This window comes from Microvirga soli (genome assembly GCF_016734765.1).
In the GTDB taxonomy this organism is placed as follows: Bacteria; Pseudomonadota; Alphaproteobacteria; order Rhizobiales; family Beijerinckiaceae; genus Microvirga; species Microvirga soli.
Genome location: NZ_JAERQE010000003.1, coordinates 1 through 227809, shown reverse-complemented (window position 1 = coordinate 227809; position 227809 = coordinate 1). Strand labels below are relative to the sequence as shown.

Sequence of the window (227809 nt, the reverse complement as noted above, 5' to 3'; positions counted from 1 at the left end):
AGGGTCCTGTAGGTATATCCGCGCACGGAGCCGCCGCCGCCCGCGAAGAAGCGCCGATTGGCCGGGATCTCGTCGAGATCCGCCCCGACGATGGAGCCGAGGCCGATGCGCCCGGCCAGCACATAGCGGGATTCCTCGTCCAGCGAGTAATAGGCCGACGCCGTGCCCCGCGCGACGGTGATCGGGACCGACGATCCGAGAAACTCCGGGTAAGGCGTCACCGAGGCAATCAGCCTGATGCCTTCCGTGGGATTGAGCGGATTGTCGGTGGAGTCATAGCTGAGGGAGAGCGGCAATCCGACCAGCGTGTAGTCGATCTGTCCGAGCACGTCGGAGGTCTGCCCCCGCTCGTATTCGATGCCGCCCTGGATCGAGAACGTCTCGCTGAAGCGGTGGCGGATGGCTGCCGTGCCGTTGACGAGGCGGCTGGTATATCCCTCCGTGCGATCCCTCTCCACGAGAGCATCGACGAGCAGGTCATTGCGGGTGCCCCAAAGAGCCGGCTTCAGGAAGCTCGCGCGGAAACGGCCGCCGAGATCGCTCCAGTCGAAATCCTGATCCCGATCCGGCTGGCCACCGTCCTCGGTCAGGTAGAAGAGGTTGCCTTCGAACCTCAGCCGCTCGGCGCCGCCGAACAGGTTGCGGTGCGCCCAATAGGCTCTGAGAGCCGGTCCATCCGTGGTCGAATATTGAGCCGATGCCCCGATGATCCGCGGCGGGCGCTCGGTGAGTTCCACGAAGAGCGGCAGGTTTCCATAGACATCGAGGACCTCGGCCTCCCGGATGCGGACGGAGGACAGTGCTTCGATCTGAGAGATCGACTTGCGCATGGAGGCGAGTTCTGCGGGCGAGTAGGGATCGCCCGGTTCGGTGTAGATGAAGGAGCGAACAACGGCGGGATCGACGCCCTCGGCTCCCTGGATCGTGATGGGGCCGATGCCTGCGCGAGGGCCTGGATTGACCGCAAGGCTCACATCCATCACTTGCGCCGGGTGGAACACCACGGGCTCACGCCGCTCGACCTTGGCGAAGGGTCGGGACTCGGCGCGGAAGTGATCGACAATGCGCGCTTCGGCCGCCAGGATATCGGCGGAGCGCGCGGGATCGCCCGGCTTGATCTGCACGGTCCTCGGCGGAAGCTCGCCAGAGGGGAAAGGCCGCCCGGTTCTTGCATCCAGGACCGAGACATCCCGAAGGGCGAATTGAGGCCCGGGATCCGCAATGATCTGAACGGGCACGAGGGCTCGTGCGCGATATCCCGCCACCGCGCGCGCAGCAGCCTCGGGGCGCGGCGATTGAAGCATCAGCGGGACACCCGCGACATTGATCGCAACGCGGGAATTGTAGTATCCCGCTCCCCAGAGCGCATCGATCAGGCGCGGCAGATCGGCCTGTGCCCGAGCGACCAGGGCTGCGGCATCCGGCGGAGGATCCGACTGGAGACTCTGCAGGGTCGACGCATCCTTCAGCGTCTGCTCAAGATTTTTCGTGTCGCTGCCGATGACGTAGTCGAGCGAATACGGCAGGGCATCCGAGCTGGGAGGGGGCGGATCGTCACTCCCGCCAAACCAGCCGAAGAGATCGAACGCGCCGGCATGATGAGCCGGCAATCCACTGAACAGTACGCCTACCAGGAAGAGAAACGCTGTCCTTCGTATGGTGCTCAACCACAGCACGTGAGGCACTCTCTCCCTGATGCAGGATCAACTCTTGGGCATAAAACACAGACCTGGTGACTTGAGGAGCCGTGTTCCAATCTGTCGAGGTTCGCACCTAACCATAGTTTCCCCAGCGGCAAAACCCCAGCCGGGCGATTTTAGGTTGATTGTTGCCGAATGACGTCAGCACAAGGAAAGGCTTAACGACAATATCCACAACGGCAATCACGTATCATGGCATCAAGCTGAAGATCTGCTGTGAAACGCTTGCCAAAAACTGCCGAAATATTGCCACCTTTCCGTCACTTTCTCTGACGGACGCCCGACCGTACGGTCGCTGATCTTGCTCGTGCCCCATTGTTTCACATGAAACAACGACACCTTAACCAAGTTGCCGGCACTGCTAGTCACCACCAAGCTGATGCGTCGGACACAGCAATCGCTCAGTCGAAGCTCTCGCCAGCCTTCCTGCACCTGCAGTCTATGCAGCAGGATGAACCTCGTCGGGATGAGGAGGCTCCACCACCCGGCGATAGAGATGCCAAGTTGCATGTCCCAGGACCGGCATGACGATGGCCAGACCCACGAAGAGCGGGATCGAACCGACAAGGAGCGCTGCCGCCACGATCAGACCCCACAGAGCCATGGTGAACGGGTTCATCGCTACCGCTTTGATGGACGTGTACACGGCGACAGCCACACCTACATCACGATCAAGAAGGAGCGGGAACGAGATGGCGCTGATGCTCAAAACCGCAACGGCGAAGCAGAAGCCGAGAATGTTACCGATCACGATCAGCCTCATGCCATCCGCAGTTCCGAGCACCTGATTGAAGAACTGGGAGTAGGATGCAGGCACCTCATAGCCGAAGATGGACTGGTACAGCGTGCGTGCCGATGTCAGCCATAGGAGGAAGATTACGAGCAGCAGCACGCCGAGAGCCGCGATCGATGGGATCGACGGTGACTGGAGAACATTGAAGGCATCCTGCCAAGTGGTGGTCAGACCGAGTTCTCGCCGTCTGCTGATTTCGTAAAGGCCGATCGCCGCGAAGGGACCCACCAGAGCAAAGCCTGAAGCCAGCGGGTAGAGCAGCGGCAATGCGTTGTTGCTGAACGTCAGAGCCGCAAGGCACACCCCAATAATAGGATAGATCAGCCCGATGAAGACCAAGTGGGAGGGCATAGCCCAAAAATCATCGAACCCTTTCGCCAGCGCCTCCTTCAGATCGGCGGGTGTGATCTTCCTGACGATTGGATGAACCGGGACATCGCTTGCTCCGGCAACAACGTGGAACTGGGCCATAAGCGTTCCTCCAGGGCTGAACCTTGGCAGCTGAGATCTTGGCCCGCATGGCGATGCGACGGTCACGCGTAGCCGTAACCTATGCAACAATTATACGCTCGAATAAGGAGGATGTCGCCCTTAGCTTGATTTTCAAGCGGCAACACGGTTTCAATCACCCCTTGCAACTCCGCCTGCCCCCGTGCTTGGCTTTGCAGAGCTAGCCGTTGGCGTTTGATGCACCACGGCCGATCCTGAACCGCTAGGATGACGAGGCACTCCATTGGCAGATTGGAACGCTGGGCAATACCTGAAATTCGAAGATCAACGGACGCGACCTGCGAGCGACCTCATCGGGCGTATTCCTCTGGCGGAGATCCGCAGCGCCGTCGATATCGGGTGCGGCCCGGGAAACAGCACGGAGCTGATCGTCGACCGCTATCCGGGTGCACGCGTGCTCGGTCTCGACAACTCGCCCGACATGCTCGCCAAGGCGCGGATGCGATTGCCGGAGGTCACTTTCGAGGAGATGGACATCGCCGCGTGGAACCCGGGTGAGCGCTACGATCTGATCTTCGCCAATGCCGTCCTGCAATGGCTGCCGGACCACCCGCGCCTGCTCGCACGACTCGCCACTTGCTTGGAAACAGGGGGATGTCTTGCTGTCCAGATGCCCAACAACCTGCAGGAGCCCTCTCACAGGCTCATGCAGAAGGTTGCGCAGGAGGGGCCTTGGGCGGACAAACTGGCTGCTGCATCCCAGGCCCGTGAGGAGATCGGATCATTCGAGGATTATCATTCCTGGCTTCTTCAGGCCGGATGCTCGGCGGATCTCTGGCAAACGACCTATGTTCACACTCTCGCGGATGCGGGAGCCATCGTCGAGTGGTTCAAAAGCACAGGATTGAAGCCCTATCTCGATCCTCTCTCTCCTGAGGAACAATCCGCGTATCTGGAGCGGTATCGCGAAGAGATCGAGAAGGCCTATCCGGCGCAAGCGGATGACAAGGTTCTCCTGCGCTTTCCACGCCTGTTCTTCGTCGCACTAAGGCAGTGAGGACCGGCACATGTTCCAAAGAGTGCTATCCGGCACATCGCTGGCTCCCTCATCTCAGCCATAGTATGAATATAGGCATCTTTGGTCCGTTCAGGACAACAGTCAGTTCTTTGGCAACGGAGAAATATCATGGCGTGGAGACGGGCTAGTCACCGGGCAGTTTTCCCTGCTGCGACGCGGCTCGTCCTGCTGTGCACTCTGTTGCATCCGCTCATGAGCGGGACTGCACTGGCTCAAGGGATCGGCTGCGTGCTCCAAACGGCAGCAGGGTCGCAGCGGCAGATCCTGCGTTGCCGGGACGGCCTTACCGTCGAGGCCGAGGTGGGAGCCACTTACAACCTCGTGGACCAGGACCGGGACACCCGGCCCGACGCGGTGAATCTGCAGGGCCGTGCCATCTTCATCGATTCGCCGCCACAATCCGCCCGGCGGGGCTTCCAGATCATGACGCCTCAGGCCATCGCTGCGGTAAGGGGCACACAATGGGCCGTCGACGTGAGCGGCGCCAGGACGTCCGTCTTCGTGGTGACAGGTCAGGTCGCTGTACGGCGCGTCTCGGGCAACACCCGAAGCGTCAGCCTTGGGCCTGGAGAAGGTGTCGATGTAGAGGCCGGCACGTCTCCCCTCGTGGTCCGACGCTGGCCTGCGCCTCGTGCAGCCGCCCTCCTCGCCCGCCTCGGGCGTTAGATCTTCATGGGCAGGCGATTTGCCATTCCGCTGATCGCCGCAGCCCTTGCGGGTCTCTGGGGTACAGGACTGGCCCTGCTGCACTGGCAGGGCAGTTCGTCGCTTCTCGATCGGCTGGAGGCTCCCCTCATCGACCTGCGGTTTCTGCTTCAAGGGCCGCGCCAAGCGCCAGACGAGATCACGATCCTGGCCATCGATGACCGGACCGTGCAGCAGGTCGGCGCCTATCCCCTGCCACGCGCGACGATGGCGCAGCTCGTCTCAAATGTGGGGCGCATGCAGCCGAAAGTCGTTGCGCTCGACATCCTTTTTGTCGATCCAGGCCCAACGGAGGGCGATCTTGCGCTCGCGACAGCGTTGGGCGAGACGCGGAGCGTCCTGGCAGCCGCTGGCCTGTTCGAGCGCAATGCGCAGCACTCTTCCAGTCCCGCCCCGCCAGCATCTGACGACTTCCCGACGGTGCAGAGACTTCTCCTGCCCATCGAGACTCTGGCCCACGTCTCGGCGCTCGGTGTCGTGAACATCGCCACGGACCCATCCGGTGTGCCCCGGCACATTCCGCTTCTGGTTCGCTCAGGTTCTCAGATCATTCCTTCATTCCCGCTGCGCAGCGTCTCCATTGCCACTGCACGCGACCCGGCTCTGCGAGAAGACGAAGTCGCCATTGGCAATGTGACGACGAGCACCGATGGCGGATATACGCTTCCTCTGCGCTTCTATGGCCCGGCCGGCACCATTCGCACAATCAGCGCGAGCGATGTCTTGAATGGCCAGGCCGGGGAAGATGCGTTCCGAGACCGGATCGTGGTGATCGGCGCGACCGTCACGGGAGGGGGCGACGCCTTTCCGACACCTTTCGATCCGATATTGCCGGGTGTCGAGGTTCTGGCGACGGCCATGGCGCATCTCATGCAAGGCGACGGATTGGTGCACGACAGCAATGTGCGTCTTGTCGGCGGCTCCGTGGCCATCGTGCTGCCGATCATGTTCGTCCTACTCCTCGCCTGGCATCGCAGCGTCTGGGGCTTTGCCATCATTACCGTCGTCATAACTGCATGGATCGGGGTGACCTTCGCGGCCTTCACCCAAGGCATCTGGCTCAGCGCCAGCCTGCCGCTTCTGGCAGCTCTGCCCCCTGCGATGCTCTTCGGAGCAGCGGAGCTCTGGCTCGACAGGCGTCGTGCAGACCGGCTCAGCCTGCAGAGCAGGACCCTGCGCCGCTTTCAGCCCCCGAGTCTCACCAAGCGGCTGGCTGAGGATCCGGCCTTCCTCATGAAGCCGGTGCGCCAGAAGGCAGCGGTGATCTTCATCGATCTGTCGGGCTTTACGGGTCTCAGCGAGCTGCTGCCCCTCGACGAAACCCGCGAGATGCTGCGTGGCTTTCATGCCCTCGTGGATCAGGAGGCGGTGCGTCATCAGGGCATTGTCGCCAGCTTCATGGGAGATGGCGCAATGATCCTGTTCGGCCTGCCGGATTCCTCGCCTGAGGATGCCTGTCATGCCGTGGAGGCCTGTGTTGGCCTCTGCTGGCAGACGGAAACCTGGATGACGCAATTGCCCGAGGCAATCGCATCGCAGCTCGGTTTCAAGATCGGCGCCCATTTCGGGGAAATCATCGCATCCCGGCTCGGCGGAGACAGCCATCAGCACATCACGGCCATCGGCGATACGGTCAATGTGGCGAGCCGCTTGATGGAAGTTGCCGCCTCGCACGAGGCCGATGTAGCTTTCAGCGACGACCTGCACCGCGCAGCAGGCGCGGCTTGTTCGGTTTTCGAATCCGGTCTCCTGGAAGGAACGTTTGCGGCGGCCATCCGGGGTCGGACCGGTTCCATTCCGATCTGGCTCTGGCGTAGGGCTCGCGCCGTTGCCCACACGCGTTCAGGCTCCGGTGAACGCCACCGGAGCCCGTTCTGATTGTCGAACGCTGCTGGTCAGAGCTGTTCGGGGGAAGGCATGCCCGATCCGAACCAATTCTTCTGCATTAGGGACTTGGCTTCCTCAATTGTTGCTTGATCGCCTTGCGCCTCAGCGGCACGGAGCAGCCCCGCAGCGGCCCAGCCGTTGTTAGGCGAGCGCTGCAGCGCTTCGCGGAACGCCATGGCTGCCTCGGCGGGCTTGCCCTGCGCCATCAACGCCGCCCCAAGAGACTGATGCACCGGATAATACCAGTAAGGCGGCTCCATATAAGGCAGCCGGTCCTGAACGCTCGCCGCGTCTGCGAACAGGGCCGCGGCCCGCGCCTGATCTCCGGAATGCTGCGCAATCCTCGCGTCGATCTCACGAACCGCGATGGACAGCACATCCGGACCCGGCACGCCGGCATCGGGCAGAGCGGTTATTTCAGGCCTTTGTGCCAAAGCCTCTATGGCGGCAGCTTCCGCCCGGGCCTCGTCGGCCCGTCCAAGACGCGCCTGAGCGATACCGCGTGCATAGTGCCACGCGGCTTTGACAAACGGAAAGTCACCCTTAGGCGCCGGCAGAGCGAGCACATCCTCAGGCTTCGAGAAGACCGCATGAACGTTGTAGGGCGCGGCCATGATCGGCTGCGTCCACGGCACCTCGCGCTGGGCACGCTCGGAAACGATACTGGAGAGTTTCTTTGCAGCCTCCACGGCTGTACCCCCATCACCGCCGGTCAGGGCCGAGACCATCAGGAAATGAACATTGTGCGCATAGTACGCCTCCGAATAGAGAAGGCTCGCACCGCCCTGGTTGACGATCGCCTCGTCAGCCGCGGCCGCACGCACATTCGCATCAAGGCTCTCGCGCCAGCGTCCGAGCCGATACCAGATGTGGCTCGGCATATGCACCAGGTGCCCCGCGCCGGGCATCAGGCTCTCAAGGCGAGCCGCATGGGGAGAGGCCCGTTCCGGGTGGTCGGACGCCTCCACGGTGTGAATGTAGAGATGGACGGCGCCAGGATGGTCCGGTTTGGCTTGTATCGGGCTCGATGGCGCCGTTCCGAGCACACCTTCCAGCAGAGCGACGATCTTGTCCGTCTTACCCTTCGGGGTCTTGCCGCCATCGCCCCAATAATCCCATGGCGTTAGATTCATGAGAGCATCTGCTGTCAGCACTGCTACATGCGGATCGCTCGGGAAGCGTGCCTGCACTGCCTCCATGGCATCGGCATACGCTTGATCGAGAGCCTTGCGGTCGGCATTGGGATCAGCCGAGTGCCTCTTGGCGAGAGCCTCTAGAAGTGCAACCTGCATATCCCCACTGGAGGAAGCGAGGCCTCGGGCCTTTTCAAGCACGACAAGAGCGCGCGCATTGGCATCCGGATCCATCGGGTAGTTGATATGCGGGCCGAGCACCCAGGCCTCGCCCCACAGGCACATGGCGCAACTTGGATCGAGCTCCTGTGCCGCACGGAAGGCACGCGCCGCTTCCGCATGATTGAAGCCCCAACCCAGACGGTAGCCCTGATTGAAGTAGGCCTGAGCCTCTCCGCTTGGATCCTTGGTCACTGGCCATGAGAGGGTCCCGAGATTGTCGCGCAGCGGAGACTTGACGTCAGACGTGGGGGCAGCAGCACCGCGCGGCAGATCGCGGCTGTAGGTGCCGAGCTCCGTACGCTTCGGCTGCACGTCCTTGGCTTGCGGCTGCAGTTGCGCGACCGACATATGATGGCCGGAGCCGTGATGATCTGGCTTCTGCAATGCATGCAGCATGCGAACCCGCGGGCTATCATGGCTGCCGAGAGGACATGCAGAGGCGGCACTTCCTGCTAGCAGGGCCAGAGCAGCCGTTGCAGCAAGCAGACCAGGCTGCGAGGAGCGTGCACGATGGTGAGCGTTGAAGGTCGTCATGAACAGATCCTCCTGCCTTAGAGCGAGGCGGAGAATAGTGAAGAACTTTCATGACGTCGGTGCTCAGCGGCACACGGAGATGATTTGAATTCTGTCCTTCCTAGAGAAGCAATCGTTACAACATCAACTATCGGGAGCACCTCCTGGCAGAGTTCATCCTGCCAGAAGGCGTCAGAAGAACGGTTGCTCAGGCGCTGCTCTGGGCGGCTGAGTGTATGATGCGATCAGAGCGCCTTCTCTTGCGCCTCATACGCTTCATCAAAGCGATGGACGCGACCATCGTGCGTTCGAGTTCAGCCAGAACATTGTTGGTGTCCGGTGAGAGAGTGTGGTTCTTTCGTTCCAGTTTCATCGGCAGCTTGTTCCGCGTTTCCCTTGTACCGCAGGCACATGATGTCAGCGCCTGTGGAACAAGCAAAGCGTTGCAGTGCGGCTGCAATGTGGCAGCCCCTCACAAGGGAATTAACAGCAACGATATAGCTAGCAAGAAAGCAGATCAAAGAACATGGTTCATCACGCGAAAACGCTGCCGCCGGAACTTTAAGTCCCGGCGACTTCGACAGCTACCGTTTGATCTCACCTCTGGTTTGGGTTGAAGTGTTTTTTGAGTTTGTGGCCGTAGGAGGCGTAATCCTTCTGCAGGGACTCCGTCCCGACTGCGAACGCCGTCACCTTCTGCGGAAAGCGCGTCTCGAACATGAACGCCAGCGTGCCTTCGAGTTTGTGCGGCTTCAGCTCCACATTGCTTGCCTTCTCGAATGCATCCATGTCCGGCCCGTGCGGCAGCATGGTGTTGTGCAGCGACATGCCGCCCGGCACGAAGCCGCCGCCGGTCTTGGCATCGTAGACACCATAGATCAGCCCCATGAACTCGCTCATCACGTTCATGTGGTACCACGGCGGCCGGAACGTGTTCTCGGCTACCAGCCAGCGCTCGGGGAAGATCACGAAGTCGATGTTGGCGGTGCCGGGCGTTTCGGACGGCGAGGTCAGCACCGTGAAGATCGACGGATCAGCATGATCATAGAGGATCGGCCCCACCGGCGAGTAGCGGCGCAGGTCGTACTTGTAGGGCGCGTAGTTGCCGTGCCAGGCCACCACGTCGAGGGGCGAGTGGTCCATGTCGGCCACCCAGAGCGAACCGCCCCATTTCACGTACATCCTTGAGGGCGCATCCCGCTCCTCATAGGCCGCAACCGGCGTGAGGAAGTCGCGCGGATTGGCCAGGCAGTTGGCGCCGATCGGCCCGCGCTCCGGCAGGGTGAAAGCGCCGCCGTAGTTCTCGCACAGGTAGCCGCGCGCCGGCCCACCCTGCAACTCCACCCGGATCTTCACCCCACGCGGGATCACCGCAATCTCACCCGGCTCGATGTCGATGATGCCGAACTCGGTCCAGAGCCGAAGCGAGCCCTGCTGCGGCACGAACAGCAGCTCGCCGTCGGCATTGTAGAAGTACTCGTGCTCCATCGAGCGGGTGATGAGATACACATGCGCGCCCATGCCCGCCTGCGAGCCGGCATCCCCCGCCGTGGTGATGGTGCGGATGCCCTCCAGGAACGAGACAGGTTCGCTGGGCAGCGGGATCGGGTCCCAGCGCATGGGGGCGATCGGCACCTCGACCTCGGCCGCTGGAGCGGTGCGCCACAGGCCGATCTCGGCCTTCCGGAACTGACCCCAATGGGAGACGGTGGGGCGGATGCGGTAGAGCCAGGTGCGCTCGTTGGTGGTGCGCGGTGCCGTGAAGGGCGAGCCGGAGAGCTGCTCGGCATAGAGCCCGTAGGAGCATTTCTGGGGCGAGTTGCGCCCGATGGGCAGGGCGCCGGGCAGCGCTTCGGTCTCGAAGCCGTTGCCGAAGCCGGACATGTAGCCGGGCCGGATGGCACTCTCGATCGTCTCGGGCGCCTGAGGCAGGGACGGGTTCTGGACATTCATGGGCGGGACCTCCACAATTGGTCACAATTGTAACTATTTATTTTGTAACCAACAACCCGATGGCCAAACTCGAGCTCGAAGCCTTTCTGCCCTACCGGCTCAACCGGATCGCGGCCGCGATCTCCCAGGATTTCCGCGCCGTCTATGGACCTCACCACGACCTGACGATCCCGGAATGGCGGGTGCTGGCGACGCTCGGGCAGTTCGAGGCCATGAGCGCCAAGGACATCGGCCGGCACTCAGCCATGCACAAAACCAAGGTCAGCCGGGCCGTGCAGGCGCTGGAGGAGCGGCGCTGGCTCAGGCGCCGCGCGAGCGAGGAAGACCGGCGCGAGGAGATCCTGACGCTCACGGCCCAAGGCCAGAAGGCCTACCGGCAGATCGTCCCCAAGGCACTCGCCTTCGAAAGACAAATCCTGGACCAACTCGGGCCAGAAGCTAAGCCATTGCTGGAGGGACTTACCCGCCTTGAGGAGATTGCAGCAAGGGCTAAGGACGAGCAGTCATAATCTTTAGCCGGATGATCAGACGGCAGGCCTTTTCTCTATCGGAAACTCTCCACCTGAATGCGCGCCGCAGGACATATGGGAATATCAGCTCTGGGCGGATTGTTCTCCTGCCACTCTCAATAGTGATGAAGTTGCTTCTCGTGCACGGGACCCAAACTAGGCGCAACCGCATCACTTTAGCGGTACCCAGAGCCAATTCGGGCTGCGCCCGGTTGAATTAGCTGCCGAGAACCACATGACCCGAACAAGGATGGAGGCATGTGTCATGGCCGAAGCACGGGTTGGCGTGAAGGTCTCCGACGACCGGCAGACGGTGACAATCGAGATCGGCTCAACGGCAGGGCTGTCTCACCCGGTCGCGCTTGACCTTAACCAGCTGACGAATCTGATCCGGCTGCTCGGCCAAGCAAGGTCCCGCATGGTCGAGGGCTCGCAGAAGCGTCCGCTCGATGGGATGACGGTAGAAACCGTGATCGAGCCACCTTGGTATGTACAGGTAGCAGGCATTGATGGCTCGCTGCTCGCGTTCGATCATCCATCCTACGGCCCCCTCGCCTTCGCAATTCCTAGAGAGGACGTGGCCCGGATCGTGCAAACCCTGAGCGAACATCTCGCACTTCCGTCTGGCAAGCCGAAAAAGCCAAGCTAGGGCATACTCGGCAGGTTTCCGTGTCAGAGACCCGATGGCGCTGCTTCCGAAGCTAAACGCGTCTGTGATGCGAGGCGTATGGGAGCGTTGACGGCACCATAGCCTTTATAGCTGCGCCTCTCCACGATTTCGAAGAAGAAGCCACCGGCCAAGGTCTTGGTATAGGCCTGAAAGTACTCGTTCTCCTCCTCGCGATCATAGAGGATATTGGATTGGCGCAGTCGCTCCACATCGTCAGCGGAGAGATCGATCCGCACCTCGAGATCGTCGTAATAGTTCTCTGGAATCGGCAGGAGATCGACGCCGTATTCTTTGAGGCGCTCGATGGTCTTGAAGATGTCATCGGTCGCGAGCGCAATATGTTGAACCCCCGACCCGAAGAGATCATTCAAAAAGCGGGACGACAAAGTGCGCTGGCTCTGCGAGGCGTTAAGGATCAGGCGAAGCGAGCCATCATGGGCTTCGATAGCCTGGCTCTGCACCACGCCCCCTGGATCGATCACCGTCTGAACCGGTGTCTTACGCACATCAAGAAGTGACGCATAGAACAGGAACCAGGTCAGCATCTCCTCGTAGTGCATCGACTGGGAGACATGATCGACCGATCTCAGTCCAGCTCCGGTAAAATCGTCTGCCGGGACAGGATCGAAGTCCACGTCCCAGAGCTGGTCCAGGCCCGACTTGTGATCGACGAAATACAGCAGGCTGCCACCAAGACCTCGGACCGCCGGGATATTGATCTCTCCAGGCCCGACCGGCTGCTGGAAAGGCTGATCCAGAAGTGTAATGGCACGGTCGATTGCCCCTTGGGCATCGTCGACCCGCAATGCCAGCGCGCAGACGGAGGTGCCATGCGTGATGTTGAAGGAGTGGGCGAAGCCCTCCTTGTCGGCATTCACGACGATGTTGATGTCACCCTGCCGCCAGCGCGTCACCGCCTTAGAGCGATGGTGGCCGGCCTTCTGAAATCCGAGCCCGTTCAAAGTCTGCTCAAACCCGGCGGCACTGCGCTCATCGACGGCAAACTCCACGAACTCGATGCCCGAACACGTTGCTTTGGGCGGAAGCACGGGGGGGTCGGGCAGAGCCGCTCCTGTCCGCCGGCGCAATTCGTCGAGCATCACGATCAGGGAGCGTTGTCCGTCGATGGCCACGCTGCGCGCGGAGCCCGCCCGGAAACGGTCATTGAAAATTTCCAGGGACAGAAGGCCATCGAACCCGGTTGCGCCCAGCGCATCCATGAATGCATCGACAGGCAGGTCGCCCTGCCCCGGGAAGCAGCGGTAATGCCGGCTCCAGGACAGATAATCCATGTCAAGCCGCGGCGCGTCGGCCATTTGCACGAGGAAGATCTTCTCGGACGGGATAGAGCGGATCGCCGACAGATCGGTTCCACGGGCCAGCACATGGAAGGAATCGAGCACCAGTCCGACGGCCGGATGGTTTGCACGACGCACAACTTCCCATGAATCACGATAATCGTGAATGTGCCGCCCCCAGGAAAGCGCCTCGAAGGCCACACGCAGGCCGCGCTTGGCCGCACGCTCGCCGAGTTCATGGAAGTCAGCCGCTGCCCGCTCGATTCCGCCAAGTGAATCCGGAGAGACGTTGCTGCACACCATCAGGAGGTCGCAGCCGAGTTCCTGCATGACGTCAAATTTGCGCTCGGCGCGGGCGAACACCTTCGCGCGTTGCGGCTCGGGCATGCCCTCGAAATCTCGGAACGGCTGGAAGGTGATCGTCTCGAGTCCGAGTCCCTCGATCATGCGCCGGGCATCGGCCGGAGTGCCGTTGAATGACAAGAGATCGTTCTCGAAGATCTCTACGCCCTTGAACTGCGCAGCCGCGATGGCTTCGATCTTTTCTGGGAAGGTGCCGCTCAGGCAGACGGTGGCAATGGCAGTGCGCATGCTCGTCGGTCCGTTTCCTCTTGTGTGGTGGGAGTCTGTGCCATGCGGCCCGCTCCCTCTTGTCAGCTGATAGTTCCGGTCGCCAGCGCATGCTCAACGCCGCCGGCCACATGTCGCGTCAGCACCTCGCAGGCGCGCGCGGCATCCCGCGCCAAGGCGCAGTCCAGAAGCTCGGCATGTTCATTGGTAGCGATGTCGCCGCGATAGCTCAGGGCAATCATCTGGTAGCGCAGGTACTTGTCGAAAACCGCCGCATGATTATCGATCAGCAGCTTCGATCCGCAGGCGGAGATGAGCGCTTGGTGGAACTGCCAGTCATAGCGCTTCCATTCCTCAGTGTGGGATCTGTCCCCTTGAGCCATCCGCTCCTCCATCCGTGCGAGCCGATGGTGGGCGGCCACGACACGACCTTCCCATTCCATGTCACCGGCCCGGAACGACTGTTCCAGCGCCCTACCCTCGAGGAGCTGTCGAAGCGCGGCGATCTCCCTCAGATTTGCGATTGAGACAGGTGCCACTTCGAAGCCCTTCTGTCCCTCGGCCACCACGAGGCGCTCGGAGTGAAGGCGGTTCAGGATTTCGCGCAACGTGCTGACGCTCGCGCCGTAATCAGCCTTCAGCCTCTCGAGCTTTAGCTTCATTCCGGGTGGCAGGCGTCCGAATACGATGTCGGACCGGATTTTCTGGTAGGCGCTCTCCCCGACGGTGGAAGGATGTGACATCACCTGAACGTCGTCGTTCATGCCAGCGCTCCGGTCTTCAGCGTGTAGGCCACGCATCCGTTCACATGCTGGGTAAGCACCGCGCAGGCCTTGTCGGCATTGCGCGTCAGGGCGCAATCGAGCAGCGTCCGGTGCTCCTCAGCTGCAATCTCCCCACGGAAGACAATGGCCACCATCTGGTAGCGCAGATACTGATCGAAGACGCCGCCATAGAGATCAAGCAGGGTCTGGGAGCCGCATGCCTCAATGAGAGACTGGTGAAACTCGCGGTCGTAACGCTTCCAGAGTTCTGTCCCCTCCTGGTCTCCGGCCAGCATCCGCCGCTCCATGAAGGCGAGCTTGTGATGGGCGGCTACGACCCGGCTCTCCCATTCGAGGTCGCCTGCCGTGAAGGACAGGGGCAGCGCGTAGGTTTCCAGGAGCAGCCGCATCGCCGCGACATCCTCGAAACCCTCAGGGGAAACGTGAGCAGCCCGGAAGCCTCGCTGCCCTTCGGCGACGACGAGCCCTTCAGACGAAAGGCGGCTGAGGATCTCCCTTAGGGTACTGACGCTTGCTCCATAGGCTTCCGCAAGCCGGTCGAGCCGGAGCCGCAGCCCAGGGGCCAGACGGCCGAATACGATGTCGGCCCGGATCCGGTCGTAGGCACGATCCGCAATGGATGTGGCCATCAATTCGATGCTCATCCGGCCACCACGTTCTCTTGAGCCAGCCTCAATCTAACAATCCTCGGCCATAGCCAGCTAGGCAATCCATCACATATGGCAAAACCTAAAATATCAGATGATTTGAAAAATGCATATTGATTTTAGAAATCTTGGAGAGGATAGTGCCACCAAGACGCAGGCGAATGCGCGGCAACTTGAAGGAGAGGAAACCATGGGATTTGACATCAATCGGCGTGTCCTAATGGCTGCAGGTGCGGCCCTTCTGGCATGGGGCGCGGCTGGGCCGGCTGCCTCACAGGCCCCAACGAACCTGAGATTCTCGGCTGTCTTCTCGGAGCAGGACATCCGGGCGAACATGATGAAGCAGTTCGGCGAGGCGGTGAAAGCGCAGGGCTTCAACCTTCAACCCTATTACGGCGGCACCCTGTTCAAGCAGGGCACCGAGCTCGTCGCGATGCAGCGCGGCAATCTCGAGATGGGCAACATCGCCCCGCAGGACATCTCGAACCAGATTCCGGAATGGTCCATTGTCACCTCCGCCTATCTGTTCCGCGACGCCGACCACCTGAAGAAGGTGTTCGCCAGCGATGTGGGCCAGCAGCTCAAGAAGATGGCCTCGGACAAGCTCGGCATCCACATCCTCGGCCCCACATATTTCGGCGCCCGGCATGTGGGCTTGAAGCCCAACAAGAAGATCAGCAAGCCTGAGGATCTCGCCGGAATAAAACTGCGCATGCCCGGCGGCGACGCCTGGCAGTTCCTCGGTCAATCCCTTGGGGCAAACCCCACCCCAATGGCCTATGCGGAAGTCTATACGGGACTGCAGACGGGCGCGATCGACGGTCAGGACAATCCGCTGCCAAACGTGCAGAACATGAAGTTCTACGAGGTGATGTCGCAGATCGCGCTCACGTCGCATCTCGTCGGCTTCGACGTTCTGGCCGTGTCCAACAAGGTGTGGGACTCGCTCTCGCCGGAGAAGAAAGCAGCCGTCCAGGCAGCCGCCGACAAGGCAATCGAGTGGAGCACACAGGAGCACCTGAAGCAGGAGGCACAGCTCGCGACCTTCTTCAAGGAGAAGGGTCTTGAGGTCTACACTCCTGACCTGAAAGCCTTCCGCGAGTTCGCGCAGAAGAAGTATCTGGCGTCCGACCTGGCAAAGAGCTGGCCGGCCGGCATGGTCGACAAGATCAACGCGATGTAAGGCATAAAAAGCCTCGGCCGCCGGGAGGCTTCGCCCCGGCGGCCTTTCTACAAGACCTTCTCGTGAAGGAAGCGCTTTCATGACCCAATCAACGCGGGCAATCGGCTCGTGGCTTGCCAAGCGCGCGGAGAACATTGCCGCCGCCATGCTGGCCGCAATGTTCGCAGCCTTCCTCCTGCAGATTGCTTTCCGGTATCTTCTGGGGCTCCCGATCGGGTGGACGCACGAGGTTAGTGTCGTTCTGTGGCTCTGGCTCGTTCTGTGGGGCGCTGCCTTCGTGGTTAGCGAGCGTGAGGAAATCCGTTTCGACATCATCTACGGAGCCGTCGGCCCTGGACCTCGCCGCGTGATGGCGCTCATCAGCGCCTTCGCCGTAATTGCACTCTACACCATCTCGCTTCCGGCTGTCGTCGACTACGTCACCTTCATGAAGGTGGAGAAGACAAGCTATCTCAAGATCCGGTTCGACTGGCTGTTTTCGATCTATATCGTCTTCGCGGTTGCCACCATCATCCGCTACATCTGGATTGCATGGCAGGCCATGCGAGGCGTAGCGCCGGATGAATTCGACCCCACCAAAGCGAGCTCCGGCGTATGAACCTGACAAGTCCCTTCTCGCTCTCGCTCGTTGCGATCACCGCCCTGGCCTTTCTCGGCCTCCCGATCGGGCATGCGATGATCGCGGGCTCGATCTTGTACCTGCTTCTCGCAGGACTGGATATGGGAACGGCAGCCGAGCAGCTGCTCAACGGCATGTATTCCAACTACGTCATCCTGTCGGTTCCGCTGTTCATTCTGGCCGCCGAGTTCATGAATATCGGCAGCATGACGGACCGCCTCATGGCGTTCTGCAACGCGCTGGTCGGCCGCTTCCGCGGCGGTTTGGCCCAGGTCAACATCCTGCAGAGCATCATCTTCGCGGGCATGTCCGGCTCGGCCATTGCCGATGCCGCCGGCACGGGCCGCATGATGCAGGCCATGATGACCCGTGACGGCCGCTATCCTGGGAGCTATGCCGCTGCGCTGACGGCCGTGTCGTCCGTGATCGGTCCCATCATTCCACCCTCGATCCCGATGGTGCTCTACGCCCTCGTCTCAGATGCCTCGATCGGCTTTCTCTTCCTGGGCGGCGTCGTTCCAGGCCTGATGATGGCCCTGAGCCAGATGATCATCGTCGCGACAACCGCCCGTCGCAGGAACTTCCCCGTTGAGAAGCCTGTTCCGCTTCGCAAGCTGCCGCGCATTACCTGGGAGGCTTTTCCGTCTCTCATGATGCCCGTCGTCCTACTCGGCGGTATCTACAGTGGCGTGATGACTCCGACGGAAGCCGCAGCTGTCGCGGCCGGTTACGCGCTTATCATCTCGGCAGGGCTTTATCGCAGCGTGAGCTGGCGCGACTTTTACAAAGCGCTTGCCGTCAGCGCTAGGACGACGGCCTCCATCGGTATGCTGATCGCCGGGGCGCTCGTGTTCAACTATGTCATCACCGTCGAAAACATTCCCGAAGGCGTAAAGGCCCTGCTGGCAGGGTGGGACCTGTCTCCTGTCGGTTTCCTGATCTTCGTCAACGTTCTTCTGTTGCTCTTAGGCTGCGTGTTGGAAGGAACGGCGATCTTGCTGATTGTGGTGCCGGTTTTCATCCCGACCGCGCAGGCCCTCGGCATCGACCTCGTGCATTTTGGCGTGGTGGTTGTCGTCAACATCATGATCGGCCTGATCACGCCGCCTTATGGCTTGCTCCTCTTCATCATGGCGAACATCTCGGGCGAGCCCCTGCGTGACATCGTCCGCGACTCCCTGCCCTTCCTGTTCGCCATGATCGTTGCGCTGGCGATCATGACCTTCGTGCCCGAAACCGTGCTCTGGCTGCCGCGCCTCTTCGGCTACCAGGGATGAGCCTTCTCCCTTTCAGAGAACGATTTCAATGAACAAGCCGATTTACATCCTCAACGGGCCAAATCTGAACCGCCTGGGAACCCGTGAGCCGGAGATCTACGGGCGCACGACCCTGGAAGAGGTCGAAGCCTTATGCCGAGATGCTGCCTCCGGATGTCCCATCGTATTCCGGCAGTCGAACCGGGAATACGAGATCATTGAATGGGTGCACGAGGCGATTGACGAAGGCAGCGGCATCATCATCAATCCGGCTGCCTTTACCTTCACGTCCATGGCCATCATGGATGCCTTGAAGATGTTTTCGGGCCCGCTGATCGAGCTGCACATCTCAAACATCCACAAGCGCGAGCCAATCTATCACAAGTCCTATGTCTCCCCAGTGGCGACAGCGGTCGTCGCGGGGCTAGGCACCAATGGATATGCGATTGCGGTGCGGGCGGTCCTCGACATGATAGGTCAGTCGCCTGCGAAAGCCTGACGTCCATGACAAACGATTTCTCACCAAGGCCACAGTCCCGGCCAGATGAAGCTGCAAGGGTTTCGAACTATCCGTCGGTTCTCGTCGGCCTCGTGGGAAATGGCATACAGGCATCTCGAACCCCGAGGCTGCACGAGAAGGAAGGAGCTGAGCAGGGGCTTCGGTATATCTACAAACTTATCGATCTGGAGACGCTCAGCCTTGACGCAGGCGCCCTCCCCGAGATCCTGACTGCAGCCCAGCGCCTCGGCTTTGCAGGCCTCAATATCACCCATCCCTGCAAGCAGGCCGTGATCCCTCTCCTCGACGAACTTTCGCCCGATGCGGCCGCACTCGGCGCCGTCAACACAGTCGTGCTGAAAGATGGCCGCCGCATCGGACATAACACGGATTGGTGGGGCTTCTTTGAGAGCTTCCATCGCGAGCTGCCCGACGTCCGCATCGACCGGGTCGTCCAGTTCGGCGCAGGCGGCGCAGGCGCCGCGGTGGCTCATGCGCTGCTGAGTCTCGGAGCGGGCGAGATCACGCTCGTCGATACGGATCAGGTCCGCGCGCAAGACCTTGCCGCCGGCCTGCGCGAGCGCTTCGGCGAGCACCGTGCAACGGCGGGCGCGGCCACGCTGGACCTCATGGCTGCCGCTGACGGCATAGTCAACACAACCCCGCTCGGGATGGCGAAGTATCCCGGGATGGCAGTTCAAGCCGATCTGCTGCGCCCGGACATGTGGGTCGCGGACATCGTCTATTTCCCGATGGAGACGGAACTGCTGCGCCAGGCGCGGGTACGGGGGTGCCGCACGATGTCCGGCGGCGGCATGGCCGTCTTTCAGGCCGTAGGCGCATTCCGGCTGTTTACGGGCTTCGAGGCTGACGCAGAGCGGATGCTCCGTCACTTCAGCGAGATGTGACACTCTATAACCAGGTGAATTTGTCATCAGAACCATAAAGGTCTCATTTTTGGCTCGGATCAGGATTAGGTTAGCCACGAGTTCCGTATACATCAGGGAACGCCTTGAGAGCCGTTCACGGACTAAAATCCTGTAAGCTCTCCCAGATTCGAAGGAGACCATGATGCGGTTGGACTATGCCGGTCGGCGCGCCACCACCGGCTCGGGCCGGGTTTGGGGGTCCATGATGAAGCTTGCCGGCCTGATTCTGGCGGGAGCTGTCCTTCTGGCCGTCTTCCTCATCGGGCTGTTCGTGGTGCTTCCCATCATGCTGGTCGGCGGCATAGCCCTAGCCTTCTATCTCCGGCGTCGGCTACGCCAGGCGCAACGAAGGCAGCCCAGGAATGGGGTAATCGATGTGGAATATACCGTTATCGAACGCCGCTGAGGGTGAATACGCTGACCGCGGGGGATGACGGCCTGATCTTGAACCCAGGTCCTGCCATCCCCACATTCCGTTTACCGGGGTCCGGGCCCCTCTGGCAGTCTTCCCAGGCTGCGATGTCGGACTCTCTCACCTGAGGAGCATATGGAGTTGCTCCGCATCTGGGAGACGACTGTGACGTCTTACTCTTATACCCCCTCCTTCAATGACACTGCCTTATGTGCGAGCGGAGCACGCGCCAGGCTGGAGACCCTTGCTCGGTTTCTCGACAGCGCCATTCGCGTGCCTGGAACCAACATCCGGTTCGGCGCAGACGCGCTCCTGAACCTGATTCCAGGTGTCGGCACGCTGACCTCGAAGGGGATGTCGGCCTATCTGATCCTGGAAGCGCGCCGCCTTGGCGTACCCATGCCGACGCTCCTGCGCATGATGGGCCATGTGGGTGTCGACTTCGTGATCAGCGCCATTCCGCTCGTGGGTTGGGTCGGTGATGTGTTCTACCGCTCGAACCTGCGCAACATGGACCTTCTCCGCGAGCACCTGGACAAGGCGCATCCGGTGCCCAACCGCTTCCAGTATTAACAACATCGACGCGCGCCGGACAGGCGTTCGCCACCCTGTGACAGTGTCGTTCAGAAAGCATTGACATGAACAACCCAAACACCGCACCCAACTTTCGCAATCTCGCGATTGTGGCCGCGGTCATGGCTATGCTGTCGCTGTTCTACTTCCAGAACACGTCAGCACCCGGCCCCGATCAACTCCCCTACTCGGCCTTTGTGACGGCCGTCGACCAGGGCGAGATCCGCTCTGTCACCATTCAGGGACAAGAGGTGGTTGCCGAACGCTCCACAGGCGAGCGCATCACAACCTATGTCCCGCGAGGCGCCGATCTGATTGCCCAGTTGCAGCAGAAGGGTGTGGTGATCAAGGCCGAGCCACCGCCGCAGCCAAGCCTGCTCAGCAGCCTGCTGCTATCGCTGCTGCCATTTGCACTGATGATCGGTATCGTGGTCTGGATGTCGCGCCGGGCGATGGGCCAGCAGGGCGGCGGCGGAATGCTGTCGATCGGCAAGTCTCGTGCACGTCTGATGAAGCCGGAAATTCCTGTCACGTTTGACGATGTTGCGGGGATTGACGAGGCGAAGGAGGACCTGCAGGAGGTGGTGGAGTTCCTGCGCGATCCGCAGAAGTTCCAGCGCCTCGGCGGCCGCATTCCCCGCGGCGTGCTGCTCGTCGGCCCGCCCGGCACCGGCAAGACCCTCACCGCCCGCGCCGTCGCCGGCGAGGCCAATGTACCGTTCTTCACCATCTCGGGCTCCGACTTCGTCGAGATGTTCGTCGGCGTCGGCGCCTCCCGTGTGCGCGACATGTTCGAGCAGGCGAAGAAGAATGCCCCCTGCATCATCTTCATCGACGAGATCGACGCCGTCGGCCGCCACCGTGGCGCAGGCCTCGGCGGCGGCAACGACGAGCGCGAGCAGACCCTCAACCAGCTGCTGGTGGAGATGGACGGGTTCGAGGCCAACGAGGGCGTGATCATTATTGCTGCCACCAACCGGCCCGACGTGCTCGATCCGGCGCTGCTGCGCCCGGGCCGCTTCGACCGCCAGATCGTGGTGCCCAACCCCGACGTGGTCGGCCGCGAGAAGATCCTGCGCGTGCACGTGCGCAAGGTCCCGCTGGCCCCTGACGTGGACCTGAAGGTGATTGCCCGCGGCACGCCCGGCTTCTCGGGTGCGGATCTGATGAACCTGGTCAACGAGGCGGCGCTCTTGGCGGCGCGACGCGGCAAGCGCATCGTGACCATGAAGGAGTTCGAGGACGCCAAGGACAAGGTGATGATGGGCGCCGAGCGCCGCACGCTGGTGATGACCGACGACGAGAAGCGGCTGACGGCCTACCATGAGGCGGGCCATGCCGTGGTGGCGCTGAACGTGCCGGCCACCGACCCGGTGCACAAGGCCACCATCATCCCGCGCGGGCGGGCGCTGGGCATGGTGATGCAGCTGCCGGAGCGGGACAAGCTGTCCATGAGCTACGAGCAGATGACCTCGCGTCTGGCGATCATGATGGGCGGGCGCATTGCCGAGGAGATGATCTTCGGCAAGGACAAGGTGACGTCGGGCGCCCAGAGCGACATCGAGCAGGCGACGCGTCTTGCCCGTATGATGGTGACCAAGTGGGGCTTCTCGCCCGAGCTTGGCACGGTGGCCTATGGCGAGAACCAGGACGAGGTGTTTCTGGGCATGTCCATGGGGCGCCAGCAGAACATCTCCGAGGCGACGTCGCAGAAGATCGACTCCGAGGTGCGGCGTCTGGTGGAGGACGGGCTGAACGACGCCCGTCGCATTCTGACCGAGAAGCAGCACGAGCTTGAGGCGCTGGCCCGGGGTCTTCTGGAGTACGAGACGCTCTCGGGCGAGGAGATCCGCCACCTGCTCGACGGGCAGCCGCCGGTGCGCGACACCGGGGATGCGGCCACCCCGAGCCGCGGCTCCGCCGTGCCCACAACACGGCCCAACCGACCTAGAGAAAACGACGGGGGGTTCGTCCCGCAGCCTCAGAACTGAGGGATCGCTTTGGAAGGCGCGTGTGTCGAGGATACATGCGCCTTCGCCTTTATGTCTCAGCGCTTCACCGCTTCCGGCGATGGCCCAATCGTCCGTGGATTAAGAGGCCGGTCTGCCTCGTACACCTCCGACGCCCGGTATCTTCACCACGTCCCTGCGACTCTACCAGATGGCGAACATCGCCTCCGCGCTCGTATGGGCCTTCGTGATGCTTGCGCCCGGCACAGGCCTGACCGCCTTCATGAAGTAGCATGTAAAAATCTGATGGGCATCGGGATTAAACCCACCTGCAGCCTCGTACACCTGGCATGAACGACATGAAGCGCACGGATGTTATCAGCATGCTCGCACCCTTGCGGCGCTATGCGAGATCGCTGACGCGCGACGCGACCCAGGCCGAGGACCTGGTTCAAGACACCCTTGTTCGCGCCTATGAGCGGCGCGGCTCTTTCCGCGCAGACGGAAACCTGCGCGGCTGGCTGTTGTCGATTCTGCACAACACCTTCATCGATAACCGCCGTCGTCACATTGCGGAATTTCGCCGCCTGGAGCAGGTCGCCTCCCTCGTTGAAACGACCGCACCACCCGAGCAGGAAAGCCGGGTCAGGCTTCAGCAGGTCCAGACCGCCTTCATGAGCCTGCCCGACGAGCAGAGAGCCGCCCTGCACTTGGTCGCCATCGAGGGCCTGTCCTACCAGGAAGCCGCAAACTCGCTGAAGATTCCTGTCGGTACCCTCATGTCCCGCCTGGGCCGTGCCCGTGCCACGCTGCGGGGCTTTGAAGCCGGCGCTGATGCTGCACAGCCGTCTGAGGCCAAACGCCCCGGATTGCGCATCATAGGAGGACGCGATGTCTGACCCTATCACCGAAGCGGACCTTCTGGCTTACGTAGACGATCAGCTCGACCCTGCCAGGCGGATCGAGGTCGAGGAGCACCTCGCCCATGCTCCGGAGGCGGCCGCACGCGTCATGGCCGACCTGAAGGATCGCGATGCCCTCCGGCTGCTTCACGCTGCCCCATTGGCTCGCCCATCTGAGTCTATGATGCGGTCGGCTGTTCGGCTCGAGCGGGCGCTTGCCCGGCAGGAGTTGGGACTGAAACTTCGCCGGATTGCCGCCGTCGCGGCGCTTATCGGATTTGGCTGGTTTGCCCATGGGCAGGTTGGCCTGGGCGTTACAGACAGCGAGGCATCGCCCAAGCCCCCGGCCTTCGTCGAAGATGCGCTGCACTCGCACGAGACGGGCTTGTTGCGCGCCCGGATGGTCTCGCAGCCCGAGATTGAGGCCTACGATCCCGCCGAGATCCTGGCCGAGACCGGGATACGGCTCCCACCGTTACCTAAGGACTGGCAGGTGCGGGATGCGCAGATCTTTCCGTCGCGCTACGGTCACAGCATCGAGATCGCCATCGATGCCGGAGACCTCGGCCGGGTATCGCTGTTCGCCGCGCAGACACCGGCCTTCAACGTGATCGCTCCGACATCGGCCCGCTTCGAGAAGGCAACGGCCGTATACTGGCAGACGGGCCAACTCGCCTACGCGCTCACCGGCACCGGCAGCGACAGACCTCTCGAACGGGCAGCCCTGCGGCTGTCTCGCGCTCTTCAATAACCTCGACAGGAGAACTTGTGATGAACACACCTTATGCCTGGCAGACCGCAACGGCCCGCCCGAGCGGCGCCCTCTTCGACGAAGGCCTGCGCCAGCACATGCTGCGGGTCTACAACACCATGGGCATCGGCCTGGTGGTGACAGGGCTCGTGGCCTTCTTCGTCGCCTCGACACCGGCCCTCTACGTGCCGATCTTCCAGACGCCGCTCAAGTGGGTCGTGATGCTGGCGCCTCTGGCCTTCATCTTCTTCTTCTCGTTCCGCATGGAGCGGATGACGGCAGCCTCCGCGCGCACGGCCTTCTTCGCCTTCTCGGCGGTGATGGGCCTGTCGCTGGCCTCCGTGTTCCTGGTGTTCACCGGAGCGAGCATCGCCCGTACCTTCTTCATCACGGCTGCCATGTTCGGCGCGACCAGCCTTTACGGCTACACCACTAAGCGCGACCTATCGAAGTTCGGCTCATTCCTGATCATGGGCCTGATCGGCGTGCTCATCGCCTCACTGGTCAACATCTTCCTTGGGTCAAGCCTGCTGCAGTTCGCCATCTCGATCATCGGCGTGCTCGTGTTCACGGGTCTCACGGCCTACGACACGCAGAATATCAAGGAGCAGTATGCCGAGAGCTTCGGTCATGAGACCAACAGTAAGCTGGCCGTTTTTGGCGCACTCTCGCTTTACCTGAACTTCGTCAACATTTTCCAGCTGCTCCTGAGCCTCACCGGACAGCGGGAAGAGTAGCCCTCGCTTATTGCCAGAAAGGATCGATTTTCATGGACCACCAGGACCGTCAGGCCATCGAGCAGCTCTTCGGGAAGATTGCCCAGGTCGAGCGCCAGGCTACGCCCCCGGACGCGCAAGCGGCGGAGTTCATCCGCTCCCAGATCAACCAGCAGCCGAATGCGCCTTACTACATGGCTCAGACCATCGTGGTGCAGGAGCAGGCGCTGAGCGCCGCTCAGGGCCGCATCCAGCAGCTCGAGCAGGACCTCACCAGCCGTCCCGCAGGCGGAGGCGGTTTTCTGTCCAGCCTCTTCGGGGGCGGGCAGCCGCGGCCGCAGCAACAGCCGACCTATCAGCCGCATCAGCAGCCGATGCACGGCATGCCGTCCCACATGGCGCCTGGGATGGGCGGCATGGCCCAGCAGCGCGGAGGCGGTGGCTTTCTGGCAGGGGCAGCCCAGACTGCCATGGGCGTGGCCGGCGGCGTGGTGCTCGGCAACATGATCGCGGGTGCCTTCTCGGGCGGCGATGAGCCGAAGACCGCGGATGCCAGTCAGGCCGAGCCACAGCAGGCAGCCGCCGAGGACTTCGGTGACGCCGGTGGCGACTTCGGCTTCGAGGAAGACATCTGATCTCTGCCCTCAAGCGAGCGGCAAACCTATAAAGACAGGTTTGCCGCTCGCAGCTGGGGCCTACCGGTTTAAGACCTATCCTCTTACAGATAAGCCGCGAGATCTTGAGAGCACCGGCATTGCCGACGTGTTCACGCTATCGTTCAGCGACAGCTCCGAATGACCGAACACCGGCAAATTGACGCGGTTGCATCGCCCGCACTGGACTAGGGTTGTCCCTGCTAAAGTCTAAAGGAATATTACATGGACTTCTCCTGGCTTTCCGATCCGACAGCCCTTGTGGCTCTGGCAACCCTCATCGTGATGGAGGTTGTGCTCGGTATCGACAACCTGATCTTCATCTCGATTCTCACCAATAAGCTGCCTGAGCACCAGCGCTCGAAGGCGCGGCGCATCGGTATCGGGCTGGCGCTGATCCTGCGCCTGGGGCTGCTGGGCACCATCGCCATCATCGTCACACTGACGGAGCCGATCTTCACCGTATTCGCGCATGCTTTCTCATGGCGAGATCTGATCCTGATCGGCGGCGGCCTGTTCCTGGTCTGGAAGGCCACCAAGGAAATCCACCATAGTGTCGATCCGACACCCAGTGACGATGTTTTCGACACCACGAAAGCAACCATGACCTTTGGGTCTGCCATTACCCAGATCCTGCTGCTCGACCTCGTCTTCTCCCTCGACAGCATCATCACGGCCGTTGGCATGACCGACATCGTGATGATCATGGTAATCGCAGTCGTCACGGCCGTGACCGTCATGCTGCTGGCGGCGAACCCTCTTGCCAACTTCCTCCAGAAAAACCCGACCGTCGTGATGCTGGCGCTCGGCTTCCTGATGATGATCGGCATGACGCTGATCGCGGAAGGGTTCGGAGCGCACGTGCCGAAGGGTTACATCTATGCGGCCATGGCGTTTTCAGCCCTGATCGAGGGGCTCAACATGCTCTCCAGGCGGGCCGCCCGGCGCAAGGTTCCTGAATCCTCACGCGAAGCAAAACTTTGAGATCTCACGCGGGGAGGCTGCGCTGGCCGCAGCCTCCCTTCAGACCGATCTTTGGAAGGTACTCTCAAATGGTTCGTCCGAATCGTCCGGCTGTCTCTGTCCTGGCGGGCGCTCTTCTGATGTCCGCGCCCCCTGCCCTGGCTCAGACCAACACTGCTCATCGCAGCACTGATGTGGTCGCTGGAAAGCCACACGGCCTGGGAGTTTATGGCAATGTGCAGAAGGACTGCACGTCAGGGCCGCTGCCCACGGTCCGGGTGGTGACACCACCGAAGCATGGCGAGTTGAATGTGCACAGCGGGAAGCTCAAGGCGGGCCGGATTTCTCGCTGCCCCAAGCTGGAAGCAACAGCCCAGGGAGTGTTCTACAAGCCCAACCCCTCCTACAAGGGAGCCGACGAGGTTAGCTACGAAGTCAAGTCGGCCAGTGGCAAGATAGAGAGGCACGCCGTCAGGATTACAGTGAAAGAGGCAACACCCGCAGATGTCACATCCAACCCGGACGCCGACGCCGAGCTTTGATGCTTCTGCAAACCCGTTTCTCTCTGAAGTGACTGCTCGGCATGATGCAGCTCGCTGCCGATGCAGGCCTTACCTCTTTCACCAGCCGGGGAAGGCGACTCTACTTCGTTCCTCAGGAACAAGCTTTATCCTCTAGGAAGGACTCGAACAGCTGCTCGTGTCCCATCTGACCGCCTTTGAGCATCACGAGCATTCTATCGCGAGATATGTCATCGCTCCGCGCCAAGCTGACGGCTACCCCGTTGCTGATCTGGCTATGATAGCCAAGTCCCCAATAACCAAGATGACCGACGATCCGGCTCGAGGTGTCGCCTCCGGCAATGGCCAATCGTCGAACAGGATGACGCTTGAGAATCTCATCGACGAGATAGGCACTGACCGTTGCAAGATCGGCGCTTGCAGAATGCGGAGCACTGCCTGCCTCGGGAGCAGTCGAGAGCATGACATGCTCGCCTCGGCCCAGCGCCGCCGCGGCTTTTCCGATGATCCTTTCCCGGGCTTCCGAACTCGACAGGATGCTGTCGGGATCAACAGCCAAGCGGGTGTAGGAACGTGCGGCCGCCATCTGCACTCTCGTCGTGGGAGAAAGGCTTCCTACAAAAGCAAGTGCAGGCCCGACTTCAGGCGTTGCCGGAGGGCTCACTTGAACCTCCCGCTCCTCAAAGAAGGCTTGCGCCACGCTGCTAGGTCCCACCACCAGGAGGGATTGCATCCGGCTTTCTGCCCGGAGCAGGTGGCCGAAGGCATCCACATGCTGGGTGTCAAGCGCATCGAGCAGCACCGCGAATGCCGTCTTTGACAAGCGCTGCCATTCGGCGGAAAGGGCTTCCGGATCACTCGCTAGAAGGGGCCAGTGGATCGCCTCTATATTCTGCATGCCAAGGGCGATGAGATGTTGCCGCAAATCGGCTTCGGTCATCGGGGTTGCCGGATGCCGGCTCATGGTCGGGTGACGGTCGAGCCGGAAGACGCCTCCATCGGCGCCAAACGACGCGAACAGATTGGAGAAGGCGCAGTAGCGACCGAGTGATGGCTGACCGCCGAGAATGGCAACAGTTTTGTGCGCCACATACTCGCGCAGGATCCTGGATGCCTCGGCGATGTTTCCGAGCGCTGGGGCGCTGTCGAAGGTCGAGCAGCATTTGTAATGCAGGAGGCGAACTCCGAGATGACGGAAGAAGGCGCCGGCGGGTGCGAGCTCCGCTTGCATCTCATCTGGTCCCATTGCACGTGCAGCACCTGCAATGCCTATGGCCTCCAGATCGCCAGCCTGGGCCAGCTGCTGCGGATCCGGTACGCGCAGGAAGAGAAAGGCACGGCAACCACGCCGTGCCAGGGTCGCAAGCGTATCCGTCGCGCCGGTGAAATCGTCACCGTACCAGCCATAGGACGGGGTCATAACAGCCGCCGTCCTTCTAGTGTTTTGCGAAGAAACGGAACGCATCCGCGAGTGCTCGATGCTTCGTGCGTGCACTATCGACACTTTCGCCAGCCTCCACGGCCCGCCAAGCCTCCCTGATGCTCGCGACGCCTTCCGCAGGGCCGCCTGGGTGAGCCATGATGCCACCACCTGCCATGAAGAGAAGATCGGACGTGTTCACCGCGCGATAAGTCTTCTCCACCGTTCCCGCCCATTGGCCGGAAGAAAATGCCGGCATGGCACGATCGTCCGTATCGCAGAGTGAAGTCAGGCAATCCTTCGCGCTCTCCACCACCTCTTCATCGGCCTGCGCGAACTTTCCGCCCAGGCCATGAACATGCATATGGTCGACGCCGGCGAGGCGCCAGAGCGTCTGATAAGCCTGGAAACCGATGCCAAGCGCTGGGTGGCGAGAGAACGCGCCATAGCCGTTGCGATGGCCGTGGATGACCAGATCGGTGCCGCGCCGCAGCGTCTCGATAGCGGAGAACCCGCACCAGTTCAGGCTGGCCATGACGCAGCTTCCGCCCTCCTTTGCTACCAGATCTGCGTGACGGCGCATGGCATCCGTCTCGTCGGTGATGTTGAAGGCAACCATGACATGCTTGCCGGTCCTGTCCTGATGCCGGCGCACGGCGGCCATCACGGCCGGAATGCGGGTGGACAGGGGTGCGTGGGTGGGATTGGCTGCAATTTCATCATCCTTGATGAAGTCGAGCCCAGCGGAGCACAGGCGCGCGACCAGCGATGCGATCTCCTCAGAGCGAAGCCCAACATTCGGCTTGATGATCGATCCGATGAGAGCGCCATGAGCGACGCCGGTCAGGCGTCGCGTGCCTGTAACGCCATGCCGCGGCATCGCATACTGCTTTCGGTAATCTCCGGGTAGCCTTAAGGATTCAAGCCGCAGGCCAGTCACCTCGCCGAGATCAAAGAGGTTGCCGGCGACAGTGGCGGCAAGTGTCGACAGGTTGACGCCGACATTCGCGATTGGAAAACGTACGACCACCTCGCCGTGGCGCGACGAAGCCGATAGGCCTTTGCGGTCGAGCCACGAACTGCGGACGGAGGGCTGCGTAACCTCACCCAGATCCCGGATCGCAACGACATTCGCGCGGGCCCGATCGCGCAGCTCGTCGGTCTCGCCTTCGACACGGGTGAAGGTTCCGCAGGATTGCTCACCAGCCATCACCTCGGCTACCGTCTCAAGCAGCAGGGGCGTTTCAACCAGGTAAGTGGCCTCGTAATATGCGTCCGACATAACCAAGCTCAAAGTTGGGAGAGATCGGGAAACGGCCGGACCGGATCGCGTCCGTCCCACCCTTCCGAAGCTTCCCTGATTAGCTGAAACATCTTGCCTTTAGGGCCGGCCACCTCCGACAGCTCGATCACGGTGCCCGGATGGTATTCCGTGTCGAAATAGACGAAGCGGCCGCGCTCACCGACCTCGCCGCTCATGACCGGAGCGAAGCCCTGCTTCATCAGCCGTTCCAGATCGGCATCGTAGCTTTCAGTCCAGTAGGCGACGTGCTGCAAGCCTCGATGCCCTGCCTGCTTGAAGTCACGGTACATGGACGGCGCATCGTTGCGGGTCTGGATGAGCTCGATCTGAAGCGGCCCGGAATTGGCGAGCGCCACCGAATTGTGCGGTCGATAGCTCTCGCCCCGGTACGTGTAATTCTCGATCGGCACCTGCTCCTTGTAGAAGAACGGTCCTATGCCGAGAACGCGCGACCAATAATCCATGGCGGCCTCGATGTCGTCGACAACGTAACCTGCCTGCCTGATCTCTCCGAGAAACCGGCTCATACCTTACCTGCAAATCTGATGAGGGCGCGGCCCGCGAACTGCGCCCAAGGAAGAGGAAAATCCGATAGGAGTTACCGGATCGCACGGCATTCGTCAGGCAAGCGTGCCGACGACGCTCTCAAGATGGCCCCAGGCCTCAGGGCCGAACTTCTGCTTCCACTCCTTGTAGAAGCCGGCTTCACGCAGCCTTGCGCGGAAGCTTTCCGTATCGCACTGATTGAACGACAATCCCTTGCTCTGAAGATCGGCCTGCACGGAATCGTTGAGAGACTTGATATCCTGCCGCTGCTTGAGGCCTGCCTCGTTGATGGCGCGCGAGACGATCTCCTGCACGTCGGCCGGCATGCCCGCCCATTGGCGGCCGTTGGCGATGAACCAGTACCCGTCCCAGATGTGGTTCGTCAGCGCACAGGACGACTGCACCTCGTAGAGCTTGGCCACCTGAATGATCGGCAGTGGATTCTCCTGCGCGTCGACCACCTTGGTTTGAAGCGCGGTATAAACTTCGCTGAACTGCAGGCTCGCCGGCGCGGCGCCGAGGCCGGAGAACATCGAGATGCTGATCGGGCTTACCGGAACCCGGATCTTCAGCCCTTTCATCGAGTCCGCGTTCTGGATCGGAGCACCGCTCGTGGTCGTTTGGCGGAAGCCGTTGTCCCACATGGTTTCAAGCGCATGCAGACGGGAATCGGCAATTGCCTTGCGCACGTAGGCCCCAACAGGACCATCCATGGCAGCCCAGACCTGATTATAATCCTTGAACGCGAAGCCTACGGCATTGATCGCCGCAACTGGAACGAGGGTGGCGATCACCAAGGCCGACGGGGTGAAGAATGTCAGAGCGCCATTGCGCACCTGAGAGAGCATGTCTGTATCGCCGCCAAGCTGGTTGGCCGGGAAGATCAGCATCTCGACGCGCCCGTTCGTCTCCTTCGCAATCCGGTCAGCAGCCTCTTTGGCACGGATGTTGAGGGGATGGCTGAGGGGCAAGTTGTTGCCGTAACGCAGCGTGATCTCAGCCGCGTGAGCGTAGCGCGGGATCGAGAAAAGGCTGATGGCGGCCGGTGCGCTTCCGATGCCTTTGAGAAGGGTCCTTCGGCTGATGGTCATGGCGTGATTTCTCCCAGGAAGGTGTTTTGCTCTTTCCGAAAGAAAAAATCCGTCATATGTATGATGTGGTCAAATCATAATTTTGATGTTTTTTGATGTAACTATATGAGCATTCTTGCTGATATCCCCTCTCTGACTCGGCGTGTCACCATCGTGGACATCGCGCGGCTCGCCGATGTCTCCACAGCCACCGTGGACCGAGTTCTGAACGGGCGACAGGGCGTGAAGGCGACGACCGTCAAACGGGTCATGAAGGCCGCAGCGGAGCTCGGCTATGTGGATGACAGTGACGAGAGGATCCGAGATGTGCGCCCGCTGGCACAGATCTCCTTCATTCTCCCTCAGGGCACCAACCGCTACATCACCATGCTCGGTCGCATGATCAGCGAGATGGCGCCACAATTGGAGCGCTTCTCGATCAAGCCCACGGTCGAGTATATCGACAGCTTCAATCCCGACCTGCTCGCGAAGACGCTGCACCGGCACGCCAAACACGCAGACGGTATTGCCTTCATGGCCATCGAGCATCCCATGGTGCGTGAGGCCGTCAGTCGCATCACCGCAGCAGGAAAGCCGGTGGCGACGCTGATCTCCGATGTCGCCAGTCCGACGCGGACAGCTTATTTCGGCCTCGACAACCGGGCTGCAGGGCGTATGGCAGGCTACCTTCTTGCCCGCTTCATTGCCAAGCGTCCCGCTAAGGTGGCCATGATTGCCGGTAGCCTCAGTTACCGCGCTCATGGCGAGCGCGAGATGGGCTTCCTCGATATCCTGCAGGAGCTCTATCCCGATATCGAAGTGGTCGGCCTGCGCGAAGGGCATGACGACGAAGCGCTCAACTACCGGCAGATGCGGGCGCTCCTGTCCCATCACCCTGATCTGGATGGGATCTACAACATTGGCGGTGGCGCATCCGGCATCGGCCGCGCCCTGAAAGATGCAAGACGCGAGCAGAATGTGGTCTTTGTTGGCCATGGGTTGACCAGTGACACCCGCGAGTTCCTACTCGATGGCACCATGGATGCAGTCATCACACAGAGCGCCGAGGACACGATCGCAAAATGCGCGGCCCTATTCCGCGACCTGCGGGAGGGGCACAAGCCCAAGAGCCCACCCGACTCGATGCGGGTCGAAGTGGTCTTCAGGGAAAATCTACCCTGACAGCGAACGTTCATAACAACGAAAAAGCACCAGCAGCAATCAAGATCACCGGAGGAGACAATGACCATGGCAACTGAGAGCATCGGCATCGGTGAGATTGAAGACATGCCGACCGGCTTGCGGAGCGGGTCGGCGCTCCTCAAGCCCATCGAGATGATCGCGTCCGCCATTCTTGTGGCGATCATCGGCTTGCTCTTGATGGGTGTGACCTCGCGCTATGTACTGTCGCTTCCCATTGTCTGGATCGATGAAGCGGCAGCTTTCTGCTTCCTCTGGCTCGCTATGCTAGGCGCTGTCATTGCCATCGACCGCAATGAGCACCTTCGCCTGACCCTGTTCCTCCATATGCTCCCAGAACGGATGCGTGGCTTCTTCGGCGCGCTGGGACCCCTCCTCGTTGCAGTCTTTCTGATCGGCATGCTATGGCCTGCCATCGAGTACGTGATCGAGGAATCCTACATCACGTCGGCCGCGCTCAACATTCCCATGAGCTGGCGCGTGGCCGCTCTCCCGGTGGGGATTGGCCTCATGGCGCTCTTGGCGCTCAGGGAGACCACGCGTGCGGCCAAGGTGTCCGAGATCTGCATGGCGGCAGCTTTGATCTTGGCTGCGGGTGCCTTGCTTTGGTTCGTCTCTCCCTCCCTGCGTTCGCTTGGCAACATCAACATTCTCATCTTCCTCGTCGGCTTCGTTGCCTTCTTCCTTGCCATCGGCGTGCCGATTGCTTTCTGCTTCGGTCTCGGCGCGCTCAGCTTTCTGACCTTTACTGGCTCGGTGCCCACTATGGTGCTGATCGGGCGCATGGATGAGGGGATGTCGAGCCTGATCCTGCTGTCGGTGCCGATCTTCGTGTTTCTCGGCTGCATTCTCGATGCAACGGGCATGGGCCGGGCCATCGTCGAGTTCCTGGCCTCCCTGCTAGGTCACGTGAAGGCAGGAATGTCCTATGTGCTGCTGGGCTCGCTGTTCTTGGTCTCAGGCATCTCCGGCTCGAAGGTGTCCGACATGGCGACCGTTGCGCCGGCCCTGTTCCCGGAGATGAAGCGGCGCGGTCACAAGCCGAAGGAGATGATTGCACTCCTGGCAACTGGCGCCGCCATGGCCGATACCGTTCCGCCCTCCATCGTGTTGATCGTGCTCGGATCCGTGGCGGGCGTCTCTATTGCCGGCCTGTTCACCAGCGGATTCGTCATCGCGATGGTGCTTCTTCTCGTTCTCGCCATTCTCGCGCGCTGGAAAGCGCGTGGCGAGATCATGGATGGCATCCGGCGCGCGCCCCTTCAAGTCATCGGCAAGACGCTCGCGGTCGCTGGCCCGGCGCTCGTGCTGCCGTTCCTGATCCGCAGTGCCGTCGGTGGCGGCGTCGCGACAGCCACGGAAGTCTCCACCATCGCAGTGCTTTATGCCATGATTATCGGCATGGTCATGTATGGCGGCATCCGTCCCGGCAAGATCTACGACATGCTTGTCGAGACGGCGGCGCTCTCGGGCGCCATCCTGATCATCCTGGGCACGGCCTCTGCCATGGCCTGGGCACTGACCCAGACCGGCTTCGCCTTCAAGATGGCTGCGCTGGTCACCGATCTGCCGGGCGGGTGGGTCACCTACATGCTGGTGACGATTGCAGTCTTCATGGTGCTAGGCTGCGTGCTCGAAGGGCTGCCGGCCATTGTCCTGATGGCCCCAATCATGTTCCCGATTGCGAAGACTCTAGGGATCAACGATATCCATTACTCGATGGTTGTGGTGACTGCGATGAACGTCGGCCTCATGGCACCGCCCATCGGCATCGGATTCTACATCGCATGCAAGATCGGCAACGTCTCGCCGGATGAGGCCATGGGTGCCATCTGGCCCTATATTGGAGCGCTCTTCGTCGGCCTTCTCTTCATCGCCATGATCCCAGCGCTGTCGACCGCTTATCTCTAAAGTTCAACACGGATGATGGAGATCGGCTCTGCTCGATGGCGACAATGGACCCGAGGGCCTGACGAGCAGAGCCAATGACAGACTTTATGACTTCCAAGGCCTGGGCTTGGCGCTGACGCCGGGCGGCATTCTGGCCGTGTGGTCATCGGCGCCCAGCAGAGCCTTCACCCAGCGCCTGCGCAAGGTGGGATTTAGCGTGAATGAGGTCAGTGCTCGCGCCAAGAGAATAAGCGGTGGTGCGAGACACATGATTTGGATTGCCACCAAGCCAGGGGGCACAACCCTCTCGCAGGCGCAAATCTAGGGGCAATACCATAGGTGCTTCATCGCCAAGCACCGTTGGTGCTGGACTGCTTGCTCCGATGAATTTGCCGGTCCGGAACATAGGCTAGGGAGATCGTTTTCCAGAGCGCATCCTGCAAGCGCTTTGAACGACACATTCAGAATCAAGGATGCTGCGGCAACTGCCAAGCCATTGAGAAACGGCGCTCCCGTAGGCCGATTGGAACGGCAATGACTTCGTTGAGAAGATTGGTGGGTGATGTAGGGCTCGAACCTACGACCCGCTGATTAAGAGTCAGCTGCTCTACCAACTGAGCTAATCACCCGTCGCCGAAGCGAATTCAGCGGCGCGATGTCCGCTGAAGAGGCCGTGCGTTTAACAAACGGCTTGCCCCCTGTCTAGCCCTATACGCAAGGTTTTCTGACGCGGGACAGATTTTCCTATAGGCCCAGGCGGAGGCGAAACCTTATTCCGCCAATATCATTCGGGCCCTCAAGCTTGGAGACTTCGATCCTTTGGACCTTCTTGAGTAAAAAAGGCCCGCCGAGCGGGCCCTTTCCGTCAATCATTCCGCCGCATGCTGAGCGTGCAGGCGGGCACCCCGGCTCATGAGCTTATTGAGAGCGCCCAGATAGGCCTGGGCCGAGGCGACCAAGGTGTCCGGGTCGGCGGCACGGGAGGTGACGCTGCGGTCGTCGGCCGAAAGACGCACGGAGACCTCGGCCTGGGCATCTGTACCCTCGGTGACGGCGTGAACCTGATAGAGCTCCAGCACCGCCTCGTGGGGCACCAGGGCCTTGATGACGTTGAAGGTGGCGTCCACCGGGCCGTTGCCCTCCTGCTCCTCCACGACGATCCGGTCATCGACCTGGAGCCGCATGGTAGCGCGCTGGGGGCCGCGGGTGCCGGCGACAATATGGAGAGAGACCAGTTTGATGCGGTCGTGCGCCATGGCGATGTTCTGATCGACCAACGCCTCGATATCCTCGTCGTAGACGTGCTTCTTGCGGTCGGCGAGCTCCTTGAAGCGCTCGAACGCATCCTGGAACTGGTTGTCGGACAGGCTGTAGCCCAGTTCCTCCAGCTTGTTGCGGAAGGCCGCCCGGCCCGAATGCTTGCCCATGACCAGAGACGTTTTGGAAACGCCGACGCTCTCGGGCGTCATGATCTCGTAGGTTTGCGCATTCTTGAGCATACCGTCCTGATGGATGCCGCTCTCATGCGCGAAGGCATTCCGGCCCACGATCGCCTTGTTGTACTGCACCGGGAACGAGGTCGCGGCGGACGCCAGCTTCGAGGCGCGGGTCAGCATGGTGGCCTCAATGCCGGTCTCGTAGGGCAGCACGTCGCCACGGGTCTTGATCGCCATGACGATCTCTTCCAGGGCCGCATTGCCGGCACGCTCGCCGATGCCGTTGAGGGTACATTCGATCTGCCGCGCGCCCCCTTCCAGGGCTGCCAGCGAGTTAGCAACCGCGAGGCCGAGATCGTTGTGGCAATGGGCCGAGAAGATTGCCTTGTCGGCGTTCGGCACGCGCTCACGCACGGTGCGGAACATGGCACGGTATTCGTCGGGGGTGGCATAGCCCACGGTGTCGGGCAGGTTGATGGTGGTGGCGCCGGCCTTGATGGCGGCCTCCACGCAGCGGCACAGATAGTCGATCGGGGTGCGGGTGGCGTCCATGGCGGACCACTCGATGTCCTCGATCAGGTTGCGCGCCTGGGTCACCGTGGTGGTGATGATCTCCAGCACCTCCTCCTCCGACTTGCGCATCTGGTGGGCCAGATGAATCGGGGACGTGGACACGAAGGTGTGGATGCGCGGCCGCGCCGCATGACGCACGGCCTCACCGGCACGGGCGATATCCGCCGAGATGGCACGGGCGAGGCCCGCGACGGTGGCCCGCCTCACCTGCTTGGCGATCAGGGCGACGGCCTCGAAGTCGCCGTTCGACGCGATGGGAAAGCCCGCCTCGATGATATCGACGCCCATGGTGTCGAGCAGTTCCGCAACCTCGAGCTTCTCCTCCAGGGTCATGGTGGCGCCGGGGCACTGCTCGCCATCGCGCAGGGTGGTGTCGAAGATCAGAACGCGGTCCTTAGCGGCGCCGAATACGGAAGCGGTCATCAGTCTAGTCCTTCTTGGGAGGAGCCTCAGGGCTCAAGGTTGTTCCTGCTTGTCCAGAACCCCTGAGAGCCCAGGCGGCAACGCCCAGACGACCCTCAGGGGCAGCTAAGGAGAAGGAGACCAAGAAGGCGCGCGCGAGCGGCCGCAGAAGCGGTGCCGTTCATTCTTGCGCTGGGGGAGCCGATGATCATCGCTGCCCAAATCCTCCTCGGTCGCGAGCTTGAAGCCGCGAACAACGGGCTCGTTTGTAACGGCGCTCGCTTCGAATGGCAAGCCGTTGAAACAAATGAAAAGAGAAGGCTCAACTATTGGATGGGTTATGACTCGAAGCTCGACGGGACTGGTCTCCCGGGAAAGTGCCCTAGAACAGACCAAGCTTGGCCTTTATTTCTCGCTCGCGAGATCCATCGAGGAGATCCATCCATGAAGATCGTCACCCCCGCCCTGCTCCTGACCGGCGCCCTCGCGCTTTCCGCCTGCAATCAGACTGCCACTGCACCCGCCAGCACCGGTGTCATGGCCGGCAGCTCCGGCACCGGTTGCAGCGGCGAGATTAGCCGCTACCGCGCCGTTATGAGCAATGACCTGGCCATGGGGCATGTGAACCAATCCGTCTATAACCGTGTAGACCGGGAGATCACGCAGGCCAAAGCGGCGTGCACCGCCGGACGCGATGCCGAGGCTGTTCGGATGGTCAACGCCACGAAGGCGCGCCACGGCTATCTCTGATCGAAAACCCAGCCGAAGAAGGATTGCAGGAAGAGCGGCATCCGCTCGGGGGCGATGTCCCCCGCCCCTCGGATGATGCGCACATCCTGCAGTTCAGGCTCATGCTGCCGGGCGATATTGGCGCGGATCTTCGCCGCGCCCTCTTCCGCCGTCACCGGCAGAGTCACCATGCGAAGAAGAGCGATGGTCGGCCAGCGTTGGACGATGATCCACTCGTCATCCACATGGTAGTCGCCCTCCCGCAAACCCGTCTCCTCCGCAAGCTCCCTGGTGAGGCTGGTGGCGAGGTCCACGGTCCCGTCAGGTCTTAGATCGGAAGGATCCGGCGTGCCGGCCGCAAAATAGACGCGGCCCGCATTCGTCGTTCCGTTGCCCATCACGCCGCAGATGAAAGCGCCGTCCGATCCGCGCAGCGCACCCATGGCGAAACCGTTGGCGATGGCAGGATCGGGGTAACCCTTGTCGATCCACGCGACGAAGTCGGCGTAGTCGACCTCGAAGTAAGTGTTGCGGCACAGGTCCTGCTCGAAGGCAACATCCTGCAGGAGCAGCACGCGCCCGTTGAACATCTGCGGCTTGCCCGCGGTGCGCCGCTTCCAGTTCTCCTCGATGAAAGCCCTGTTGTGCTGCGGCCATGCCCAGTCGTACGGGCGGCAGCATGCCTCGACGCGGGAGACACGCCGGATCTGGATGTCGCGTTTCACACGAAGATCTCGCCGCGGCTCATCATTACCGCGCCGCCGCCGATCTCAGCCGATGTGAGCGCACCATCCTTGATGATCATCTGCAGACGAATCTCGCTCGGGCGCCCCATCTCCACGCCTTGCTCGATGACGATGTTGTGCTCGCCATCGCCTAAGGGCTCGCATTGCATGAGCGCGCCCGCGAACGCGGCTGCAGCGGAGCCGGTGGCTGGATCTTCCACAATTCCCATGCCCAACCCGAACATGCGGGCCCGAAAGCGCAATCCATCCGCCTGATGGATGCGGGCGTAAACATAAGGCGCGGGGTGATCGCTGTCGCCAAACGCCTTGTCGAAGGCCTCACCCTGCGGCTTGGCTTTCGCCAGGGCTTCAAGAGATGCGACGGGCACGAGATCATAAGCGACGCCTGCCGAGTGGCGGCTCGGGATGTGGCGGTCGAAGCCGATTTCCGTGGGGTCGAGACCAAGCGCCCAAGCGCAGGTCGTAGAATCCTTACCCTCGCCCCACACGAAAGGTAGACGCGGCAGGCGGAAGCGGGCAGTGCCGCTCGCTTCATCCATCACTTCGACGGCGCAGGGCACGATCCCGACCTGCTCCTTGAGCCCGAAGGCAACCGCGCCTGGCTCGCCGTTCTGGTCGAGCAGCGCCAGGAGCACGGCGGTTCCCACTGTCGGATGGCCGGCGAAGGGCAGTTCGCGCGCCGGCGTGAAGATGCGAATATCGGCGCGCTGGCGCGGATCCGATGCCGGAAAGACGAAGACCGTCTCGGAGAGGTTGAACTCCTTCGTGACCTGCTGCATCGCGACTGTGTCGAGCCCCTCGGCATCCAGCACTACGGCGAGAGGATTTCCGGCGAAGCGCTCGCCCGTGAAGACATCGAGGGTGACAAAGCGGCGGGACATGCGGATCAAACCTCTTCAACGTCGAAGCGACGGGTGGGCGAGACGAATTCATCCTGCGCCGCAATGGTCAGGATCTCGCGGGAGCCTGCCTCTTCCGTGCGCTTGAGCAAGCCGTAGACAGACGCCGAGGCTTCGGCAAGGGCGGTCAGGGCTGAGCGTGAACGGGCATAATGAACGAAGAAGAGCGCCGCGATGGCATCCCCTGCTCCATTGACGGACAGCGACAGCTTCGGCGTCCGCACACACCAGAAGCGCCCATTTTCGCCGGCGATGAGATCGACGCTGTCGGAAGGCGTCTCCTTGGTCTCGACGGAGGTGACGAGAATGACATTAGGGCCCATCTCGTGCACGATTGCGACTGCCCGCTTCACATCGTCTAGGGTCTGTGCCGTGAGGCCTGACAGATAATCCAGCTCGAATTGATTCGGCGTTATGATGTCGGCCGCAGGCACTGCCTGCTCGCGCATGAATTCCGGGATTCCCGGACGCACGAACACGCCGCGACCCACATCGCCGATCACCGGATCGCAGCAATAGAGGGCCTCCGGATTAAGGGACCGCACCCGTGCCACGGCGGACAGGATGGCGTTGCCGATATCGGCCGAGCCCATGTAGCCGGAGAGAACACCATCGCAGCGGTCGAGAACGCCGCGCTCGGCAATGCCCTCCACCAGATCCTCGATGGCGGGACCATCGAACACGCGGCCTTTCCATGAGCCGTAGCCGGTGTGGTTGGAGAACTGGACCGTATGGATGGGCCACACCTCGACGCCGAGGCGCTGCATCGGGAAGACCGCCGAGGCGTTACCTACGTGACCGTAGGCGACATGGGATTGGATCGAGAGAACGTTCATGGCTCTTGCCCCCTTGGTCCCGAGTTAGCGCAACACGAGCCCAGCTTCAAATCGCGCGATGTGATCCTATTCATCACGAATGCGATTGGATCTGTCTGATCCACTGCAAATGCTTATATCTCCCCAACGACCAAGGAGCCGGATCGGGTTGATGGATATCGAATTTTGGAAGAACAGCGTCCTGGAGTTTGTGCAGACCCACCAGGGCTATGCTCCTTTCGTACTCGGGCTGATGACCTTTGCCGAGTCTCTGGCCTTCGTGTCCCTGCTCCTGCCGACCATGACGATCCTGATCGCCGTGGGTTTCATTCTGGCCGCAGCGGACATCCCTTTCTGGCTGGCCTGGACCGGAGCCGTCTGTGGGGCCTTTTTGGGCAACTGGGTCTCCTATGCCATCGGCCAGCGCTACAAGAAGGCGGCCTACGGAGTCTGGCCCTTGTCACGCAACCCCACGCTGATCGTGCGCGGAGAGGACTTCTTCCAGCGTTTCGGCCCCTGGGCGGTGTTCCTGGGGCGGTTCTTCGGGCCTATCCGGGCCGTTATTGCCCTGATCGCCGGCATCTTCTTGATGCCAGGCGTGCTGTTCCAGGCCGCTAACCTGGCCTCGGCCTCCGTCTGGGCCTTCATCATCCTAGCGCCCGGTGCTGGACTGGCGCAATACTTGATGTGGTAGGGCCACGCACCCGGGAACCTCAGGTCGGAGGGCTCATTAACCTCCATCACCAAAGGAGGCCTTCATGGGCAAAGGCAAGATGAACGGCGACAATTCCGGCGAGAGCAAGAAGCATCCTGACGACCATACCCGCGGCTCCGGCGGCACGATGAAGAACCGCAAAGACCCCGGCAAGCAGGATAATAACAAGGCCCAGAACACGAAGAGCAATCAGCAGTAAGGGCTGACGGCTTTTCGCTTCGCTTATTCTTAGGCCTATCCATTTCCATAGGTCACAGCGGCTTTTCGCGGTGTTATTGACTTAGCTATAACATTTCGAAATGCTGCCGTGACACTATCAACATCAGAACCATACCTTGTACCAGTACCCCTGTCCGCAGAGGGCGTGAACCCGCTTGCGACGGGCCTGCCGGCTCTTTGATGGCCATGCATCTGGGGTTTCGTGGGGCTGGTCTATTCAGCATTCTGGATGGCTGAAACCTGGAGGGCGGCGCAGCCCCTGCTCGGTCCGACGAAGATCAACTACTTCGCGCAGGATCTCTGGTGCCTTATCCTGGCTATTGGAAGCAGCCATGCTGTGTACCAGTTCTGCCGGCCCCGCTCGGAAAGGCTAAGTCTCATCCTCTGCCTCATGGCGGCTGCCGCCGCCATGACATGGCACCGTCTATAGCATCTGAGTAATTTCAAGCCGCCTTGAACCCATCGAGAGCGCCCGCCTCGATTCGGTCTCGGGTGTGCTCGTAGCCGATCTGGACCACTCTCTCAAAATGCTCCCAGCCCCGCAGCGGCACGTCCGCCAGCGGAGGATGGATGACGAGGGCCGCATGAGCGCGGGCCCTGAGCGTCTGGGCATCGCTGGAGATCGTGGCCGCCCGGTAGAGCAGGCTGACGATATCCGGCGCCTGGGCTGGAAGGCCGAGGAGCCGGCGCAGAAACGGCGCCTTCTTCTCCTCCTCGCCCGCAGTGGTGAAGGCAACGTCCCGCGCCACATCGATCCCAAGCACCGGGCCTCTCTGCAGGTCAGACATGATGTCCGCCGGGAGGTTGTTCATCATGGCTCCGTCCACGAGCACGCCCTCTGGCTCAATGACCGGCGGCAGCAAGCCGGGAATGGCAAGGCTCGCTCTCAAGGCACGCCAGAGCGCACCCTGGCGGTGCACATGGGTTGTGCCGGTCGTGAGGTTCGACGAGACGCAGAAGAACGGCAGCCAGAGATCCTCGATGTTCAGGTCACCGAAATGCTCGAACAATCGCGCATCGACCTTTTTTCCCCTCACGAGCGCAATAAGCGGGAGCGTGTAGTCGTTCAGTGGCGGGTTCGTCACGAAGGCATCCCTCATGAGGTCCTTGGCCTCATTCAGACCAATCTGGATGGCAGCTGTTGCCGCCATGACGGATCCGATGCTGGTGCCTCCGACAAGGTCGATGGGAAAACCGTATTCGCGCAGGGCCTGAATGGCCCCAAGATGCGCGAAGCCCCGGGCCCCTCCCCCTGCCAGCACCAGTCCCACGGCACGCCCGCTCGACGTGCGGATCAGGCGCTGGAGATCGTCCGAGTTTTCCGCCCGCACATGAATGCGCTTGTCCACGGGGAGGCGAGCGAGCGACGGATGTGTCGGTGCCGGACGGGAGGCATCCACCTTCTGAAGCAGCACCAAGTCATGGCGCCGCCAAGATGACACGGCGCAGGTCAGCGCCTCCGCCTCAGGGACCAGGGGCTCGCCCGGGCAGGCCAGGAAGATCACGTGGTCGGCGTAGCGGATGCAGCGCCCGGTCCAGGGGCCCGACGGCTCGGAGGCGACATAGATGACCCGCTCCCGGCTGGCCTCGAAGCGGTAGAGCCAGTTCTCATCCTCCTCGGACGGCATGGCATCGAGAAGATCGACCTTCGCTCCATGACTGCGCCGCATCTCCCCGAGGAAGGCTTGGGCAAAGTCGGCCACCGCCAAGCCCTGGGTGACCGGCACGATGGCGAAAGTGGTGGGCTTGAAGGTGATGGGGCTGCTGCGGGTGGTTGCGCGGAGCCTGTCGGCAAGCAGCCTGGACAGATAGACCATCACGGCCGGATGGCGCGCCACGAGGCGCTCGAAGGCTTCCCGGGTCAGCTTGAGCAGCACCGAGTCCCGCACAGCCGTTACGGTGGCTGAACGGGGGGCATTCGAGATCAGGGCCATTTCCCCGATCGTCTCTGGAGGGAAGATGCGGGCGACGCGCCTTTGCTCGCCGTGATTGCCCTGAACGGACACGCCGAGCGCGCCCGAGACGAGCATGTAGAGCGCGTCTGCCGGGTCGCCTTCCTGAAACAGGACCGCCCCACCCGGAAGTACCACCTGCTGGAGTTCCGCCTGGAGCTCGAGGCGCATTACAGGATCGAGGCCCGCCCAAAGGGGCGCCTCAAACTCCGGCAGGTCTTCGGTCAGGATCGATGCGCTCATGGGCTGTCCGACATTTGCGGCTCAAAGCCCCCTAGCCGGAAATCTCCAGGCTCGCAAATTTACATCTGCCGGTGCGCAAGAGTTGCGGGCGAGGCGGTGGCAGAATCTTTTCCTAAGAAAATAAAGGTTTCAAGCCCCGCCCCGCCTCATGGCGCTTAGTTCCGGCTCTTGTCGACCAGAGCCTTTTCCTTGATCCAGGGCATCATGTCGCGCAGGCGGGAGCCGACATCCTCGATCGGATGGGCGGCGTTGCGCGCGCGGGTCGCCTTGAAGGAGGTCTGGTTGACCTTGTTCTCGAGCATCCAGTCGCGGGTGAACTTGCCCGACTGAATGTCCTCCAGAACGCGCTTCATCTCGGCCTTGGTCTCGGCCGTGATGATGCGCGGGCCGGTGACGTATTCGCCGAACTCGGCGGTGTTGGAGATCGAGTAGTTCATGTTGGCAATGCCACCCTCATAAATGAGGTCGACGATGAGCTTCACTTCGTGCAGGCACTCGAAATAGGCCATTTCGGGGGCGTAGCCTGCCTCGGTCAGGGTCTCGAAGCCGGCCTTGATCAGCTCAACGAGGCCGCCGCAGAGCACAACCTGCTCGCCGAACAGATCGGTCTCGCACTCTTCCTTGAAGGAGGTCTCGATGATGCCGGCGCGACCGCCGCCGTTGGCGGAGGCATAGGAGAGCGCGATGTCATGGGCGTTGCCCGTGGCGTCCTGGTGGATCGCGATGAGCGTCGGCACGCCACCACCGCGCTGGTACTCGGAGCGCACCGTGTGGCCGGGGCCCTTGGGGGCGACCATGAGGACATCTAGGTCCTTGCGGGGCTCGATCAGGTTGAAGTGAACGTTGAGGCCGTGAGCAAAGAGGAGCGCGGCTCCTTCCTTCATGTTGTCCTGAAGGTCGTTGCGGTAGATGTCGGCCTGCAGCTCGTCGGGGGTCAGCATCATGACCACGTCGGCCCACTCGGCAGCCTCGGCCACTTCCATGACCTTGATGCCGGCCTTCTCGGCCTTGGCAGCGGAGGGCGAGCCCTTGCGCAGTGCCACCACGATGTCCTTTACGCCGGAATCGCGCAGGTTCAGCGTATGGGCATGACCCTGGCTGCCATAGCCGACGATGGCGACCTTCTTGCCCTTGATCAGGTTGATATCTGCGTCGCGATCGTAATAGACACGCATGGTCCTCAAGTCCCTTATCTCAAAGGGGGCTTTTCCCCCGGCCTTCGTTGACGCTGCACCATCCAGACGGAATGAGCGCAACATTGATTTATCAGGCGCCGCTTTTAGCGAATAAAACTGCGCTGACAAGCTGCTGTTTGTAGCAAAACTGCGATCCATCCCTGCATCCGGTGCAGGGCGAACCGATTCTGCCCAAACGATCCGAGCTCGGAGAGTTCAAACCGCTCTCCAATGCTCTAGATTGTAATTTCATCTCTCGACCGAGAAGGACGAAGCCGCATGCAGCGCCTTGCCACTCCCGACGAAGTTATCTCATTCTGGCGCGAAGCCGGTCCGGAGAAGTGGTTTTCGAAGGACGAAGCCTTCGACCAAGCCTGCCGGGATCGCTTCATGCCCACCTATGAGGCCGCGGCACGTGGTGACCTCAATGAGTGGGAGCTCACCCCGGACGGAGCGCTCGCCGTCATTCTCCTCCTCGACCAGTTCCCCCGGAACATGTTCCGGGGACAGCGCGAAACCTACAAGACCGATCCAGTCGCCCTCATGGCCGCTGACCGCGCCATCGAGCGTGGCTTCGACCACAAGGTGGACCCGCCCTTCCGCCGGTTCTTCTACCTGCCTTTCATGCACTCGGAATCCTTGGCGGATCAGGAGCGCTCGGTAGCGTTGAACGAAGCTCTCGGGGGGGAGGATTCCGTCAAGTACGCCCACCACCACCACGATATCGTCGCCCGCTTCGGCCGCTTCCCTCATCGCAACGCCATCCTGGGACGTGAGACGACGCCTGAGGAGGAAGCGTTCCTGAAGGAAAGCGATTTCAGGGGCTGACCCTCAGCGGATGCCTTCCGCACCGCGCGCCATGGCGGCGACTCCGGTGCGGGAGACTTCGACGAGACCCACGGCCGTCATGAGCTTGATGAAGCGCTCGACCTCGTCCGTCGTGCCAGTCAGCTCGTAGACGAAGGACGTGAGCGTGGCATCGAGCGTACGGGCCCCAAAGGCCGATGCCAGCCGCATGGCCTCCACGCGATGATCACCCTTACCGACGACCTTCACGAGGCAGAGCTCGCGCTCTACCGCCTCACCGGTGAGGGTGAGATCGACCACGCGATGCACCGGTACGAGACGCTCCAGCTGGCTCCTGATCTGCTGGATGATGCTGTCGGTGCCATTGGTCACGATGGTGATGCGCGAGATATGCGCCTCGTGCTCGGTCTCGGTGACGGTCAGGCTCTCGATGTTGTAGCCGCGGCCCGAGAACAGGCCCGCAATGCGGGCGAGAACGCCAGGCTCGTTGTCGACGATGATGGCCAGCGTGTGCCGGTGGGAGGTCTCGACGCGGGTCGCATCGGGATAATGAGTCTTCATCTGGAGCATGGTCTGGTTTCCCGAATGTCTTTCAAGCCTCAAGCCGCCTTGCGGTAGTTCTCGATTGCGTCCTCATCCACCTCGTCGGCCGGGACGATCCACTCCTCCTTGAGTGCCGCCGAGCGCCATTCCTGGAAGGCCGGCAGCGATAGGATCGTGTCCACATAGGCACGTGTCGTGACGTCGAGAGTGATGGAATAGGTATCAAGGCGTGTCGCAAGCGGTGCATACATGGCATCCGCCGCTGAGAAGGCGCCGAAGAGGAACGGGCCGCCTGCACCGAAGCGTTCCCGTGCCTCGCGTACGATCGCGCTGAAGCGGGCAACATCCCGTGCAACGGCCTCACCACGATCTCTGGAGGCATATTTCTTACCAAGATTCATCGGGCATGCGGAGCGCAGAGCTGAGAACCCTGCATGCATCTCAGCCGCAACAGAGCGCGCCATGGCACGAGCACTACGATCCTCAGGCCATACGGCAGCGCCATAGGCCTCGCCCACATGCTCCATGATGGAGATGCTTTCCCACACGGTCACATCGCCGTCGATCAGGATCGGGACCTTGCCGGCCGGCGAGTGCTTGAGCACCTTTTGCTTGGTATCCGGCAGATCGAGCGGAATGACGATCTCGTCGAAGGCGACACCGAGCTGCTTCATCAGCAGCCAGGGCCGTAAGGACCAGGACGAGTAGCACTTGTTGGCAATGACGAGAGTTGGCATGGCTCACACTTTCCAGATCAAACCAGCATCTTGCCCTTCTCGTCGATCACGGAGCCGATATCGGCTCCCGTCTCGCCGAGATAGTCGTTGAGCAGCATCTCGTTGTGGGCCTTGCCCGACGGGATCATCGGGAAGCAGTTCTCGGCCTTGTCGACGAGGCAGTCGAAAATCACCGGACGGTTCACGTTGATCATCTCGAGGATCTTGGCGTCGAGATCGCCCGGCTTGTCGCAGCGGATGCCGACGCCACCATAAGCCTCGGCGAGCTTCACGAAATCGGGCAGCGACTCGGAATAGCTGTGCGAGTAGCGGCCGCCATGCAGCAGTTCCTGCCACTGGCGCACCATGCCCATATACTCGTTGTTGAGGATGAACACCTTGATCGGCAGGTTGTACTGCAGGGCCGTGGACATTTCCTGCAGCATCATTTGGATCGAGGCTTCGCCGGCGATGTCGATGACCAGCGCGTCGGGATGCGCCAGCTGTGCGCCGACGGCGGCCGGCAGGCCGTAGCCCATAGTGCCGTGCCCGCCCGAAGTCATCCAGCGGTTTGGCTCCTCGAACTTGAAGTACTGGGCCGCCCACATCTGGTGCTGTCCCACTTCCGTGGTGATGTACGTCTTCCGGTCCTTCGTGAGCTCGTAGAGACGCTGGATCGCATATTGCGGCTTGATGGTCTCGTTCGAATTCCGGAAGCCGAGGCAGTTGCGAGCGCGCCAGCCTTCAATCTTGCCCCACCAATCCTTCAGCGCCACCTTGTCGGCCTGATGCGCATTCTGGCGCCACAGGCGTACCATGTCTTCCAGCACATGCGCACAATCGCCGACGATCGGGATGTCCACCTTGACGGTCTTGTTGATGGAGGACGGGTCGATGTCCACATGGATGCGCTTGGAGAAGGGCGAGAAGGCGTCGAGACGTCCCGTGATGCGGTCGTCGAAGCGTGCCCCGATATTGATCATCACGTCGCATTCATGCATCGCGAGATTGGCCTCGTAAGTGCCGTGCATGCCGAGCATGCCGAGCCACTGCGTGTCGGAGGCCGGATAGGCGCCGAGGCCCATCAAGGTCGAGGTGATCGGAAAGCCCGTGAGCCTCACGAGTTCGCGCAGCAGCGTCGCGGCATGCGGGCCGGAATTGACGACACCACCGCCCGTGTAGAAGACCGGGCGCTTGGCATTGGCCATCAGCTCGACGGCCGCGCGGATGTGCTCCATGTCGCCCTTCACGGTCGGGCGGTAGGTCTTGTGCTGATTGCTCAGGGGCCGCACATAGGAGCCGGTCTTGAACTGGATGTCCTTCGGCAGATCGACCACAACCGGACCCGGACGGCCATTCTGCGCCACGTAGAAAGCCTCGTGCAGAACGCGCGGCAGATCCTCGATGGATTTGACGAGATAGTTGTGCTTCGTGCAGTGGCGCGTGATGCCCACCGTGTCGCATTCCTGGAACGCGTCCGTGCCGATGAGATGAGTCGGCACCTGGCCGGTGATGCAGACCAGTGGGATCGAATCCATCATCGCGTCGGCAAGGCCTGTGATGGCATTCGTCGCGCCGGGGCCCGATGTCACCAGCACCACGCCAGGCTTGCCGGAGGAGCGGGCATAACCCTCAGCCGCGTGGACCGCGCCCTGCTCGTGACGGACGAGAACGTGCTGCACCTTGTCCTGGTGGAACAGGGCATCGTAGATGGGGAGTACCGCGCCGCCCGGATAGCCGAAAATATGCTCGACCCCCTGATCGTGCAGGGCTCGGATCACCATTTCGGCTCCGGTCATCGTCTCGCTCATGGTCTCGCTCCGTCGGTCTCTTCTGCTGTTTCTCAAGAAATCTGGGCAATAAAAAAGGCCCCTGAGGGGGCCTGTACGCCATCGCCGGACATACGGGTCAATCCCGCTCCGTCGATGGCGCTCGTACTACGAGAATAAGCTTGCGCATTGGGGCAGCTCTTCAATTCAAAAGTTGCGCAGACGCTAGACGATCCATTTCATTCGGTCAAGCGGGGGCAACTTGGCGGGAAGCGGCTTAGCTTTTAGATTAAGCCCCCTATTTTAGTCGTATGACTATGACCGACACCGTATCATCAACCGGGGCTCCGACGCAGAATCTGCGTCTCACGGCCCGCGCCCTCCTCTTAGGCGATCGCCTCGATGTCGCCGGGCTGGAGCGCAGCGACGTCCTGTCCACGACGCCCCTCGCCTTCCGAGCCGGACAGGACGGATTCGTAGCCCTCTTCCGCTACGGCGTGGCCGTTCTGGTCGGCCTCACGCCTCTGGAGGAGGACGAGGTTATCCGCAGCCTGCGCCAGCGGATTTCCGGCGAGTTCGCCCGTCATGAGGAAGAAACCGCCATTATCGAGATCTCGCCCGACCGGGACGACCAGATCCCTCCGGGTGGCCCGATCTACATCAAGCAGATGTCCACCGAGCGCCTGCTCGTCATCGCGGACGCCCTGTCCAAGAGCGCCACTCTCGCCCGGGACGAGCGGGAGGCCACGGCAGCCTTCGAGCTCGTCGAGCCCTCCGTTCAGCACCTTGCCGAACAGGGGCGCCGCCCCCGCGACCGCCGCAGGATCCTCAAGCAGGTCGGCCAAGCCCTCCTTGTCCGTCAGCGCATGTCCGGCGGCGTCGCCGTGGAGGAGAAGCCGGACGTCCTGTGGGACCGCCCGGACCTAGAACGTCTCTATGCCCGCCTCGAAGACGAGTACGAGTTGAAGGAGCGCGCCGCCGCGCTCCACCGCAAGCTGGAGGTGCTGGGCGATACGGCTCAGGCCCTGACCGATATCATCGACACCGAGCGGTCCTTACGCCTCGAACTGATCATCGTTCTCCTGATCGTGTTCGAGATCTTCATCACCTTCTATCAGATGGCAGTGGGCTATCTGACGGGCCATTGATGCGAGCCATCACGGCCTCGAAACCCTGCTCGGGCTCGACCCATTGCCAATCCGGCAGCTGATGACGAAACCAGGTGAACTGGCGCTTGGCATAGCGCCGCGTGTCCCCCTGCCCTTTGGCAATGGCCTCGTTGAGGGCGATCTCTCCGCGCAGGTACGCCAGCAGACCGGGCACGCCATGCGCCCGCATGGCCGGGAGCATGGGATCGAGGTTCCGCCGACCCAAGGCCTCTACCTCTTCGAGCGCCCCCTGCTCCATCATGGACTCAAACCGCCGGTCGATCCGCTGACGCAACTCATCCCGGTTCGGGGCGAGGAAGAGCTTGAGGACAGGGCGATCCGCCAGGGGGCCCGGTTCGCGGGCGCCATGGAATGACACAAGCGGACGGCCGGTCGCCGCGAAGATCTCAAGGGCCCGCTGCACGCGCAAGCGGTCGGAGGGACGCAAGGTCCGGGCCGTTTCGGGTTCGCGCTCGAGGAGAAGCCGGTGAAGCTCAGGCGTCTCCAATCCCTCGCTCTCCCGGCGCACCTGCTCGCGGACCTCCTCCGGAACAGGCGGCATGTCGGAGAGCCCCTCCGTCAGGGCTTTGAAGTAGAGGCCCGTGCCGCCCACGAAGATCGGCAGCTTACTGCCCTCAACCTCCTGCAGAACCTTGACGGCATCGGCCACATAGCGGCCTACGGAAAAGTTGGAGGCGGCATCCACATGGCCATAGAGCCGATGAGGCACCTGGGCTTCCTCGTCCGAAGTAGGACGGGCGGTGATCACCCGCAAGTCCCGGTAGACCTGCATGGAATCGGCATTGATCACCACGCCATCGAGAGCCTGAGCCAGCCTGATGCCCAGAGCGGACTTGCCTGATGCGGTCGGCCCTGCGATGAGAACCGCGCCGACCCGAACGTCACTCACAGCCAGGTCTCCCCAATGGCGTCACCTTCGAATTCCCTCGTCGCAACCCTGATCGCCAATCCATCCCAGCCGGCCGTCACCGACGAGATCGTGACCCGGGCGGCCCGGGCGCTTGGACAAGAGACGGAACAGGCCATTCTGGCAAGGGGGATCGCGGCGGATCTTGCAATATCCGGCGCGCAGGACATCAAAGCTATCGAGGCCGCATTGCGCCAAGCGCTGGACGGTCAGCCCATCGACATCGTCGTCCAGTCGTCAGCCCACCGGCGCAAGCGCCTTTTCCTGGCTGATATGGATTCCACCATGATCGGCCAGGAATGCATCGACGAACTCGCCGATTACGTGGGGCTGAAGGCGGAAGTGTCCGAGATCACCGAGCGCGCCATGCGCGGCGAGATCGCCTTCGAGCCGGCTCTGCGCGAGCGCGTAGCCCTGTTGAAGAACCTGCCCGTCAATGTGGTCGATGAGATCATCGAGAAGCGCATCACCCTCACACCCGGTGGAGCCGCGCTTGTGCGGACGATGCGGGCCAATGGTGCCTATACCTGCCTCGTCTCAGGTGGGTTCACGCTGTTCACCGGCCCCATCGGGGCGAAGATCGGCTTTCATGAGGATCGTTCGAACCATCTGATCCTGGAGGGCGAGAAGCTCGCCGGCCTTGTCGAAGAGCCGATCCTCGGTCGCGAGGCAAAACTTGCGACCTTGATCGAATTGCGCGCCCGCTTCGGTTTGGCCCCGCACGAGACGATGGCCGTGGGTGACGGCGCCAACGACCTCGCCATGCTGGGAGAGGCAGGCCTCGGCGTAGCCTTCCGGGCAAAGCCGGCCGTTGCAGCCGCGGCACATGCCCGGCTCGATCATGCAGACCTGTCGGCGCTGCTTTATGCGCAGGGATACGACGCCGGCGAGATCGTGCAGGAATAAGCCAAGGCTGTTCCGAGACATCCCTGAAAACAAGAAAGGCGGCCCTGGAGCCGCCTTCCTGTTTGTCGATCTCAGATCGGATTACTCGATGGACAGGGCCACGAAGCGGACCTCGCCCTGAGCGTTCGCCACCAGAAGCAGGGCCGACTTACGGTTCTGCGCCTTGAGGTCGTCGATCTTCTTGGTCACATCGGCCGGGTTGGAGACCGGCTCCTGGTTGACCTCGACGATCACCTCACCGGCCTGGATCCGCTTGTCGGACGCGGCCGAGTTCGGGTCGACACGGGTGATCACCACGCCCTTCAGGTCATCCTTCAGGCTGAAGCGCCGGCGCAGCTCGTCCGTCATGCCGGACATGTTGAGGCCAAGAGCCTGGCGGGTTGCCGTCGGAGGTTCGGTCGAGGGCTGCTGCAGGCTGGCCTGCTTCTCGGTGTCTTCCAGACGTCCCAAGGTCACCTGCCGGGTGATCTCCTGACCCTTGCGGATGATCGTCACGTCAACCGCCTTGCCAACGGGCGAGGAGGCAACGATCCGGGGCAGGTCACGGGAATCCTTCACCTCCCGGCCGTCGAAGCGAACGATTACGTCGCCAACTTCGATGCCGGCGGGCTTCGCCGGTCCCTTGTCGTCGATGCCGGCCACGAGCGCGCCGCGTGCCGTACCGAGATTCAAGGCCTCGGCGGTGGGATCGTCCACGTTCTGGATGCGTACGCCGAGCCAGCCGCGGCGGGTCTCGCCGAACTGGCGCAGCTGATCGATGATCGGCACCGCAGTAGACGCGGGAACCGCGAAGCCGATGCCCACCGAGCCGCCGGTGGGAGAGAGGATCGCCGTATTGATGCCGATGACCTCGCCATTCATGTTGAAGAGCGGACCGCCGGAATTGCCCTTGTTGATGGAGGCATCCGTCTGAATGTAATTGTCGTAGGGACCGGACTCGATGTTCCGGCCGCGGGCCGACACGATGCCGGCCGTCACGGAGCCGCCAAGGCCGAAGGGATTGCCGATCGCCATCACCCAGTCGCCCGCGCGAATGGTCTCGGAATCACCGAACTTCACCGCCTTGAGGGGCTTGTCGGACTTCACCTTCAGGACGGCCAGATCGACCTTGGAATCCTTGCCGACGATTTCCGCCTTCAGGCGCGTGCCATCGGGGAAGATCACGCTGATGTCGTTGGCATCGCCGATCACGTGATTGTTGGTCACCACGATGCCGGACGGATCGATCACGAAGCCGGAGCCGAGAGAATTCGAGCTGCGCGGACGCGAGGGTGAATTCTCGCCACCGGGGCTGCCAGGGCCACCACCCTGGCCACGGCGGTTGAAGAACTCCTCAAAGAGATCCTCAAAAGGCGTGCCGGGCGGCAGCTGCGGCAGGGTGCGATTGCGCGCCTCAACCGTGGTCGAGGCCGAGATGTTGACCACGGCGCCCGTGACCTCGTCGGCCAGATCGGCAAAGGACTCAGGGGCTGAACGGGCATAGACCGGCAGCGGCATCGCTGTCGCGACCAAGGTCAGGACCGCGAAGCAGTACGCAGCAAGCCGGCGCAGGGGACGCTGGGGCAGCACTGCCTTGGAAGGCGCCAGCGCGTTCGTGGCTATGTTCATCGACAATCCTCTTTCGGAGTTTGTGCATATAGATTGGCGCTTGGCTCCGGCATTCAAGCAGCCATCGCGCCGCAAGCGGGGGCTCTGTCTATCCGAACTGACGCACAAGCCAGATCACCCCGAGGCCGAGCACCGCCGAAATGATGCCGACGATCCGCATCTGGTCGCTCGGGCTGTGAGCGGCCTCGTACATGGCCCGGCGCATCCCGTCCGGGAAGGCCGCAAATAGAATGCCCTCGACCGCGAGAGCGAGGCCGAGGGCTGAAATCAAGTCCAACATCAGGCAGGCTTATTGGGCTGGAGCCGGCTGAGCCGGCGCTGGCTGAGCAGGGGCCGGTCGGGCTGGGGAGGCTCCGCGACCGCGCTGACCCGTCGGATCATTGAAATAGCGGAAGAAATCGGAATCCGGGCTCAACACGAGGCGGGTGTCGCCCGCCTTCAAACCGGTCTCATAAGCCTGCATGGACCGGTAGAAGGAGAAGAATTCCGGATCCTGCCCGAATGCTTCGGCGAGGATGCGGTTGCGGTCCGCATCGCCCTGACCGCGCAGTTCCTCAGCCTGTCGATTGGCCTCAGCGCGGATCACGGTCGCCTCGCGTTCGGCACGGGCCCGGATCGTCTGGGCCTGCTGCTGACCGTTGGCCCGGATATCGGCCGCTTCGCGCTCACGCTCGGTGCGCATCCGCTGATACACCGCCTGGCTGTTCGCAGCCGGCAGATCGACCCGTGTCAGGCGCACGTCGATCATCTCGATACCGAGACTTCCCGCCTGCCGGTTCACATCATCCTGGATGCGATTCATCAGGACGGAACGCTCGGTGCGCACGATGGCATCGCGCGAGGCGCTGGCCAGAACGTTACGCATGGCTGAGTTCGTGAAGCTCTGCAGTCGCTGGTTCGCCAGAGCAACATTGCCGACAGCCTGATAGAACCGCAGTGGATCAATGATCCGGTAGCGGGTGAAGGCATCGACCTCCAGATTCTGCCGGTCAGCCGACAGAAGGGTCTGGACCGGCAGGTCGAGATCGAGCACCCGCTTCTCGAAATAGGTGACGTTGTCGACCAGCGGCAGCTTGAACTTCAAGCCGGGTTCCGAGATGGCGGATTGCACCGCACCGAAGCGCAGCACCAGCGCGTACTGGGTTTGCTGCACGATGAAGATCGAGCTGTAGAGAACGATGGCGATCAGGCCCAACAGGATCAGGAGGCCCGTGCGAAGAGTCGAGCCGTTCATCGGGTAGCTCCCTGCGGGTTAGCTGCGTTGCCCTGGGGCTGCGTGCGTTGCTGCATCTGGTTGAGCGGCAGGAAGGGCACCACACCCTGACCGTTCTGGTCGACGATGATCTTGTCGACGCCGCCGTAAACGCGCTCCATGGTCTCGATGAAGATTCGCTCGCGGCTGACATCCGGAGCCTTGCGGTACTCCTCATAGACCTGGCGGAAACGAGCAGCCTGACCGCTCGCATCAGCCACCGCCTGCTCACGATAGCCTTCTGCCTGCTGAATGGTGCGAGCAGCCTCGCCTCGAGATTCCGGAACAACGCGGCTGGCGAAGGCGCCTGCCTCGTTCTGCACGCGCACCGCATCCTGCTGAGCGGCGTTGACGTCGTAGAAGGCCTGCTGGACTTCCGACGGCGGCCTGACCGCCTGGAGCTGGACTACGTTGATCAGCACGCCGGCGCCATAGGCATCCAGGGCTTCCTGCATGATCTCGCGCACCTCCTGGGCAACGCTCGCCTGCTCGGTGGTGAGAATGGCCTGGATGTTGCGGCGGCCGATGACCTCGCGCATGGCGCTCTCAGCCACCGACTTGATGGTGCCGTCAGGGTTCTGCAGGTTGAATACGTAATCCTGCGGACGGGCCGGATTGATCTGCCACACGGCATCGAAATCGATATCGACGATGTTCTCGTCGGCGGTGAGCATCAGGCTCTCTTCGATCACGTCGCGCGCACGACCCTGGCCTGTCGGGGTGGAGCGATATCCCACTTCGACCCGCTGCTGGGCGGTAACGTTAGGCTTCATCACGCGGCCGATCGGGTAAGGCAGGTTGTAGCGCAGGCCCTCGCCCGACGTTCCCGTATAGCTGCCGAAGATCATGTTGATACCGACCTCGTTGGGTCGGACCGTGTAGAAGCCGGTGAGCAGCCAGACGGCGATGACGCCCAGGACGAGAACGATCAGACCCCGGCCTCCCATGGAGCCGCCAGGGATGAAGTTCTTCAGCCGGTCCTGACTGCGGCGCAGGATATCTTCAAGATCCGGAGGATTGCCGTTCCCCTGCGGGCCGCCCGAACCCCATGGGCTCTTGCCGCCTCCCGATCCGCCGCGCTGCCCCCAGGGGCCACCGCCGCCGCTTTGGTTACTCCAAGGCATAGGACGCCTTTCCTCACTTACGAAGAGACCGGCCGGGACGGCCGATAAGAAACTTGAGACGGTTGTGGGTGTTGCCTCTTCCGCCTGTCAAGCCTGCGAATTGGGGATTCTGAACCGCTTCGTCAACCGTGAGTCGGCTCAACGGCGTCTTTCGAGATCAATAAAGGTAAATGGATGCTCGTCATCCGGTCCTTTCGGATGGTCCTCGCGCTTGACCTCGCGAAAGTGTGACCGGTCGAAGGATGGAAAGACCGCGTCGCCCTCGGGCGCCGTATGGACCTGCGTCAGGAAGAGAGTCTGCACATGCGGCAGGGCCAGCCCATAGATCTCCGCCCCACCGGCCACGGCGACCGCCTCGGCTCCCGCCCTGACCGCGAGTTCTTCCCCTTTGGCCACAGCCTCTTCCCACGTGTGGACCACATGCACCCCCTCGGCAGAAAACCCTTCGTCGCGGGTCAGCACGATGGTCTCCCGGCCCGGCAGCGGCTTGCCGATCGATTGAAACGTCTTGCGTCCCATGATCATCGGCTTGCCCATGGTGAGGCGGCGAAAGCGTCCCATGTCGGTCTTGATCCGCCAGAGCAGGCGGTTGTCCCGCCCGATGACGCCATTCTCGGCCATCGCGACCACAAGGATGAGGGGAATGGTCATGGCTCCTCCGCCAGTCGTTGCAGGGCCTCGCCCGTCACCCGCTGAACCGTCCACTCGTCCATCGGAACCGCCCCGATCGAACGGTAGACCTTGAGCGCCGGCTCGTTCCAATCGAGCACCCACCATTCGAGGCGTGCCAGCCCTTCTGCTAGGCACCGGCCGGCCAGATGCCGCAACAGGGCCCGGCCGATCCCCTTGGAGCGCAGTTCCGGTTTCACGAAGAGATCCTCAAGATAGATCCCGTGGCGCCCGCGAAAGGTGGAGAAGTTATAGAACCATAGGGCAAAGCCAGCAGGCTCGCCGCCCCATTCAGCGATATCGGCAAAGACGCGCGGGTTGGGGCCGAAGAGCGCCTTCGCGATGTCAGCCTCCGTCGCATCGACCTCATGCGCCAGCCGTTCATACTCGGCAAGTTCCCGGATGAAACGGAAGATGAGCGAAGCGTCGGGTGGCTCGGCTTTACGGATCGAGAGGGTCATGATGCCTTGTGACGATTATCCGATGAACTGTCGAGCTTATTCCGTTTCATCCTCAACCTGAACGCGCCGCGGCGAACCCCACTCCTCCAGGACAGCGTTCATATCGTCTAGCACGAAGAACCGGGCGCTCTCCTGATCGTATCCATCGTCCAGAAGACTGTCGTAATCCGTCAGCCGGTGGCGGATATAGGCGGTGAGGGACAGCCAGGCCGCTGCCTCAGGCGCGGCGCCGTACAGGCCGCGGCTGCCAAGCGCGTGGTCCGTCACGGCCTCGAACTCGTGCCGGGGAATGCGCGGAGCGAGGATGCGGACGGCGCTCTCGATGACCTCGCGCCGATTCATGATTGTCAGACCGCGACGGGAGCCTTGATGGCCGGGTGCGGGTCGTAATCCTCGATGGCGATGTCGTCGTAGGTGAAGTCGAACAGTGACCGCACGGACGGGTTGAGCCGCAGCTTCGGCAGGGACTTCGGCTCCCGGGAGAGCTGAAGGCGGGCCTGCTCCAGGTGGTTGAGATAGAGGTGCGCGTCGCCGAAGGAATGGACGAAGTCGCCGGGCTGCAGGCCTGTCGCCTGCGCCATCATATGGGTGAGAAGCGCATAGGACGCGATGTTGAAGGGGACCCCTAAGAACACGTCCGCCGAGCGCTGATAGAGTTGGCAGGAGAGCCGCCCTTCCGCGACGTAGAACTGGAACAGGCAATGGCATGGCGCCAGCGCCATCTTGTCGAGCTCGGCCGGGTTCCAGGCGGAGACGATGAGGCGGCGGCTGTCCGGATTGCGGCGGATCTCGTCGAGAACCCAGCGGATCTGGTCGACCGTGCCGCCATCGGGCTTGGCCCAGGAGCGCCACTGCTTGCCGTAGACAGGACCGAGGTCCCCGTTCTCATCGGCCCACTCGTCCCAGATCGAAACACCGTTCTCCTTCAGGTAGCAGATATTGGTGTCGCCTTTCAGGAACCAGAGCAACTCGTGGATGATGGAGCGCAGGTGCAGCTTCTTCGTGGTGACGAGCGGAAAACCCTCGCTGAGATCGAAGCGCATCTGGTGGCCGAATACGGAAATGGTGCCCGTTCCGGTCCGGTCGTCCTTGCGGACGCCCTCGTCCATGATGCGGCGGATGAGATCGTGATAGGCCTGCATGCGGTACTCCTCACCTCATTATAGGTCAGGCGGTTTGCCCCTCCGAGTCGCAATTCAATCCCATCCCCACTCTTTCAAAATCCGTCCAGCCTGCCTATATTGAGGGTGCCGGTCGAAAGATCGGCTATGGCGATAAACGGCTATCGAAATAAACCCATCGGACCCGGGGGCGGTACCCGGCGCCTCCACCAAGACCCAGGCAGGATCTGGCTTTCGGCGGGGGCGAAATAGGATCGACGAGGGCGTAAAGGGTAGACTTTCGCTCGGCATGGTTCCGCCGTTATCGGGCCGAATCTATAGTTGCCAACGACAACTATGCTCCGGTTGCAGTGGCTGCGTAAGCGGTCCCTAACACCGAATCAAAGCCCTTGCGGTTAGCACCGTAAGGCGGGGTCCGGAGGCGCCTGGCAACAGAAGCCTCCACTTTTGTTTCTGCAAGGGCTCGCTTATGGCCGGTGGTAAAGACCTGATCCGCTACGATCTTCTGGTGCAGGACGCCCTCAAGGGTGTCGTGCGCAAAGTGCTGATCGATGCCAAGGACGGGCTTCCGGGCGAGCACCATTTCTACATCTCCTTCCAGACGGATTTTCCCGGCGTTCGCCTCTCGAACCGCCTGCGCGAAAAGTACCCGCAGGAAATGACCATCGTCCTCCAGCATCAGTACTGGGACCTCAACGTGACGGAGCACACCTTCGAGGTGGGGCTCTCCTTTTCCGGGATCCCGGAGCGGCTGCTCATCCCATTCGATGCGCTCACCGGTTTCTTCGATCCGTCCGTGCAATTCGGCCTGAAGTTCGACAGCCAGGACGAGGATGAGGAGGAAGCGCCCGAGGCCGCACCGGCACCTCAGCCTGTGCGTGGTGCATCGTCGGAGCCCGTGGAACTGAAGCAGCCCCGCAAGGCGCTGCCCGCAACGGAAAAGCCGGCAGCGGCGGCTCCCAAGGCCGAACAGGCGGAGGCGCCTGCGGAGCAGGCTCCCGAGTCCGATCCCGCCTCAGGCACCGCCGAGGTCGTCAGCCTCGATGCGTTCCGCAAGAAGAACTAAGCCCCTTCCTTCACGCCTCGACCAAAGCATCTTCGCGCACGCGCTGCGTCACACGCATGGGCAGGCCGCCGCCCGGCCTCAGGGTGATGCGCTGAACGGGTTCCACAGCGTGCCCCTCCACGAGGTCGAGCCGCATGGAACGGGCGATGGTCGCCAGCACGATCACGGCCTCCTGCAGCGAGAAGCTCGCGCCGATGCAGACCCGCGGGCCCGCTCCGAAGGGCAGATAGGCAAAGCGGTCGATCTGCTTGCGGTTTTCCGGCAGGAAGCGCTCGGGCCGGAAGGCATCGGGCTCGTCCCAAAGCTTCCGATGACGGTGCAGCACATAAGGCGAGATCGCCACCATGGAGTCTGCCGGTATGTCCACATCCCCGATCCGATCATCCGCGATGGCGGTGCGGCTCATGTAAGGGGCAGGCGGATAGAGCCGGACCGCTTCGTCGATCACCGCACGGGTATAGACGAGCCGCTCCAGGTGACTAGGCTCGATAGGCCCCTCCCCCAGCACCTCGTCCACCTCCTGCTCGACCCGGGCCCGGGCGCGTTCGTCCTGAGAGAGGAGGTAAAGCGACCAGGACAGGGCATTGGCCGTGGTCTCGTGGCCGGCGCCGATGAAGGTGACGATGTTCGTCCGCACTTCGATATCGCTGAGACCCTTGCCGGTCTCGGGGTCCGCCGCTTCCAGCAGCAGGGTAAGCAGGTCGCGGGGAGCAAGCTCCCCGCTGGTGAGCAGTGCCTTGCGGGCGTCGATCAGCGCGTTGACGGTCTCCTCGAAGAACTGGATCGACGGCCGCGCCCGCAGGCGCCCGATCCTGGGCACCCAGTCCGGAAAGCCGAAGATGTCGAGCGGATCGACGCGGCCGATGGAGTTGAAATAGCGGGTGATCGCCCGCCCGAGGGCATCCGGGTCCTTCGGCACCCCTTGGGTGAAGATGGTCCGCTCCAGTACGTCGAGGGTGACCCGGGTCATGTCGAGAGCCGCATCGACCACGCGCCCGTCGGGCCGCCTCTGCCACCGCCTGACCAGACGGTCCGCTGCCTCCACCATGGCCGGGAAGAAGCTTGTGACCGTGCGGGGAGTGAAGAGCGGTGCAAGGGTGCGGCGCTGGAGCCGCCACTCGTCGCCCTCCGCCGTCACGAGACCGCGTCCCAACCCTGGTGCCAGGATCCGGATCTGCAGGTCGTCCTTGCGGTAGTTGGCAGCATTGTCCACGAGGATATGGCGAATGGCGGCAGGATCGCTCACCACGGTCATGCGTCCCATGGCGCCGTCGCCCGTGACGAACGGCTCCTCGAAATGCGCCTCCATCCACATATTCAGAGGGTTCTCGCGAACCATGCGCAGGAACGCCACCATGCCGAGAAGCTCGGTGCGGGGCTTGGGGTGAGGCGGGCGGAAAAGGGGCGTTTCCAGGGTGTCGCTCATGCGAATTTCCAAGGCCTCCATGCGCGTTCGACGGTTGCGAGCGCCATCATTTGAGATAAGAACACGCAACTCCATCGAAAGAGGTCAGGATGTCGCCCTCCACCCGCATCGAAACAGATACCTTCGGCCCCATCGACGTTCCCGCCGACAAGTTCTGGGGTGCCCAGACGCAGCGTTCCCTCCAGAATTTCCGCATCGGCACGGACCGGATGCCGCTGCCTCTGGTCCATGCGCTGGCCATCGTGAAGCAGGCGGCCGCCCTTGTGAACAAGGATCTGGGCAAGCTGGAGCCGCGCCTGGCCGACGCCATTGCGGCAGCCGCCGCCGATGTGGTGCAGGGCAAGTACGATGGCGAGTTCCCGCTTGTGGTCTACCAGACCGGCTCGGGCACCCAGTCCAACATGAACATGAACGAGGTTCTCTCGAACCTCGCCATCGAGCGCCTCGGCGGCGAGCGCGGCAGCAAGAAGCCGGTTCACCCGAACGATCACGTGAACATGGGCCAGTCGTCCAACGACTCGTTTCCCACCGCCATGCACATTGCGGTCGCCCGCGAGGTCCATGATCGGCTGATCCCCGGCCTCAAGCACCTTCTAAAGGCGCTGGAAGCCAAGCAGGAAGCCTTCAAGGATATCGTCAAGATCGGCCGCACGCACCTGCAGGACGCAACCCCGGTGACCCTCGGCCAGGAGTTCTCCGGCTACGCCGCACAGGTGCGCCTCGGCATCGCCCGCATCGAAGCGACCCTTCCGGGCATCTATGCCCTGGCCCAGGGCGGCACCGCCGTCGGCACCGGCCTGAATGCCCATCCCGAGTTTGCGGACCGCTTCGCCGCGAAGGTCATGGAGCTCACGGCGCTGCCCTTCACCTCGGCGGCCAACAAGTTCGAGGCGCTGGCCTCGAAGGATGCCCTCGTCTTCACTCATGGCGCCCTGGCGAGCTTGGCTGCCGGCCTGTTCAAGATCGCCAACGATATCCGCCTGATGGGCTCGGGCCCGCGCTCCGGCATCGGCGAGATCTCCCTACCTGAGAACGAGCCTGGCTCGTCGATCATGCCCGGCAAGGTCAACCCGACCCAGGCCGAGGCCATGACGATGCTGTGCTGCCAGGTGGCCGGCAACCAGACGACGGTTACCTTCGCGGGCAGCCAGGGCCATTTCGAGCTCAACGTGTTCAAGCCGGTGATCGTGAATGCCGTGCTGCAGTCGATCCGCCTGTTGGCGGACGGCGCCGTCAGCTTCACGGACAACTGCGTCGTCGGCATCGAGCCGAACAAGGACCGCCTCAAGGAGCTGATGGAGCGTTCGCTCATGCTCGTAACGGCCCTGGCTCCGACCATCGGCTACGACAAGGCGGCGGCCATCGCGAAGTCAGCGCACAAGAACGGCACGACGCTCAAGGAAGAGGCCCTCAAGGCCGGGGTATCGTCAGAGGACTTCGACGCCGTCGTTCGCCCTGAGACGATGCTGCAACCGGGCGAATAGGCCGTACAGGCGCCATGGCTGAGATCATCAATCTGCGCCAGGCGCGTAAGAACAAGGCGCGGGCCGACAAGGAGGCCCGCGCCGAACAAAACCGCGTCAGCTTCGGTCGCACCAAGGCTGAGAAGACGTTGACGAAGGCCGAGCAGGATCTGGCGAAGAGCCGCCTCGAAGGCCACAAGCGCGACCCAGACGAGACGCCGTGAATGGGCTTTGCCGTTCTCAAACGCTCCGTCTCCATCGCCGGTCACCGGACGAGCATCTCGCTTGAGGAGCCTTTCTGGGAAGGTTTGAGAGAGATTGCCGAGCGGGAAAACCGCTCCGTTCAGTCTCTGATCGGGCGCATCGATGCGGAACGCGGCGAGCAGAATCTGTCCTCGGCCATTCGCGTCTTCGTTCTCAATGATTTGCGGAACCGGCTGGAAGCCGCCGATCAGCGTACCGGCGGGGCTCCATAGACCGACGGTGGGGGAGCCACTTCGACCGGTGGGTTGAGAGGCGGCAGGGAAGTCTGCGACGGAGCCGGCTCGGCCTCCTCCGTTTGTCTCCGCTGCTCCGACTGCAGCCGTTCAGCCTCCCGGCGTGCCCGTTCCGCCTCGGCCCGGGCCCTCGCCTGCCGGAGTGCTTCCTCTTCAGCCGCCCTCACCCTCTGACGCTCAGCCTCGCGCTGCGCATCGATCTGGCGCTGGCGCTCCGCTGCTGCACGCTCGAACGCTTCGATTTTTTCCAGCTCCCGCTTGAGCACGATGGCGGCCAGCCCGTTGCGGAACGGCCCGGCATCGATCTGGCGAACGGGAGCCGTCAGGGAGCCCTGCCAGTTCAAGCCGATCGACGGCGGGGCGCCGACCCATTCGGCCGGCGCCGTCTTGGCCGTGAGAGCCCCGCGGGCATCAAACTGGAGAGTCTTCAGGTCGTAGGTGATGCCGCCCTGCCAGATGGCGGGGCCGCTCTCGGCCACGAAGGGCGAGAGCCGCAGCACCCCGCTCACGAGGGCCGCCGAGGTCCGAACCAGGCTTGTGTTGAAGGGCGCGCGCCCAAGCTCCATGCCGAGAACCGCCTCCGCCTTGCCCTCGACCAGCGGGTCGCTTTCCGCGAGCGAGCGCTTGAGGGCGCGGTCGAAGACATTTGGGTCTGCTGCGGGGATGCGCAGATTGATGACCTGCCAGTCGCCGGCGCCCCCGAGATTGGCGACAAGTTCCGAGAGGCTTGAGCCGGCCGCACCGAAACGGAGCGGACCGGAGAGAATGGCCTCGAAAGGCGAGGAGCCCGTCAGTGCCCAGAGGGGCACCCGGTCCAGCGCTCCCTCACCCACGATGGTGGCAACCGCTCCCTGCCGGGTGATCGTCGTCGTACCCATGATCCTGCCTGAGCCGATTGTCGCCTCGAGGTTTCGGATGGAAATCCCGTCCGACTGCGCACCGACGACGAACGCAGCCCGTTTTGCCTGGAGGCCGCGGCCGAGCTCGAGCGTCCCTACCCGGAAGGTGACTTGGCCGCCGGAGACAAGACGTCCGCTCTGGCCGAACTGGGCTGTGGACCAGATCGCGTTCGTGCTTTGATCGCCCGGTACGTTGAGCGCCAGCGCGGCTGCGAGCCACGGCATGGAAAGGCGGCCCAGGGAGACATCGCCGCTGATCTCGGAACGGGAGGGGGCTACAAGACGCGCCTGCACGGGGTCGTTGGAGACCTTGGCGTTGATATCGAGGAGGGTCGCCCCGCGCTCCCGGCCGAGGGTCACCCGCCCGTTCACCGGCACGGGCGGGGCGACGCCTGCCCCATCGCCGAGCAGGCGCAGGAAGGGTGTGACGTCGGGGGTTGCGAGCTCGACTTCGCCGCTGTCCACCACGTCGTCGCCCTCGCTCAGGGCAAACGGTTTCGTGGTCGCCACCTTCAAGCCGGCGACATCCCCGGTGAGGGTAACGCTGAACCGGCCGGAGCCGGCGCGGGAGCCACGGAGATCGATCCTGGAAGGCTGGTTGAGGCCGGCCATGTTCGGTCGATTGACCCAGCGTCCGGTGTTGTCGCTCGAGAGGCTGAGGGTCAGGCTCTCGGTGCGCCCGTCGATGGATTCGACCTGTCCCTCGAAGGGTCCATTGGCCATGCGGCCGGTGGCCGTGGTGCGCAGCCGCAGCTCGGTCGAGCCGGGCGCAGGCGCCACCCGCTCGGACGCGACGTCGAGATCAAGCGCCCCTTCGCGGACGAAGGGCGGCACGAGCTTCGAAATTCCGCCAATCCAGACGCTTCCCAGAAGATCGATCAGGGGATCGGCACGCTGGGCTGTGACCTTGCCCGAAATTCGGCCCGAGCCATCCGGCGCGATCCGTCCGCGCACTCGGGCATTGGCGCCTGCGACATCCACGATGTCGAGGGTCTCGACCAGCAGCGCCGGCCCGTCGGAGAGGATACGCGCCGTGATCCGCCCGGTTGCCGGGCTCTTGCCGGCGCTGACCCCGCGGGCATCCAGGATGAAACCGACATCGAGGTTTTCGGTCGCCTGGAACACGCTCGAGACCTGGGGCAGATCGTTGAGGTTCAGGCCTTGAAGGGCAACCTGTGCCTCAAGCTTGCCGCGCTCGTTCGCCTCCGGGGCCGTGTAGCGGACATTACCGGTGAGCGTGGACTCGCCCATCTTCAGCCGCAGCCGGTTGAAGGAGAGGACCGGGTTCGAGAACGCGACCTCGGAGGAGAGCTCCACGGGGCGCCCGTCCAGGGCCGTCAGCAGCGGCGAGTTCAGGCGGATCTTGGCCAAGTAGCGCGCGAGACGGTCGGACTGGTTGGAAGCCAACGCCACCTTGCCGTTGATGCCGCCCCTGGTGGTCAGCCCGAGCTGACCTTCGAGTGCCACCTTCGTGTCGCCTGGGGCTGTGAACTCGATCCGGTCCAACGTGGCTCGGCCTGTATCGAGCGACAGGCGCAGATTGGCATTCGTCAGATCCTCCTGGCCCAGGCCGATGCTGTCGATCTTGAGATCCAGATCGATGGGCACCCGGATCAGCGGCAGGGACCATTGCTGCAGGCGGCTCGCGAAGTCCTGCCCATTGCCGGAGAGGATGAAGCTGTCCGCATCGAGCCTGCGCCCTTCGAGACGCAACGATATGCGGGGATCGTTGAGTCCGACCCTGCCCTCGCCGGTCATGCGCAGGCTCGCCCCGCCCTCGCCCGCTTCCACGCTGACGGGGCTGAGCTCGACCGCGCCTGGTACCGTCTTGAACTCAGTCTCGACCACGATCGGGATAGGGATGCCGGCTGCGGCGAGCTGTGCCGGGGGACCGAACAGGATCTTGGCCTTGCCCGAGACGTTCGGGGTCGCAGCCTCGCCGGCGCCTTCGCTCAATCCCAGTCGGGCATCGAGATCGAACCGCGGATAGATGTCGCCTCCACCCGAGAGCTTGACCTGAACGGTTTTGTCCTCGGCCAACTCCCCCGTCACGAGCCGGAAAGGAACGCCAGACGTCGTCCCCTCGACGCGCCAGGGGCCGATGAGCTTCTGGCCCTCGATAAGCACGTTCTCCGCGAAAGCTTGATTGGTGCGACCGGTGCTGGCGTTCCGCGTAGTCACGAGGAGCTGGCCGACGGACAGGTTCTCGATGGCCCATTCCCGCGCCCGGCCGCTGCCCGAAACCAGCTCCGGCGGCAGGCGCCACTCGCCGTCCCCAGAGACCGGGACGCGGATATCGGCGCGCCCCACGCGGGTTTCCGTGAAACGCACCTCGCCCCGCAGAAGGGGGGTAAGAGCAACCTCCGCCCAGACGTTGTCGGCGGTCAGAACCGGCGAGTCCGGCGTTTTCCCGCCAAGCCTCAGCCGGTCGAGGATGATCCGTGGCTCGGGCAGGAGGCGGATGCCGATTCCGCCCTCGGTCTGGGCCTCCGTTCCCGACGCGCGCGCGATCATCTGGTCGATCGTCTCGCGGTGGTCCTCCCATGAAACGAAGGGAGGCACCGCCACGGCGATTGCCAGGATCAGGATCACGATGGATGCGATGATCGTCAGGATATCGCGCAAGAAGCCGCCTTTTCTCCGTTACTCTGACACGTCCTTACCTCATGAAGGCAGGGACCGGGAGCGCTGTTCACCGTGTTCCACCGTCAAAGCGCGATGATCTTGCCCGGATTCATGATGTTGTGAGGGTCGATCGCCTGTTTCAAGACGCGCATGAGCCCCAGCGCCTGCGGTCCATGCTCGATCTCCAGGTACTTCATCTTCTTCTGGCCGACCCCGTGCTCGCCCGTGCAGGTGCCCTCCATGGCCAGAGCCCGCCGCACGAGCCGGTCGATAAAGGCCTCGCAGGCCTCGACTTCCGCCGGATCGTCCGTGTTCACGAGGGGCTGGACGTGGAAATTGCCGTCGCCCACATGGCCCACGATGGGAGCGATGAGCCCGCTATCGAGAATGTCCTGCTTCGTGGCATCGACGCATTCGGCCAGACGCGAGATCGGCACGCAGACGTCGGTTGCCACGGATTGAGCGCCGGGCCGCAGGCCCTTGGCCGCCCAATAGGAATCATGCCGGGCCTGCCAGAGGCGCGAGCGTTCCTCGGGCTTCGTGGCCCACTCGAAGGGCCCGCCGCTGAACTCGGCGGCAATCTCGCCGAAGCGCTCTGCCTGTTCCTGAACACCGGCTTCGGAGCCGTGGAATTCCAGCAGCAGCAGAGGGCTTTCCGGCAGGGACAGCTTGGAGTGGAGGTTCACCGCCCTCACCTGCACCTCGTCGAGCAGCTCGATGCGGGCCATCGGAATGCCGGACTGGATTGTCATGATCACGGCGTCGCAGGCGGCCTTCACCGACGGGAACGGGCAGACGCCGGCCGAGATCGCCTCGGGAATGCCATGAAGCTTGAGGGTGATTTCGGTCACGATGCCCAGCGTGCCCTCGGAACCGATGAGAAGCCGCGTGAGGTCGTAGCCCGCCGAGCTCTTCCTGGCGCGGCTCGCCGTCTTCACGATCTCGCCGTTGGGCAGCACGGCGGTGAGCGCCAGCACCACGTCCTTCATGGTCCCATAGCGCACTGCGTTGGTGCCGGACGCCCGGGTGGCGACCATGCCGCCGATGGAGGCATCCGCGCCGGGATCGATGGGGAAGAACAGGCCTTTGTCACGCAGGTTCTCATTGAGTTCCTTGCGGGTCACGCCGGCCTCGACCACGCAATCCAGATCCTCGTCATGGACGGCGATGATGCGCTTCATCAGGCTCAAGTTGATGGTGACGCCGCCGTACGGGGCGTTGACGTGCCCCTCCAGCGAGGTGCCGGTGCCGTAAGGGATGATCGGAATCTCGTGCGAGGCGCACAGCTTTACGATCTCCGACACCTCCTCCGTCGTCCGGGGATAGACCACGATGTCCGGCGGCTGGTTCTTGATCCAGGTGAGGGAATGCCCGTGCTGCTCGCGAACGGACGCCGAGGTGGCAACCCGGTCGCCGAAACGCCGGGACAGTTCGGTCTGGAGGGCCGCAAGGGCAGCATCAGGGGCTTTCTGGCGGACGGCAGCGTGGGGCACATTCATGGAGGCTTCAGATCCGGTTGTGATGCTCAGATGATCCATAGCTACCAGAACCGTTGCAAAGGCAACACTCGGATGAGAAAGATGCCGCACCCCTCATGCACATGCTGTTTGACTATGCTAACATTGTTTCTTCCGGTGGAACGGGATGAGCAGCTGAGGCGCATCGAGGGACGAGACTGACCATGGAAAAGCGGACTCCCGTCTTTTTCTTTGCGCCCTTCGTGTCCTCCACGATGCGGATCGAACCCGCCTGGATCGATTACAACGGTCATATGAACATGGCCTATTATCATGTGCTCTTCGACCGCGCCGTCGAGGAAGGCTTCAGCCTCGTCGGCCTGGGCCACGACTATCTGGAAAAGCAAAAGGCTTCGTTCTTCGCAGCCGAGATCCACACCACCTACAAGCGCGAGCTGACGATGCATGACAGGGTGCGCGTCACGCTTCAGCTGGTGGATTTCGACGAGAAGCGCATCCACTACTACATGGAAATCCGCCATGCGGGCGAAGGCTGGGTTGCCGCCACCATGGAGGGCCTATCCCTTCACGTGGAGATGCAAACCCGGAAGGTCAGCCCCTTCCCGGATGATATCATGGCCAATCTTGCCGTGATGAAGACCACCCATGCCCGCCTGCCAAGGCCAGCAGTCCTGGGCCGCGTGATCGGCATTCCGCACAAGGCCGAGATCCAGGAGGCTTTGTCAGCCTCGGGCACCCGTCACTAGCGCAGATAATGAGCATCGGATGAATCCCAAAAGTGCATATCCACTTTTGGGTCCGAGGCTCTAGCAGCTGATCGAGCCGCGTGGGCAGGCTCCCCGCGAGACCGGGGGCAGTGTCCGTGGAGCAAACAGACGATCCCGCTGGATGTCCTGGCGGATCTGGTTGTTCTCCATTTGGATGCGCTCATCCAAGTTCAGCAGTTGCTGATCCTGCCGGATCCGTCGGTTGATGTCCTTTGACGCCCGCTCGGACGGGCTCACGCGGGGCAGGCGCGACTGAGCGTCCGCCGGCATGGATAGAGGCAGGACAAAGTTGGAAACGATGACCAAAGCCACCATGAAACGCATGGCACATTCCTTTTCGAGCCTTTCATTCCCATATGGGAACAAGGCCCCTCGTCAACAATGACATTCTGGCTCCGAAGTTCGCGCCTGCGGCAGGATCGACAGGCATTCCGGGCTCGACGCCGTTCGCCTTTTGATCCATGGTCCCGCCGATGAATCAGTCCGATCAAAGACCCGATCCGCAGGACAGCTTGGCCCATGAGCCGGCGTCCGGCTCGCTGAGCGCCCGCGCCCGTGCGGCGGTTGCGCCGCAATCTCCTTACCTGAATGGCCTGAACCCGGAACAGCGCGCCGCCGTGGAGGCGACCGAGGGACCGGTTCTCGTGCTGGCCGGCGCCGGCACCGGCAAGACCCGCGTGCTCACCACCCGGATCGCCCACCTGATCGCCACAGGAAAAGCCTACCCGTCCCAGATCCTGTCAGTCACCTTCACCAACAAGGCCGCGCGCGAGATGCGCGAGCGCATCACGGCCGTCATCGGCCCCGTGGCCGAGGGTATGCAGTGGCTCGGCACGTTCCACTCCATCGGCACCAAGATCCTGCGCCGCCATGCAGAGCTCGTGGGCCTACGCTCCGACTTCACGATCCTCGGGACTGACGACCAGCTTCGCCTGATGAAGCAGGTGATCGAGCTTGAGGGCATCGACGAGAAGCGCTGGCCCGCCCGCCAGCTCGCTGGCCACATCGACGGCTGGAAGAACCGCGGTCTCGGACCCGACCAGGTACCGGCCGGTGAAGCCGGAGCGTTTGCCAACGGCAAGGGCGGACGGCTGTACCGGGCCTATCAGGAACGGCTCAAGACTCTGAACGCCGTCGATTTCGGCGATCTCCTTCTCGAATGCCTGCGCCTGTGGCGCGAGCATCCGGACATTCTGGAGCAATATCAGAACCGCTTCCGCTACATGCTGGTGGACGAATACCAGGACACCAACGTCGCCCAGTATCTCTGGCTGCGGCTTCTCGCCCAGGCGCGCAAGAACCTGTGCTGCGTCGGCGACGACGATCAGTCGATCTATGGCTGGCGCGGCGCCGAGGTCGACAACATCCTGCGCTTCGAGCACGACTTTCCCGGCGCCACCGTAATCCGCCTGGAGCGCAACTACCGCTCCACCGGCCACATCCTTTCGGCGGCCTCAGGGCTCATCGCCAAGAACCAGGGCCGCCTGGGCAAGACGCTTCGCACCGAGGACGAGCCCGGCGAGAAGGTGACGATCACCGGCGCCTGGGATTCCGAGGAGGAAGCCCGGCTCATCGGCGAGGAGATCGAGGCATTGCACGCCAAGAAGCACTCCTTGTCGGAGGTCGCCATCCTGGTGCGCATCTCCGCCCAGATGCGTGAGATAGAAGACCGGCTCGTGACGCTCGGCGTGCCCTACCGCGTCATCGGCGGCCCGCGCTTCTACGAGCGCGCGGAAATCCGCGATGCGCTCGCTTACTTGCGCGTGGTGAACCAGCCCGCGGACGACCTCGCCTTCGAGCGCATCGTGAACACGCCGAAGCGTGGCCTGGGCGATGCCACGATCCAGGTGCTGCACAACCATGCCCGCGCTGCCCGCGTGCCGCTGATGGAGGCCGCGCGCTTCATCGTCGAAACCGATGAGCTGAAGCCGAAGCCGCGCGGGACCTTGCGCGACCTGCTCATCTCCTTCGGACGATGGGCAAAGCTGTCAGAGACCATGTCTCAGTCCGAGGTCGCCCAGACGGTGCTGGAGGAATCCGGCTACACGGACATGTGGCAGAAGGACAAGTCGGCCGATGCAGCAGGGCGTCTCGAAAACCTCAAGGAGCTCGTGCGCTCCATGGAGGAATTCCCCGACCTGCAAAGCTTCCTTGAGCATGTCTCGCTCGTGATGGAAGCCAACGAATCCGACACCGTTGAGCGCGTAAGCCTGATGACGCTTCATGCCGCGAAAGGCCTGGAGTTCGACACGGTCTTCCTGCCAGGCTGGGAGGAGGGTCTGTTTCCGAACCAGCGCGCCCTCGACGAGAGCGGTCGCGCGGGATTGGAGGAGGAGCGGCGCCTCGCCCATGTGGGCATCACCCGCGCCCGGCGCCGGGCAAAGATCTACTTCGCCTCCAACCGGCGCATCCATGGCCTGTGGAACTCGACCGTGCCGAGCCGCTTCATCGACGACCTGCCCGAGTCGGACGTGGAAGTCGCCGAGGTTCCGGCCAACTTCTCTTATGGCGGTTCGCGCTTCGACCGCATGCAGCCCTTCAGCGGCTCGTCCTACCAGACTCCCGGTTGGCAACGCGCCCAGGCGCATCGTGCCAGCACGGACGATGGCGGCTACTCCGCCCGCCGCTCCGGCGACCGACGAGGCCCAATGCTGATCGAGGGCGAACTGGTGGCGAAATCCACCGGCGACTCAGGCTTCAAGCTGGGCGGGCGCGTCCTGCACACCAAGTTCGGTCCCGGCACCATCGAGGCGGTGGACGGCAACAAGCTCACGGTCGAGTTCGACAAAGCCGGGCGCAAGATGGTGCTCGACAGTTTTGTCCAAGCGTTGGGCTGACCAAAGAGAATGCCCGGCATAGAGCCGGGCATGACGCAGAACAACCTATGTGAACTGGCGACTACTCCGCAGCAGCCGGCGGCACGGGAGCCGGCGGCGTGCCGTAGGTGCGGGGATCGACCGGGTTGAGGTTACCCTCATCCTCCGTGTAGGCCGGCGGACGATCAATGTAGGTGAAGGTGCCCTTCCCGTCCGGCGCGGGTCCCTGAGCCCAGCGGCCCTGCTCGCTCTCGGTGCCTTCGGAATGGTTTAGAAACTGGTAGGACACCTCGGTCTTCTCCAGTTCCTGCGGGAAGTTCGAAGGCACCGGCGTCATCTCAAGTCCGTCCTCCTCCAGCTCCTTGATCGCGGCGAGCCACTGGTTCTGGTGCATGGTGTCACGGGCGAGCATGAACGAGAGCATGTCGCGCACGCCCGTGTCATTGGTCATGTTGTAAATACGAGCAACCTGGAGACGTCCCTGGCTCTCGGCCGTCACATTGAAGCGGAAGTCGGCGAGCAGATTGCCGCTCGCAATGGTGTAGGCCGATGTCCACGGATTGCCGACGCTATCCGTAGGCCGAGAGCCAAGTCCGGCCACGATGTAATGCTGAGGGTTCATGCCGGCCACGATGGCATCCTCGACGCGGGCACCGCCCATCACGGCTCCTACCACCGAGTTCTTGGCCATCTCCTCCTGCTGCTCGATCGGCGAAGTCTCGAGCAGGCGGGCGATCATGGTGGCGAGCATCTCGACATGGCCGATCTCCTCGGTGCCGATGTCCATGATCATGTCTTTGTATTTCTGGGGACCGCGGCAGTTCCAGCCTTGGAACAGATAGGTCATCATCACGCTGATCTCACCCCATTGGCCGCCCAAGGGCTCCTGAAGCATTTTAGCGAAGAGCGGGTCGGGTTTGTCAGGCTTGGCGTGATACGCCATCTGCTTCTGGCGGAAGAACATCGGCTGCTCCTGTCTGGTGGATTGAGTGGCGACTCTTAAGCCCCGCAAGTGTCAGCCTTCCAACAAGAGCGATTCCCCGTTGTTCCCAATTTAGATCGTGGTTCCTGCACTTTAGACGAGTTCTGATCTGGCCTGCCTCTAGTCACCTGACCGCAACTGTGGAACCATCCGGCCCAAAGCGACGATTCCGAGAGGTGCCCATGTTCCCCCTGTCCAACATGCTGAGATCCTTCGTGCGTGCCGGAACCCTGAAGGTGATCGATGCGGAGGGGGGCACCCATACGTTCGGCGGCGAGAAGCCGGGCCCAAGCGTCACCATGCGGCTCACCGACCGCTCGCTCTACCACAAGCTCTTCCTCAACCCGGAACTGCACGCCGGTGAGGCCTATATGGATGGCCGAATGAGCTTCGAGGACGGCTCGAACCTACGCGACTTCCTGAACCTGTTCTCGATGAACCGCTCGTCCCTGGCGAACTACCCATTGCAGAGCGTACTCAAGCGCATCTCGCGCGGGGTGAAGCGCTTCCAGCAGGCGAACCCCGTCGGCAAGGCGCAGCAGAACGTGGCGCATCACTACGATCTGGGCAACGACTTCTACAAGCTCTTCCTCGACAAGGGGATGCAGTATTCCTGCGCCTATTTCGTCAACGACGATGAGACGCTAGAAGAGGCGCAGCAGAACAAGCTGCGACTGATCGCGTCGAAGCTGCGCCTCAAGCCCGGCATGAAAGTTCTCGACATCGGCAGCGGCTGGGGCGACCTTGCGCTCTATCTCGCCGCCATGGAGGACGTGGACGTGACCGGCGTCACGCTCTCCAAGGAGCAGCATGAACTCTCCAATGAGAAGGCACGGCGCGCGGGCTTGTCGGATCGGGTGCGTTTCGAGCTGCTCGATTATCGCAAGGTCGACAGGAAGTTCGACCGCATCGTCTCGGTCGGCATGTTCGAGCATGTGGGCGTTCATCATTACGGTGAGTTTTTTGCCAAGATCAACGCGCTCCTCGATGATGATGGCCTGATGGTGCTGCACTCCATCGGCAAGATGAGCCCTCCCGGCACCGCGAGCCCCTGGCTCAGGAAATACATCTTCCCCGGCGCCTACTCGCCTGCCTTGTCGGAGGTATTCCCCATCGTCGAGCAGAACCAGCTGTGGGTGACGGATCTCGAGTTCCTGCGCCTTCACTACGCGAAGACGCTCAACCATTGGCACCGGCGCTTCGAGGCGAACCGCGAGAAGATCGCCGCCATGTATGACGAACGCTTCTGCCGCATGTTCGAGTTCTATCTCATCAGCGCAGAGACCATGTTCACCACCGGCAGCCAGCTCGTGTTCCACATGCAGCTCGCCCGCAAGCGCGACGCCGCGCCCATCGTGCGCGACTACGTCACGGACGTGCAGCGCGAGTACAAGGCGAAGGAGGCGGAGCGCCTCAAGGTGCTCGAGCCCGCCAGGGAGCTGACGCCGGTTTGAAGAGCCGGCGTCAACCAGAGCGCTCCACTCTTCTTAGGTGAGTGTCTCGTAATCCTTGTTCTTCAGGCCGTCATGCGAATGACGGGTCGGCAGCGTGCCCTCCGGCTGCTTCTTGAAATACGAGGAGGCCATGGAGCCGACGGCTCCCTTGGCGATCGTCACACCGCCGTCAACCGCATAAAGCGCGCCTGTGACGTAGCTGGCCTCATCGGAAGCAAGGAAGCAGAATATGTTCGCTACCTCCTCCGGCGTGCCGCGGCGACCCATGGGCGTTGCGTCGATCATCATCGATTCCATCTCCCGGTCCATCGGGCCGCTCGATTTGTGGGTCCATGCTGTATCGATCGGGCCCGGGCAGACGCAGTTGGCGCGCACCCCATAAGCTGCCTGTTCCACGGCCACACCGCGCATGAACGAATGAATGAAAGCCTTGGTGCCGCCATACATCGTGTTCTTGGCGATGCCGATCATGCCGGCTTCCGAACCAGTGGAGACGATGTTGCCGTATGTCTTCTGAAGGTGAGGCAGGGCAAACTTGGTCATGAGGAAAACGGACCGGACGTTCGAACGCAGGGTCTCGTCGAACTTGTCAATGGGATAGTCCTGCGTCTCCGCGGCCACCAGGAACATGCCCGCGTTGTTGATCAAGATGTCGATGCGGCCATAAGCGCTCACACACGCTTCCACCGCAGCTTGCGCATGGTTCTCTTCGGCAATATCGCCAAGATAGGTTTCCGCAAAGCCGCCGGCCCGATTGATCATGCGGGCGACATCCTCTACCGGATCGGTCGGCAGACCGACGAGCAGAAGGCGGGCGCCCTCTCGGGCGAACTTGAGAGCAATGGCCTCGCCGATGCCGGTGCCGGCACCTGTCACGATGGCAACCTTGTCAAAGAGGCGTCCAGTCATGGGTATCTCCTGGGAGGATGGGGCAGGCGCAGCCGTGAAGGTTCGACCATGGCTGAGGCTGAGCAAGGACAAAACGGAACGCTCCCCTGACGGTTCCTCTCAAGCCCCGACATCACCAACAGGTGACCTGCGCCCCGATGAGTGGTAAGGCGACCGCATGCTTGAAGGTCTGCACCCCAACCGCCCCACCCACGTCTTCCGCATCACCACGGACGAGCGCTCCGCGCGCGCCATGACCGACATGATCGGAGAGATTTTCGATCCGGCCGAGACGGCCGTTGCGTCCTTCGAGACGGAGGATGACGGCCCCTGGATGCTGGAGGCCTATTTCGCCCATCAGCCGGACGAAGCGGCGATCCGCAGCCTGTTGCGCCCCATCGTGGGGGCCGAGGCCGATAAGGGCGTCTTCCTGCCTCTGGAGCAGAAGGATTGGGTGAAATCGTCGTTGGAGGGCCTCAAGCCCGTTCGGGCTGGCCGCATCTTCGTTCACGGCTCCCATGACCGCGAGCAGCGCCTGCCCAGCGATATCGCCATCGAGATCGAGGCGGGCCTTGCCTTCGGCACCGGCCATCACGGCACCACCAAGGGCTGCCTGCTTGCCTTCGTGGACGAGTTGAAAATGCGCACGCCGCACCATGTGCTCGATGTCGGCACCGGCACGGGCATTCTTGCATTTGCTGCGGCGAAGGTTCTGAAGCGCCCCGTCGTGGCGGGCGATATCGACCCGGAGGCTGTGCGGGTGGCGCGGGAGAACGCGCGGCTCAACGGAATCGCAGCCTGGATGAGGCTCTATGTCGGCCCGGGCATTCGCCATGCGGAGGCGGACCGCCCTGGGCATTTCGACCTGGTCTTTGCCAATATCCTGGCCAAGCCCCTGCGGATGCTTGCGCCCTCGCTGGCGCGTGTGACGAGCGACGGCGGGACGATCATTCTCTCAGGGCTTCTGTACCGCGACGTCCCCGGCGTTCTGTCGGCCTATGCCCACCAGGGATGGCATCTGCAGCGCCGCTACAATCTGGACGGCTGGGCCGCTTTGGTCATGACACGAGGCAGCGCACGGACGCTGCCTCGCCAATAGTTCTTATTACTCGGCCAGAATGCCCGGATAGCGCTTGGCGAGTTCGCGGCGGAGCGCAAGGGTCTCGGTCCAGACTTCGCGGATGACCTTGAGGGCGGTGATGATGATCATTGTCTTATCCTTCGTCGCAAATAGATTGCTTAAAGCTTGAAAGGCAGATCGTCGGACTGCGCGAAGAACAGCGGTGAATGATCCTGCCGGCGCCCGAGATCGGACATGAAGGCCTCGTGGCGACGCAGCATCCGGGAGGCGCTCCGGGCGCGGCTCTCGATGAGAGCGTTCATCACGCGGGATGCGACCTGCGAAAGCCGGGATGGGGCGGTTACAGGGCCAGCGAGGTGGGAGGAAAAAACGGCTGCGGTCATGGGCTCATCTCCAACAGATCGGTGCTGAAACCCCTCAGCGCTCCTCTGTTCTTGTTGTCAGGAACATAAGCCCTGTTCGACTTTGGTAGAAGTCATAGGATCACATGCGGGCCATGCAATACATGCAGGACACTTCTAATTTTGATTAAGATCTAGTCACTGAACGCATGATTCCTGAGCGATGTGCTCAAGCGTACAGCGTCGCTTTCAAGGGCATTGCTGTTGCAGCCGCGCTCGCTCCGGCCTAGCGTGCAGACCTCTTCATTTCCGCTGTTCGGTGCTGCTTTCCATGGCTCAGTTCCAGTATTTCGACGATACCACCTCCCCCGCCCAAGGACCCAAGCATATCGCCAAGCTGCGCGCCGAAATGGCTCGCCGCGGCTTCGACGGGTTCATCGTGCCCCGCGCCGACGAGCATCAGGGCGAGTACGTGCCGAAGAGCGCCGAGCGTCTGGCATGGCTCACCGGATTTACCGGCTCCGCCGGGACGGCCGTCATCCTGCAGACCAAGGCCGCTCTCGTGGTCGACGGGCGCTATACGGTTCAGGCCGCCGAGCAGGTGGACACCTCCGTCATCACGCCGGTTCAGCTTGCCGACTTCACCCCTGAGGACTGGATTGCCGAGAACCTGCCCCAGGGTGGCACCTTCGCCTATGACCCCTGGCTGCACACCAGCGACAGCCTGAAGCGCCTGGAGCAGGCGGTCGGCCGCGCCGGTGGGCGCCTCGCCCCCGTCGACATGAACCTCGTCGACGTGGTCTGGATCGACCGCCCCGCGCCCCCTCAGGCGCCCGTGCGGCCGCATCCGCTCGATTACGCCGGCGAGACCGCGCCGGCCAAGCTGGAGCGCATCCGCAGCAAGATGGCGGAGGCCAAGGTCGACGCTCTCGTCATTTCCGATCCGCACAACCTTGCCTGGGCCTTCAACCTGCGCGGCGGCGACGTAGGGCATACGCCCCTGCCGCTCGGCTATGCAATCCTGCCCCGGGAAGGCCGCGCGAGCCTGTTCTTCGACCCAGCGAAGGTGACGAACGAAGCCGGCGATGCAGTCGGTGATCTCGCCGCGTTCGCTCCGATCAGCGGCTTCCAGGGCGCCCTCGACGAGCTGGGTGGAACCGGTGGCAAGATCCGCATCGATTCCGCCACTGGCGGCGTCGCCCTGATCCGCCGCATCGAGGCGGCCGGCGGCAAGGTGGATGTGGGGGCCGATCCGATCGCTCTCATGAAAGCCGTGAAGAACGAGGCCGAGATTGCAGGCTCCCATGCGGCGCATCTGCGCGACGGTGTGGCGGTGGCCCGCTTCCTCGCTTGGCTCGACCGCGAGGCGCCCTCGGGCAAGCTGACCGAGATCGATGCGGTGGAGGCGCTGGAGGCGTTCCGCGTCGAGACGGGCGCGCTCAAGAACGTGTCGTTCCCCAGCATCTCGGGCGCGGGCCCCAACGCCGCCCTGCCCCATTACCGCGTCACCACTTCGAGCAACCGCTCCATCGAACGCGACCAGATCTTCCTGATCGATTCCGGCGCGCAATACGAGGACGGCACCACCGATATCACCCGCACGATCATCGTGGGTGAGCCGAATGCGGAGATGAAGGATCGCTTCACCCGCGTGCTGAAAGGCCATATCGCCATCGCGCAGGCGGTGTTTCCGAAAGGCACCACGGGTGCGCAGATCGATGCCTTCGCGCGCAAGCCTCTGTGGGAGGCGGGCCTCGATTTCGATCACGGCACCGGCCACGGCATCGGCAGCTATCTCTCCGTGCACGAGGGCCCGCAGCGCATCGCCAAGACCGGCCACACGCCGCTGGAAGTAGGCATGATGCTGTCCAACGAGCCCGGCTTCTATAAGCCCGGCGCCTACGGCATCCGCATCGAGAACCTCATCCTTGTGGAGCCGCGCACGATTTCCGGTGGCGACCGCGAGATGATGGGCTTCGAGACGCTGACTTTTACGCCCATCGACCTGCGCCTCGTGGAGCCATCGATCATGACGGCGGACGAGATCGAATGGCTCAATGCTTATCACTCCGCTGTTCGGGAGAAGATCGGGCCGCATCTCGATGGCGAGACGCGCGGTTGGTTGGAAAACGCGACGCAGGCGATCGGCTAGCCTATTCATCGTCATTCCGGGCGGCCAAGAGCCGAGCCCGGATTGACGATGGCAGCGTGTGATCAAATCAAGTTCCGCAGCACCACGACTGCAACCACACCGACCGCCACCGTTCCGAGCAGCGGGAGCCGGAACGCCGCCACTGCCGTGATGGCCGCCGCGATGGCTTCCGCCCATCCGGTGGTGAGCGCGGTGGGCGCAATCACGGCGACCAGCACCGCCGGCGGAATGGCATCGAAGGCAGCCTTGGCGCGGCCGGTGAGCACGAGGCGATCCGCCACGAACAGGCCGGCGATGCGCGTGAAATAGGTCACCGCCGCCATGGCCAGGATGGCGATCAGGGTTGTCGTATCGAGGTTCATGAGCGCGCCTCCTCAGGGGCTGCGAGATAGGCGGCCGCAATGCCCGCAAGCGCGCCCGATGCCACGTGCCAGGGCGCGCCGATGAAGTAATGCACGAGGGCTGCGAGGCCCGCGCTGACGGCCACCGTGACCAGCGTCACACGGCTCTTCCCGAAGCCGGCCACGAGACCGATGAAAAGTGCCGTGAAGGCGAAGTCCGCGCCGATGCGTTCGGGATCGCCGAGAAACGAGCCGAGAATGGCCCCGATGGTCGATGAAAGCGTCCAGTTCGCCCAGAGCACCACGGCCATGGCCAACCAATAGGCGCCTGTCACGGGCCGCTCCAGCGCGCGGCGCTCGGACAGGGCCCATGCCTCGTCGGTGAGGAAGAAATAGGCCAGCAGGGTCTGAGCCCGCGACATGCGGACCTTCGGCGTCAGCGATGCCCCCATCAGCACATGACGCGCATTGATCAGCAACGTGGCGAAGGCAAGCGTCACGATGGGCGCAGGGCTGATCCAGGTTTCGATGGCGGCGAACTGCGCGCCGCCCGCAAAGACCAGCGCCGACATCAAGGTGACCTCGAGGGTCGACATCCCCTTGGCGGCGGCAATCGCGCCGAACAGGAGACCGATGGGTAGAGCCGCAACGGCCACCGGCGCGATGTCGCGCAGGCCCGCCTGGATGTCGCGGCGCGGTGTGGAGACGAAGGGGCTGGCCTGATCCATGACGGTCCTCATTGTCCCGGCCTTATGCGGGATGAGGGCTGCCGCGTCTTGGATGAAAGTGCTGTTTCAAGCAGTGCGATAAGCCCCCGGCGTCACGCCCATGCGGGCCTTGAACACCCGGTTGAGGTGGCTCTGGTCGAAGAACCCGCAGGCCGCCGCTACGTCACCCGGAGCCCCGCCCTGCCCCAGCAGCCGTGTGGCGGCCCGGAAGCGCCGGTCGAGGAGATAGGCGTGCGGCGTCAGCCCGGTTTCCTTGGCGAAGGCGCGGATGAAATGGCTGCGGGACAGCCCAGCCAAGTTGGCGAGATTGGCAAGGTCCGCCTCCTCGCCGATATGAGCATCGAGATAATCGCGCACCCGCAGGATGCTCGTCGATCCGTAGCGGACGCTCGGCAGGGCATCGAGATCGGCCCAGCGGGCAATCAGGCGGCTCAGAAAGCCGATGAGCCGGGTGTCCTGCTCCATCTCGGAGGCCCAGCTGTCCTCCTGGCAGAGGCAGGCATGAAGCCGGACCTGAGCCTGGAACAGCTCCGGATCGTCGATGACGGAATGCCGGAACCAGGGCGGACGGGAGAGCGGGCGCCCGGCCACGTCCTCGGCGATCTCCTGCATCAGCTCCGGCGAGGGATAGAACGTCCGGTACTCGAAGCCTCCGCCATAGGGCTCACCGTCGTGGATCTCGTCGGGGCAGACGACGGCCACGCAGCCTGCCGGAACATAGCGCTGCTCACCCCGGTGGAAGAAGGTTTCGCAGCCGGCCAGCACCGCCGCGATGGCATAGGTATCGTGGCTGTGGCGGGCGTAGGAATGACGGCGGAAGGTCGCGCGCAGGCAGTCGAGGCCGCGATAGCGCGGCACCCGCCAGAAATGCGTCACGTCGCCTGCTCCGACCTGGGCGGGATCGAGCGAGACCTCCGGGGTGATCACCGTCATGGGCGCACCATGCCACACTGGGCCTGCCAAGTCTTGGACAGGAGTCTCACCCCCGCCCGACGAGGGCGAACCATCCGTCCTCATCCATAACCTGGAGCCCGAGCTCGGCCGCCTTGGCAAGCTTGGAGCCTGCCCCGGGGCCGGCCACCACGATATCGGTCTTCTTGGACACGGAGCCCGCCACCTTGGCCCCGAGCCGCTCGGCCATGGCTTTTGCTTCCTCGCGGGTCATCTGCTCAAGGGAGCCGGTGAACACCACGGTCTTGCCGGCGACCGGCGAACTCGCGGTGGCCGGCGCCTCCATCGGCTCCGTGGTGACCTCGGCCAGGAGCGCATCGAGCATCTGCTCGTTGTGCTGTTCCTTGAAGAACTCGACGATGGCCTCCGCCACCACGGGCCCGATGCCGCCGATGGAGGTGAGTTCGGCATGCGCTTCCGATGTCTCGTCGGATGCGGCCTTTGCGGTTTCGCGCAGGTGCTCGAAAGTGCCGAAATGGCGCGCCAGCAGCCGCGCTGAGGTCTCACCCACATGCGGGATGCCGAGCGCGAAGATGAAGCGGTTGAGCGAAATAGAACGGCGCGCCTGGATGGCAGCGAACAGGTTCTTCGCGCTCGTCTCGCCCCAGCCTTCGCGGTTCTCCAGGCGCTTGAGGCTGCGTGCATTGCGCGCTTCCAGCGTGAAGATGTCCTGCGGGCGCTGGATCAAGCCCTCCTCGTAGAATTCATCGATGCGCTGTAGACCCAACCCCTCGATGTCGAAGGCATTGCGCGAAACGAAATGCTTGAGGCGCTCGCGCGCCTGCGCCGGGCAGATGAGGCCGCCGGTGCAGCGGCGCACGGCATCCTCCTTGCCGGTGCGCGGATTGACCTCGCGCACCGCGTGGCTGCCGCAGGCCGGGCATGTGGTGGGAAACTCGTAAGGCTTCGCATCGGCCGGACGCTTCTCCAGCACCACGTCGAGCACCTTGGGGATCACGTCACCGGCACGGTTGATCACGACCGTGTCGCCGATGCGGATGTCGATGCCGTTTCGGATCTTCTCGCCGTTGCCGCCGATGCCCTTGATGTAATCCTCGTTGTGCAGGGTCGCGTTCGACACCACGACGCCGCCGACCGTGACGGGCTTCAAGCGCGCAATGGGGTTGAGCGAGCCCGTGCGCCCCACATTGATCTCGATGCCTTCCAGCACCGTGATGGCCTTCTGCGCCGGGAACTTGTGCGCCAGCGCCCAGCGCGGCGAGCGCGACACGAAGCCGAGGCGCTGCTGCAGGCTCAAACTGTCGACCTTGTAGACGACACCGTCGATGTCGTACCCGAGATTAGCGCGGTCGGTCTCGATGGCGTGGTAATGCTCCAGCAATTCCGCAATGCTCTCGCAGCGGCGCGTCAACGGATTGACCTTGAGGCCGTAGCTCCTGAAGCATTCCATCATGCCGTGTTGCGTATCCGCCGGCATGGCGCTCACCTCGCCCCAGGCATAAGCGAAGAAGCGCAACGGACGCGAAGCGGTGATCGACGCATCGAGCTGGCGCAGGCTGCCCGCCGCCGCGTTGCGAGGATTGGCGAAGAGCGCCTTGCCGGCCGCTTCCTGACGCGCATTGATGGCGGCGAAATCCTCGTGCGAGAGATAGACCTCGCCGCGCACCTCGAAGATATCCGGAACGCTCGAGCCCTTCAGCCGATGTGGAATATCGCCCACCGTGCGGGCGTTGTTGGTCACATCCTCACCCACCGCGCCATCGCCGCGGGTGGCGGCGGAGACGAGCTTTCCGTTCTCGTAGCGCAGGCTGAGCGACAGACCGTCGATCTTGGGCTCGGCCGTGAAGGCGAGCGACGCATCGTCCTTGAGGTTGAGGAAGCGGCGGATGCGCTCGACGAACTCCTCCACCTCCTCGTCGGCAAAGCCATTGGCGAGCGAGAGCATCGGCACGCGATGCCGGATCTTGCCGAACTTTTCCGACACCTTCGAGCCGACCTTCTGGGTCAGGCTCTCGGGCGATTTCAGCTCAGGATACTGATCCTCCAACGCCTCGTAGCGCTTGCGCAGGGCATCGTATTCCGCATCCGAGACCGAGGGCGCGTCCTCCTCGTAATAGCGCCGGTCATGTTCCGCGATCTCGGCGCCGAGCGCCGCGTGCTCGGCACGGGCTTTATCGGGCGTGAGGTGGTCGACGGGTGTCTCGGAGGAGGTGCTGCGTGGGGGCATGATCGAATCGGGTTTGAGGGTGTTTGAACCATAGCGCGCCCTGGCGGAGTCTCCAGGGGTGGAGCGAGGCGGTGCACGCAATCCACTGTCATCCTGGACTGAGCAAGGTAATCCGGGATCGTGCGCAGGATGGAGCGCCGGAACCTCAACTGTCATCCCCGCGCAGGCGGGGATCCGCAGCGCAGCCCCGGGATGACGGTGCTGGGCTGGTCTGACGATCCCGGATCTGCGCTGCGCTTCGTCCGGGATGACGCGGGTGGGGTGTCAAAGAACCAGCACCTTGGGGCCCGCAGCGAGAGCTGCGAGCCTGTGCGGTGATCGAGGGTGGCGCGACGGGCAGCCCGGCTCGATGATGGATGGTGAGTAGAAGAGCCGAGGTGCCTCTTCGCGCACGGCTTCTTTAGGCGGTCAGGCGAGGCCGGCCCGGTGACCGTTCCAGGCGATGTCCGTCTGCTCGACGGGGGCCTTGAACCGATTCCGACCACCGGCATACAGCCTGGGCCTCCTGTCGGTGAAGCTTGCGAAGCCGCACCACAGGACCGTGCCTACCTCCACACTGCGACGCCTCGCGAGCGCGCCCCTCGATAGAGGCAGGTCTACACACCGATATAGCCGAGGTTAGGAGAATTGTCAAGAACAAAGAGAGAACATTTCCGCTGTACTCCCTCTCTGCGGGAGAGGGTGGCCTGCGGAAGCAGGTCAGGAGAGGGGCCGCGTTCGGACAAGCACCGCCCCTCTCCCGGCTCACTCCGTTCGCCACCCTCCCCCGCACAGGGGGAGGGTTCGCGCGCACTCTCCTGCACCCGATCCCGGATCGGCTTTCGCCGTCCGGGATGACCGCCGTGGGAACAGCAGGTGTCATTCCCGAACGCGGCGAAGGAGGAGGGAATCCACGTACAGGCTCAGCGCTATGGATCCCCTTCCCGACCTGCGGCCGCCGGGGATGACATCCAGACATTTATCGCCGGTCTTCTCAGCCATTCAGTATGGGATCGCGCCTGCTCTTCATCAGGCGTCACACCGATGCTGCCATCAGCCAAGGTGCCGCTGCGGAAGTTGACCGCCTAAGAAACCTCCATCCTCATAGGCGCGTGCTCAAGGTGAGTCGGGATGCCTGCGATGAATGTGCTTGTTGTCGGCGGAACGGGATTTCTGGGTGGAGCCGTTGCGGATGCGGCGCTTGAAGCCGGCCACAGGGTCGCGATCTTCACCCGCGGCCAGACTGTCAATCCGACGGTCGGAGCCGGGTTCGAGACGATTGTCGGTGACCGGCACCGCGACCTCTCCGCGGTCAGGGGCCGCAGCTTCGACTTTGTCGTCGACACCTGCGCCTACGCGCCCGACGCCGTGGCGAGCCTGCTCGACGCCTTGTCACCGACCATCGGCCGTTACGCACTCGTGTCGAGCGTTTCCGTGTATGCGGGTTTCACAGAGCCCGGCCTGACCGAACAGGCGCCGACGAGCCGTGCAACGCCTGAGCAACTGAACCTCGCGCGCTCGCTGCCCCTGGAGCAGCGCTCCGACGCGGGATCGTACGGTACGGCCTATGGTCCGCTGAAACGCGAATGCGAGCTTGTGGCGCTCGACCGTCTCGGCGACCGGGCGCTCATCATCCGGTCCGGCCTGCTGGTCGGTGCAGGCGATTATACGGACCGGCTGACCTACTGGGTGCGCCGTGTGGACCAGGGTAGTGCCATTCCGGCTCCCGGAGATCCGCAGCAGCTCGTTCAGCTCATCGACGTGCGCGATGCCGCGCGCTTCATCGTCGAAGGTGCGGAGAAGGGATTGGGCGGGGTGTTCAACCTCACCGGACGCCCCTCCCCCATGAGCAGCCTTCTCGCATCGTGCCGCCAGGTTGCGGGCTCGGATGCGCATTTCGTCTGGTGCCCGGATGAGGCGGTTCTGGCCGCAGGCCTCGAGCCTTGGAGCGAGGTTCCCCTCTGGCTGCCGCGCTCGGATGAGCCGTTCCGCCACTTTCTGGAGATCGATACGGAGCAGGCATACGCCCATGGCCTTCACACCCGGCCATTGGTTGAAACGCTCGAGACCATTCTGGCCTGGGACAGGACCCGCCGTGCAACGCCCCTGAAGGCCGGGATGCCGCCCAAGAAGGAGGCCGCGCTGCTGGCGGCCGTTGAGGCAGGGGCCGCCATCTAAGCCTCCGGCGGCTTCCCAGGTTGTCTGTTCATCGATCAGGCATGACCGTTCGCGCACCACGCAGCACATGGGTCAGCGCGTCGCTCATCTGCCCCAGCACCACCCGGTCCACGTTCTCGGCATTGTCGCAGGCCTTGTGATAGCAGGGATCGTAAGGCTGCCCGGTCTCGCCGCCGAAGCGGTCGGCATGCTCGTCGCTCTTCGCGTTGCCGGCGCCGGTGAAGAGGCCAAGCGTCGGGATGTCCTTGGCGGCGAATGCCGCATCGTCCGAGCCGAAGCCGCGCTGGTTGCGGGACCGCTCCTCGACGGAAAGGTTCTTGGACTCGAAGTGGTCGGTGAAGGCCTGGACGATGCCGGCGGTCTCAGCGGTGCGCTCCGTCTGCGAGAGCTGCACGAAGCGGCCGAAATTCGGTGAACCGACCATGTCGAGATTGATGTAGAATTGGATCCGACGCCGCTCCTCCTCGGAGAGCGCATCGAGGTGATGGCGCGAGCCGACGAGGCCGCGCTCCTCAGCACCCCAGAAGGCGAAGCGGATCGGCGTGCCGGTCGCGGGCTCCCTTGCAAGACGCAGGGCCGTCTCCAGAACGGCAGCCGTGCCGCTGGCATTGTCGTTCATGCCGGGTCCCTCAGAAACGCCGTCGAGATGCGCGCCGACCACGATGAAAGGAGCATTGGTCTCGTGGCGATCCGCAAGCACGTTGCGGGTCGAGCGGGTGCCGGTCTCCACATCGACCTTCAGGCGCACGCGGCTGCGGGATGGATCCTGCGCCACTTCGGCAAGCTTGCGCCCCACTTCGGTGGTCACGCCGAGAACGGGGATCGCCGCCTGCGTCGACAGCCGCCCGCCGAAGATGCCGGTCTGGTCCCCGGTGCCCTGGTTCATGATGATGAGGCCTGCGGCTCCCGCCGCCTGCGCCAGCTCCGCCTTGGTCTGGAACGGACAGGTGCCCCGCCGAACGAGGGCGATGTGGCCGGGCGTGAAGCCTGCGAAATCCTCGCGCTCGCAGCCGCTGGTCGAGGTCTGCAGAGGCTCCTCGCCCAAGGCCAGATCCACCGCCTGGAGGGGCGCAGTAATATCGCCTGAGCCGGAACTCATCAGGGTGCGCAGCGCCTCCCGTGGCGGCGTGAACGCGTCGGATTGCTCGGGTCCGGAAACGACATCCGGCGGGGACCGCTCGTCGAAGAACGGAAAGGTGAATTCCTCGAACCGCACATTGTAGCCGGCCGCGCGCAGCTGTTCGGCCACGTATTCGGCGGAGCGGTCATAGCCGGGCGTGCCGGCCGCCCTGTTGCCGCCGTTCGCCGTCGCGATGCCCTGCAGCGCCTGGACATGACGGAAAGGATCGGATTGGACGCCGGCTGCGGGCAGGCCGACATCGGCATGGGACGACGCTGAGCCTGTCAGGACAACAAAGGCTGCAAGAGCGGTTCGACAGGCATTCGGGAGCATACGGGGCACGCAGGGCTCATTTCCCATGACCGCACCTTTTGGTGCGCCCTGGGGAAATCGGGCTTTGCGCACACCGCAACAAGTGTGGCAGCCTGGCCCTCACACAGACGTGAGACTTACGGGCCTAATGCGCCGCCGCTTCGAGAAGGCGCGCAGCGGCCGCGCGGGCTTCCTCGGTGATGGTCGCGCCGGCGAGCATGCGGGCGATCTCCTCGCGGCGCGGGGTGGCCTCCAGCGGGATGACCCGGGTGGCGACCCGGTCCTTTTCACCGCGCACGCCTTCCTTGGCGATGAGGAAGTGGCTCTCGGCCTTGGCGGCCACCTGCGGCGCGTGGGTCACGGCCATGACCTGGACCTTGCGGGCGAGGCGCCCGAGGCGCTGGCCGATGGCGTCCGCCACGGCACCGCCGACGCCGGTGTCGATCTCGTCGAAGACCAGGGTCGGGGCAGAGCCCTTGTCCGCCAGCACCACCTTGAGGGCCAGCATGAAGCGCGAAAGCTCGCCGCCTGAGGCCACCTTCATGAGGGGGCCTGCGCGGGTGCCGGGATTGGTCTGGGCCCAGAACTCCACCCGCTCGAAGCCGCCCGCGTCGCGGCTCGCCTCGTCGGTGGTGATCTCGGTGATGAAGCGGGCGCGCTCCAGCTTGAGCGGCGGCAGTTCCGCCTGCACGGCGGCGTCGAGGGCCTGGGCGGCCTTCCTGCGTCCGGCGGACAAAGCCTTGGCGGCCTTCACATAGGCGTCGTCGGCTTCCTTTTGGGCCCTCTCCAGCCCGGCGAGCTTTTCCTCGCCGGCATCGATGGCCACCACATCCTCCTCGAAGCGCTGACGCAGGGCAGCCAACTCGTCGGCAGGAACATTGTATTTGCGGGCAGCGGCGCGAAGCGCGAAGAGGCGCTCCTCGGTCTGCTCCAGCTCGCGGGGGTCGTATTCCGTGGCGCGGATCGCATCTTCCAGTGCGGCGCGCGCCTCGTCGATGGCCACCAACGCGGCATCCAAGGCCTTGACGCTCGGGTCCACGAGGGCTGGCGCCTGGGCGCCGCGGCGCTCCAGCTTGCGCACGGCGGCCGACAGCTCATTGACCGGAGATGCGTTGCCGGCGACGACTTCGTAGGCCTCGTTGAGATCCGTCGACACCTTTTCGGATTGCATCATGACCACGCGGCGCTCGGCGAGGCTCTCCTCCTCGCCGGCCAGCGGGTTGAGCTTCGTCAGCTCCTCGACCGCGTGGCGCAGGAAGTCGGCCTCCTTGCGGGCCTTCTGGATGCGGTTGCGGTGATCCTGAAGGGCGGTGCGCGCCTCGCGGACCCGTCGCGCAGCATCGGAAACGGCCTGAACCTCGATTGAGAGCCCGCCGAAAGCATCGAGGATGGCCCGGTGGGACACAGGATCGACCAGCGCACGGTCGTCGTGCTGGCCGTGGATCTCGACCAGGGTCGCGCCGATGGCCTTGAGCACCTGGACGCTGACGGGCTGGTCGTTGACGAAGGCGCGGGTGCGCCCGTCGGCCACCTGCACGCGGCGCAGGATCAGGTCGCCGTCGATATCGATGTCCGCGTCCGACGCGATGCGGCGGGCGGGGTGATCCATGGGGCAGTCGAAGACCGCCGTGACCTGGCCCTGGTTCTCGCCATGGCGCACGAGGCTGCCGTCGCCGCGGCCGCCGAGGGCCAGGGCGAAAGCATCGAGCAGGATCGACTTGCCCGCGCCTGTTTCACCCGTGAGGACGCTCAGGCCCTCATGGAAGTGAAGCTCAAGCCTGTCGATGAGGACGATATCGCGAATCGCCAGCTGGATGAGCATGGATGGTGAGGCTTAACCCGTCCGCTGACCAACCTGGGGAACGCCGCGGAAGGCCTTGCTGATCCAGGACTGGGAGTCCTCGCGAGGCTCTACGCCGCCTTTCGTCAGAAGGGCGTGGGCGTCCTTGTACCAAGGAGAGTCGGGGAAGTTGTGGCCGAGAACGGCGGCGGCGGTCTGCGCTTCGGCCACGATGCCCATGGCCATGTAGGCCTCGGTGAGGCGCTGGAGAGCCTCCTCCACGTGGCGGGTCGTCTGGTAGCGCGAAACCACCTGGCGGAAGCGGTTGATGGCGCCCGCGTAGTTGCGCTTCTGCAGGTAGAAGCGGCCGACCTCCAGCTCCTTGGCGGCGAGCTGGTCGCTGGCCACCTGGATCTTCTTCTTGGCGTCAGCCACGTACTCAGAGCTCGGATAGCGCTGGACCAATTCCTGCAGGGCCAGGATGGCGCGCTCGGACTTCTCCTGGTCGCGGGTGATGTCCGGGATCTGGTCGTAATAGGATGACGCCATCAGATACTGGGCGTAGGCCGCATCCGTGGTGTTGGGATAGCTCTGGAGGTAGCGCCGCGAGGCCGTGATGGCCTCGTCATAGAAGCCGCCCTCGTAATTGGCGTAAGCTTCCATGATCAGGCCTTTGCGGGCCCAGTCGGTGTAGGGATATTGTTTGTCGAGGCTGCTGAACTTGGTGACAGCGCCGTCGAAATCGCCCTTCTGCACCCGGGCGAGACCGTCGTTGTAGATCTCCTCGGCGGGCAGGTTGGAGACGATCTCGGGCTTGTAGCTCGTGTCCTTCTCGAACGGGTTCAGCGACGAGAGAGTGTCGCACCCCGCGAGACCCAAGCCGCAGACGCCAAGGATCAGGGCGCGGGCAGCCGCGCCTTTCATACCCGAATAAGCCTTCGCGAACGACATGCTTCGCGGTCCTCCAAAAACCGTGCCCGATGTTTTAACGGTGCATCAAAGGTTCTTTAGCCCAAGCACATGGGAAGAGCCAAGCCCATAGCACAGGGTTTACCCAATAGGAATTAAGAAAGCCTGCATGAAATCATGCGGCCAAAGGGCGCCTTGAATCTTAAGGTGCCGTAGCGGTGCTTTCAGGAAGGAATTCAGTGCACTTCCGGAGCGAAAACCGAAGCGACCGCATTGCCGATTTCGGCATAGCCCGTCTCGCGGCGCGGGGTGGCGTCGACGATGGCATAGTTGGAGCGGCTTGAGAACAGGGCTTCCAGCACCGAGAAGTTCATGCGGTGACCGCCGCAATAGGAGCGGTAGGTGCCCAGCAGCGGCAGGCCGGCGAGTGACAGGTCGCCGATGGCATCGAGGAGCTTGTGCCGGACGAACTCGTCGGCATAGCGCAGGCCTTCCGGGTTCATGATGCCGTCGTCGCCGATAGCCACGGTGTTCTCCAGGGAGGCGCCGAGCGCGAAGCCGGCGCTCCAGAGCTTCTCCACGTCGCGCATGAAGCCGAAGGTGCGGGCGCGGGAGATCTCGCGGCGGAACACGGAGGGAGACAGGTCGACGATCTTACGCTGGCGGCCGATCACGGGAGTCGGGAAGTCGATCTCCACGTCGAGGCGGAAGGCGCGCTCGTTGGGAAGAAGCTCGGCGAAGGCCCGACCCTGCGTGATGCGGACGGGCTTGAGAACCTTGATGTAGCGGCGGGTGACGCCCTGCACCACGGTGCCGACCTGGTCGATGGCATCGATGTACGGCGCCGAGCTGCCGTCGAGGATCGGAACTTCCGGCCCGTCGATCTCGACGAGAACGTTGTCGATGCCGAGGCCGGCGAGAGCCGCCATGAGGTGTTCGATGGTGGCGACCGCGCCCGTATCGCGGTCGCCGATGACCGTGCACAGCTCGGTGGCGGTCACCGCCAGATGCCGAGCATCGATCAAACGGTCCAGGCCGCCCGGAAGACCGGTGCGGAGAAAAGCAATGCCATGGTTCGCTTCAGCCGGATGAAGGATCATCTTCACTTCATCCCCGGAGTGAACTCCGGTTCCGATCAGGGTCACGGCGGCGCGAAGCGTGGTTTGCTGGCTTTGCTTCATGTGTCCTGAACCTCAACTAACCCTTGTCGCCTAACAGAGCCTGTTTCGCCGGAGGAAGATGCATTGGCTGCGTTGTGCTTCCCGCGGCAGGCTTCTTGTAGCGGTGCCCCTTTTGATGTCAGGCAACATAGGCCCCCTGTCAGGCTAGGCCAAATCACGCTTTCTTACCGTGTGTTACAAAGGGGATAAGCCTCAACCCATTGATGTTAATAGTTTTTTAATGAAGAAGGCCCCCAGCCGTTTCGGGCTGGGGGCCTTTTGTAACAGTTGTAACAGGCTTGTTCAGTTGGCCTGGCGGCGGAGGAAGGCGGGAATCTCCAGCTGATCGTCCTCGGAGGCAGCGCGGGGAGCCGGGGCCGGGTGGCCCTGCGGCGGCCGCTGCGCCTGGGCCGGCATCGGCCGGCGGGCGTATTCGGCATGAACCGAGGACATGGGCTGGCGCGGGGCCTCCTGGCGCGGCTCGGCGGGCGCCTGCTGCGGCTCCTCGCGGCGGCCGAAGCCGATGGTCGCGAGGCGCTGGATCAGCGAGGGCTTGTGCTCGGGAGCCGGCTCCTCACCGCGGCTGGCGCGCAGGGCGACCTGACCGGGCATGGGCAGCTCGTCGATGCGCGGCATCCGGGCCGGGCGCATGGCGCGCTCAGCCTGCGGCGGGATGAAGGCGCCCTGGTCCATGGGCTCCTCGTAGACCGGAGCCTGAGGGGCCGGAGCCTCATAGGCCACTGCCTGGCGCGGCTGGGACGGGGTCAGAACCACGTCGTCGCGCACGATCGGCTGGGGAGCGGCTTCCATGGGCTGGGCCGCAGCCACGGGAGCTGCCATCGGAGCCGGAGCCAGAACGGGCGAGCCCTGGGTCAGGATCTGGGCCGCCTTCACCGGTTCGGCTTGGGCGGCGGAGCGAAAGGTCGGCGTGGCCTGGGTGGCACGAGCGCGAGCCTCTGCCCGAAGGCGCTCGGCAACCTCGGAGATGCGCTGCTCGGTGGCCGTGAGATCGCCGCCGTTCTCCATGATCGCATGGTCGATGCCGGTCGCCACGACGGACACGCGGATGATGCCTTCCAGGCTCTCGTCAAAGGTGGCGCCGAGGATGATGTTGGCATCCTGGTCCACTTCCTCACGGATGCGGGTGGCGGCCTCGTCGAGTTCGTAGAGGGTGAGGTCGTTGCCGCCGGTGATGGAGATCAGCAGGCCCCGCGCGCCCTTCATCGACACGTCGTCGAGGAGCGGGTTTGCAATGGCGGCTTCAGCCGCACGGATGGCGCGCTTTTCGCCGGAGGCTTCGCCGGTGCCCATCATGGCCTTGCCCATGCCGCGCATGACGGAGCGCACGTCGGCGAAGTCGAGGTTGATGAGGCCTTCCTTCACCATCAGGTCGGTGATGCAGGCAACGCCCGAATAGAGCACCTGATCGGCCATGGCGAAGGCGTCCGCGAAGGTCGTCTTCTCGGTGGCGACCCGGAACAGGTTCTGGTTCGGGATCACGATGAGCGTGTCGACGGCCTGCTGCAGCTCGGTGATGCCGGCTTCCGCCAGCTTCATGCGGCGCACGCCTTCGAACTGGAACGGCTTCGTCACGACGCCGACCGTCAGTATACCGAGCTCGCGGGCTGCGCGAGCCACGACGGGAGCAGCGCCGGTGCCGGTGCCGCCGCCCATGCCGGCGGTGATGAACACCATGTGCGAGCCTGCGAGCTGATCGCGGATCTCGTCGATCACCTCTTCGGCGGCCGCACGGCCGACTTCCGGCTGCGAGCCGGCGCCGAGGCCTTCGGTCACCTGGATGCCCATCTGGACGACGCGCTGGGCCTTGGAAGAAGCCAGTGCCTGTGCGTCGGTGTTCGACACCACGAACTCGACGCCCTCCAGACCCGATTCAATCATGTTGTTCACGGCATTGCCGCCGGCACCGCCGACGCCGAATACCGTGATGTGCGGCCTGAGTTCCCGGATGTCCGGAGATTGCTGATTGATAGCCATGACCTGTGCCTCTTCTGGCCTTTACCGATAAGCGTTTGGCGGACGCCGACCCTTGTTGACTTCAACTCTCACGATGGCCCGCCGCGCCAACGCGTTACTCGTCTTAGAAACTATCGCGAATCCATCGGCCCATTCGTGAGAAGTAGCCGTCGGTTCCCGTACTCTGGAACAAGCCGCTGGACTGCGGCTCGAAATACTCGATATGCGCCACCTGCGGATAAACCAGGAGGCCGACCACCGCCGAAAAGGCGGGGCCCTTTGCCGCCTCAGGCAGGCCCTTGATGCCGAGCGGACGCCCGACACGAACCTGGCCCTGCAAGATGCGGCGCGCCGTTTCCGGCAGCCCGACGAGCTGGCTTGCGCCGCCCGTCAGCACGACCCGCCGTCCGGCCTGAGCTGCGAAGCCCGCGCCTTTCAACCGGTCGCGCACGAGTTCGAGAACTTCCTCGACCCGCGGCTTGATGATGCGAACGAGGTGCGACTTCGGCAGATGATTCGGAACGTCCCGTTCGTCCTCATCGACCTGCGGCACCGCGATCATGTCCCGGTCATCCGCGCTCGAAGAGATGGCGGAGCCGTAGAAGGTCTTGAGCCGCTCGGCGGCGGACACGCGGGTCGTGAGACCGCGCGCGATGTCCATGGTCACATGATGACCGCCGACCGCGATGGCATCGGTGTGTACCAGATGCCCGTTGGAGAAGATGCCCACGCTCGTGGTGCCGCCGCCCATGTCGACGACCGCGCAGCCCATGTCGGCCTCGTCGTCCACGAGCGCGGAAAGGCCTGCCGCGTAAGGCGTGGAGATCACCGCCTCGACGCCGAGATGGCAGCGCTCGACCGCCAGCATGAGGTTGCGTGCAGCAGCAGCCTCGGAGGTTACCACATGCAGGTCCGCGCCGAGGCGCTCGCCGATCATGCCGGCCGGATCGACGATGTGGTTCTGCGCATCGAGCGAGAAGCCCGTGGGAAGAGCATGAAGAACGGTGCGGCCGCGGCGCAGATCGTAGCTGGATGCCGCATCGAGCACGCGATGCACGTCGTTTTCGCTGACCGCGCCGCGCACGGGAACATGCGCCTCGAAATGCTCGGACGCGAGACGCCCGCCGGTGAGATTGACGATCACCGACTGGATCTCGACCTTCGCCATCCGCTCGGCGGCATGAACCGCCTGGCGGATCGCCGCCTCGGCCGCTTCCAGATCGACAACGACGCCGCCCTTGAGGCCCATGGAGCGCTGATGACCGATGCCGAGGATGCGCGCCACATGGGTGCGGCTGCGCAGCGACTCGACCTCGTCAGCCGGCTTCAGTTCCGCCACGACGCAGACGACCTTGCTCGTTCCCACGTCGAGCACCGACAGGATGGCGCTCTTGCGTGCGGAGAGTGGCTTCAGGCGAGGCGTCAAACCGTGACCCGAGAGACTCATGTATCGACCCCCTTGCCGCGCATTGGTTTTTTCTTGAGTGCCTCGGCGCGGGCCAAGGCGGCCTCTTCCGTCAAGCGGACGACGACGCGATCCGCCATGCGCAGATCGATTGCCAGCACGTCCTTTTCCAGAACCTTCTGCTCGTGTTCGAGCTTCACGAGACGGGCCAGCGCGTCGGCGGCTCCGATCTCCGGCAGGCGCACGTCCATGCCGTTGTCCATCTTCAGAGTCCAGCGCCGTCCGGCCACGAGCGTGCCGGCGCGGATGCGCTGTTTCAGCGGGCCAGCCGCCTCGACGAGCGCGAGATAATCCTTGCTGCGGGCGTTGGCGCCCTCCCCCACCACGAAGGGCAGATTGAGATAGCGCTCGTCCTGCATGAGGTCGATCACCGTGCCGTCGGACGCGATGACGAAGAGCTCGCCATTGTGCTGCCAGATGGCATGGGCCTCACGCTCGGCCAGCGTGATGACGAGTTCGTTGGGATAGAGCTTGCGCACGGTCGCCGACTTGACCATCGGGACGCGCTCGAGGCGCTCACGCAGGTCGTTCACGTCGAGGAAGGCAAGCGACAGCTTTCCGTTGATGCCGGCCGCCGCAAGAACCTCGTTCTCGCCCATCTGCGAGATGCCGGAAATCGTCACCTGCTCGAGGCCGAGACCCACAGTGCGCGCAAGCGCATGGTGCGGCTCGCCGTGCTGGCGGATGAAACCGTCGATATGGCCGCCCTGCCAGAGGCCGTAGCCGACGACCGCCGAGAAGAAGGCTAGCGTCAGGCCGGTTCCGAGAAAACGCGGGAGGCGCTGCTCGATCGGAGCGGAGGAGCGTCGGCGCACGCTGCTGGAGGCGCCGAACAGCTTTTTGATTCGGGAGGGCTGCTTGAACGAGGGGCTGAGCCTCCGGCCCCCGGAGGCAGCGCGCGCAACGGCGAATCCGGCCGGGTAGGCCGTCATCGGTTGCAGGTAGCGTCCTCCACCATCCATTGCACAAGCTCGCCAAACGTATAGCCCGCATGGGCTGCCAATTCTGGCACCAAGCTCGTCTCGGTCATGCCGGGTTGCGTGTTGACTTCAAGAACGACGAGTTCCCCGGTTCCTCCGGGCGTGTCGTCGTACCGCAAGTCGGCGCGGCTGATTCCCCGACAGCCGAGCGCTTGATGCGCCGTTAACGCCAACTCTTGGACCTTTTGGTAAATATTCGGTTTAATTTCTGCCGGGAGGACGTGAATGGAGCCCCCCTTCACATATTTCGCATCATAATCGTAGAAGACCCCGGTGGCAGGCCGGATGTCGATGACTCCGAGGGCCTTGTCACCCATGACCGCGCAGGTCAGCTCACGGCCCGCAACGTATGATTCCACAAGGACTTGGTCGCCGAACGACCAGTCCTCGCGGGTGAGCTCCTGGGGCGGATGGGAGCGGTCCTCACGGACTATGATGACCCCGTAGGACGAGCCCTCGCTGATCGGCTTGATCACATAGGGAGCCGGCAGAGCGTGGCTTTTCGCCACCTCGAAACGGTTAACGACCATGCCCCTGGGAACCGGCACGCCGGCCGATTCCATGACGATTTTCGCCTTGTCCTTCTGCATGGCGAGCGCTGAGGCGAGGACTCCGGAATGAGTGTAGGGAATTCTTAACAGTTCGAGCAGGCCCTGAATGGTCCCATCCTCACCCACGCGCCCGTGAAGGGCATTGAACACCACGTCCGGTGCAACCGCCTGGAGGACGGTCGCAATGTCGGATTGCACGTCGATGGGAGTGACCTTGTAGCCCTGATCCTCCAAGGCCCTGCAGCAGGCCCGGCCCGACGCCAAGCTGACCTCGCGCTCCGCCGACCAGCCGCCATAAAGGATGGCAACGTGCTTCGCCATGGGTCTCTCCTGTGATGCAACCCGGCAAGCCGGGATCGTTAAGTGATTCGAATCAGGACCGGAGCATCAGCCTTAAGAGGGGCCGATGCTCCTTCTCTTGGCTGGCGCATAGTTTGGAGCGAAAAACCGGATCCACTTTTCCGCACTATGCGCTGGCAATCCCGACCCGCTTGATCTCCCATTCGAGCTCCACGCCCGACATTTCGCGGACGCGGCGACGGACTTCTTCGCCGAGGCCCTCGATATCGGCCGCGGAGGCGGAGCCATGGTTGATCAGGAAGTTGCAGTGCATCTCGGACACCTGGGCGTCGCCGACGCGAAGCCCCCGGCAGCCTGCAGCATCGACCAGCTCCCAGGCCTTCTTGCCCGGCGGGTTCTTGAAGGTGGAGCCGCCCGTGCGGGTGTTGACCGGCTGGGTTGAGGAGCGCGCCTCGGTGATGGCGCTCATCTCGGCCAGAATCTCTTCCGGGTTGCCGGAGCGGCCTTCGAACAGGGCCTCGGTGAAGATCACGTCATCCGGCACGGAAGAATGGCGGTAGGTAAAGCCCATCTGGGCGTTGGTGAAGGTCACGGCCTCGCCGGTGCGCGTGACGCCCTTCGCCTCGACGAGCACATCCTTGGTCTCGCCGCCATAGGCGCCGCCGTTCATGCGCAGCGCGCCGCCGATGGCGCCGGGAATACCGCGCAGGAAGGACAGGCCCGCAATGCCGGCTTCCGCCGCCGCGCGCGCCACCTTCACGTCGGGAGCGCCGGCACCTGCGCGTACGCGCAGGTTCGGCTCAATCGACACTTCGGCAAAACCCTTGCCGAGACGAATGATGACGCCCTCCCATCCGCCGTCGCGGATGAGGAGGTTAGAGCCGAGACCTACGACGAGAACCGGCACGCTACGGTCGAGGCGTTGCAGGAAATAGGCGAGATCGTCCGCGTCCGCCGGCGTGAACAGCACCTGCGCCGGGCCGCCTGTACGGAACCAGGAGAGCGGCGCCGTCGGCGCGTTCGCCTCCAGCTTGCCGCGCAGCTCGGGCATACCGGCCCTCAGATCGGTGGTGATGTCGGCGAACATCAGGCGGCCTTTTCGCCGAGATGCTCGAGTTCACCCGGCAGCGCATAGGCCCATTGGGTGATGTTGCCGGCGCCGAGGCAGATCACGTAGTCTCCCGGCTTCGCCACGCCCTTGACGAGGTTGGCGAGATCCTCGGACTTCTCCAGCGCCATCACGTTGCGATGACCACGGGCCTTGAGGCCCGACACGAGGCCGTCGCGATCCATACCGGGGATCGGCTGTTCGCCCGCCGCATAGACCGGCGCGACGATGACCGCATCGGCATCGTTGAAGCAGGTGCAGAACTGGTCGAACAGGGATGACAGGCGCGAGTAGCGGTGCGGCTGCACCACGGCGATGACCTGCCCGTCCGTCGAGGCGCGCGCGGCTTTCAGCACGGCGGCGATCTCGATGGGATGGTGGCCGTAATCGTCGAACACCGTGACGCCGTTCCACTCGCCCGTGCGAGTGAAGCGCCGCTTCACGCCGCCGAAGCCGGCGAGCGCCTTGCGGATCGCATCGGGCGAGACGCCGAGCTCATGCGCGACCGCAATGGCAGCCGTGGCATTGAGCGCGTTGTGCGCGCCCGGCATCGGTAGAACGAGATCTTCGAGTTCGAGGCGGAAGCCCGGACGGCGGTCGCGGATCATGACGCGGAACTTGGTCTGCCCGCCGCGCGGATCCACATCCATGATCCGCACGTCGGCCTGCGGGTTCTCGCCATAGGTGATGATGCGCCGATCCTCGATGCGGCCCACGAGGTCCTGCACGGTCGGATGGTCGATGCACATCACGGCGAAGCCGTAGAACGGGATCGAGTTGATGAAGGAATGGAAGGAATCCTTGATCGCGTCGAAGGTGCCGAAATGGTCGAGATGCTCGGCGTCGATGTTGGTCACGATGGCCACATCGGCCGGGAGCTTCAGGAAGGTGCCGTCGGATTCGTCCGCCTCCACCACCATCCACTGGCCGTCGCCCATGCGGGCATTGGTGCCATAGGCGTTGATGATGCCGCCGTTGATCACCGTCGGGTCGAGGCCGCCCGCGTCGAGCAGCGTTGCGACGAGAGAGGTCGTGGTGGTCTTGCCGTGGGTGCCGGCCACCGCCACGCAAGACTTGAAGCGCATGAGTTCCGCCAGCATCTCGGCGCGGCGCACCACCGGCAGGCGCTTCTCGCGGGCGACGACCAGTTCCGGGTTGTCGCGCTTGATGGCCGTCGAGACCACCACGATCTCGGCTTCGTCCACGTTCTCGGCCTTATGGCCGATGAAGGTCTTGATGCCCTTATCGGCCAGGCGCTTGACGTTGTAATTGTCGGCCGCGTCCGAGCCCTGAACCGTGTAGCCCAGATTGTGCATGACCTCGGCGATGCCCGACATGCCAATGCCGCCGATGCCGATGAAGTGAATGGGTCCAAGCTTCGGCGGCAGTTTCATGGGGTTTTTACCTGATTGTTCGCAGAAATGAGGGTGAGGACGGCCTGAGCCAAGCGCTCCGCCGCATCCGTGATGCTGGCGCTATGTGCAGCGGCGGCGGCCCGGGTCAAGCGGTCAGGCTCTTGAAAATAGGCTTGAATCTCGCCGGCCAGCCGCTCAGGGGTGAACTCCGATTGCGGGCAAACGATGGCGGCGCCCAGATCGCCAAGGGTCTTGGCGTTGGCCGCTTGGTCTTGATCGAGCGAGCCCGGCAGGGGCACGAGGATCGACGGGCGGCCGATCACCGCCAGTTCCGCCACGGTCGAGGCGCCGGAGCGGGAGACCACGAGATGGGCCCCGGCCAGCCGGTGCGGCAGGTCCTTGAAGAAGGGCTCGGCCTCGAATTCCACTTTCAGCTGCTGGTATTGGGCGCGCACCCGCTCCAGGTCCTCACCCCTCGCCTGCTGGGTGATGGCGATGCGGGCCTGCAGTTCCGCGGGCAAAAGCGCGATGGCGGGCGGCACCACGTCGCTCATCACGCGAGCGCCTTGGCTGCCGCCGACCACGAGAAGGCGCAGTTTGTCCTGGGGGCCGAGCGGGGCATAAGACTGCTTGGCCGCTTCCAGCACTGTGGGGCGGATCGGGTTGCCGGTGTGGATGACCTTGCCCGGCACATTGGCCGGGATGCCCTTGATGCCGGCAAAGCCCGTGGCGATCATGGTGGCGCGGCGGGCGAGCAGGCGGTTGGCCCGGCCCATTACGCCATTCGCCTCGTGAATTACCGTTGGGACGTTGAGGAGCGAGGCGGCGATGACCGGCGGTACGGTGGGATAACCGCCGAAGCCCACGACGACCGCCGGCTTCATCCGCCGGATCTCGGACATGGACTTCAGGGTCCCCTGCCCCAGCATCAGGGCTGCCTTCGCCATCTGCGGGATGGAACGGCCCGACGGCGTAGCGGACGGAATCTCGACGATCTCGTCGGCCGGGAACGAGCCCGCATAGGCATTGGCACGCTTGTCGGTGGCGAGCGCCACCCTGGCGCCGGAGGCCTTGAGGGCATTGGCAAGCGCTTCGGCCGGAAAGAGATGACCGCCGGTGCCGCCGGCGGTCAGGAGGATGAGAGGAGCGTTCATCCTCACATCCGATCCTGGCCGAAATGGTCCATCATCTCGGCACGCGGGCGCCGACGCGTGAGCGCGATGAGGAAGCCCATGCCGAGCGCCAGCGAGAGGAGCGACGAGCCGCCATAGGAGATGAAGGGCAGCGTCATGCCCTTGGCCGGCATGAGGTGCACGTTCACCATCATGTTGATGCAGGCCTGCAGGCCGAACATGAAGATGAGACCCGTGGCCGCAAGGCGACAGAAGGTATCCTCGTTGCGGCGCGCCAGCGTGAGACCGCGCAGCACGATGAAAGCGAAGACGATGAGGAGCGCGATGCACACGATGATGCCGAACTCCTCCGCCGTGACGGCGAAGATGAAGTCGGTATGCGCGTCGGGCAGGATACGCTTGACCGAACCCTCGCCAGGACCACGTCCGAGCCAGCCGCCGCGGGAGAAGGACTCCATGGCGGTGTCGACCTGGAAGGTGTCGCCGGAATCCTTGTCGAGGAAGCGCTCGATGCGGGCGCGCACGTGCGGCAGAAACTGATAGGCCGCCCCGATGCCGAGGAGCCCGGCGCCACCAAGGCCCATGACCCAGAACCAGTGCAGGCCGGCGACGAAGAACAGGCCGCACCACACGATGGTGACGAGCATGGTCTGGCCGAAATCCGGCTGCAGGATGAGGGGAATAATGGTGGCGGGCAGGAGCAGGAAGGCCATCAATGTGCCCGGCACATCCTTGCGCCGTGCGCCCTCCGAGAAGGCCCAAGCCGAGAGCACCACGAAGGCGGGCTTCACGAACTCCGAGGGCTGAAGGCCGAGCGGGCCGATCATGATCCAGCGATGGGCGCCCTTGATCTCAGGACCATACTGGAACGCGAGCAGGATCAGGACCATGCCGGCCGCATAGACGATGAGAGCCAGCCGCCGCAGGTGGCGGAGCGACAGGAATGACACGGTGACAATGATGCACAGGGCCGGGACGAGGAACATCACCTGCCGGTTCACGAAGTGGAAGGTGGAGAGTCCGAGCCGCTCCGCGACCGGTGGGCCGCCTGCCATGAGAAAGACGAGGCCGGCCAGCATGAGGATGGCGAGGCCTGCGAGCAGCGAACGGTCGACCGTCCACCACCAATCGCCGAAAGCCGAGCGTTCCGCGCGTGACACCATTGGCTAAGCCCCCCTGGCTTCGATGCCGGGTAATGCCCGGACCAGATCGCGGAAATGGTTTCCGCGCACTTCGTAATTGGGAAATTGGTCGTAGGACGCACAGGCCGGCGACAGGAGGACGACAGCGTGAGCGCCAAGCGCTTGCGCGTCGGATGCTGCCTGCTTCACGGCCGTGTCGAGGGTGCCGCAATGAACATGTGGAACTTGCGAGCTCAGCGTCCTGGAAAATTCATCCGCAGCGGCACCGATGAGGTAAGCCTTGCGGATCTTCGGGAAGTATTCCTTGAGCGGCTCAATGCCGCCTTCCTTCGCCTTGCCGCCGAGAATCCAGAAGATGTCATCGAAGGACTTCAGCGCCTTCTCGGTGGAATCCGCATTGGTCGCTTTGGAATCGTTGATGAAGAGCGCCTCGCCGATGCGGCCGACCTCCTCCATGCGATGCGGCAGGCCAGGGAAGGTATGGAGACCGGAGCGGATCTCGTCCGGAGAGACGTTCAAAGCCAGGGCAATGGCGACGGCCGCAGCCGCGTTCTGTGCGTTATGAGCACCGCGCAGAGAACCGATGCCAGACAGGTTTGCCAATGGAGCGGCATCAGCTCCGGTCACTCCGACCAAGGTTTCCCCATCAGCGAAGACACCCTTCACATTAAGAGGCTCGACCGAAACGCGAGCGACGTTCACGCCCTTGGCCTCGCAGGCATCAGCGATCGCACGGCTCATCGGATCGTCAACGCCGATGATAGCCAGACCCGCCTTCGCCACCAGACGCTCCTTGATCGCCGCGTAGAGTTCCATAGTCCCATGCCGGTCGATGTGATCCGGCGACAGGTTGAGATGGACGCCGATAGTGGAGCTAAGCGACGGTGCAAGGTCGATCTGGAACGATGAGCACTCGATGACGTGGATGCGGTTGTCGGAAGGCGGCTCCAGCGACAGGATTGCGGTGCCGATATTGCCGCCCACCTGCACGTCGCGACCGGCTTCGAGCAGGATATGCGCGATCAGTGCTGTCGTAGTGGACTTGCCGTTGGTGCCGGTGATCGCGATGAAGGGCGCATTCGGCGCGATCTTCGCACGCTCGCGGCAGAACAGCTCGATATCGCCGATAATCTCGACACCGGCCTCACGCGCAAGCTTCGCCGACCAGTGCGGCTCGGGATGGGTGAGCGGCACGCCGGGCGAGAGGATGAAGGATGAAAACTGCGACCAGTCGGCATCGCGCAGGTCGGCGGTCTCGATGCCTTTGGAGCCAGCTTCTGCCATCTTGGCCGGATTGTCGTCGCAGGCGATCACCCGCGCCCCGCCCTCCTTCAAGGCAAGCACTGTGGCCAGCCCCGAGCCGCCGAGGCCGAAGAGAGCAACCGTTTTGCCTTCAAACGAGGTGACGGGGGTCATGCGTCTTACCGGAGTTTCAGGGTGGCGAGGCCGGTGATCGCCAGCACGACGGCGATGATCCAGAAGCGGATCACCACCTGCGGCTCGGTCCAGCCCAGCTGCTCGAAGTGATGGTGAATCGGCGCCATCTTGAAGACGCGCTTGCCCGTGAGCTTGAACGACGTCACCTGGATAATCACAGACAGGATCTCAAGCACGAACAGGCCGCCCACGATGGCGAGCACGATCTCGTGCTTGGCCGCAACGGCAATCGTTCCGAGCATCCCGCCGAGCGCGAGCGAACCCGTGTCGCCCATGAAGATCTGCGCCGGCGGCGCATTGAACCAGAGGAAGCCGAGGCCGGCACCGATGAGCGCGCCACAAAGTACGGCGAGTTCGCCGGTGCCGGGCACGAAATGGATCTGCAGGTAATTGGAGAACACCGCATTACCGGCGAGATAGGCGATGAAGCCGAAGGTACCTGCCGCGATCATCACCGGCACGATGGCAAGGCCGTCGAGCCCGTCGGTGATGTTCACCGCGTTGCCGGCGCCGACGATCACAAAAGCGGCAAAGACCACATAGAACCAGCCGAGATTGACGATGAGGTCCTTCGAGAAGGGCAGCGCCAGCTTGTTGGCGAGGCCCGGCGTGGCCATGTAGGAAATCGCCAGGCAGGCCACGATGGCGATGATCGCCTCGATGGTGAGCCGCGAACGGCCGGAGAAGCCCTTGTGCGACTGCTTCGTCACCTTCAGGTAGTCGTCATAGAAGCCGATGGCGCCGAAGCCCACGGTGACGAACAGCACGACCCACACATAGTGGTTTTCGAGGTTCGCCCAGAGCAGGGTGGAGACCAGAACACCCGCGAGGATCATCAGGCCGCCCATGGTGGGCGTGCCGCGCTTCGTCAGCAGGTGCGATTGCGGCCCGTCCTCGCGGATCGGCTGCCCCTTGCCCTGCCGGACGCGCAGGAGCGAGATGATTGCGGGTCCGAACAGGAACACGAACAGCATGCCGGTCGCCGTCGCGCCACCGGTGCGGAACGTGATGTAGCGGAAGATGTTGAGGGGGCTGAAATAGGGGCTGAGCTCAGCCAACCAGGTTAACATCGATCATCCTTTCAGCGCGTGGGCCGCTGCGCTCGCGCCGTAACGTTCTTTCAAAGCTTTGACAACCAGGGCCATCTTCATGCTGAGCGAGCCCTTGACGGTGATCGCATCGCCGGGACGAACCGCCGCGCAGACCGCATCGACCAGATCGGCAGAGGTTTGCGTGTGAGCCGCCACCATGGCCTTCGGCAACGCGTCCACGAGGTTCTGCATCAGGGCGCCGGCGGCAAAGACTTGGTCGATTCCGTTCGCCTGGATCGCCTCCGCCAGTTCCGCGTGAAGTTGCGGGCCTGTCTCGCCCAACTCCTTCATGTCGCCCAGAACGGCAATCCGCCGCGCCCCGCGCCCGAGTTCCACCGCGCCGAGATTGGCGAGCGCGGCGCGCATGGAGGCCGGGTTGGCGTTGTAGCTCTCGTCGATCAACAGGGCCTCGGCCTCGCCGACGCTAAGCATCGTGCGTTCGCCGCGCCCGACCGGAGGCTTCAACTCGGCGAAGGAAAGCGCCACCAGGGCGATATCCGCGCCGAGCGCATGGGAGGCCGCGAGCACACTCAGGGAATTGAGCGCGTGGTGCCGCCCTGCCGTGCCAATCCGATAGGTCAGAGGCTGACCGAAGATCGTGGCGTCGACCACGGAATGGTCGGGTTTCACGATGATGCGGTTCGCACGGATGTCAGCCGCCTCGTGCTCGCCGAAGGTGATGACGCGGCCCGCTGCTGAAGCATAGGCATGGGCGCGCATGCGCTCGAAATAGGCGTTGTCGCGGTTGATGACCGCCGTGCCGCCGGGCTCAAGCCCTGAGAAGATCTCGCCCTTGGCATCCGCAATGCCCCAGAGCGAGGGAAAGAATTCGATATGGACGGGCTCGACCGTGGTGATCACCGCCACATGCGGGCGCACCATGCCGGTGAGCGGCAGGATTTCGTGGGCATGGTTCATGCCGATCTCGAACACGCCGAACTCGGTTTCGCGCGGCATGCGGGCGAGCGTGAGCGGCACGCCCCAATGGTTGTTGTAGGACGCGACCGATGCGTGGGTCGCGCCCTGGCGCGAGAGGGCGAGGCGCATGGCCTCCTTCGTGCCGGTCTTGCCGACGGAGCCGGTGACCGCAACGATCCTGGCATTCGTGCGCTTGCGCGCGGCGCGACCCATCTGGCGCATGGCCTCGAGCACATCGGGCACCACGATCAGCCTGTCGGAGCCTGCGAATTCAGGAGCCTTTTCCTCGGACACGACGGCAGCCGATGCGCCCTTATCCAAAGCGGCCTGCACGAAATCGTGCCCGTCATGCACGTCGCCCTTGATGGCGAAGTAGAGATCGCCCAGCTCAAGGGTACGCGTGTCGATGGACGCGCCCGTGCCTTGCGCGAACCCGCCGCCGATGCGGGCGCCGGTGGCGGCTGCAATCTCGTCCGAAGTCCAAAGGGGCGAATTCATCCCTGCCTCGCTGCAATGGCCGCCCGGACCTCGTCGTGGTCCGAGAACGGCAGGGTCCGGTCGCCGATGATTTGGCCCGTTTCATGACCTTTGCCGGCCACGACCAGAATATCGCCCCGGCGAAGCTCGCTGACAGCGGTGCGGATGGCCTCGGCGCGGTCGCCGATCTCGCGAGCGCGGGGCGCGCCCTTCATGACCTCGGCGCGGATCGCAGCCGGATCTTCGGAGCGAGGATTATCGTCCGTGACAATCACCACATCGGCCTTGTCGTTGGCGATGCGACCCATGAGCGGGCGCTTGCCCTGATCCCGGTCGCCGCCGCAGCCCACGACGCAGAACAGCTTTCCCGTCACGAACGGATGCAGGGCATCAAGCACGTGGGCGAGCGCATCAGGCTTGTGGGCGTAGTCGACGATGCAGATGGCTCCATCCAGCTCGCCCACCTGCTCCAGCCGGCCCGAGACACCTTTCAGGCTGTTGAAGCCATCGAAAACCTCGGCCGCCCTGCCTTCGCCTTCCACAGCCAGCACGAGACCTGCCGCGACAAGCGCATTCTCCACCTGGAAGGCGCCGAGCAGCGGCAGAGTCGTCTGGAACGTTCTCCCAAAGGCCTCGACGGTCAGCGCCTGCGTGAAGCCTTCGGCGTGTGCCTCGACCAGACGGATATTATCGCCGGTGCTGCCGGTCGTGACAATTGCCAAACCACGTTTTCGCACGCCGTCCAGGAACACGTCCGCATAGGGACCGTCCGCATTGATGATGGCCGGGGCATCCTGCGGCAGGAGCGTATCGAAGAGGCGAAGCTTCGCCGCCGCATAGGCTTCCGTCGTGGCGTGATAATCGAGGTGATCGCGTCCGAGATTGGTGAAGCCTGCTGCCTGCAAACGCACCCCGTCGAGACGGCGCTGGTCGATGCCGTGCGAGGACGCCTCCATGGCGAGGCGTGTGACGCCGTCATTGGCCAGGCGGTCGAAGCTCTCGTGCAGGGAGATCGGATCGGGGGTCGTCAGCGAGCCATAGGCCGCACCGTCCGACGTAATGATGCCAAGCGTGCCGACGCTGGCGGATTTGTAGCCCAGATGCGCAAAAAGCTGGCGGATGAAATCGGCCACCGAGCTCTTGCCGCTCGTGCCCGTGACGGCGACGACCTTCTCAGGCTGCATGGGGTAGAAGCGTGCAGCCGCGAGAGCCAACGTGCGGCGTACGTCCTTCACCTGCACATAAGCAATGGAGCGCGACAGTTCGGACGGACGCTCGGCTTCTCCGACAATGGCAACCGCGCCTGCAGCGGCTGCCTGCGGCACGAAGCTCATGCCGTCCACCTTGGTGCCGGGCACGGCGAAGAACAGGGTGCCGGGTTCCACCTTGCGACTGTCGGAGGCGATCTTCGAGACGGAAAGGGACGCCTGAGCGTCGCCTGCCGCGAGACCGAGAAGATCGCCGAGATTGACGGACCGTGCGTTCATCGATTGCTGCCCCAGGCGCCGAGGCGCGACATGAGCGGGAACGGTTGAGCCGGCGGCTCGAAGCGCGGCGGCACGCCGAGCAGCGGCGCGATGCGCTCGATGATGTTGCCCGTCACTGGAGCCGCGTTCCAGCCTGCGGTCGAGAAGCCATAGGTGCCTTCAATGGCCTGCGGCTCGTCCATGATGGTCAGGAACACGTATTTCGGCTTGTCGGAGGGCACCACCGCCGTGAAGGTGGTGAAGTTCTTGTTCTTGGCATAGCGGCCGTTGATCACCTTCTCGGCGGTGCCGGTCTTGCCGCCGACGAAGAAGCCAGCAATCGAGGCGTTACCGGCGGAGCCCTCCGGCGTCGAGGCGTTGAGGCGCATCACATAGCGCATCGCCTCGCTGGTCTCGGGCTTGAGCACCTGCAGGGCGTTCTGGCGCGCCTCATCCTGCGTACGCTTCAGGAAGGTCGGCTTGATCATGACGCCGCCGTTCACCAGGGCGCCCACGGCGGAGAGCGCCTGAAGCGGCGCAACCGCGAGGCCGTGACCGAACGCAATGGTCATTGTGTTGAGCTCGCCCCAGCGCGGCGGAACGATCGGCAAGGCACTCTCCGGCAACTCGGTCTCAAGGCGGGTCAGCTGGCCCATCTTGCGCAGGAAGGCCTTGTGCCCCTCGACGCCGATGCCGAGCGCCATGCGGGCGGTGCCGATGTTGGACGAGTGCACAAAGACCTCCGGCGTGGAGAGAACGCGCCGGGTCGGATGATAGTCGCCGATGGTGAAGCGGCCGTAGCGCAGGCCGGATCGCGCATCGAAGGTCGAGTTGATGTTGTACTTGCCGGAATCGAGCGCCATCGCGACGGTGAGCGCCTTGAAGGTCGAGCCCATCTCGAACACGCCGACATTGATGCGGTTGATCCGGTCCTTGTCGAGCGCGTCGACCGGGTTGTTGGGATCGTAATCGGGCAGCGACACGAGGGCGATGATCTCGCCGGTGTTCACGTCCAGGATCGCGCCTGCCGTGGCCTTGGCCTTGAACTTCGCCATGCCTTTGGCAAGCTCGTCGCGAAGGGCGTGCTGCACGCGCAGATCGAGGGAGAGCTGAATGGGCTTCAGGTCGGCGGCGGAAATGTTGAAGCCCGCGCCGTTCAGGTCCTGCAGGCCCATGCTGTCGATATATTTCTCGATGCCGGCAATGCCCACATTGTCCACATTGGCGAAGCCGAGCACGTGAGCGGCGGCCTCGGCATTGGGATAGACGCGCTTGTTCTCAGGCAGGAAGCCGATGCCGGGAATGCCCAGGCGATGAACTTCCGCCTGCTGGCGCGGCGTGATTTCGCGCTTGACCCACACGAAGCCCTTCTTCGTGCCGAGCTTGTTGCGCAGATCCGTGGCGTCGAGATCGGGCAGCACGGCAGTCAGAAGCTCGACCGCCTCGTCCTTGTCGACGATGTTGCGCGGCTCCGCGAACACCGACACCATCTTCACGTCGGTGGCCAGAATCTCGCCGTTGCGGTCGACGATGTCCGGACGGGCGGCAGAGATTTCAGAGGACGCGGCACGGCGCACTTCGCTCGTGTTCTCGCTGGTCAGCGCGAGGTGAACGAGGCGCCCGCCGATCACGCTGAACAGGCCAACAAAGCACACGGCAGCGAGACCAACGCGTGATGTGCTCTTGTCGTGGCGCAGGCGAAACAGCTCGCGGGCGTGACCAAGCACGCCGCGTTTTGCGGGAAGGCTCTTACCGTGCCATTCGGTTTGGGGCTCTTGCGACACGAGGCTCACCGTTTCGGAGTTTGAGTCGTCGGGGTGCGGGCGTCCGAACTTCTGTCCTTCGGGGTCGATGTCGGCTCAAGCAATCCGAGCGCTTCGAGCTTGCGGCCGATCTCGTCCTCGCGGGAGGGCCGGTTCGGCAGGTCGGAAAGACGCGCGAGCTGCTGGATCTTCAGTGCCTGCAGGTCGAGGTGTTTGTCGGCGGCTTCCTGAAGACGGTCAGGACGGTCGAGATACTGCCACTCGGCCTGCAGCACCGCGATGGCCTCGCGCTCGCGGCTGACCTGCGACTTCAGCTTCGCCACCTGCTCCACATAGTAGAGGGTTTCGTACTTGACCGAATAGGCGTAGCCCGCCGATGCGATGAGGGCGGATATCGCGATGATATGGAGCAGTCGGATCACCGGCGCCCTCCCTTTTTCTCGGCTGTCTGCGGCAGTTCGGCTAACATGGTGATGGCGCTCAAGGGCTCCTGCGCCGGCGTGTCCGTGCGTGCGCCTGCGCGCAGCTTCGCCGAACGCGCCCGCGGATTGCGTGCCATTTCCTGCTCGGTCGGAGCGATGGGGCCGCGGGTGATCGCGTCAAAGGTAGGCTCAGGCGCCTCTGCCGTCGGCAGATGGCGCGAGCCCGTGGGCGCACGCCCGGTGCGGGAGGCGAAGAACTGCTTCACGATCCGGTCTTCGAGCGAATGGAACGTGACCACCACGAGACGTCCGCCGGGCTTGAGGATGCGCTCGGCCGCGTGCAAGGCGCGAGCCAGCTCGCCGAGTTCGTCGTTGACGGCAATGCGCAGTCCCTGGAACACCCGTGTTGCGGGATGGATACCGCTCGGTTCCTGCCGAATCAGGGAAGCCACGAGATCGGCAAGTTGCCGCGTGGTCTCGAAAGGCTGACGGCGACGCGCTTCGATGACCGCGCGCGCAACCGCCCGGGCGCGCCGCTCCTCGCCGTAATGGTAGAAGATGTCGGCGAGCTCGGCCTCGGAGGATTCGTTGACGAGGTCCGCTGCGCTCGGGCCCGACTGCTCCATGCGCATGTCGAGCGGCCCCTCGTTGCGGAACGAGAAGCCGCGTTCGGCCTGATCGAGCTGCATGGACGACACGCCGATATCGAGCACGACGCCGTCGACGCTGTCGAACTCCTGCGCATGCGCAATCTCGTCGAGGTCGCCGAAGCGGCCCGGTACGAGCATCAGACGTTTCTTGAATTTGACGCTAAGCGCTTCGCCGCCGGCGATCGCATCGGGATCGCGGTCGATGGCGATCACCCTGTTCTGCGGATGGGCATCGAGAATGGCGCGCGTGTAGCCGCCCGCGCCGAACGTGCCGTCGATGAAAACGCCTCCGCGCTTTGCATCGAGTGCCGTGCCAACCTCCGCCAGGAGAACAGGAACGTGACGGGACGGTCCGCCAGCGGCTCCGGCTCCTGGGCCGTCGCCGCGTCCCATCATCGTTCCCGTACTCCTGGTGAGGTGTTCTGCACTAGCCTTGGCTCCAGACCTCGGTTTCCCAACGCCTTCTTCAGGTCTCGGACCTTCGTGCGCGCCTCCTCCAAGTGCGCACGGAAGCGTTCGGGCTCCCAAATCTGGAACTTGTGACCAAGTCCGACGAACGTCACCGTATCGCCGATCCCGGCATGCACTTTTACTGTATCCGTCAGGATGACACGCCCCTCCGGATCGACCTTCAGAATCTCGCTGGTCCCGAACAATGCCGTCGACAGCTGATCCCGCTCGTCCGAATAGGGCGACAGCGTCGACAAGAACGCATCGATCTCGTTCAGAAGCACGTTGCCGCCTGCGTCCAGCGCCGGCGCATCGAGCGCCGGATGCACGTAGAGCCCCTCGAATCCATCCCGGGCCAACACGGCCCTGAAGGATGCGGGGATCGAGACGCGACCCTTCGAATCCAACTTGTTGGTGAAATTGGACACGAAGCGGTTCATTGGCCGCAGCTCGCACGCTCCTGATTGTCAGCCCCCCGGCAGATCCTGAGGACCTGCCACCCGTTGTCGGTGGTGACGCTACTTTCAGAAGCAGTACGCCAGCACTTCTCGGGTGCTTGACGCCCTCTTCGGAAGACACCGTCGACGGGATGGTTTGGGATAACATGGGATATAATGGTCGTCAACGGAACGGAGAGGGAGCACAGGCCTGATGGCATGCGTTCTCCATGAGACGCATTTACGGTTAATGAATCGTAAGCGGAGCAAAGGTTTGCTCCGCTTTTTGCAAATTTCGAACCTGTGGAAAGGTGGGGTCAGCCGGCCTGTAAGCCGGGTTCTGTAGGGCCCAAAATCCTAAGATTTCGGACGTGGCGGCCATTCCTCTGGGACGATCATTGCTGAACGCCTCAAGCAACCAACCCGGACGACCAGCCTGGAAGCGGGCCTGGCGCGAACGCCTGTCGTCCCTATTCGGTTTTGCTCCTGGTGGGGTTTACCATGCCGTCCGCATTGCTGCGTCCGCGGTGCGCTCTTACCGCACCCTTTCACCCTGACCTCGGGGTCCGAAGACCTTGCGAGGCGGTCTGCTTTCTGTGGCACTTTCCCTAGGGTTACCCCCGCCGGACGTTATCCGGCACCTTGCTTCCATGGAGCCCGGACTTTCCTCCCCGAGATGAACTCGAAGCGGCCGCCCGGCCAGCTGACGGGCGGATGTGGTGCCAAACGGGTCCTGCCGTCAAGGGCGAGCCGTCATTCAGCTGCCGCCGTGATCACCTTCACCTTGGCGCAATAGGCTCGCGACGCCGCCGTCATGGTCTGGGTGCGGTGGCCGAACTGGTAGCGCAGGATCGTCCCGCAGGTATCGCCGCCTGCGAGCTTGTAGGCGGTAGCCAGGTACTTGAGGCCAAAGCGCAGGTTGGTTTCCGCCTCCAGAAGGCCGGCCGCATCGCCCTTGTAGCCCAGCGATTGAGCCGTGCGGACATTGATCTGGGTGAGGCCCATGTTCGGGCCGTTGCGGGCACCGGCATTGTAGCGGCTCTCGATCCGGATCACGGCATCGGCCAACTCGTAAGGCAGGCCATTCTCCGTGGCATAGCGGGCGATGAGGGGCTTGAGCGCGATGGCGCGCGTTGCGTCGGACATGCGAGCCTTGGACCCTGAGGCGATCAAAGGCACAGGCAAGGATGCGGTCTGCTGATCCGCCTCTTCCGGCCCGGCGGCTCGCTTTTCGACCTTCTCAGGTTGCGCCTGCTCCGCCTTGGCCACCTGAGGCTTGGCGGGCTTGGACGCCGCAGCCTCTTTCGGTTTCTTCTTGCCTGCAGCCTTGGGGTCCTGCTCCGGCTCCTCAACGGCAGAAGCGGCGGCTTCCTCCTGGGCGAAGGCCGCCGCTTCAGCCGCGGCGGCACCAAGGAACTGCTCAGCCTGATCGGGAGAGATCGGCGCACTCTCGCCCCCATTGGCCCGAGCCTGTGAAGCCACGACGAGCGCTGCTGCGCCAAAGCCTGCAATTGCCAGCGTTCTAAGGAAGTGTTGCCAAGTCAAACCGAAACTCCAGCTGGCCATAAGCATGAGGGCGCGCTGGTTGGCGGTGAAATAAGGCGAAGGTGTGGCGTCGGCCGCCGCATTTTTGTTCAGAATTCGTTCAAGCTTGACCGTGTCCCCTCTACGGTGCTTGGCTTTGTGGCCATGATTCTAGCCTCGCAGGGGCTCTGAATTTTCTGCCAACTCATGGCCTTGGAGGAACTCTTTCTCCGCACAGGAGTTGGCGAGAGCGTAAGGTCAAGCTAACAGGGCTGCCTCTAGCCCGCTCAACAACAGGGAAGCCTCCATGAAGAAGATCATGACAGCCATTGCCGCCGGTGCCCTCACCCTCTCGATGGCAGCATGCAATACTCCTGGCGAGCGTGCAGTTGGCGGCGCTGCCATCGGCGGCCTTGCTGGCGCAGCCATCGGCGGCGCAGCGACCGGTTCGGCAGGCGGCGCTCTGGCCGGTGCGGCCATCGGTGGCGCCGGTGGCGCGATCGTGGGTGCTTCGACAGCTCCGCGCGGTCCGGCATGCCCCTACGGCACCTATCAGGACGTCTACGGCAACGTGTACTGCCGCTAATCCCGCTCACGGGCAAATTTATAGGGGCCGAGGCATTCTCGGCCCCTTTTCTTTTGCCTGCACTTGAGCGTACGACTGTTTTCAAGATGATTCAGTCGATTTGGGGTAAGCTCGGAGGCGCAGGCATAGGCCTCGCGTTTGGCGGGCCGATCGGTGCTCTCCTGGGCGGGGTGGCCGGCCATGTTCTCGTCGATCGTGAAGGCGCTTTGTTCGGAAAGCCGCCGCGCGACGTCATGTTCACCATGGGTCTCGTGGCGCTCGCCGCCAAGATGGCGAAGGCCGACGGCGTCGTGGTCGACGTGGAGGTTCGTGCCTTCGAGCAGATTGTCGAGGTGCCGGACAGCGAGCACGACAGGGTGGAGCGCCTGTTCAACCTCGCCATGCAGACCTCGGACGGATTCGAGGCTTATGCCCGCCAGATCCACGAGGAGTTCAAGGAAGAGCCGGCGCTTCTTGAAAACGTGATCGATGGCCTGTTCCACATCGCCAAGGCGGACGAGGCCGTACACGAAGCTGAATATGCCTATCTCAAGGATGTGGCGACGATCTTCGCCTTCTCGGACGTAGATTTCGAGGGCATCGCGGCTCGCCACGTCCAGCGCAAGGACGATCCCTACCTCATCCTCAAGGCCGACCGGAGCATGAGCGACGAGGAGTTGAAGCGGCACTACCGCCGGCTCGTCGCCGAGAACCATCCTGACCGGGAGATCGCCCGCGGCCTGCCGCCGGAGGCCGTGAAGATCGCCACCGAGCGTGTGGCCGCCATCAATGCGGCCTGGGAACGTGTCGCCGCAAAGCGCAATATCAGGTGACCGTATGAGCGCGCTGACACCGGAGAGCCCCGTCGCCACGAAGGTGTTTCCCTCCCCTAATCACGGGGAGCGCAAGGACGGCCGGCGCCCCACCATGCTCATCCTCCATTACACGGGCATGCCGGACGAGGGCGAAGCGCTGCAGTGGCTGTGCAATCCGGTCTCGCAGGTCTCGGCCCATTATTTCGTGTTCGGCGACGGACGCGTGCTGCAGCTGGTGCCGGAATCGCGGCGGGCGTGGCATGCGGGCCTCTCCTCCTGGGACGGGGAGACCGACATCAACTCGTCCTCCATCGGGATCGAGATCGCCAATCCCGGCCACCCGGGCGGCCTGCCGCCGTTCCCTGACGGGCAGATCGAGAGCGTGGCAGCCCTCACCAAGGACATCGTCACCCGCTGGCGCATCCCGGCCACCCGCGTGCTGGCCCATTCGGATGTAGCGCCCGGCCGCAAGGTCGACCCTGGCGAGCTCTTTCCCTGGAAGACCCTGCATGAGGCGGGGGTCGGCCACTGGGTTGCGCCGGCTGCCGCGAGTGATGGCCGCTTCTTCTCACGCGGCGACCAGGGCATGCCCATCGAAGCGCTGCAGGCCATGCTCGTGATGTACGGCTACGGTCTGAAGATCAACGGCGTCTTCGACGAGGATACGGAGAAGGTGGTGACTGCCTTCCAACGCCATTTCCGCCCCGAGCGCGTGGACGGCGTGGCCGATGCCTCCACCATCATGACCCTGCGCAACCTGATCGCAGCCCGGCCGCAGGTCGGCACATGACAAAGAGTTAACTCGCAACGCTATAGGAAATCGGCCACAATCGCTCCGCATGAAGGGTCATGTCTTGCTGAGGGTTGTCGGGTGCGTCGCGTCTCGTTGTGGCTGATCGTCATTGTTCTGGTGGCAGGAGGCGCCGGCTTCGTGCTGTGGAAGCCGACAGGCGGCAATGCCTCGGCCCAGGCCTATCGTCTCGCCACGGTCGATCGCGGGCCGATCATCGCCAGCGTGCGCGCCACGGGGACGCTCAATCCCGTCACGACGGTACTCGTGGGCTCGCAACTGTCCGGGCAGGTGGTCGAGATCCTGGCCGACTACAACACGCCCGTGAAGGAAGGCCAGGTGGTGGCCCGGCTCTATGGGGAGCAGATCAAGTCGCGCCGGGATGCGGCGCTGGCAGACCTTGCCCAGGCGAGGGCCGATCTCGACACCAAGCGCGCCCAGATCGACAAGGCCCGCTCCGCGCTTCAGCGCGCCGAAGCGCAGGCTGCCGACCTTCGGGCACAGCGTGAACGCACGCAGGCCCAGCTGGAGGAGGCCCGGCGTGGTAGCGAGCGGCAGACGGAACTCAACGCCCGCGCGGTGGGAACGCAGACGGCGCTCGAGCAGGCCCGCACCCAGGTTGACATTCAAACCGCGAACCTCGCCTCTGCCGATGCGCAGATCGCATCGAACCAGGCCGAGACGCTCGGGCTGAAAGCCGATCTCGCGCTGTCGGAAGCGAATGTCAAATCCGCCGAAGCGATCATCCTGCAGCGGCAGGCCAAGCTCAGGGACATCGAGATCGATCTTGCCCGCACGGAGATCAAGTCGCCGGTCGACGGCGTGGTGGTGAAGCGCGACATCGAACTCGGCCAGACAGTCGCCGCCTCGCTCTCGGCGCCGACCCTGTTCACCATCGCGCAGGACCTGAGCGAGATCGACATCTACGCCAATATCGACGAGGCGGATGTGGGCCGCCTCAAGGAAGGACAGAAGGTCTCCTTCACGGTCAACGCCTATCCGAACCGCACCTTCGATGGCCGGGTGCGCATGGTGCGTCTGGCCGCGCAGACGGTGCAGAATGTGGTCACCTACACGGCGGTTATCAGCGTTCGCAATCAGGATCAGGCACTGCTGCCCGGCATGACGGCCAATCTCCAGATCATCACCGACGAGCGTGAGGACGTGCTGCGCATTCCGAATGCGGCTTTGCGCTTCCGCCCCGCCATCACGATGGCAACAACCGAGACGAGAGACGGCGCGCCGGATGGCGAGATGCCAAGGCGTCGGCGTCGCCCGCAGGATGAGCAGGCTGGTAACGGCGATAGAACAGGCACAGCAGCGGATGGCCAAGGACCGCGGCGAAGGCCACGTGGCGAACAGGCCGAGTCCATTCAGGACGAAGGCGCTAGGGCGCGCATCTACGGTGTCGGGCCCGACGGCAATCCGCAGCCCATACCCGTTCGGCTGGGCGTGACGGATGGAGCGTACACGGAGCTTCTTCGTAGCGACCTCCAGGAAGGTGCTGCCGTCATCATCGGTGCGCCGCGTGCTGATGCGGCAGACGATCAGAACGGCGCCACCAACCGCCGCCCGCGTCCGCCGCGGATGTTCTAGGAACGCGCCGTGGCTCTCATCGAAACGCGCGATCTCAGCCGGATCTACGACCTCGATGCCGGACGCGTCGTGGCGCTCGACAGCGTGTCGCTCGATATCGACCAAGGTGATTTCGTCGCCGTCATGGGACCTTCGGGTTCGGGTAAATCCACCTTCATGAATCTGATCGGCTGCCTCGACCGGCCGACGGGCGGCCAGTACCGGCTTGCCGGCACCGCGGTCGAGAGCCTCGATGCCGCCGGGTTGGCGCGCCTGCGCAACCGCGAGATCGGCTTCGTGTTCCAGCAGTTCAACCTGCTGCCGCGTGTCGACGCCCTGGGCAATGTGGAGTTGCCGATGATCTATGCCGGCTTCGACCGCAGGACCCGCCGCGAGCGCGCCTTGCAGGCGCTCGGCCGCGTTGGTCTTGCGGACCGCGCCCATCACCGGCCTATGCAACTCTCCGGTGGGCAGCAACAGCGCGTGGCGATTGCCCGCGCCCTCGTCAACAGCCCGAGCCTCCTGCTCGCCGACGAACCCACCGGCGCCCTCGACAGCCGCACGGCCAACGAGATCATGGCCCTGTTTCAGGAACTCAACCGCGAGGGCGTCACCATCGTGCTCGTGACGCACGATGCAGAGGTGGGGCGACACGCGCACCGCCTCGTCCGCTTTCGCGATGGACGCGTGATGGAAGATCATCGTCAGACGCCTGTCGACGCGCGCGATCTCGCACCGGAGGCAGCCGAATGAGATGGATGGAGGCGATCCGCTCCGCGTTTTCCGCCATCATGGCCAATGCCCTGCGCAGCCTGCTCACCATGCTGGGCATCGTGATCGGCGTCGCGGCCGTCATCGCCATGGTGGCGATCGGCTCGGGCGCGCGCAATCTCGTCGACAGCCAGATCCGCTCGCTCGGCGCTAACCTCGCAATCGTCACGCCCGGCAACGTGACACAGGGCGGAGCGCGTCTCGGAGCAGGCGCGGCCTCATCGCTGACCGACGAGGACGCACGGGCGATCCGGCGAGAGATCGACGGCGTGGTGGCGGCAGCTCCCTTCGTGCAGGGCGGCGCGCAGGTGGTGGCGGGCGGCAGCAACTGGGGCACGCGGATCTACGGTATCGACCTCGACTGGTTCTCCGCTCGCGAATGGGATGTCGCCACCGGACGCACCTTCGATCCTGAGGAGGTGCGCCGCGGCGACATCGTCATCCTTCTCGGACAGACGGTCGCCCGCAATCTCTTCGGCGAGGACGAACCCATCGACCAGATCGTACGCGTGCGCAACGTGCCGTTCCGCGTGATCGGCGTGATGGCGCCGAAGGGTCAGTCGGCTTTCGGGCAGGACCAGGACGATGTGGTCTTCGTGCCGCTCGACACCGGTCGCCGCCGGGTGATCGGCCGCAACTACGCCAAGGACCGCTCCGTCGGATCGATCTTCGTCAAGTTCGCCAATGAGAGCGACATCGAGCCCGGGATCGAGACCATGACGGCGTTGCTACGGCAGCGCCATCGGATCATCGGAGAGCAGGAGGACGATTTCTCGATCCGCAACCTGACCGAGATTGCCAACACCGCGACCGCTTCCGCCAACACGCTCTCCATGCTGCTCGCCGCCGTCGCCGCCGTGTCGCTGCTCGTCGGTGGCATCGGCATCATGAATATCATGCTGGTCTCGGTGACCGAGCGCACCCGCGAGATCGGTCTGCGGCTCGCGGTCGGTGCCCGCCCGCGTGACATCCTCAGCCAGTTCCTCATCGAGGCAACCACGCTTTCCACCATCGGCGGCGCACTCGGCATCGCGCTCGGCGCGGGTGCTGCCTATCTCGTGGCCCAGCTCGCCGGCTGGCCCTCGCTTGTATCGACGAACGCCATCCTCATGGCCGTGGGCTTCTCGGCACTGGTCGGCATCTTCTTCGGGTTCTATCCTGCGCAGCGCGCGGCGAAGCTCGATCCTATCGAGGCGTTGAGAAGAGAGTGACGATTGGAGTTCGTCATCCCGGACGGCGCAGCCGATCCGGGATCGTATGCAGGATGTAACTCGGATCTCCCTCTCCCTCAGGGAGAGGGTTGGGGTGAGGGGTTAGTGTCCTGTCCGGAGAAGGCTGTAACCCCTCACCCGCGCCTGAAGGCGCAACCTCTCCCTGAGGGAGAGGTGTGCCCGCGCTTTACTCGTCTAGCGATCCCGGGCTCTGCTCCGCAGCCCCGGGATGACAGCCATGTCTACTCCGCCGCCATCACCCGATAGCTTGCCGGATCGTAGTTGAGGATGGGGCCCAGCCAACGCTCCACCTCCGTCACGCTCATGCCCTTGCGCTCGGCGTAATCCTCAACCTGATCGCGCTCGACCTTTGCGACGCCGAAGTAATAGGACTGCGGATGCGACATGTAGAGGCCCGACACGGACGAACCCGGCCACATGGCGTAGGATTCCGTGAGCTTCACGCCAATACGGCGCTCGGCTTCGAGCAGGCTGAACAGCGTCGCCTTCTCGGTATGATCGGGCTGTGCGGGATAGCCGGGAGCCGGGCGGATGCCCTGGTATTCTTCGCCGATCAGACCGTCATTGCCGAGGCTCTCATCCGGCGCGTAGGCCCAGAACTCCTTGCGAACGCGCTCGTGCATGCGCTCGGCAAACGCTTCCGCTATGCGGTCGGCCAGCGCTTTCACCATGATCGAGCGGTAATCGTCGTTGGCGCGCTCGAACCTCTCGGCGATGCGTACCTCCTCGATGCCGGATGTCACCACGAACGCGCCGACCCAGTCCGGCTTGCCGCTCTCGACGGGCGCTACGAAGTCTGACAGGCAGATATTCGGCTTGCCGTCGCGCTTGGAGAGCTGCTGGCGCAGGCCATGGAACGTAGCAAGATCATCCTTGCGACTCTCACCCGTGAACAGACGAATGTCGTCGCCCACCGTGTTGGCGGGCCAGAAGCCGATGATTGCCTTCGGGTTGAACCAACGCTCCTCGACGAGTTGCTTGAGCATGGTCTGTGCATCGTCCCAGAGCTGACGCGCGGCCTCGCCCTGCTTCTCGTCTTCCAGGATCGCCGGGAAGCGGCCTTTCAGCTCCCAGGTCTGGAAGAACGGCGTCCAGTCGATATAGGGCACGAGCTCGCCCACATCGTAGCTGCGGAACACCCGCGCGCCGGTGAAGGTGGGCTTCGGCGGCTGGTAAGATGACCAGTCGATTTTCAGGCTGTTGGCGCGTGCCTTCTCGATGGAAAGCCGCTGCTTGTCGGCCTCGGAGCGCGCATGTGCATCCGCCACCTTCCGGTACTCGGCCCGAAGCGTCTCCACATAGCCGTCCTTCATGTCGGACGAGAGCAGCGAAGACACCACGCCGACGGCGCGGCTCGCATCCGTCACGTAGACAGCCTGACCCTTGTGGTAGTTCGGGTGGATCTTCACCGCCGTGTGCACGCGGCTCGTGGTGGCACCGCCGATGAGGAGGGGAATGTCGAAGCCCTCGCGCTCCATCTCGCTCGCCACGTTCACCATCTCGTCGAGGGACGGAGTGATAAGGCCGGAAAGACCGATCACGTCGACGTTTTCTCGGCGCGCGGTCTCCAGGATCTTCTGGGCCGGCACCATGACGCCGAGGTCGATGACCTCGTAGTTATTGCAGGCGAGCACCACACCGACGATGTTCTTGCCGATATCATGCACGTCGCCCTTCACGGTCGCCATCAGCACCTTGCCGGCGGCCGAACGCTCGGTCACGCCGGAGGCTGCCTTCTCGGCTTCCATGAACGGCATCAGGTAGGCAACCGCCTGCTTCATCACGCGGGCGGATTTCACCACTTGCGGCAGGAACATCTTTCCGGCGCCGAAGAGATCGCCCACCACGTTCATGCCGGCCATCAGTGGGCCTTCGATCACGTGCAGCGGGCGCTCGACCGTCTGACGCGCCTCCTCCGTGTCCTGCTCGATGAACTCGGTGATGCCGTTGACGAGAGCGTGCTCAATGCGTTTGCCGACGGGCCACGACCGCCATTCGAGATCGGACGCCTTTACAGCGCCGGTGCCGTCGCCCTTGAAGCGGGGAGCGGCTTCCAGCAGCCGCTCGGTGGCATCAGAACGGCGGTTGAGCACCACGTCCTCGCACAGTTCGCGCAGCTCCGGGTCGATCTCGTCATAGACCGCGAGCTGGCCCGCATTGACGATGCCCATATCCATGCCGAGCTTGATGGCGTGGAACAGGAAGACCGAGTGCATGGCTTCGCGCACGGGCTCGTTGCCGCGGAAGGAGAAGGACAGATTCGACACGCCGCCCGAGATATGGGCGTGCGGCAACGTCTCGCGAATGATGCGCGTCGCTTCGAGGAAATCGACCCCGTAGCCGTTGTGCTCCTCGATGCCGGTCGCCACCGCGAACACGTTCGGGTCGAAGATGATGTCCTCCGGCGGGAAGCCCACCTGTTCGGTCAAAATCTTGTAGGCACGGGTGCAGATCTCGACCTTGCGCTCCAACGTGTCGGCCTGACCGACTTCGTCGAAGGCCATGACGACCACGGCGGCACCATAAGCGCGGCAGATCCGCGCCTGCTCAATGAAGGCCGCCTCGCCCTCCTTCATGGAGATAGAGTTCACGATGGCCTTGCCCTGGATGCACTTGAGGCCGGCTTCAATGACGTGGAACTTGGAGGAATCCACCATCACCGGCACGCGGGCGATGTCAGGCTCCGCCGCCACGAGGTTGAGGAACTCGACCATGGCCTTCTCGGAATCGAGCAGGCCCTCGTCCATGTTGATGTCGATGATCTGCGCGCCGTTCGCCACCTGATCGCGCGCCACGTCGAGAGCGGCGGCATAGTCGTTGTTGGTGATGAGCTTGCGGAACTTGGCGGAGCCCGTGACGTTCGTGCGCTCGCCCACGTTCACGAACGGAATGTCGGAGGTGAGCGTGAACGGCTCAAGGCCTGACAGGCGCATGAGCGGCTGCATCTTCGGCACGGAGCGCGGCACCTTGCCGGCCACAGCCTCCGCGATGGCCCGGATATGCTCTGGCGTGGTGCCGCAGCAGCCGCCGACCACGTTTACGAGACCGGCATCGGCAAACTCTGCCAGCATAGAGGCCGTCGCCTCGGGGCGCTCGTCATAGAGGCCGAACTCGTTCGGCAGGCCGGCATTCGGATAGGCGCAGACGAGGGTGTCGGCCACCCGGCCGATCTCCTGGATATGAGCGCGCATCTCGCGCGCGCCGAGGGCGCAGTTGAGGCCGATGGAAAACGGCTCCGCATGGCGCACGGAATACCAGAAGGCCTCGGGCGTCTGGCCCGACAGCGTGCGGCCGGAGAGATCCGTGATCGTGCCCGAAATCATGACGGGCAGCTTCACACCTTTTTCGGCAAAGACCTGCTGCGTGGCCACAATGGCCGCTTTGGCGTTGAGCGTGTCGAAGATGGTCTCGATCAGGATGATCTCGGAACCACCATCGATGAGCCCCCTCACCTGTTCGGCATAAGATTCGCGCACCTGGTCGAAGGTGACCGCGCGGTAGCCGGGATTGTTCACGTCTGGCGAGATGGAGAGGGTACGGTTTGTCGGACCGACGGCGCCGGCCACGAACCGCCGGCGGCCATCTTCCTTCTCGGCGATCAGCGCGGCCTCTCGGGCAAGGCGCGCACCGTCGACGTTCAGTTCGTAGACGATCTCCTCCATGCCGTAATCGGCCTGCGCGATGGAGGTACCGGAGAAGGTATTGGTTTCGACGATGTCGGCACCTGCGCGGAAGTAATCGAGATGCACTCTGCGCACCGCATCGGGCTGCGTGAGGATCAGGAGATCATTGTTGCCTTTGACGTCCTGCTTCCAATCCCTGAAGCGCTCACCCCGAAAGTCCTCTTCCGAGAAGCGTGAGTTCTGCAGTTCCGTCCCCATGGCGCCATCGAGAATGAGGATGCGCTTGGAGGCCGCTTCGTGAAGTGCCTTGAGCACGTCGGAGCCGTTGGCGGGGCGAGGAAGAAGCACGGTCATTCGGTCTGTTCTCTTTGCATCGCGGCCAGCTTGCTCCAGCCGCCGATGTTGATTTCGATGGATGCAGCGGATGTCAGGCTGCAGCCTTCATGCCCTGGTCGCGCAACCCAAGCAGATGGCAGATGGCATAGACCAGATCGGCGCGGTTCATGGTGTAGAAGTGGAACTCGTTGACGCCACGATCGACGAGGTCGATCACCTGCTCGGCAGCCACCGCTGCGGCCACGAGCTTGCGGGTGTCGACATCGGTCTCCAGGCCCTCGAAGCGGGCGGCCAGCCAAGCGGGCACGCTCGCGCCGGTCTTCGAGGCGAAGTTCGCCGTCTGCTTGAAGTTCTGCACCGGCACGATGCCGGGCACGATCGGGATCTCGATGCCACGTGCGCGCACGCGGTCGAGGAAGCGGAAATAGTGATCGTTGTCGAAGAAGAATTGGGTGATGGCCCGGTCCGCGCCGCAAGCCACCTTGGCCTTCAGAGCATCGATATCCGCATCCAGCGAAGCCGCTTCAGGATGCTTTTCCGGATAGGCGGAAACCGACACTTCGAAGTTGCCGATAGCCTTGATGCCAGCCACCAGATCGCAGGTCTGCCGGTAGCCGCCCGGATGGGCCTCATACTGGGTGCCGATGCCGCCCACCGGATCGCCGCGCAAGGCCACGATATGGCGTACGCCTGCATCCCAATAGGAACGCACGACATCATCCACCTCACCCTTCGTGGCCGCCACGCAGGTGAGATGCGCGGCTGGCTTCAGGTGCGTTTCCTGCACGAGGCGGGACACCGTGGCATGCGTCCGCTCACGGGTCGAACCGCCTGCGCCGTACGTCACGGAGACGAACTGCGGATTGAGCGGAGCAAGACGCTGAATCGACGACCACAGGGTCGTTTCCATTTCGGGAGTCTTCGGCGGGAAGAACTCGAACGACACCTTGATCGGACGGGAGGCCTGCCGGCTTGGGCGAAGGGTGAGTGGTGACATCAGGCGACCTCTCTGTCGGGTTCGTTCAAGGGCCAGTCCGTCACCACGCGGCGATCCTGGCCAAGCCAAAGGGATACGGTCAGATGCTCGTCGCCCTTTGCTGGCGGAGCGATCTCTTGGGTAAGGGTGCAGTCGAGCCCCGCCTCGTCGAGCCAGCCCGCAACCTGGGCCGGGGCGAAGCCGAGGCGACGGTGCGCCTGCGCCTCGCGCAGGAACTCGAGGCTATGAGGCGCAAAATCCACCACGAGGATGCGCCCGCCTGGAGCGACAAGGCGCGCTGCCTCGCGGATCGCCCTAGCTGGGTCGTCGAGGTAATGCAGGACCTGATGGATGACGACGAGATCGAAGGTGTCGCGCGGAAATGGAGGGGCATAGATGTCGCCCTGGCGCAGCTCGATCCCTCTCAAGCCGGCTTTTTCCAGATTGGCGCGGGCCACCGAGAGCATGGCATGGCTGGCATCCAGACCAACCGTGCGCAGGGCCCGAGGCGCCAGCAGCTGCAGCATGCGGCCGGTGCCGGTGCCGAGATCGACAAGGTTGCGGATCGACCGCGTGCCCAAGGCGTCGACCACGGCGGCCTCGACAACCGTTTCCGGCGCATGGAGAGACCTGATCCGATCCCATTCCGGCGCCAGACGTGAGAAGAAGGCCTGAGCCGCCTGCGAGCGCTGGGCACGTACGGCCTGAAGCCGGGTCCGGTCCTCCAGAAGCCGCGGATCGGAGTGGTCCAGGCTCTCCAGGGTCGGGCGGATGATCCGCAGGGCCGCGCCCCGGTCGGTCAGCCGGAAAAAGGCCCACGCCCCCTCCCGGTGCCGCTCGATAAGGCCAGCCTCGACCAGAAGCTTCAAGTGACGGGAGATGCGGGGCTGCGATTGACCCAGGATGTCCGTGAAATCGGAAACGGAGAGTTCGCCCTCCGTCAAAAGGGCTAGGATCCGCAGGCGCGTCTCTTCCGCGGCGGCCCGCAGGACGTCTAGGGTCAGGTCCAGCGATGGAGACGGGGTGTCAGGCACGGCCAAATCTCGCTCTTACATATAAAGATATGTTTATATCTTTTTTGGCGTCCGTGCAAGCAGAGGTATCAGGTCTTCTCTCGGAGAACCTTTGCGCGTCCCGATAGGACGACCAGCACAAGGACCGCCCCGGCGACGAACCAAGCCGACAGGGCAATGTCTTCTCTGTTCAGCACCGAGGCGATCAGCAGGGTGATGAAGGTCTGCAGAAGCTGGACCTGAGAGACATGGGCGATGCCCCCAATGGCAAGCCCCGCATTCCAGGCGAAGAAGCCGAGGTACTGGCTCATCAGGGCGACATAGGCGAAGCTGATCCAGCTCCAGGCAGGGATTGCGCCCGGCTCCGCCGGCATAGTCCAGAGCGCCACCGGAATCGTGACCGGCAGGGCGACAACCAAGACCCAGGAGATCACCTCCCAGCCAGCCAAGCCCGTGCGGGTGAGCTTGCCGGACAGCACATAGCCCAGGGCTGATGACAGGGCAGCTCCCAGGAGAAACACATCCCCCTGCCCCAACGCGCCGTCGCCCTCGTGCAGGGTGAAGCCGATCACGAGGGCAGCGCCAGCCAGAGCCGCGAGCCAGAAGGCCAGGCTCGGGCGTTCGCCCGCGATCAGGGCGCTGATGGCCGAGGTGGCGAGCGGCAGGATGCCGAGCACCACGCCGCCGTGGGAGGCCGGCACGCTCTGCATGGCGAGCGCCGTGAAGCCGGGGAAGCCTGCGACCAGGCACAGAGCCACGAGCATCAGGGTGCCGGCCTGCCGCCGCGACTGCCACCGCTTCCGCAGCAGGAGAAGCGTTGTCAGGGCCAGAAGCCCTGCGAGCGCCGCCCGGCCGGCCGTGACGAAGAGCGGGCTCAGATGCTCGACGGCGATATGCGTGAAGGGCAGCGTGCCGGCGAAAATGCACACGCCGACGAAGCCCAGGAGCAGGCCGAGACTCTCGCGGGACACGGAGCGCCAGCTTACCGGAAGGGCGGTTCGTCGAAGCTGCGGAGCTTGCGCGAATGGAGCGAGGTGCGCTGCCCTCTCAGGATATCGAGAGCCGCCAGACCGATCATGAGGTGCTCGCTCACGGCGCGCTCGTAGAAGGCATTGGCCGCGCCCGGCAGCTTGATCTCTCCGTGCAGTGGCTTGTCCGACACGCAGAGCAGGGTTCCGTAAGGAACACGCAGACGGTAGCCCTGGGCCGCGATGGTGCCGCTCTCCATGTCGACCGCGATGGCGCGGGAGAGGTTGATCTGGCGCCGCTCCTGGCTCCAGCGCAGCTCCCAGTTCCGGTCGTCATAGGTCACGACCGTGCCGGTGCGCAGGCGCCGCTTCAGCTCCTCGCCGCGCTCGCCGGTGACCTGAACTGCGGCGTCCTGCAGGGCCACCTGGATTTCGGCCAGCGCCGGGATCGGGATTTCCGGCGGCACGGCGCTGTCGAGGATATGGTCGCGCCGCAGATACCCGTGGGCCAGCACGTAGTCGCCGATGGATTGCGACTGACGCAAGCCACCGCAATGCCCGACCATGAGCCAGCAATGCGGCCGCAGCACCGCAAGGTGATCCGTGATGTTCTTCGCATTCGACGGACCGACGCCAATGTTGACGAGCGACACGCCCTGCCCATCCTTGCGCATGAGGTGGTAGGCCGGCATCTGGAACCGGTGCCACGGGGACGAGCCGATCAGATCCTCGACCGTCGCCTCGTCCAGCCCCCGCTCGATGCTGACGCCGCCGGGCAGGTCGAGCCGCGTATAAGGCCCGTTCTCGTCGGCCAGTTCCTTCACGGCCCAGCGGATGAACTGGTCCACATAGCGGTGATAGTTGGTGAGCAGGATCCAGGGCTGCACGCAGCGCCAGTCGCTGCCGGTGTAGTGCACGAGGCGGCGCAGCGAATAATCCACCCGGGCCGCATCGAACAGCGCCAGGGGCCGCGCCTCGTTCTCATGGAACATCCAGGTGCCGTCGGCGATCTCGTCGCCGACCTTGGCGAGAAGCGGGGTCGGAAAGTGCTGGGCAAGCTCGGACGCCGAATGCGCTCCCCGGCCCAGCTCGTCGCCGCGTTCGAACACGTAAGGATAGGGGATCTCCTGGTCGCTGACCCCGACCTCGATGGTGGCGCCATAATCGCGCACGAGGAAGTTCAGCTGCTCCAGGAGATAGTTGCGGTAGAATGTCGGCTGTGTGACGGTCGTGGCATAGACGCCCGGCCCCTGGAACTTCGCATAGGCGCGCTGCTTGATCGGCGGCACCGAGGCTGCCCGGTAATCCAGCCGCAGTTCCGGATAGCGAAAGCGGGATCGCTCGAGAGGCGTGGGGGCCGTGCCGGTGGCGAAGAAATGCTCCAGAGCATGGCGCTGCGCCTCGATGGCGCTGTCATGGAGCCCGATCAGCCGCTCGACGGCTTCCTGAGGCGTGGCAACGGATTCAAAGCTGGAAATGTTGTCGACTGGCACGGAATGTCTTCTCTTCTTATGTCTCGTGCCTCAAGGGTCATACACTGTTTCGTCGAGGAACCCAACCGGGTTGATCGATCAGAATGGAAGTCGGGCTCCCGACCAGTCGAAGAACCCGCCGGTATCCTCAAGCGTGAGCCCGTCGATAAGCTTCAAGAGTCCCGCCGCGCTCTCCTCAACGGTAATGTCGGCGCCGGAGCCACCCATATCCGTTTGAACCCAGCCGGGATGCACCGAAATGGCAGTGATGCCTTCGGGACGGAGGTCCGTTGCCAGCCCCTGCATCACCTTGTTCACCGCAGCCTTGGAGGCGCGATAGGCGATGCGATCCGACTTCGCATGGGAGAGCGAGCCCATGCGGCTGCTGATGGCGATGATCTTAGCCGTCTTCGCGCGCCTCAACTGAGGCAGGAAAGCCTGTGTGACGCGTAGAGGGCCGAGGGTGTTCACGTTCAGGGTTTCAAGAAACCCATCGAAGTCCATGTCGAGCGTCGATTGCCGCTGCGCGCCAATGATGCCCGCATTGTTGACCAGAACATCGACAGGTTCGTCGAGGCTCGCAGCTGCTTCACGGATCGATGTGCCGTCCCGAACATCCAGTGCGAGCAGCTTGAGTTGCCCGCCAGCAATGAACTCATTCCAGTCGGTCTGGCTCTGGCTCAAATCGCGAAGGGTGCCGACAACCCGATCACCACGACGCAGAAGAACGCGGGCGAGCTCGCGCCCGATCCCGCGTCCGATGCCTGTGATGAGGTAAGTCCCCACGGCGATTACCGCGAGAACTTCTTGTACTTGATCCGGTGCGGGATCGTGGAATCCGTGCCGAGGCGACGCTTCTTGTCCTCCTCGTAATCGGCGAAGTTGCCCTCGAACCATTCCACGTGGCTGTCGCCCTCGAAGGCGAGGATGTGGGTGGCGATGCGGTCGAGGAACCAGCGATCGTGCGAGATGATCACGGCGCAGCCCGCGTAATCCTCCAGCGCCTCTTCGAGAGCGCGAAGCGTATCCACGTCGAGATCGTTGGTCGGCTCGTCGAGAAGCAGGACGTTGGAGCCCGACTTCAGGATCTTGGCGAGGTGCACGCGGTTGCGCTCACCGCCCGAGAGCACGCCGACCTTCTTCTGCTGGTCGGAGCCCTTGAAGTTGAACGCGCCGCAATAGGCGCGGGCGTTGATCTCGCGCTTGCCGAGATAGAGGATCTCGTTGCCGCCGGAGATCTCCTCGTAGAGGGTCTTATTGGCGTCGAGCGAGTCACGGCTCTGGTCGACATATCCGAGCTGCACGCTCTCGCCGATCTTGATCGAGCCTTCGTCCGGCTGCTCCTGGCCGGTGATCATGCGGAACAGGGTCGTCTTGCCGGCGCCGTTCGGGCCGATGATGCCGACTATGCCGCCCGGCGGCAGCTTGAACGACAGACCATCGATGAGAAGCTTGTCGCCGAAGGCCTTCTTGAGATTGTCGAACTCGATGACGTTGTTGCCCAGGCGCTCGGCAATCGGGATGATGATCTGAGCGGTCGTCGGGCCCTTCTCGTTGGCCTTGGCCACGAGGTCCTCGTAACGCTGGATACGGGCTTTCGACTTGGCCTGACGGGCCTTCGGCGAGGCGGACACCCACTCGCGCTCGCGCTCGATGGTGCGCTGGTGCGCCGCGTCCTCACGGCCTTCCTGCTCGAGGCGTTTCTGCTTCTGCTCGAGCCAGGACGAGTAGTTGCCCTCGTAGGGAATGCCCCGGCCGCGGTCGAGCTCGAGAATCCAGCCGGTGACGTTGTCGAGGAAGTAGCGGTCGTGGGTGACAATCAGGATCGCCCCCGGATAATTGCGCAGATGGCCCTCGAGCCAACCGGTCGTCTCGGCGTCCAAGTGGTTGGTGGGCTCGTCGAGGAGCAGCAGCTCAGGCTGCTCCAGGAGCAGCTTGCACAACGCCACGCGGCGGCGCTCGCCGCCCGAGAGCTTGTCCACGGACCAATCGTCCGGCGGGCAGCGAAGCGCATCCATGGCCTGATCGACCTGGGAATCGAGATCCCACAGGCCCTTGGCCTCGATCTCGTCCTGGAGACGGGTCATCTCGTCCATCGTCTCTTCGGAATAGTTCATGGCGAGTTCGTTGTAGCGGTCGAGGATCGCCTTCTTGGCGGCCACGCCCTCCATGACGTTCTCGCGCACGTTCTTGGTGGGGTCGAGCTGCGGCTCCTGCGGCAGGTAGCCGACGCGGGCGCCCTCGGCGACCCAGCCTTCGCCGGTCCAGTCCGTATCGGTGCCGGCCATGATGCGCAGCAGGGTCGACTTACCGGCGCCGTTGACGCCGAGCACGCCGATCTTGGCATCCGGGTAGAAGGAGAGATGGACGTTATCCAGGACCTTCTTGCCGCCCGAATAGGTCTTGGTGAGGCCACGCATGTGGTAGATGAATTGACGGGACACGGAAAAAGCCCTGCTTGATCGAGATGTGAATGGAGTTGGCCGTCAGTTAGCAGGGGCGGAGGACCGGGGCAAGGCGGAGGAGTGTCGCCACGGGTTCATCGCCAACAGAGTTCCAAAGGGCCAGCACCTTCGGGCCTGAGGCCGGGTGGCCTCAAGCCGTCAGGTCAATCGAGGGTGGCGTGGTGGGCAGCCCGGCTCGATGGATGGTGGTGAAAGTGAGAGCCAAGCTGCTCATCACGCGCGGTTTGTTTTAGCGGATCTGGAGGCATGCCAGATCGGCCCCCTGCGATCACAGGCGTGCGAGGCCTGCGGCAGGACCGCTCCCCGTCCCACTCTTGCGACGCCTCGCGAGCGCGCCCCTCGTCGGGAAAGGATGCACAACGATATAGCCGATCTTAGGACCAAAGTCAAGAACAAATGCGGAACATTGATCCTGTCCACCCACGGTCATCCCGGGGCCGCGAAGCGGAGCCCGGAATCCATAACCGCTAACAGTGAATAAGGGGTCGTAACTCTCGTCACACTACTTAAAACGTCGTGATTATGGATTCCGGGCTCTCGCTCAAGCTCGCCCCGGAATGACAATGGCGGCGCGTTGCGCAATCGGAACACCCGATCTAGATCGGGAAGGTCATGCGCATCAAAGCCCAAACGGATAGGTCTCCGGCATGCCCTTGCCGTGGGCGTGGCTCAGCGGCGTCACGGCCCTGGTCTCCTCGAACCACACGAAGGCGTCGAACTGCTCGGCCAGCACCGCTTCGAAGTAATGACTGTAGAGCTCCGTGTCAGGCCGGTAGACCACGCCGATGGCGCGCTCAAGCCGCGGCCGGGAGAGAACCTCGGTCAGGTCGGCTTGGCCGTTCTCGCGCCAGTCAGTGAGGAAGCAGCCCAAACCCGCATCGCGGAAGATCCGCTCATGGCTGTCGGGGCGCGCCGAGCGGACGCTCTTGACCTGCATGGGTTCGTCCCAATCGTCCGCTGCCGCCACGGTGCCGCGATCCGTTCCAAACCCAATGAGAACCGCATCTGCCTTATAAGTTTTGCGGCAGAGCTCGCCGATGTTGAACTCGCCCTGCCAGCCCATGGCCGTGGCGGCGGCATTGCCGATGTGGGAGTTGTGCGCCCAGACGATGGCCTTGGCGTTGTCGCGCCGCGCGAGCAGGCTCTGCAGCGTCTCGAACATATGCCGGTCGCGCAGGTTCCAGGATTCGGTCGCGCCTTCGTACATGATGCGGTAGTAGTGCTCGGCCGCGTGAACGATCTTGGCGTTCTGCACCGCGTCGAAGAACGCCTCGCCGCCTTCGGCCTGAAGATAGTCCATCCGTTTGTCGAGAATGTCCTGAAGCTGACGCAGCAGGGCCTCGTCGCATGGCTTCTTCTGCCCGGTGAGCACGGCGCGACCGTAGCGGGCGGGATCCGCCTGCCAGGGGCTGAGACAGCCATAGCGTCCCCTCGCATCTTTCGCAGCTTCCGGATCGACCTTGTCGAGATAGTCGAGCACGGAGCGGATTGACCCGTTCAGGCTGTAGACGTCGAGCCCGCGAAACTCAGCGCGCTCGTCGTCTGCCCGCTCCTTGTTGTGCTCGCGCATCCAGTTGACGAAATCGGCCACCTCCTCGTTGCGCCACATCCAGGTGGGAAAGCGCTCGAAGGCGGCATCATCGCCATCGGGAACGGGACGATGGCGCACGTAAGCATCGATCCGCGCCGCATCGGGCCAGTCGGCCTCGACGGCCACGATGGTGAAGCCGTGCTGCTCGATCAGCCACTTCGTGATGGCGGCCCGTGCCCGGTAGAACTCCGCGGTGCCGTGCGTGGCCTCGCCCAGCAGCACCACCTTGGCATCGCCAAAGCGATCGAACATGGCGCCGAACGCCTGCTCGTCGGCGATCGGCGGCAGGGGTTCGCCGTGCTCGCGCACCAGATCGACAGCCTCCTTGATCGCGGCTTCGTTCTCGTTCTGCTTCCAGAACAACCGGGCCATGACGCGATCTCCGCAGGGCCGGATCCCCGCGTCCGGCTCTGCCGAAGAACGACAGCAGGACTCCGCTTGTTCCGCCGGATGAATAACACCCGTCTGAATGGAAAAACGGCCGGAGATACGCTCCCCGGCCGTTTTCGATTGTTCGAAGAATCCCGGAGCCTACCAGAACCAGAGATCGCCACGATCGAGGGTAGCGGCCTTGAAGTTCTTCAGGGTCAGGACATCGCCGTCACCGAAATTGATGACGGTGTCGCGGCCCACCTGCTTCACCAACTTCATGAACTTCTGCATGACCTCGGCATCGGTGGCACCGCTGCCGATGCCGGTTCCGTTCATGTTGCCTTGGACGATCAGCTGATCGCCCTGCTTGAGCTTGAAGTCGTAGATGACATCCTTGGTCATGCCCTCGCCGAAGACGAAATCGTCGGCACCCTTGCCGCCCCAGAGCTTGTCGGCACCGCCGCCTGCCTCCAGCATGTCATTGCCGGCTCCGCCCCACATCTGATCGTTGCCGAACCAGCCCTGGACGGCATCGTCACCATTGCCGCCATAGAGCTTATCGTCTCCGTCGCCGCCCTCAACGCCGTCGTTTCCGTCACCGCCATTAACGAGGTCGTTGCCCTCTCCGCCATCCAGCTGATGATCGTTGCCGGCTTCGCCATAGAGCTTGTCGTTGCCGCCGCCTCCATTGAGGAGATCATAACCTTCACCGCCACGGATGAGGTCGTTTCCGGCTTCGCCATAAAGCATGTCATTGCCCGTGTCGCCACGGACTTGATCATTCCCTACGCCACCATAGACGATGTCGGCACCGTCTCCACCATAAAGGCGGTCTGCTCCGGCGGCGCCCTCAATGTAGTCGTCACCCTCTTTGCCATAGACCACATCATTTCCGTCTCCCCCGTCGACGGTGTCATCGCCAGGGCCTGCGGTCAGCCTGTCGTTGCCGCCGAGGCCACGGACGATGTCATTCCCGGCACGCGCATCGATCACGTTGGCCCGGCTGGTTCCGGTGATCTCGTCATCGCCGGATGTAGGCTTTGTCGAAGGCCCACTTGAGCCAGTCTTGAACGTGAACCATTCAGCTCGGATCGGATCGGACGTCAGGATGGTGATGCTGCCGCCAACGTCGAAGCTGATGCGATATCCACCCGCTACAGTGGCAACATGAAGATCCGCGTAATCGGCGACACCCGCATTGAGCAGGCGAATTTTGTCGCCCTGCTCATAATTGAAGTCGAGAATCGTGTCGGCACCGTCGCCGCCAGAATAGGAGAAGACATCCGCTCCCTTGTTGCCCCTGAGGCTATCGTTTCCCAACCCGCCAATCAGCGTGTCGTTATTGAAGCCTCCGGCCAGCGCATCACCAAGAGCCGTGCCGGTTTTCTCAAGCCCTATGACAGAAATGGGATTCTTGAAGTACTGCTCAACTAGCGCGTCCGCGAGTTTCTCGTGAGTGGAGTATCCTGTGTCGGGAGCCGGATCGATAACGGCTGCACTTGCATCGTAATTCCAAAGCCAGTAGCCAGCCAGCCATCCTTCATCGACGCGATCAGTGATGATCTTGTAGAACGCCTTATGCATGTTGAGCTGTTCGACTTCGTCGACGGGGTGGGGGTCACCCCATTGCCATGGAGCCGTGTTGTTGCCGTCCATGCTGCGGAAGCCGGTCTCGGTGAAGATGAGCTTCTTGCCGGACTGCTGAGCAACCCACTTCAGGGCATCCATCGCTGACATGGTGTTGGCAGCAGCTTCACCAAACTTCTCCTTGATAGGATCGCGCGTGCTGTCGACATTAGACGGTTTAGTCCAGCCGTCGATCAGCTGCTGCAGCGTCGGATTGAAGTTGCTCTCGGTAAAAGCGATGTAGGGATTGGCTCCAACATAGTCGAGTTTCTTCCAAAACCCGACGTGCAGAGCCTCTGTCCAGGTGGCCGCATAGGTCAGCTTGACACTGCCGTCCGTGATGTCGCGAACCTCGTCAATAATGTCGTTCCAAAACCCTGTGAAGCGAGGATGCGTCATGCTCTCGCATTCGTTGCCGATGGCGAAGGTCGTAACGCCCTGCTCCTTGGCCAATTCTGCGTAATGAAGGACAGCCTGCTTGTAGGAGGCGAACCAAGCCGCGCCGAATTCCATCCACTGCGCCTCGGTCGGAGGCGTTCCGTCGGGATTGTTGCCGGGGCCGATCAACGCGTTCCAGTCGGTATTCTGCATGTTCACATGCAGCTTGAAGATCACTTCCAGACCGCGGGCTTTGGCTTCTGAAATGGCTGCCCTGATCGAGGCGTCACTCTCTGTCCGGGCGTGACCATCGTTGATGAGGTTGTTCTCCTCATCACGTTCCGTTCCTTGGACAACTCCCCCCGGATCGTTGTTGTCACGATAGACGACCGTGGAGTTCAGGCGATCCATATAAACGGTCGGAACGATCACAACTTGGGAGGCGCCGTCTTTTTGGATCTCGGTTAGGACGTTTCTTGAGAATTCCTGCTGATAATTACCATCGTACCAGGACGGAATGCTCTCAGCCTGGAACTCGAAAAGCTTAGCCATGTAATCTGCCCCTAAAAATCAAATTTATCGCTTACTATGCGTTATGGATTTCAATACAATATAACACAACGCACAGCAAGCGTAGCGCGGGCATGGAAGAGCGGGGCGCTCAGGAGCACCTATTAGGTCTTAAATCAGGGCCGAGCACGTGACGTAACGGCAATCAAAAAGCGCCGGCAGCAGCACTCATCAGCGTGTTGAATGCCTCCTCGGCGGCAATGACGGTGGCCATCTGGACGGTATGGGCAAAGCGATAGGCCTCGCCATAGATCGTCTCGTCCGGGAATTCCGTGATCAGCGTCATCGGGGTCGGGTGCCGCTCGTCGGCCGTGATCAGGCAAGGGATGTCGTTGATGATCTCGTAGGGCGTCCCGCCGGAATGGATCGAGCAGATCTCGATCTGGCGCCGGTTGAACTCGGCCAGCCCGGGAACGGCCGACAGGCCCGTCGTGACCGCCTCGATCAGCGTTCTGGCCGTTTTGTCCCAGGCAGGATGGTGCCGCATGATCAGGAAGAAGCCTTTCGGAATCGTCCAAAGCTCAAAACCGCGCGGCAGGTAGCCGGTGAAGGGCCGCGTCCATTCATGGGCAGGGTAGCCGTGAAAATTGAGGTGCAACTGCGCGCCGGACAGGGCCAGGGCCTGGTTGCGGGCGCCGATCTCATAAAGAGGCTCGCTGCCGCCGTATTCCAGATCGTTGCCGAGCGAGGTGTAGCGCGCGGCGTGGTGCATGTGGCGGGGGCTGCCCTCGCAGAGGCGGCCATGCAGCGCGTAACCGTCCGGGTTCTCGACCGGGATATAGGCAATGTTCGCCTCAGGCGCGGCCAGCAGCCTGTGCACCGCCCTCAAGGTGCCGACGGGAGCCGAGGTTTCGTTGGCATGCTGCCCGCTCGTGACGAGAACGGCTGCCCGTGAGCCGGCACGATAGAGGCCACGGACCGGCCGCCCCTCGCGGGAAACGCCCTCGAAGGTTTCGCCGGGAAGCCCTGCAAGCTCGCGATGAATCTGGGCCAAGGACGGTGCTGCATCGGCCGTTTCGATATCCTGCTCCGGCCGCTCCGGATCGGAGGGTACGCCGAAGGGGCGTAAGCTCACGCGAACCTGTGCATCGCCCTCCCCGTGCCGGATATCCGGCACGATCTGGCCCGGTTGCAGGCCGCGGTCCTCAGGCGGGCGGCCCGAGCGGTGCTTGAAGAACTCGAGGATCGAGAAATAAAAATCCTCGTGCAGCGCCTCGCGGGTGCTCATGACCTCATCGCCATAAGCGAGTTCGCGCTCGATGCCGGGAATGGCGACATCGATGGCAAGCGTCTCGGCATAGGGCTCCGTTGCGGGCCAGTCATGGGCCATTACGACGCCCATGACCTTGTGAAACACCTGCTCGATTTCGGTCTCCAGCGGCTCGTCCAGGTCGGGACCGCCGTCAGTGCGCCCCGTCACCTTCAGCCAGCCCGTCGGGGTGAGGTCGACCTGATCGAGATGGTTCGTGCGCAGTCGGTTGGGCGCGAAGACCTCGTGCTCCGCAAGGCTGCCATCTGCGTATTCAAGCGTGATCTGGTAGGTGAGATCGACCTTGCCGGGCTCGAAGCGGGTCTCGATGCCCTCGAGCAGGGCCGCCAGGGGATAGGCCTCGGAAAGGAAGCGCAGATGGTCGGCCTTTTCATGCACGGGATAGCGCACGGTGGCGCGGGTGACGCCGCCTATGTCGAACTCTTCCAGGAACGCATGCACGAGCGGCTTGTAGGCGCTGCGCAGGCGGGCGTGGATGCTGAGATCGGCGAACATGCGCTCCGCGTCACGGCGGGCCGCCTCGTCCTCGAACAGCCAGGCCTCAATGACCGTGCCGCGATGGTCGTCCTTGGCCCATTCACGCACGAGAGTGTCGAGCGTGCGCGGAACGCGCTCTTCGAGCAATATCGTCATTTCGAGGTCTGTCCTGTCGGGTCGAGATAATCGCGCAGCCAGTCGCCTAGAAGGTTGAGGCCGAGCACGGTGAACATGATGGCAAGCCCGGGGAATACGCTGACCCACCAGGCCGTCTGCAGATAGGTGCGCCCGTCGGCCAGCATGCCGCCCCAGCTCGGGATGAGCGGATCGACGCCAAGACCGAGGAAGGTCAGGCTGCTTTCGAGCAGGATGTTGTTGGCCACCTGCAGGGTCATGAGGATGACGATGGGGCCGAGCACGTTGGGCAGCACGTGCGTGAAGATGATGCGCCCGTTGCCGACCCCGATGGCGCGGGCGGAGAGAATGAACTCCCGCTCCCGCAGGGCCAGCACGGAGCCACGCACGAGGCGGGCATATTGCACCCACTGGGTGGCGATCATGATGAGGATCACCTTGTCGATGCCCGCACCCAGAATGGCCAGGAACATGATCGCCACGAGGATGAAAGGCAGCGCGAGCTGAATGTCGACGAAGCGCATCAGAAGCATCTCGGCGATGCCGCGATAATAGCCCGCCACCAGACCGACGAGAGTGCCGATGATGACGGCGCCGAGCACGGACAGAAAGCCGACCATGAGGGAGATCTTGCCGCCCACAGCGACCCTGGCCAGCACGTCGCGGCCGAGGGGATCAGTGCCGAGGAAGTGTTGCCAGCTCTGGAACGGTGGGATGAGCCTCGCCATGAGGTCCATGCCCTCGCCGCCATCCGGAAATAGGATGGGCGAGAGCAGCACGACCAGGGCGATGCCGCCTGCGAAGATGAAGCCGAGGACAAGTTCGAGCGACTTGAACCACGAGCGCGACGAAGAGACAGCCTGAGCCGTTGCCATGGGCTTTACTCCGTCCGGATGCGCGGATCGATCAGCCCATAGGCGATGTCGACCAGGAGATTGATGAGGATGATGAAGAGCGCAAGCACCGTGATCGTGCCCTGGAGCACCGGATAGTCACGGTTGGAGATGGCATCGAAAGCGAGCGTGCCCATGCCCGGCCAGTTGAACACCCGCTCCACGATCACGATGCCGCCGATGAGGCTGCCGAACTGCAGGCCGATATAGGTGACGAGCGGAATGGCGGAGTTGCGCAGGGCGTGCTTGTAGAGCACGACCCGGTCGCGCAGGCCCTTGGAGCGCGCCACCATGATGTATTGCTGCGACAGCGTCTCCAGCATCGATGTGCGCACTAGGCGCACATTTGTGGCGGTGAGGATGGTCGCCATGGTGAGCGCGGGCATGACGAAGCTCTCCGGCCCTTCCATACCGCTCGGCGGCAGGATCCCGAGCACGATGGAGAAGAGGAGCACCAGCATGATGGCGAGCCAGAAGTTCGGGAATGACAGGCCGACCAGCGACAGGATGCGGATCATCTGATCCGGCCAGCGGCCACGATGCACGGCCGCGTAGATGCCAAGCGGCACGGACAGGACGATGGATATCAGGAGCGAAACGAAAGCCAGAAGAAGCGTTGCCGGAAGCGCCTGGGCGATCAGCGCGGAAACGGGTGTCGCGCCCATGAAGCTCTTGCCGAAATCGCCGACAAGAATTCCCTCCAGGAAACCGAGATACTGAACATGGAAGGGTCGCTCCAAGCCGAGCGCCTGCCGGATATTCTGCAAGTCCTGCTCGGTGACGTTGCCGCCGCCGCTGAGCAGCATGACGGCCGGATCGCCGGAGAGCCTGATCGCGAAAGCCACGATCAGGGTGACAGCCAGGATCACGAAGATCGCCTGCAGCAATCGCTTGAAGATAAAGCCTGCCATATCGTGGTCTGTCCGCCGTTCTTATTTTTGCGTTCTTGTTTTTGAAAGAGGCCCCGCTCGCGCGGGGCCTGCTCATGTCATCGGTGCGCGCCGCTCCGGTTGAAGGGACCGGAGCGGTCCGCTTACTCCACCGTCGTCTCGGTGAAGCGGAAGCGGCGGTCGGCGGGAGCGTCGAAGTTCTTCACCCGCTTGTTCACGCCATAGAGCGTGTTCTGGTTATAGAGCGGAAGTTCGAGCGCCTGATCGGCAACATAGCGAGCCACCTCCTGCAGGATCTTCTCACGCTCCTTCACGTCGTAGACCGTGCGCTGCTTCTCGAGAAGCGCGTCGAGCTTCGGATCCTTGCCGTAGGGGTTCCACTTCTCGCCCGTGTGGTACATCAGGTAAGCCGTGTTGTCGTAGTCGAAGGTCCAGCCGCCCCAGGACTGGTGCCAGGCTTCGCCGGTCTTGCCATTGGGGATGATGTCGTTGAGCAGGACCGGCGGCTCGTGCGGCTGGAGCGCGGGCTTGAGGCCGAGCGCCTGGAGGAAGCCGGCCGCCGCCTGCGCCACCTCGCGGAAGGTCGCATCGTTGCCGCGGAAGTCGATCCGCACCGGAGCGCCGGCCGGCACCTTCGCGTCCTGCAGCATCTTCTTCGCCTGGGCGAGGTCGAACGGCAGCGGCTTCATGGCCGGGTCATTGCCGAAGGACAGCTCGGACTGGAAGCTCGCAATCGGCTTGGCGTGGCCGAGAAGAACCGCCTTGATGATGGCATCCCGGTCGATGCCCATGATCAGCGCCTTGCGGACATTCACATCCTTGGTGATGCCCTCCTTCGTATTCAGGCGCAGCGAAACGACGGTCGGCCCAGTGATGCTCATCAGGCTCAGGTTCGGGCTCTTCTCGACCGTCGGCGCGAGACCGAAGGGGATGAGCGTCGCAACGTCGAGACGCCCGGATTGAAGTTCCGCGACCTGGGTATTCGCCTCGGAGATGAAGCGGGTCACAACCTTGTCGAGCTTCGGCGCGCCGCCCCAATGCTCGGGGAAGGCCTCAAGCGTCAGGCTCACCTTCGGGCTGTATTCGACAAATTTGAACGGACCGGTGCCGACCGGGTTCAGGTTGAAATGGGCATCGCCCTTTTCCTGAATGTATTTCGGCGGCACGATCATCGCGCCGTAGCCGGCAAGCTTGGTGAGCAGCACCGGATCAGGCTGCTTCATGATGAAGTCGACCGTCTTGTCGTCAATAACCTCGACACGATCGATACTGGTGTAGTTTGACTGCTGCGGTCCCTTCTTGCCCTCTTCGCCAAGCAGGCGGTCGAAGGTGAACTTCACGGCCGCCGCATTGAAGGGCTCGCCGTTGTGGAACTTCACATTTTCGCGCAGCTTGAAGCGGATGCGGCTGTTGTTGTCCATCAGCTCCCATGAGGTCGCGAGCCCCGGCTTCAGCTTCATGTCCGCGCCACGGGCCGTGAGCCCGTCGAAGATGTTGTTGGCGGCGGAGGACCAGTCGACCAGGAAGGTGTCGATCGGGTCCCAGCTGCCGGGATCGATGGCCACCGCAACGGTCAGGGTTCCGGCGGCCTGGGCCTTGGACACCATCAGCGGCGCCAGAGCCACTGCGGCCGTCAAGCCGAGAGCCTTGAGTGTTGTCGAAAACTTCATCCTGTTGTCTCCCTCTGGAAAGTCTTTTGTCACGCGGCCCCACGAAGCGAATCCGCCTCGATGGCGACCCAATGTCCTGGCGCGACCTCGCGCATGCGATGGATGGCGGGCTCCTGGCCGACCGGGCGAACCGGGCTCGGGATTTCGCCTTCGATCCGCACCTTCGCCCGCTCGCGCTGCGGATCGGCGATGGGCACAGCCGCAAGCAGCTTGCGGGTGTAGGAATGCTGCGGGTTCTCGAAGATCGCCTGCCGCGACCCGAGCTCGACGATCTGACCAAGATACATCACGGCGACGCGATGGCTGATTTTCTCCACCACGGCCATGTCGTGGGTGATGAAGAGATAGGACAGCCGCCGCCTCTCCTGCAATTCCATGAGCAGATTGACGATCTGTGCCTGGATCGACACGTCAAGCGCCGACACGGATTCGTCCGCGATCACGAGCTTGGGGTCGCTGGCCAGCGCCCGGGCGATGCAGACGCGCTGGCGCTGGCCGCCGGAGAATTCGTGCGGGTAGCGCTTGGCATGCTGCGGCTGCAGGCCGACCTGATCGAGCAGCTCATGCACGCGCCGCTCACGCGCCTTGGAATCCTTGATCAGCCCATGAACAATGATCGGCTCGGCGATGCTGTAGCCCACCGTATGACGCGGATCGAGGGACGCGAAGGGATCCTGGAAGATATACTGGATCTCCTGCCGCAGACGCCGCCGATCGGCCTGGCTCATGGCCGCCATGTCGCGCCCGTCGAAGCGCACCGTGCCGCCCGTGGGCTCGACGAGCTGCTGCAGCGTGCGCCCGATGGTGGACTTGCCGCTGCCGGATTCGCCCACCAGCGCCAGGGTTTCGCCGGGATAGATGTCGAAGCTCACCTCCTCGACCGCATGGACTCGATGAGTCACGCGGCCGAAGAAGGTCTTGCCCACGTCGAAGCGCGTGGTGAGCTTGTCCACCTGGAGAATGGGTTTCGTGTAATCGGCGGTGTTCTGCTCGTGGGTGCCGCCGACGGGCTTAGCCACGCCGCCATCCATCACCATCACGGGCGTGCGCTTCGGCAGCGGCTGGCCTGTGAGGGAGCCTAGGCGCGGCACGGCGGAGAGAAGCGCTCTGGTGTAGGGATGCTGCGGCGACGCGAAGACGTCGCGCACCGGCGCCTGCTCCACCTTCTCGCCCTTCCACATCACCACCACGTCATCGGCCATTTCGGCCACCACGCCCATATCGTGCGTGATGAAGATGACGGCGGTGCCCATTTCCTGCTGCAGGTCACGGACGATGTTGAGGATCTGCGCCTGGATCGTCACGTCGAGGGCCGTGGTCGGCTCGTCGGCGATCAGGAGCTTGGGATTGCAGGCAAGCGCCATGGCGATCATCACGCGCTGGCGCATGCCGCCGGACAGCTGGTGCGGGTAGCGGTCGAGGAGCCTGTCTGCATCCGGCAGGCGCACCTTCTGCAGCAGGTCTCTGGCCCGCAGCCGCGCCTCGCGCCCGTTCAGGCCCTGGTGCAGGATCAGGGTTTCGGCGATCTGGTTGCCGATGGTGAAAACCGGGTTGAGCGATGTCATCGGCTCCTGGAAGATCATCGCGATGTCGTTGCCGCGGATCTCCCGGAGCCTGGTGTCGGAGGCCTGCACCAGGTCGATGGCCTCTCCGCCATTGGGGCGGAACAGCACCTGCCCTCCGGTGATCCGGCCGCCCGTGTAATCGGTCAGGCGCATGATCGCGAGCGACGTGACGGACTTGCCCGACCCCGACTCGCCGACGACGGCCAGGGTCTTGCCCGGCTGCACGTCGAAACTGACTTCCTTGACGGCTTTGAAGGGTCCGCTCCCCGTGCCGAACTCCACCGACAGGGAGCGGACCGACAGGAGGGCTTCAGATTGACGATTGGGTGTGTCCGACATCCATCCACTCTTGAGGCAGCGCCGGCCCGACAATGTTCAGACCGGCACCTCTTTGATACCTGTTACCCATCACAGCCGCGATGCCGATACGTCAAGCACCGTTTGCGTCAGATCAGGCAATCACCTGGATCATAGATCCGGCACGGCGCAAAGGGCGAGTCCTTTGTTACGATGTCACCCATTCGCCGCCGCGCATGAGCGGCTCGGCCGTGCCGTCCTGTGTGATACCATCCACATCCACCTGATCGGAGCCGATCATCCAATCAATGTGGATCAGGCTCTTGTTGGAGCCGCGGGACGTCAGTTCGTCCTCGCTCATGGCGCCGCCACCCCGGATGCACTTGCTGTAGGCTTGGCCAAGCGCAATGTGGCTCGAGGCGTTCTCGTCGAACAGGGTGTTGAAGAACAGAAGCCTGCTCTGCGAGATCGGCGACGAATAGGGCACCAGGGCCACCTCGCCGAGACGGCGCGCGCCTTCGTCCGTATCTAGAACCCTGTTCAGCACGGCCTCACCGGTACGTGCCTTGCTCTCCACGATGCGACCGCCCTCGAACCGCACCTGAATGTCCTGGATCAGGGTGCCGTTATAGGAGAGCGGCTTGGTGCTCGTCACCGTGCCGTCCACACGGTCCTTGTGCGGCGTGGTGAAGACCTCCTCGGTCGGGATGTTGGCGTTGCACACGAGACCGTTCTTTGCGGTCGTCGAGCCACCGTTCCACTCATGGTCATCGGCCAGGCCGACGCGCAGATCGGTGCCGGGGCCGCGGAAATGGAGCGCGGCAAAGTTCTTCTCGTTCAGCATGCGCGTGCGGGTCTGCAGGGCCGCGTTGTGCTGCTCCCAGGCGGCGATGGGATCGGGCGTGTCGACGCGGGACGCCGAGAAGATGGCCTGCCAGAGCTTGGCCAGAGCGACCTCATCTGCATCGTCCGGGAACACGGTCTTGGCCCAAGCCGGGGTCGCGGCGGACACGATGGTCCAGTTGATGTCGAAGCCCGCAATCATGTTGAGGGCCGGCATATAGGCCTTGGAGCGGGCCCGGTTGGCGCGGGAGACCTTCTCCGGATCCTCCTTGGCGAGCAGCGACGGGTCCTCGCCCACGATGGCAAGCCGGGCCGCGCCCTTCTTGTAGGCCTCGGCCATGCCCTCGTAGAGCCAGGCCGGAGCCGTATCGAAGCCCTCATCCCGCCCATGGCGGAAGCGCATCAACGTGCTCTCCTCGTCGGAGAAGATCGTGGTGACGAGCGAAGCGCCGGCCTTGTAAGCATGCTCCGTGATGCGCCGCACCAGAGCCACGGCCTCGAGCGGCGCGGTCAGCACCAGCTCCTGCCCCGGCTTCAGCCCGAGTCCGACCCGGATGGCGACCTCCGCCAGACGGTCGAGAAGCTGGGCATGGGAGGCCGCATCGGGCAAATTCCGGACTTGTTCGTTCATGATCGTGGTCTCTCGACACTGGAAAGGATGACGGGAGAGGCTACACGGCTATGCCGTCCATGCAACCTCACCGGTATCGGATCTCACATATTCTCTCTGCCCGTGACGCCAAGGGCCTCAGGGTCGAAAGCGATGCTCTTGATGATGGCGTGAACGGCAAGGCCAGGCTTGAGGCCAAGCTCCTCGACGGATTTGCGGGTCACGCGGGCCACGACAGGATCCCCGCCGCAATCGAGCTGCACATCCACGCTCGACCCCTCGGCCTCGTCGATGGAGGAAATGAATCCCGGCAGCACGTTCAAGGCGCTCAGGCCTTCGGGTGCCTTCAGCGACAGGATGATGTCGCGGGCGCGAAGACGCACGCGCAGGCTCGTGCCGATGGGATGAGGAAGACGCGGGATGCTCAAAGTACCGGCCCGCGCCTGCAGCACGGTCAGGTCATAAGCTTCATCATGCCTCGACACCTGTGCTTCGATCAGCGCGCCAACCTCTGCACGACCTTCCAGCGCAAAGAAGCTCGTGTGCCTCAGAACTTCGGCTGCAGAGCCCGATGCTATCACCCGGCCTTCCGAGAGAACCACGACGGATGTGGCCAGCCGCGCGATTTCAGCCACGGAATGACTGACGAGCACGATGGGAATGCCGCCCTCGTCACGCAGGCGTTCGAGATAAGGATAGATTTCAGCCTTTCGTGCCTCGTCGAGGGAGGCAAGCGGCTCGTCCATCAGCAGGAGCTGGGGATCGGCGAGTAGCGCACGGCCGATGGCCACACGCTGCTTCTCGCCGCCGGACAACGTGGACGGGCGGCGGTCGAGCAGATGACCAATGCCGAGAAGATCCACCACATGATCGAAGCTCGCTGTCCGCTCGCCCTTCTGTGTGAACCAGCGGCCGAAGAGCAGGTTGTGCCGCACGTTGAGATGCGGGAAGAGCCGTCCTTCCTGGAACACATAGCCGATGCGACGCCTGTGCTTCGGCACGACGATGTTTTTCGTCGTATCGACAAGCACCCGGTCCTGCACCACGATGCGCGCATGATCCGGTTGCACGAGTCCACTGACGGCATTCACGATCGTTGTCTTGCCGGAACCTGACGGACCGAACAAAGCCGTGAGCTTGCCATTGGATTGGAAACTTGCCTGCAGGGCGAATGCGCCCTGCTCATGCTCGATGCTGACGTCAAGGATCATCAGGCGTGAACCCTGCGACGCACACGCCGCGCCAGCCACTCGGACAGCCACAGCGCCGCGATGGAGATGACGATGGACACGAGCGTCAGCCGCATCGCACCACCCTCGCCTCCCGGCACCTGGGTATAGGCGTAAATGGCCGACGGGATGGTCTGCGTCTCGCCGGGAATGCTCGAAACGAAGGTGATCGTCGCGCCGAACTCGCCCATGGCCTTAGCAAAGGAGAGCACCATGCCGGCGATGATGCCGGGCAGAATCAACGGCAGCGTCACCACGCCGAAAACCCAGACAGGATGAGCCCCGAGCGTGCTTGCAGCGTCCTCGAGCTTGCGGTCGACGGCCGCGATGGACAGCCGGATGGCGCGCACCAGCAGCGGAAAGCCCATGATGGCGCAGGCGAGCGCAGCACCCGTCCAGCGAAACGAGAACACGATGCCGAACTGCTCGGCGAGAAACGCCCCGACAGGACCGCGCCGGCCGAAGCCGATGAGGAGAAACCAGCCGACCACGACGGGCGGCAAAACCAGCGGCAGATGCACGAGCACATCGAGCGCCTGCCGCCCCCAGAAGCGTCCGCGTTCCAGCAGGAACGCGATGGCAATTCCCGGGATGAGGCTTGCCGCCATGGCCACGGAGGCGACCTTCAGGCTGAGGCGAACCGCCGTCCACTCTTCCGGAGAAAGCCCCTCCATCACGAGCCCGCTTTGTTCAACAGAGTGAAGCCCTGCTTTTCGAAGAAGGGCTTGGCCTTGTCCGAACGCAGGAAGCCCAAGAACGCTGCTGCCTCCGGATTGGCTGAATCCTTCGTCAACGCGATCGGGTAGACGATCGGCGGATGGCTGCCTTCCGGAAACGTACCGACGATGGTGACGTTCGAGTCGGACACGGCATCGGTCTTATAGACGATCCCAAGGGGCGCCTCGCCGCGTGAGACGAGCAGAAGCGCTGCGCGCACATTCTCGGTCTGGGCGACCTTGTCCTTCACGCCCGCCCATGCGCCGAGATGCTCGAGGGCGGCCTTGCCGTATTTGCCGGCCGGCACCGCATTCGCATGGCCCATGGCAAGACGATGACTGCCGAGGATCGCCGCGAGATCGAGCTCGGGCTTGAGTTCGACCTGTGCCGCAGAACCTTTCGGTGCGATGAGAACAAGGGAATTGCCGAGGAGATTGACGCGGCTTTCCGGCTGGATCAGCCCCTTGGAGGTCGCATAATCCATCCAATCGAGATCGGCAGAGAAGAAGATGTCCGCCGGGGCTCCAGCCTCGATCTGCCGGGCGAGCGCGTTGCTGGCGGCATACGACACTACGACTCGCCTGCCGCTGTCGCGTATCCAGGCAGCGGCGGCCTCGTCGAGCGCGTTCTTCAGGCTGGCCGCGGCAAAGACCAGCACGTCCCGGCTTTGGGCCAGGGCTTCACCGGGCACCGCGAGGCTCGCCCAGACCAGCCCGATCAGGAGCGCCCGCGCGAATGCGCCGACAACGAAGCCTGCTCGATGGATGATCCTGCCGTTCAAAGGAGAAGCCTTGCTTTTACCCGGCGCATCCTAGCCGAGTGGCCCTGGTCTTCAAGCGGGGCGTCGCCTGGGCGACGGCTTCTTCACCAGGGAACGGACCAGCCGGTAGCCGAGGAGCACGGCGACGATGGCCGCATAGACCAAAGGCTCGGGCGGCCATGACTTCACCACGAGAATGAAATGAAGCACCGCGCCGATGGCCGCCACAAAGACGAGCTTATGCAGCTTGGCCCAGGCCTGCCCGCCCATGCGCCGGATCGCTGCGTTGTTGGACGTGATCGCGAGCGGCACCAGGATGACGAAGGTCGCCATGCCGATGGTGATGTAAGGCCGCTTGATGATGTCGGCCACGATGGCCGCCATGTCGAGTCCCTGGTCGAGCACCAGATAGGTGATGAGGTGCAGGGCGGCGTAATAGAACGCCAAGAGCCCGATGGCCCGGCGGTAGCGCAGCAGGTTGATGCTGAGGAGTTGCCGCAGCGGCGTGACCGCTAGCGTCGCGATCAGGAAGCGCAAGGCCCAAAGGCCGAGCGCCTGCTCCAGATAGCGCATGGGATCGGCCCCGAGCTGATCGGTGATGCCGGCATAGAACAGCCACACGGCCGGGATGAAGCCGACGATGTAGACGAGGATTTTCGGCACCTGAGGCAGGGTGACGCCCTTGGGCGCGCCGGTCGCGGAGGCTCTTCCGGCCATCAATAGAGCTTCCGCAGGTCCATACCCGTGTAGAGGCTCGCCACCTGCTCGGCATAGCCGTTGAACATCAGGGTCGGGCGGCGCTTCACGAACAGGCCGCCCTCGCCGATGCGCCGCTCGGTCGCCTGGCTCCAGCGTGGATGGTCCACGCCCGGGTTCACGTTGGCGTAGAAGCCGTATTCGCCAGGTGCCTGCTTGTTCCAGGAGGTTGCCGGCTGCTTGTCGACGAAGCTGATGCGGGTGATCGACTTGATACCCTTGAATCCGTATTTCCACGGCACGACGAGGCGAATGGGTGCGCCGTTCTGGTTCGGCAGGGTCTCGCCGTAGAGCCCGACCGCCAGCAGGGTGAGCGGGTTCATGGCCTCATCGAGGCGCAGGCCCTCCACGTAAGGCCATTCGAGTACCGGGAACACCGTGTCCATCCCCGGCATCTCCTCGGGCCGGTATGCCGTCTCGAAGGCCACGTATTTTGCGCTGCCCAGGGGCTCCACGCGCTTGATGAGGTCGGCAAGCGGGAAGCCGACCCAAGGAATGACCATGGACCAGCCCTCGACGCAGCGCATGCGATAGATGCGCTCCTCCAGAGCCGATGACTTGATGATGTCCTCAAGGGCGAACTCGGCCGGCTTGCCGACCATGCCATCAACCTTCACCGTCCAGGGCGAGGTCTTGAGGGACTTGGCCTTGGCGGCGGGATCGTCCTTGCCGGTGCCGAACTCATAGAAGTTGTTGTAGCTCGTGACGTCCTCACGGCTCGTCAGCTTCTCGTCCGTCGAGAACGGGCTCTTGGCCGCCTGAAGCGGGGCCGCCTCCAGCCCTCTTGGCAGGGCCGCCGCGAGGGCCAACCCGGCGGCGCCCGCCATCCATTGGCGGCGGTTGAAATAGACCTCCCGGGGCGTGATCTCGGAGGGCAGAATATCGGAAGGGCGGCGGATCAGCACGGCATCACCTCGGTTGAAACCCATTGTGGATGGGTACACCCGAGAACGCCAGAGGTGCTCTCACGTTTCCGTTACAGACTTGCCTTCCGGGCCTTCAGGACAGCGCCCGCACAAACTTTCTCGTGATCTCGCGCGGATTGGTGATCGCGGTGCCCACCACGACCGCATGGGCTCCGCGCCTGAAAGCCTCTGCGACGAGTTCGGGCGTGTCGAAGCGCCCCTCCGCCACGATGGGAGCTCGAATCTCGGCGACAAGGGCCGACAGGAGGTGGAGGTCGGGCCCCTCGATCTTGTCGGAGGCCGTCTCGTCCGTATAGCCGGAGAGTGTCGTCGCGATGTAGGTGGCACCAGCAGCAAAGGCGGCTCGCCCCTCCTCGAGCGTGGCGATGTCGGCAAAGACCTCGCGGCCGAGCTCGGTGCGGATGCGGCCGATCAGGCGTTCCACCGGCTCACCGTCGCGCGGGCGTGGCGTCGCATCGAGGCCGATGATGTCGGCTCCCGCCGTGGCGATCTCGGCAGCTTGGGCGAAGTCCGGCGTGATGTAGACCGGGAAGCGGTCGTCCCACACCTTCGCAATGCCGATGATCGGGAGCGCGGTCACGGCACGGATCGCCGCGATGTCGTCCGCGCCGTTGGCGCGAATGCCCCTGGCGCCGCCCGCCTCTGCCGCCTGCGCCATGGCGGCCATGTGGACCGGCCCATGGAGCGGGTTGTCGGCGCGGGCCTGGCAGGAGACGACGAGGCTGCCCTTCGGAATCAGCATGCTACTTCACCGCGCCGGCCGTCATGCCCTGGATGAACTGGCGCGACAGGGCGATGTAGAGGAGCGTGATGGGCGCCGCCGCGATGGTGAGGCCGGCGAACAGCATGCCCCAGTCGGTGGTGTATTCGCCCATGAAGGCGGTGAGCCCCTGCGGCAGGGTTTTCCGCGCATCGGTCTGAATGAAGACGAGCGGGAAGAAGAAGTCGTTCCAGATCGGCACCGCGTTCTGGATCGCCGCGATGGCCATGGGCGGGCGCGCCAGCGGCAGCATCACCGACCACATGATGCGCGGCTCGGACGCGCCGTCGATGCGGGCCGCATCCTCGAGTTCCGATGGCAGCGTGCGCAGGAAGCCCGCCATGATGAACACGGCGGACGGCAGGCCGATGGCCGTGTAGGTGACGATGAGGCTCCAGCGGCTGTCGAGCAGGCCGAGATCCCGCAGCAGGATGAAGAGCGGAATGACCGCAAGCTTCAAGGGCAGCATCAGGCCTGCCAGGAAGAACAGCAGGATGAAGGTGTTAGTGCGCGACTCGTAGCGGGCCACCGCATAGCCCGCCATGGTGCCGAGCACGAGGATCAGCAGAACCGACGTGCCCGTCACCAAGATCGAGTTCATGAAGTAGGTCGGCATCGCGGTTTCGCCGAGCACCTTGGCGAAGTTCCCGATTTGCGTGAAATCGGGCAGCGCGAAGGGATGCTCGAAGATCTCGCCCGTGGTCTTGAAGGCGGACAGCACCATCACCACGACCGGATAGAGCATGATGAAGGAGTTGGCGATCAGGATGACCTGAGCCAGCAGCGCGAAGGAGATCGGCTGGCGCGATGCGGGCGCCTGAGATGTGAGGGCGGTCAAAACTGGATCTCCCGACGGCGCAGCCACAGGGTCAGCATGGACGCGAAGACGACGATGAAGAGGAAGAGCAGCGTGGCGAGCGCCGAGCCCATGCCGAAGTTCTGGATGCTGGCGCTCTGGTTGCCGAAGGCCGTGCGGTAGAAGACGAGGCCGAGCACATCGGTGGTGCCGAAGGGCGACCCGTCAAGACCCACCATCACGTACGGGATCTCGAACCAGTTGAACGCGCCGATGAAAAGCAGCGTGAACAGGATGGTGGTGCTCGGCGCCACCAGGGGCCACACGATGTTCTTCAACAGCTGCCATTCGTTGGTGCCGTCGAGCCGCGCCGCCTCGATGATTTCGGGCGGGATGCGCTGCATGCCGGCGAGATAGACCAGCGTCGGAAAACCGACGAAGTGCCAGGCATTGGCGAGGATGAGAGCGCCAAGCGCCGTCGAGGAATCCCCAAGCCAGGGCTTGGCCAAGGAATCGAGGCCGAGCGAGTAGAGCGCCTGATTGACGATGCCGAAATTCGGATTGAGGAAGAGCTTCCAGAGGAAACCCACGATGATGGTCGACAGCACCACCGGGACGAACACGGCGATCCGGTGGAAGCGGAAGCCGAAGGGCTCCTTGTAGAGCAGCCAGGCGAGCAGGAACCCGCCGCCGTTCTGGATGATCATCAGCGCGACAAGCGCATAGACGTTGTGCAGGAAGGCGTTCCACACCACAGGTGCCATGGTGGCGCCGAACAGCACTTCCTTGAAGTTCTTGAGACCCACGTACTCGCCACGCGCCAGCCCCTGCCAGTCATAGAAGGCATAGGCGAAGGCCGACAGGATCGGATAGACCACGAAGAGCGACATGAACACGATGGGCGGAACGACGAGAAACGCCACCCACATTTGCCGCTTCAGCGACGGAGCCTGTTTGCGCGAGACGATCATGGACATCGATAGCTTTCAGAAAAGGCGGCGAGCCCGAGAGCCCGCCGCCCTTGTATTAAAGGCTTACTTCTGGAAGGGCTTGTAGTAGGTCGCGATGCCCTTGTTGATCTCGGCCGCGGCCTGCTCCGGGGTCTGCTGGCCGGCGAGCATCTTCTGCACGTTCGACTGCAGCAGCACCGAGCCGCTCGGCTCCTGATAGCGGAAGCGCACGAGCATCAGGTACGACATGGCGTTCTCGGCGAGCTTCGCCACTTCCTGGGTGATCGCGTCCTCGATCTTGATTCCCTTGATCGGCGACAGGTTCTTCAGGGCGTTGGTGAAGGCCGTGCCGTATTCGGGCGTGGCGAGGTAGCGCACGAACTTGAGCGCCGCATCCTTCTTCTCACTCTTGGCGTTCACCGCATAGCCGCCATCGTAATAGGTGGCGACCAGCGCCTGGTCGCCTGCCTTCAGGACGGGAGCCGGGAACACGCCGAGGTCGAGGGTCGGGTTCTGGTTCTTGAAATTCGCCACCTCATAGGAGCCGCCCGCGAACATGGCCGCGCGGCCTGCCACGAAGAGCTGCTGCGAGGACGGATAGTCGACGCCGGTGAAGTTCGGCGAGAAATACTGGCTGACGTCCTTGAGCTTCGTCAGCGCGCCGACAAAGCGCGGATCGGTGAAGTTCGCCTTGCCGGAGACGATATCGGCCTCGAACTGCTTGCCGAGCATGGACGACAGCAGGCCGCCCACGATGGTCTCGTTCTGCCAGGCCGTCGCCGTGCCGTTGGCGAACGGCGTGATGTTCTTGGCCTTGAGCGCCTGAGCGAGCGTCATCAGCTCATCCCAGGTCTTGGGCGGGTTCACGCCGTTATCCTTGAAGATCTTCTTGTTGTAGACCACGAGCTGCGTCTGCATGGCGAAGGGCACGGCATAGACCTTGCCGTCGGAGCGCAGGGTCTCGGCAGCAAGCGACGCCTCCGGGAAGTTCGCCAGCTCGGGCATGTTCTGCTGGTCGAGGGCGAGCAGGTAGCCTGGGGTCGCAATGGTCTCCAGGTTGCCGTAGGCGCGCACCTGGATCACGTCCGGGCCGCGGCCGGCGGCGAGCGCCGTGGAGAGAATCGTCTGGTAGTTCTCAGGCGCATAGGTCTCGAACTTGACCGTGATGCCGGGGTTCTTCTCCTGGAACTTCTTGATGGTGTCCTGGTAGAAGGCCTTGTCCTCCTGGCGCCAGCTCCAGAACGTCAGCTCGGTCTGCTGCGCCATGGCGGCGCCGGACGAGAGCAGGAGGCTGCCGGCGGCAGCGCCCATCAGAATGCGTCGGGTCAGTTTCATCGTCGTTTCCCTCATTGTTGAAGTCCTTGTCCTCCCACCGCATGGCCTGTTTGAGCAGTCCCTGCGGAACTCGTTCAGCCGGATTGCTCGGCTGCAATGACGAGAAAGGTCGCGTCGTCGTGGGTTTTAACACGAGGATAGGCGCCTGCCATGAGGTCGCCCCGCTCCCTTTCGCGCAATTCCTGCATCAGGTCCGGCCCTTTTCCGGCAGCGAGCCGGTCGTAGAGCTCGCCGTCCGAATAGGCTGCAAACACATCCACGAGCCGCATGAAACCGTCCGTGGCGAGCACGATAGGCGCGCCTGGCGTCACTTGAGCCTCGAACCGCAGCTCCTGGCCGGCCCAGGGCCGACGCGGGTTCACGACCCAGTAGCCGTCCTGCTGGTTGAGCCGGGTGCGGTTCTCGAGGATCTGGCGCCGCACGGCCTCGGGGATCTGCCCCGGCTCGTGCCCCTGGGCTCCGAGAGCCGCCAGGGTCTTCCGTTCGAAGGGCTTCGCTCGCTCGTCGCTCCAGCGGGCGATTCCCTGCTCCGACGGCACGAGAACGACCACATCACCCAAAAGGCGCCCCTGGAGCCTGAGGGGACCACCCTCACCTGGCATCAACTCGATCAGGCCGAGGCACGCGGAGGGAGTATGGTGGTCGCTGACATCCGGCACATGCCCGGTCTCGTCCCCGAAGGCCGCCCGAACATCGTCCTCAAGCTGCCGCAGCAGCCGATCGGCGCCTTCCGCTCCGGACAGGGCCGTCAGGCGCTCGTCAACGAAGGCGGCGAGCCAGGCGGCATCGCTGCCCCCAGAGGTCAGCTGTTCGTTGGAGAGACCAGTGGCTCCATCGATGATCCAGGCGAAACGGCCGCGCAGACCGGCTCCGTCCTCGTTGACGCGGGAGCCGGTCAGGGAAAGCCGGTCCAAAGACCGGAAGCAGGAGGTGGGGCCAGTCACGTTCACAGCTTAACTGGTCTCATATTGGTTGCCTCATGTCCATACTGGTCTCAAGGGCTGTTCACACCCTTCCTGAAGCCCCGGAAAAGCTTACGCAGGGGTGGTTTGATCGAATTCCGGGCTTGAGCGTTAGTGACATGGATCCCATTGCAGCGGCAAAGGATGCGCCATGGTCACCCTGGAAATAGCCGGCAAAGCGGTTGCCGTGACGAATGCCGATGAGGAACAGGCTCGCGAACTCTTTCTCAGCGAGAGCTTTAAAGATGACCTGAAGTCGTTTAAGAGCGAGAGCCGCTCCCTCTGGGACGGCTCAGCTGCCTTGACGACACGGCCCGCATCGGAAGACGAGATCGATGCCTTCTATGAGGCCTTGGATGAAGAGGACGAGGGCGACGAAGACGGCGAAGACGATGATGACGGCCTCGATATCGATGTCGTGTTCCTGGTGTCCATCGACGAAATAGACGACGCCGCTGCCTCCGGCTGATCATCCTTACCGGAGCCCTTAAGGGCTCCTCTTGAAACGGTTCAGCCCATTCTCATGCCTTTTCCCAAGTCCAATCCCAGCCTCGACCGCGCCCTGGCCGACAAAGGCTACAACGACCCGACCCCCGTCCAAGCCGCCGTGCTGCAGCCGGACGCTGTCGATCGGGATCTCCTCGTTTCCGCCCAGACGGGCTCCGGCAAGACGGTCGCCTACGGGCTCGCCATGGCGTCCACCCTGCTGGGCAACGCCGAGCGCTTCGAGGTGCCCCGCGAGCCGCTGGCCCTGATCATCGCCCCCACCCGTGAGCTCGCCCTCCAAGTCAACCGGGAGCTGATCTGGCTCTACGGCCCGGCCGGTGCGCGGGTCGTCTCCTGCGTCGGCGGCATGGATGTGCGTCGGGAGGCGCGGGCGCTCGCCGATGGCTGCCATATCGTGGTCGGGACGCCTGGCCGCCTGCGCGACCACCTGGAGCGCGGCCGCCTCGATACCTCCAAGATGAGGGTCGTAGTGCTCGACGAGGCCGACGAGATGCTCGATCTCGGCTTCCGCGAGGATCTGGAATTCATCCTCGATGCCACCCCGGAGGAGCGCCGCACGCTCCTGTTCTCAGCCACCCTGCCGAAGAACATCGTAGCCCTGGCGCGGCGCTACCAGCGCGACGCCCACCGCATCGATACCCTGGTTCAGAACCAGCCGCACGGTGACATCGACTATCGTGCCCTGCGATGCGCGCCGAACGAGGTCGAGCATGCGGTCGTCAACGTGCTGCGCTTCTACGAGAGCCGCGGCGCCATGGTGTTCTGCCATACCCGCGAGGCCGTGCGGCACCTCCATGCGAGCCTGATCGAGCGCGGCTTCTCAGCCGTCGCAATCTCGGGCGAGCTGACCCAGAGCGAGCGCAGCAATGCCCTTCAGTCGCTGCGCGACGGGCGCGCCCGAGTCTGCGTGGCCACCGACGTGGCGGCTCGCGGCATCGACCTGCCGGATCTGGGCCTCGTCATCCATTTCGACCTGCCGAACGACCACGAGACCCTCCTGCACCGCAGCGGCCGCACGGGCCGTGCCGGCCGCAAGGGCACCTGCGTCCTCCTCGTTCCCTATACCCGCCGTCGCAAGGCCGAACGCCTAATCGACATGGCCGGGATCGACGTGTCCTGGGCCGGCCCGCCCTCGGCGGACGAAATCCGCGTGCGCGACCGGGAACGGCTGATGCAGGATCCGATCTTCGCCGAAGAGGCGACGGAAGAGGATCTGGCCATGGCACGGGCGCTGCTCGCCGAGCGCTCGGCCGAGGAAATCGCCAATGCCCTGGTGCGGTTCAACCGCTCGCGGTTGCCTGCTCCCGAAGAGATCGTCGATGCAGGCTCCGATCGGGAGCCGCGCCAGCGCAAGGACAAGCGCGAGCGGAGCGAGGAGCGCAGCCGCGGCTTCAATGACCGGGACCGTGGCTCATCTGAGGGCGGCTTTGAGCGCTCATCCGAGGACATGGTGTGGTTCCGCATGAGCGTCGGCCGCCGCAACAACGCGGACCCCCGCTGGCTGCTGCCGATCATCTGCCGCCTCGGCCATGTGACCAAGAAGGAGATCGGCTCGATCAAGATCTTCGACCGGGAGACGAAGTTCGAGATCGTGAAGTCGCAGGCCTCGAAATTCGCCTCTGCCGTGCGCAAGACCAATGACGAGGACATTCAGATTGAGCTTGCCGACGCAGGGCCCGGCAAGCCAGCCTTCGGCAAGGCAGGGCCTGGCAAACCGCGCGACGCGAAGCCCTGGAGCGGCCCGAAGGGCAACGGGCCCAAGAGCCACGGGCCTAAGAGCTATGGCTCCAAGGAGCGGGGCGATCACCCTGCACGCAAGGGACCACCAGACGGCAAGGGTCCGAAAGAGTTCAAGGGTCCAAAGGATTTCAAGAAATCGAAGGACAAGAAGCGCCCATCCGACAAGCGCCCCTGATTAAAGCAATAGGCCGGGACATGAGGATGTCCCGGCCTGAATTGTTTCATACCTCAGAGAGTTCCACGAACGCCTGACCCAATTGGTTTTTCGCATCGCACCATATCTATTGTGCATTGCAACATACGCACCATATCAGCGTTAGCTTCAGATCTTATCTTACCCGGAAGGGCCAAACGATAATGCAACGCTTAGGTCAAATGCTTCAGCAGCTCGCGCGCCATCGGCGTCAGTGGGAAACCAATATGAAAGCCTCCGCTGCAGCCGAGGCTTTCTTCGAAAACTCGACCACGCCGAGTCGTCTGACAGAGATTGTCGGCTTCGGGTCCAATCCGGGCAATCTGCGCATGCTGACTCATGTGCCGGAATCCGTCTCTTCCTCCCCGGCCCTCGTGGTCGTTCTGCATGGCTGCACGCAAACGGCAGCGGGCTATGATCATGGCTCCGGATGGTCCGCCCTGGCAGACCGCTACGGCTTCATCGTTCTTTATGCAGAGCAGCAGGAGGCGAACAACCCGAAGCGCTGCTTCAACTGGTTCCAGGCTGGCGATACCGAGCGCGGCAAGGGCGAAGCCCACTCGATCCGGCAGATGGTGGAACACACGATCAACCAGCACAACGTGGATCGCAGCCGCGTCTTCGTCACCGGGCTTTCGGCCGGCGGAGCGATGACGACCACCATGCTTGCCACTTACCCGGATGTGTTCGCGGCCGGCGCCGTCATTGCCGGCCTTCCGTATCGCTGCGCCACCAGCGTCCCCGAGGCCTTTGAATGCATGTTCCAGGGCCAGACCCGTTCGGCGCAGGAATGGGGCGGCCTCGTCCGCAACGCCTCATCCCATCGGGGACCATGGCCCAAGGTCTCCGTCTGGCACGGCAGCGCCGACACTACGGTGAAGCCAATGAACGCCGGCGAGATCATCAAGCAATGGACGGATGTCCATGGTCTCAAGCCAAGTCCCAGCTTCAGCGAAACCGTCGACGGCTACCCGCGCCGTGTCTGGACCAACGCGTCCGGCGACGACGTGATCGAGGAATATGTCATCACCGGCATGGCGCACGGCACGCCGCTGGCCGTTGGCGACGATGAGAACAGCTATGGTGCGGCCGGCCCCTTCCTTCTCGACGTGGGTATTTCATCGAGCTACCGGATCGCTGAGTTCTGGGGACTGACGGAGCAGGCGGATGATGTCTCGCGGATCCGCACCACACCTGAACCTGTTCGGCACGACCCGCCAACCTTGTTCACTGGCAACCGGCCTGCAGCAGATGAGTGGGCAGCACGAGGCGCCACGCGCAAGCCACAACAGGATGCACCGAATCCGGGCGCGCTGCACATGGATGTGGGCTCTGTGATCACAAAGGCTCTTAGAGCGGCGGGCCTGATGAAGTAAGCCTGCTTGCAAAAGCTATGAGCGAGAGCCGGGCATCTGCGGGTGCCCGGCTTTTTTTATGCGTTACGGCTTTCTTTCCTGGCTCAGCAGGTCTTCCTGCTTGCGCTTCTCGCCCGTCACGCAGTTCATACTCGGCATTGTACCCTGCGCCGGAATCATGCGAGGGGCATCATCGATCCCGGCGATCTCCCGCATGATCTTCGTGCGGATGACCATGGCGAACTGCTCGGGATCGTGCAGGGGCAGAACGAATGAACCGGTGCCGCCGATCACGCATTCCTTGAAGTAGAGATCCAGATCCTGCAGTTCATTGCTGCCGGAAGCCCGCCTGAACATGATCGGCAGTCCGTTGATGACGATGCCGTTCGCAACAGCCTCATCGCGCGCATAGGTGACGTGACGGCCATCGTTGTTGGGACCGTCCCCGGATATATCGACAACACGGCGGATGGGAGCCCCGCCCAGTTGCTCGAACAGCTTGCGGCTATGATCGATGATACCGGAAATCGATGTCATTCCAGCCTGGCGAATGGGTTGGAAGGAGAGATGATTGGAAAATGAAATCGCCCTCTCAGGACTGTCGATGATGGTCCACGGCACGAGAACGCGCTGGTCCTTCATGCCCGACCATTCCACATAAGTGACCGCGATGCGGCCATGCAGGCCGTTTGCGATAGCCTCATACACCAGGGACGACCGGAAGGCCTCGACGAAGCCTTCGCGCTGCAGGCCCTGCTCATCACCTTCCATGGACGAGGAGACATCAACGGCGATAACGAGCGCAATATCGAGTTCTGCTTCGGGAGCAATGGGGCCGGCGGCAAGAACTTCACCGACCAGAAGAAAGAACGCGAGAGTACTCAGGAGCCTGTTCGCCATGACCACCTCCGCTGCCGGCGCGTGGTCCATGGACCGATGCCAAGGCTGCGCTTGGTCAACGCGCCAATCGGGTGTTTGATGCGCGGAAACAATCATAAATCCTGTGACCGATTGATCAGGCCAGACAGAGAATTTTGATCTTTTTGCGGCCAATCGAAATATAAAAACCAATCCTATCAATAGGATAGCTTGAATTTTCTTAACGTAACAAAATCCACTCTCTATACGCAGAGCAGACAGGGCTCGGGGAGCTCACTAAGGTTCAGTTACGCTACGCAAGGGGGCAAACAATGAAACCGGATATGGACCTGATCGGCGCTCTCACCAGCTTCTCCGTCGGCACGCTCGACGGTCGGGACGCGATGATGGTGATCGAGCTTGCAACAACACCTGAAGAATACGAGCAGGGCATCCGGCGTCAGATGCCGGTGGCCATGACCCCGGAGCATGCCCGCGAACTCGGCGAAGCCCTCCTTCTGGCGGCCAAGGCGGCTCAGATGGGTGAGGCTCCCAGCTACGCGATGAACTGATCCAGCTACTGTTTGGCAAAGGTGGGTTTTACCGGCACGTTCGGTAAGACCCCATGTCGAAGTGGAAATGATCGTGGTGAGCCTCGTTGTAGTCGGGGCTGAGCACCACATCGAAAAAGCGGCATGCTCCATCTCTCAAGGCCCGCAGGAAAGCCTTCTGACGCTCGTCGCCGCCCGCCCAGTCACTCTTCACCGTAATCTGCTGCCCGCTGGCAAGAACGAAGCCTGCAAGGTCGATGGCATTAGCGGTGGCATGCTGGCTGCGCCGCCCGTCGACCCGGTGATTGATGTTGCGGCAGGCATAAGTGCCGAAATGCGTGACCCTCACGACTTCCTGCCCGAAATGCTCCCGCGCGGCCGGGAGCAGCACATGCTGCTCGAACAGAGCCCAGGCCACCGTCAGCGGACAGGTGGCCGTGAAACTCGCGCTCAACCCGATGGAAGACCGCGACACCTCGACGGCGTTCGATAGTCCGCAGCCGTCCTGCGAGGCACGATCCGGCACGGGTTTATGCGAAACCGGTGATCCGTCCAGGACAGCGAGACATTGCTCTCCATCGCGCTCAAGGCGGGAGAGCTTCCAGCGGGTCAGCCAATCGACATTGTCCGCAATTCTCAACGGCGCGAACGGATTGAGCCTGTTCGGAACCTCAAGAACACCGCCCCGGATCAACCCCGACACAACAGCGAGCCCGAGCACGAGGGTAAGGGCCAGCCGAACAAGGATGACCCGCACGATGGTGGAGCGGCGCTGCTGTTGAGGACGATCGTCATGCACCCTCCTGTTCTAGGGCCGTTTCATTCAGGATCCACCTGAACGCTGCCTGTGAAGCGTGCGTCAGCGAAGTATCAAGATGGCCAGATTCATGCGCGCAGGCATGGGGCAACAAAAAAGCAAGGCAGTTTCCTGCCTTGCTTATGGAGAGACCTGGCGTCTGCTGCGGTCGAAGAGCTTCCCCTTTGACGCAGCAGATTTCGCTCAGATGGAGTCCTTGAGATCCTTGGCCGCGCGGAAGGCGATCTTCTTCGAAGCCTTGATCTTCACGGGCTCGCCGGTCTGCGGGTTGCGGCCCATGCGGGCGGCGCGCTTGCGTACCTGCAGGATGCCGAGGCCGGACAGGCGGATCTTGTCGCCCTTCTTCAGGCTCTTGGCGATCATCTCGACCACCTGGTTCAACATCTCGTTGGCCTGGCGCTTGGGAACTTCGTGCATCTCGGAGAGACGGTCGGCGATGTTGCGCAGCGTCAGGATCGGCGAAGCAGACGAGGCCGAAGCCTTCGCGGTCTTCTTCACCGCCACCTTCTTCGAAGTCTTGCTTGCAGCCTTCGTCGCAGCCGCTTTGCCGGCAGCCTTGGCGGGCGCCTTTGCGGTCTTCGACGTTGCCTTTGCTGCAGCCTTCGGCGCCGCAGCCTTCTTGGCCGGGGCCTTCTTGGAAACCTTGGTTGCAGTCTTGGCCATCAGGAACTCCTTGTTTTCGACGGTGAATGCATAAGACAGCAATTCCTCATTAGCGCGTTCAGCCAGGAATTAAAGTGGCAAAGTTGGTTTTACGCACAATAGTGGAGGGATACTTGCCCATAACTCGTCAAGACCTGCCGGATTGCTGCCCTGCATTCAAAGGTCCCGCGTGGTTTCGCGGCCAGTCGCGCTCGACTTCGGACGAATGCGACAGAGATCAAACCCGATGGGAGAATCAGTCTCAATCTGCTTGGAGCATCGGGCAACGATGAGCGGCTTGATCTTCATTGTTGGCCGGTCAAGCGAATGACTGCAATATTCGGATCGACAAAGACCCTTGCCCCATCATATTCCCTAGCGGGACAGAACAACGCCACGGTGAAAGCATGACACGGGTCGCCTGCATTGGGGAATGCATGATCGAGCTTCGCGAGGAGGCCGACGGCAGGCTGTCCCGAAGCTTCGGCGGGGACACCCTCAACACGGCCGTCTATCTCGCCCGCCTCGGCTCACAGGCGGATTACGTCACGGCCCTCGGAGACGACAGCTGGAGCGACGAGCTGGTGGCCGCGTGGAAAGCGGAGGGCGTCGGCACAAGCCGTGTGCTGCGCCTGGCGGGCCGCCTGCCCGGCCTCTACATCATTCAGACCGATGCCAAAGGCGAACGCCGGTTCTCCTACTGGCGCGAGACCGCGGCTGCCCGCCTGCTCTTCCAAGCCCCTGAAGCCCGTACGATCATTGCCTCTCTCGCCAACGACGACCTCGTTTATTTCTCAGGAATCTCATTGTCCCTCTACGGTGACGAGGGACGCGAGCGCCTGTTTGAAGCCCTTCGCGAGGTGCGCTTGGCCGGAAAGCGTGTGGCGTTCGATACCAATTTCCGCCCGCGGGGCTGGCCGGATCGGGAGATTGCCCGAGAAGCCTTCCGACTAGCCTTCGCATGCGCCGATATCATTCTTGCCTCGACGGAAGACCTCGAGCTGTTGTTTGAAAATGCTGGAACGGATGAAGTGCTGGCGTTCGCGGATCGGGCGGAGATTGTCCTCAAATACCCGGATCTGACGTGCCGGGTCATGTTGCAAGGCAAGGAGATTGTCGTTCCAGGCACACCTGCGGACGATGTTGTCGACACGACCGCTGCGGGCGACAGCTTCGCGGCTGCCTATCTGCATATGCGCCTTCTGGGCAAGGATCCTGAGGCAGCAGCCCAGGCAGGCCACCGCCTTGCCGGACAGGTGGTTCGCTATCGCGGCGCGATCATTCCCCGCGAGGCCATGCCCCGGCTATAACACACCGCTCAAGGAGATCCTCGGATGACACAAGATCTGTCAGCTCTCGCTGAATCCCGCGACCGGCAGCTTGCCGATCTGCTCCGCTCCGGCCCGGTCGTTCCGGTCATCACCCTGGAGCGTGTGGAGGATGCGGTTCCTCTCGCTCGCGCCCTCGTGGCCGGTGGGCTGCGCCTTCTCGAGATCACCCTGCGCACGCCGGCGGCGGCCGATGCGGCAGCGGCGATTATCCGGGATGTGCCGGACGCCATCGTCGGCATCGGAACCGTTCTGACGCCGAAGGACTTGGAACGCGCCCAAGCGCTCGGTGCCCGCTATGCCCTGAGCCCCGGCGCCACGCCGGAACTGCTCGACGCAGCATCCCGGAGCGAAATGCCGTTCATCCCCGGCATTGCCACCGCATCCGAACTCATGGCAGCGCTGGCCCATGGCTTCCAGACCGTCAAGTTCTTCCCCGCCGTTGCAGCAGGTGGCATTCCCGCCCTGAAGGCTCTCGCAGGCCCGTTTCCGCAGGCGCGCTTCTGCCCCACGGGCGGCATCGACGAGAAGAACGCCAAGGACTGGCTTGCCCTGCCGAATGTGGTGGCGGTCGGCGGCTCATGGATCTGCTCATCTGCCGACATTCGCGCCCAGGCCTGGGATGAGATTACAGCGAAGGCCGAGAAGGCTGTTGCCTCAGCACGAGCGTGAGCCCCTTCCCTGACATTTGGTAGGATTGTCAGGCCCCTCCCCCATGGCGATACTTGCCCTCAAGGGGAGGACCAGACATGGCTCCGAGCATCTACGACACCGATCTCGACAAGAACCCGGCAAACTACCAGCCGCTGACACCCCTCAGCTTCCTGGAGCGGGCGGCGGGCGTGCATCCGGACAGGATCGCCGTCATCCATGGCCCGTTGAAGCGCAACTACCGTGATCTCTATGCGCGCTCACGGCGCTTGGCCTCGGCCTTGGCCCAGCGCGGCATCGGGCGGGGCGACACGGTGTCGGTGATGCTGCCGAACACGCCCGCTATGGTCGAATGCCACTACGGCGTGCCGATGGCCGGCGCGGTGCTCAACACTCTCAATACCCGTCTCGACGCGAAAATTATCGCTTTCTGCCTTGAGCATAGCGAAGCCAAGGTTCTGATCACGGATCGGGAATTCTCCGCCACCATCAAGGCAGCCCTTGAGCTGAGCACGAACAAGCCTCTGGTGATCGACTATGACGATCCGGAGTTCACCGGACCGGGCGAGCGCCTCGGCGGCATGGACTATGAAGAACTCCTGAGCCAGGGCGATCCGGATTTCGCCTGGATCCCACCGCAGGACGAGTGGGACGCGATCACTCTGAATTATACTTCAGGCACCACCGGCGATCCGAAAGGCGTCGTCTATCACCATCGCGGCGCCTATCTGCTCGCCATGGGCAACATCATAACGGGCGGCATGGGCCAGCATCCGGTCTATCTCTGGACCCTGCCCATGTTCCACTGCAACGGCTGGTGCTTCCCATGGTCGCTCTCCATCGTGGCGGGCACCCATGTGTGCCTGCGTGCCGTGCGGGCAAAGCCCGTGTACGATGCGCTCGCAGACCACAAGGTCACGCATCTGTGCGGTGCACCCATCGTCATGTCGACCCTGCTCAATGCGCCCGAGGCCGAGAAGCGGCCGGTGCCGCATACGGTGAAGTTCATGACGGCGGCCGCTCCACCGCCGGAAGCGGTGCTCGCCGCCATGAAGAGTTCAGGCTTCGACGTCACCCATGTCTACGGCCTGACGGAAGTCTATGGCCCTGCCGTCGTCAACGAGTGGCACCAGGAATGGGATGAGCTCGACTCGGGCGAATACGCGGCGAAGAAGGCGCGCCAAGGCGTGCGCTATCCGGTGCTCGAATCCCTCGACGTGCTCGATCCCGAGACCCTGCACCCCGTGCCGGCCGATGGCCAGACCCTTGGCGAGGTGATGTTTCGCGGCAACGTGGTGATGAAGGGCTATCTCAAGAACCCGGCCGGCACCGCCAAGGCATTCGAGGGCGGATGGTTCCATTCCGGCGATCTCGGCGTGAAGTACCCGGACGGTTATGTGCAGCTGAAGGATCGCTCGAAGGACATCATCATCTCAGGCGGCGAGAACATCTCGTCCATCGAGGTGGAGGATGCGCTCTACAAGCACCCGGCCATTCAAGCGGCCGCCGTCGTGGCGATGCCGGACGAGAAATGGGGCGAGACTCCCTGCGCCTTCGTGGAGCTGAAGCCCGATCAATCGGTTCCGGCAGAGGACATCATCGCTTGGTGCCGCCAGAACCTCGCGTCCTACAAGTGCCCACGCACGGTGATCTTCACGGAGCTGCCCAAGACCTCTACGGGCAAGATCCAGAAGTTCCAGCTGCGCGAGATGGCGCGGGCCTACAAGGCCGCGAGTTAGCCGAGGGGCGTGTCAGCGCCCCTTCCACATGGGCTTGCGCTTTTCGATAAAGGCATCGATGCCCTCGGCGGCATCCTCGGCCATCATGTTGCAGGCCATCACATTGCCTGCGAACGAATAAGCCTCCTCCAGGCTCATGGAGCGCTGGCGGCCGAACATGGCCTTGCCGGTGCGAATGGCAACCGGGCTCTTGGCGCAGATGCTCGCCGTCAGGGCATCTACGGCTTCGTCCAGTTCCGCATCCGGCGCGACGCGGCTGACAAGCCCGAAGGACAGGGCCTCGGCAGATGAGATGAAGCGGCCTGTCACCAGCATGTCGAAGGCGTGCTTCGGCGAGACGTTGCGCGAGAGAGCCACGGCCGGCGTGGAACAGAACAAGCCTACATTGATGCCTGAGACCGCAAAGGTGGCGCTCTCGGCGGTAACGGCCAGGTCGCAAGAGGCCACCAGCTGGCACCCTGCGGCGGTGGCCATGCCATGCACGCGTGCGATCACCGGGACAGGCAGGTTCACGATGGCCTGCATGACCCGGCTGCATTGGGCGAACAGGGCATCGTAGTAGTCCTGGCGCGGGTTGGCGCGCATCTGCTTGAGGTCATGGCCGGCGCAGAAGGCCTTGCCCATTGCTGCGATGACCACGCAACGAACCGCCTCGTCCTGCTTCAGATCGTCGAGCGCCTCTTGCAGCGCCGACAGCATCTCCTCCGACAGGGCATTGAACTGGGCCGGGCGATTGAGGGTGAGCGTGACCACCCCTGCCTGCTCCTCGCGCAACAGGATGCTCTCACCGGACAAGGCCTGCTGGGCGCTCATGATGCTCTCCTTGAAAGTCAGGACACGTTGTTTACCGAATCCAACCCGAATAAGCTCGATCTGGCAAGCAGCCTCTGGAAAGCGCTTTCCAGAGAAGCCCATCGAGAAGAGGTGTCCCGTGAGCCAGCCGCCGATCAGTCGTTTTCCCGTTCCAGAGATTGCCGATCTGCCGGAGGACATCCGCTCGCGCATCCTGGCCGTTCAGGAGAAGTCCGGCTTCGTGCCGAATGTCTTTCTGGTGCTCACCCGCCGCCCCGACGAGTTCCGCGCCTTCTTCGCCTATCACGATGCGCTCATGGACAAGCCCGGCAATCTCACCAAGGCCGAGCGCGAGATGATCGTGGTGGCCACCAGCAACGCCAACCAGTGCCAGTATTGCGTCGTCGCCCATGGGGCGATCCTGCGCATCCGGGCCAAGAACCCGCAGATCGCCGATCAGGTCGCGGTCAACTACCGCAAGGCCGACATCACGCCCCGGCAGAGGGCGATGCTGGATTTCGCCATGAAGGTGGCGCTTGAGGCTCACACGGTCGGCGACGCGGACATTGCGGCCCTGAGCACCCACGGCTTCAGTGAGGAAGACGTCTGGGACATCGCGGCGATTGCAGCCTTCTTCGCCATGTCCAACCGCCTTGCCAATGTCAGCAACATGCGGCCGAACGATGAGTTCTACATGCTCGGCCGTGTCGAGAAACAGGCTTAAGGCAGAAGCACCTTGCCCGGATTGAGTCGGTTGTCGGGATCGAGCGCTCGCTTGATGGTGCGGGCAAGATCCATCTCGGTGGTGGCGCGGTAGCGGGCGAGTTCGCCGACGCGATACTGCCCGATGCCGTGCTCAGCCGAAATGCTGCCGCCGAAGGCCGCCACCACGTCATGCACGATGCGGTTCACTGTTCCTGCATCGTGATCCGCTCCAACGAGCACGTTGTAGTGGATATTGCCGTCGCCCAGGTGCCCGAAGGCATTCACCCGCGTTCCAGGAGCCCCGGCCACCAGCGCCTCGCCAGCCTCGGACAGGAAGCGAGGCACCTCTGTGAGCGGCACCGAGACGTCGTGCTTCACGCTCTTGCCCTCACGCGCCTCCGATTCCGTCACATGCTCGCGCAGGGCCCAGAGCTGGGCCGCCTGTGCGCCGGACTCGGCGATCACCCCATCCAGCGCAATCTCCTGCTCGAAGGCTGAGCCCAGCATGGCCTCGGCGGCTTCGCGCAGGCCTGCGAGGCTGGAAGCCGCCTCGATCAGCACGAACCATTCGCCCTCGGCGATAGGTGCCTTCAGGCCGGCATGCTTGGCGACAAGCTGCATGGAGATGGCGGAGATCAGCTCGAAGGCGGAGATCTGGTCACCCAGTTCGTCCTGAGTCAGCGCCAGGAGCCGCAGGGCGGCTGCGGGATCGGCCACTGACAGCAGCGCCGTCACGGTATGCTTCGGCCGCGGCAGGAGCCTCAAGACCGCCGCCGTGACGATCCCGAGCGTGCCTTCGCTGCCGATGAAAAGCTGCTTCCAGTCGTAGCCTGCATTGTCCTTGCGCAGGCGACGCAGGCCGTTGGCTACGGTGCCGTCCGGCAGCACCACCTCAAGGCCGAGCACGAGGCTGCGGGTCATGCCGTAGCGCAGCACGTTCACGCCGCCCGCATTGGCCGCCACGACTCCACCGATGGTGGCCGAGCCTTCCGCCGCCAGGCTGATCGGCAGGAGCCGGCCGGCGGATGCAGCGGCATCCTGCGCGACTTTAAGAATGCACCCGGCCTCAGCCCCGATGGTCAAGCCGACAGGATCGACATGGCGGATGGCCGCCATGCGGTTGAGGGAGAGAACCACCTGTGTGCCCGACGAATCCGGAACCGCGCCGCCGGCCAAGCCCGTATTGCCGCCCTGGGGCACGATGGCCGCCCCGGCCTCGCGGCAGATCTGCACGATCCCGGCGATCTGTGCGGTCGAGGTCGGACGCACGACGCAGGCAGGCTTGCCCGGGAAGAGCTTGCGCCAGTCAACAGCATAGGGCTCAAGATCGGAGCCCCCCGTGATGACGCCTGCCGGTCCGACAAGGCTCGTCAGGCGCTGCAGCAGATCCGTCGTCATTGCAAAACCTCTCGTGGCCGTCTCCGATCACGGCGCTCGACACCGCTCCTGACGGATCACGGCGGGAACGTCAACGCGACAACCACGAGAAGCAAGGCGAACGCAGCAGGGTTGCGCTCACTTCTTCCCGGATCCGGGCTCGGCCATCTTGCGGTGCTGCTCGGCCAGCATGCCGGCCGGGGTGACGGAGGCCAGAACTGTGGTGAACTTGTTCTTCCATCCGCTCACCACGTCGCCATCGCCGCGCATCATGGCATCGAAGCCAACCTTGGCCACATCCGCCGGATCATCCTTCTTGTCCTGCCCGACCTTGGTGTCTTCCATGTCGGCGCGCTCGAAGAACTCGGTATCGGTGGCGCCGGGCATCAGGCAGGTCACCGTCACGTCCGTATCCTTCAGTTCGTTGCGGAGCGCGAACGAGAAGGAGTCGATGAAGGCCTTGGTGCCGTTGTAGACTGCCTGGAACGAGCCGGGCATGAAGCCGGCAATGGACCCGGTGATCAGGATGCGCCCCTCGCCACGCGCCCGCATGTCACGCCCGACCTTCTGGATGAGATAGATCGTGCCAGTGATGTTGGTGTCGATCACATGGCGCACCTGGGCAAAGTCCTGATCCAGGAACGCATGCCCGAGGCCATGCCCCGCATTGGCGAGCAGCGCTCCGACGGGGCGCCCCTTTATCTCCCCATAGAGCTTGTCGACACCCTCAATGGTGGCAAGATCGACCTCAATCGCATCGACGGCAGCGCCGAGAGCCTGGAACTCCTTTGCGGCCTCATGAATGGCGGCCTGATCGGCCGCGATCAGCAGATCGTATCCGTTCTGGGCGCAGAGCTTGGCAAGCTCATAGCCGATGCCCGTTGAGGCTCCGGTGACGACGGCGAGTGGTCTGGTATCCGGCATAGCACTCTCTCTGCAGGTGTGAGGTCTTCAACAGGCCACTACTGGAGATGAGTGAGCCCGGCACATGGGCTTGAACTCCTGAAGAGCGCGAGAGTTCAATGACATCCCGCTCTCCGCCGCGAACATGTACCTGCACAGCAACCTCAGTCCAGTCAAAGACCAGTTTCGAACCGAATACACCCGGTTGCTTTCGCCTGGAGGGCAAGATACCTTCACCATCAACAATAACGACAGATCAGACCCGGAGGGTCGGCAGTCGGGAGAGGCGCTCTTGGTTCCGCAAGAAACGGCGACGTTATGCGTCGCGGTGAGGGATGGCGCATACGGGCACGGCACAGCCCTGGACGCGGCTGAGCGTGTCGCTGCGACGAACTTTGCCGAACGTGGAATATCTACACCTCCAGCGTCCTGCCGGATCAGGCCGGCATCATCTCCATCGTTCTCGATCATTCCTTTGCTGCTCGACTTCCAGGGAAGTGCCGATGACACTCGTTCTTGATGGCGTCTCGAAGAAGGTCGGAGCCTCAACGCATATCGAGAATGTCAATCTCACCCTGGAGCGTGGTACCCTCAACGTGCTGCTCGGTGCAACATTGGCCGGTAAGACCTCACTCATGCGACTGATGGCCGGACTCGATGCACCGACGAGCGGTCGTGTTCTGGTCGAGGGTCAGGATGTGACCGGATGGCCCGTGCAGCGCCGCAGCGTCGCGATGGTCTACCAGCAGTTCATCAATTACCCGTCGCTGACCGTCTACGAGAACATCGCCTCTCCCTTGCGCGTGTCTGGCGCAAGTCAAAGCGAGGTGGATGCGCGGGTGCGCGATGCCGCCAAGCTTCTGAAGCTTGAGCCCTATCTCGACCGCAAGCCGCTCAATCTCTCTGGCGGGCAGCAACAGCGGACCGCCATCGCGCGGGCGCTGGTGAAGGGTGCCGACCTCGTGCTCCTCGACGAACCGCTGGCGAACCTCGATTACAAGCTGCGCGAGGAACTGCGCGAGGAGCTGCCGCGGGTCTTTGCGGCCTCGGGCGCCATCTTCGTTTATGCCACGACCGAACCGTCGGAGGCCCTGCTGCTGGGCGGCAACACGGCGACACTGTTCCAGGGCCAAGTCACGCAGTTCGGGCCGACCCCGCAGGTTTACCGACAACCGCATGATCTGGTCACCGCCCGGGTCTTTTCTGATCCGCCGCTCAACATTCTGAAAGCCCGCAAGGCGGATGGCATCGCCACCTTGAGCACCGGCGGGCAAGCTCCTGCAATCGGGCCTCTCGCCAGCGTTCCAGACGGCGAATACACGGTTGGATTTCGAGCCCATCATCTCAATCTTGAGCCCACGGACACCCATGAGATCACGATCCCCGCGACCGTGTCCGTGGCCGAGATCACAGGATCGGAGAGCTACGTGCATCTCGATGCGAGCGACCATCGCTTCGTGGCTCTGGTGCCCGGCGTGCGGCGCCTGGAGCCGAAATCCCCGGTGACCGCCTATCTCGACCCCCGCCGCCTCTTCCTCTTCGATCCGGATGGCCGCCTCGCAGCAGTCGACCCGACTCAGAAAGCCGCGTGAGACAGACCAATGGCCCGCATCACGCTCGATCATCTCGCCCATGCCTACAAGGCCAATCCTCGCACGGCCGAGGATTACGCCCTCAAGGAAATCAACCACGTCTGGAGCCAGGGCGGTGCCTATGCTCTTCTGGGGCCCTCGGGTTGTGGCAAGACAACCCTGCTCAATATCATCTCCGGCCTCGTGCGCCCGACGCGCGGGCGTGTGCTCTTCGACGATCTCGACGTGACTGACCTGTCGACGGAAGCCCGCAACATTGCGCAGGTATTCCAGTTTCCAGTGGTCTACGACACCATGACCGTGCGCGAGAACCTCGCCTTCCCGCTCAAGAACAGGAACGTGCCCCGCGACAGGACCGCCCGGCGGGTCGAGGAGATCGCAGGCCTCCTCGACCTCACCCGCGTGCTCGACCGCAAGGCGAGCAATCTCACGGCCGATATGAAGCAGAAAATTTCGCTTGGCCGCGGCCTCGTGCGCCCGGACGTAGCGGCGATCCTGTTCGATGAGCCTTTGACGGTGATCGACCCGCATCTGAAATGGCAGTTGCGCTCCACCCTGAAGGAGATCCACCGGGCGCTGGACATCACCATGATCTACGTGACGCACGACCAGACCGAGGCGCTCACCTTCGCCGACAAGGTCGTGGTCATGCATGACGGGGCCGTAGTGCAGACCGGCATTCCCGAAGAACTGTTCGAGCGCCCGACCCACACTTTCGTGGGCCACTTCATCGGTTCTCCCGGCATGAACATTCTGCCCTGCCGGGTCGAGGGCACCACCGCCTTCATCGGCAGCACCATGATCTCCCTTAAGCGTGCCTATCGTACCCTCTCCGACGGCGAGCACATCGAGCTCGGCATCCGGCCTGAATTCGTGCGGCTGCAGCCGAAGGGAGCGGGCCTCCCCGTTCAGGTACGGCGCATCGACGATATCGGGCGCACCCGCATCGCCCGCGTGGAGATGAACGGCCGCCCTCTTGCCGCAAGCATACCGGACGACATCTCTATCGAAGGGAGTGAGGCTTCGCTCGTGCTCGATCCGAATCATGTGCACATCTACGCCAACGGTCACCTGGTCGCAGGCGAAGCCACGGGAGGTCATGCAGCATGACGAAGACCCTCAACAACAGGGCCTGGTTCTTCGTCCTGCCCGTCTTCGCGATCGTGGCGTTCTCGGCCATCCTGCCGCTGATGACTGTGGTGAACTATTCGGTTCAGGACACCTTCGGCAACAATCAGTTCTTCTGGAACGGCATCGGCTGGTTCCAGGAACTGCTCGATCCGTCGAGCCAGCTCGGCGAGCAGTTCCTGTCCTCGCTCATGCGCACGCTGCTGTTCTCCGCCATCATCCTGCTGATCCAGGTGCCGCTCGGCATCGCGGTGGCGCTGTCGATGCCGCGCGAAGGCTGGCCGGTGGCGCTCTGCCTCGTGCTCATGGCGCTGCCGCTGCTCATTCCGTGGAACGTGGTCGGCACCATCTGGCAGGTGTTCGCCCGCGGCGACATCGGCCTTCTCGGCTGGACAGTCAACAGTCTCGGCATCGACTACAACTATACGGGCGACCCCATCGACGCCTGGGTGACGATCATCGTCATGGATGTGTGGCATTGGACGAGCCTCGTGGCGCTCCTCTGCTATGCCGGGCTGAAGTCCATCCCGGATGCGTATTATCAGGCCGCCCGCATCGATGGCGCCTCGCGCTGGGCGGTGTTCCGCACGATCCAGCTGCCGAAGATGCGGCGCGTGCTGCTGATCGCCGTGCTGCTGCGCTTCATGGATTCCTTCATGATCTATACCGAGCCCTTCGTGCTCACCGGTGGCGGACCGGGCAACGCCACCACCTTCCTGTCCATCGATCTGGTGAAGCTGGCGCTCGGCCAGTTCGATCTCGGCAAGGCGGCCGCGATGTCGCTGGTCTACAACCTGATCATCCTCGCCATCTGCTGGGTCTTCTACACCGTCATGACCAACGTGGATGCCGAACGCGAGAGGGTCGAAGCATGAGCGGAACCATCGCCGTTGGCTCTTCGGATGTGGAGCCTGTCGCGGCACCGCTGGCGGCAAACCGCGCCTTGTCGGGTCCGCGCGTGACCGGCCGGGTGGTGGTGATGACCCTCTATCTTCTGTTCCTCATGCTGCCGATCTACTGGCTCGTGAACATGAGCCTGAAGACCAATATGGAGATCACCTCCGGCCTCACGCTCTGGCCGCGCGACCTCACCTTCGACAACTACATCAAGATCTTCACGGACGAGAGCTGGTATTCGGGCTACATCAACTCGCTCACCTACGTGCTCATCAACACGGTGCTGTCGATCTCCTTCGCGCTGCCGGCCGCCTACGCTTTCTCCCGCTACAGGTTCCTCGGCGATAAGCACCTGTTCTTCTGGCTGCTCACCAACCGCATGGCGCCGCCGGCGGTCTTCGCCCTGCCCTTCTTCAATCTCTATTCCGCCATCGGTCTCTTCGACACGCCATGGGCTGTGGCTCTGGCCCATTGCCTGTTCAATGTGCCGCTCGCCGTGTGGATTCTGGAAGGCTTCATGTCCGGCGTACCGCGGGAGATCGATGAGACGGCTGCCATCGACGGCTATTCCTTCCCGCGCTTCTTCGTGAAGATCTTCATGCCGCTGATCGCCTCGGGCGTCGGCGTCGCGGCATTCTTCTGTTTCATGTTCTCATGGGTCGAGTTGCTGCTGGCGCGTACGCTCACCTCCGTGACCGCCAAGCCCATTGCCGCCACCATGACCCGCACCGTTTCGGCCTCGGGCATGGATTGGGGCCTTTTGGCCGCCGCGGGCGTGCTTACCATCCTGCCTGGCGCGCTGGTGATCTGGTTCGTCCGCAACTACATCGCCAAGGGCTTTGCCCTGGGGCGGGTTTAAGGAGGCACCCATGCCCGATTTTGCCTGGATGGCCTGGACATGGCAGACCGGTCTCTTCTTTGCCATCATCGCAAGTCTGCTGCTGATCATGACTCTGCTGGCGGCCTATCGACCCGAGACGGAGCGCGTCGGCCTCTTGCGCATCCCGACGACGCGCGGCGACCGGCTCTTCATCTCGCTTCTCGGCTCCGCTTTCATCCACCTCGCCTGGCTTGGGCTCGTCGGCCCTGACCTGTGGTGGGCCTCTGCTCTTTCGCTTCTCTATGCGGCAGCGGTGTTCCGCTACGTGTGAGGAGAGACATATCAAGACCTTACGGTTCGCCCGGACCGTGGGGATCAAGACCGGTGCATCAATCGGCAGGGCATCACTTGGGAGGAACACAATGAAGCTCACCCAATCTCACCGCCGCCTGAAATTCATCGTCTCGACAAGCGTGCTGGCTATGGCGCTCGGCAGCCCCGCAGCCCTGGCAGGCATGGATGAAGCCCGTCGCTGGATCGACAGCGAATTCCAGCCTTCGACGCTCTCGAAGGACGAGCAGTTGAAGGAGATGGAATGGTTCGTGAATGCGGCGAAACCCTTCGCCGGCATGGAGATCAACGTGGTCTCCGAAACGATCACGACCCATGAATACGAGGCCAAGACGCTCGCCAAGGCGTTCTCGGAAATCACCGGCATCAAGCTCAACCACGACCTGATCCAGGAAGGCGACGTGGTCGAGAAGATCCAGACCCAGATGCAGTCAGGCCGCAACATCTACGACGCCTGGGTCAATGATTCAGATCTCATCGGCACCCACTTTCGCTACAAGCAGGCGATTGCGCTGACCGACTTCATGGCCGGCGAAGGCAAGGACGTGACGAGCCCGACGCTCGACCTCAATGACTTCATCGGCCTGTCCTTCACCACCGCCCCGGACAAGAAGCTCTATCAGCTACCCGACCAGCAATTCGCGAACCTGTACTGGTTCCGCTACGACTGGTTCCAGCGCCCGGACCTGAAAGAGAAGTTCAAGGCCAAGTACGGATACGATCTCGGCGTGCCGGTGAACTGGTCGGCCTATGAGGACATCGCCGAATTCTTCACCAACGACGTGAAGGAGATCGACGGAGTCAAGGTCTACGGCCACATGGATTACGGCAAAAAGGATCCGTCGCTCGGCTGGCGCTTCACGGATGCCTGGCTGTCCATGGCTGGCAACGGCGACAAAGGCCTTCCGAACGGCCTGCCGGTCGATGAATGGGGCGTGCGTATGGAGGGCTGCCGCCCTGTCGGCTCCTCGGTCGAGCGCGGCGGCGACACGAACGGCCCGGCCGCAGTCTATTCCATCGCCAAATATCTCGACTGGATGAAGAAATATGCCCCGCCGCAGGCGAACGGCATGAACTTCTCCGAGTCCGGACCAGTGCCGGCGCAGGGCAACATCGCCCAGCAGATGTTCTGGTACACCGCCTTCACGGCCGACATGGTGAAGCCGGGCCTGCCAGTGATGAATCAGGACGGGAAGCCGAAATGGCGCATGGCTCCCTCCCCGCACGGCGCCTACTGGAAGGATGGCATGAAGCTCGGCTACCAAGACGTGGGATCTTGGACCCTGCTGAAGTCAACGCCGCTCGAGCGCCGCAAGGCGGCCTGGCTCTATGCGCAGTTCGTCACCTCGAAGAGTGTGTCGCTGAAGAAGAGCCATGTGGGCCTCACCTTCATCCGTGAGAGTGACATTTGGGACAAGAGCTTCACCGAGCGCGCGCCGCAGCTCGGCGGCCTCGTCGAGTTCTATCGCTCGCCCGCCCGCGTGCAGTGGTCGCCCACCGGCAACAACATCCCGGATTATCCGAAGCTCGCGCAGCTCTGGTGGCAGAACATCGGTGATGCGGCTTCCGGCGCCAAGACACCGCAGCAGGCGATGGACTCGCTCGCCGCCGCGCAGGACGACGTGCTCACCCGTCTCGAGCGCGCCAATGTGCAGGGCGAGTGCGGTCCGAAGATGAACCCCAAGACCTCGGCCGAGGAATGGTTCAAGAAAGCCGAAGCCGCCGGCACCATCGCGCCTCAGCGCAAGCTGGCGAACGAGAAGCCGAAGGGCGAAACGGTCGACTATGACACGCTCATCAAGAGCTGGCCGGCCAATCCGCCGAAGCGCAGCTGATCAACGAAGGACCCCGCCTTCGCGGGCGGGGTCCTTTCATACAGCAGGTCAAGAATAGGCGCTGCGCAGGTCGAGAGTACTTCTCTCTCCGACATTCTGGTAGTTCTCTGCAAGCCAGGTTCTGGCGGCCTCCCGGCCCAGATCCCTGAGCGTTTCGAAGAACTCCCATTTGGCGCTCAGGCGCGAAGCGGCCGAAAATTCGTCGAGCTTTTCGCCGCCATGGATCCGGTGCATCAGCACCCGCTTGTAGTCCTGTGTCGAAAGCTTGCCCTCGTCGATCAGGCGCGTGACGAAATCGACTGAGCGCAATTGCTGCAGCAGATTGGCGTTGAACGTGATCTCCGTGAGACGGTTCTGGATTTCCCGAGCACTCTGCGGGGTCGACCGACGTTCGATCGGGTTAATCTGGACGAGCACGATGTCGTCGGCCTGCGTCTCGTAGTAGAGCGGGAACAACGCAGGATTGCCGGTGTACCCTCCATCCCAGTAGGGCTCGCCATCGATCTCGACCGATTTGAAGATCATGGGCAGGCAGGCCGAGGCGAGAACGTGGTCGACAGTCAGCTCGGAGCCGGTGAAAATCCGGATCTTTCCGGACCAGACATTGGTCGCCGCAATGAAGAGCTTTGCATCCTGGCAGGCGCGCACCCGCTCGAAGTCGATCAATTCGTTGAGCGCATCCCGCAGGGGATTGATGTCGAGCGGGTTCAGATCGTAAGGGCTCGCCACCCGCGACCAGGCGTCGAGCCAAAGATGCGTCGTTGCGTCACCGATGCTCCAGAAGTTCAGCATGCGGTCGAAGAGCGAGCGCTGCACCGGCGACAGAATGCCGTCCAGGCTGACGCGCTGCCAGAACGTGCGAAGCTGCTCGCGCGCGCCATCCCGCCCGCCTTCAAGCCAGCCCTCGAAGAGAACCACCGCGTTCATGGACCCGGCGCTGGCACCTGTGATCGCCTCGATGGCAAGGCGGCCATCTTCGAGCAGATAATCGAGAACGCCCCAGGTAAAGGCGCCGTGAGCCCCGCCGCCCTGCAAGGCAAGCGAAACCGGCTTCTCGGCGTTCGGGCTTCTCAGCCCACGGACAAGGCGGCTGGTCTTCTTGGCTCGTCCGGTCATCAAAGGCTCCCAATCGCCGTCAACTTAACACAAGGAGCGTTCCGCAGAGCAATCCTGGGCCGCTGCCGATCCGAGTGCCGGCACAGGCCATGCGACAGCCGGGTCAGGACAGTCATGGCAGAACCGGCTTGACGGGGGACACGATGTATTACAGGAACATGAGAGGGCGCCGAACATGATCCGGCACCAGCCGGGCAGGAAGCATTTCCTCCTTGGCAGAGGGTAACCCTCCTTCTTCGGAAGGGCCTGTAGCTCAATGGTTAGAGCCGGCCGCTCATAACGGTCTGGTTGCAGGTTCGAGTCCTGCCGGGCCCACCAATATCTTCCATGATTCGAGACGCTTGTGCCTGCTCCGACGGCAGCTCCGTGGCTATCGCATGCCGGGCCGGCTCTTGATCCGTATGGAATTCGACCATCTGTCTGGGTTCATCGCCGGTGGAGGAAAAGATGGGGCTACTTGTCGACGGGGTGTGGCAGGATCGGTGGTACGACACCACGAGCACGGGCGGCCGCTTTGTGCGGACGAATGCGGTCTTCCGCCATTGGATCACGGCGGATGGCTCCCCCGGCCCGTCCGGCGAGGGCGGGTTCAAGGCTGAGAGCGGGCGCTATCACCTCTACGTGTCGCTGGCCTGCCCGTGGGCGCACCGCACCCTGATCATGCGACGGCTGAAAGGCCTGGAGGCGATGATCGGCGTCTCCGTCGTGCATTGGCGCATGCTGGACCATGGCTGGACCTTCGAGGACGGACCCGGCGTCGTCCAGGACCCCATCCATGGCGCCCGCTACATGGATCAGGTCTACACGGCCGCCAAGCCCGACTATTCGGGGCGCGTGACGGTACCGGTGCTTTGGGACAAGGCGAAGGGCACCATCGTCAGCAACGAATCCGCCGAGATCATCCGCATGATGAACTCAGGCTTCGACGGCATCGGGGCAAAGACCGGCGACTACTACCCTGAGGATCTCCGGCCCGAGATCGACGCGTTGAACGCGCGCATTTACGATCATATCAACAACGGCGTCTACAAGGCGGGTTTCGCCACGACGCAGCAGGCTTATGAGGAGGCCGTGCGCCCACTCTTCGAGACACTCGATGTGCTCGACGAGCGCCTGTCCTCACGCCGCTATCTCTGCGGCAGCAGGCTCACTGAAGCCGACATCCGGTTGTTCACCACGCTGGTGCGTTTCGATCCGGTCTATGTCGGACACTTCAAGTGCAACCTGCGGCGGATTGCGGATTACCCGTATCTGTCCGGCTATCTGCGCGATCTCTACCAGACGGACGGCATCGCCGAGACCGTGAACATGGTGCATATCAAAGGGCATTATCACGAGAGCCACAAGACCATCAATCCGACCGGCATCGTGCCCGTCGGGCCTATGATGGATCTCGATGAGCCTCATGGCCGCGAGGGGCTTCAGGGCCGGTAGACCTCGATCTCCTCGGCGAAGCCCTCCACCGCATGGGCTCCAAGCGGCGACGGATTGCCCCACAAGTGCTCCACGAAGGGCTTCGACATGAGCAGCGGCTCACCCAGCCGCTTGTTCAGTTCGGCAATGCGGCTGGCGAGATTCACGTCGCGTCCGATCACGGTGAAGTCGAGGCGCTGGCCGGAGCCCACATTGCCATAGGCTGCATCGCCGTGATGCAGGGCAAAGCCCACGCTGATCGGCACAGGAAAGCGCCCTTCGATGTTCGCCACCTCGATGCGGCGAAGCGCATTGGTGGCGGCTGTGAGGGCCGCTTGAGCCGCGCCGCCCGTGTCGTCGCCCTTGTCGCGCACGATCGCCAGCACACCGTCGCCCAGATATTTCAGCACCTCGCCTCCCTCGTCTTCGATGGGCGGCACGAGGCAGTCGAAATAGGTGTTCAGCAGCTCGACCGCGCTCTCGGGACTGAGGGTCGACGAGATATGCGTGTAGTCGCGCATGTCGGCGAACAGGATGGCCGAGCGGATGCGTGTGACCTGCCCACGTTGGATCGCCCCGGACAGGATCGCCTTATGGGGGTCGTCGCCTACATAGATGCGCAGCACCTGGTCGAGGCGGTTGCTCGTCGCGCGCAACTCGGTGACGACAGCAAAGGACGGCATGACCATGCGCAGGATCGTGATCTCGCGCTGGCCGAAGCCGCCTGGTGTCCTGGTCGCAAACGAGATCGCGTTCTCGGCCCCGTTGGTGAACAGGATCGGAACCGTGACGTATTGCCGGTAGCTGGCTTCCTTCAACTCCGGGATGACCGGAAAGAGGTCTTCGGGAGTCTTGTCCAGGTCGAGGATGAGCCACTCGCCTGTGCGATTCACATGGGCGAAGGGGCTTGCCTGGTAGATGCTTTCGCGGCGGTCGCCATGCGGCAGGTAGCGCACGACCGTGCCCTCTTCCCGGGTCCAGAATCGGCCGATGCCGGCATATTCCGTATGCAGCGCCTCGATGGCCGAAACCGCCCGGTCGATAGGCAGTCCCAGGTCGATCAGCCGGTTGAGGAAGCCGGTCAGGACCTCGTTCGCATCCTCCATCCGGGCCGCAATGGTGACGAGCCAGTCCCGCAGGGCGACGACGCGCGACAAGCTCTCCTTGTCGAGGCTCTTGGCCAAGGTCAGGAGATCGTCCGAAAAGGCTGTAGCGGCAGGAAGCGTCATAAGGCCAAGGTGTGGTGTCCCCGTGAAACCTTCAAGTCGGGGGAGGCATTCGCCCGGGAAAGCTGCTATGCGCCTCAATTGGGCAATCATTTTGACAAGGGGTTCAGCCCCTACAGAGCCGAACCATGGCAAGCATCGATACGCTTTTCGTCACCAAAGTCTACCGCGCCGAGCTGACCGGCTCCAAGGCCGAGCAGCGCAATGCCGAGCTTGAGGCGGCCTCCCTATCCATCGCCGAGGACGATGAGGCCGGCCAGCGCTGGTGCGCCAAGCACGGCTATCCGGGCTACACGTCCTACGCCTCCCTGAACGACCTGCCCTGGCGGATACCGGTTTTTGGGGATCTCCTGAAGGAGATCGACAAGCACGTGGCGGCCTTCGCCAAGGAACTGGAATACGACCTCCAGGGCCGCAAGCTCGTCATGGACAGCCTCTGGATCAACATCCTGCCTCCCGGCGGCATCCACACGTCGCACATCCACCCGCATTCTGTGATCAGCGGCACCTATTACGTGACGATTCCCGCGGGGGCGAGCGCCCTCAAGCTCGAGGACCCGCGCCTCGGCTTCATGATGGCGGCCCCTCCCCGCAAGGCCAAGGCCAAGCCTGAAAACCGGCAGTTCGCCTATATGAAGCCGGTTCCCGGCACGGTGCTGCTGTGGGAAAGCTGGCTGCGCCACGAGGTGCCCCTGAACGAGGCAGAATCCGAGCGCATCAGCATCAGCTTCAACTATTCCTGGCAGTAGAACCTAAACGTCCGCCCACATCCGGAAGAGATTGGCGCTGCTCTTCGCCAGCAGGTCGAATTCCGGCGACTTGCCGGATTGGGTGAAGAGATTCCGCTTGGCGCTCTCCAAGTCAAAGAGAAGCTCACGCTTGGCGCTGTCGCGCACATAGCTCTGCGCCCAGCCTACGGCGACGAGGCGCTCGCCGCGAGTGACGGGTGCCACCCGGTGCAGGCTCGTCGAGTCATAGGCCACCAGATGGCCAGCCGGGAGCTTCACCTCCTCCTCGCCGGAAACAGACTCGATCACGAGCTCGCCGCCGTCGTAAGTGGCCGGATCGGCAATGAACAGGGTGAAGGATACGTCCGTGCGGATCCCGCTCATCAGCGGATTGTCCACGTGGGAACCGTATTCCTTGCCTTGGCCGTAACGCGCGAAAATCAGCGGTGTCAGGGCCTTCGGGCGAATGGCGAGGCTGAAAACCTCGTTTGCCATGATGGCCTTCGCCACCTTTTCCCGAACCAGGGTCAGGGCGGCCCCCTCCCGCGCCTGCTCGTTATCCTTGACGAGCTTGGCGCTCCATCCCGCTGTCGCGCGGCCATCCTCGAAACGCATGGATCCGAGCATGGCCCGCACCTCTTCAAGATCAGCCGGAGCTAGGATATCTGCAATCGTCATCAGCATGGGTGAGGCACCTTCGCGCTTGCCAGGTCACCCCATATTCAGTAGCTAAGTCATTGTAAAGGCAAGTAGTTTTTAGAAATTCTAAACTGAACGCGGATGGATTGGCCCATCGTAGGGGAACAGTATGAAAAGACGGAAGATTTGGGCAGGCCTGAGCACCGCAGTCCTGGTCGCGGCACCGGCAGTATCGCAGGCATCGTTTACGCCAACGCAGGCTCTCCCGCAGATCGAAGCCAAGGCGGACCAGCCCTTGCTTCATCTTGCCCAGCATCAGGGTCATGGCGCCGCAGCTCCGGCCGCAACCTCGGGCGGAGAAGGTGACGAGGGCGGGGCCGGCGCCGCACAGCTTCCACCGGCGCTGCACCTCTATCGCGGCATCGAGATGATCCGCGGCCATCTCCTCGTCGGCGGTGAGCTGATCGAGGCCGGCCGCTGGGCGGATGCCCTGCCGCACTTCCTGCATCCGGAGGAAGAGATCTACGCCAGCATTCGCGATGATCTGAAGACCTTTAGCATCGCGCCCTTTCAGGTGGCCCTGAAGTCGCTCTCCCAGACGGTGAAGGCCAAGAACAAGGAGGCCTATGCCCGTGCCCGTGCGGCGATCGAGGAGCGCCTCGCCGCCGCCGAGATGGCCGTGAAGGCCAAGGAAGAGAACGGCACGTATTTCGTGCTTGAGACTGCACTCGAGGTTCTGCAGCAGGCCGCCGATGAATACGCGGAGGCCGTCGAGAAGGGCCGCATCGCCAATGTGATCGAGTATCAGGATGCGCGCGGCTTCGTCATGGAGGTGGATCGTCTCGTGGGAACGGTCATGCCCGCTGCGACCGCAAAGAATGCGGATGCCGCCAAGGCCGTTCAGGCGAGCCTCGCCGATCTAAAAGCCGTCTTCCCGTCCGTGACGCCGCCGAAGCAGGCCGTCAAGGATTCCAGTGAGTTCCTGAGCACCATCGCGAAGTTCGAACTGCAGCTCGGGAATCTGCGCTAGGATCGATGATGCGCGAAGGTCTTGCCAGGACCGGTCGTGTGCTTGCGAGCCTCGTGCTCGCAGGTCTTGTGAGCGGAGCAGCCGACAGGCCTGCTCCGCTCGATGCCGCGCACTGGCGCGAGGTTTTTGCGCGTCCCGATCACACGCCGACACCGCCGGACAATCCGACCACGACGGAGAAAGTGGCGCTCGGAGCGAGATTGTTCGATGACACCCGCCTGTCGGGCGATGGCATGACCGCCTGTTCGACCTGTCATCAGTCCGATCTATCCTTCTCCGACGGCGTTGACCGGCATGTCGGTCATGATGGGCAGCCTCTCGACCGCCGGACGCCAGCGTTGTGGAATCTCGCCTGGGGCCTGTCGTTCTTCTGGGACGGACGAGCCTCGAGCCTCGAGACCCAGGCAATGGTTCCGATCGAGAATGAGCGCGAGATGGCGGGCAACCTGCAGACAGCCCTGCAGTCCCTTGCTTCCGATGCCCGAATGCGGAAGGATTTTTCCGCAGCCTTCCCGGAGGATCCTACCGTCACGCAGGGCAATCTGGCAAAGGCCCTCGCGGCCTTTCAACGAACCCTCGTCTCGCCGGAAACACGCTTCGACCGCTGGGTGAAGGGCGAGGACAAGGCGCTGGAGCCAGAGGAGCTGGCAGGCTTCTCCCTCTTCGTCGGCAAGGCGGGCTGCGTCGCCTGTCATCAGGGCTGGCGCTTCACCGACGAGGCTTTCCACGACATCGGCCTTCCGAGCACCGACAAGGGACGTGGGCCGGTGCTGGGCGTGCCAGCGGCCGATCACGCCTTCAAGACACCGAGTCTGCGCGAGCGCGTGTGGAGCGCGCCCTACATGCATGACGGCTCGCTCACCACCTTCGAGGATGTGGTCGATCATTATGCGGATCGCATCGTGAAGCGTCCCACCCTCTCGGCCGATCTGCCGAAGGAGATCGAACTCAGCGCGACGGAGCGGGCGCAGCTGGTGGCGTTTCTGAACACCCTGTCCAGCGACGATCCCCCACGGCCTGCGAACCTTCCTGCGAAGACGATAGCCTGGGGCACGAACGCAGACGCCGTCGCAGCTTCCACGGTCAGCCAGAAGGATCGCCGGTTTTCGCCCGGTGCAATCCTCATGAAGGTGGGCGAGGCCCTGCGTATCCTCAACGACGATACCCGCGTGCACAATGTCCGAGTGGACGGGCCGGCCAAGAGCTTCAATTCGGATGCCCAGAATCCTGGCGATACGGTGACCATCGGGTTCGATCAGCCGGGGCAATACGACGTGATCTGCGGCATTCACCCGGACATGCGGTTGAGCGTGACCGTCTCAACGGCACAGGCCCACTGAGGCAGCAACGACGGAGAGAAAAATACACGCCTCGTTTCCGGCGACACGGATCCGGAATCTGCGCTAAAACATCGTCATGCCAATGCCTCGTGACGACGACACCCTCTTTGCGGCGCTGATAGCCCGAGACCCCTCCTACGAAGGGTTCGCCTATGTGGGCGTAAAGACGACCGGAATCTTCTGCCGGCTCACCTGCCCGGCCCGCAAGCCGAAGCGCACGAATGTCGTGTTCTTCGCCTGCCGGGACACCGCCCAGGAAGCGGGCTTTCGCGCATGCCTGCGCTGCAAGCCCCTCGACATCAAGCCGCCTGCGAGCGGGGCCCTCCATACGCTGAAAGACCGGATCAAGGCTGAGCCCGACAGGCGATGGAGCGCGGAAGACCTGAAGGCGCTGGGCTATGATCCCTCGACCGTGCGCCGCGCCTTCCAGCGCGAATACGGCGTCACCTTCGTGCAATATGCCCGGTCGCAGCGGCTGGGGCTTGCGGTCGGCACCCTGCAGCAGGGGGGCTCGGTGATGGATGCGCAGCTCGATGCCGGCTACGAATCCGGAAGCGGTTTTCGCGAGGCCATCAGCAGGCTCATCGGCGATGCGCCGACCCGCATGACAGCACACCAGATCCTCACGGCACAATGGCTCGACACCCCCATAGGCGCCATGCTGGCCGTCGTGGACGATGCGGGCGTCCACCTCCTCGAATTCGCCGAACGGAAGGCGCTTCCCAACGAGATCAAGCGGTTGCGCGAGCGTGTCGGGCCGATCCGCTTCGGGCATCACCCGATGCTCGACATTCTTGCCGGTGAGCTGGAGCGATATTTCTCAGGGCAGCTGACGGCATTCACCGTACCTATCGTCCAGAAGGGCACGGCTTTTGAGGCGAGCGTCTGGGATGCTTTGCAACAGATCCCAGTCGGCCAGACACGCAGCTATGGTGCGCTCGCCCATGGAATGGACCGCCCCAGCGCAGTGCGGGCGGTGGCCAGGGCGAACGGTGCCAATCAGGTGGCGATCATCATCCCCTGTCATCGGGTGATCGGCGCCGATGGCTCGATGACTGGTTACGGCGGCAAGATCTGGCGCAAGCAATGGCTGCTGAATCACGAGCAGCGCATGACGACATCAGAATCGCAGACCTGAGGTGAGAGATGTCCGATCAAGTCACAAAAGCCCAGACGTTCAAGGCACTCCACGTTCCGGGCAATCCGATCATCCTGTTCAACGTCTGGGACGCGGGCACCGCGAAAGCCGTAGCGGCAAGCGGCGCGAAAGCGCTCGCGACCGGCAGCTGGTCGGTTGCTGCCGCGCATGGCTTCGAGGACGGCGAGCATATGCCCTTCGATCTCGCGCTGACCAATCTGGAACGCATCACGGCCGCCACCGATCTCCCGGTGACCATCGATCTGGAGAGCGGCTACGGCGCGAATCCTGATGAGGTTGGCTCAACCGTTGCCCGCGCGCTGCAGGCGGGTGCCATCGGCTGCAATCTCGAGGACAGCGCGCGTGAGACCGGGCCTTTGCGTGCGATCTCCGAACAAGCGGCGCGGCTCAAGGGTGCGCGGCAGGCAGCCGAACGCTTGAGCATTCCCGCCTTCCTCAATGCGCGCACCGACGTGTTTCTCATCGCTCCGGCCGATGCCCATGAGGGACTCGTTGCGGAGGCGCTCGAACGCGGCCGAGCCTATGCCGATGCCGGCGCCGACGGCTTCTTCGTGCCGGGCCTCGTCGACGAGACCTTGATCGCCCGTATCGTCGAAGGCTCGCCTCTGCCGGTCAACATCATGGCGAGCTCATCGGCGCCCTCGGCTGCGCGCCTCGCAGAGCTCGGCGTCGCCCGCGTCAGCCATGGACCGGGTCCTTATCGGATGATGATGAAGGCGCTTGAGAACGCCGCGAGGGCAGCCCTGCTGTGACAGGGCTGACTTCAAATCAAGCGCGCGCTTTCTCGATCTTCGGCAGGAAGTAGGCAAGCAGCCCGATGGCCGGCAGGAACGAGCAGACCTTGTAGACGGTTTCGATGCTCGTCATGTCCGCGAGGTATCCCAGGGCCGCAGCGCCCAGGCCCCCCATGCCGAAGGACAGGCCGAAGAACAGGCCGGCCATCATGCCGACGCGGCCAGGCACGAGCTCGGTCGCATAGACGAGGATGGCCGAGAACGCGGAGGCGAGCACGATGCCGATGATGACGCTCAGCACTGCGGTCCAGAACAGGCTGGCATAGGGCAGCAGGAGCGTGAACGGCAGCACGCCGAGGATCGAGATCCAGATCACGTAGCGCCGTCCGATCCTATCACCGACCGGGCCGCCGAGCAGCGTGCCGGCCGCCACCGCGCCGAGGAAGATGAACAGGTAGATCTGCGCATCCTGCACCGACACCTGAAACTTCGCGATCAGGTAGAAGGTGTAATAGCTGGTGAGCCCGGCCATGTAGAAGTTCTTCGAGAAGACCAGCAGCATCAGGATCGTGATCGATACGGCAATGCGCCGGCGCGAAACAGGCGAGGTCTTGGGTGCCGCTTTCGGCTTTGTCCTCATCTCCACCAGCTTGTCCCGATACCAGCGCCCGACCGCGGACAGGATCAGCATGGCCAGCAGGGCGACAGCGGAGAACCAGGCAATGCTGCCCTGCCCGAATGGCACGACGATGAAGGCGGCCAAGAGCGGCCCCAGCGCCGTGCCCGCATTGCCGCCGACCTGGAACACCGATTGGGCCAACCCGTGATGTCCGCCCGATGCCATGCGGGCGACGCGGGAGGATTCCGGATGGAACACCGAGGAACCCATGCCGACGAGCGCAGCCCCCAGAAGCAGCATCGGATAGGAATGGGCCTGCGAGAGCGTCAGCAGGCCGATGAGGGTGAAGCCCATGCCGACCACGAGGGAGAAGGGCTGCGGCTTGCGGTCCGTGAACGTGCCGACCAGCGGCTGCAGCAGAGACGCGCTCATCTGGAAGGTGAGCGTCAACAGGCCGATCTGGCCGAAGTCGAGACGGTAATTGTCCTTCAGGATGGGGTAGATTGCCGGAAGCAGCGACTGGATCAGGTCGTTCAGCAGGTGCGACACGCTGATGGCGGCCAGGATGGGCACCGCAACCCTCTCGGCCGAGGTCTGGAGGGATGCTGTAGGCATGGCGGGTGTTTTGGTGTCCATCAGATGTTCTTTGTTATCGGACCAAGCCTGAGTCTCGGGCCTTCTGCGGCGTTTCCGATCCTCCTATAGCCCAGAACCGGATGCCGATCTCCTGCCGATCCTGCATTCCAGGGCTACAGTGCAGGCGGGACAAGGCTCCTATTCCGGTCAGATACTGCCATTAATGCAACAAAGTATCGCATCGGTCACAACTTTTTCCCATTTGAACTCTAATGACCAAAACCAAGCAATAAGCCCGGCAACCGGGACAATGATTTTTGAGCAAGGGGTGTTTCATGTCTCAGGCCACGTCCTACGAGCAATTGATGCTCGAACTGGTGAATCGGGAGCGCGCCAAGACCGGCGCCCAGCCGCTTGCCTTCAATGGGGATCTCAACGAGTCGGCGGACCAGCACAGCAACTGGATGATCTCGAACGATATCTTCAACCACACGGGATTAGGCGGCTCGCTGCCGCACCAGCGGATGGTCAAGGCCGGCTACAGCTTCACCGGCGCCTATGCCTCAGGCGAGAACATTGCCTGGGCGAGCCTCCGGGGACCGACAGGACTGCAGGACGAGGTGGAACTCCTGCACACCAACCTGATGAACAGCGCAGGCCATAAGGCCAACATCCTCAACGGCAATTTCCAGGAAGCCGGCATCGGATTTCAGACCGGCGGCTATATGACTTGGGACGCGGCCTTCGTCACGCAGAACTTCGCCCGCTCGGGCACCAAGGTCTTCCTGACCGGCGTCACCTTGGACGACAAGGACGGCGACCGATTCTACGATATCGGTGAAGGCCTCGGCGGTGTCACCGTTTCGGCCGTCAGCGCGAGCGGCGCCAGATACACGACCACGACGGGGAGCGCAGGCGGCTACAACCTGGCCCTCGCAGCCGGCACCTATACGGTCACGTTCTCAGGAGGCGGCTATGCCCCTGTCACCAAGCAGGTGACCATCGGGAGTGCGAACGTGAAGCTCGACCTCATCGATCCGACAACAGGCGGCACGACCACCACGAGCAGCAGCGGGGTCAGCGGCACGGCAGTGGGCGAGACGCTCTCCGGCACCTCGGCTGCCAACACCATCAAGGGTCTGGCGGGCAACGATAAGCTTTATGGCCGTTCGGGCAACGACAAGCTTTATGGCGGCACCGGGGCCGACAGGCTCTTCGGTGAAGCTGGAAAGGACAAGCTCTATGGCGGCGACGGCAAGGATATCCTGACGGGCGGGGCGGGCAGCGACATCCTGAGCGGCGGCACCAATGCTGACACCTTCCGCTTCACGGGCAAGTGGGGTGCGGACAAGGTCTCCGACTTCAGGAACGGCGTCGACCGCATCGACCTGCGCGGCAGTGGCTTGAGCTTCGGCGAACTCAGCATCGCACAAGGCAACGGCGACAGCGATGGCAAGATGGACGACGTGATCATCAAGGCCGACGGCCAGTCGATCGCGCTGCTCAATGTGAAGCTATCGCTGATCGGCGTCTCCGACTTCCTGTTCTGAACTCACCTCTCTGGACAAAGAAAAAGGCAGGCTTTCGGCCCGCCTTTTTGCTGCTCGGTTGCCGTATCTCTTATTCGGCTGCGACGAGAACCGTCTCTCTCGCAGGCGTGCGCGTTTCGATGGCGCCGTCATAGACCGCCTGATCGAGAACGCCCTCCTCCTTCGCCACGAGCACGGGCACGAGAACCTGGCCAGTGACGTTGGTCATGGTGCGCATCATGTCGACCACGCGGTCGATGGCGACGATGTAGCCGATGCCTTCCAGCGGCAGGCCAGCCGTGCTCAAGGTGAGCGTGAGCATCACGATGGATGTGCCGGGCACGCCGGCGGTGCCGAGCGAACCGAGAACCGCCGTGAGGCCGATGAGCACATATTGCGTGACAGTCAGATCAAGGCCGAAATACTGCGCGATGAAGATCGATGCGATAGCCGGATAGATCGCCCCACAACCGTCCATCTTCACGTTGGCGCCGAGCGGCACCGCGAAGCTCGCATAGCTCTGCGGCACGCCGAGCTTCTCCACCGCGACGCGCAGGGACATCGGCAGGGTGGCGAGGCTCGACGAGGTCGCGAAGGCCATCTGCATCGCGGGCGCTGCGCCGCGGAAGAAGCGGCCGACCTTCAGGCCGTGCAGCTTCAGGAGACCGCCATAGACCACGATGATGTGGAACAGGCAGGCGAGATACATGGCCGCGATGAACTTGCCCAGCGGCAGCAGCGACGATAGGCCGTAGCGTCCGACCACCCAGGCGATGAGGCCGAAGGTGCCGATGGGCGTGAGCTGCAGCACCCAGCGGGTGATGCGGAACACGAGCGTGGCGCCCTGGTCGACGAGGCCCCGGATGCCAGCCGTCTTCTCGCCGAGCGACACGAGGGCAGCGCCGACGATGCCGGAGAAGAAAAGCACCTGCAGCACATTGGTATCGGCCATCGCCTTGATCGGGTTCGTCGGCACGATGCCGATCAGCACCTCGAGCGGGGTCGGAATCGTGCGCGGCTTCACCTCGCCGAGCGGCAGGTTCGACAGGCCAAGGCCTGGATCGATCAGATGGCCGAACGCGATGCCGACGAGAACGGCGATAGCCGAGGTGGCGACGAACCAGAACAAGGTGCGCAAGCCTAAGCGAGCCACGTTGCCGGCTTCCGCGAGCTTCGCCACGCTGGACGTGATGGTGAAGAACACGAGCGGGATGACGATCATCCGCACCAGGTTCAGGTAGATGTCGCCGAGCGGCTTGAACCAGACGGCTGCCTGCTCGCCGGCGAGGACGCCCGCGATGATGCCGAGGGCAAAGCCCACCGCGACCCTCTGCCAGAGCGGCCGGGTAAACCACGATTGCAACATGTGAATTGCCTTATATTTACGAGAGTATTTGCAAAATAGCGAATGGATGGCCGGAGCGCAAATGTCGCAGGCGCAGGGCTGAGGCTGCCCAAGTGCATGGATAGCCACGACTCACAATGGTGTGTGGCGGCGTTGAGCATGAGGAACGGGGTCCCATCTCGGGTTTTGTCCGACGGTAACGAGATATCCGAATTGACCATGCCCTCTTGTCTTCATCTCGGCTTCCGAAAAGCTGGATTGTCGCTCCTGCTCCTAATCGCCGGCAGCGTCAGTGCGATGGCACAACCCGCCTCCCCGACCCCGGTCACCCCCGACGCCCGGCTAATTGAAGAGACGGTCGAACGCGCCAAGAGCCTGCCCAATCTCCGCTCGCTCATCGTCACCCATAACGGAGCCGTTTTGACGGAGCAGGCGCCCGGCGGCGCGAGGCTGGATCGCCCGACCAATATCAAGTCCGCCTCCAAGACCATCATGTCGGCTCTTGTGGGCATCGCCATCGAGCGTGGGGTTCTGCAGGGCGTGGATCAGCCTGTGGCGTCGATCCTCGATCGGAGCATCCCGTCTGATGCCGACCCACGCGTCAGGCAGATCACCATCGGGCATCTGCTCTCCATGCAGGCCGGGCTGGAGCGCACCTCAGGCCGCAACTACGGCGCCTGGATCAGCAGCGGCAACTGGGTGCGTGACGCTCTCTCGCGGCCGTTCGTGGATGAGCCCGGCGGGCGCATGCTCTATTCGACGGGCAGCACGCATCTGCTCTCGGCGGCGCTGACGCGCGCCTCGAAGCGCAGCATGCTGGGGCTTGCCCGCGAGTGGCTCGGTGAGCCGCTCGACATCACCATCGCGCCATGGACGCGTGATCCGCAGGGCATCTATCTCGGCGGCAACGAGATGGCGCTCTCGCCGCGTGCGCTGCACCGCTTCGGCGAAATGTATCGTCAGGGCGGTATGATCGACGGCAAGCGCGTGGTGTCGGAGAACTGGATCAGGGAATCGTGGACGCCGCGCACGTCCTCGCCCTTCACCGGCGACCGTTATGGCTATGGCTGGTTCATGCGCGACATGCGCGGACACACGGCCCATTACGCGTGGGGCTTCGGCGGGCAGATGCTCTATGTGATCCCGAGTCTCGGATTGACGATCACCATGACCTCCGACCCGACGGAGCCCTCACGGGAGGACAACTATATCGGCCAGCTCCACACGCTCGTCGCCGACGGTATCGTTCCGGCGCTTCTGTCGAAACAGGAGGACACGGCCGGGAGCATCGAACCTGGCGAGCAGCCATCGTCCCGGGCACCGCTATAAGGCTTGCTTACCCGGAGCGGCAGGCTCCTTGCATTCTCTCGCCGGGCAATTGGCTCGCCTGCTTCACCCAGGCGGCGAACTGCTCCTCATCGAGCCGGTCGCCCTCTCGGATATGAAAATAGCGCACATCCTTCTGCTTGGATGTTTCGGGAGGAACAGGGCTCAGCGAGGCACCACGGAAGAACGCCACCTTGATGTACTTCGCGAAGCAGTGGATTCCGAGGAACCACCCCTGACATTCGACGCCGTAGAACGGCGAGTTCCATTTGACGGCCTTGTGCACGCCGGGGACGGTGCGCGTGATGAGCGCGTCGAGGCGGCATCCGACATCGGCCTTCCAGCCCGGCATGGCGGCGATATAGGCCTGTACGGGAGCATCGCCATATCCCTTCGCAATCTGAGGGTTGCCGCCCGACAGCAGAGGCGGCGGCGCGGCTTGCACAGCAGCCGGCTTGGCATTCGCCGTCTTCATGATCTTTTCCGGCTTCCCTGAAGTCCTCTTAAGCACAGTGTCGGTCATTGGCCTCGTCCCGTGGGCGACGTGCTGACGCGCTTCATATGAGTGTTATTGTGTAAACAAACCCTCATTCGGCAGCAGCCTGAGCACGATATGAAAAAGGCGGGCTCTGAGGCCCGCCTTTTCAAGTCGCTTAATTGTCCAGGAAGCTCCGGAGCTTCCGGCTGCGCGAGGGGTGCTTCAGCTTGCGCAGGGCCTTCGCCTCGATTTGGCGGATACGCTCGCGGGTCACCGAGAACTGCTGGCCGACCTCCTCGAGGGTGTGATCGGTGTTCATGCCGATGCCGAAGCGCATGCGCAGCACTCTTTCCTCGCGCGGGGTCAACGATGCGAGAACTCGCGTCGTTGTCTCACGAAGATTGCTCTGGATCGCCGCGTCGATGGGCAGGATCGCGTTCTTGTCCTCGATGAAGTCGCCGAGATGCGAATCCTCCTCATCGCCGATGGGCGTCTCGAGGGAGATCGGTTCCTTGGCGATCTTGAGGACCTTGCGCACCTTCTCCAGCGGCATGGCGAGCTTCTCGGCCAGCTCCTCCGGGGTCGGCTCGCGGCCGATCTCGTGCAGCATCTGGCGCGAGGTGCGGACGATCTTGTTGATCGTCTCGATCATGTGCACCGGAATGCGGATCGTGCGGGCCTGGTCGGCGATCGAACGGGTGATCGCCTGCCGGATCCACCAGGTGGCATAGGTCGAGAACTTGTAGCCGCGCCGGTACTCGAACTTGTCGACCGCCTTCATGAGGCCGATATTGCCCTCCTGGATCAGGTCCAGGAACTGCAGGCCGCGGTTCGTGTACTTCTTGGCAATGGAGATCACGAGGCGCAGGTTCGCCTCGATCATTTCCTTCTTCGCCTGACGGGCCTCGCGCTCGCCCTTCTGCACCATCATGACGATGCGGCGGAACTCCTGGATCTCCAGGCCGGTCTCGCTCGCCAGATTATGGATGTTCTCGCGCAGGTCGTGGATGCCGTCCTTCGCCTTGGCGACGAAGTCCTTCCAGCCCTTGCCGCCGAGCTTGGAGACGCGCAGCACCCATTTCGGGTCGAGTTCCCAGCCCTGGTAGTGCTTGAGGAACTCCTCGCGGGCGACGCCGTGGCTCTCGGCCAGGCGCATCAGGCGGCCTTCATGGGAGATGAGGCGCTTGTTGATGTCGTAGAGCTGCTCGACCAGAGCCTCGATGCGGTTGTTGTTCAGCGACAGCGACTTCACTGAAGCAACGATATCCGACTTGAGCTCCTTGTACTTGCGCTCCTGGGCCGGGGTCAGCTGCTTGTTCTGCATGCGCTGTTCCACATGCTCGACCTGCAGGCGGCGCAGCTTCTTGTAATTGTCGGCAATCGAGTCGAAGGTCTCGAGAACGCGCGGCTTCAGCTCGGCCTCCATGGCCGAGAGCGACACGTTGTTCTCCATGTCGTCGTCGTCGAGATCGCCCTCGGGCGGGGTCATCCCCTCCTCGGTCTCGGGCGTCTCTTCCTCCGCCTCGCCACCCTCGCCCAGGGCGTCCACCTTGGGCGCACCCTTGCCGTCGGGGCCCGCATAGGTGGCCTCGAGGTCGATAATGTCGCGCAGGAGCACCCGGCCTTCGACCAGCTCGTCGCGCCAGATGATGATGGCCTGGAAGGTCAGCGGGCTCTCGCAGAGGCCCGCGATCATCGCTTCGCGGCCGGCCTCGATGCGCTTGGCGATCGCGATCTCGCCCTCACGCGACAGAAGCTCCACCGAGCCCATCTCGCGCAGGTACATGCGCACCGGATCGTCCGTGCGGTCAGTCGGCTCCTTGGCCGTGGTCTCGCGCACCGCGACGGCGCGCGTCTGCGAGGCCTCGACGAGGTCGCCGCCGCTCTCGGGCTCCTCTTCCTCAGCCTCGGGCTTCTCGCCCTCGTCGGCTTCCTCCGATTCGACGACGTTGATGCCCATCTCGGAGAGCTGGCCGAGCACGTCCTCGATCTGCTCCGAGTTGAATTCCTCGGGAGGCAGGACCTCGTTCAGCTCGTCATAAGTCACATACCCGCGCTTCTTCGCGAGCTTGATCATCCGCTTGACGGCGGCATCGCTCAGGTCGAGCAGAGGCCCATCGGTCTGCTGCTCGGTGGTCGTGGTATCGCCTTCGTCGCCGCCGGTTGTCTTCGTCGCCATGCTTTGCTCAACTCCAGCGCCCCGCCCGTCCCCCCTACAGGACCTGCGCCGCGCGAAAGGGCGGCAAGCCTTAAAAGGCTCCGCCACCCGAAATTCATTGCCAAGTATAAACAGTCAATCGTTTGACTAACCGTTAACCATCCCCTGTTCACCTTGCGACAGCCGCCCTGCCTGCCGCATTTTCTTGAAATCGAAACCGTCAGTGACCCCCGGGGACCCCTGCATCGTCCATGTCCGCCTCGGCACCTTCGACGGAGGACAGCTGGTTCTGGACCTCCCGCAGCCAGGCGAGATTGGCCTCATTGTCCTCTTCGGCGAGTGCGCGCTCCGCGGCTCGAAGTTCGCTATGTAACGTGCGTGCGCGGCGATGCAAGGTGATGGCTTGCCTCAATGCGTCCTCAAGACGCAAGGGATCCGCGTGTGGATCCAGCATCCACCGGTCGCCGGGACGGACCAGGGCCGTCAGCCTGTCGGCCTCGATCGTCAGACCGGCCCGCTCAAGACGGGCCCTCATAACAGACTGGTCGGCAGGTTCGCCGCTCGCCGCTCCATCGAGCAGGAGACTGCGCACCATTTGGGTAGAGCGGCGCTCAAGTTCAAGATCTGCAAGGGTTTCTGCATGATTTTGCAGGAGTTCCGGGTGGACCAGGAAGGTGCAGAGGATCATCGCCTCCCGGGGGCTTTCGGCCGTTCCGCCGGCAAAGAGCGCAGAGCGGGCAAGCATCGGCGAGACGCTCAAGGGGGAGCTCGGCGTCATCGGCTGAGGCTTCTGGAAATCACGCCGCGCTCCCCCGCCCTGACGGTTAAAGCGGTTCGGCCGGGTGTCGGGACTTAAGGCCGCCAGACGGCTCTGTACCTCCTCCCGGTAATATTTCTTCAGGGTTTCATCGCGAATCAGGGCAAGTGATTCGCGCAGGCGCCGTTCCAGAGCGGCCCGCCGCTCGGGGGTGTCGAGCGGCCCCGCCTCGAACTCCCGGGTCCAGAGCACGTCCACCAGGGGCCGAGCCGAGCTAAGCACCCGCTCTACGGCGGCAGGGCCACTGGCGCGGGCGAGATCGTCCGGGTCCTGACCCTCGGGCAGCATGGCAAAGCGCAGGGATTTCCCCGGCATCAGGTTCGGCAGGGCCACGTCGAGGGCCCGGTAGGCCGCCCGCTGGCCGGCCTTGTCGCCGTCGAAGCAGAGGATCGGCTCCTCGGCGAGGCGCCAGAGCAGCGTGAGCTGGTCCTCCGTGAGCGCCGTGCCCAGCGGCGCCACCGCATGGGGGAAGCCCGCGACGTTGAGCGAGATCACGTCCACATAGCCCTCGACCGCGATCACGGTGCCCCGGTCATGGGCCGGCTGGCGGGCGAGATGGTAGTTGTAGAGGAGCCGCCCCTTGTTGAAGAGCGGCGTGTCCGGGGAGTTGAGGTACTTGGCCGGAATGTCCGCGCTCATGGCGCGCCCGCCGAAGGCGATCACCCGGCCGCGCAGGTCGCAGATCGGGAACATCACCCGGTCGCGGAAGCGGTCGTAGGGAACCTTCACCTCCTCGCCGGCGATCAGAAGCCCCGCCTCCACCATCATGTCGATGGGCACGCCCTTGCCGGCGAGATGATCCCGCAGGGCAAAGCGCTCGGGCGGCGCATAGCCGATGCGGAACCGCGTCTGCGTGTCCCGGCTTAAAGTTCGACCGGCCAGATAGTCTCGCGCCTTGGTCCCGACCCTGTCCTGCAGCGAAGCCTCGAAGAATACGGCCGCCAGTTCCATGACGTCGTAGAGGCTCTTGCGCTTGACCTCCTCCTGCCTGTCCTCCTGGGACAGCTTGGGGAGCGGAACCCCCGCTTCGCCTGCCAGCCGTTCGACGGCCTCGGGGAAGGACAGCCCCTCGGTCTCCATCAGGAAGGTGAAGATGTCTCCGTGCTTGCCGGAGGAGAAGCAGTGGTAGAACTGCTTCTGGTCGTTCACGTAGAAGCTCGGCGTCTTCTCCGCGTTGAAGGGCGACAGCCCCTTCCATTCCCGCCCGGCCTTCTTGAGGCGCACGCGCTTGCCGACCACAGCCGAAACCGGCAGCCGGGCGCGGATCTCTTCCAAAATCTGGGGCGGGTATCGCACGAGGCGTCGGTCTCCAAACCTGTTGCATAACCTAGGGCGGCGGGGCGGGAGCGCAAAACAGAACGGTCAAGCTTTTCTGTGCCCATAATCCACAGGAGGCAGGCTCTGATCCCGCGCCAGCCCCCGTTGCAGCGCATCCGAAGGCGTCTTCTCAAGGCCCGCTTAACCGCTTACGCTGGGTGATTCGCCTGCCATGCAGGAGCCAAATTCGTAGACGTCGCGTAGTTTGTTTCAAGATTATTAACGGCCAAGCGCCAGCCTATAAGCATTGCAAAAACGACAACCAATGATTTTTGGAGCATGGATATATGCCCGCTGTTACGACAATTGGTTCAGCTAACGACGTTTACATTGATGGCCTTCTTGAAAACCTGAAATGGGCCGTCAGCAATTTCACCTACAGCTTCCCGAGAAGCGCATCCCTTTACGGCACATCCTATGGTGAGGGAGAGACCGCGACCTTCGGCATCCTGAGCTCCATCCAGCAGGCGACCGCCCGCACCGCCCTGTCGATGTTTGCCTCGGTGGCGAATGTCACCTTCACGGAGATCGCCGAAAGTACGACCGCCCATGCGGACCTGCGGTTCGGTCTGTCCAACGTGCCAGGCACTGCCTGGGCCTACTTTCCGACAACGGAGGACGAGGGGGGCGACGTCTGGCTCAACAAGTCGAGCGGCGCCTACAGCACACCCTTGAAGGGCAATTATGCCTTTCTGACCTTCATTCACGAGATCGGGCATGCCCTCGGGCTGGCGCACCCTCATGAGGCTGGCCTGCCGGTCAACCGTGACTCCATGGAGTACACGGTCATGAGCTACCGCTCCTATATCAACGCCTCGACGACAGACGGCTATCCCAACGAGACCTGGGGTTATGCCCAGTCGCTGATGATGCTCGACATTGCAGCCCTGCAGCATCTCTACGGTGCCGACTACACCACCAACAGCACCGATACCGTCTATCGCTGGAGCGCCACGACCGGCGAGATGTTCATCGATGGCGTCGGCCAGGGAGCCCCCGGCGGCAACCGGATCCTGCTGACGACATGGGACGGCGGCGGCAGCGACACCAATGACTTCTCGAATTACGGCAGCAACCTGAAGGTCGACCTGCAGCCTGGAAACTGGACCACTACGGCGGCGAACCAGCTCGCCAAGCTGCACCGCGACGGCTCGCGGCTTGCCGCCGGCAATATCGCCAATGCCCTGCTCCATCAAGGTGACACGCGCTCCCTCATCGAGAACGCCATAGGCGGAACGGGCGCGGACGTGATCGTCGGCAACCAGATTGCGAACACGCTCAAGGGCAATGCCGGTAACGACAGGCTGACCGGCGCGGCAGGCAACGACATGCTGGACGGAGGAACCGGGAGCGACACAGCCGTCTTCGCGAGCCGGCGCTCGGATTATGGCGTCACCCTGCTGGCCGACGGATCGCTGCAGGTCTCAGACCTGCGCACAGGCACACCGGACGGCAGTGACACCATTCGGTCCATCGAGATCGTCCGGTTCAGCGACAGAACCTACTCGCTTGCGGAACTGACCGCCGCCAAGCAGACGGTGACGAGTGAACCTCCCATCGTGGATGTCATCGTGGAAGAGCCGCCCGCGACGGACGAGACGCTTGTTACGGCGGCTCCCCTCGTCAGTCAGGATCTCGTGCTCACCGGCACAGTTGGTGCCGACAGCCTCATGGGCGAGGCTGGAAACGATTCTATTTACGGTCAGGCAGGATATGACATCCTGATCGGCGGATCGGGCGGCGACATCCTCGATGGCGGCGCCGGCATGGACACCGCCAGCTACGCGACGGCTGAGGCCGGCGTCATGGCGGATCTCATGGCCACGTTGCGGAACACGCAGGATGCTGCCGGGGATCGATATGTCAGCATCGAGAACCTGACGGGCAGCGCCTATGCCGATGTGCTGAAAGGCAACAATGCCGCGAACAAGCTCGCCGGCGGCTCCGGATCGGATTCTCTCTACGGCCGCGGCGGCTCCGACCGGCTCGACGGCGCCAGCGGCAACGACAACCTCGAGGGTGGTGCCGGCGCCGATATTCTGTACGGCTGCAGCGGCCGCGACACCCTATATGGTGGTTCAGGGGTCGATGTTCTGTCCGGCGGAACAGGTGCCGATGTCTTCGTCTTCAAATCGCGGGGCGAGAGCGCACCAGGCGCGCGGGATATCATCCAGGATTTCGTGTCCGGCACAGACAAAATCCATCTGCGCAGCATCGATGCCGACACGAAGGTCTCCGGAAACCAAGCCTTCTCGTTCATCGGCAGCAATGCCTTCACGCACAAGGCCGGGCAGTTGAAGTTCCACGGCGGCGTGTTGTCCGGCGACGTCAATGGCGACGCCGTGGCGGATTTCCAGATCCGGCTTTCGAAGGTCTTGTCCCTGAAGTCGGCGGACTTCTATCTGTGACGGGAGAGAGCCTTGAGCGAGTGGGTTGACTTCGAGCGGTGGAAGGACTGTTCGCAGCTCCAGCGGCCCGGCTATATTTTTGAGGTCAGGAATGCGGAGGGACAGAGCCTCTTCACGGCGTGCGATGTCCCTCTGAAGCTGCCCTCCGGCTGGACATCCGCTCCCGTACGGTTCCGGCTCGTGGAGGCTCCGAAGCCCCGGCATTCGGCACCGATCCCCAAGTCGCAATCGTGATGAAGCGAAAGCCGTAAGAACTAGACCATGCTGTCCGGCAGCGGAGCCTTGACCGTGCAGACGACGCCTGTGGGAACATAGGCGAGGCTCACCTCGCCGGCGAGTTCCTGCGCTAGGCTGCGCTCGATCAGCCTTGTGCCGAATCCCCTGCGCTCCGGCAACGCGACGGAAGGCCCTCCCCGCTCCTGCCAGCACAGGGTCAGCTGCCGCGGGCTGCCGGGCAGAACGGACCACGAGATCGACACCTGCCCTGCCGGTGCGGACAAGGCTCCATATTTCGCCGCGTTAGTCGCAAGCTCATGCACGGCCATGGACAGGGCCAGCGCCATACTCGGCGTCAACCGGACACGAGGCCCGTCGATGTGGCAGCGTCCATGCGATGGGCGGCAATAGGGCTCAATCACCTCGCCGACAATGTCGCGAAGCTCCGCCCCCTCCCAATTGTCGCGGGTGAGGATGTCATGGGCGCGGGCCAGGGCGAACAGGCGTTCCTGGAAGGCCGTGAAGTTCGGCCCGCTGGTGGAGTCTCTATCGCGGAAGCTCTGAGCAGCAATCGACTGCACGGTCGCCAGGGTATTCTTCACCCGGTGGTTCAGCTCGTTGATCAGCAGGCGCTGGCGTTCTTCCCACAGCTTGCGTTCGGTGATCTCGAAGGCAACGCCCGTTGCTTTGACCTGAGCGGTCCCGTCGGCTCCCGGCGTGACCTCCAGGTCCGCCCGGAGGAGCAGCCAATGATGGGAATTGTCCGGCCAGATGATCTCGATCTCTTCCTCGACGTAGCGTTCTCCCCGTCCGAGCGCGGCGGCGGCGGCGGCGCGGATCCGGTCTTGGGCTCCCGGCGCATAACGGGCCCTGATCTCCTCGATGGTCGGGTTCGCCCCCTCCGGGAAGCCAAGAAGACGGTTAAGTTCAGGAGAGGTCGTCACGGAGTTGGTGCGGGTGTCGGTTTCCCACACGGCCATCCGGCCAGCATCGAGAGCCAGACGCAGACTGGCCTCGCTCTGACGCAACGCCGCTTCGGCTTCCCGACGGGCCGTGAGGTCAATGCTCACCGAGGCAACCGTTTGCGGCCGTCCCGTCGCATCGTGGATCAAGGTCACGGTATTGCTGACCCAGACTTCCGAACCGTCCGGTCGAACGTAGCGCTTCTCGATCTCGAACGGTTCGCCGGACTCGACTGCATGCCGGAACAGGCGGACATTCTCGGGCAGGTCGTCGGGATGGGTGATGTCCTGCATGCGCCGGCCGCTCAGAAGCTCCTCTCGCGTGTAGCCGGATATTTCGCAGAAGCGGTCGTTCACGCGGAGAAAGTGCCCGGTCAGATCGACCTCGCCGAAGCCAGCGGCGGATTGGTCGAAGATCGCGGCGAAATGCGCTTCGCTCTCACGCAGAGCAGCCTCGCGTCGCTTGCGCTCGGTCAGATCGCGCGCCAGACCGATCCGCACCTTCTGGCCCTGCCAGATGCTGGGCCGGCCGACGAACTCGGCCGGAAAGACGGAGCCGTCCTTGCGGATCGCCTCGATCTCGTAAGGCTCCTCGCTATCATGTGCACCCTTCTCCTGAAGAAGGGCCGCGCTCTTGGGGCTCACGAAGGCCGTGCTGGGAAGCCCGATCACCTCGGCGACGCTGCCGTAACCGAAGATGCGGGCATAGGCCGGGTTGCAGTCGAGGATGATCTTGCCGTTGTGAACGACCACGCCTTCCCGGGTCTCCTCCGAGAAGAGCCGATACCGGGCTTCGCTTTCATGGAAGGCTGCTTCGGTCTCGACCTGCCGGGTGACATCGAAGCCCTGGGCAAAGATGCCCGTCACCCGGCCCTGATCGTTCACCACCGGCTGGTAGACGAAGTCCATGTATCGGGTTTCCGCCGGAGCGTTCGCCCGTCGCCGGAAAGCGACAGGCATCCGCCGCCCGATGAACGGCTCCCCAGTCGCATACACGTTATCGAGAAGCGCCACGGTGCCTTGCTCGTCCAGTTCGGGCAGCACATCGCGCACCCGCTGGCCGACAACCTCGTGCCGGCCGACGAGCTCGAGATAAGCCGTGTTGGCGAATTCGAAGACGTGTTCGGGCCCACTGACGATGGCGATCATCCCCGGCGCCTGCTGAAAGAAAAGCTGCAGGCGATCTCTCGGAGCATCCCCTGGAGCGCGCACGGAAGCGTCCGGCTTACCGTGCATTGCTCTCACCGGTGGCATGATCCTCCTGAGCCAGACGGACATCCCACGCATAACCCGCGTGGCAATTCCTCCCTCGCACCATCCCGGTGCTGGCAGACAGGACCCGCCTATGGGTCAGGAGAGCGTCGATCATGGTCTGCAAGGACATTAGGGAGAGGATCACGGAATCTTGAACCTGCCTAGCAGTAAAGCCGAAGCTTGAACATCAGACCATGGGGCCGATCGCTGCGGCGCTTCGCCCTGATCCGGGATCGCTAGAGGTTGAGGATCGGCAGAACTTTCGCGCTCCCATGCGCCTGGAGGTCGAGATCATAGGCCAGAACCTCCTCGTCCGTGAGTTCGCGCAGAGTCTCAGCCGAGGCCTGCGGCCCTGCTGCCTGTGCGGCCACCAGCTCGGCATCACGCTCGTCCCGGGCGACCACCACCAGGGGAGCGGTCTTGGGCTCCTGGCCGTCCGGCTGCGGTACCGTCACGGTTACACCGAATCCCTTGTTCATTCATGCTCTCCTGCAGGTGGGCCTTAACGACCCATCATCCAAATTCTGACATCAACCTCCCCGATAGACGGCCGATCCCCAAGGCGGGTTCCAGCCGAGCGCCACTCGGCTCCTGGGAGAGCCGGCCGATCACAGTTCAGTTCAACGAGAGGAAAACTCCCGAAATGCCCATCGCATCCCGCCTTCCTGGGGCCGTGATCGCCACCGCTCTGGCTCTCAGCCCCGTGCCGGGTCTGGCACAGACTTCAGGGCAGGCTCCGAAGCCGAAGCAGCCGGCGCAGAAAGAGCAGCCCGCACCGAAAAACCAGCAGGCCCGGCCCCCTGCCGCCGCTCCCGTATTGGTTCAACTCAAGGCGTCGCCGTCACAGCCGGAATGGACGAAGGTCTGCGCCAAGGATGAGGGCGCGAATGCGGAGATCTGCTACACGACGCGCGATTTCGTGACCGACAAGGGGCAGCGCATCGTTGCCGTGGCCCTCTATGATGTAAAGGCCAAGAACGCGCCGAAGACCCTGCGAATCCTGATGCCGCTGGGCCTGCTCGTGCCGCCCGGCATCCGGATCTCCGCGGAGAAGAGCCAGCCCCTGGCCGGCCGATACTCCACCTGCTTCCCGCATGGCTGCTTCGCGGAAGCGGCCGTGAAGGACGACCTCGTCGCTGCCCTCAAGAAGGGAACGGCCCTGAATGTCAGCGCCCGGAACCAAGCCGGCAAGGAGGTGACCTTTGCCATACCGACGGACGGTTTCGGCAAGGCCTTCGATGGGCCGCCCGTCGATCCGCAGGTCCTGGCCGAGCAGCAGAAGAAGATCCAGGAGGAGCTTCAGAAGCGGGCGGAAGAGCAACGCGGCCGGATGGGCAATGTCGGCAATCCCGACCAGGCGCCCGAGGCGAATGCGGGAGCGCCTGCGGCCAAGCCATAAGAGCCCAGGCAGACTTCCCCTCCCGTCATGGCCGGCACAAGGCCGGCCATGACGAATGCAGTACGGGAATGACTTAGCCCTTCGGCAGCATGTCCTTCACCAGGCCGCTCGCCTTGGCGAAGTCCATGCGGCCGGCATACTTGCCGCGCAGAACACCGACGACCTTGCCCATGTCCTTCATGGAGGCGGCGCCGGTCTCGGCGATGGCGGCCTCGATGGCGGCCTTGGTCTCGGCCTCGTCCATCTGCTGCGGCAGGTAGGAGGTGATGACCGTCACCTCGTCCTTTTCCTGCTGGGCGAGCTCGGTGCGACCGCCCTGCTCGTACATGGTGATCGATTCCTGGCGCTGCTTCACCATTTTCTGCAGCATGGCCAGGATCTCCTCGTCGGAGAGCGGCTCCTTGCCGTTGCCGCGGGCCTCGATGTCCTTGTCCTTGAGGGCGGCCTGGATCAGGCGAATGGCACCCAGGCGCCCCTTTTCCCCAGCCTTCATGGCCTCCTTCATGTCGGCGGTGAAACGTTCGCGCAGCATGGATATCTCCTTGGTTTTCGGTCGCTTGAGCGTTGACTGACGGCGACCGGCCCCTTAAGTCACGCAGGACAGTTCAAGGGCGGCCCGGATGCGGCCTGCTCAAGCACGGCCCATTGGCCCCGGACTTAAAGAGATCATGACGATGCTGCAAGACAAAGACACGGCGGGTGGCTGGGCAGAGCCGCGCGCGACGGCCGTTCTCGTGCTCCAGGACGGCACGGTTCTCGAGGGCTTCGGCATCGGCGCCTTGGGCGAGGCGACCGGCGAGGTCTGCTTCAACACCGCCATGACCGGCTACCAGGAGATCCTGACGGACCCCTCCTACGCCGGCCAGATCATCACCTTCACCTTCCCGCATATCGGCAACGTGGGCACCAACGAGGAAGACACCGAGAGCGTCAACGCCGCCTCCTCCTCGGGCGTGCGCGGTGTCGTGCTGGCGGCCTCGATTACCGAGCCGTCCAACTGGCGCGCCTCCCGCGACCTCGACGCCTGGCTGAAAGCGCGCCAGATCGTGGGCCTCACCGGAATCGACACCCGGGCGCTGACGGCCCTGATCCGCGACAGGGGCATGCCCAATGCGGTCATCGCCCATGATCCCGAAGGCAATTTCGACATCGAGGCCCTGAAGGCCAAGGCCGCGGCCCTCCCGTCCATGGACGGACAGGACCTCGTGCCGCTGGTCACCAGCGGCCAGCGCTTCGACTGGGACGAGACCACCTGGAACCGGGGCGAAGGCTATGGCCACCAGGACGGCTCCCATAAGCACCATGTGGTTGCCATCGATTACGGGGTGAAGCGCAACATCCTGCGGCTGCTGGCCGAGGCCGGCTGCAAGGTCACGGTCGTGCCTGCCACCGCCACGGCCGAGGACGTGCTGGCATTGAAGCCCGATGGCGTGTTCCTCTCCAACGGCCCCGGCGATCCGGCCGCCACCGGCGAATATGCCGTGCCGGTCATCCGCAAGGTGCTGGACGAGAAGATTCCGACCTTCGGCATCTGCCTCGGCCACCAGATGCTGAGCCTAGCCGTGGGCGCCAAGACGAAGAAGATGCACCAGGGCCATCACGGGGCGAACCACCCGGTGAAGGACAGGACCACCGGCAAGGTGGAGATCACCTCCATGAACCACGGCTTCGCAGTAGATCCGGAGACCCTGCCGAAGAACGCGGTGGAGACCCACGTGTCCCTGTTCGACGGCTCCAATTGTGGCATCTCGCTGACTGACCGCCCGGCCTTCTCGGTGCAGTACCACCCGGAGGCCTCGCCCGGCCCGCAGGACAGCCACTATCTGTTCGACCGCTTTGTGCAGTTGATGGATCAGAAGAAAACCCAAGCCTGACAATCATAGAGGCTGGCGCCGCGACAAACGGGTCGGTTGCGCCAGCCGCCCAAATCACGCTAACCGATCATTAACCATAAAACGAAAATGATCTCGGGCCTTGATTTGGGGGTATTTCAACCATGAATTTCGATGACGATTCCGGCGAGTTCAGCCGGCTGCACAACCTGTTCACGTTCCACCTCGGCATCGCCGTCACGCTCTCCTGGCTGACCTCGCTCTATGCCGCCTTCTATGCTCCGTGGGTGCGCAACATCCGCCCGCTGATCGACCCTGCGAATGTGGGCCCGGTCGAGAGCACCTGGTCGTACCTCTTCATTTTCCCGGTGGTGCTCACCACGGCCTGGCTGATCTCGATCTTCGGCCAGAACCTGTTTGCGCAGTTCCGCATCTTCAAGAACCAGATCATCGAGTTCGCCTTCGCGGCGATGGTGGCCTTCGGCATGTTCTACCTGTCCATCGACCGCGCCGTCGCGGCGATGCTCATCGGCATGTAAAGTCTGACAGGTTTTCAAACAGCTCCGCTCGATCTTTCGCCTGTACTAGGCGTTCACTCCCGACCGGAAAAGGGAGAGACGCATGGCGCAGGCGAAAGGATATGGCGATCCGCGGGGCTACAACGCACCGCTCGGAACGGACACTTACGTCTTCCGCAGCAACGGCATCGTGCCGAATTCATCGCTGCCGCTGATCGTCCGCCGCGGGGCGATCCCGCCCTCTCAGGATGACCCGACCAAGGCCTTCAAGGCGACCTTCGCCAAGAACGGCTGGACGAACGCCTGGCTCGACAGCATCCACGATTATCACCACTACCACCCCAACACCCATGAGGTGCTCGGCATCGTGTCGGGTTCGGGCCAGATCCGCTTCGGCGGGGAGGATGGCGATCTCGTCTCCGTCACGAAGGGCGATGTGGTTGTCGTTCCGGCCGGCGTCGCGCATGCGCTCGTCAACGCCAGCGACGACTTTGCCGTCGTCGGCGCCTATCCGAACGGAGCCGATTACGACACCGTGCGCGACGATCCCAAGGCGCTGGCCTCCTCACAGCAGCGCATTGCCCAGGTTCCCTTGCCGGATTCGGATCCGGTTGACGGTGCCGACGGGCCGCTTACGAAGCTGTGGACCTGAGCAAGAAAAAGGCCCCCTGCCCGATGAGCAGGAGGCCTTCGCCCCTACGGCGTCGATAGATTTTTTTATTAGGCCGACAGCGTAACCTGAACGTTGCCGCGGATGGCGTGCGAATACGGGCACACCACGTCGGCCTTGTGCAGCAGGTCTGTCGCCTGCTCCTGAGGCAGCCCCGGCAGGCTGGCCTTCAGCTCGACCACCAGCCCGAAGCCCGCTCCGTCGTCACGCTTGCCGATGCCCACCTTGGCCTCGACATGGGTCTCCGCCGGGAGCGCCACCTTGTTCTGGGCGGCCACGAACTTCAGGGCGCCCAGGAAGCAGGCGGAATAGCCGGCTGCGAAGAGCTGCTCCGGGTTGGTCCCCTCGCCGCCCGCGCCGCCGAGCTCCTTCGGCGTGGAGAGGCGAACCTCCAGCTTTCCGTCGTTGGAAGCGGCAACGCCTTCGCGCCCACCCTGGGCTGAGGCATGGGCTGTGTAGAGAGGGGTCATCGGAAAGCTCCTTGGATTGTCACACCTGACCGGCAGGCTGCCAAACTGCACGATTACAATTCAATTGCGTACAATCTATATCGACCTATAAACCGCAATTAGATTGTGCGCAACCTATTTCTTTCGTAAGTTGGGTGCAGTGGAGATGATGATGACAAAATCCAGCCCCTTGGCGCTGAGCAACCAGTTATGCTTCGCCTTCTATTCCGTCTCCCATGCGTTCAGCCGGGCCTATCGCCCGTTCCTGGACCCGCTCGGCCTCACCTATCCCCAATACGTTGTTCTGCTGGTGCTCTGGGAGCAGGACGGGCTCACCGTGAGGGAGATCGGGGATCGGCTGTTTCTCGATTCCGGCACCCTGACCCCGCTGCTGAAACGCCTTGAGGCCGCCGGCCACATCCGCCGGGCGCGGGACAAGAAGGACGAGCGGCAGGTCCGCATTTCCCTCACTGAGATGGGCCGCACCCTGCGAGAGAACGCCGAAGAGATCCCCCGGCAGGTCGGCTGCATGCTGGGCCTGCCCGTCGATGAACTTCGCGCACTGACCGAGCAGGTTGCGAAACTGCGCGGCAGGCTTCATGACTCGGCCTCGCTTTTGGCGAAATCCTGAACCGAGCAGGGAAAGCTTTATCGATGGACTGGCGCGACTACTGGAATCAGGACACGCCGATCTACACGGGCGAGCGGCACAAGCTGCTGCATTACCGCTTGATCGCCAACGACATCATCGGTCTCATTCCCTCCCCCGATGCGATGGTGCTCGATTATGGCTGCGGCGAGGCGCTGTTTGCCGACAAGATCGCGGCGAAATGCGCCCGCCTCACTTTAAGCGATGCAGCGCCGCTGGTGCGTGAGCGCCTGAACGAGCGGTTCAAGGGCAACGGACGGATCACGGTGCTGTCGACGGACGATGTCGCCGATCTGCCGGACGCCTCCTTCGATCTCATCATCGTGAACTCCCTCGTCCAGTACCTTTCCCTGGATGAATTCCGCGCTCTTCTGAGGCTCGCGCATGACAAGCTGAAGGAGGATGGGAGGCTGATCCTCGGCGACATCATCCCGCCCGACATCAGCCCCGTGACCGATGCCAGGGCGCTGCTCTCCTTCGCCTGGCAGGGCGGCTTCCTGCGCTCGGCGCTGACCGGCCTCGCCCGCACGGTTTTCTCCGAGTACCGCAAGATCCGCGAGGAAGTCGGGCTGGCGCAGTACAGAGAGGAGGAGATCGTGGATCTCCTAGAGGATGCCGGGTTCACGCCGGAGCGCTCGCTACGCAATCTCGGGCACAATCAGGCCCGCATGACCTTCGTGGGCCGCCCCGCTCAGGCTCGCGAGATCGACGAGGATCTGACGGAGCGCTGATCGCTTGCCAGCGACAGGCCGAACACGACGAGGCCTGCGGCTGCCAGAACCGCGCCAACCCATCCGGTCGATTCGAAGCCGTAACCGGCCGCAATCGCGAGACCGCCGAGCCAGGCGCCGAGCGCATTGGCGATGTTGAAGGCGGAGTGGTTGAGGGCCGCCGCAAGCGTCTGCGCGTCCGCCGCCACATCCATGAGCCGGGTCTGGAGCGCGGGACCGATGGCGACGCTGCAACCGACGAGGAACACGCAGGCCGAGAGCATGGTGGGGTTTTCGGCGGTGAGCCAGAGCACCGTCATCACCACCACGCTGCCGGCGAGCGTTCCGCCGATGGTGGCCATCAGGTTCTTGTCGGCAAGCCACCCGCCCACGAGATTGCCCGCGATCATGCCGGAGCCGAACAGGGCCATCATGATGGGAACGGCGCTCTCGGGCATTCCGGCCACCTGGGTGGCTGTCGATGCGATATAGGAGAATACGGAAAACAGGCCGCCGAAACCCACGGCTCCGATGCCGAGGGTGAACCAGACCTGCTTGCGCCTGAAGGCGCCGAGTTCCCGCATGGGGCTTGCGCCCTCCTGCACCTTGTCCTTCGGCAGGAACAGCCAGATCAGCAGCACGGTCAGCGCGCCCATGACGCCGACAGCCGCGAAGGCGATGCGCCAGCTGACGGCCTGCCCGAAGAAGGTCGCCACCGGCGTGCCGAGCAGGGTCGCCACGGTGAGGCCCAGCATGACGCGGGCGACGGCCTGAGTGCGCTTGTTGGGCCGCACCAGGGATGCGGCCACCAATGCCGCAACGCCGAAATAAGCTCCGTGCGGCAGGCCCGTGAGGAAGCGCAGAAGCACGAAGGATTCGAAGCTCGGCGCAACGGCGCTCACAACGTTGCCGACAGCGAAGACCGCCATGAGAATCAGCAGCAGCGTCTGGCGCGCCAGCTTTGCCGCCAGCACGGCAATGATGGGCGCGCCCACCACGACGCCGAGCGCATAGGCGCTGATCGCGTATCCGGCCTCAGGCGTGGTGACGTTGAACTCCTGGGCCACGTTGGGCAGCAGCCCCATGATGGCGAACTCGCCGGTCCCGATGCCGAAGCTGCCGACGGCGAGCGCCAGCTCGATCAGGGCCACCGCAAGGCGGGAGCGGGGAACGGCCGCGGCCTTGTCGTCCGCGGCGAGGCGAACTTCCTCGGCAATGGCCATGTCGGACATGAGGCTTCAGACTTTCGGCGATGGGATGATTGAACGCGAGGCGGGACGGATGCCGCATTCTCGTGACCGTTATATTGCACCGCAAGGAGATTTGCGGGACCCGCCCTAATGCAGCCCTGGGCTGCGCTAGAAGCTTGGACCCTCGACATTGCTCACCAAAAGCAAGTGGGCCTAGGCAAATGTCCAAATCCTATGCGCCATAAAGCTCCAGATCATCACCACCCCGGTGGTGATGATCTGCGACGGCAGATAAGGCCCTTCGAGCCACACCGTGAAAGCATGCATCAAAAACCAGGTCACCAGGAAGCCGACGAAGGCCACCACGGCGAAGCGCCAGGTCGCCTCCCGGTGCGGCCGCTCGCTGCCATAGGTGTGCCGGCGGTTGAGCACATAGGACACCAACCCTCCCGCCACATAACCGGCCAGCGTCGCCGACACCGGGTGAAGGCTGGCGCCCTCCACGAGACCGATCAGGAGCCCATAATGGACGACAGCCGCCACAAGGCCCACGCCGAAGAAGGCGGTGAACTGGCGAGCCAAGTGATGGAGGGGTTTGGAGGCGGTCACGGTGCTTCGATAGCGGCTTCCGCCCCGCCCGTCACCCCTCGCCTGAACGGGGCCGTATGATCCCGGCTCCCCGATGACCCACCCTCGGCGGATCGTACCGCATGGGCATAGCCTGTCTAAATCATGGCTCAGGCCTTTGAATTTGCCCAAGGTCCGTGTAAGAGCCTCTCTCAACCTATAATCCGATCACATCCCGGCTGCGCTTGAAGCGCCGTAGCTCTACGGCCGCGCGGCTGGACACGCCTGGGTGGCCCAATGCCGAAGCGGACAGACATCTCCTCCATTCTCATCGTCGGCGCCGGTCCGATCATCATCGGCCAGGCCGTGGAGTTCGATTATTCGGGCACCCAGGCCGTCAAGGCCCTGAAGGAGGAAGGCTACCGCATCATCCTGGTGAACTCGAACCCCGCCACGATCATGACGGATCCGGATCTCGCGCACGCCACCTACGTGGAGCCGATCACGCCCGAGATCGTCGCCAAGATCATCGAGAAGGAGCGCCCCGACGCGATCCTGCCCACCATGGGCGGCCAGACCGCGCTGAACTGCGCCCTTTCGCTGAAGAAGATGGGCGTGCTCGACAAGTTCAACGTGGAGATGATCGGCGCCACGGCCGAGGCCATCGACAAGGCCGAGGACCGCCAGCTCTTCCGCGAGGCCATGACCAAGATCGGCCTCGACACGCCCAAATCCCGCCTTGCCAATGCTTCTGCCCTGAAGAAGGCCGACCGCGACGCCTATCTCGCCGAGCTCGCCCGCATGGAAGCGCTCGACATCCATCCGGGCGACAAGAAGCGGATGATCGCCGCCTACAAGCTCAAGTGGGACGCAGGCGAGAACGAGCGGCGCAAGCGTTATCAGGAGCACGCCCTGGGCGAAGCCCTGCTGGCCCTGGCCGAAGTGGGCCTGCCGGCCATCATCCGCCCGTCCTTCACCATGGGCGGCACCGGCGGCGGCATTGCCTATAACCGCGAGGAGTTCCTCAGCATCGTGGAAGGCGGCCTGGACGCTTCGCCCACCAACGAGGTGCTGATCGAGGAGAGCGTGCTCGGCTGGAAGGAGTACGAGATGGAGGTCGTCCGCGACAAGGCGGACAACTGCATCATCATCTGCTCCATCGAGAATTTCGACCCGATGGGCGTGCACACCGGCGACTCGATCACTGTCGCGCCGGCGCTGACGCTCACCGACAAGGAATACCAGATCATGCGCGACGCCTCGCTGGCGGTTTTGCGCGAGATCGGCGTCGAAACCGGCGGCTCGAACGTGCAGTTCGCGATCAACCCGGAGAACGGGCGCATGATCGTGATCGAGATGAACCCGCGCGTGTCGCGCTCCTCGGCGCTCGCCTCCAAGGCCACGGGCTTCCCCATCGCCAAGGTCGCGGCGAAGCTCGCCGTCGGCTACACGCTGGACGAGATCGCCAACGATATTACCGGCGGCGCCACGCCTGCCTCTTTCGAGCCGACCATCGACTACGTGGTCACCAAGATCCCGCGCTTCGCCTTTGAGAAGTTCCCCGGCGCCTCGACGACCCTGACCACAGCCATGAAGTCTGTGGGCGAGGCCATGGCGATCGGCCGCTCCTTCCCGGAATCGCTGCAGAAGGCGCTGCGCTCGCTGGAGACCGGCCTTACGGGCCTCGACGAGATCGAGATCGAGGGCATGGGCAAGGGCGACGACCGCAATGCCATCAAGGCCGCCATCGGCACCCCGACCCCGGACCGGATCCTGAAGGTCGCCCAGGCCCTGCGCCTCGGCATCAGCCATGAGGAGGTCCATGCCTCCTGCAGGATCGATCCCTGGTTCCTGGAGCAGCTCCAGGACATCATCGACATGGAAGCCAAGGTGAAGGCCCATGGCCTGCCGCAGACGCCCGGCGCCTTCCGCCAGATCAAGGCGCTCGGCTTCTCGGATGCGCGCCTCGCCGTGCTCACCCACAAGTCCGAAACCGAAGTCCGCGAGCTGCGCCGGTCGCTCTCCGTGCGACCGGTCTTCAAGCGCATCGACACCTGCGCGGCCGAATTCGCTTCGCCCACCGCCTACATGTACTCGACCTATACCGCCCCGTTCGCGGGGACTCCTGCGGACGAGTCCAATCCGTCCGACGCCAAGAAGGTCATCATCCTCGGCGGCGGCCCGAACCGGATCGGCCAGGGCATCGAGTTCGATTACTGCTGCTGTCATGCCTGCTTCGCGCTGAAGGACGCGGGCTATGAGACCATCATGATCAACTGCAACCCGGAGACGGTCTCGACCGACTACGACACCTCCGACCGGCTCTATTTCGAGCCGCTGACGCAGGAAGACGTGCTGGAGATCATCGAGACCGAGCGCTCCAAGGGCACGCTCCACGGCGTGATCGTGCAGTTCGGCGGCCAGACCCCGCTCAAGCTCGCCCGCGCCCTGGAAGAGGCTGACGTGCCGATCCTCGGCACCTCGCCGGATGCCATCGACCTCGCAGAGGACCGCGATCGGTTCAAGCGCCTTCTCGACAAGCTGCACCTGAAGCAGCCCAAGAACGGCATCGCCTATTCGGTGGAGCAGGCCCGCCTGATTGCCGCCGAACTCGGCCTACCCTTCGTGGTGCGTCCTTCGTATGTGCTCGGCGGCCGGGCCATGGCGATCATCCGCGACGAGGCACAGTTCGAGGATTACCTCCTCGGCACCCTGCCCAGCCTGATTCCGTCCGACGTCAAGGCCCGCTACCCCAACGACAAGACCGGCCAGATCAACACGGTGCTGGGCAAGAACCCGCTGCTCTTCGACCGCTACCTCTCGGACGCCATCGAGGTGGACGTGGACTGCCTCTGCGACGGGAAGGAAACTTTCATCGCCGGCATCATGGAGCACATCGAGGAGGCAGGCATCCATTCGGGCGATTCCGCCTGCTCGCTTCCGCCCCGCTCCTTGTCGCCGGAGATCATCGCCGAGCTGGAGCGCCAGACCAAGGCCCTGGCGCTTGCTCTCGAGGTCGGTGGCCTGATGAACGTGCAATATGCCATCAAGGACGGCACGATCTACGTGCTGGAAGTGAACCCCCGCGCCTCGCGCACGGTGCCTTTCGTGGCCAAGGTGATCGGCGAGCCCGTTGCCAAGATCGCGGCTCGCATCATGGCCGGCGAGAGCTTGGCGACGTTCGGCCTCACGCCGAAGGAGCTGTCGCACATCGCCGTGAAGGAGGCCGTGTTCCCCTTCAACCGCTTCCCGGGCGTAGACGTGCTGCTCGGGCCCGAGATGCGCTCCACCGGCGAGGTCATCGGTCTCGACCGGGGCTTCGGGGTAGCCTTCGCCAAGAGTCAGCTCGGCGCCGGAAGCCAGCTGCCGAAGACCGGCACCCTGTTCGTGTCGATCCGCGACTCGGACAAGCCGCGCATCCTCCCGGCGGTGAAGATGCTCGAGGAGGCCGGATTCCAGATCGTGGCCACCGCCGGCACCCAGCGGTACCTCGAGGAGCAGGGCGTCAAGGCGAAGCGCATCAATAAGGTGCTCGAAGGCCGTCCCCATGTGGTCGATGCCATGAAGAACGGCGACATCCAGCTCGTCTTCAACACCACCGAAGGCGCCGGCGCCCTGTCGGATTCCCGGTCGTTAAGACAAGCTGCCCTCTTGCATAAGATACCTTACTACACCACTCTTGCAGGAGCGGTCGCCGCAGCTGAGGGCATCAAGGCATACCTCAGCGGCGATCTCGAAGTTCGGGCGCTTCAGGAATACTTTGCCTGAGGCATCCGGCCTCACATTGGAACTGCGAAGCTTCTGGTAAGTTTTCGTTGACATGCGAGGGCGCTGGCGACAGCGGCCTCGTACCTCTTTTTGGACGAGACAAACGATGGACAAGGTCCCTCTGACGATCAAGGGTTTTGCGGCGCTCGAGGAAGAGCTCAAGCACCGGCAGCAGGTGGAACGCCCCCGGATCATCCAGGCAATCGCGGAAGCCCGCGCGCTTGGCGACCTGTCGGAAAACGCCGAATATCACGCCGCCAAGGAAGCCCAGTCCCTCAACGAAGGACGCGTCCTTGAGCTGGAGAGCCTGATCTCCCGTGCCGAAATCATCGACATCACGAAGCTCTCGGGCGACCGGATCATGTTCGGCGCGACTGTGAAGCTCGTCGATGAGGACACCGAGGAGGAGAAAACCTACCAGATCGTGGGTGAGCCCGAAGCCGACGTGCGCTCGGGCCGCGTCTCGGTCGCCTCCCCCATCGCCCGCGCCCTGATGGGCAAGACCATCGGCGACACGGTGGAGGTTTCGACCCCCGGCGGTGGCAAGTCCTATGAGGTTGTCGGCGTCCAGTTCGGCGCCTGATGCGAAGAAGGGGGCTTCAACCGTGAGAAATCCGATGACGTCCCCTCTCTCCCGCCGCTCTCTTCTGAAAGCCCTTGCCTGTGCCGGTCTCGCCGGTGCAGGCTTTGCCGTGCCCGTTCAGGCGCAGACCTTTCCGCAAGCCTTCTCGTCCTTCTCCGTGGATGTAAGCGCCCTGAAGGCCAAGGGCCTCGGGCCCTATGCCGATTTCGTAGGAGCTGTCGCGCTCGACGAGTTGCAGCGTTCCTTTGCCGACAGACTGGACCCGCGAGGCCCGCGGCTCGTCGTCCGGCTGACCAGCGTTTATTTGACCCCCTTCCCTGGAGGGGGTGGAGGTTCCCGCTGGCGCGGCGGTGACGGCGGGGGAGACGACACGGTGGAAGGCGAAGCCTTGGCTGTCGGCCGCCGTGGCGAGATCTTCGCGCGGCACCCGATGCTGGCCGCGCTCAGCGCCCATGCTCCCAGCGTCGCCCCCAACGAGCAGGGTCGCACCGTGGCCGTGACACAGCACTGGGTGCGCTGGCTGAGACGGCAGATCTAAGTCTCGGCTAATTCAGCCTTCGACGGCCGCCACGTCCTCGATTGGAACCAGCGGCTCATCCTTGATCAGGTCGAGGGTCAACGCCGTGCGGACGTTGCGCACGTTCGGCAGGGAGGTGAGCTCGGAGACCAGCCCCTGGAACGACGCGAGGTTGGGGGCCACGCATTTCATGATGAAGTCGATGTCGCCGGACAGGGTCCAGCACTCGCGGACCATGGCCCAGTCCTTCACCCGCTGCTCGAACTCCCTAAGCTCTTTCTTGCCCTGAACGTCGAGCTGCACCATGGCGAAGCAGACGATCTCGAAGCCGAGGTTCTTCGGGTCGAGGATGGCCCGGTAGGCCTTGATGATGCCGGCGCTCTCCAGCGCCCGCACCCGGCGCAGGCACGGGGGCGCGGACAGGCCGACCCGGCGGGCCAGCTCCACATTGGTGATGCTGCCGTCGGCCTGCAGTTCTTTCAGAATGGCCCAGTCGATGGAATCGAGGCGTCCGCGCACGGTAACTCCGTAGGCATGATCGAGCGGGCGAAACCGGCCAAACGCTTGGATCATGCAAGATCAGGTCAAAAAATCTCGTCTTGGCTGACTAGACCGTATAAAGGATCGGCACAAGGAGGACGGGCGCTTAAGTCGCAACGAACTTCATGAACTCCACAGGCTCATTGATCGAATGTTGCGTGACGGAACTGGCCCTCTCACCTGGGTGCTGACGGACGGCAAGGCCGGGGACGAGCTGCAGGCCCTGAGCGTGGCCGAGGCGCTGGGCCTGTCTCCTGAGGTTCGCAGGGTCAAGCCAAAGCCGCCCTTCACATGGCTGATGCCCTGGGGACCTGTCGACACGCGCGAGCGGCCCGGCGCTCCTGAGAGCCCCCTTGCACCGCCCTTCCCCGACCTGCTCATCGCCTCCGGCCGCCGGGCCGTGGCCTATCTGCGGCATGTGAAGCGGGCCTCGGCTGGGCGAACCTATACGGTTTTCCTCAAGGATCCCCGCACTGGGCCGAAGACCGCCGATTTCATATGGTCGCCGAGCTACGATCGCTTAAGGGGGCCGAACGTCCTGACCACTCTCACCCCACCGCACCGGGTCTCCACGCAGCGGATCGAGGCCGCCCGTGCGCAACCCGATCCGCGCCTCGCTCATCTGGCTCATCCTCGGGTGGCCATCCTGGCCGGAGGGAACAGCCGGCATCATCGCTTCACCGACGAGAACATCGCCCGAGTGGTTGAGCATCTGACGTCCATTGCCGAAGCCGGAGCCGGGCTGATGGTGACAGTTTCGCGCCGCACCCCTGTGACCCTGCGGGAGGCGCTCATCGCCCTCACCTCCAGGCATGGCGGCTTCTTCTGGGACGGGACCGGCGAGAACCCTTATGTGGATCTGCTCGCCCTGGCCGACTTCGTGGTCGCGACGGCGGATTCCTTCAACATGATCGGCGAGGCCGCCGCAACGGGGCGGCCGATCCTGGTTTTCGAGCCCTCCGGTGGTCACCCGAAACTGGATGTTTACATGAGCGGGCTTAAAAGCCATGGAGTTGTGCATCCCCTCAAAGGCCGTCTTGAAGGACAGCCCTACGAACCCTTAAATTCAACACCCAAGGTCGCGAAGGCGATCGCTGAAGGCTTCAGCCGCCACCGCCGCGCTCTCGGCCTGCCGGATATCGCCTTTTCACTGGAGACCCCCTGATGGCCCATTCTCACGCCAAGCTCATCATCATCGGCTCGGGGCCGGCAGGCTATACGGCGGCGATCTATGCGGCGCGCGCGCTTCTCGAACCCGTGACGATCTCCGGCTTCCAGCCCGGCGGGCAGCTCATGATCACCACCGATGTGGAGAATTATCCGGGCTTCGCCGACGTGATCCAGGGTCCCTGGCTCATGGAGCAGATGCGCCTGCAGGCCGAGCATGTGGGCACCAAGATGATCGCCGACCACATCACCAAGGTGGACCTGAAGCAGCGCCCCTTCCGTCTCGAGGGCGATTCCGGCGACACCTACACCTGCGACGCGCTCATCGTCGCGACGGGCGCCCAGGCCAAATGGCTGGGCCTGCCCTCCGAGGGCCAGTTCCAGGGCTTCGGCGTCTCGGCCTGCGCCACCTGCGACGGCTTCTTCTACCGGGGCAAGGAAGTGGTGGTCGTGGGCGGCGGCAACACCGCCGTCGAGGAGGCGCTGTATCTGTCGAACCTTGCCTCCAAGGTCACCCTGGTCCACCGCCGGGACTCTTTACGCGCCGAGCGCATCCTGCAGGACCGGCTGTTCAAGCACCCCAAGATCGAGGTGATCTGGAACTCCGCCGTCGAGGAGATCTGCGGCTCGGAGAACCCCTCCTCCGTCACCCATGTACGGCTCAAGAACCTCATCTCGGGCGAGACGTCGGACTTCAAGACCGACGGCGTGTTCATCGCCATCGGGCACAAGCCCTCGACGGAGCTGTTCGTGGGCCAGCTCGACATGAAGTCGGGCGGCTATCTGGTGACGAAACCTGGCACCACCGACACCAACATCCCGGGCGTCTTCGCCGCCGGCGACGTAACGGACGACATCTACCGGCAGGCTGTCACGTCGGCAGGAATGGGCTGCATGGCTGCTCTCGATGCGGAGCGCTACCTCGCGGCCCTCGAGGCCACGCAGGAAGCCGCCGAATAGGATTTGTTAACAACCCTTTAGCCCTCCGGCCGATTTCCTGTTGCATCGGGCCCACGGCTCATAAGAGATAAGAAGTGCCTTGCGTTAGAAGCATGCAAGGCATCAGGGGAATGCCGTGGACTGGGACAAGATCCGGATTTTCTACACCGTCGCGGAAGCGGGCAGCTTCACGCGGGCCGGTGACGATCTGGGCCTGAGTCAGTCTGCCGTCAGCCGCCAGATCAGCGCGCTTGAGCGGGAGCTGAAGGCCCCGCTGTTCCACCGCCATGCCCGAGGCCTGATCCTCACCGAGCAGGGCGACCTGCTGTTCCGGGCCGCCCGCGACATGCGCATGCGGCTTGAGACCACCAAGGCCCGCCTTGTCGAGACCAGCGAGCGCCCCTCGGGCGAGCTGAAGGTGACGACGACCGTCGGCCTCGGATCGATCTGGCTGGCGCAACGCATTGCGGAGTTTCTCGACCTCTACCCGGACGTCCGGGTCGAGCTGATCCTGTCCAACGAGGAGCTGGATCTCGCCATGCGGGAGGCGGATGTCGCCATCCGCCTACGTCGCCCGGCCCAGCCCGACCTGATTCAGCGCCGCCTCTTCACCATCCACTTCCACGTCTACGCCTCGGCCGACTACATCAAGCGGTTCGGCGAGCCCAAGACCTTGGAGGACCTGGACGAGCACCGGATCGTGTCCTTCGGCGGCCAACAGCCGTCGTATCTCATGGCCGTTCACTGGCTCTCGACGGCCGGACGCGAGGGACGCGAGCCGCGCCAGTACCATTACGTGGTCAACAACATCACGGCCCTGAAGCTGGCCGTCGAGACAGGCGCCGGCATCGCCGTGCTGCCGGATTATGCGGTGGTGGGAAACCCGGACCTCATACAGGTCCTGCGCGATGTGGAGATGCCCTCCCTCGACAGCTATCTGGTCTATGCCGAGGAGATGCGCTCCGTGGCGCGCGTTCAGGCCTTCCGTGACTTTCTCATCTCCAAAGCCCAGCGCTGGACGTTCTAATTGAGCTTCCTCTAGCCAAGCTCGATAGCTGGCGGGATTTTGTCAGCGACGTGACCTAAGCCATGCGTTCTGTGCAGCCCTTTCATGAGGCATGCTGCATTGCAAAGAGGCATGATGCGGTCGATATGAGCGGTGGCTGATTTCAACGCGGCGTCGCTTTCTTCCTCCCGGCGATGCCGTGTCGGCCGTTCCCTCTGGAAGGTTTTGACTTCTTTGTCGGACCTCTACTTTTGCCGGGCCTTTGGCCCGGCTTTTTTCTTTTCAGAGCACCTCAGGCCTCAGCTCCAGCGGACGTGGGACTGCTCCGCCTCCTCCTTCAGCGCACGGCGCAGAACCTTGCCCACATTGGTCTTCGGCAGGGCCTCGCGGAACTCGATCCGGCGGGGCACCTTGTAGCCGGTCATGTGCTCCCGGCAGAACTGACGCAGCTCGTCGGCCGTGATGTTCGCGTCCTTGCGGACCACGTAGGCCACCACCGCCTCGCCCGAATGCTCGTCCGGCAACCCGATGACCGCCGATTCCATTACGCCCGGATGCTTGGCGAGCACATCCTCGACCTCGTTCGGATAGACGTTGAAGCCGGACACGAGGACCATGTCCTTCATGCGGTCCACGATCTTGACCTGACCGTCGGGCAGGATGACCGCCACGTCTCCGGTGCGGAACCAGCCGTCTGAGGTCATGACCTTGGCGGTCTCGTCGGGGCGGTTCCAGTACCCTGCCATCACCTGCGGGCCCTTCACGCACAATTCACCGCGCTCGCCCAGAGGCAGGCTGGTCCCGTCGCTGGAGCGCACGCTCACGTCGGTCGACGGCAGCGGATAGCCGATGGTGCCGGTGAACTCCTCGATGTCGAGACGGTTGGCGCAGACCACAGGCGAGGTCTCTGAGAGGCCGTAACCCTCCACGATCGGCTGCCCGGTCACCTGCTTCCACTTCCTGGCCACGGCTTCCTGGGTGGCCATGCCGCCGGATACGGCCAGCACCATCTGGGAAAAGTCCACCTTCTCGATGCCCGGCGCATGAGCCAGGGCATTGTAGAGCGTGTTGAGGCCCGACATCAGCGTGATGCGGCTCTTCTGCAATGTCTTGACGAAGCCCGGAATGTCGCGCGGATTGGCGATCAGCAATTGGCAGCCGCCCATCTTGGTCATCAGCAACCCGCAGACCGTGAGGGCGAAGATGTGATAGAGCGGCAGGGCCGTCACCATCACATGATCCTCCCGCTCGCCGAAGAACGGCGCCATCCAGGCTTCCAGCTGCAGCACATTGGCCACCACGTTGCGATGGAGCAGCGTGGCGCCCTTGGCAACGCCGGTCGTGCCGCCCGTATATTGCAGGAAGGCGATGTCATCGGGCGCAACGGCAACCGGCTGCGGCTTCTTCCGCGCGCTCTCCGCCATGACGGCCTTGAAGGGTACGGCGTGCGGCAGGGTGAACGGCTTCACGGCCTTCTTCACGCGGCGCGAGACGAGATTGATGATCGCGCCCTTGAGGCCCAGCAGATCGCCCGGCGCGACGACGATGACCCGATCCAGCTTGATCTCCGGCAGCGCCTCCTGGACCGTCGTGCCGAAATTTTCGAGCACGAACAAGAAGCGGGCGCCGGAATCGTTGAGCTGGTAGGTCAGCTCCCGCGGGGTATAGAGCGGGTTGACGTTCACCACCGTGCCGCCGGCCATAAGAATCCCGAACAGGACCGCCGGATAGGCCATGACGTTCGGCATCATGATGGCGACCCGGTCGCCCTTCTTCAGCCCCTGCCCCTGGAGCCAGGAGGCAACCGCATCCGCATCGCGCCCGAGCTGACCATAAGTCACGCGCTTGCCGAAGCTCTCGGCGGCCGGACGGTTCGGATATTTGGAAAGGGCGTCGCGGAAGATGTCGTTGAGCGTGCCGATCCTGGCCTCATCGATTGTAGGCGGAACGCTTGCGGGATAGGATTTGAGCCAGGGGCGGGCGGCTGAAGGATCCGGAGCACCAGCCGGGGCAGGCGCAGGGGTTGTGGCGTTCATCGTCGTCCTCCGCTTCGGGGCGAGGTTGGCTTCATGGGAGATGGCGTCTCCGTCAAAGCTTAACTTGGCGCGGAAGAGTCCTTTTGTCGATGGAATAGTTTAGACCTGAACGATCTGATCGATCGTTCAGGTCAGGGCATTCAGTGTGCCTTCTGCAGCACCATGTCGGCCGGGCGGCCGCTGAGTTCGGCCATGTGATCGAACCGGGTCGAGAACGTTCCCACACCGGCCGTCGCTGAACGCAGCTCCACGATGAGATCGCCGATCTCGGATTCCGGGATCGTGGCGCTCAGGACCTGCCAGCCTGACCAGCCGGGCCGCTCGTCATAGCCGAGGATCTGCCCGCGCCGGCCGGTCACCAGGGCCGTGGCCTTGGACAGGGCCTCGGACGGGATCGTGATCTCCACGGAGAGCACCGGCTCCAGCAACACGGGCTTGGCCTTCGGCAGGGCCTCCGCCAGCGCGAGCTTCGCCGCCGCCTGGAAGGCCGCATCCGAGGAATCGACCGTGTGGTAGGAGCCATCCGTCAGCGATACGGCGAGATCCACCACGGGAAAGCCGAGTGGCCCGCATCTGAGGGCGTCCCGCACCCCCGTCTCCACGGACGGGATGTACTGGCGCGGCACCACGCCGCCGGTGATCCGGTCCTGGAAGGCGAAGCCCTCGCCGCGCGGCAACGGCTTGATCTCGATCATCACATCGCCGAACTGGCCATGGCCGCCGGTCTGCTTGCGGTGGCGTCCTCTCGCCGCGGCCGGCAGCTTGATCGTCTCGCAATAGGCCACCCTGGGTTTGGCGGTCTCCACGCCGACCTGGAAGCGCGAGGCTAGCTTCTCGACTGCTACCCGCAGGTGCATCTCGCCTTGCCCATGAAGCCGGATCTCACCCATCTCGGGCCGGGTTTCGATCACCAGCGAAGGATCCTCCTCGGTGATCTTGGCCAGCGCGCTCGAGAGGCGCACGTCGTCCTTGCGGTCCTTGACCTTGAGGGCCATCGCATAGACCGGCTCGGGCGGCGCAACCGACAGAATAGCCTCGGGCCGCGTTTTTCCGGCCACGAAGCTGTCGCCCGTGGCAATCCCCTCCAGGCGGCCGAAGCCAACCGTATCCCCGGCAACAGCCTCCGCCGTCCGGGTCGTGGTGGTGCCGATCATCGTCAGGAGGCTGCCGATGCGTCCTTCGCCGCCGCGGGAGCCCACCACGGTGTCGCCCTCTCGGAAGGTCCCGCGCATGACGCGGGCCACGGAGAGCTTGCCGCCCTGCCCCTGGTGCAGGGTCTTCATGGTCTGGGCCAGGGGCGCCCCTTCTTCGGCAATGCCGAGGCGTGCCCTTGTCTGCGCAAGATCCGGCGCCTCGTGGCGCAGCGCCTTGAGAAGCCGCGTGACACCATTGCCGCGCTCGGCCGAACCGATGAGCGCCGGCACCACGTGACGTTCCCTCAGCTCCTTCGACAGATCATCGAAAATCTGGTCGCGCGGGGGCTCGATCTCCGAGATCAGCTCCTCCATGAGCTCGTCGTCATAATCGGCCAGTCGCTCCAGCATGGCAAAGCGCGCTTCCTTCTCCCGCGGCAGCTCGCCCTCGGGCAGATCCACGATCTCGCTCGGCGCATGCTCGCGATAGATGAAGGCGCGCTCGAGCGCGAGATCGATAAAGCCGATCGCGATGCCGTCCTTCCAGAGCGGGATCTGGCGCAGGAGCAGCGGCGTGCGCGAGGCTTCCTGCAGGATCGCGAGCGTGTCGCGAATGCGCTGGTTGGCCGTGTCGATTTTATTGATGAAGAGGAAGCGCGGAATGTCGGCTTCTTCCAACTCGCGCAGGATGATTTCGAGCGCCGGGATCTTGCGCTCATCCGCCTCGCATACGACGATCGCCGCGTCGCAGACCGGCGTGATGTTGCGCATTTCGTGCAGGAATTCAGTGGAGCCGGGGCAATCGACGAAGGTCAGGTTCTCGCCGAGAAAATTCACCGTGGCCACATTGGGCTCGATGCTCATGGCATGGGCGCGGGCCTCGGCGCTCGCATCCCCCACGCTGTCCTTCGTTGCCACGCGGCCGGCCCGCGAGATGGCTCCGGTCCGCTCCAGGATGGCCTCAAGAAGCGTGGTCTTGCCGCTCTGAAACGGGCCGACGATCGCGATGCATCGCGGGCCCGCACCTAGTCTGCCGTTGGGTGCCATAGGACATCATCCTTCCCTGCCCCCGCTGTTGGCGCGCTCTTGTCCAGGACGCGTTGAGGATGATGCTCTGCCTGTCGTTGCGGAATGGCAAGGGGTTTTGTGGGGATGCTCCGGACCCTTAAAGCCAAGCTCAGGCCAGTCGAGCCGCAACCGCCGTTCAACGCAATCGGACAGCCAGCCTCGTCGAACGTTCGAAGCAAAGAGACGGCCTCAACTCAGGCTGAAGGCCACGAATAGGCGAAGATCGGCGCGCAGCATCCCCTCTGTTTGGAGAGTTGCGCAGGGGAAGCTTTTCTCAATTGATAGGGTCAAACCGCGTCTTTGTAGAAGCTAGCTTTTCTGTTGGAGCCCTTCCATGTTTCTCTCCGTCCAGTCCGTCCGCAAGCCTCAAGCGAGCGAAATCATCCAGCGTGTCAGCGCTGCTGTTAATGGAGGGCAGGAGACCGACCCCTCGTGGGGCGGGCAACTGAGCATGGGAGGCCGGTATATTGTCTTCGACAGTGACAGCAATATCGTCCCTAATGTCCCATTCACAGGGACGAAAATATTTTTGAAGGACACGCTGACAGGAAGCCTCAGCCTGGTCTCCGTCACGCAAGGAGGCGTGCAGGCGGATGGCGACTCTTTTTCTTCAGCGATCAGCGCGAATGGACGCTTTGTGGTGTTCGCTTCAAGCGCCAATAATCTCGTTGCTGATGACACGAATACCGACGATGACATTTTCCTCAAGGATCTGAGTACCGGCCTCTTGACCCGCGTGTCGACGAGCACGCTGGGAGACGAAGCCAATGAGGCATCTCAAAAAACCCAGGTCAGCGCGGACGGGCGCTACGTGGTCTTCGAGAGCGGCGCCAACACTCTCGTTGCCGGCACAGCTCTGGGTCGTGCCCACATCTACAGGAAGGACACCTGGAGCGGAACGACCGAACTGGTCTCGGTCTCGCAAGGGGGCACCGAGGGACGCAACGACTCCAAGAACGCGCAGCTCAGCGCGGACGGGCGCTACGTGGTCTTCGAGACCAACGCCAACAATCTTGGAGGAACGGACCTCAACGGGCGCTCAGATATCTACCGCAAGGACATGGTGACCGGCGCCGTCAACCTGGTGTCAGGCGCCGGCAACGCTCTCGGCGACGACCACTCCTACAACCCGCATCTTACACCCGACGGGCGCTACGTGGTGTTCGAGAGCCATGCCAAAGACCTCGGCGGCGGCCTGGACGGCACGCGGGACATCTTCCGCAAGGATCTGCAGACCGGCGAGGTCATCCTGGTGTCGGCTGCCGCCAATGGCGGGGCGGCGAATGCGAGTTCCGAGGGAGCCCGCATCAGCGCCGACGGGCGTTACGTGATCTTCAAGAGCGATGCCAGCAACCTCGTCGCCGGGAGCCCGGCGGGCGCGAAGAACGTCTTCGTCAAGGATCTCGTCACCGGAGCCATAACAGTCCTATCCGCGGATAGTGGATCACAACGCGATGACTACGTGCCTCACATTAGCCCGGACGGCCGCTATGCGCTCTTCACGAGCCCTTCAGGCAATCTTGCTCCCGGCGATATGAACGAGAATGACGACGTGTTCCGGGTCGACCTGCTGTACAAGGCCAATGCTTCTGCCATCGCGGAGGGCCGCTTCATCGAGACCACGTTGGCAGTGGGCAATGCCTCCAGCGCCACCATTGCCTGGGGAGACGGCACCAGCAGCACCGCGACGCCTGCCGGCGGCAGCGCCGCTTTCCACCACGTTTATGCCAGCACCGGCGCCAAGGCCGCCACTGTGATCCTGACCGAAGGGGCGCTGACCTGGAGCGTGGCGCACACCATCGACACGAGCAGCAGCACCATGGTGCGCAACACCGCCGTGGCCGACACGCTCTCCGGCGGCGCGGACAGCGACATCCTCACGGGAGATGCCTTTGCCAACATCCTCAATGGTGCAGGCGGCAACGACAGGCTGGACGGCGCCGCGGGCGCGGACGTTCTGGACGGCGGCGCCGGCGACGACATCTATGTGACCGACGGGACGGACATGATTATCGAAGCCGCCGGCAATGGCACCGACACCGTCATCACGGGCCTCAGCTTCTCGCTTGCCGCGCATGCTCAGGTGGAAAACCTGAGGGCAGTGGACGGCACTGCCAGCCTGGTGCTCAGCGGCAACGGCCTTGCTAACAGCCTCACCGGCAATGCCGGCGCCAACAAACTCTCGGGCGGCGCCGGCAACGACCGCCTGTCCGGCGGCACGGGCAAGGACACTCTGACCGGCAACACAGGGCGCGACACCTTCGTGTTCGACGACCGGGAGACGAGTTCGTCGAAGAGCCGGGCCGATTACCTCACCGACTTCTCCGGACGGCGCGGCGACAAGATCGACCTGAAGGCGGTGGACGCCAACACGAAGAAGCGGGGCGACCAGAAGTTCTCGTTCATCGGCGATGACAAGAACTTCAGCAAGGCCGGCGAGGTGCGCTTCGAGAAGACGAAGAGCGCGACTTATGTGTACCTCAACACCGACAATGACCGGTCAGCGGAAGGCGTGATCAAGATCAAGGGCTCACTCGAGCTGCAGAAGAGCTGGTTCGTGCTGTAGCAGGCCCTCTCCCTGCCTGCTTTGCAGGCCACCCTCTCCCGCTTCGGGGAGAGGGCAAAACGGTCACCCGTCCTGATGCTCGCCGCGTCTCACCACGCGCATGGCCGAGATCGTCACGGGACCGGCGCGCAAAAGGTTCATGGCCGAGACGATCATCTCGGCAAGACGTTCAGGCGCAATGCCGTCACCCTCGATGTCGAGCAGGAAATCCTTTGCCTCCACGTAGCCGCCGTTGGTGAAGTCGACGCGGGCGTCGAACTTCACGCGGTGCGTGGAGGCGGGATTGGCCCGGTAGGGCTCTGCCGCGGGATCGGGATGGAAGGTCCGCGGCAGGGTCATCAGCGCAACGATCCGCAGAAGCGCTGGATGCGGTTGCAGGCATCCTCAAGCGCCGCGTTGGACGTGGCGTAGGAGATGCGGAAGTTGGGGCCCAGCCCGAAGGACGAGCCGTGCACGGCGGCGACGCCTTCTGCTTCCAGCAGCTCGGACACGAAGTCCTCGTCCGTCTCCAGCACCTTGCCCGACGGCGCAGTCTTGCCGATGGCCTCGGCGCAGGAGGGATAGACGTAGAACGCGCCTTCCGGCATCGGGCACTTCAGGCCCTTCGCCTGATTGAGCATGGAGACCACGAGATCGCGGCGCTCCTCGAAGGCCTTCCTGAACACCTTGAGGTGATCCTGCGGACCGTCGAGGGCCTCGACGGCGGCCCATTGCGAGATCGCGCTCGTGCCGGAGGTCTGCTGGCCCTGCACGAAATCCATGGCGTTGATGAGGTGCTGCGGACCGCCGGCATAGCCGATGCGCCAGCCGGTCATGGCATAGGCCTTCGACACGCCGTTCATGGTGAGCGTGCGCTCGTAGAGGTTCGGCTCCACCTGGGCCGGCGTGACGAACTCGAAATCGCCGTAGGTCAGGTGCTCGTACATGTCATCGGTGAGCACCCACACATGCGGGTGGCGCATCAGCACGTCGGTGATGGCCTTCATCTCGGCGCGCGAATAGGCGGCGCCCGTCGGGTTCGACGGCGAGTTGAGGATGATCCACTTGGTCTTCGGCGTGATCGCACGCTCGAGCGGCTCCGGCTGAAGCTTGAAGCTGTGCTCCATGGTGCAATCCACGAACACGGGCTTGCCGCCGCACAGCACCACCATCTCAGGGTACGACACCCAGTAGGGCGCCGGGATGATGACCTCGTCGCCCGGGTTCAGGGTGGCGAGCAGCGCGTTGTAGATCACGTGCTTGCCGCCGGTGGACACGATGGTCTGCGAGGGCTTGTAGTCGAGGCCGTTCTCGCGCTTGAATTTGCGGGCAATCGCCTCGCGCAGCGGCACGATGCCGGAAACGGGCGTGTACTTGGTCTCGCCCCGGCGGATCGCCGCGATGGCCGCTTCCTTGATGTTGTCGGGCGTGTCGAAATCCGGCTCGCCGACGGAGAGGCTGATCACGTCCCGCCCCTGGGCTTTCAGGTCCCGCGCCTTCTGCGTGATGACGATGGTGGCAGACGGCTTGATACGGGAAAGGGCGTCAGACAAAAAGCCCATGGGAATCCTCCGATCGGGACGTTAGAAAGGGACCGTGACGGCGGCGGACCCTAAAGCGGCGAAGCTGTCCAAGCAAGCAAAACAGCCCGTTCGAGACGGGTTTTTGAGGAGACGCCTTTTCTGATGACCCATTCCCTCACCCGCCGCCTCGCGCTCGGCCTTTTCGCCGGCGCCGCTCTCTTCGCTTCTGCTGCCTCCGCGCAGGACTTCCCCACCCGCGTCATCAAGATGGTGGTGCCCTACCCGGCCGGCGGCCCCACCGACGTGATCGCCCGCATCGTCGCCGAGGAGATGGGCAAGTCGCTCGGCCAGAACGTGCTGGTCGAGAATCTGGCCGGCGCCTCCGGAGCGGTCGGCACCCGCACGGTCGCCAAGGCGGATCCCGACGGCTACACCATCGTGTTCGGCAACAACCAGACCCACGGGAACAACATGTTCCTGCTCAAAGAGCCGGGCTACGACGCCGTGAAGGACTTCGCGCCGCTCGCCGGGGCCGGCGCCTTCGAGCACGTGTTCGTGGTCAAGAACGACCTGCCCGTGAAGACGATCCCCGAGCTGGTGGAACTCGCCAAGAAGGATCCGGGCAAGCTGAATTACGGCTCCACCGGCGTGGGCTCGGGCTCGCATCTCGCCACCGAGCTGTTCATGACCCGTACGGGCACCAAGATGACCCATGTGCCCTTCCGGGGCGCCGCTCCCCTGGTGACCGAGATCATGGGCGGGCGCATCGACGTGTCGAACTCGACCCTGCCGAGCGTGCTCTCCCAGTTCCAGGCCGGACAGATGCGCGCCATCGGCATCGCCAGCCCGCAGCGCAACCCGCAGGCGCCGGACGTGCCGACCCTGCGCGAGCAGGGCATCACCAACGCGGACGCGGAATCCTGGGCTGCCTTCCTCGCTCCGGTGAACACGCCCAAGCCCATTCTCGACAAGCTGTCGGGCACGATCATCGCGATCCTCAACCGGCCCGACGTGAAGGAGCGGATCACCAAGCTCGGGTTCACCCTGAATGTCCGCAACCCGGACGCCTTCAGGCCGTATCTCGACAAGGAAATCCAGACCTGGGCAGAGATCATCAAGGCGGCCGGCATCAAGGCTGAGTAAACCTTCCAATGGCGTCATCCCGGACGGCGAAAGCCGATCCGGGATCGCCGCTAGGATGAGGCGCGATTCTCGTCACACGATCCCGGGTTCTGCTGCGCAGCCCCGGGATGACAGCCGAAGGAAACCGGCATGCAGCGCCACCAAGGCCGCCTGATCGATCACATTCACCTGCGCGTCTCCGATCTCGAAGCAAGCCGGCGCTTCTATCGCGCGGTCCTGCATGCCTTGGGCCATGACTTCACCTCCGAGAGCCCGGAGCATTTCGCCTGCGACGAGCTTTGGGTCGACAAGGCGAACGGCCCGGTCTCGCGGGTCCATCTCGCGTTTCAGGCCAAGGACCGGGAGAGCGTTCATGCCTTTCACGCAGCCGCTCTCGGCGCTGGCGGACGGGATAATGGCGGGCCTGGGGAGCGCTCCTACCATCCTGGTTACTACGCGGCTTTTGCCCTCGATCCGGACGGTCACAACATCGAAGCGGTGCATCACGGCGCGAGGGAACGAGCCGCCCCATCGGCCGTTGTGTGACATCGGCTATCGGCAAATGGCTTGCCACAATAGTTAACAATTGGTTAACAAAGACTTAGCCAAGAGTCCGCAAGCAGCACTTTCGCCGCACCCTGGAACTTTCTTGAATCAAACAAGTTTTCCTCCTGTGATCGTCGTTCGGTTGCTAGGGGAAGAACCGATGAAAACCTTCCAGACCAGAAACACCTGCCATGTTTCATCCCGTGTCCAGCGTCTTGACCGGCGCCAGGAAAGCCGCTGCTCCCTGGCTCTGATCATGCTGATGGGCCTGGCAACGCTCTCCGTCATGGCCACCACCCAGACGCTCTCCGCCCAGGACACGAAAACCATCCACGTCTATTCTCCGCGATAACGCGTGAGTGAACGACGGCACGGTTGACGCCCTGCTGCAAGAGTCTAGCTCTCCGGCATCCGACCGACGGAGAGATGTATGTTCAAGCTTCGTGTTGCCCTGGCCTGCGCCCTGACCTTCGGCGCCCTTTCCCCCGCTCTGGCCCAGGACACCCAGCGTTTCCGCACCGACAAGGTGGAGGTGATCGTCGAGACGGTCGCCCGCGATCTCCAGAACCCATGGGGCCTCGCCTTCCTGCCCGACGACCGCATGCTGGTCACCGAACGCGCCGGGCGCCTGCGCATCGTCGATGCGAATGGAACCCTCTCCGCGCCGATCGAAGGCTTGCCCCGAATTGCCGTGCGTGGGCAGGCAGGACTGCTGGACGTGGCTCTCGATCCCAGCTTCGCCCAGAACCGACTCGTTTACCTCAGCTATGCCGAGGATCGCGGCGAGGGCCGCGCCGGCACCAGCGTGGCGAGGGCGCGGCTTGCCGAGAACGGAACGGCGCTTGAATCCTTGGCCGTCATCTTCCGCCAGGAGCCGTCCTATACGGGACCGAACCATTGGGGCTCTCGCCTGGTGTTCGACCGCGAGGGCAACCTGTTCGTGACCCTGGGCGACCGCTTCGATCTGCGCAATCAGGCGCAGAACCCCGAGAACCACATCGGCAAGATCGTCCACATCAAGCCTGAAGGGGGTGCTGCCCCGGGCAATCCGTTTCTGAACCGCGAGGACGCTCGGGCGGAGATCTGGTCCATCGGCCACCGCAACCTGCAATCGGCGGCGCTTCATCCGACCACGGGCGAGCTCTGGACCGTGGAGCACGGCGCGCGCGGCGGCGACGAGGTCAACATCCCGCAGAAGGGCAAGAACTACGGCTGGCCGGTCATCTCCTACGGGGTCGATTACTCGGGAGCGAAACTCGGCGAAGGCACGAAGAAGGAAGGCTTGGAGCAGCCGGTCTATTACTGGGATCCCTCCATCGCCCCGTCCGGCATGGCGTTCTATACGGGCGACAAGTTCCCGGCCTGGCGCGGCAGCATTCTGGTCGGCGCGCTCGCCGGCAAGCTCGTCTCGCGGCTTGACACCAACGGCAACCGGGTGACGGGCGAGGAGCGCATGCTGCAGCAGCTCGGCGAGCGCATCCGCGACGTGCGCCAGGGTCCGGACGGCTTCGTCTATCTGCTGACAGATTCCCGCAACGGCCGCATCCTGCGCATGAAGCCTGCGACGTGAGGCGCCAACCTCGATAATTTCTCGACGTCATGGCCGGGCATGTCCCGGCCATCCCGATTGCTTGAGGTGAGGCGTTTCCCGGATCGGGATCACCGGCACAAGGCCGGTGATGACGTCGGAGTCTTGGCTACTCCAGGAACAGCGTTAGAGCTCATCCTCTCGGCCCGAACAGGATGAGGGCCGCGCCCGCAAGGCAAATCGCACCGCCGGCGATATCCCATCGGTCAGGGCGCGAGCCTTCCGCAATCCAGAGCCAAAGGATCGAGGCAAGAATGTAGATGCCGCCATAGGCCGCGTAAGCGCGCCCAGCGGCATCGCTCGGAGCGAGGGTCAAGAGATAGGCGAACAGCGCCAGCGACCCCATGCCGGGCAGGAGCCACCAGCTTGTCTTTCCAAGACGCAGCCACGCCCAGAAGGCGAAGCAGCCTGCAATCTCGGCGAGCGCCGCGCCTGCATAGATGAGAAGCGCCATGGCCTTTTCGTCATCGACCCTGAAAGATGAACGCGGCCCCTCCGGCGATGAGGCAGAAGCCGATCAAGTGGTTCCAGCCGAGCGGCTCCTTCAGGTAGAGCACCGAGAACCCTGCGAAGACCAACAGGGTGATGACCTCCTGCATGGTCTTCAGCTCGGCGGCCGAATAGACCGCGGAACCGATCCGGTTGGCCGGCACCGCGAGCCAGTATTCGAAGAAGGCGATGCCCCAGCTGACGATCACCGCCATCCAGAGAGCCGATGTCTTGTACTTGAGATGCCCATACCACGCGAAGGTCATGAAGACATTCGAGGCGACCAGCATCAGGATGGGGGCAACGTGAGGGCTCATTGGACTTCCGGAGAATGGCTAGGAGGGAGGCGCGCCCTGCCCTATTCTTCTCAGCCGGGCTGTCAAGCCGTGGGGAATGGGCAGAACATGCGAAAGAAGGCTGTGGCAATCGGACTTGTGAGCGTCGGTCTCGGCTATGGCCTGTGGCGCGGCTGGGAAACGGGGCTTGAGCGAACATGGCAGGGCCTGTTCGGCTCGCCCGATCTCGGGCCTGTGGAGTTCGCGACCCTCAGGCGCCGCACCACGCCGAACGACGCCCTGATCTGCCCTCAAGACATCTGCCCTCAAGCAAAGCCCGATGCCGAGCCTTCGGTCTTTCCCGTTCCCGGCGCCCGCCTGCGCAGCCTCGTCTCAGAGGCAGCCTTGGCGGAGCCCGGCACGAGCCTCATCGACAGGGGCCCGCAGCAGGATCGCTATCTCGTGCGCACCCGGTTCATGCGCTTTCCCGATACCGTGGTCGTGCAGGTGTTCGACCGAGGCCATGATGCATCGACCCTCGCCGTGTATTCCCGCAGCCAGGTCGGCAGCTCGGATTTCGGCGTCAACAGGCGGCGGATCGAGCGCTGGGTTGCCCGCATCGGCGCGCTGGCCGCACGGCAGCTGTCTTAACGGGCGTACAGGCGCTCCAGAACCCGAGAGCCGCCGGCGATCTGCGGATTGGAGGGATCGAAGCCCTCCCGCTTCTCCCGCTGGGTGACAAGGCCGCGGGCCCTCTCAAACGCCGTATCCAGGCGCGCGTTGCCCCTCAGGGCCTTGTTGAAGAAGGCATCGCCGAAATAGGTCCAGGTCGCCCCGTCCCGGCAGCCGAAGGACGGTTTGTCGGCCGCGGCCGCGGTGATCACCAGGGTTCTCGCGTCGGCAAGCGCGTTGGCGAAAACACCCGAATAGCAGGCTGAGACGATCACCACCCGGTGCTGCGCCCTGGTTCTCTCGAGCAGGGCCCTCACGTCACCGGGCGTCACGAGGCGGGTATCGCGTCCGGCCACGAGACCGATGCCCTCCGGCGCTCCATGGGAGGTCAGGACGAGCACCACGATGTCCTCGGCGGGATCGAGCGTGCGGCCGACGGCCTCGGCAGCGGCCAGGAGGGTCGGCGGGGTCGCGCCAGCCCGGCGCTTGGTGTTGAAGCGGACGATGGAGCGGCCTTTTGCGCCGAGCTGTGCTTCAAGAACGCGGGCTGCGCCTTTCGCTTCGCTCTCGAACACGCTCTGCGGTCCCCAGAGACCGAAGGACAGGAGATAAACGTCGGTTTGTCCCGGACGCTGCGGCGCCATCTGGAACGGATCGGCCCGGCGGGCAGCCTGCCCGAAGGAGTCCTGAACGGGAACGGCGGCGAGGGACAGCCCCACCAGCCAGACAACGATCGATCGGCGCATGTTATATCCCCAACCTCGTCCACCTTACGCGCAGAGCGCCCTCAACGCCAACCTCAGCTGAACCGAATCCCCTCTTCCGGGTTTCCCTGTCAGCCAAGTGACGAAACGACTGTTCCCAAGGGCTTCCCCAAGCGGACTTCGAAGAGGGTTTCTATGGATATCGCGCTCGATAAGGTTTGCGAACTCATTCTCCGGGCCAGGGCCATCGATGTGAAGGAAGGCATGACCGACCCGGCTTCGGGCTCGAACCCCACCGACGACGGCAGCATCGACGCGCTGACGGCTTCCCCGGACGACGCGACCGAGGAGGAAGTGCGCGATGTGATCGCCGGCCTCAACGACGACGAGCGCGCCGACCTGATCGCCCTGGTCTATATCGGCCGTGGCGACATGGAGCCTGAGGAATGGGGCGCCGCCGTGCGCCTGGCCCGCGAGCGCGACGAGGCGAGCTCCGCTTCGACCGCCGACTGGCTCATCGGCATCCCGAACCTCGCCGACCTTCTGGACGAGGGCCTCAACGCCATGGGCCGCAGCTGCGCCTGAGCGGAATGGCGCGCCGAAGATCACCGGCGCGCCGCTATCGGACTACATGGCTTTCGGCATCGCGGCGATGTCGCGCACGGTCCCGTCCACGCCCGCGATCATCCCCACTTCCGAGGCCTTGCCGGTTGCCAGATCGACCTTGTAGAGCGACTTGCCGCTCATGAGCCAACCTTCGTTTGTGGCATCGCTGGACACGATGTCGAAGGCAGCAGCGGCGGCTTCCATACCCATCATGCCGACCGAGTTCAGCACGCCGTCGTTGGGAGGCACCTGCCGGACGAGCACGCCGCTCGCTTCGATGTCGTAGAGCACCGTCTCCTTCGCGCCCTTCATGGAATTCGTGTAGGCGCCGGCCACCACCTTGGGCATCTTGCCCTTGTGCATGTCGGCATCGGCAAACTTCAGCTGGCCGTCCTTCGTGACCTTGCCGTCATCCACGTTGGCGCGAAGGTTCATGCCGTCCGAGCCGATGATCCGCAGTCGGTCCGCCACCGGGTTGAAATCGACGGTCGCCAGGGTGCCGGGCGCCAGCATGGTGTCGAGCTTGGATTTCATGGTGGCCTTGCCCGTCACCGGATCGATCGTCACCACCGTTCCGTCGGCGACAACGCCATAGAGCATGCCGTCGGCCGGGCGCACATCGATGCCGACCAGCGCGCCGGAGAGGCCCGAGACCTTCATCGAGCGCTCGACCTTCTTGCCCGCCACATCGACGATGGCGATCATGTCGTCTCCCACAAGCGCCGCCACGCTCTGCGCGTGAGCCGCACCTGCAACAAGTGACGACCCGATGAGAGCCGCGGCCAAGGGTGTAAACTTCATGATGGTATCCTCCGGCTGAAACCGCCGGCCGTGAGCGACCGACATTGCGCATACCCGCCGGAATCCTCTATGGATGCAGGGGCGGTGAATTTTTCGGACCTTTTGCATCCAACGGCAGGGTTCGGGTGTATCTTAGCCAAGTGGAAACGGAGTTCGCGCGTGAAGGCAGCGCTGGGGGAGATGGCCTCCCCGGCCTTGGACCTGAACCACGCCCTCGGCCAATGCGCCCGGGGCGATCGCGCGGCCTTGCGCACCATCTATGACAGCGAGGCACCACGGATGCTGGGCGTCGCCATGCGGCTCCTGCGGCGGCGGGCTTTGGCTGAGGAAGCCGTGCACGACACCTTCCTCCAAGTCTGGCGCAAGGCCGACAGCTTCGACCCCGCCCGCGGCGATGCCCGCTCCTGGCTCTACGCGATCCTGCGCAACCGGGCGCTCAACATCCTGCGCGGCGAGACCCGGACCGATCTGGTCGAGGATTTCGAGCCCATGGGGCTCACGAGCGAAGAGGAGAGCGCCGAGACCGTGATGATGCGCCTGTCCGATACGGGAAACCTCAAGCGCTGCCTGGAGGGTCTGGAGCCCGCGCGCCGCCAGGCCATCACGCTCGCCTACATCCACGGCCTCAGCCACGGAGAACTCGCCGGCCGCCTCGGCGTGCCGCTCGGCACGATCAAGTCATGGATCCGACGGTCCCTGCTGGCCCTGCGGGAGTGCATGGCATGACGCGCGACGATCAGGATCGTCTGGCCGCCGAGCACGTTCTCGGCCTCCTCGAGGGCGAGGAGCGCGGAGTGGCGGAGCGTCTCATGACATCCGATGCATCCTTCCAGACCCTCGTCCAGCAATGGCGCACCCGCTTCGCGGAATGGGACAACACGGCCGTCGACCTCCCGCCCGGTGAATCCCTGTGGCAGCGGATCGAGACCGGCCTTGAACCTCAACCAGTGGCGGCAGCCGCGAAGCCTGCGGCACCCGCGCGGCGGGGCACCTCGCAGACCCTGCTGCAGGGGCTCTGGAACAGCCTCAGTTTCTGGCGCAGCTTCGGCATGGCCGGTGCGCTGGCAGCCCTCCTGCTCGCCTTGGGCGTGGGATACTTCGCAGACAAAGCCACCCGCCAGCCGACCCTTGTGGCGGTTCTCATGAGCGAGACCAACCAGCCCGGCGCCGTGCTGCGCACCTTCGCCGACGGTCGCCTCGAGCTGACCCCGCTCGGCGACATGGAGATCCCTCACAACCACTCCATCCAAGTGTGGACCTTCCCGGAGCCGAACGGAGCGCCGGTCTCCGTGGGCGTGGTGCAAACCGCCAGGACGGTCCTGCTCGATCCGAGCAACCTGCCCCGGCCGCACTCGAATCAACTGTTCGCGATCTCGGTCGAGCCGCTCACCGGCTCCCCCACGGGCCTGCCTACGGGACCTGTTGTGATGAAGGGAACGGCGTCCACAGCACTGTGACGGCGCCCTATTTGTGACACGGATCGCGCCAATACTTTCGGCTAACCCCGAAGGAGCATGTCATGACCTCGCGCCACCCGCCTGAGAGCTCGGACGATGAGCAGATCAAACATCTGCAGGACCTCCACAAGGCCCTCCAAGAGAGCACGGCCATCGATAAGCTGCCCATTGCTGACATCAAGCAGGATGCACCGCACCTCGTGACGGCAGAAGAGGTCGAGCTCGACCGCATGGAAGCTTACCTGAGGGGTCCGACGGCATTCACCGCCTGACCCGAAAAAATTCTCTCTTCACGAAAACGCGACCCCGCATCCAATCGCATTCACGCGGGGTATCCGCCCTGAAGGTTGAGCCTTCGGTCTCCGGCAACAAGCCGGGATCCTCATCCAATCCATTCAGGGACCAGATCCATGAACATTCGCATTGCCTGCATGACCGCCGCCATCGCCCTGGCCGTTCCGGCTCTCACGCTGTCCGTGACGGCGCAGGAGCAGACCAAGACGGTAGGCGGCGCCCCGATGTACGCGTCCAAGACCATCGTCGACAATGCCGTCAATTCGAAGGACCACACGACCCTCGTGGCTGCCGTGAAGGCCGCGGGCCTCGTGGAGACCCTGCAGGGCAAGGGTCCGTTCACCGTGTTTGCTCCGACCAACGCGGCCTTCACCAAGCTGCCCGCCGGCACGGTCGACACGCTCCTGAAGCCCGAGAACAAGGCGCAGCTCACCGGCGTGCTCACCTATCACGTGGTGGCCGGCAAGATGACCGCGCAGGATCTCGCCGCGAAGGTGAAGGAAGGCGGCGGCAAGGCCATGCTGAAGACCGTGCAGGGTGAGATGCTCACCGTCACGCCGTCAGGCAACACACTCACCATCACGGACAAGAAGGGCGGCAAGTCTACCGTCAGCATCGCCGACGTGATGCAATCGAACGGCGTCATCCACGTGGTCGACACCGTTCTGCTCCCGGGCTGACCCTCCACAGCCTGGCACGGGCGGAGCGAAAGCTCCGCCCGGTTTTCCCAGTGGTGATAAACTTCAGCAGCCCTTCGGGGCTGCTTTTTTTCTAGGACGGCAAAGCCCGCTGTCTGGTAGCATGGGGTGGTGGGGGTCTTCTGTACCTGTGAGGAGGTGCGGGATGAC

205 protein-coding genes, 2 tRNA genes, 2 other RNA genes and 1 pseudogene (1 of these 210 cut by a window edge) are annotated in these 227809 nt (G+C 63.4%); 93 read left to right on the top strand and 117 right to left on the bottom strand.

The annotated features are described in order from the left end of the window. Positions 1-1676, bottom strand: the 5' portion of a protein-coding gene (locus JKL45_RS04825; RefSeq protein WP_312896905.1) for an autotransporter assembly complex protein TamA. Its footprint begins 292 nt before the window's first position; the window shows 1676 of its 1968 coding nt (coding positions 1-1676); its start codon is at positions 1674-1676; its stop codon lies beyond the left edge, outside the window. A gap of 463 nt (positions 1677-2139) precedes the next feature. Next, positions 2140-2964 carry a DUF2189 domain-containing protein gene (locus JKL45_RS04820; protein WP_201859978.1) on the bottom strand — a complete coding sequence of 275 codons (825 nt, stop codon included), beginning with the start codon at positions 2962-2964 and terminating at the stop codon, positions 2140-2142. A gap of 262 nt (positions 2965-3226) precedes the next feature. Here JKL45_RS04820 and tam point away from each other — a divergent pair, with 262 nt between their 5' ends. The 3 genes from tam (at position 3227) to JKL45_RS04805 (ending at position 6604) form a co-directional block, all read left to right on the top strand. Further along, positions 3227-4000 (top strand): trans-aconitate 2-methyltransferase, encoded by a 774-nt coding sequence (tam, locus tag JKL45_RS04815; RefSeq protein WP_201859977.1) that lies wholly within the window; start codon positions 3227-3229, stop codon positions 3998-4000. A 213-nt stretch (positions 4001-4213) separates the two neighbouring features. Beyond that, complete coding sequence (locus JKL45_RS04810; RefSeq protein WP_201859976.1) at positions 4214-4687, top strand: FecR domain-containing protein; 474 nt, start codon at positions 4214-4216, stop codon at positions 4685-4687. 6 nt (positions 4688-4693) lie between these two features. Then, positions 4694-6604, top strand: coding sequence for a CHASE2 domain-containing protein (locus tag JKL45_RS04805; RefSeq protein WP_201859975.1), 1911 nt, complete (start codon positions 4694-4696; stop codon positions 6602-6604). Between the two features lie 17 nt (positions 6605-6621). On the opposite strand, the gene JKL45_RS04800 is transcribed toward JKL45_RS04805, so the two are convergent. Both JKL45_RS04800 and hmgA read right to left on the bottom strand, forming a co-directional pair. After that, complete coding sequence (locus JKL45_RS04800; RefSeq protein ID WP_246498302.1) at positions 6622-8502, bottom strand: tetratricopeptide repeat protein; 1881 nt, start codon at positions 8500-8502, stop codon at positions 6622-6624. A 576-nt stretch (positions 8503-9078) separates the two neighbouring features. Then, the gene (gene hmgA, locus JKL45_RS04795) at positions 9079-10434 is read right to left on the bottom strand and encodes a homogentisate 1,2-dioxygenase (protein WP_201859974.1); all 1356 of its coding nucleotides are present in this window, start codon (positions 10432-10434) and stop codon (positions 9079-9081) included. Between the two features lie 59 nt (positions 10435-10493). Here hmgA and JKL45_RS04790 point away from each other — a divergent pair, with 59 nt between their 5' ends. Beyond that, on the top strand, positions 10494-10943 hold the full coding sequence (locus tag JKL45_RS04790) for a MarR family winged helix-turn-helix transcriptional regulator (RefSeq protein ID WP_201859973.1): 450 nt from the start codon (positions 10494-10496) through the stop codon (positions 10941-10943). Positions 10944-11208: 265 nt separating this feature from the next. Further along, positions 11209-11592: a hypothetical protein gene (locus JKL45_RS04785; RefSeq protein WP_201859972.1), complete on the top strand. Its 384-nt coding sequence runs from the start codon at positions 11209-11211 to the stop codon at positions 11590-11592. 23 nt (positions 11593-11615) lie between these two features. Here the strand turns inward: JKL45_RS04785 and JKL45_RS04780 are convergent, their stop codons facing one another. From JKL45_RS04780 to JKL45_RS04770, 3 genes are all read right to left on the bottom strand, one after another. Beyond that, complete coding sequence (locus JKL45_RS04780; RefSeq protein ID WP_201859971.1) at positions 11616-13502, bottom strand: bifunctional sugar phosphate isomerase/epimerase/4-hydroxyphenylpyruvate dioxygenase family protein; 1887 nt, start codon at positions 13500-13502, stop codon at positions 11616-11618. Positions 13503-13564: 62 nt separating this feature from the next. Then, positions 13565-14245 carry a GntR family transcriptional regulator gene (locus JKL45_RS04775; protein ID WP_246498301.1) on the bottom strand — a complete coding sequence of 227 codons (681 nt, stop codon included), beginning with the start codon at positions 14243-14245 and terminating at the stop codon, positions 13565-13567. Then, entirely contained in the window at positions 14242-14910 is a 669-nt protein-coding gene (locus JKL45_RS04770) for a GntR family transcriptional regulator (protein ID WP_201859970.1), read from the bottom strand. Before JKL45_RS04770 ends, JKL45_RS04775 begins: the two co-directional genes overlap by 4 nt. 193 nt (positions 14911-15103) lie before the next feature. On the opposite strand from JKL45_RS04770, the gene dctP reads away from it, so the two are divergent. From dctP to JKL45_RS04700, 14 genes are all read left to right on the top strand, one after another. After that, positions 15104-16096, top strand: a complete 993-nt coding sequence (gene dctP / locus JKL45_RS04765; RefSeq protein ID WP_201859969.1) for a TRAP transporter substrate-binding protein DctP — start codon at positions 15104-15106, stop codon at positions 16094-16096. A gap of 79 nt (positions 16097-16175) precedes the next feature. Further along, complete coding sequence (locus tag JKL45_RS04760) at positions 16176-16694, top strand: TRAP transporter small permease (RefSeq protein ID WP_201859968.1); 519 nt, start codon at positions 16176-16178, stop codon at positions 16692-16694. Next, entirely contained in the window at positions 16691-17992 is a 1302-nt protein-coding gene (locus JKL45_RS04755) for a TRAP transporter large permease (RefSeq protein WP_201859967.1), read from the top strand. Before JKL45_RS04760 ends, JKL45_RS04755 begins: the two co-directional genes overlap by 4 nt. 28 nt (positions 17993-18020) lie before the next feature. Beyond that, positions 18021-18470: a type II 3-dehydroquinate dehydratase gene (gene aroQ, locus JKL45_RS04750; protein WP_201859966.1), complete on the top strand. Its 450-nt coding sequence runs from the start codon at positions 18021-18023 to the stop codon at positions 18468-18470. 5 nt (positions 18471-18475) lie between these two features. Next, positions 18476-19378 carry a shikimate dehydrogenase gene (locus tag JKL45_RS04745; RefSeq protein WP_201859965.1) on the top strand — a complete coding sequence of 301 codons (903 nt, stop codon included), beginning with the start codon at positions 18476-18478 and terminating at the stop codon, positions 19376-19378. Positions 19379-19538: 160 nt separating this feature from the next. Next, on the top strand, positions 19539-19805 hold the full coding sequence (locus JKL45_RS04740) for a hypothetical protein (protein WP_201859964.1): 267 nt from the start codon (positions 19539-19541) through the stop codon (positions 19803-19805). A 171-nt stretch (positions 19806-19976) separates the two neighbouring features. Further along, positions 19977-20384: a DUF4112 domain-containing protein gene (locus JKL45_RS04735; protein WP_201859963.1), complete on the top strand. Its 408-nt coding sequence runs from the start codon at positions 19977-19979 to the stop codon at positions 20382-20384. Positions 20385-20449: 65 nt separating this feature from the next. Next, the gene (gene ftsH, locus JKL45_RS04730; RefSeq protein ID WP_201859962.1) at positions 20450-22375 is read left to right on the top strand and encodes an ATP-dependent zinc metalloprotease FtsH; all 1926 of its coding nucleotides are present in this window, start codon (positions 20450-20452) and stop codon (positions 22373-22375) included. Positions 22376-22683: 308 nt separating this feature from the next. Further along, positions 22684-23232 carry a sigma-70 family RNA polymerase sigma factor gene (locus JKL45_RS04725; protein WP_201859961.1) on the top strand — a complete coding sequence of 183 codons (549 nt, stop codon included), beginning with the start codon at positions 22684-22686 and terminating at the stop codon, positions 23230-23232. Continuing rightward, positions 23225-23986 (top strand): anti-sigma factor family protein, encoded by a 762-nt coding sequence (locus tag JKL45_RS04720; RefSeq protein WP_201859960.1) that lies wholly within the window; start codon positions 23225-23227, stop codon positions 23984-23986. The genes JKL45_RS04725 and JKL45_RS04720 overlap by 8 nt, the downstream gene beginning before the upstream one ends. 20 nt (positions 23987-24006) lie before the next feature. Beyond that, on the top strand, positions 24007-24723 hold the full coding sequence (locus JKL45_RS04715; RefSeq protein ID WP_201859959.1) for a Bax inhibitor-1/YccA family protein: 717 nt from the start codon (positions 24007-24009) through the stop codon (positions 24721-24723). 32 nt (positions 24724-24755) lie between these two features. Next, the gene (locus tag JKL45_RS04710) at positions 24756-25337 is read left to right on the top strand and encodes a DUF2076 domain-containing protein (RefSeq protein WP_201859958.1); all 582 of its coding nucleotides are present in this window, start codon (positions 24756-24758) and stop codon (positions 25335-25337) included. 243 nt (positions 25338-25580) lie between these two features. Next, positions 25581-26339 carry a TerC family protein gene (locus JKL45_RS04705; protein WP_201859957.1) on the top strand — a complete coding sequence of 253 codons (759 nt, stop codon included), beginning with the start codon at positions 25581-25583 and terminating at the stop codon, positions 26337-26339. Between the two features lie 173 nt (positions 26340-26512). Next, on the top strand, positions 26513-26860 hold the full coding sequence (locus JKL45_RS04700) for a 4-aminobutyrate aminotransferase (RefSeq protein WP_201859956.1): 348 nt from the start codon (positions 26513-26515) through the stop codon (positions 26858-26860). Positions 26861-26972: 112 nt separating this feature from the next. Here the strand turns inward: JKL45_RS04700 and JKL45_RS04695 are convergent, their stop codons facing one another. The 4 genes from JKL45_RS04695 to JKL45_RS04680 form a co-directional block, all read right to left on the bottom strand. Further along, the gene (locus JKL45_RS04695) at positions 26973-28259 is read right to left on the bottom strand and encodes a four-carbon acid sugar kinase family protein (RefSeq protein ID WP_201859955.1); all 1287 of its coding nucleotides are present in this window, start codon (positions 28257-28259) and stop codon (positions 26973-26975) included. A gap of 16 nt (positions 28260-28275) precedes the next feature. Then, positions 28276-29541 carry a ribulose-bisphosphate carboxylase large subunit family protein gene (locus JKL45_RS04690; RefSeq protein ID WP_201859954.1) on the bottom strand — a complete coding sequence of 422 codons (1266 nt, stop codon included), beginning with the start codon at positions 29539-29541 and terminating at the stop codon, positions 28276-28278. An 8-nt stretch (positions 29542-29549) separates the two neighbouring features. Further along, the gene (locus JKL45_RS04685; RefSeq protein WP_201859953.1) at positions 29550-30089 is read right to left on the bottom strand and encodes a VOC family protein; all 540 of its coding nucleotides are present in this window, start codon (positions 30087-30089) and stop codon (positions 29550-29552) included. Between the two features lie 93 nt (positions 30090-30182). Beyond that, complete coding sequence (locus JKL45_RS04680) at positions 30183-31199, bottom strand: TRAP transporter substrate-binding protein (RefSeq protein WP_201859952.1); 1017 nt, start codon at positions 31197-31199, stop codon at positions 30183-30185. A 105-nt stretch (positions 31200-31304) separates the two neighbouring features. Here JKL45_RS04680 and JKL45_RS04675 point away from each other — a divergent pair, with 105 nt between their 5' ends. The 3 genes and pseudogenes from JKL45_RS04675 to JKL45_RS29825 all read left to right on the top strand — a co-directional run. Next, positions 31305-32360, top strand: coding sequence for a LacI family DNA-binding transcriptional regulator (locus tag JKL45_RS04675; RefSeq protein ID WP_201859951.1), 1056 nt, complete (start codon positions 31305-31307; stop codon positions 32358-32360). A 66-nt stretch (positions 32361-32426) separates the two neighbouring features. Further along, positions 32427-34289 carry a TRAP transporter large permease subunit gene (locus JKL45_RS04670; RefSeq protein WP_376771002.1) on the top strand — a complete coding sequence of 621 codons (1863 nt, stop codon included), beginning with the start codon at positions 32427-32429 and terminating at the stop codon, positions 34287-34289. Positions 34290-34317: 28 nt separating this feature from the next. Beyond that, positions 34318-34593: pseudogene (locus tag JKL45_RS29825) on the top strand (hypothetical protein); the annotation flags it as partial. A 228-nt stretch (positions 34594-34821) separates the two neighbouring features. Here the strand turns inward: JKL45_RS29825 and JKL45_RS04665 are convergent. Further along, positions 34822-34897 (bottom strand) — tRNA-Lys (locus tag JKL45_RS04665). Positions 34898-35137: 240 nt separating this feature from the next. After that, positions 35138-36700 carry a 2-isopropylmalate synthase gene (locus JKL45_RS04660; protein WP_201859949.1) on the bottom strand — a complete coding sequence of 521 codons (1563 nt, stop codon included), beginning with the start codon at positions 36698-36700 and terminating at the stop codon, positions 35138-35140. Between the two features lie 423 nt (positions 36701-37123). Between JKL45_RS04660 and JKL45_RS04655 the strand changes: the two genes are divergently transcribed. Next, the gene (locus JKL45_RS04655) at positions 37124-37429 is read left to right on the top strand and encodes a hypothetical protein (protein WP_201859948.1); all 306 of its coding nucleotides are present in this window, start codon (positions 37124-37126) and stop codon (positions 37427-37429) included. Here JKL45_RS04655 and JKL45_RS04650 read toward each other — a convergent pair. Genes JKL45_RS04650 through pdxY form a run of 3 tightly spaced genes read right to left on the bottom strand, consistent with a single transcriptional unit; the run spans position 37420 to position 39889 of the window. Then, entirely contained in the window at positions 37420-38133 is a 714-nt protein-coding gene (locus JKL45_RS04650) for an NUDIX hydrolase (protein ID WP_201859947.1), read from the bottom strand. The two genes, JKL45_RS04655 and JKL45_RS04650, sit on opposite strands and share 10 nt — an antisense overlap. Continuing rightward, positions 38130-39035 carry a PhzF family protein gene (locus JKL45_RS04645; RefSeq protein WP_201859946.1) on the bottom strand — a complete coding sequence of 302 codons (906 nt, stop codon included), beginning with the start codon at positions 39033-39035 and terminating at the stop codon, positions 38130-38132. The genes JKL45_RS04650 and JKL45_RS04645 overlap by 4 nt, the downstream gene beginning before the upstream one ends. A gap of 5 nt (positions 39036-39040) precedes the next feature. Beyond that, positions 39041-39889: a pyridoxal kinase PdxY gene (pdxY, locus tag JKL45_RS04640; RefSeq protein ID WP_201859945.1), complete on the bottom strand. Its 849-nt coding sequence runs from the start codon at positions 39887-39889 to the stop codon at positions 39041-39043. Between the two features lie 151 nt (positions 39890-40040). On the opposite strand from pdxY, the gene JKL45_RS04635 reads away from it, so the two are divergent. Continuing rightward, positions 40041-40562 (top strand): DedA family protein, encoded by a 522-nt coding sequence (locus JKL45_RS04635; RefSeq protein ID WP_201859944.1) that lies wholly within the window; start codon positions 40041-40043, stop codon positions 40560-40562. A gap of 64 nt (positions 40563-40626) precedes the next feature. Next, entirely contained in the window at positions 40627-40782 is a 156-nt protein-coding gene (locus JKL45_RS04630; RefSeq protein ID WP_190844160.1) for a hypothetical protein, read from the top strand. A gap of 463 nt (positions 40783-41245) precedes the next feature. On the opposite strand, the gene JKL45_RS04625 is transcribed toward JKL45_RS04630, so the two are convergent. Both JKL45_RS04625 and ilvC read right to left on the bottom strand, forming a co-directional pair. Further along, positions 41246-42997, bottom strand: coding sequence for a patatin-like phospholipase family protein (locus JKL45_RS04625; protein WP_201859943.1), 1752 nt, complete (start codon positions 42995-42997; stop codon positions 41246-41248). Positions 42998-43152: 155 nt separating this feature from the next. Continuing rightward, on the bottom strand, positions 43153-44172 hold the full coding sequence (gene ilvC / locus JKL45_RS04620; RefSeq protein WP_201859942.1) for a ketol-acid reductoisomerase: 1020 nt from the start codon (positions 44170-44172) through the stop codon (positions 43153-43155). Between the two features lie 279 nt (positions 44173-44451). Between ilvC and JKL45_RS04615 the strand changes: the two genes are divergently transcribed. Then, positions 44452-45000: a DUF924 family protein gene (locus JKL45_RS04615; RefSeq protein WP_201859941.1), complete on the top strand. Its 549-nt coding sequence runs from the start codon at positions 44452-44454 to the stop codon at positions 44998-45000. A gap of 3 nt (positions 45001-45003) precedes the next feature. Here JKL45_RS04615 and ilvN read toward each other — a convergent pair whose 3' ends face one another. From ilvN to JKL45_RS04600, 3 genes are read right to left on the bottom strand one after another with little or no spacing between them, the layout of a single operon-like run. Beyond that, positions 45004-45549 carry an acetolactate synthase small subunit gene (ilvN, locus tag JKL45_RS04610; RefSeq protein WP_201859940.1) on the bottom strand — a complete coding sequence of 182 codons (546 nt, stop codon included), beginning with the start codon at positions 45547-45549 and terminating at the stop codon, positions 45004-45006. A 29-nt stretch (positions 45550-45578) separates the two neighbouring features. Next, positions 45579-46259: a glutathione S-transferase family protein gene (locus tag JKL45_RS04605; protein WP_201859939.1), complete on the bottom strand. Its 681-nt coding sequence runs from the start codon at positions 46257-46259 to the stop codon at positions 45579-45581. 17 nt (positions 46260-46276) lie between these two features. Further along, on the bottom strand, positions 46277-48049 hold the full coding sequence (locus JKL45_RS04600; protein WP_201859938.1) for an acetolactate synthase 3 large subunit: 1773 nt from the start codon (positions 48047-48049) through the stop codon (positions 46277-46279). Positions 48050-48324: 275 nt separating this feature from the next. On the opposite strand from JKL45_RS04600, the gene JKL45_RS04595 reads away from it, so the two are divergent. Then, complete coding sequence (locus JKL45_RS04595; protein ID WP_201859937.1) at positions 48325-49155, top strand: RMD1 family protein; 831 nt, start codon at positions 48325-48327, stop codon at positions 49153-49155. Here the strand turns inward: JKL45_RS04595 and miaA are convergent. Continuing rightward, positions 49112-50065 (bottom strand): tRNA (adenosine(37)-N6)-dimethylallyltransferase MiaA, encoded by a 954-nt coding sequence (gene miaA / locus JKL45_RS04590; RefSeq protein ID WP_201859936.1) that lies wholly within the window; start codon positions 50063-50065, stop codon positions 49112-49114. The genes JKL45_RS04595 and miaA overlap by 44 nt on opposite strands. Before the next feature lie 15 nt (positions 50066-50080). Here miaA and serB point away from each other — a divergent pair, with 15 nt between their 5' ends. Continuing rightward, complete coding sequence (gene serB / locus JKL45_RS04585) at positions 50081-50989, top strand: phosphoserine phosphatase SerB (protein ID WP_201859935.1); 909 nt, start codon at positions 50081-50083, stop codon at positions 50987-50989. Positions 50990-51070: 81 nt separating this feature from the next. Here serB and JKL45_RS04580 read toward each other — a convergent pair whose 3' ends face one another. The 8 genes from JKL45_RS04580 to JKL45_RS04545 form a co-directional block, all read right to left on the bottom strand. Next, positions 51071-52597, bottom strand: a complete 1527-nt coding sequence (locus JKL45_RS04580) for a DegQ family serine endoprotease (RefSeq protein ID WP_201859934.1) — start codon at positions 52595-52597, stop codon at positions 51071-51073. Positions 52598-52685: 88 nt separating this feature from the next. Beyond that, entirely contained in the window at positions 52686-52877 is a 192-nt protein-coding gene (locus JKL45_RS04575) for a DUF2065 domain-containing protein (RefSeq protein ID WP_201859933.1), read from the bottom strand. Positions 52878-52886: 9 nt separating this feature from the next. After that, on the bottom strand, positions 52887-53831 hold the full coding sequence (gene hflC / locus JKL45_RS04570; RefSeq protein WP_201859932.1) for a protease modulator HflC: 945 nt from the start codon (positions 53829-53831) through the stop codon (positions 52887-52889). Beyond that, the gene (hflK, locus tag JKL45_RS04565; RefSeq protein WP_201859931.1) at positions 53828-54973 is read right to left on the bottom strand and encodes an FtsH protease activity modulator HflK; all 1146 of its coding nucleotides are present in this window, start codon (positions 54971-54973) and stop codon (positions 53828-53830) included. The genes hflC and hflK overlap by 4 nt, the downstream gene beginning before the upstream one ends. Before the next feature lie 138 nt (positions 54974-55111). Further along, entirely contained in the window at positions 55112-55624 is a 513-nt protein-coding gene (locus tag JKL45_RS04560; RefSeq protein WP_201859930.1) for a dihydrofolate reductase, read from the bottom strand. Continuing rightward, on the bottom strand, positions 55621-56103 hold the full coding sequence (locus tag JKL45_RS04555) for a GNAT family N-acetyltransferase (protein WP_201859929.1): 483 nt from the start codon (positions 56101-56103) through the stop codon (positions 55621-55623). Before JKL45_RS04555 ends, JKL45_RS04560 begins: the two co-directional genes overlap by 4 nt. 36 nt (positions 56104-56139) lie before the next feature. Next, positions 56140-56445 (bottom strand): DUF2293 domain-containing protein, encoded by a 306-nt coding sequence (locus JKL45_RS04550; protein ID WP_201859928.1) that lies wholly within the window; start codon positions 56443-56445, stop codon positions 56140-56142. A 5-nt stretch (positions 56446-56450) separates the two neighbouring features. After that, a complete protein-coding gene (locus JKL45_RS04545) occupies positions 56451-57245 on the bottom strand; it encodes a thymidylate synthase (protein ID WP_201859927.1) in 795 nt (264 codons plus the stop codon). A gap of 68 nt (positions 57246-57313) precedes the next feature. On the opposite strand from JKL45_RS04545, the gene ssrA reads away from it, so the two are divergent. Both ssrA and JKL45_RS04535 read left to right on the top strand, forming a co-directional pair. Further along, positions 57314-57670: a transfer-messenger RNA gene (gene ssrA / locus JKL45_RS04540) on the top strand. Positions 57671-57693: 23 nt separating this feature from the next. After that, positions 57694-58290 (top strand): SspB family protein, encoded by a 597-nt coding sequence (locus JKL45_RS04535; RefSeq protein ID WP_201859926.1) that lies wholly within the window; start codon positions 57694-57696, stop codon positions 58288-58290. 10 nt (positions 58291-58300) lie between these two features. Here the strand turns inward: JKL45_RS04535 and JKL45_RS04530 are convergent, their stop codons facing one another. After that, entirely contained in the window at positions 58301-59716 is a 1416-nt protein-coding gene (locus JKL45_RS04530; protein ID WP_201859925.1) for a cytochrome P450, read from the bottom strand. An 89-nt stretch (positions 59717-59805) separates the two neighbouring features. On the opposite strand from JKL45_RS04530, the gene fumC reads away from it, so the two are divergent. From fumC to JKL45_RS04515, 3 genes are read left to right on the top strand one after another with little or no spacing between them, the layout of a single operon-like run. After that, on the top strand, positions 59806-61200 hold the full coding sequence (gene fumC, locus JKL45_RS04525) for a class II fumarate hydratase (RefSeq protein ID WP_201859924.1): 1395 nt from the start codon (positions 59806-59808) through the stop codon (positions 61198-61200). A gap of 14 nt (positions 61201-61214) precedes the next feature. After that, complete coding sequence (locus JKL45_RS04520; protein WP_201859923.1) at positions 61215-61403, top strand: DUF4169 family protein; 189 nt, start codon at positions 61215-61217, stop codon at positions 61401-61403. Further along, positions 61404-61655, top strand: coding sequence for a ribbon-helix-helix domain-containing protein (locus JKL45_RS04515; RefSeq protein WP_201859922.1), 252 nt, complete (start codon positions 61404-61406; stop codon positions 61653-61655). Here the strand turns inward: JKL45_RS04515 and JKL45_RS04510 are convergent. Beyond that, a complete protein-coding gene (locus JKL45_RS04510) occupies positions 61631-65200 on the bottom strand; it encodes an AsmA family protein (RefSeq protein ID WP_201859921.1) in 3570 nt (1189 codons plus the stop codon). The genes JKL45_RS04515 and JKL45_RS04510 overlap by 25 nt on opposite strands. A gap of 83 nt (positions 65201-65283) precedes the next feature. Beyond that, on the bottom strand, positions 65284-66699 hold the full coding sequence (locus JKL45_RS04505; RefSeq protein WP_201859920.1) for an FAD-binding oxidoreductase: 1416 nt from the start codon (positions 66697-66699) through the stop codon (positions 65284-65286). A gap of 182 nt (positions 66700-66881) precedes the next feature. Here JKL45_RS04505 and JKL45_RS04500 point away from each other — a divergent pair, with 182 nt between their 5' ends. Next, positions 66882-67424, top strand: a complete 543-nt coding sequence (locus JKL45_RS04500; protein WP_201859919.1) for a thioesterase family protein — start codon at positions 66882-66884, stop codon at positions 67422-67424. Positions 67425-67484: 60 nt separating this feature from the next. On the opposite strand, the gene JKL45_RS04495 is transcribed toward JKL45_RS04500, so the two are convergent. Then, a complete protein-coding gene (locus JKL45_RS04495; protein WP_201859918.1) occupies positions 67485-67769 on the bottom strand; it encodes a hypothetical protein in 285 nt (94 codons plus the stop codon). A gap of 149 nt (positions 67770-67918) precedes the next feature. Here JKL45_RS04495 and JKL45_RS04490 point away from each other — a divergent pair, with 149 nt between their 5' ends. Then, positions 67919-70282, top strand: coding sequence for an ATP-dependent helicase (locus JKL45_RS04490; protein WP_201859917.1), 2364 nt, complete (start codon positions 67919-67921; stop codon positions 70280-70282). Between the two features lie 61 nt (positions 70283-70343). On the opposite strand, the gene JKL45_RS04485 is transcribed toward JKL45_RS04490, so the two are convergent. Further along, positions 70344-71225, bottom strand: a complete 882-nt coding sequence (locus tag JKL45_RS04485; RefSeq protein ID WP_201859916.1) for a manganese catalase — start codon at positions 71223-71225, stop codon at positions 70344-70346. Positions 71226-71425: 200 nt separating this feature from the next. On the opposite strand from JKL45_RS04485, the gene JKL45_RS04480 reads away from it, so the two are divergent. Beyond that, positions 71426-72697 carry an SAM-dependent methyltransferase gene (locus JKL45_RS04480; RefSeq protein WP_201859915.1) on the top strand — a complete coding sequence of 424 codons (1272 nt, stop codon included), beginning with the start codon at positions 71426-71428 and terminating at the stop codon, positions 72695-72697. 33 nt (positions 72698-72730) lie between these two features. Here JKL45_RS04480 and JKL45_RS04475 read toward each other — a convergent pair whose 3' ends face one another. After that, a complete protein-coding gene (locus JKL45_RS04475) occupies positions 72731-73606 on the bottom strand; it encodes an SDR family NAD(P)-dependent oxidoreductase (protein WP_201859914.1) in 876 nt (291 codons plus the stop codon). A gap of 157 nt (positions 73607-73763) precedes the next feature. On the opposite strand from JKL45_RS04475, the gene JKL45_RS04470 reads away from it, so the two are divergent. Further along, the gene (locus JKL45_RS04470; protein ID WP_201859913.1) at positions 73764-74684 is read left to right on the top strand and encodes a 50S ribosomal protein L11 methyltransferase; all 921 of its coding nucleotides are present in this window, start codon (positions 73764-73766) and stop codon (positions 74682-74684) included. Positions 74685-74824: 140 nt separating this feature from the next. Here JKL45_RS04470 and JKL45_RS04465 read toward each other — a convergent pair whose 3' ends face one another. Further along, positions 74825-75049, bottom strand: a complete 225-nt coding sequence (locus JKL45_RS04465) for a hypothetical protein (RefSeq protein ID WP_201859912.1) — start codon at positions 75047-75049, stop codon at positions 74825-74827. A gap of 289 nt (positions 75050-75338) precedes the next feature. Here JKL45_RS04465 and JKL45_RS04460 point away from each other — a divergent pair, with 289 nt between their 5' ends. Then, the gene (locus JKL45_RS04460; protein WP_201859911.1) at positions 75339-77159 is read left to right on the top strand and encodes an aminopeptidase P family protein; all 1821 of its coding nucleotides are present in this window, start codon (positions 75339-75341) and stop codon (positions 77157-77159) included. Positions 77160-77221: 62 nt separating this feature from the next. On the opposite strand, the gene JKL45_RS04455 is transcribed toward JKL45_RS04460, so the two are convergent. The 4 genes from JKL45_RS04455 to ligA form a co-directional block, all read right to left on the bottom strand. Beyond that, on the bottom strand, positions 77222-77521 hold the full coding sequence (locus JKL45_RS04455) for a branched-chain amino acid transport AzlD family protein (RefSeq protein WP_201859910.1): 300 nt from the start codon (positions 77519-77521) through the stop codon (positions 77222-77224). Then, on the bottom strand, positions 77518-78228 hold the full coding sequence (locus tag JKL45_RS04450; RefSeq protein WP_201859909.1) for an AzlC family ABC transporter permease: 711 nt from the start codon (positions 78226-78228) through the stop codon (positions 77518-77520). The genes JKL45_RS04455 and JKL45_RS04450 overlap by 4 nt, the downstream gene beginning before the upstream one ends. Before the next feature lie 66 nt (positions 78229-78294). After that, on the bottom strand, positions 78295-79161 hold the full coding sequence (locus JKL45_RS04445; RefSeq protein WP_201859908.1) for an AraC family transcriptional regulator: 867 nt from the start codon (positions 79159-79161) through the stop codon (positions 78295-78297). 46 nt (positions 79162-79207) lie between these two features. Then, positions 79208-81367, bottom strand: coding sequence for an NAD-dependent DNA ligase LigA (gene ligA / locus JKL45_RS04440; protein ID WP_201859907.1), 2160 nt, complete (start codon positions 81365-81367; stop codon positions 79208-79210). Between the two features lie 1119 nt (positions 81368-82486). Here ligA and JKL45_RS04435 point away from each other — a divergent pair. Continuing rightward, complete coding sequence (locus tag JKL45_RS04435) at positions 82487-83524, top strand: NAD-dependent epimerase/dehydratase family protein (RefSeq protein ID WP_201859906.1); 1038 nt, start codon at positions 82487-82489, stop codon at positions 83522-83524. Between the two features lie 28 nt (positions 83525-83552). Here JKL45_RS04435 and JKL45_RS04430 read toward each other — a convergent pair whose 3' ends face one another. The 22 genes from JKL45_RS04430 to JKL45_RS30625 all read right to left on the bottom strand — a co-directional run bounded on the left by JKL45_RS04430 (position 83553) and on the right by JKL45_RS30625 (position 109406). Further along, on the bottom strand, positions 83553-84977 hold the full coding sequence (locus JKL45_RS04430; protein WP_246498321.1) for a M20/M25/M40 family metallo-hydrolase: 1425 nt from the start codon (positions 84975-84977) through the stop codon (positions 83553-83555). Positions 84978-85101: 124 nt separating this feature from the next. Continuing rightward, positions 85102-86778, bottom strand: a complete 1677-nt coding sequence (gene recN, locus JKL45_RS04425; RefSeq protein WP_201859904.1) for a DNA repair protein RecN — start codon at positions 86776-86778, stop codon at positions 85102-85104. 12 nt (positions 86779-86790) lie between these two features. Next, positions 86791-87687 (bottom strand): outer membrane protein assembly factor BamD, encoded by an 897-nt coding sequence (locus tag JKL45_RS04420; protein ID WP_376771001.1) that lies wholly within the window; start codon positions 87685-87687, stop codon positions 86791-86793. A gap of 194 nt (positions 87688-87881) precedes the next feature. After that, positions 87882-88826 carry a UDP-3-O-acyl-N-acetylglucosamine deacetylase gene (gene lpxC / locus JKL45_RS04415; protein WP_201859903.1) on the bottom strand — a complete coding sequence of 315 codons (945 nt, stop codon included), beginning with the start codon at positions 88824-88826 and terminating at the stop codon, positions 87882-87884. Between the two features lie 282 nt (positions 88827-89108). Further along, positions 89109-90800, bottom strand: a complete 1692-nt coding sequence (ftsZ, locus tag JKL45_RS04410; protein WP_201859902.1) for a cell division protein FtsZ — start codon at positions 90798-90800, stop codon at positions 89109-89111. A gap of 103 nt (positions 90801-90903) precedes the next feature. Beyond that, positions 90904-92226: a cell division protein FtsA gene (gene ftsA, locus JKL45_RS04405; RefSeq protein ID WP_201859901.1), complete on the bottom strand. Its 1323-nt coding sequence runs from the start codon at positions 92224-92226 to the stop codon at positions 90904-90906. Next, positions 92223-93206 carry a cell division protein FtsQ/DivIB gene (locus tag JKL45_RS04400; RefSeq protein WP_201859900.1) on the bottom strand — a complete coding sequence of 328 codons (984 nt, stop codon included), beginning with the start codon at positions 93204-93206 and terminating at the stop codon, positions 92223-92225. The genes ftsA and JKL45_RS04400 overlap by 4 nt, the downstream gene beginning before the upstream one ends. Then, positions 93173-94096, bottom strand: coding sequence for a D-alanine--D-alanine ligase (locus tag JKL45_RS04395; RefSeq protein WP_201859899.1), 924 nt, complete (start codon positions 94094-94096; stop codon positions 93173-93175). Before JKL45_RS04395 ends, JKL45_RS04400 begins: the two co-directional genes overlap by 34 nt. A gap of 145 nt (positions 94097-94241) precedes the next feature. Further along, positions 94242-95162, bottom strand: coding sequence for a UDP-N-acetylmuramate dehydrogenase (murB, locus tag JKL45_RS04390; protein WP_246498295.1), 921 nt, complete (start codon positions 95160-95162; stop codon positions 94242-94244). Further along, positions 95162-96577: a UDP-N-acetylmuramate--L-alanine ligase gene (gene murC, locus JKL45_RS04385; RefSeq protein ID WP_201859898.1), complete on the bottom strand. Its 1416-nt coding sequence runs from the start codon at positions 96575-96577 to the stop codon at positions 95162-95164. Before murC ends, murB begins: the two co-directional genes overlap by 1 nt. Continuing rightward, positions 96574-97698, bottom strand: coding sequence for an undecaprenyldiphospho-muramoylpentapeptide beta-N-acetylglucosaminyltransferase (gene murG, locus JKL45_RS04380; RefSeq protein WP_201859897.1), 1125 nt, complete (start codon positions 97696-97698; stop codon positions 96574-96576). The genes murC and murG overlap by 4 nt, the downstream gene beginning before the upstream one ends. Then, a complete protein-coding gene (locus JKL45_RS04375; RefSeq protein WP_201859896.1) occupies positions 97695-98834 on the bottom strand; it encodes an FtsW/RodA/SpoVE family cell cycle protein in 1140 nt (379 codons plus the stop codon). The genes murG and JKL45_RS04375 overlap by 4 nt, the downstream gene beginning before the upstream one ends. A 3-nt stretch (positions 98835-98837) precedes the next feature. Continuing rightward, complete coding sequence (gene murD, locus JKL45_RS04370; RefSeq protein ID WP_201859895.1) at positions 98838-100229, bottom strand: UDP-N-acetylmuramoyl-L-alanine--D-glutamate ligase; 1392 nt, start codon at positions 100227-100229, stop codon at positions 98838-98840. Positions 100230-100234: 5 nt separating this feature from the next. Further along, positions 100235-101320 carry a phospho-N-acetylmuramoyl-pentapeptide-transferase gene (mraY, locus tag JKL45_RS04365; RefSeq protein WP_201859894.1) on the bottom strand — a complete coding sequence of 362 codons (1086 nt, stop codon included), beginning with the start codon at positions 101318-101320 and terminating at the stop codon, positions 100235-100237. 3 nt (positions 101321-101323) lie between these two features. After that, positions 101324-102757 (bottom strand): UDP-N-acetylmuramoylalanyl-D-glutamyl-2,6-diaminopimelate--D-alanyl-D-alanine ligase, encoded by a 1434-nt coding sequence (locus JKL45_RS04360; RefSeq protein WP_201859893.1) that lies wholly within the window; start codon positions 102755-102757, stop codon positions 101324-101326. Next, on the bottom strand, positions 102754-104223 hold the full coding sequence (locus tag JKL45_RS04355) for a UDP-N-acetylmuramoyl-L-alanyl-D-glutamate--2,6-diaminopimelate ligase (RefSeq protein WP_201859892.1): 1470 nt from the start codon (positions 104221-104223) through the stop codon (positions 102754-102756). The genes JKL45_RS04360 and JKL45_RS04355 overlap by 4 nt, the downstream gene beginning before the upstream one ends. Beyond that, positions 104220-105995, bottom strand: coding sequence for a peptidoglycan D,D-transpeptidase FtsI family protein (locus JKL45_RS04350; RefSeq protein ID WP_201859891.1), 1776 nt, complete (start codon positions 105993-105995; stop codon positions 104220-104222). The genes JKL45_RS04355 and JKL45_RS04350 overlap by 4 nt, the downstream gene beginning before the upstream one ends. Continuing rightward, the gene (ftsL, locus tag JKL45_RS04345) at positions 105992-106387 is read right to left on the bottom strand and encodes a cell division protein FtsL (RefSeq protein WP_201859890.1); all 396 of its coding nucleotides are present in this window, start codon (positions 106385-106387) and stop codon (positions 105992-105994) included. The genes JKL45_RS04350 and ftsL overlap by 4 nt, the downstream gene beginning before the upstream one ends. Next, the gene (gene rsmH, locus JKL45_RS04340; protein ID WP_201859889.1) at positions 106384-107433 is read right to left on the bottom strand and encodes a 16S rRNA (cytosine(1402)-N(4))-methyltransferase RsmH; all 1050 of its coding nucleotides are present in this window, start codon (positions 107431-107433) and stop codon (positions 106384-106386) included. The genes ftsL and rsmH overlap by 4 nt, the downstream gene beginning before the upstream one ends. Beyond that, positions 107430-107927 carry a division/cell wall cluster transcriptional repressor MraZ gene (mraZ, locus tag JKL45_RS04335; protein ID WP_201859888.1) on the bottom strand — a complete coding sequence of 166 codons (498 nt, stop codon included), beginning with the start codon at positions 107925-107927 and terminating at the stop codon, positions 107430-107432. Before mraZ ends, rsmH begins: the two co-directional genes overlap by 4 nt. 310 nt (positions 107928-108237) lie before the next feature. Beyond that, an RNA gene (rnpB, locus tag JKL45_RS04330) (RNase P RNA component class A) lies at positions 108238-108631 on the bottom strand. 46 nt (positions 108632-108677) lie between these two features. Then, positions 108678-109406 carry a lytic transglycosylase domain-containing protein gene (locus JKL45_RS30625; RefSeq protein WP_201859887.1) on the bottom strand — a complete coding sequence of 243 codons (729 nt, stop codon included), beginning with the start codon at positions 109404-109406 and terminating at the stop codon, positions 108678-108680. 349 nt (positions 109407-109755) lie between these two features. Here JKL45_RS30625 and JKL45_RS04320 point away from each other — a divergent pair, with 349 nt between their 5' ends. The 6 genes from JKL45_RS04320 to JKL45_RS04295 all read left to right on the top strand — a co-directional run bounded on the left by JKL45_RS04320 (position 109756) and on the right by JKL45_RS04295 (position 115175). After that, positions 109756-110034: a YMGG-like glycine zipper-containing protein gene (locus JKL45_RS04320; RefSeq protein WP_190844219.1), complete on the top strand. Its 279-nt coding sequence runs from the start codon at positions 109756-109758 to the stop codon at positions 110032-110034. 86 nt (positions 110035-110120) lie between these two features. Next, entirely contained in the window at positions 110121-110846 is a 726-nt protein-coding gene (locus JKL45_RS04315) for a TerB family tellurite resistance protein (RefSeq protein ID WP_201859886.1), read from the top strand. Between the two features lie 4 nt (positions 110847-110850). Next, on the top strand, positions 110851-111618 hold the full coding sequence (locus tag JKL45_RS04310) for an N-acetylmuramoyl-L-alanine amidase (RefSeq protein WP_201859885.1): 768 nt from the start codon (positions 110851-110853) through the stop codon (positions 111616-111618). Positions 111619-111699: 81 nt separating this feature from the next. Continuing rightward, positions 111700-113214 carry an efflux RND transporter periplasmic adaptor subunit gene (locus JKL45_RS04305; RefSeq protein ID WP_201859884.1) on the top strand — a complete coding sequence of 505 codons (1515 nt, stop codon included), beginning with the start codon at positions 111700-111702 and terminating at the stop codon, positions 113212-113214. A 9-nt stretch (positions 113215-113223) separates the two neighbouring features. Next, complete coding sequence (locus tag JKL45_RS04300; protein WP_312896904.1) at positions 113224-113946, top strand: ABC transporter ATP-binding protein; 723 nt, start codon at positions 113224-113226, stop codon at positions 113944-113946. Next, positions 113943-115175, top strand: a complete 1233-nt coding sequence (locus JKL45_RS04295; protein WP_201859883.1) for an ABC transporter permease — start codon at positions 113943-113945, stop codon at positions 115173-115175. The genes JKL45_RS04300 and JKL45_RS04295 overlap by 4 nt, the downstream gene beginning before the upstream one ends. A 242-nt stretch (positions 115176-115417) precedes the next feature. Here JKL45_RS04295 and metH read toward each other — a convergent pair whose 3' ends face one another. The 25 genes from metH to JKL45_RS04170 all read right to left on the bottom strand — a co-directional run bounded on the left by metH (position 115418) and on the right by JKL45_RS04170 (position 148415). After that, a complete protein-coding gene (metH, locus tag JKL45_RS04290) occupies positions 115418-119173 on the bottom strand; it encodes a methionine synthase (RefSeq protein WP_201859882.1) in 3756 nt (1251 codons plus the stop codon). Positions 119174-119246: 73 nt separating this feature from the next. After that, positions 119247-120152: a methylenetetrahydrofolate reductase [NAD(P)H] gene (gene metF, locus JKL45_RS04285; protein ID WP_201859881.1), complete on the bottom strand. Its 906-nt coding sequence runs from the start codon at positions 120150-120152 to the stop codon at positions 119247-119249. Beyond that, positions 120152-121165, bottom strand: a complete 1014-nt coding sequence (locus JKL45_RS04280) for an ArsR/SmtB family transcription factor (RefSeq protein ID WP_201859880.1) — start codon at positions 121163-121165, stop codon at positions 120152-120154. The genes metF and JKL45_RS04280 overlap by 1 nt, the downstream gene beginning before the upstream one ends. 68 nt (positions 121166-121233) lie before the next feature. Next, positions 121234-122115, bottom strand: a complete 882-nt coding sequence (locus JKL45_RS04275; protein WP_201859879.1) for a DMT family transporter — start codon at positions 122113-122115, stop codon at positions 121234-121236. 11 nt (positions 122116-122126) lie between these two features. Then, the gene (locus JKL45_RS04270; RefSeq protein ID WP_201859878.1) at positions 122127-123605 is read right to left on the bottom strand and encodes an AMP nucleosidase; all 1479 of its coding nucleotides are present in this window, start codon (positions 123603-123605) and stop codon (positions 122127-122129) included. A gap of 78 nt (positions 123606-123683) precedes the next feature. After that, positions 123684-124370 (bottom strand): SDR family oxidoreductase, encoded by a 687-nt coding sequence (locus JKL45_RS04265; protein WP_201859877.1) that lies wholly within the window; start codon positions 124368-124370, stop codon positions 123684-123686. A gap of 5 nt (positions 124371-124375) precedes the next feature. Then, positions 124376-126028: an energy-dependent translational throttle protein EttA gene (ettA, locus tag JKL45_RS04260; protein ID WP_201859876.1), complete on the bottom strand. Its 1653-nt coding sequence runs from the start codon at positions 126026-126028 to the stop codon at positions 124376-124378. Between the two features lie 640 nt (positions 126029-126668). Further along, positions 126669-128012 (bottom strand): erythromycin esterase family protein, encoded by a 1344-nt coding sequence (locus JKL45_RS04255; RefSeq protein WP_201859875.1) that lies wholly within the window; start codon positions 128010-128012, stop codon positions 126669-126671. Positions 128013-128171: 159 nt separating this feature from the next. Beyond that, positions 128172-130568, bottom strand: a complete 2397-nt coding sequence (locus JKL45_RS04250; RefSeq protein WP_201859874.1) for a glycoside hydrolase family 113 — start codon at positions 130566-130568, stop codon at positions 128172-128174. Positions 130569-130731: 163 nt separating this feature from the next. Further along, complete coding sequence (locus JKL45_RS04245; protein WP_201859873.1) at positions 130732-132489, bottom strand: M14 family metallopeptidase; 1758 nt, start codon at positions 132487-132489, stop codon at positions 130732-130734. Further along, positions 132486-133343, bottom strand: coding sequence for an ABC transporter permease (locus tag JKL45_RS04240; protein ID WP_201859872.1), 858 nt, complete (start codon positions 133341-133343; stop codon positions 132486-132488). The genes JKL45_RS04245 and JKL45_RS04240 overlap by 4 nt, the downstream gene beginning before the upstream one ends. A 5-nt stretch (positions 133344-133348) precedes the next feature. After that, positions 133349-134272 (bottom strand): ABC transporter permease, encoded by a 924-nt coding sequence (locus JKL45_RS04235; protein ID WP_201859871.1) that lies wholly within the window; start codon positions 134270-134272, stop codon positions 133349-133351. A gap of 122 nt (positions 134273-134394) precedes the next feature. Beyond that, positions 134395-135921, bottom strand: coding sequence for an ABC transporter substrate-binding protein (locus JKL45_RS04230; RefSeq protein ID WP_201859870.1), 1527 nt, complete (start codon positions 135919-135921; stop codon positions 134395-134397). A gap of 29 nt (positions 135922-135950) precedes the next feature. Continuing rightward, the gene (locus tag JKL45_RS04225) at positions 135951-137825 is read right to left on the bottom strand and encodes an ABC transporter ATP-binding protein (RefSeq protein WP_201859869.1); all 1875 of its coding nucleotides are present in this window, start codon (positions 137823-137825) and stop codon (positions 135951-135953) included. A 166-nt stretch (positions 137826-137991) separates the two neighbouring features. Further along, complete coding sequence (locus JKL45_RS04220; protein WP_201859868.1) at positions 137992-139257, bottom strand: aminopeptidase; 1266 nt, start codon at positions 139255-139257, stop codon at positions 137992-137994. 83 nt (positions 139258-139340) lie between these two features. Beyond that, positions 139341-140447, bottom strand: a complete 1107-nt coding sequence (gene modC / locus JKL45_RS04215) for a molybdenum ABC transporter ATP-binding protein (RefSeq protein WP_201859867.1) — start codon at positions 140445-140447, stop codon at positions 139341-139343. Next, complete coding sequence (gene modB, locus JKL45_RS04210; RefSeq protein WP_201859866.1) at positions 140447-141139, bottom strand: molybdate ABC transporter permease subunit; 693 nt, start codon at positions 141137-141139, stop codon at positions 140447-140449. Before modB ends, modC begins: the two co-directional genes overlap by 1 nt. Next, entirely contained in the window at positions 141139-141963 is an 825-nt protein-coding gene (gene modA, locus JKL45_RS04205) for a molybdate ABC transporter substrate-binding protein (RefSeq protein ID WP_376771000.1), read from the bottom strand. The genes modB and modA overlap by 1 nt, the downstream gene beginning before the upstream one ends. Before the next feature lie 51 nt (positions 141964-142014). Further along, on the bottom strand, positions 142015-142659 hold the full coding sequence (msrQ, locus tag JKL45_RS04200; protein WP_201859865.1) for a protein-methionine-sulfoxide reductase heme-binding subunit MsrQ: 645 nt from the start codon (positions 142657-142659) through the stop codon (positions 142015-142017). After that, entirely contained in the window at positions 142659-143627 is a 969-nt protein-coding gene (gene msrP, locus JKL45_RS04195) for a protein-methionine-sulfoxide reductase catalytic subunit MsrP (RefSeq protein WP_201859864.1), read from the bottom strand. The genes msrQ and msrP overlap by 1 nt, the downstream gene beginning before the upstream one ends. A gap of 70 nt (positions 143628-143697) precedes the next feature. Beyond that, the gene (locus JKL45_RS04190) at positions 143698-144366 is read right to left on the bottom strand and encodes an N-acetylmannosamine-6-phosphate 2-epimerase (RefSeq protein WP_201859863.1); all 669 of its coding nucleotides are present in this window, start codon (positions 144364-144366) and stop codon (positions 143698-143700) included. A gap of 1 nt (position 144367) precedes the next feature. Next, a complete protein-coding gene (locus JKL45_RS04185) occupies positions 144368-145222 on the bottom strand; it encodes a carbohydrate ABC transporter permease (protein ID WP_201859862.1) in 855 nt (284 codons plus the stop codon). Continuing rightward, entirely contained in the window at positions 145219-146157 is a 939-nt protein-coding gene (locus JKL45_RS04180) for a carbohydrate ABC transporter permease (protein ID WP_246498293.1), read from the bottom strand. Before JKL45_RS04180 ends, JKL45_RS04185 begins: the two co-directional genes overlap by 4 nt. Before the next feature lie 57 nt (positions 146158-146214). After that, positions 146215-147465 (bottom strand): extracellular solute-binding protein, encoded by a 1251-nt coding sequence (locus JKL45_RS04175; RefSeq protein WP_201859861.1) that lies wholly within the window; start codon positions 147463-147465, stop codon positions 146215-146217. 74 nt (positions 147466-147539) lie between these two features. Then, positions 147540-148415 carry a hypothetical protein gene (locus JKL45_RS04170; RefSeq protein ID WP_201859860.1) on the bottom strand — a complete coding sequence of 292 codons (876 nt, stop codon included), beginning with the start codon at positions 148413-148415 and terminating at the stop codon, positions 147540-147542. Between the two features lie 163 nt (positions 148416-148578). Between JKL45_RS04170 and JKL45_RS04165 the strand changes: the two genes are divergently transcribed. From JKL45_RS04165 to JKL45_RS04155, 3 genes are all read left to right on the top strand, one after another. Then, complete coding sequence (locus JKL45_RS04165) at positions 148579-148896, top strand: hypothetical protein (protein ID WP_201859859.1); 318 nt, start codon at positions 148579-148581, stop codon at positions 148894-148896. 54 nt (positions 148897-148950) lie between these two features. Further along, positions 148951-150849, top strand: coding sequence for a DEAD/DEAH box helicase (locus tag JKL45_RS04160; protein WP_201859858.1), 1899 nt, complete (start codon positions 148951-148953; stop codon positions 150847-150849). Positions 150850-151031: 182 nt separating this feature from the next. Next, a complete protein-coding gene (locus JKL45_RS04155) occupies positions 151032-152243 on the top strand; it encodes an extracellular catalytic domain type 1 short-chain-length polyhydroxyalkanoate depolymerase (protein WP_201859857.1) in 1212 nt (403 codons plus the stop codon). 63 nt (positions 152244-152306) lie between these two features. On the opposite strand, the gene JKL45_RS04150 is transcribed toward JKL45_RS04155, so the two are convergent. Further along, positions 152307-153122: a DUF1194 domain-containing protein gene (locus JKL45_RS04150; RefSeq protein WP_201859856.1), complete on the bottom strand. Its 816-nt coding sequence runs from the start codon at positions 153120-153122 to the stop codon at positions 152307-152309. A 290-nt stretch (positions 153123-153412) separates the two neighbouring features. Here JKL45_RS04150 and JKL45_RS04145 point away from each other — a divergent pair, with 290 nt between their 5' ends. After that, positions 153413-153652 carry a hypothetical protein gene (locus JKL45_RS04145; RefSeq protein ID WP_183447719.1) on the top strand — a complete coding sequence of 80 codons (240 nt, stop codon included), beginning with the start codon at positions 153413-153415 and terminating at the stop codon, positions 153650-153652. A 28-nt stretch (positions 153653-153680) separates the two neighbouring features. Here the strand turns inward: JKL45_RS04145 and JKL45_RS04140 are convergent, their stop codons facing one another. Further along, positions 153681-154430, bottom strand: a complete 750-nt coding sequence (locus tag JKL45_RS04140; RefSeq protein WP_201859855.1) for an extensin-like domain-containing protein — start codon at positions 154428-154430, stop codon at positions 153681-153683. Positions 154431-154631: 201 nt separating this feature from the next. Continuing rightward, entirely contained in the window at positions 154632-155111 is a 480-nt protein-coding gene (locus JKL45_RS30620) for an HU family DNA-binding protein (protein WP_201859854.1), read from the bottom strand. A gap of 386 nt (positions 155112-155497) precedes the next feature. On the opposite strand from JKL45_RS30620, the gene JKL45_RS04130 reads away from it, so the two are divergent. From JKL45_RS04130 to JKL45_RS04120, 3 genes are all read left to right on the top strand, one after another. Beyond that, entirely contained in the window at positions 155498-156400 is a 903-nt protein-coding gene (locus JKL45_RS04130; RefSeq protein WP_201859853.1) for a sugar kinase, read from the top strand. A gap of 24 nt (positions 156401-156424) precedes the next feature. After that, positions 156425-157090, top strand: coding sequence for a bifunctional 4-hydroxy-2-oxoglutarate aldolase/2-dehydro-3-deoxy-phosphogluconate aldolase (eda, locus tag JKL45_RS04125; RefSeq protein WP_201859852.1), 666 nt, complete (start codon positions 156425-156427; stop codon positions 157088-157090). Positions 157091-157167: 77 nt separating this feature from the next. After that, positions 157168-158808: an acyl-CoA synthetase gene (locus JKL45_RS04120; RefSeq protein ID WP_201859851.1), complete on the top strand. Its 1641-nt coding sequence runs from the start codon at positions 157168-157170 to the stop codon at positions 158806-158808. A gap of 12 nt (positions 158809-158820) precedes the next feature. On the opposite strand, the gene JKL45_RS04115 is transcribed toward JKL45_RS04120, so the two are convergent. After that, positions 158821-159621: an enoyl-CoA hydratase gene (locus JKL45_RS04115; protein WP_201859850.1), complete on the bottom strand. Its 801-nt coding sequence runs from the start codon at positions 159619-159621 to the stop codon at positions 158821-158823. A 118-nt stretch (positions 159622-159739) separates the two neighbouring features. Here JKL45_RS04115 and JKL45_RS04110 point away from each other — a divergent pair, with 118 nt between their 5' ends. Further along, positions 159740-160324: a peroxidase-related enzyme gene (locus JKL45_RS04110; protein ID WP_201859849.1), complete on the top strand. Its 585-nt coding sequence runs from the start codon at positions 159740-159742 to the stop codon at positions 160322-160324. Here JKL45_RS04110 and JKL45_RS04105 read toward each other — a convergent pair. Together JKL45_RS04105 and JKL45_RS04100 are read right to left on the bottom strand one after the other, a co-directional pair. After that, positions 160321-161703, bottom strand: a complete 1383-nt coding sequence (locus JKL45_RS04105; protein WP_201859848.1) for an FAD-binding oxidoreductase — start codon at positions 161701-161703, stop codon at positions 160321-160323. The genes JKL45_RS04110 and JKL45_RS04105 overlap by 4 nt on opposite strands. 117 nt (positions 161704-161820) lie before the next feature. Further along, a complete protein-coding gene (locus JKL45_RS04100; protein WP_201859847.1) occupies positions 161821-162606 on the bottom strand; it encodes an SDR family NAD(P)-dependent oxidoreductase in 786 nt (261 codons plus the stop codon). Between the two features lie 482 nt (positions 162607-163088). Between JKL45_RS04100 and JKL45_RS04095 the strand changes: the two genes are divergently transcribed. The 6 genes from JKL45_RS04095 to JKL45_RS04070 all read left to right on the top strand — a co-directional run bounded on the left by JKL45_RS04095 (position 163089) and on the right by JKL45_RS04070 (position 169208). After that, positions 163089-164177: an ABC transporter ATP-binding protein gene (locus tag JKL45_RS04095; RefSeq protein WP_201859846.1), complete on the top strand. Its 1089-nt coding sequence runs from the start codon at positions 163089-163091 to the stop codon at positions 164175-164177. Between the two features lie 9 nt (positions 164178-164186). Continuing rightward, positions 164187-165287, top strand: a complete 1101-nt coding sequence (locus tag JKL45_RS04090; RefSeq protein ID WP_201859845.1) for an ABC transporter ATP-binding protein — start codon at positions 164187-164189, stop codon at positions 165285-165287. After that, positions 165284-166180 (top strand): carbohydrate ABC transporter permease, encoded by an 897-nt coding sequence (locus tag JKL45_RS04085; RefSeq protein ID WP_201859844.1) that lies wholly within the window; start codon positions 165284-165286, stop codon positions 166178-166180. Before JKL45_RS04090 ends, JKL45_RS04085 begins: the two co-directional genes overlap by 4 nt. Before the next feature lie 104 nt (positions 166181-166284). Next, complete coding sequence (locus tag JKL45_RS04080) at positions 166285-167061, top strand: carbohydrate ABC transporter permease (RefSeq protein WP_201860076.1); 777 nt, start codon at positions 166285-166287, stop codon at positions 167059-167061. 10 nt (positions 167062-167071) lie between these two features. Next, a complete protein-coding gene (locus tag JKL45_RS04075) occupies positions 167072-167353 on the top strand; it encodes a DUF2160 domain-containing protein (RefSeq protein ID WP_201859843.1) in 282 nt (93 codons plus the stop codon). Between the two features lie 91 nt (positions 167354-167444). Continuing rightward, positions 167445-169208, top strand: a complete 1764-nt coding sequence (locus JKL45_RS04070) for an ABC transporter substrate-binding protein (protein WP_201859842.1) — start codon at positions 167445-167447, stop codon at positions 169206-169208. Between the two features lie 48 nt (positions 169209-169256). Here JKL45_RS04070 and JKL45_RS04065 read toward each other — a convergent pair whose 3' ends face one another. Further along, positions 169257-170324, bottom strand: a complete 1068-nt coding sequence (locus tag JKL45_RS04065; protein WP_201859841.1) for a patatin-like phospholipase family protein — start codon at positions 170322-170324, stop codon at positions 169257-169259. 242 nt (positions 170325-170566) lie between these two features. Between JKL45_RS04065 and JKL45_RS04060 the strand changes: the two genes are divergently transcribed. Then, positions 170567-170642: transfer RNA gene (locus JKL45_RS04060), tRNA-Ile, on the top strand. A gap of 129 nt (positions 170643-170771) precedes the next feature. Next, on the top strand, positions 170772-171758 hold the full coding sequence (locus JKL45_RS04055) for a glutathione S-transferase family protein (protein ID WP_201859840.1): 987 nt from the start codon (positions 170772-170774) through the stop codon (positions 171756-171758). On the opposite strand, the gene JKL45_RS04050 is transcribed toward JKL45_RS04055, so the two are convergent. After that, on the bottom strand, positions 171746-172966 hold the full coding sequence (locus tag JKL45_RS04050) for an adenylate/guanylate cyclase domain-containing protein (protein WP_201859839.1): 1221 nt from the start codon (positions 172964-172966) through the stop codon (positions 171746-171748). The two genes, JKL45_RS04055 and JKL45_RS04050, sit on opposite strands and share 13 nt — an antisense overlap. A gap of 125 nt (positions 172967-173091) precedes the next feature. Here JKL45_RS04050 and JKL45_RS04045 point away from each other — a divergent pair, with 125 nt between their 5' ends. Then, complete coding sequence (locus JKL45_RS04045) at positions 173092-173712, top strand: TIGR02466 family protein (RefSeq protein ID WP_201859838.1); 621 nt, start codon at positions 173092-173094, stop codon at positions 173710-173712. Positions 173713-173715: 3 nt separating this feature from the next. Here the strand turns inward: JKL45_RS04045 and JKL45_RS04040 are convergent, their stop codons facing one another. Next, on the bottom strand, positions 173716-174375 hold the full coding sequence (locus JKL45_RS04040) for a Fe2+-dependent dioxygenase (RefSeq protein ID WP_201859837.1): 660 nt from the start codon (positions 174373-174375) through the stop codon (positions 173716-173718). A gap of 124 nt (positions 174376-174499) precedes the next feature. Here JKL45_RS04040 and JKL45_RS04035 point away from each other — a divergent pair, with 124 nt between their 5' ends. From JKL45_RS04035 to JKL45_RS04020, 4 genes are all read left to right on the top strand, one after another. Next, complete coding sequence (locus JKL45_RS04035) at positions 174500-175360, top strand: 4-helix bundle domain-containing protein (RefSeq protein WP_201859836.1); 861 nt, start codon at positions 174500-174502, stop codon at positions 175358-175360. Positions 175361-175365: 5 nt separating this feature from the next. Further along, positions 175366-176700: a cytochrome c peroxidase gene (locus JKL45_RS04030; protein WP_201859835.1), complete on the top strand. Its 1335-nt coding sequence runs from the start codon at positions 175366-175368 to the stop codon at positions 176698-176700. Between the two features lie 82 nt (positions 176701-176782). Beyond that, on the top strand, positions 176783-177838 hold the full coding sequence (locus JKL45_RS04025; RefSeq protein WP_210345673.1) for a bifunctional transcriptional activator/DNA repair enzyme AdaA: 1056 nt from the start codon (positions 176783-176785) through the stop codon (positions 177836-177838). An 8-nt stretch (positions 177839-177846) separates the two neighbouring features. Continuing rightward, positions 177847-178611, top strand: a complete 765-nt coding sequence (locus JKL45_RS04020) for an isocitrate lyase/PEP mutase family protein (RefSeq protein ID WP_201859834.1) — start codon at positions 177847-177849, stop codon at positions 178609-178611. Positions 178612-178627: 16 nt separating this feature from the next. Here JKL45_RS04020 and JKL45_RS04015 read toward each other — a convergent pair whose 3' ends face one another. Beyond that, complete coding sequence (locus JKL45_RS04015) at positions 178628-179827, bottom strand: MFS transporter (RefSeq protein WP_201860074.1); 1200 nt, start codon at positions 179825-179827, stop codon at positions 178628-178630. Positions 179828-180123: 296 nt separating this feature from the next. On the opposite strand from JKL45_RS04015, the gene JKL45_RS04010 reads away from it, so the two are divergent. Then, positions 180124-181338 carry a CAP domain-containing protein gene (locus JKL45_RS04010; RefSeq protein ID WP_201859833.1) on the top strand — a complete coding sequence of 405 codons (1215 nt, stop codon included), beginning with the start codon at positions 180124-180126 and terminating at the stop codon, positions 181336-181338. Positions 181339-181408: 70 nt separating this feature from the next. Here JKL45_RS04010 and JKL45_RS04005 read toward each other — a convergent pair whose 3' ends face one another. Next, positions 181409-182683 carry a dicarboxylate/amino acid:cation symporter gene (locus JKL45_RS04005; protein WP_210345666.1) on the bottom strand — a complete coding sequence of 425 codons (1275 nt, stop codon included), beginning with the start codon at positions 182681-182683 and terminating at the stop codon, positions 181409-181411. A 198-nt stretch (positions 182684-182881) separates the two neighbouring features. Here JKL45_RS04005 and JKL45_RS04000 point away from each other — a divergent pair, with 198 nt between their 5' ends. Then, positions 182882-183991: a serine hydrolase domain-containing protein gene (locus tag JKL45_RS04000; protein ID WP_201859832.1), complete on the top strand. Its 1110-nt coding sequence runs from the start codon at positions 182882-182884 to the stop codon at positions 183989-183991. A gap of 7 nt (positions 183992-183998) precedes the next feature. Here JKL45_RS04000 and JKL45_RS03995 read toward each other — a convergent pair whose 3' ends face one another. The 3 genes from JKL45_RS03995 to dnaG form a co-directional block, all read right to left on the bottom strand. Beyond that, positions 183999-184463, bottom strand: a complete 465-nt coding sequence (locus JKL45_RS03995; RefSeq protein ID WP_201859831.1) for a DUF1801 domain-containing protein — start codon at positions 184461-184463, stop codon at positions 183999-184001. A 178-nt stretch (positions 184464-184641) separates the two neighbouring features. Beyond that, a complete protein-coding gene (rpoD, locus tag JKL45_RS03990; protein WP_201859830.1) occupies positions 184642-186645 on the bottom strand; it encodes an RNA polymerase sigma factor RpoD in 2004 nt (667 codons plus the stop codon). Positions 186646-186844: 199 nt separating this feature from the next. Then, positions 186845-188737: a DNA primase gene (dnaG, locus tag JKL45_RS03985; RefSeq protein ID WP_201859829.1), complete on the bottom strand. Its 1893-nt coding sequence runs from the start codon at positions 188735-188737 to the stop codon at positions 186845-186847. 308 nt (positions 188738-189045) lie between these two features. On the opposite strand from dnaG, the gene JKL45_RS03980 reads away from it, so the two are divergent. Together JKL45_RS03980 and JKL45_RS03975 are read left to right on the top strand one after the other, a co-directional pair. Further along, a complete protein-coding gene (locus JKL45_RS03980; RefSeq protein ID WP_201859828.1) occupies positions 189046-191166 on the top strand; it encodes a M10 family metallopeptidase C-terminal domain-containing protein in 2121 nt (706 codons plus the stop codon). A 12-nt stretch (positions 191167-191178) separates the two neighbouring features. Continuing rightward, positions 191179-191400 (top strand): hypothetical protein, encoded by a 222-nt coding sequence (locus JKL45_RS03975; RefSeq protein ID WP_201859827.1) that lies wholly within the window; start codon positions 191179-191181, stop codon positions 191398-191400. A gap of 20 nt (positions 191401-191420) precedes the next feature. Here JKL45_RS03975 and JKL45_RS03970 read toward each other — a convergent pair whose 3' ends face one another. Beyond that, complete coding sequence (locus tag JKL45_RS03970) at positions 191421-193598, bottom strand: PAS domain-containing sensor histidine kinase (RefSeq protein ID WP_201859826.1); 2178 nt, start codon at positions 193596-193598, stop codon at positions 191421-191423. Positions 193599-193834: 236 nt separating this feature from the next. Then, positions 193835-194077: a hypothetical protein gene (locus JKL45_RS03965; RefSeq protein WP_201859825.1), complete on the bottom strand. Its 243-nt coding sequence runs from the start codon at positions 194075-194077 to the stop codon at positions 193835-193837. A gap of 164 nt (positions 194078-194241) precedes the next feature. Here JKL45_RS03965 and JKL45_RS03960 point away from each other — a divergent pair, with 164 nt between their 5' ends. Next, on the top strand, positions 194242-194997 hold the full coding sequence (locus tag JKL45_RS03960) for an invasion associated locus B family protein (RefSeq protein WP_201859824.1): 756 nt from the start codon (positions 194242-194244) through the stop codon (positions 194995-194997). A gap of 73 nt (positions 194998-195070) precedes the next feature. On the opposite strand, the gene JKL45_RS03955 is transcribed toward JKL45_RS03960, so the two are convergent. After that, positions 195071-195529, bottom strand: a complete 459-nt coding sequence (locus JKL45_RS03955; protein WP_201859823.1) for a GatB/YqeY domain-containing protein — start codon at positions 195527-195529, stop codon at positions 195071-195073. Positions 195530-195671: 142 nt separating this feature from the next. Here JKL45_RS03955 and carA point away from each other — a divergent pair, with 142 nt between their 5' ends. The 3 genes from carA to JKL45_RS03940 all read left to right on the top strand — a co-directional run bounded on the left by carA (position 195672) and on the right by JKL45_RS03940 (position 197999). After that, positions 195672-196871 (top strand): glutamine-hydrolyzing carbamoyl-phosphate synthase small subunit, encoded by a 1200-nt coding sequence (carA, locus tag JKL45_RS03950; protein WP_201859822.1) that lies wholly within the window; start codon positions 195672-195674, stop codon positions 196869-196871. Positions 196872-196993: 122 nt separating this feature from the next. Next, positions 196994-197368, top strand: coding sequence for a hypothetical protein (locus tag JKL45_RS03945; RefSeq protein ID WP_190844304.1), 375 nt, complete (start codon positions 196994-196996; stop codon positions 197366-197368). Between the two features lie 82 nt (positions 197369-197450). Then, positions 197451-197999: a cupin domain-containing protein gene (locus tag JKL45_RS03940; protein WP_201859821.1), complete on the top strand. Its 549-nt coding sequence runs from the start codon at positions 197451-197453 to the stop codon at positions 197997-197999. Positions 198000-198067: 68 nt separating this feature from the next. On the opposite strand, the gene JKL45_RS03935 is transcribed toward JKL45_RS03940, so the two are convergent. Continuing rightward, positions 198068-198487, bottom strand: a complete 420-nt coding sequence (locus JKL45_RS03935) for an organic hydroperoxide resistance protein (protein WP_201859820.1) — start codon at positions 198485-198487, stop codon at positions 198068-198070. Between the two features lie 145 nt (positions 198488-198632). On the opposite strand from JKL45_RS03935, the gene JKL45_RS03930 reads away from it, so the two are divergent. Both JKL45_RS03930 and JKL45_RS03925 read left to right on the top strand, forming a co-directional pair. Continuing rightward, complete coding sequence (locus JKL45_RS03930; protein ID WP_512699570.1) at positions 198633-199097, top strand: MarR family winged helix-turn-helix transcriptional regulator; 465 nt, start codon at positions 198633-198635, stop codon at positions 199095-199097. A 23-nt stretch (positions 199098-199120) separates the two neighbouring features. Further along, complete coding sequence (locus JKL45_RS03925; protein WP_201859819.1) at positions 199121-199846, top strand: class I SAM-dependent methyltransferase; 726 nt, start codon at positions 199121-199123, stop codon at positions 199844-199846. On the opposite strand, the gene JKL45_RS03920 is transcribed toward JKL45_RS03925, so the two are convergent. Both JKL45_RS03920 and JKL45_RS03915 read right to left on the bottom strand, forming a co-directional pair. Next, positions 199807-201057, bottom strand: coding sequence for an MFS transporter (locus JKL45_RS03920; RefSeq protein ID WP_201859818.1), 1251 nt, complete (start codon positions 201055-201057; stop codon positions 199807-199809). The genes JKL45_RS03925 and JKL45_RS03920 overlap by 40 nt on opposite strands. A gap of 171 nt (positions 201058-201228) precedes the next feature. Further along, positions 201229-201624 carry a GtrA family protein gene (locus JKL45_RS03915; RefSeq protein WP_201859817.1) on the bottom strand — a complete coding sequence of 132 codons (396 nt, stop codon included), beginning with the start codon at positions 201622-201624 and terminating at the stop codon, positions 201229-201231. Between the two features lie 255 nt (positions 201625-201879). Between JKL45_RS03915 and carB the strand changes: the two genes are divergently transcribed. From carB to JKL45_RS03900, 3 genes are all read left to right on the top strand, one after another. Then, the gene (carB, locus tag JKL45_RS03910) at positions 201880-205350 is read left to right on the top strand and encodes a carbamoyl-phosphate synthase large subunit (protein ID WP_201859816.1); all 3471 of its coding nucleotides are present in this window, start codon (positions 201880-201882) and stop codon (positions 205348-205350) included. Positions 205351-205456: 106 nt separating this feature from the next. Further along, positions 205457-205933, top strand: coding sequence for a transcription elongation factor GreA (greA, locus tag JKL45_RS03905; RefSeq protein ID WP_201859815.1), 477 nt, complete (start codon positions 205457-205459; stop codon positions 205931-205933). A gap of 34 nt (positions 205934-205967) precedes the next feature. Continuing rightward, entirely contained in the window at positions 205968-206471 is a 504-nt protein-coding gene (locus tag JKL45_RS03900) for a twin-arginine translocation signal domain-containing protein (protein ID WP_201859814.1), read from the top strand. Positions 206472-206483: 12 nt separating this feature from the next. Here the strand turns inward: JKL45_RS03900 and JKL45_RS03895 are convergent, their stop codons facing one another. Further along, positions 206484-206969, bottom strand: coding sequence for an Lrp/AsnC family transcriptional regulator (locus JKL45_RS03895; protein ID WP_201860071.1), 486 nt, complete (start codon positions 206967-206969; stop codon positions 206484-206486). A gap of 172 nt (positions 206970-207141) precedes the next feature. Between JKL45_RS03895 and JKL45_RS03890 the strand changes: the two genes are divergently transcribed. From JKL45_RS03890 to JKL45_RS03880, 3 genes are all read left to right on the top strand, one after another. Next, positions 207142-208155, top strand: coding sequence for a mitochondrial fission ELM1 family protein (locus JKL45_RS03890; RefSeq protein ID WP_201859813.1), 1014 nt, complete (start codon positions 207142-207144; stop codon positions 208153-208155). Beyond that, positions 208155-209117 (top strand): thioredoxin-disulfide reductase, encoded by a 963-nt coding sequence (trxB, locus tag JKL45_RS03885; protein ID WP_201859812.1) that lies wholly within the window; start codon positions 208155-208157, stop codon positions 209115-209117. Before JKL45_RS03890 ends, trxB begins: the two co-directional genes overlap by 1 nt. A 115-nt stretch (positions 209118-209232) precedes the next feature. Then, positions 209233-210123 carry a LysR family transcriptional regulator gene (locus JKL45_RS03880; RefSeq protein ID WP_201859811.1) on the top strand — a complete coding sequence of 297 codons (891 nt, stop codon included), beginning with the start codon at positions 209233-209235 and terminating at the stop codon, positions 210121-210123. Positions 210124-210401: 278 nt separating this feature from the next. On the opposite strand, the gene JKL45_RS03875 is transcribed toward JKL45_RS03880, so the two are convergent. Both JKL45_RS03875 and JKL45_RS03870 read right to left on the bottom strand, forming a co-directional pair. Then, positions 210402-212138, bottom strand: coding sequence for an AMP-binding protein (locus JKL45_RS03875; RefSeq protein WP_201859810.1), 1737 nt, complete (start codon positions 212136-212138; stop codon positions 210402-210404). Positions 212139-212278: 140 nt separating this feature from the next. Continuing rightward, the gene (locus JKL45_RS03870; protein ID WP_201859809.1) at positions 212279-214318 is read right to left on the bottom strand and encodes an elongation factor G; all 2040 of its coding nucleotides are present in this window, start codon (positions 214316-214318) and stop codon (positions 212279-212281) included. Positions 214319-214673: 355 nt separating this feature from the next. On the opposite strand from JKL45_RS03870, the gene JKL45_RS03865 reads away from it, so the two are divergent. After that, complete coding sequence (locus tag JKL45_RS03865; protein ID WP_201859808.1) at positions 214674-216905, top strand: hypothetical protein; 2232 nt, start codon at positions 214674-214676, stop codon at positions 216903-216905. A 63-nt stretch (positions 216906-216968) separates the two neighbouring features. On the opposite strand, the gene JKL45_RS03860 is transcribed toward JKL45_RS03865, so the two are convergent. Together JKL45_RS03860 and JKL45_RS03855 are read right to left on the bottom strand one after the other, a co-directional pair. After that, on the bottom strand, positions 216969-217244 hold the full coding sequence (locus JKL45_RS03860; RefSeq protein ID WP_201859807.1) for a hypothetical protein: 276 nt from the start codon (positions 217242-217244) through the stop codon (positions 216969-216971). Next, positions 217244-218446, bottom strand: coding sequence for a pyridoxal phosphate-dependent aminotransferase (locus JKL45_RS03855; protein WP_201859806.1), 1203 nt, complete (start codon positions 218444-218446; stop codon positions 217244-217246). Before JKL45_RS03855 ends, JKL45_RS03860 begins: the two co-directional genes overlap by 1 nt. A gap of 123 nt (positions 218447-218569) precedes the next feature. Between JKL45_RS03855 and JKL45_RS03850 the strand changes: the two genes are divergently transcribed. From JKL45_RS03850 to JKL45_RS03835, 4 genes are all read left to right on the top strand, one after another. Continuing rightward, positions 218570-219550: a Bug family tripartite tricarboxylate transporter substrate binding protein gene (locus JKL45_RS03850; protein WP_201859805.1), complete on the top strand. Its 981-nt coding sequence runs from the start codon at positions 218570-218572 to the stop codon at positions 219548-219550. A 129-nt stretch (positions 219551-219679) separates the two neighbouring features. Next, positions 219680-220075, top strand: coding sequence for a VOC family protein (locus JKL45_RS03845; protein WP_201859804.1), 396 nt, complete (start codon positions 219680-219682; stop codon positions 220073-220075). 160 nt (positions 220076-220235) lie between these two features. After that, the gene (locus JKL45_RS03840; protein WP_201859803.1) at positions 220236-220427 is read left to right on the top strand and encodes a hypothetical protein; all 192 of its coding nucleotides are present in this window, start codon (positions 220236-220238) and stop codon (positions 220425-220427) included. Positions 220428-220505: 78 nt separating this feature from the next. Next, complete coding sequence (locus JKL45_RS03835) at positions 220506-221645, top strand: PQQ-dependent sugar dehydrogenase (RefSeq protein ID WP_201859802.1); 1140 nt, start codon at positions 220506-220508, stop codon at positions 221643-221645. A gap of 151 nt (positions 221646-221796) precedes the next feature. On the opposite strand, the gene JKL45_RS03830 is transcribed toward JKL45_RS03835, so the two are convergent. Next, entirely contained in the window at positions 221797-222117 is a 321-nt protein-coding gene (locus tag JKL45_RS03830; protein ID WP_201859801.1) for a YnfA family protein, read from the bottom strand. Between the two features lie 10 nt (positions 222118-222127). After that, positions 222128-222469 carry a DMT family protein gene (locus tag JKL45_RS03825; protein ID WP_201859800.1) on the bottom strand — a complete coding sequence of 114 codons (342 nt, stop codon included), beginning with the start codon at positions 222467-222469 and terminating at the stop codon, positions 222128-222130. An 87-nt stretch (positions 222470-222556) separates the two neighbouring features. Between JKL45_RS03825 and JKL45_RS03820 the strand changes: the two genes are divergently transcribed. Next, positions 222557-223078, top strand: coding sequence for a DUF1499 domain-containing protein (locus JKL45_RS03820; protein WP_201859799.1), 522 nt, complete (start codon positions 222557-222559; stop codon positions 223076-223078). On the opposite strand, the gene JKL45_RS03815 is transcribed toward JKL45_RS03820, so the two are convergent. After that, positions 223075-223845, bottom strand: a complete 771-nt coding sequence (locus JKL45_RS03815) for a C13 family peptidase (protein WP_201859798.1) — start codon at positions 223843-223845, stop codon at positions 223075-223077. The genes JKL45_RS03820 and JKL45_RS03815 overlap by 4 nt on opposite strands. A 153-nt stretch (positions 223846-223998) precedes the next feature. Between JKL45_RS03815 and JKL45_RS03810 the strand changes: the two genes are divergently transcribed. Continuing rightward, positions 223999-224388 carry a DUF3775 domain-containing protein gene (locus tag JKL45_RS03810; protein WP_201859797.1) on the top strand — a complete coding sequence of 130 codons (390 nt, stop codon included), beginning with the start codon at positions 223999-224001 and terminating at the stop codon, positions 224386-224388. A 42-nt stretch (positions 224389-224430) separates the two neighbouring features. On the opposite strand, the gene JKL45_RS03805 is transcribed toward JKL45_RS03810, so the two are convergent. Continuing rightward, entirely contained in the window at positions 224431-225210 is a 780-nt protein-coding gene (locus JKL45_RS03805) for a DUF4394 domain-containing protein (RefSeq protein WP_201859796.1), read from the bottom strand. Positions 225211-225390: 180 nt separating this feature from the next. Between JKL45_RS03805 and JKL45_RS03800 the strand changes: the two genes are divergently transcribed. The 4 genes from JKL45_RS03800 (at position 225391) to JKL45_RS03785 (ending at position 227641) form a co-directional block, all read left to right on the top strand. Continuing rightward, the gene (locus tag JKL45_RS03800) at positions 225391-225936 is read left to right on the top strand and encodes a sigma-70 family RNA polymerase sigma factor (RefSeq protein ID WP_201860070.1); all 546 of its coding nucleotides are present in this window, start codon (positions 225391-225393) and stop codon (positions 225934-225936) included. Next, on the top strand, positions 225933-226667 hold the full coding sequence (locus tag JKL45_RS03795; RefSeq protein WP_201859795.1) for an anti-sigma factor: 735 nt from the start codon (positions 225933-225935) through the stop codon (positions 226665-226667). The genes JKL45_RS03800 and JKL45_RS03795 overlap by 4 nt, the downstream gene beginning before the upstream one ends. A 62-nt stretch (positions 226668-226729) precedes the next feature. Beyond that, a complete protein-coding gene (locus JKL45_RS03790; RefSeq protein WP_201859794.1) occupies positions 226730-226939 on the top strand; it encodes a hypothetical protein in 210 nt (69 codons plus the stop codon). A 138-nt stretch (positions 226940-227077) separates the two neighbouring features. Continuing rightward, positions 227078-227641, top strand: coding sequence for a fasciclin domain-containing protein (locus JKL45_RS03785; RefSeq protein ID WP_201859793.1), 564 nt, complete (start codon positions 227078-227080; stop codon positions 227639-227641). The last annotated feature ends 168 nt before the right edge of the window (positions 227642-227809 follow it).

Excerpts from the sequence above, each read along its gene's own strand:
- JKL45_RS04820 (WP_201859978.1), bottom strand. The coding sequence starts at position 2,964 with ATGGCCCAGTTCCACGTTGTTGCCGGAGCAAGCGATGTCCCGGTTCAT.
- JKL45_RS04810 (WP_201859976.1), top strand. The coding sequence starts at position 4,214 with ATGAGCGGGACTGCACTGGCTCAAGGGATCGGCTGCGTGCTCCAAACG.
- JKL45_RS04805 (WP_201859975.1), top strand. The coding sequence starts at position 4,694 with ATGGGCAGGCGATTTGCCATTCCGCTGATCGCCGCAGCCCTTGCGGGT.
- JKL45_RS04800 (WP_246498302.1), bottom strand. The coding sequence starts at position 8,502 with ATGACGACCTTCAACGCTCACCATCGTGCACGCTCCTCGCAGCCTGGT.
- hmgA (WP_201859974.1), bottom strand. The coding sequence starts at position 10,434 with ATGAATGTCCAGAACCCGTCCCTGCCTCAGGCGCCCGAGACGATCGAG.
- JKL45_RS04790 (WP_201859973.1), top strand. The coding sequence starts at position 10,494 with ATGGCCAAACTCGAGCTCGAAGCCTTTCTGCCCTACCGGCTCAACCGG.
- JKL45_RS04785 (WP_201859972.1), top strand. The coding sequence starts at position 11,209 with ATGGCCGAAGCACGGGTTGGCGTGAAGGTCTCCGACGACCGGCAGACG.
- JKL45_RS04780 (WP_201859971.1), bottom strand. The coding sequence starts at position 13,502 with ATGCGCACTGCCATTGCCACCGTCTGCCTGAGCGGCACCTTCCCAGAA.
- JKL45_RS04775 (WP_246498301.1), bottom strand. The coding sequence starts at position 14,245 with ATGAACGACGACGTTCAGGTGATGTCACATCCTTCCACCGTCGGGGAG.
- JKL45_RS04770 (WP_201859970.1), bottom strand. The coding sequence starts at position 14,910 with ATGAGCATCGAATTGATGGCCACATCCATTGCGGATCGTGCCTACGAC.
- dctP (WP_201859969.1), top strand. The coding sequence starts at position 15,104 with ATGGGATTTGACATCAATCGGCGTGTCCTAATGGCTGCAGGTGCGGCC.
- JKL45_RS04760 (WP_201859968.1), top strand. The coding sequence starts at position 16,176 with ATGACCCAATCAACGCGGGCAATCGGCTCGTGGCTTGCCAAGCGCGCG.
- JKL45_RS04755 (WP_201859967.1), top strand. The coding sequence starts at position 16,691 with ATGAACCTGACAAGTCCCTTCTCGCTCTCGCTCGTTGCGATCACCGCC.
- aroQ (WP_201859966.1), top strand. The coding sequence starts at position 18,021 with ATGAACAAGCCGATTTACATCCTCAACGGGCCAAATCTGAACCGCCTG.
- JKL45_RS04745 (WP_201859965.1), top strand. The coding sequence starts at position 18,476 with ATGACAAACGATTTCTCACCAAGGCCACAGTCCCGGCCAGATGAAGCT.
- JKL45_RS04740 (WP_201859964.1), top strand. The coding sequence starts at position 19,539 with ATGATGCGGTTGGACTATGCCGGTCGGCGCGCCACCACCGGCTCGGGC.
- ftsH (WP_201859962.1), top strand. The coding sequence starts at position 20,450 with ATGAACAACCCAAACACCGCACCCAACTTTCGCAATCTCGCGATTGTG.
- JKL45_RS04725 (WP_201859961.1), top strand. The coding sequence starts at position 22,684 with ATGAACGACATGAAGCGCACGGATGTTATCAGCATGCTCGCACCCTTG.
- JKL45_RS04720 (WP_201859960.1), top strand. The coding sequence starts at position 23,225 with ATGTCTGACCCTATCACCGAAGCGGACCTTCTGGCTTACGTAGACGAT.
- JKL45_RS04715 (WP_201859959.1), top strand. The coding sequence starts at position 24,007 with ATGAACACACCTTATGCCTGGCAGACCGCAACGGCCCGCCCGAGCGGC.
- JKL45_RS04710 (WP_201859958.1), top strand. The coding sequence starts at position 24,756 with ATGGACCACCAGGACCGTCAGGCCATCGAGCAGCTCTTCGGGAAGATT.
- JKL45_RS04705 (WP_201859957.1), top strand. The coding sequence starts at position 25,581 with ATGGACTTCTCCTGGCTTTCCGATCCGACAGCCCTTGTGGCTCTGGCA.
- JKL45_RS04695 (WP_201859955.1), bottom strand. The coding sequence starts at position 28,259 with ATGACCCCGTCCTATGGCTGGTACGGTGACGATTTCACCGGCGCGACG.
- JKL45_RS04690 (WP_201859954.1), bottom strand. The coding sequence starts at position 29,541 with ATGTCGGACGCATATTACGAGGCCACTTACCTGGTTGAAACGCCCCTG.
- JKL45_RS04685 (WP_201859953.1), bottom strand. The coding sequence starts at position 30,089 with ATGAGCCGGTTTCTCGGAGAGATCAGGCAGGCAGGTTACGTTGTCGAC.
- JKL45_RS04680 (WP_201859952.1), bottom strand. The coding sequence starts at position 31,199 with ATGACCATCAGCCGAAGGACCCTTCTCAAAGGCATCGGAAGCGCACCG.
- JKL45_RS04675 (WP_201859951.1), top strand. The coding sequence starts at position 31,305 with ATGAGCATTCTTGCTGATATCCCCTCTCTGACTCGGCGTGTCACCATC.
- JKL45_RS04670 (WP_376771002.1), top strand. The coding sequence starts at position 32,427 with ATGGCAACTGAGAGCATCGGCATCGGTGAGATTGAAGACATGCCGACC.
- JKL45_RS04660 (WP_201859949.1), bottom strand. The coding sequence starts at position 36,700 with ATGACCGCTTCCGTATTCGGCGCCGCTAAGGACCGCGTTCTGATCTTC.
- JKL45_RS04655 (WP_201859948.1), top strand. The coding sequence starts at position 37,124 with ATGAAGATCGTCACCCCCGCCCTGCTCCTGACCGGCGCCCTCGCGCTT.
- JKL45_RS04645 (WP_201859946.1), bottom strand. The coding sequence starts at position 39,035 with ATGTCCCGCCGCTTTGTCACCCTCGATGTCTTCACGGGCGAGCGCTTC.
- pdxY (WP_201859945.1), bottom strand. The coding sequence starts at position 39,889 with ATGAACGTTCTCTCGATCCAATCCCATGTCGCCTACGGTCACGTAGGT.
- JKL45_RS04635 (WP_201859944.1), top strand. The coding sequence starts at position 40,041 with ATGGATATCGAATTTTGGAAGAACAGCGTCCTGGAGTTTGTGCAGACC.
- JKL45_RS04630 (WP_190844160.1), top strand. The coding sequence starts at position 40,627 with ATGGGCAAAGGCAAGATGAACGGCGACAATTCCGGCGAGAGCAAGAAG.
- JKL45_RS04625 (WP_201859943.1), bottom strand. The coding sequence starts at position 42,997 with ATGAGCGCATCGATCCTGACCGAAGACCTGCCGGAGTTTGAGGCGCCC.
- ilvC (WP_201859942.1), bottom strand. The coding sequence starts at position 44,172 with ATGCGTGTCTATTACGATCGCGACGCAGATATCAACCTGATCAAGGGC.
- JKL45_RS04615 (WP_201859941.1), top strand. The coding sequence starts at position 44,452 with ATGCAGCGCCTTGCCACTCCCGACGAAGTTATCTCATTCTGGCGCGAA.
- ilvN (WP_201859940.1), bottom strand. The coding sequence starts at position 45,549 with ATGCTCCAGATGAAGACTCATTATCCCGATGCGACCCGCGTCGAGACC.
- JKL45_RS04605 (WP_201859939.1), bottom strand. The coding sequence starts at position 46,259 with ATGCCAACTCTCGTCATTGCCAACAAGTGCTACTCGTCCTGGTCCTTA.
- JKL45_RS04600 (WP_201859938.1), bottom strand. The coding sequence starts at position 48,049 with ATGAGCGAGACGATGACCGGAGCCGAAATGGTGATCCGAGCCCTGCAC.
- JKL45_RS04595 (WP_201859937.1), top strand. The coding sequence starts at position 48,325 with ATGACCGACACCGTATCATCAACCGGGGCTCCGACGCAGAATCTGCGT.
- serB (WP_201859935.1), top strand. The coding sequence starts at position 50,081 with ATGGCGTCACCTTCGAATTCCCTCGTCGCAACCCTGATCGCCAATCCA.
- JKL45_RS04580 (WP_201859934.1), bottom strand. The coding sequence starts at position 52,597 with ATGAACATAGCCACGAACGCGCTGGCGCCTTCCAAGGCAGTGCTGCCC.
- JKL45_RS04575 (WP_201859933.1), bottom strand. The coding sequence starts at position 52,877 with ATGTTGGACTTGATTTCAGCCCTCGGCCTCGCTCTCGCGGTCGAGGGC.
- hflC (WP_201859932.1), bottom strand. The coding sequence starts at position 53,831 with ATGAACGGCTCGACTCTTCGCACGGGCCTCCTGATCCTGTTGGGCCTG.
- hflK (WP_201859931.1), bottom strand. The coding sequence starts at position 54,973 with ATGCCTTGGAGTAACCAAAGCGGCGGCGGTGGCCCCTGGGGGCAGCGC.
- JKL45_RS04560 (WP_201859930.1), bottom strand. The coding sequence starts at position 55,624 with ATGACCATTCCCCTCATCCTTGTGGTCGCGATGGCCGAGAATGGCGTC.
- JKL45_RS04555 (WP_201859929.1), bottom strand. The coding sequence starts at position 56,103 with ATGACCCTCTCGATCCGTAAAGCCGAGCCACCCGACGCTTCGCTCATC.
- JKL45_RS04550 (WP_201859928.1), bottom strand. The coding sequence starts at position 56,445 with ATGAATCGGCGCGAGGTCATCGAGAGCGCCGTCCGCATCCTCGCTCCG.
- JKL45_RS04545 (WP_201859927.1), bottom strand. The coding sequence starts at position 57,245 with ATGCAGGCCTATCACGATCTCATCCGCCGCATCATGGACGAGGGCGTC.
- JKL45_RS04535 (WP_201859926.1), top strand. The coding sequence starts at position 57,694 with ATGGCCGGTGGTAAAGACCTGATCCGCTACGATCTTCTGGTGCAGGAC.
- JKL45_RS04530 (WP_201859925.1), bottom strand. The coding sequence starts at position 59,716 with ATGAGCGACACCCTGGAAACGCCCCTTTTCCGCCCGCCTCACCCCAAG.
- fumC (WP_201859924.1), top strand. The coding sequence starts at position 59,806 with ATGTCGCCCTCCACCCGCATCGAAACAGATACCTTCGGCCCCATCGAC.
- JKL45_RS04520 (WP_201859923.1), top strand. The coding sequence starts at position 61,215 with ATGGCTGAGATCATCAATCTGCGCCAGGCGCGTAAGAACAAGGCGCGG.
- JKL45_RS04515 (WP_201859922.1), top strand. The coding sequence starts at position 61,404 with ATGGGCTTTGCCGTTCTCAAACGCTCCGTCTCCATCGCCGGTCACCGG.
- JKL45_RS04505 (WP_201859920.1), bottom strand. The coding sequence starts at position 66,699 with ATGAATGTGCCCCACGCTGCCGTCCGCCAGAAAGCCCCTGATGCTGCC.
- JKL45_RS04500 (WP_201859919.1), top strand. The coding sequence starts at position 66,882 with ATGGAAAAGCGGACTCCCGTCTTTTTCTTTGCGCCCTTCGTGTCCTCC.
- JKL45_RS04495 (WP_201859918.1), bottom strand. The coding sequence starts at position 67,769 with ATGCGTTTCATGGTGGCTTTGGTCATCGTTTCCAACTTTGTCCTGCCT.
- JKL45_RS04490 (WP_201859917.1), top strand. The coding sequence starts at position 67,919 with ATGAATCAGTCCGATCAAAGACCCGATCCGCAGGACAGCTTGGCCCAT.
- JKL45_RS04485 (WP_201859916.1), bottom strand. The coding sequence starts at position 71,225 with ATGTTCTTCCGCCAGAAGCAGATGGCGTATCACGCCAAGCCTGACAAA.
- JKL45_RS04480 (WP_201859915.1), top strand. The coding sequence starts at position 71,426 with ATGTTCCCCCTGTCCAACATGCTGAGATCCTTCGTGCGTGCCGGAACC.
- JKL45_RS04475 (WP_201859914.1), bottom strand. The coding sequence starts at position 73,606 with ATGACTGGACGCCTCTTTGACAAGGTTGCCATCGTGACAGGTGCCGGC.
- JKL45_RS04470 (WP_201859913.1), top strand. The coding sequence starts at position 73,764 with ATGCTTGAAGGTCTGCACCCCAACCGCCCCACCCACGTCTTCCGCATC.
- JKL45_RS04465 (WP_201859912.1), bottom strand. The coding sequence starts at position 75,049 with ATGACCGCAGCCGTTTTTTCCTCCCACCTCGCTGGCCCTGTAACCGCC.
- JKL45_RS04460 (WP_201859911.1), top strand. The coding sequence starts at position 75,339 with ATGGCTCAGTTCCAGTATTTCGACGATACCACCTCCCCCGCCCAAGGA.
- JKL45_RS04455 (WP_201859910.1), bottom strand. The coding sequence starts at position 77,521 with ATGAACCTCGATACGACAACCCTGATCGCCATCCTGGCCATGGCGGCG.
- JKL45_RS04450 (WP_201859909.1), bottom strand. The coding sequence starts at position 78,228 with ATGGATCAGGCCAGCCCCTTCGTCTCCACACCGCGCCGCGACATCCAG.
- JKL45_RS04445 (WP_201859908.1), bottom strand. The coding sequence starts at position 79,161 with ATGACGGTGATCACCCCGGAGGTCTCGCTCGATCCCGCCCAGGTCGGA.
- ligA (WP_201859907.1), bottom strand. The coding sequence starts at position 81,367 with ATGCCCCCACGCAGCACCTCCTCCGAGACACCCGTCGACCACCTCACG.
- JKL45_RS04435 (WP_201859906.1), top strand. The coding sequence starts at position 82,487 with ATGAATGTGCTTGTTGTCGGCGGAACGGGATTTCTGGGTGGAGCCGTT.
- JKL45_RS04430 (WP_246498321.1), bottom strand. The coding sequence starts at position 84,977 with ATGCTCCCGAATGCCTGTCGAACCGCTCTTGCAGCCTTTGTTGTCCTG.
- recN (WP_201859904.1), bottom strand. The coding sequence starts at position 86,778 with ATGCTCATCCAGCTGGCGATTCGCGATATCGTCCTCATCGACAGGCTT.
- JKL45_RS04420 (WP_376771001.1), bottom strand. The coding sequence starts at position 87,687 with ATGTCGTTCGCGAAGGCTTATTCGGGTATGAAAGGCGCGGCTGCCCGC.
- lpxC (WP_201859903.1), bottom strand. The coding sequence starts at position 88,826 with ATGAAGCAAAGCCAGCAAACCACGCTTCGCGCCGCCGTGACCCTGATC.
- ftsZ (WP_201859902.1), bottom strand. The coding sequence starts at position 90,800 with ATGGCTATCAATCAGCAATCTCCGGACATCCGGGAACTCAGGCCGCAC.
- ftsA (WP_201859901.1), bottom strand. The coding sequence starts at position 92,226 with ATGAGTCTCTCGGGTCACGGTTTGACGCCTCGCCTGAAGCCACTCTCC.
- JKL45_RS04400 (WP_201859900.1), bottom strand. The coding sequence starts at position 93,206 with ATGGATGGTGGAGGACGCTACCTGCAACCGATGACGGCCTACCCGGCC.
- JKL45_RS04395 (WP_201859899.1), bottom strand. The coding sequence starts at position 94,096 with ATGGCGAAGCACGTTGCCATCCTTTATGGCGGCTGGTCGGCGGAGCGC.
- murB (WP_246498295.1), bottom strand. The coding sequence starts at position 95,162 with ATGTTCGCCGACATCACCACCGATCTGAGGGCCGGTATGCCCGAGCTG.
- murC (WP_201859898.1), bottom strand. The coding sequence starts at position 96,577 with ATGAAACTGCCGCCGAAGCTTGGACCCATTCACTTCATCGGCATCGGC.
- JKL45_RS04375 (WP_201859896.1), bottom strand. The coding sequence starts at position 98,834 with ATGGTGTCACGCGCGGAACGCTCGGCTTTCGGCGATTGGTGGTGGACG.
- murD (WP_201859895.1), bottom strand. The coding sequence starts at position 100,229 with ATGACCCCCGTCACCTCGTTTGAAGGCAAAACGGTTGCTCTCTTCGGC.
- mraY (WP_201859894.1), bottom strand. The coding sequence starts at position 101,320 with ATGTTAACCTGGTTGGCTGAGCTCAGCCCCTATTTCAGCCCCCTCAAC.
- JKL45_RS04360 (WP_201859893.1), bottom strand. The coding sequence starts at position 102,757 with ATGAATTCGCCCCTTTGGACTTCGGACGAGATTGCAGCCGCCACCGGC.
- JKL45_RS04355 (WP_201859892.1), bottom strand. The coding sequence starts at position 104,223 with ATGAACGCACGGTCCGTCAATCTCGGCGATCTTCTCGGTCTCGCGGCA.
- rsmH (WP_201859889.1), bottom strand. The coding sequence starts at position 107,433 with ATGATGGGACGCGGCGACGGCCCAGGAGCCGGAGCCGCTGGCGGACCG.
- mraZ (WP_201859888.1), bottom strand. The coding sequence starts at position 107,927 with ATGAACCGCTTCGTGTCCAATTTCACCAACAAGTTGGATTCGAAGGGT.
- JKL45_RS04320 (WP_190844219.1), top strand. The coding sequence starts at position 109,756 with ATGAAGAAGATCATGACAGCCATTGCCGCCGGTGCCCTCACCCTCTCG.
- JKL45_RS04315 (WP_201859886.1), top strand. The coding sequence starts at position 110,121 with ATGATTCAGTCGATTTGGGGTAAGCTCGGAGGCGCAGGCATAGGCCTC.
- JKL45_RS04310 (WP_201859885.1), top strand. The coding sequence starts at position 110,851 with ATGAGCGCGCTGACACCGGAGAGCCCCGTCGCCACGAAGGTGTTTCCC.
- JKL45_RS04295 (WP_201859883.1), top strand. The coding sequence starts at position 113,943 with ATGAGATGGATGGAGGCGATCCGCTCCGCGTTTTCCGCCATCATGGCC.
- metH (WP_201859882.1), bottom strand. The coding sequence starts at position 119,173 with ATGACCGTGCTTCTTCCTCGCCCCGCCAACGGCTCCGACGTGCTCAAG.
- metF (WP_201859881.1), bottom strand. The coding sequence starts at position 120,152 with ATGTCACCACTCACCCTTCGCCCAAGCCGGCAGGCCTCCCGTCCGATC.
- JKL45_RS04255 (WP_201859875.1), bottom strand. The coding sequence starts at position 128,012 with ATGGCCCGGTTGTTCTGGAAGCAGAACGAGAACGAAGCCGCGATCAAG.
- JKL45_RS04250 (WP_201859874.1), bottom strand. The coding sequence starts at position 130,568 with ATGGCTAAGCTTTTCGAGTTCCAGGCTGAGAGCATTCCGTCCTGGTAC.
- JKL45_RS04245 (WP_201859873.1), bottom strand. The coding sequence starts at position 132,489 with ATGACGATATTGCTCGAAGAGCGCGTTCCGCGCACGCTCGACACTCTC.
- JKL45_RS04240 (WP_201859872.1), bottom strand. The coding sequence starts at position 133,343 with ATGGCAACGGCTCAGGCTGTCTCTTCGTCGCGCTCGTGGTTCAAGTCG.
- JKL45_RS04235 (WP_201859871.1), bottom strand. The coding sequence starts at position 134,272 with ATGGCAGGCTTTATCTTCAAGCGATTGCTGCAGGCGATCTTCGTGATC.
- JKL45_RS04230 (WP_201859870.1), bottom strand. The coding sequence starts at position 135,921 with ATGAAGTTTTCGACAACACTCAAGGCTCTCGGCTTGACGGCCGCAGTG.
- JKL45_RS04225 (WP_201859869.1), bottom strand. The coding sequence starts at position 137,825 with ATGTCGGACACACCCAATCGTCAATCTGAAGCCCTCCTGTCGGTCCGC.
- JKL45_RS04220 (WP_201859868.1), bottom strand. The coding sequence starts at position 139,257 with ATGAACGAACAAGTCCGGAATTTGCCCGATGCGGCCTCCCATGCCCAG.
- modC (WP_201859867.1), bottom strand. The coding sequence starts at position 140,447 with ATGATCCTTGACGTCAGCATCGAGCATGAGCAGGGCGCATTCGCCCTG.
- modB (WP_201859866.1), bottom strand. The coding sequence starts at position 141,139 with ATGGAGGGGCTTTCTCCGGAAGAGTGGACGGCGGTTCGCCTCAGCCTG.
- msrQ (WP_201859865.1), bottom strand. The coding sequence starts at position 142,659 with ATGGCCGGAAGAGCCTCCGCGACCGGCGCGCCCAAGGGCGTCACCCTG.
- msrP (WP_201859864.1), bottom strand. The coding sequence starts at position 143,627 with ATGGGTTTCAACCGAGGTGATGCCGTGCTGATCCGCCGCCCTTCCGAT.
- JKL45_RS04190 (WP_201859863.1), bottom strand. The coding sequence starts at position 144,366 with ATGCTGATTCCGAAGGGCAGCCTCGTCGTCTCCTGCCAGGCCCGCGCC.
- JKL45_RS04180 (WP_246498293.1), bottom strand. The coding sequence starts at position 146,157 with ATGTCCATGATCGTCTCGCGCAAACAGGCTCCGTCGCTGAAGCGGCAA.
- JKL45_RS04175 (WP_201859861.1), bottom strand. The coding sequence starts at position 147,465 with ATGAAACTGACCCGACGCATTCTGATGGGCGCTGCCGCCGGCAGCCTC.
- JKL45_RS04165 (WP_201859859.1), top strand. The coding sequence starts at position 148,579 with ATGGTCACCCTGGAAATAGCCGGCAAAGCGGTTGCCGTGACGAATGCC.
- JKL45_RS04160 (WP_201859858.1), top strand. The coding sequence starts at position 148,951 with ATGCCTTTTCCCAAGTCCAATCCCAGCCTCGACCGCGCCCTGGCCGAC.
- JKL45_RS04155 (WP_201859857.1), top strand. The coding sequence starts at position 151,032 with ATGCAACGCTTAGGTCAAATGCTTCAGCAGCTCGCGCGCCATCGGCGT.
- JKL45_RS04150 (WP_201859856.1), bottom strand. The coding sequence starts at position 153,122 with ATGGCGAACAGGCTCCTGAGTACTCTCGCGTTCTTTCTTCTGGTCGGT.
- JKL45_RS04145 (WP_183447719.1), top strand. The coding sequence starts at position 153,413 with ATGAAACCGGATATGGACCTGATCGGCGCTCTCACCAGCTTCTCCGTC.
- JKL45_RS30620 (WP_201859854.1), bottom strand. The coding sequence starts at position 155,111 with ATGGCCAAGACTGCAACCAAGGTTTCCAAGAAGGCCCCGGCCAAGAAG.
- JKL45_RS04130 (WP_201859853.1), top strand. The coding sequence starts at position 155,498 with ATGACACGGGTCGCCTGCATTGGGGAATGCATGATCGAGCTTCGCGAG.
- eda (WP_201859852.1), top strand. The coding sequence starts at position 156,425 with ATGACACAAGATCTGTCAGCTCTCGCTGAATCCCGCGACCGGCAGCTT.
- JKL45_RS04120 (WP_201859851.1), top strand. The coding sequence starts at position 157,168 with ATGGCTCCGAGCATCTACGACACCGATCTCGACAAGAACCCGGCAAAC.
- JKL45_RS04115 (WP_201859850.1), bottom strand. The coding sequence starts at position 159,621 with ATGAGCGCCCAGCAGGCCTTGTCCGGTGAGAGCATCCTGTTGCGCGAG.
- JKL45_RS04105 (WP_201859848.1), bottom strand. The coding sequence starts at position 161,703 with ATGACGACGGATCTGCTGCAGCGCCTGACGAGCCTTGTCGGACCGGCA.
- JKL45_RS04100 (WP_201859847.1), bottom strand. The coding sequence starts at position 162,606 with ATGCCGGATACCAGACCACTCGCCGTCGTCACCGGAGCCTCAACGGGC.
- JKL45_RS04095 (WP_201859846.1), top strand. The coding sequence starts at position 163,089 with ATGACACTCGTTCTTGATGGCGTCTCGAAGAAGGTCGGAGCCTCAACG.
- JKL45_RS04090 (WP_201859845.1), top strand. The coding sequence starts at position 164,187 with ATGGCCCGCATCACGCTCGATCATCTCGCCCATGCCTACAAGGCCAAT.
- JKL45_RS04085 (WP_201859844.1), top strand. The coding sequence starts at position 165,284 with ATGACGAAGACCCTCAACAACAGGGCCTGGTTCTTCGTCCTGCCCGTC.
- JKL45_RS04080 (WP_201860076.1), top strand. The coding sequence starts at position 166,285 with ATGACCCTCTATCTTCTGTTCCTCATGCTGCCGATCTACTGGCTCGTG.
- JKL45_RS04075 (WP_201859843.1), top strand. The coding sequence starts at position 167,072 with ATGCCCGATTTTGCCTGGATGGCCTGGACATGGCAGACCGGTCTCTTC.
- JKL45_RS04070 (WP_201859842.1), top strand. The coding sequence starts at position 167,445 with ATGAAGCTCACCCAATCTCACCGCCGCCTGAAATTCATCGTCTCGACA.
- JKL45_RS04065 (WP_201859841.1), bottom strand. The coding sequence starts at position 170,324 with ATGACCGGACGAGCCAAGAAGACCAGCCGCCTTGTCCGTGGGCTGAGA.
- JKL45_RS04055 (WP_201859840.1), top strand. The coding sequence starts at position 170,772 with ATGGGGCTACTTGTCGACGGGGTGTGGCAGGATCGGTGGTACGACACC.
- JKL45_RS04050 (WP_201859839.1), bottom strand. The coding sequence starts at position 172,966 with ATGACGCTTCCTGCCGCTACAGCCTTTTCGGACGATCTCCTGACCTTG.
- JKL45_RS04045 (WP_201859838.1), top strand. The coding sequence starts at position 173,092 with ATGGCAAGCATCGATACGCTTTTCGTCACCAAAGTCTACCGCGCCGAG.
- JKL45_RS04040 (WP_201859837.1), bottom strand. The coding sequence starts at position 174,375 with ATGCTGATGACGATTGCAGATATCCTAGCTCCGGCTGATCTTGAAGAG.
- JKL45_RS04035 (WP_201859836.1), top strand. The coding sequence starts at position 174,500 with ATGAAAAGACGGAAGATTTGGGCAGGCCTGAGCACCGCAGTCCTGGTC.
- JKL45_RS04030 (WP_201859835.1), top strand. The coding sequence starts at position 175,366 with ATGATGCGCGAAGGTCTTGCCAGGACCGGTCGTGTGCTTGCGAGCCTC.
- JKL45_RS04025 (WP_210345673.1), top strand. The coding sequence starts at position 176,783 with ATGCCTCGTGACGACGACACCCTCTTTGCGGCGCTGATAGCCCGAGAC.
- JKL45_RS04020 (WP_201859834.1), top strand. The coding sequence starts at position 177,847 with ATGTCCGATCAAGTCACAAAAGCCCAGACGTTCAAGGCACTCCACGTT.
- JKL45_RS04015 (WP_201860074.1), bottom strand. The coding sequence starts at position 179,827 with ATGCCTACAGCATCCCTCCAGACCTCGGCCGAGAGGGTTGCGGTGCCC.
- JKL45_RS04010 (WP_201859833.1), top strand. The coding sequence starts at position 180,124 with ATGTCTCAGGCCACGTCCTACGAGCAATTGATGCTCGAACTGGTGAAT.
- JKL45_RS04005 (WP_210345666.1), bottom strand. The coding sequence starts at position 182,683 with ATGTTGCAATCGTGGTTTACCCGGCCGCTCTGGCAGAGGGTCGCGGTG.
- JKL45_RS04000 (WP_201859832.1), top strand. The coding sequence starts at position 182,882 with ATGCCCTCTTGTCTTCATCTCGGCTTCCGAAAAGCTGGATTGTCGCTC.
- JKL45_RS03995 (WP_201859831.1), bottom strand. The coding sequence starts at position 184,463 with ATGAAGACGGCGAATGCCAAGCCGGCTGCTGTGCAAGCCGCGCCGCCG.
- rpoD (WP_201859830.1), bottom strand. The coding sequence starts at position 186,645 with ATGGCGACGAAGACAACCGGCGGCGACGAAGGCGATACCACGACCACC.
- JKL45_RS03980 (WP_201859828.1), top strand. The coding sequence starts at position 189,046 with ATGCCCGCTGTTACGACAATTGGTTCAGCTAACGACGTTTACATTGAT.
- JKL45_RS03970 (WP_201859826.1), bottom strand. The coding sequence starts at position 193,598 with ATGCCACCGGTGAGAGCAATGCACGGTAAGCCGGACGCTTCCGTGCGC.
- JKL45_RS03965 (WP_201859825.1), bottom strand. The coding sequence starts at position 194,077 with ATGAACAAGGGATTCGGTGTAACCGTGACGGTACCGCAGCCGGACGGC.
- JKL45_RS03960 (WP_201859824.1), top strand. The coding sequence starts at position 194,242 with ATGCCCATCGCATCCCGCCTTCCTGGGGCCGTGATCGCCACCGCTCTG.
- JKL45_RS03955 (WP_201859823.1), bottom strand. The coding sequence starts at position 195,529 with ATGCTGCGCGAACGTTTCACCGCCGACATGAAGGAGGCCATGAAGGCT.
- carA (WP_201859822.1), top strand. The coding sequence starts at position 195,672 with ATGCTGCAAGACAAAGACACGGCGGGTGGCTGGGCAGAGCCGCGCGCG.
- JKL45_RS03945 (WP_190844304.1), top strand. The coding sequence starts at position 196,994 with ATGAATTTCGATGACGATTCCGGCGAGTTCAGCCGGCTGCACAACCTG.
- JKL45_RS03940 (WP_201859821.1), top strand. The coding sequence starts at position 197,451 with ATGGCGCAGGCGAAAGGATATGGCGATCCGCGGGGCTACAACGCACCG.
- JKL45_RS03935 (WP_201859820.1), bottom strand. The coding sequence starts at position 198,487 with ATGACCCCTCTCTACACAGCCCATGCCTCAGCCCAGGGTGGGCGCGAA.
- JKL45_RS03930 (WP_512699570.1), top strand. The coding sequence starts at position 198,633 with ATGATGATGACAAAATCCAGCCCCTTGGCGCTGAGCAACCAGTTATGC.
- JKL45_RS03925 (WP_201859819.1), top strand. The coding sequence starts at position 199,121 with ATGGACTGGCGCGACTACTGGAATCAGGACACGCCGATCTACACGGGC.
- JKL45_RS03920 (WP_201859818.1), bottom strand. The coding sequence starts at position 201,057 with ATGTCCGACATGGCCATTGCCGAGGAAGTTCGCCTCGCCGCGGACGAC.
- carB (WP_201859816.1), top strand. The coding sequence starts at position 201,880 with ATGCCGAAGCGGACAGACATCTCCTCCATTCTCATCGTCGGCGCCGGT.
- greA (WP_201859815.1), top strand. The coding sequence starts at position 205,457 with ATGGACAAGGTCCCTCTGACGATCAAGGGTTTTGCGGCGCTCGAGGAA.
- JKL45_RS03900 (WP_201859814.1), top strand. The coding sequence starts at position 205,968 with ATGACGTCCCCTCTCTCCCGCCGCTCTCTTCTGAAAGCCCTTGCCTGT.
- JKL45_RS03890 (WP_201859813.1), top strand. The coding sequence starts at position 207,142 with ATGTTGCGTGACGGAACTGGCCCTCTCACCTGGGTGCTGACGGACGGC.
- trxB (WP_201859812.1), top strand. The coding sequence starts at position 208,155 with ATGGCCCATTCTCACGCCAAGCTCATCATCATCGGCTCGGGGCCGGCA.
- JKL45_RS03875 (WP_201859810.1), bottom strand. The coding sequence starts at position 212,138 with ATGAACGCCACAACCCCTGCGCCTGCCCCGGCTGGTGCTCCGGATCCT.
- JKL45_RS03870 (WP_201859809.1), bottom strand. The coding sequence starts at position 214,318 with ATGGCACCCAACGGCAGACTAGGTGCGGGCCCGCGATGCATCGCGATC.
- JKL45_RS03865 (WP_201859808.1), top strand. The coding sequence starts at position 214,674 with ATGTTTCTCTCCGTCCAGTCCGTCCGCAAGCCTCAAGCGAGCGAAATC.
- JKL45_RS03860 (WP_201859807.1), bottom strand. The coding sequence starts at position 217,244 with ATGACCCTGCCGCGGACCTTCCATCCCGATCCCGCGGCAGAGCCCTAC.
- JKL45_RS03855 (WP_201859806.1), bottom strand. The coding sequence starts at position 218,446 with ATGGGCTTTTTGTCTGACGCCCTTTCCCGTATCAAGCCGTCTGCCACC.
- JKL45_RS03850 (WP_201859805.1), top strand. The coding sequence starts at position 218,570 with ATGACCCATTCCCTCACCCGCCGCCTCGCGCTCGGCCTTTTCGCCGGC.
- JKL45_RS03845 (WP_201859804.1), top strand. The coding sequence starts at position 219,680 with ATGCAGCGCCACCAAGGCCGCCTGATCGATCACATTCACCTGCGCGTC.
- JKL45_RS03840 (WP_201859803.1), top strand. The coding sequence starts at position 220,236 with ATGAAAACCTTCCAGACCAGAAACACCTGCCATGTTTCATCCCGTGTC.
- JKL45_RS03835 (WP_201859802.1), top strand. The coding sequence starts at position 220,506 with ATGTTCAAGCTTCGTGTTGCCCTGGCCTGCGCCCTGACCTTCGGCGCC.
- JKL45_RS03830 (WP_201859801.1), bottom strand. The coding sequence starts at position 222,117 with ATGGCGCTTCTCATCTATGCAGGCGCGGCGCTCGCCGAGATTGCAGGC.
- JKL45_RS03825 (WP_201859800.1), bottom strand. The coding sequence starts at position 222,469 with ATGAGCCCTCACGTTGCCCCCATCCTGATGCTGGTCGCCTCGAATGTC.
- JKL45_RS03820 (WP_201859799.1), top strand. The coding sequence starts at position 222,557 with ATGCGAAAGAAGGCTGTGGCAATCGGACTTGTGAGCGTCGGTCTCGGC.
- JKL45_RS03815 (WP_201859798.1), bottom strand. The coding sequence starts at position 223,845 with ATGCGCCGATCGATCGTTGTCTGGCTGGTGGGGCTGTCCCTCGCCGCC.
- JKL45_RS03810 (WP_201859797.1), top strand. The coding sequence starts at position 223,999 with ATGGATATCGCGCTCGATAAGGTTTGCGAACTCATTCTCCGGGCCAGG.
- JKL45_RS03805 (WP_201859796.1), bottom strand. The coding sequence starts at position 225,210 with ATGAAGTTTACACCCTTGGCCGCGGCTCTCATCGGGTCGTCACTTGTT.
- JKL45_RS03800 (WP_201860070.1), top strand. The coding sequence starts at position 225,391 with ATGGCCTCCCCGGCCTTGGACCTGAACCACGCCCTCGGCCAATGCGCC.
- JKL45_RS03795 (WP_201859795.1), top strand. The coding sequence starts at position 225,933 with ATGACGCGCGACGATCAGGATCGTCTGGCCGCCGAGCACGTTCTCGGC.
- JKL45_RS03790 (WP_201859794.1), top strand. The coding sequence starts at position 226,730 with ATGACCTCGCGCCACCCGCCTGAGAGCTCGGACGATGAGCAGATCAAA.
- JKL45_RS03785 (WP_201859793.1), top strand. The coding sequence starts at position 227,078 with ATGAACATTCGCATTGCCTGCATGACCGCCGCCATCGCCCTGGCCGTT.